Genomic DNA, 225,098 nt, shown 5'->3' with positions numbered 1-225,098 from the left:
CCGCACGGCAGGCCGAACCGCTGATCAGCAGTTCGACGTCGCCGGCTTCCCGGCGATCCGGTCCTTGACGAACGCCAGGACGTCGGCGTTGCCGGTGTAGACCAGCGTGATGTGGTCGGTGTCGTAGGTCTTCCACGTCTCCTGGACGCCGGCCGCGCAGTACGCCTTGTGCAGACTGTCGGCCTGCGCGAACTGCACCAGCTGGTCGCCGGTCCCGTGGTACTGGAACACCGGGACGCGCGGCGGGCTGCCGCCGAGCTTGTTCTCGTTCAGCCGCGCCACCCACGCGGGCTTGATGTAGCCCGGGCCGGTCGTGTAGTCCGCGATCTTCTGGTTCGCGTACGTCGTGAGCAGCTCGAACGTGCACGCGCTCTGCTTCATTTCGGCGAGCTTCGCGCGGCCGTTGTCGCTGAGGAACGAGTCCAGCTGCAACTCGGGGTAGGCCTGGTCGAGGCCGAGCAGCGCGTAGGCGAACACGCCGAACCCGAACTTGCCGTCGAGCTGCAGCGTCACCTGGACGAGGTCGGCGGGCACCCCGCCGGCCGCGACGCCGACGAGGTTCAGCTCCGGCGCGTACGACGGCTGCAGTTCCCCGGCCCACGCCGCCGCGCCGCCGCCCTGGGAGTAGCCGCGGAAGACGACCTTCGCCGTCGAGGACAGCCCGGCCGCGGGGAGCCGCTGGGCCGCGCGGACCCCGTCGATGACCGCCGGGCCTTCGGACCGGCCCACGACGTAGGTCGTCTTCGGTGTGCTCTGGTAGCCCTCGTAGTCGGGGACGGTGACGGCGTACCCCGCGTCGAGCAGGTCGTCGAGGCCGGGTTGCTCGTAGAACGCGCCGATGGCGAGCATCTTCGACGGCGTGCAGGCGAACGCCGGCCCGTGCGTGCCCGGGTCGAACGAGACGATCGGCGCGCTCGCGCGGTCGGCGTTCTTCGGCACGAGCACGGTTCCGGTGACGGCGTCGGGCTGCCCGAGCGCGTTCGTGGACCGGTACATCACCTGCCACGCGTCGACGGATGCCTTGCGTGGCCCCGCGTTCGACGGCCGCCAGCGGATCACGTCGCCCGGTTCGCCCGCGGGCAGCGGCGACGGCGGGGTGTAGAACGAGTCGTCGGAGGGACCGGGAGCCGGCGCCGCCGAGGCCGCCGGTGCGAGAGCCGCGGTGACGGCCAGCGCGACGAGCAGGGCGAGCGCGCGGCGCGTCACGAGCCCGTCCCGTAGACGCGCTTGCAGGTCGCGGACTCGCCGAAAGCCAGGTTCAGCTCGGGGTTCGCCTCGAGGTCCTTGATCGGGCCCTCCGGATCGGCCAGCTGCCCCATGGTCGCGTCGGCCTCGGAGATGACCTGGCGCAGGCTGGGCTGGTCGGTCACCTTGGCCTGCTCCATCTTGGACTTCGTCTCGGCCAGCTTGGTCCGGGTCTCGGTGAGGTTGCCGGTCGCCTTGTCCACTGCGGACTGTCCATCCGGGACGGGCGGGATGCCGGCGGTGCGGATGCCGCCCGCCATGTCCTCGAGGGCCGAGCCCAGGCGGCCGAGGAAGTCGACCATCCCGTCCCGGGTCTTCACCGGGTCGGCGTCGTCGACCGCCGGCGGCTGCGACAGCTTCGCCGAGCCCGCGGCCACCCCGGTGCACACCTTGTCGACCCAGGCCAGCGCCGCGGGGTCGGCGTGCCGGCCGGGATCGGCCGGGGCGTCCGACCCGCAGGCGGCGCACGACAGAAGTGCGGCCGCCGCCATTGCGAGCACCGCGCTGTGCATTCTTTTCATGGGTTTCGAAGCTACGCGGCGCGGTTGTGCGCGAGCAAGGAGGGAAAAGCGGATTGGCACCCGCGTTCACATTCCGCGCCGGAGATTTGTCACGCGCGTCAGCGGTTCGGCAGTGGCGCTGTGCTGGGGAAACCTTCCCGTGCCTGCTAGGAACCCAGGCCGGCCGACGTGCCGGTGTGACAATTTGCCGCGGCGGCGTGACGTTTTCACCAAAAGCCCTTGATCGGCGCCATTGGTGCTCGTTAGCTTACGGTCCGGTCGCGATTCTCGAATAGCGCGGGCCGTTTCGTATCACTGTTGATACCCGGAAGGACCATCGTGAGTCACCCAAGAGGCAAGAAGAAGACGGTCGCGGCCGCCGCGGCCGTGGGCGCGGTGGGGCTGGTCGCCACCGCACTCGTCGTCGGGGCGCAGGCCAGCGCCGCCGACCCGATCTCGCTGACGCTGAACTACCACTGCACGCTGCCGCTGGTGGGTTCGCAGTCGCTGAAGGTGGTGATCAACACCGACCTGCCGACCACGGTGAACACCGGCCAGCCGACCGGCGCGTTCGACATCAAGGCCGTGTCCACGATCAACGCGGACACCGTCGCGGGCCTGAGCCTGATCGGGGCCACGACGATCGAGGGCACCGCGACGGCCGCCGCGACCGTCGCCGCGCCGAGCCTCAACCTGCCGGTCAACGTCCCGATCACGCTGGACAAGACGAACATCCCGGCCTCGGGTGAGCTGAACATCAACGCCGCCGGCAAGACGCCGTCGCTGACGTTCACCCAGCCCGGCCAGGCGAAGATCACCGTCGGCGACCTGAACCTCAAGGTCACCCCGCGCAAGGCCGACGGCTCGGTCACCGGCATCACGCCGGACGGCACGATCGACGCGCCCTGCACGCAGGACGCGGGCCAGAACAACACCCTGGCCACGATCACCATCGCCGGCGGCGGCGGGACGACCCCGCCCACCACCACCCCGCCGACGACGACACCCCCGACCACCACGCCGCCGACGACCACCCCGCCCACCACGACCCCGCCGGGCGGGGGCATCAAGTACTCGTTCGGCATCACCGGGTCGACGTCGCTCAAGTCGCTCGGCAGCACCGCGCCGATCACCGGCTCGTTCGACGCCGACGTCAACCTGTCGGCCAAGACGTTCACCGGTGACCTGAAGCTGAACCCGACGCACACCGACTTCAAGCTCTTCGGGTTCATCCAGGGCAGCTCGGACGTCAAGGTCGTGCAGAACGGCCAGCAGACCGGGGAACTGGTGGGCACCGGCTTCAAGGCACACATCAAGTTCGACACGTTCCTCACCACGGTCAACCTGTTCGGCATCCCGATCAGCACGGACCCGAAGTGCGGCACGACCACGTCCTCGACCAGTGAGATGACCACCGGCGCCGACTTCGACCTGCTCAAGGGCGGCAAGCTGTCGGGCACCTACTCGCTGTCGGCGCTGCAGAACTGCGGCTCGTTCAACGACATCATCAGCGCGTTCGCCAAGAGCGACGGCAACAAGCTGGACCTCGTGCTCGCCAAGAAGTGACCCGAGCTGCCGGCCCCCGTCGCGCCGCGGCGGGGGCCGGTGCCATGCCCCGGAAGGAGAGAGCCCGTGCGGAAAGCCCGGTCGTTGCTCGCGGCGGGCCTCGCCTGCCTGCTGCTGCCGGTGGCCGCCCCGGCCGCGGAGGCGTCGACGCCGATCGACAAGAAGCTGAGCTTCACCTGCCCGTTCCCGTTGATCGGCCTGCAGAAGCTGGACGTCGAGGTCAAGGCGTCCTTCGAGGTGCCCGCCGCACCCGGCGGCACGTTCACGACGGCGGACCTCACGGTCGCGGTGACCGTGCCGGACAAGTCCGCCCGCGGCCTGGCCCTGGTCGGCGCGGCGAGCATCGAAGGGACGGCGTCCGCAGGGGTGACGCTGGCCAACGGCTCGCTGACGCTGCCGCTCGCCCTGCCGCTGACCGTGGCGAAGACGGCGGTGCCGCCGTCGGGGGCGTTCACCACCCGGGCCACCGGGTCGGTCCCGCCGGTGCAGCTGCCGAACGCGGGCAAGACCACGCTGACGATCGGGGACTTCAGCACCCGGCTGACGCCGAAGAAGACGGACGGCTCGTTCACCGGGCTCGGCTCGTTCACCTCGGACTGCACGCTCGACCCGGGCCAGGACCCGGTGCTGCTTTCCTTCGACTTGGGGGCGTCTCGCGACTACGGCGTGACCGGCTCCACGACGGTGAAGACGCTGGGAGCGACCGCGCCGCTCACCGGGTCTTTCACGGGGTTCAGCCCGGCGTTCGACCGGACGCGGGCGGAGTTCAAGGTCTTCGGGTTCGTGCCCGGGACGGCCGACCTGCAGTTCAGCCCCGACGGCCCGCAAACCGGCGAGCTGACCGGCAGCGGGTTCGTCGCGCACGCGAAGCTCGCGCTGGCGTTGCCGCAGGTGACGCTCTTCGGGCTGCCGGTCGCCGACGCGGGCTGCCGGGCGGGCGCGTCGATCCCGGTCGACCTGAAGTCGGGCCCCGGCTTCGCGCTCGCGTCGGGAGGTCCGGTGAGCGGGGAGTACACGATCCCGGCCCTCACCGGCTGCGGCACCTTCACGGCGTACCTGAGTTCGCTGGTCCAGGGGCCGGGGAACGCGTTCGCGCTGGCTCTGACCGCCCGCTGACGGAAGCTGTCGATTTCGTCTCCTCTCGCGTGACGGAGTAGGAAAGGACCACGACGAGAGGAAACGGACATGGCGCAGTACGCGGTGCTGATCTACGAGCGGGTGGCCCCCGAAGACCTGCCGAAGGAGATCATGGACCGGCACCTGGGGCTGCCCGGCCGGATCGGCGAACTGGGCGGCAAGGTGACCGCCGGCCTGGCCCTGCAGCCCAACGAGACGGCCACCGCGATCCGCGGCGACCTGGTGACCGACGGGCCGTTCGTGGAGACCAAGGAGGTGCTGGCGGGCGTGTACGTCCTGGAGGCCCGCGACCTCGACCACGCCCTCGCCTGCGCGAAGCTGACGCCGGTCGTCGAGGGCGGCGTCGAGGTCCGGCCGCTCGTCGACTTCCAGGTGGTGCCGGACTGACCTCGGTCGCGGACGCCGTCGCCGAGGCGCACCGTCGCGAGTGGGCCTACGTGCTCGCCGCGACGGTGCGGGTCACCCGCGACCTCGACGAGGCCGAGGAAGCCGTCCAGGACGCCTACCTCCAGGCCCTGAAGCGCTGGGCGGGCGACGGCGTCCCGGACCGGCCCGGCGCGTGGCTGACCACGGTCGCGCGCCGGACCGCGCTCAACGGCGTCCGGCACCGGGAGGTCCTGCGGCGCAAGCTGCCGCTGCTGGTCGAGCCGGACGCCGCCGAGCCGCCCGAACCCGCCGGGCCGATCCCGGACGACCGGCTGCGGCTCGTCTTCACCTGCTGCCACCCGGCGCTGGCGCAGGAGGCCCAGATCGCGCTGACGCTGCGGCTGGTCTGCGGCGTCGCGACGGCCGACATCGCCCACGCCTTCCTGGTACCCGAGCCGACGATGGCCGCCCGGATCACCCGCGCCAAGAAGAAGATCGCCGCCGCGCGGATCCCGTACGCGGTGCCCGCGGCCGAGGACCTGCCGGCCCGCGTGTCCGTCGTGCTGACCGTGCTGCACCTGCTCTACTCGGCCGGGCACACCGCGGCGTCGGGGGACGACCTGGTGCGCGACGAGCTGACCGGGCGCGCGCTGGACCTGGCGCGGATGCTGCGGGCCCTGCTGCCCGCCGACACCGAGGTCGCCGGCCTGCTCGCGCTCCTGCTGGTCCACCAGGCCCGCCGGGCCACCCGGACCGACGACGCGGGCCGGCTGCTGCGGCTGGAAGACCAGGACCGGTCCCGCTGGGACACCACGATGGTCGCCGAGGCCGACCGGCTCGTCGTCGAGGCGCTCAAGGGCGGCCCGCCGGGGCGGTTCGGCGTCCAGGCCGCGATCGCCGCCCTGCACGCGCAGGCGCCGAGCTACGCCGAGACGGACTGGCCGCAGATCCTGACCCTCTACGACGTGCTGCTGCGCCTGTGGCCCTCGCCCGTGGTGGCGCTCAACCGCGCGGTCGCGCTGGCGATGGTCGAAGGCCCGGAAGCCGCTCTCGCCGAAATCGCCCGGCTGGAGGACGACGGCCGGCTCGCCGGTTACCGCTACCTGCCCGCCGCCAAGGCCGACCTGCTGCACCGCCTCGGCCGCGACACCGAGGCGGCTGAGGCGTACCGGGCCGCGCTGGCGTTGAGCGACAACGCCGTCGAGCAGGAGTTCCTCGCCGCGCGGCTCAGCGGGGCCTGAACAGCAGGACGTACCCGGCGGCCGAAAGGACCAGCGCGGCCAGGAAGAACGCGCCGTGCAGCACCGCGCCCAGCGCGACGTCGCCGAACAGCTGCAGCACCAGGTCCACGACGCCGAACGCCCCGGCGATCGCCAGCGCGACGCGGGTTCCCTTGACCCCGCGGTACACGCCGAGGACGAGCAACGCCCACAACCCGGCGCAGACGACGTACGCGAGGATCGCGACCGGGAGCGGGACGGCGGCTTCGACGGCCGTCCGGCGCCCGCCCAGCAGCGAGCCGAGCAGCCAGCACGCCGTCGCGCCCCACCAGGCGAAAGCGGCGCGCGGCGCCCGGGTCGGGGTCATCGCCGCAGCGTAAGGCGGGAGCGTCCGGTTCCGGCACGGTCACGACCCGAACCGTTACCCGCGTGGTGTCACACCGGGGTGCTATAAAGCGCTACCTGTCGTGGGACCGGTTTCACGGCCGTAGGCGGCCACCGCCGGTGCCGCTAGGGTGATCGTCTGGATGTGCTGGCTCACGAGCAGCCGAACGGGAGAAGCCGGTGACCGCCGCGCACGACTCATCGTGGGACTCCGGCACCCGTCTGCGCGTGCTGCTGGTGGAGGACGACGACGGCGACGCCCTGCTGGTCGAGGAGATGCTGGCGGACACCTCCGTGCCGTTCTCGCTCGAACGCGTCGAAACGCTCGCCGCCGCGCTGGCCGGGCCGCTCACCGCCGACTGCGTCCTGCTCGACCTGCAGCTGCCCGACGCCATGGGCCTGAGCGGCCTGACCAAGCTGGGCCAGCACGCACCCGGCGTCGCGATCGTCGTCCTGACCGGCGGGCACGACCAGGCCACCGGCGTCGCCGCGGTCGCCGCCGGCGCCCAGGACTACCTCGTCAAGGACCAGGTGGACGGGCCGCTGCTGGTGAAGGCGCTGCGCTTCGCCCGGGAACGCAAGCGCGCCGAGCAGGTCGAGCAGCAGTTCCTGCAGCAGCAGCTGCTCGCCCGGGAGAACGCCCGGCTCGAACGCGGCCTGCTGCCCGTCCCGCTGCTGCGCGACCCGCACCTCGAGCTGGCCTCCCGCTACCGCCCGGGCCGCAACGGATCCCTGCTGGGCGGCGACTTCTACGACGCGATCGAGCTCTCCGACGGCACCGTGCACATGATGATCGGCGACGTCTGCGGCCACGGCCCGGACGAGGCCGCGCTCGGCGTCGCGCTGCGGATCGCGTGGCGCTCGCTGGTGATGGCCGGCCTGCCGATGGCCGACGTGCTGAGCATGGTCGAGCGGGTGCTGGTGCACGAGCGGATCGAGCCGCTGTTCGCCACCGTCTGCATGGTCGTCGTCGCGCCGGACCGAAGATCCCTGCGCCTGTCGCTGGCCGGGCACCTGCCGCCGCTGCTGCTCACGCCGGGCGACGGGCACCTGCTCTCCGGGAAGCACCTCGGCGTCCCGCTCGGCGTCGTCGAAGGCACGAAGTGGGAAGCCCTCGACGTGCCGCTGGAACCGGGCTGGTCGCTGCTGCTCTACACCGACGGCGTGTTCGAGGGCCGCGTCGGCGCCGGGTCGGAACGGCTCGGCCACGAGCGGATGGCCGCCATCGTCCTCGAGATCCAGCACCAGGCCGGACTGGCCGGCACCGACCTGCTCGACGAGCTGATCGCGCGTGCCGAACGGCTCAACTCCGGCCCGCTCGACGACGACGTCGCCCTCGCTCTGCTCAGCCACGACCCGGGGAAGCAGGTTCGATGAGCGCTGAAGCACGCGGCTGGACGATCCGCCGCTGGCTCACCCTGTTCGCCGTCGTCGAAGCGGTCCTGCTGCTCGCCGCGGTGGCCGCCGCCGCGATCGCGCTGAACAACCTCACCGAGGCCCGCAACAGCCTGCTCGACGTCATCGGGCCCCAGCGGCTGGCCGCGACGCAGCTGTCGACCGCGCTGCTGAACCAGGAGACCGGCGTCCGCGGCTACCAGCTCGGCAGGCAGCCGGACTTCCTCACGCCGTACACCGAAGGCCGCCAGGCGGAAGGCGACGCGGTCAGCCAGCTGCGCCAGCTCGGCGCCGTCCCCGGCACCCGGGCCGGCGACGACCTGGAGGCCGTCCTGCGCGCGGCGACCACCTGGCAGGCCGCGGCCGCTCCCGCCGTCGAACCCGGCTCGACCCCGCTCACCCAGGCGCAGATCGAGCGCGGCCGGACCCTGTTCGACGCGGTGCGCGGGGCCCTCCGCACCCAAGCCGACCACCTCACCGCCGTCCGCGACTCCGGCCGGGCCGACCTCGACGGCGCGGCGAGCTTCCTGACCGCGATGCTCGTCGCCGTCGCGGTCCTGGTCGTGCTGCTGTTCGTGGTGCTGTTCCTCGGCCTGCGGCGGGTCATCACCCGGCCGATCCTGCGGCTGGCCGGCGAGGTCCGCCAGGTCGCCGACCAGGACGTCCACCGGCCGGTGAACGGCGGCGGACCGCGGGAGATCGTCCAGCTCGGCGCCGACGTCGAGGCCATGCGGCAGCGCATCCTCGACGAGGTCGCCGAGCTCGAGCGGGCGCACGCGATGCTGGACCGCCGGACCCGTGAGCTGGAGCGGTCGAACGCCGACCTGGAGCAGTTCGCCTACGTCGCTTCGCACGACCTGCAGGAACCGCTGCGGAAGGTGGCGAGCTTCTGCCAGCTGCTGCAGAAGCGCTACCAGGGCCTGCTCGACGAGCGCGGCGAGCAGTACATCGAGTACGCCGTCGACGGCGCGAAGCGGATGCAGGTCCTGATCAACGACCTCCTGGCGTTCTCGCGGGTCGGGCGCAAGCCGGGCGAGCACGTCGTGGTCGAGGCGGGCCGGCTGGTCGACGACGCGGTCGCGAACCTGGAGGTGGCGCTCTCGCTGAGCGCCGGCAAGGTCGAGCACGGCGAGCTGCCCGAGGTGCGCGTCGAGCCGGCGCTGATGACGGCGGTGTTCCAGAACCTGATCGGCAACGCCCTGAAGTTCAAGGGCGAGACGCCGCCGGAGGTGCGGGTCACCGCGGAGCGCGACGGCGAGGACTGGGTCTTCTCGGTGTCGGACAACGGGATCGGCATCGACGACGAGTACGCCGAACGGGTCTTCGCGCTGTTCCAGCGGCTGCACACCCGCAGCGCGTACCCGGGCACGGGCATCGGCCTGGCCCTGTGCCGCCGGATCGTCGAGTACCACGGCGGCCGGATCTGGCTCGACACCGTGGCGGACGCCACCACGTTCCGCTTCACCATCCCGGTCGCCGGGGACGAGGGAGACGCATGACGCAGGCGCACGAGCCGATCGACATCCTGCTCGTCGAGGACGACCCCGGCGACGTGCTGATGACGCAGGAGGCCTTCGAGCACCACAAGATCCGCAACGCGCTGCACGTCGCGAGCGACGGCGTCGAGGCGCTCGAGTTCCTGAACCGGAAGGGACGGTTCGGGCAGGCGCCGCGGCCGGACCTGATCCTGCTCGACCTCAACCTGCCCCGCAAGGACGGCCGGGAGGTGCTCGGCGAGATCAAGCAGGACCCGGACCTGCGCACGATCCCGGTGGTCGTGCTGACGACGTCCGAAGCGGACGAGGACATCGTGCGCAGCTACGACCTGCACGCCAACGCCTACGTCACCAAGCCGGTCGACTTCGAGAAGTTCGTCGAGGTGGTCCGGAAGATCGACGACTTCTGGGTCACGGTCGTGAAGCTGCCGCGCCGCTGAAGACGCCGATGGCGGGGCGGCGGAGATTGGGGCACCATAGAGGGCCGTGACCCCTTCATCCCGGGATCTTCCCGCCGTCGAGCTGGCGGTCACGCTCGACTGGCGGGACACGGCCGCGGTCCTGTGCGTGGCGGGGGAGATCGACCTGCTGAGCGCGCCGGAGTTCGAGGAAGTCGTCGACGTCGTGCTGGCCGGCGCACCGCGGACGCTGGTGGTCGACCTGCGCGCGGTGACGTTCTTCTGCTCGGCGGGCCTGCAGGTGCTCGCGGCCGCGCACCGGAGACTGCCCGAGCGGGCACTGCGGGTCGTGAGCGACTCGCCGGTGACGTCGGGGCCGCTGAGGACCACCGGCCTCGACACGTGGATCGGCATCCACGCGACGGTCGACGAAGCGCTGCGCAAGTGACGGGCGCGGAAGGGCGACTGCCGATGGACGAACCCCCGGGGCCGTTCCGCTGCCACGGCGTGCAGGCGGTGCCCCAGGACCTGCGGCGGCTCCGGCACGACCTGACGGCGTGGGTCCTCTCGGCGGGCGTCGACCCGGGCCGGGCGCAGGACATCGTGCTGGCGAGCTACGAGGCACTGGCCAACGTCGCCGACCACGCGTACGAGGGGGCGGGGTCCGGCGTGGTCGACCTCGACGCTGCGGTGCACCACGACCGGATCGAGGTGGTCATCAAGGACCACGGGAAGTGGCGGACCCCGGTGGTGGACCCCCGCCCGGTTTCGGTGCGGGGGCGCGGATTGACGCTTTTGCGGGCGAGCGCCGACCGGGCGGACATCTCGTCCGGCGAAGCGGGGACCGTGGTGACGCTGGCCTGGGACCTGGCGCCGGTGCACCCGTCGTGAGCGGAAAACCGGCTGGGCCGCGTGACGTCCGGCTGGTAGCGTGCCGTCGACCGTGACCCACCCGAGGAGGTGAGACCCGTGAACGCAGTACGCACGTGGGTGCTCCCCCTCGCCGTCATGGTCGGGCGATAGGCCTCGGCGTCGGACGGCGTCGTCGAGCGCGGCTTCACCGTGGGCGACGTCCCCGGTGTCCTCTGACGGCGGCGGATCCGCTGGATCGGCGTCGACGAGGACTTCCTGACCCGGCACCTGAACTGACGCCTCGAACGGAACGGGCCCGTGGCGGAGTCGCCACGGGCCCGTCGTCCACTGTGGACTAGCTGTGCACCACGGCACCGGTCTTCGGGTCGAGCGTGACCTTCTTCGCCTCGGGCCACCAGAAGTCGAACATCCCGTTCAGCGACCCCGCGCGGGAGTCGAACGACGAGTCGCCGATCCGGCCGGCGAACCAGTTGTCCTCGATGAACTTCAGCACCGAGGTCTGGTCGGTCAGCGAGTGGTCGACGTGGTTCACCTTGCTGTAGGGCGAAATCACCAGCAGCGGCAGCCGCGGGCCGTAGCCGCAGCGGTCCGCGTACGTGCCCACCGTCGTCGGCTTGCCCGTGCACACCGCCTGGTCCTGTGCCGCGTCGTGGGAACCGTTGAGCACCTTCGACGCCTGGTGGTCGTACCAGCCGTCCGAGTCGTCGTAGGCCAGCACGATGGCCGTCGACTTCCAGTCCGGGGACTGCTGGATCTTGTTGATCTCGCCGACCACGAACTGCTGCTCGTCCAGCGGGTCCGAGTACCCCGCGTGGCCGTCCTGGTACTCCGGGGCCTTCAGGAAGCTCACCGCGGGCATCGAGCCGGCCTTCAGCGAGTCGTTGAAGTCCGAGATGTCGTACTGGTGGTTCGCGCGGTCGGTCTGGCCGATCGCCTGCACCGAGGACGGCGGCAGGTGCTTCGGGTTCGCCGTCGACGGGTAGTACTGGAACGGCTCGTGGTGCGGGCTGTAGTCCACCGCCGCGTTGCCGCCGACGTTGGCGTGCGTCGCGCCGCAGACCGCGTAGCCGTTGGCGGTGCCGGTGGGGCGGAAACCGCCCTGGAACCAGCCCCACGTCACGTGGCGCTGGTTGAGCAGGTCACCGACGTTGCGGCCGTGCATCGTGGCCAGGTTGTCCTTGCTCGTGTGGTTCTTGTCCGAGCAGTCGTCCCACGCCGGGTCCGGGTCGTTGATCATCGTGCCGATGCCGTTCGCGTCCGGCGACTGCACGGCGTAGGCGTCGCTGACCGGCTCGTGCGTCACCGGGTCGACTGCCTGGACGCCGTGGGTGTTGCCCGAGATCAGGTCGATCGCGCCCGGGCTGGACGGGCCGAACACCGTGTTGAACGAGTTGTCGTTCAGGGCGTAGTGCTGCGCGTAGTTCCACATGCCGGTGACGGTGTTGCCGTCGTAGTAGTCCATCACCAGGCCGGGCTCGCCGAACAGCACCGGCTGGCCGGTGCACTTGTCCGTCTCGGTCTTCTCGACGAACTTGTCCATCTTGCCGCCGTTGAAGGCGGCCTGCTCGGCGCCGTAGTTGTGGTTCTGGTCGCAGGTCAGCGCCTGCTCGTGCGTGAGCCGCTTGGGGTTGTACGCGTTCGGGTTGTCGGTCAGCAGCTTGTGGTCCAGGCCGTTGACCTTCGGGGTGTTGCGCGCGGCCTTGAACGGGGTGCCGTCCGTGTTGGCCGCGTTCGGGTAGGTGCCGAAGTAGTGGTCGAACGAGATGTTCTCGCCGAAGATGACCACGACGTGCTTGATCGGTGTCGAGGTCGGGATCCAGTGCGCGGGGAACAGGTTCAGCGGCTGGGCTTCCGCGGTGCTCGCCGCGGAACCGGTGACGACGGCCAGCACGGCGACCGAGGCGAGGGCCCCGGCGCCGAGCAGGCCGCGTCGCCGACGGCGGATTCTCGTGTCCACAGTGGATTCCTTTCGTGGTGGGTTCGCCGGGTCAGGCGAGCAAAGAGCGGCCGAAGTGGTCATCCGGCCCGGTGACGCCGGGCAGCGCGAAGAAGTAGCCGCCGCCGAACGGGGAGATGTAGTCGGTCAGGGGTTCGTCGGCCAGCCGCGTCTGGACCGCCTCGAACTGGCGCTCCAGGTCCTGCTGGTAGCAGACGAAGATCAGGCCCATGTCGAGGTTGCCGTTGCTGTCGACACCGCGGTCGTAGTTCACCGCGCGGCGCAGGATCCGGCTGGCGTCGGTTTCCGGCGTGCGCGGGTTGGCTTTCCGGATGTGGCTGGTCAGCGGGATCACGGTGCCGACGGGGTCGTCGGCGTAGCGGGGGACGTCGGTCTCCTCGGTGCCGTCGAGCGGGGCGCCGGTGTCGCGGCGGCGGCCGAACATGTTCTCCTGCTCGGCCAGCGAAACCCGGTCCCAGAACTCGACGAGCATCCGGATCAGCCGGACGACCTGGTAGCTGCCCCCGGCGGCCCAGGCGGGTTCGCCTGGTGCGGACGTCCACACGAGACGGTCGAAGTCGGCTTCCTCCGGGTTCGCGGTGCCGTCCTTGAAGCCCATCAGGTTCCGCGGGGTCCCGGCCGGGCGCGGCGGGGAGCTGAAGCCGTTGAGCTTCCAGCGCAGCTGCATGCCGCCGCGGGTCGCGCGGGCGATGTCGCGCAGCGCGTGCAGGACGGTGTCGGTGGAGTTCGCGGACAGCGTGAGGCTGAGGTCGCCGTGGCACTGGGCGGGGTCGAGGGCGTCGTTCGCGAACGTCGTCATCGGCTTCAGCTTGGCGGGCTTGAGCTTCGCGAGGCCGAACCGGTCGTCGAACAGCGACGCACCGGCGCCGAGGATCACGCCCAGGTCCCCACCGGGCACCACGGGCCCGAGAACACCGGAGTCGGCGGGCGGCGCGGTGATCCCGAGCGCGGCGGGCGCCCCGCCACCGGTGAGGAACCGCGCCCGCTCGGTGATCGCGCGGAAGAGATCGGCGAGTTCGGCTTTGGACTCGGCGACGACATCGAAGGAGGCGACGATGGTCTGGGTGGGCGGGGTCCGCAGGATGGCGGCCTGGTTCTTGCCGTGGAAGGCAACGGGGGAGGCGCCATCGGTGACGGCGGCGGAGGCCCCGAGCCCGGCCCCGGCGGCAACGGTAAGGCCGGCGCCCATGGCGGCGCGGCGCAGGAAGGAGCGCCGGGGGACGCCGGTGGGGTGCGGCACGGGACAGCGAGGCTGGTCGCTCACGAGACCCTCCCCGGCCGGGTGGTGACGGCGGTGCGGCCGATCGCGGCGGCGTGGCCCATCACGAAACCCTCCTCGGCTCGGCGATCGCCGCGATCGGGGCCAGCAGCTCCGTCAGCTCGCTCACGTCCGCGTTCAGCTTCTGCCTCTCCTTCAGCGGCAACTGCGCCAGCGGGGTCCAGGTGCCGTCCGGGCGGTGGGCCGCGTCCAAAGTGGTCTGGGTGCGGGTCAGCCAGCTGTCCACCTTGGACAGATCCGGGTACCTCGGCGCCAGCAGCGGCCGGAGGACGTCCAGCACCGCGCGCGTTCCGTCGAGGTTGGCGCGGGCCGTGGCCAGGTTGGTCGCGCTGCCGTAGTCCGTGCGGCCCGTCAGCTCGAACTGCAGCGTGTTTTCCATGATCTCGTGCGCACGCAGGCCCAGGTCGTTGCCGTCGACCTGGCTGTCGGCGAACGACGCCTGCAGCGCGCGGGCGTCGGTGTCCAGCCGGTCGGCCACCGCCCCGAGCGCGCCCAGGTCCTCGTTGTGCCACAGGCCCTGCTCGAGGCGGTGGAAGCCGGTGAACCCCTCGTCCGACGTGCCGTTCGGGAGGCCGTCGGCGGTGCCGTTGAGCGCGCCGTCGGAGTCACCGAACGCGTCGTACGCCGCGCCCAGCCGCTCGTACGTCAGGTGCGCGGTCAGCCAGGCCGCCTCGCTCACCGAACGGTCGCCGCCGTGGATCGCGTTCTTCAGCGCGCCCGTGTTCGCGACCAGCTCGCCGAGCCCCGTCGTGACGTGCTGCTGGTAGGCCTTGAGCGGCCCGAGCAGGTCGTTGTGCGTCACCGGCGCGACGCCCGGCCCGGTCCGCTCGGCTCCGCCGCTGACCTGCACCGCCGGTCCGACGATCGCGCCCGCGTCCTCCGGCAGGCAGCGGAACGCGTAGCTGCCGTTGCCGAGGTTGACCTGCAACGGCCGGGTGGTCGCCGCGCCGAGGCCCTCGACCTCGCCGTAGATCACCCCGGTCGCCGGGTCGATCAGGTCGACCTCGGCGGTCACCGACCCGGTGTTGTGCAGGCGGAACGTCTGCGGCCCGGGCTTCGGGTCCGACCAGCCGGTGCCGCACGCCGAGCGCGACACCGCGATCTCCGGGTCGCCGGCGGCCGCGCTGTCCGGCCAGAACGCCGCGACGGCGCCCGCCGCGACGGCCACGACCACGGCCGCCACGATCCAGCGGCTACGCACTGACCCCGGCACGCACACTCTCCCGTCACTCGATCGGACCATCACCGGTCACGGATTATGCGAGCCTATCGCCCGAAAAACCGCATCGGATGCCGTCGAGAGGAGGGAATTCACCGGGACTTCAGCCCGGCGCCCACGAAAGGGGGAGAAATCAGACGATTTCGTGTGCCAGATCTGTCTGGTTGGGAAGGTTCGTCCGGTTGGTTACGCTCCGGGCAGCGGAGACCCGGTCTCCAGCAGCGTCTTCAGGCTCGAGAGCAGCGCGGGCCAGCCCTGGCTGCACATCGCCATGACCGTGCTGCCGGGCTCGAAACCGTCGTGCAGCACCGTCAGCTTCACGGTTTCCCCTTGCGGTTCGAGCGTGAAGGTGACCTTCGAGCGGCCTTCCCGCTGCAGTTTCGCCAAGGTTTCGGCGTCGATTCCGTTTCCCTTCGCCCATTCTTCGGTGAACGTGTGCCAGGTGTAGGAAAGACGGCGGTACGGGTCCGATTCGAGGACGACCTGGTCGGGGTGGCTCGTTTTCGCGCCGCTTTCCGCCCAGACCATCGGCGATCCCTTTTTCCAGTCGGTTTCGAAGGCGACACCCCAGTACTGCCGGGTGAACGCCGGTTCGGTAAGCGCTTGCCAGAGCTTTTCCGGGGTCGTGCCGATATGGGTGGTGTACGCGAATTCGTTCATGGGTTCGGACTCCAGGGCTCGTTTCAGATCGGCCAGCGCGCCGGCCCGCTGCCGGTCGAAGCGGGTCATCCAGCGCTCGGCGATCGCGTTGATCGGCGCGGCGTCGAGGTGGTGCAGCTTTTCGCGGCCGCGCCAGGTCGTCGTGACCAGCCCGGCCGCCTCGAGCACGGCCAGGTGCTTGCTCACCGACTGGCGGGCCATCTCCAGCCCCGCGCACAGTTCGCGCAGGGTCTGGCCGTTGCGCTCGTTGAGCACGTCCAGCAGCTGACGGCGGCTGGGGTCGGCCAGCGCCTTGAACACCTCGTCCATCGGGCCTTCCTGCCTGACATGCAGCCAATCGGCTGCCTATGCACGATAGGCAGCCGAACGGCTGCATGTCAACCGGAGGTCAGCGGAAGCGGATCGCTGTCATGCCGGCGAGCACGAAGAACACGAGGATGACCAGCGTCCCGGTCTGCCCGCCGGACGACCGCGTGACGACCTGGTCGACCGCACCGGTCAGCCGCACCCCGCACTCGGCGATGACGGTGTGCCGCCCCGCCTCGATCCGCGTGAACTCGACCGGCGCGGTGAAGGCGCCGGAGCTGTCCGCGTAGGCGGAGCCGACCTCCATCCCGTCGGAGGTCAGGGTGACCATCCGGCTCGGCTCGCAGCCCTTCCCGGACGCCGACAGCTCGTCCCCGGGCTGGACGCTCGGCCGGTCGAGCACCAGTTCACCGGGCTTGGGCTCGGTGCTGGTGGTGGTCGGGGTGCCGGGAGTGGTCGGCGTGGTGGACGTCGGCGGCGTGCTCGTGGTGGTCGGCGGGGTGGTGGTGGTCGTGGTCGGCGGGGTCGTGGTGATGCTGGGCTTGGACGGGCGCGTGGTGACCGGCGGCGTGACCGGGGTGGTGGTCACCGGCGGCGGGGTGGTCGTGGTGACTCCGGTGACCACGAAGGTGCCGCTGGCGGTCTGCTTCTGGCTCGTGCAGGTCGCGGTGACCGTGTAGGAGCCCGGCTTCGCACCCGTGGGCACGGCTGTCGGGAACTGCCCGCTGGTCGCCGGGGCGACCTTCGAACCGAGTGCGGTGCCGGCCCAGGTGAAATTGATGATCCGGCAGGCCGGGAATCCATTCCAGGAAATGGTGAACGAACTGCCCGCCGGTCCGCTCGACGGTTTCAAACCAACTGATGGCGGAACCTGTGCATTACCTGTACCGGCGAGGGTGAGCAGGAGTATCGCTCCGGCCACGGCGCCGAAAAACAGCCGAACCACGAATCGCATTGAGTCGTCCCTCCCCGGTGTGTGCTCGCTGTAGCATTCCGGACCAGTCGGATTACGCAAGTAGGGGATGCCCAATGGGACGTGTCATCGCGGCGGGGGTTGCGTTGGGTTTGTGCGGGGTGCTGCTCGGCGCGCCGCCGGCGTCGGCGCAGTCCGGGTCCGGCGAGCTCGGCGTGCAGGTGTCGATCGACCGGCGGCCGATCGCCGACGCCACGGTCCCGATCGACCCGGCCAAGCAGGTCGAGCTGCAGGTCGTGGCCACCAACTCCGGCGCCGCCCCGGTGAAGGTCCGCAGCGTGCGGCTCTCCGGCGTCGCGCTCGCCCTCACCTTCTTCGCCTACGACACGACCGCGCCGTTCGAAGTGCCCGCGCGGGGCTCGATCACCCGGACGTTCGTGCTGGACCTCGGCGACCTCGCCGGGCAGGCGACCGGGCTGCTGCCGTCGTCGGTCGAGCTGCTCGACGCCCAGCGCGCCACGCTCGGCGAGGCGACGACGGTCGCCGACGTCCGCGGCTCCTTCTGGTCCGTCTACGGCGTCTTCGGCCTGGCGATGCTCGTGCTCACCGTCCTCGCCTGGCTGGGCGCGCTGCTCGCGCTCGCCCGGCACCGGCTGGCCCCCAACCGGTGGCGCCGCGGCCTGCGGTTCCTGCCCGCCGGGTTCGGCACCGGCCTGGTCGCGGTGATCACGCTGTCCGTCCTGCGGCTGGTCCCGCCGGAGCCGGCGATCGAGATCCCGTTGGTGCTGGGCGCCGCGGCGATCGCGTTCCTCCTCGGCTACCTGACGCCGCACCCGGCCCCGGCGCCGGTGATCACGGAGAGCGACACCACCGTCCGGATGCCGATCCCGCCGCGCCAGGAATTCACCCGATGAGCGCACCGGCCGAGCTGGTCGCCGCCCTCCCGCAGTACGACATCGGCGCCGAGATCGGCGAAGGCGGCATGGGCGTCGTCTTCGCCGGGACGCACCGGACGCTCGGGCGCAGCGTCGCGATCAAGCAGCTGCCCTGGGACGTGCTCAACCACACCACGACCAGCGAGCTGTTCGACCGCGAAGCCCGCGTGCTGGCCAGCCTGGACCACCCGCACATCGTGCCGGTGTACGACTACGTCCGCACCGGCCGCGAGCACCTGCTGGTGATGGAACGGCTCGACGGCGGCACCGTGCACAGCCGGTTCCACGGCGGCGGCGTCAGCGGCGAGCAGGCGTGCGCGATCGGGCTGGCGACGCTCGCCGGGCTGCACGCGGCGCACCGGGCCGGCGTGCTGCACCTCGACGTCAAGCCGCGGAACCTGCTGTTCAACCTGCAGGGCGTGGTGAAGGTGGCGGACTTCGGCATCGCGCGGGTGATCAGCGAGGGCGCCACGCTCGTCACGCACGGGGGCGAGATCCTCGGCACGCCGGCGTACATCGCGCCCGAGCAGGCGATGGGCAACGCGCTGAGCCCGGCGGCCGACGTCTACGCGGCCGGCACGGTGCTCTACGAACTGCTGTCCCGGCAGCTGCCGTTCGACAACACGCGCGGCGCGATCAGCATGATGCGCCAGCACATGTTCACCGACCCGCGGCCGATCGCGGGCGTCCCGATGCCGATCGCCGGCGTGATCATGCGCAGCCTCGCGCGTGAACTCGATGCGCGTTATCGCGAGGCGGAATCCTTCGCGGCCGACCTGGCCGCGGCCGCGACCGCCGTCTACGGGCCGGGCTGGCTCGAGCGGTCCGGGGTGCCGGTGCTGCACCTGACGCCGCGGGTGATCGCCGGGCTCAACTCGCCCACCGCGCCGGCGCCGCCGGGGGAGGCCCGGACGCGGCCGGTCCAGCGGCCGTCGGGCCCGAACGCGACGCTGGTCGCGCCGAGCGGATCGCTCGACACGGGTTCCGGCTCGGGCGGCTGGGGGTCCGGCTCGGCCGGGGGTCCGGGGGCCGGTCCGGGCGGCTCGGGTGTCGGGCCGGGCGATGGCTGGTCCGGCGGGCCAGGGGCCGGGCCGGGCGACGGCAGGTCTGGTGGGCCGGGCGGCTCGGGTGTCGGGTCGGGCGATGGCTGGTCCGGCGGTCCGGGCGGCTCGGGTTCGGCCGGCGGCGGTCCCGACTCCGGCTGGGCGGAGGACGGTTCCGGCCCGTCGGCGTCCTCGAAGGCGGCCGTGCTTTGGCTACGGCTGGCCGCGGCGGCGGCCGCGATCGTGCTGGTCGTCCTCGCGCTGCTCAACCCGGAGCAGCTGCCGCACCAGGCGTCCCCGACGTTGCTGCTCGGCAGCGAGCCCGTCACGACGCCGGTCGAGGTTGACCTCAGCAAACCCCTGGTGCTGGCCGGCACCGGCAACCCGGGTCCCGTCGCGCTCACGCTGTCCGCGGCCGGGATCCCGCTCGGCTCGGCCGAGACCGACGCGAAAGCGGCGGGCAACGGCTTCACCGCGCAGCTCACCCTGCCGGCGATCGCGCGGTGGGTCGTCGGCGGCGCGGTCACGGCGACGGTGCGGACCGGGCCGGTCACGCAGACGTTCACGCTGCGCACCAGCCAGCACCCGCTGGCCAGCGCGATGGGCGCGGGCAGCCTCATCCTGGCGCTGTTCGCGCTCGCCTACCTCGAGTCCGGGCTGCGGACCATCCGCAACGGCCACCGGTGGCGCGGTGCGCTCGTCGGCGGGCCGGTGCTGGGCCTGCTGTTCGGTGCGGTCGCGTGGCTGTGCGTTTCGGTGCTGCGCGTGCACGAACCGGCCCCGGGGTACGGCGCCGGGTGCGCGGTGGCGGGCGCTGTCGCGGCCGGGCTGGTGGTCGCGGCGGCGCGGCGCCGGGCGTCCACAGTGGTCAGTCGACCATCCGGACGGTGACGTGCGGGCTGTAGCTCTTGCGCCGGCTCCACCCGGTTTCGGCGCAGAGGCTCAGCTGGATGGCGCGGTCGGCCGGCGCCCAGTAACCGGTGCGGACGAAGTAGCCCTCCATCGTGTTCAGCGCGCCGAGGCGCTTGCGGGCCGAACACATCTCCCAGCCCCACTGCCGCCCGGTCTTCTCGACGCCGTTGCGCCGCACGGACAGGCACGGGTTCCCGACCGCGCGGATGTCGGTGTCACCCTCGGTGACGTAGACGACGCCGTCGATCTTGTAGAACCGGTTGTTGTCGAGCAGGGAGACCTGCCCGGAGAGCGTGACCCCGACCCGGCCACCGTCGTCGCCCGTGAGCGTCCAATCGAGACAGAATTCCTGGACCGGGAGTTCCAGCGACTGGGTCATGGCGATTTCCCCTGTTCTAGCAGTGCGTCCCTTCCAGAAGATAGGGAAAATCCGGACGCCGGGAAGGGATGCGGACGATCTTCACCCGAAGCGGTTCCCGGACGACGAATGCCTTGGCGCGCATGGGTTTTCAAGCGAGTGGGTGACACTGAGCACGGGACGTGACATCGAGGCGTCTCTCCGGGTGGCGCCGGCCGCACGGTCGAGTCAGCGCCGGCCTTGATCACTCTCCGTGAGTTGAAGGTAAAGGAACCATTACCTTCGGCGCGGCGTTGACGGGGCATGAGCGAGCCCACGGTGATCGAGCTCGGGCCCCGCGACCTGCTCGTGGTGGCGGGCCTGCCCGGCGCGGGCAAGACGACGATGCTCGGCCACGCCGCGCCCGGCCTGGTGGTGCTGGACTCCGACCAGGTCCGCGCCCGGCTGGCGGCGGTGCCCTTGCCGTACCGGTGCTACCGGCCGGTGGTCCACGCGTGGCACCGCGCGCGAGTGGTCCGGCGGGCGCTGGCGGCGGGGCCGATCGTGGTCCACGAGCCGTCGACACGGGCTTCGACTCGCGCGTTGCTGGCGTTGGTGGGGGTGCTGAGCGGCCGGCCGGTGCGGTTGTTGTTCCTGGACGTGACGGCTGCGGAGGCACTGGCGGGCCAGCGCAGCCGAGGGCGGATCGTGCGGCCGCGGTCGTTCGCCCGGCACGTCCGGCGGGCGGGGAAGTGGCGGACGGAGCTGCTGGCTTCGCGGGTGCCGGCGGGGTGGAGCAGCGTGCAGGTGATCGACCGGACCCGCGCGGCGCGGACGCGGGTGGTGGCGAAGCTGCTGGTGGGGTGCTGACGAAGGCTTGCGTGCCTGGGCGGTCGGTTCGCGTGCCTGGAGGGTCGGTTCGCGTGCCTGGGCGGTCGGCTTGCGTGCCCGGAAGGTCGCCTCGTGTACCTGGAGGGTCGGTTCACGTACCTGGGCAGTCGGCTGGCGTGCCTGGGCGGTCGGCTGGCGTGCCCGGAGGTTCGGCTCGCGTACCCAGGTGGTCGGCTGGCGTGCCTGGAGGGTCGGCTCGCGTACCTGGACAGTCGGTCAGCGTGCCCGGGCGGTCGGCTCGTGTGCCTCGAGAGTCGGCTACGTGCCTGGAGGGTCGGCTCGCGTACCCAGGTGGTCGGCTCGCGTGCCTGGACAGTCGGGTAGGTGCTCGAGAGCTGGGCCCGGCACCCGCCGTCACCCTTGTTGGTCTGGACATTTTACATATTGGTCTAGACAATATCGATAACTCCCCGACTGGAGGACCCGATGAGGCGTTCCAGACTGTCCGCAACCCTCGCCGCCTTCGTGCTGGCGCTCTCCGGTCTCGCGGCCGGGACCGCCGGGCCTGCCGGAGCGGCCAACCTCCTCGCCAACCCCGGTTTCGAAGCCGGCTCGCTCTCCGGCTGGACCTGCGCCAATGCGACCACCGTCAGCACTCCCGTGCACGGCGGCGGGTACGCCCTCGCCGGCACCCCCGTCGGCGCCGACTACGCCCAGTGCTCGCAGACCGTGTCCGTTCAGCCGAACACCACCTACACCGTCTCCGCCTGGGTGCGCGGGAACCCCGTCTACCTCGGCATCACCGGCGGCGCCTCGACCTGGTCCGGCAACTCCGGCGCCTACAACCAGCTCTCCCTCACCTTCACCACCGCCAACCAGACCTCCGCCCAGCTCTACCTCCACGGCTGGTACGGCGCCGGCACCTACTACGCCGACGACGTCGTCCTCGACGGCCCCGGCGGCAGCACCCCCGGCACACCCGGCGCGCCCGGGACCCCGGCCACCGGCGGCGTCACGAACTCCTCCATCGCCCTCAGCTGGGGAGCCGCCGCCGGAACCGTCACCGGGTACCGCGTCTACGAAGGCAGCACCGTCGTCGCGACGACCACCGGCACCAGCGCCACCATCGGCGGCCTGGCCGCCTGCACGACCCACAGTTACGCCGTCGCCGCGTACAACTCTGCCGGTGAATCACCGAAAACGACCACGACCAGCGCCACCACCACCGGCTGCGTCGACACCGGCCTGCCGAAGCACGCGCTGATCGGCTACCAGCACGCCAGCTTCGCCAATGGCTCCGGTTACATCCGGATGGCCGACGTCCCCGCCGCGTGGGACATCATCGACCTCGCGTTCGGCGAACCCACGTCCGTCACCTCCGGGGACATCCGCTTCAACCGGTGCCCCGCGACCGAATGCCCGAACGTCGAGAGCGACGCCGACTTCACCGCCGCCATCAAGGCCAAGCAGGCCCAGGGCAAGAAGGTCCTGATCTCCATCGGCGGCCAGAACGGCCAGGTCCAGCTGACGACGACCGCCGCGCGCGACAAGTTCGTCAGCTCAGTCTCGGCGATCATCGACAAGTACGGTCTCAACGGCCTCGACGTCGACTTCGAGGGCCACTCGCTCTCGCTCAACGCCGGCGACACCGACTTCCGCAACCCGACCACGCCGGTGATCGTCAACCTGATCTCCGCGCTGAAGTCGCTCAAGGCCAAGTACGGCGCGGGCTTCGTGCTCACGATGGCGCCGGAGACGTTCTTCGTGCAGGTCGGCTACCAGTTCTACGGCGGCTCGGGTGCCGGCGACGCGCGGACCGGCGCCTACCTGCCGGTGATCCACGCGCTGCGGGACTCGCTCACCGTGCTGCACGTCCAGGACTACAACTCCGGCCCGGTCATGGGCCTGGACAACCAGTACCACAACATGGGCGGCGCCGAGTTCCACATCGCGATGACCGACATGCTCAAGGCCGGCTTCAGCGTCGCGAACACCGGGCAGTTCTTCCCCGGGCTGCGGCCGGACCAGATCGCGATCGGCCTGCCCGCCGCGGTCAGCGCGGGCAACGGCTACACCTCGCCCGCGGACGTCCAAACGGCCGTGAACTGCCTGGTCAAGGGCAGCGGCTGCGGCTCGTACACGCTGCGCGGCGGGACGTCGCCGGCGCTGCGCGGGCTGATGACGTGGTCGATCAACTGGGACAAGTACTACAACTGGGAGTTCCAGAACAGCCACGAGCCGTTCCTGAACTCGCTGCCGTGACGCGTCGCAGTGTGCCCCGCCGATGGCTGGGGCACACTGCCTGACGTGGTGAAACGCGACTCCGTGCTGACGCGTGTCGTCCGGATCTTCGAGACGTTCGAACCGGACGCGCCCGCGTTGCGCGTCACCGACGTCGCGCGGCGTGCCGGGCTGCACGTCGCGACGGCGTCGCGGCTGATCGAGGAGCTGGTCGGGCACGGCTGGCTGCTACGTGACACCGATCGGAGGGTCCGGGTGGGCGTCCGGTTGTGGGAGCTGGCTTCGCGCGCATCCCCGACGCTCGGGCTGCGCGAGGCCGCGATGCCCTTCATGGAGGACCTGCACGCCGTCGTCGGGCACCACACGCAGCTCGCCGTGCTGGAAGACCAAGAGGTGCTGTTCGTCGAGCGGCTTTCGGCGCCCGGCGCGGTCGTCAACGTGACGCGGGTGGCCGGGCGGCTGCCGCTGCACGCGTCGTCGTCCGGGCTCGTGCTGCTCGCCCATGCATCGGCTGAACTGCAGGAACAGGTGCTGGCGGGTCCGTTGGAAGCGTTTCGGCGGACCACGCTGACCGACTCGGCGCGGCTGCGGCGCTTTCTCGCCGACGTGCGGCGGGACGGCTACGCGTACTGCGCGGGCTTCATCGACGAAGAGACCACGGGGATCGCCGTCCCGCTGCGGGGGCGCGGTGGCGACGTCGTCGCGGCGCTGTCGGTGATCGTGCCCAACGACGACTCCGCGCGGATGCAGATCCCGGCGTTGCGCGCGGCGGCACGCGGAATCTCGCGGACGCTCTCTCATTGAATGAGAATGGCGTAGTGGCCGCCGCGGTGGGTGGCCCATGCTCGGGCTCTCCGCGTGAAAGGACGTTGCCGTGCGCACCCAGGTCGTCATCGTCGGCGCCGGCCCGGCCGGGCTGCTGCTGTCCCACCTGCTCGGCCTCGAAGGCATCGACTCGGTGCTGCTCGAACGGCAGACGCCCGACTACGTCCAGGCGCGCATCCGCGCGGGCATGCTCGAGGCGGGGACGGTCGACCTGCTGCGTGCGGTGGGGCTCGGCGACCGGCTCGACGCCGAAGGCATGGAGCACCGCGGCATCCACCTGCAGTGGCCCGGCGAGCGGCACCACCTGGACTTCGTCGACCTCGTCGGCCGGTCGGTGACGATCTACGGGCAGACCGAGATCACCAAGGACCTCATGGTGGCGCGGGAGAAGGCGGACCGCCCGGCGTACTACTCGGCTTCGGACGTCACCCTGCACGACGTGACGGGCTCGCCGTCCGTGACGTTCGTGGACGCCGACGGTGCGGCGCGGCGGATCGACGCGGACGTCGTCGTCGGCTGCGACGGGTTCCACGGGCCGAGCCGGCTGTCCATTCCGGACGCCCAAGTGTGGGAGCGGGCGTACCCGTTCGCGTGGCTGGGGGTGCTGGCCGACGTCGCGCCGTCGGCCGACGAGCTGGTCTACGCCTGGCACCCGGACGGTTTCGCGATGCACAGCATGCGCTCGCCGCGGGTGAGCCGGTTCTACCTGCAGGTGGCGCCGGACGAGGACATCGAGCAGTGGAGCGACGACCGGATCTGGACGGCGCTGTCCACCCGGCTCGCGTTTTCCGGCTGGACGTTGCAGACGGGCACGATCACCGAGAAGAGCGTGCTGCCGATGCGGAGCTTCGTGGCGACGCCGATGCGGCACGGAAACCTTTACCTGGCCGGGGATGCGGCGCACATCGTGCCGCCGACGGGGGCGAAGGGGCTGAACCTGGCGGTGGCGGACGTCGCGCTGCTGGCGCGCGCGTTGACGGCGTCGTTCCGGGGTGACGACTCGCTTGTTGACGCGTACTCGGAGACGGCGTTGCAGCGGGTCTGGCGCTGCACGCACTTCTCGTGGTGGATGACGTCGATGCTGCACCGCCACGGCGACGACTTCGACGCCCAGCTCCAGCTCTCCCAGCTCCGCCGCACGGTGAGTTCGACGGCCGCGAAGACCGAACTGGCCGACAACTACTCCGGCATCCCCCTCTGACCCGTGACGGAGGGGTCGACACGCGTGATTGGGAAGTCGACACGCGTGATTGAAGGGTCGACACGCTGTGCGTCCTGGACCTGCGCCGTGTCGACCCGGCAATCACGCGTGTCGACCCTCCAGACACGCGTGTCGACCTCCTGATCACGCGGCTTGCCTGGTTCTGGCTCTTGACGTCCGTGGCCTGGCGAGCGCACCATACCCGCGTAGTAATTCGAATTATCAGCGCCGGGGAAGGCTTCATGAGGGAACTGGACACGGAGATTCTGGTGGTCGGCGGGGGACTCGGCGGGGTTGCCGCCGCGCTGGCCGCGGCGTCCCACGGGCGGCGGGTCGTGCTCAGCGAGGAGACCGGGTGGCTCGGCGGGCAGCTCACCGCCCAGGCCGTGCCGCCGGACGAGAACCCCTGGATCGAACGGTTCGGCTCCACCCGCACCTACCGCGACCTGCGCGCAGGCATCCGCGACCACTACCGCCGTCACTACCCGCTCCGCGCCGAAGCCGCGAAACGCCCGGAGCTGAACCCGGGCGCCGGGCGGGTCAGCAAGCTCTGCGGTGAACCCCGCGTGGCCCTCGCGGTCATCGAGGCCATGCTCGCGCCGCACGTCAGCGCCGGGCGGATCCACGTCCTGCGCCACCACCGCCCGGTCGACGCGCACAGCACCGGCGACCGCGTCGACGCCGTGGTCCTCGAAAGCGGGCAGGACCAAGTCACCGTCCGAGCCCGGTACGTCCTCGACGCCACCGAGAACGGCGACCTCCTGCCGCTCACCGGCACCGAGCACGTCACCGGCGCCGAATCGCGGCAAGACCACGACGAGCCGCACGCCCCCGAAAAAGCCGACCCGGCGAACCTCCAGGGCATCACCTACTGCTTCGCGGTTTCCCACCACGAAGGCGAAAACCACGTCATCGACCAGCCGGAGATGTACGGCTTCTGGCGCGACTACCAGCCGGACTTCTGGCCCGGCCCGCTGCTCGGCTTCGTCGCGCCCGACCCCCGGACGCTCGAGCCCGTCAAACGCACCTTCGTCCCGAACCCGCCCGGCGACCCGCTCGCCGTCAGCGCCGACCAGAGCGCCGACGCCGGCGACAAGGAACTGTGGGCCTTCCGCCGCATCCTCGCCCGCAACCTCCACACCGACGGCGCCTTCGACTCCGACATCACGCTCGTCAACTGGCCGCTCAACGACTACTGGCTCAAGCCCGCCCTCACCATCCCCGGCCACACCACCGAAGCAGACGTCGCGACGGCGCACCACGAAGCCAAGCAGCTGAGCCTGTCCGTCCTGTACTGGCTGCAGACCGAAGCCCCCCGCGCGGACGGCGGCACCGGCTTCCCCGGCCTCAAGCTCCGGCCCGACGTCACCGACACCGACGACGGCCTCGCGAAGTCGGCGTACGTGCGGGAAGCCCGGCGCATCAAGGCCGTCACCACCGTCACCGAGCACGACGTCTCGGCCGAGATCCTCGGCGTCGACGGGCGCGTCCGCCGCGAGGACGCCGTCGGGGTCGGGAGCTACCGGATCGACCTGCACCCCTCGACCGGCGGGGACAACTACATCGACGTCGCCAGCGTCCCGTACGAGATCCCGCTCGGCGCGCTGCTGCCGGTGGCCAAGACCAACCTGCTGCCCGCCGGCAAGAACATCGGCACCACGCACATCACCAACGGCTGCTTCCGGCTGCACCCGGTGGAGTGGAACATCGGCGAGGTCGCCGGGCTGCTCGCCGCGTTCGCCGTGCAAGAAGGCGTCGAACCGCTAGCGGTGCAAGCCGACGGCCGGCTGTTCGACGACTTCGCGCGCGTGCTGGACGCCGCCGGGGTCGAGCGTCGCTGGCCGGAAGTGCGGGGGTACTGACCGTGCCGCCTGTAAAGTCCCGGAGAGCCAAGCGGGAGGGAGTCACGGATGACGGCGGGTTCGGGCCGGGTCACGCAGGCCCAGGTGGCGCGCCTGGCCGGCGTCTCGCAGGCCGTCGTCTCGATGGTGCTGAACGGCTCCGACAGCCTGCGCATCACCCCCGAGACCCGCGACCGCGTGCAGCAGGTGCTCCGCGAAACCGGCTACACCGTGGACATCATGGGCCGCCGGCTGCGCGGCGGGACCAACCAGATCCTCGGCGTCTTCACCTACGAGTCGGTGTTCCCGTCCGGGGTGGCCGACTTCTACCGGCCGTTCCTGCTCGGCATCGAGGAGGAGGCCGAGGAGCAGGGCTTCGACCTGCTGCTGTTCACCAGCGGTGGCCGCCGCGACGGGCGCCGCCGCATCTACGAGGCGGGCACGAACCGGCTGCGCATCGCCGACGGCTCGATCCTGCTCGGTCGCCACAACGACCCGCAGGAGCTCGCGCAGCTCGTCGAGGAGCAGTTCCCGTTCGTCTTCGTCGGCCGCCGGGAGTCGCCGACCGGGCCGATCAGCTACGTCGGCGCGGACTACGTCGCGGCCACCCGTGAGGTCCACGAGCGGCTGTGGGCCCTCGGGCACCGGCGGATCGGCCTGCTCAGCGTGACCGAGGAGAACGAGCCGACGCTCGATCGCCGCAGCGGGTACGAAGCCGCCGCGCGCAAGAGACGCCGTCCGCCGCTGGTGTTCCTCGAAGAGGACCCGGCGCTCGCGCTGCGGCAGGTGCTCGACGAGGGCGTCACGGCGTTGCTCGTCGAGAGCTCGGCGATGGCCGACGCCATCCTCGCGTGCGCGCACGACCTCGGCCTGGACGTGCCCGGCGACCTGTCGATCGTGGTGCTGGGCGACGCCGACCCGTCGCAGCAGCCGCACGCGCACGCCGTGCCGAGCACCGCCACCGACTGGTCGATGTTCCGCATCCCGCGCCACGAAATGGGCGGGCACGCCGTGCGCGTGCTCGTCGGGCTGCTGAAGCACCCCAAGCCCCGGCAGCTGCTGCTGCCGTGTTCGTTCCACGAGGGCGCCACCACGGCGAATCCCTCCACTGTGCACACTTCCTGACCGGCGGTAGCGCCGGTTGACAGCCCAGGACGCGACGCTTACGGTCGCTGCTAATTCGAATAACCAGGAGGCATCGTGGCCTACCGGAGAATCCGGCTGCTCGCCGCGGCCCTGTCCGCCGTCGCTCTGGCTTCGACGGCGTGCTCGGGCGGCGCCGGCGACGACACGAACATCGCGCTGCGCATGACGGTCTGGACGACCGACAAGAACCAGCTCGCCCTCTTCGACTCCATCGCCGCCGAGTACCGCAAGGCCCACCCGGAGGTCGCGTCGGTCAAGTTCGACGTCGTCCCGGGGGACACCAGCGCCTACTCGGCCGCGCTCACCACCCAGCTCTCCGGCGGCAACCCGCCCGACCTGGCGTGGATCCTCGAACGCGACGCCCCGGACTTCGTGCAGTCCGGGGCGCTCACGAACCTGAAGCCCACTTTGGACGCGGCCGCCGGGTACAACGCCGGCGAGCTGGTGCCGTCCGCGACGAAGCTGTGGACCAAGGACAGCGGCCTCTACGCCTACCCGTTCTCGACGTCGCCGTTCGGCATGTTCTACAACAAGAACCTGCTCACCCAGGCGGGGGTCGCCAAGACGCCGGACGAACTGCTCGCGAGTGGACAGTGGACCTGGGACGCGGCCAAGCAGATCGCCGCCCAGGTCGCCGCGAAGGACACCGGCAAGGCCGGGCTGGTCATCCGCGAGTTCGAATACAAGCAGTGGGTGCTGCTCGCCTCGGTGTGGCGCGGCTTCGGTGCCGACGCGTGGGGCCCGGACGGCAAGACCTGCGGGTTCGCCAGCCCGGAGATGACGTCCGCGATGACCTTCCTGCACCAGGCGATCTTCACCGACAAGGCGCTGCCCGGCCCGGGCACGACGGCGGACTTCTTCGCCGGCGAAAGCGGCCTGACCATCGCGCAGATCAGCCGCGCCGGGCTGCTCAAGGCCAAGCCGTTCGAGTGGGGCATCGTCCCGCTGCCCGCCGGGCCGAAGGCGAACGCGCAGGTCATCGGGCAGGCCGGGATCGGCGTCCCGGTGAAGGGCAAGCACGCCAAGGCCGCCGCGGACTTCCTCGCGTTCTTCACCAACCCGGCCAACTCGGCGAAGCTCGGCCAGTACTTCCCGCCGGCCCGCGACAGCCTGCTCAACGCGGCCACGCTGGCGAAGGCGAACCCGTTGTTCAGCCAGGAACAGCTGCAGAACGTCGTGGTCAACGGGATCAAGACCGGCGCGGTGCTGCCGTCGCACACCGGGAGCGCGCGGATCGCGTCGCTCGTCCAGTCCGCTTTGGACCCGATGTGGAAGCCGGACGCCAACGTGCCCGCCGCGCTGGCCGGTGTCTGCCAGGCCATCGACCCCGCGCTGAGCCAATGACCCTCACGACGAAGAAGCGCGAGGAGCTCGCGGGGTGGATCTTCATCGCCCCGCAGGCCCTCGGCTTCCTCGCCTTCGTCGTGGCGCCCCTGGCCGCGGTGGTCTGGTACAGCTTCCAGGACGTCAACCTGCTGGCCGGGACGTCGTCGTTCGCAGGTGCGGACAACTACGCGAAGCTCTTCGACGACCCGACCGCGCCGAAGGTCGCCCGCGCCACGGCGATCTTCTGCGTCGGCCTGGTCGTGCTGAACCTGACGCTCGCGCTTTCCCTCGCGCTGCTGCTCAACCTGAAGCTGCGCGGGACCACGGTGTTCCGGACGATCTTCTTCTCGCCGGTGGTCGTCACGCTCGTCGCGTGGACGATCGTCTGGAACTTCCTCCTGCAGGACAACGGCGGGATCAACTCCCTGCTGCAGGCGATCGGCGTCGACGGCCCGAACTGGTTGCGCGGCAACGGCACCGCGATGCTGTCGGTGATCGTGGTGCAGGTGCTGAAGAACGTCGGGCTGAACATGGTGCTGTTCCTCGCCGCGCTGCAGGGGATTCCTTCGTCCATCATGGAAGCGTCGCAATTGGACGGTGCCGGGCCGTGGCGCCGGTTCCGCTCGGTGATCCTGCCGATGATCAGCCCGACGACGCTGCTGACGGCGATCATCACCGTCGCCGGCGCGCTGCAGGTGTTCGCGCAGATCCAGGTGCTGACCCTCGGCGGGCCGGCCGACAGCACCAACGTCCTGGTGTTCTACTTCTACCAGCAGGCGTTCGCCAACCACGACCTCGGCTACGGCTCCGCGCTGGCCGTCGTGCTGTTCCTCGTCATCCTCGGGCTCACGCTGCTGCAGTGGCGGATGCGGAAGCGGTGGGTGTTCCATGAGTCGTAGGGCCAAGATCGCCTGCTACGCCGTGATGGTCGTGCTGGCCGTGCCGTTCGTGTTCCCCACCTGGTGGATGATCACGGCGTCGCTGCTGCCGGCCAACGAAGTGCTCGCGTACCCGCCGAAGCTGTTCCCGAACCAGCCGCACTGGGAGAACTACAAGGCCGCGTTCACCGACTTCCCGCTGGCGCAGCAGTACTTCAACAGTCTCTATATCGCCGTGCTCGTCACGCTCGGCACGATGTTCTTCTCCTCGCTGGCCGGGTACGCGTTCGCTCGCATCCGGTTCCGCGGCGAGAAGCTGTTCGGGCTGATCCTCATCGGGCTGATGGTGCCCAGTGAGGTCACGATCATCCCGCTGTTCCGGCTGGTCGACGACCTCGGGCTGACCAACACGCACTGGCCGCTGATCGTCGTGCCGATCTTCGGTGCGCCGAGCGTGCTGGCGACGTTCGTGATGCGGCAGTTCTTCATCACGATCCCGAACGAGCTGGAGGAGGCCGGCCGGCTCGACGGGCTCTCGCGGTTCGGGCTCTACCGCCGCGTCGCCCTGCCGATCGCCAAGCCCGCGCTGGCCGCGGTCGCCATCTTCACGTTCCTCAACACGTGGAACTTCTTCCTGGAACCGCTGGTCTACCTGACCGACAAGAGCATGTTCACGCTGCCGGTGGCGCTGACGCAGTACGTCGACGTCTACGGCGGTCACCTCTGGAACGTCCAGCTCGCCGCCGCGACCACCACGGTCGTGCCGGTCCTGGTCGTCTTCATCATCGCGCAACGCCAGTTCGTCGAAGGGCTCGCCCAAAGCGGCCTCAAAGGCTAGGAGGCAGTCGTGCTCGATCGCAGAACCTTCCTCGGCGGAGCCACCGCCGCCGCGGTACTCGGCCTCGCGGGTGCCGGGGTGGCGTCGGCCGCCGTGCCGCCGTCGACGGGGCCGTACCCGCCGCTCGCCCCGCTGCCGCCCGGCGCCCCGGTGCGGCGGCTCTTCTCGCCCGCGGAGCAGCGCTTCGCGCCCTACCTCGCCATTTTGCCGGGCATTGTCAACGATGTCAGCACCGATCCCGCCACTTTGGGCTTCTTCGGCGGCGGCTGGTGGCGGACGCCGAGCGAGCCGTACAACGCCCGCGTCCAGGAGCACGTCTACACGCTGAGCTGGTTCTACGCGAACCGGCGGCCGTGGAACCCGTACTACCGGGACCCCGCCCTGCGGAACCGGCTCGAAGCGGCGATCACGCACTACCTGAACCTGCAGCACGACGACGGTTCGTTCCCGGAGTACTCGATCACCGAGAAGTCCAAGGCCGCCACCGGGTTCGGCCTGGGCTACCTCGCGAAGACCCTGGCCAACCTGCGTCAGGTCAACGCCCTGCCCGCCCGGCGCGCGCAGCTGGAAGCCGCGCTGCACCAGGGCATGACGTGGTTCCTCGACCCGGCCAACCCGATCTGGGCGCACCCCATCGAGTTCGCCAACCAGAACACGTCCGGGCTGTCGTCGTCCCAGCTGGCGCTCAAGCTGAACCCGGACGTCGCACTCGCGAAAAAGCTGCACGACCGCATCGAGTTCCTCGCGGTCAACGGCCAGAGTCCGGCCGGGTTCTTCTACGAGCCGACCGGGATGGACGTCAACTACAACTTCGAGGTGATGCTCCCGGAGCTGGCCGAGATCTACGCGCTGACCCGCAACCGCACGGTCGTCGGTATGGCCCGGAGGTTCGCGGACTGGTTCGGCTACAACGTCGTCCGCGAACCGGACGGCTCGGGCTCGCTGACCTACGTCGCGACGTCGAGCCGGACGCACGTCTCCTACTACGACGACGTGATCCCGGACCCCGACCGGACCAACCTCGCCTCGCTGTTCGTGCCGGAGGTCCCGGACCTGGCCGCGTTCTTCACCACCCGGGAGGACCGCGCCGAGACGCGCAGGGAGTGGGCGAAGACGCCGGGCCCGGCGATCGGACCGGCCAAACAGGACACCTCGCCGCGCATCCTCGCCCACGTCTCCTACGGCGAGGCTTTCCCGTCGCACGGCGAGAAGCAGGCCTCGATCCGGCAGCTGCCGTACCTGCGCTCGGCCGACTTCGCCGTCCAGCGCCGGGACACCGAGCTGAACCAGACCTACGTCTACGTCCGGCGCCCGCAGCTCTACCTGGCGGGCTTCTGGGGCACGCGGCCGTCGACGTACGTCCGGGGCGCGCAGGGCCTGCTGTGGCACCCGCGGGCCGGCATGGTCGTGCACTCGCAACAGGACGACACACAGTGCTGGGCCAGCCTGCTCCCGAACGGCAGCCCGGACGCCCGCGGCCTGCTGGACGCGACGTACGCCATCGGCGACCGCGCGTGGGACGGCAGCCGCAAGGTGCCCGGATCGGCGCCGGTCGTCGTCCGGTACGGCCTGGACACCCGGATCCGGACCGACCTGACGATCACGCGCGACACCGTCACCCGCGCGGTCCGGGGCACGACCCCGCTCACCGAGCAGATCCCGCTGGTCCTGCACCCGGGCGACGACGTGCGCTTCGCCGACGGCACGCCGGTCACCCACGGCGCGAACGCGAGTGCGACGGCGTCAGGGCTGACGATCCGCCGCGGCGGCACGACGATCACGATCGGCTGGGGCACGGCCCTGGGCGCGGCCGTCACCGCCACCGCCGTCACCTTCCTCCGCGACGGCGCCCGGCGGCTGCACGTCCTGCGCGTCCCGCACCCCGGGACCCTCACCACGGAGATCCGGCTTCGGTAGCCGGACGGTGAACGTCGACCCGGCGTCCACTTCGGACTCCGCGGTCACCGTGCCGCCGTGCGCCTGGACCAGGTGCCGCACGATGGCGAGGCCGAGTCCGCTGCCGCCGGTCTGGCGGTTGCGGGACTTCTCGGCCCGCCAGAACCGGTCGAAGACGTGCGGCAGGTCACCGGCGGCGATGCCGGCGCCGGTGTCCGCGACGGCGATCACCACCTCGTCCACAGTGGACGACACGTGGATCGTCACGCGGCCGCCGGCCGGCGTGTGCCGGACTGCGTTGGTCACCAGGTTGGAGACGATCTGGCGCAGGCGCACCGGATCGGCCTGGAGCCCCGTTTCGCCGTGGGGCGACACGGTGAGCGTGACGCCGGCCGCGGCGGCCCGGTCGGCGTGCGCGGCGGCGACGTGGCCGGCCAGCTCGGCCGCGTCGACCGGCTCCGGGTGCAGCCGCAGCCGGCCGGCGTCGGCCGCGGCGAGGTCCTGCAGGTCCTCGACGATGTGTTGCAGCAGCACGGTTTCCTCGAGCAGCGACGTCGAGAGCGCCCGGTCGAACGGCAGGTGGCCGTCCTCGGCGGCTTCCAGCCGGCCGCGGATGACGTTGAGCGGGTTGCGCAGCTCGTGGGCGATGTCGCTGACCATCGCCTTGCGCTGCTCCTCGATGCGTTCGCGCCGGGCGGTGAGGTCGTTGAAGGCGGCCGCGAGGTAGCCGACCTCGTCGCGGGACTTCACCGGCGCCGGCCGGTCCTGCTGCGCCGCTTCGGTCAGCGCGCGCAGTGGCCGGGACAGCCGGCGTGCGACGAGCACCGTGATCGCGGCCGCCAGCACCAGCACACCCCCGGTCACCGCGAGGATCCGCGTCAGGTTCTCCTGGGACAGCGTGAACGTCGGCAGCTGCGACCCGCCCGGGCCGAGGGTGAAGAGCAACGCGGGCGGCGCGACGAACGGCGTGAGCTGCTCGCGGCGGGCCGAGTCGAGGCAGCGCTGGTTCGCCTCCGGGTCGGAGCCGGCGAGCACTTCGAGGTCGAGGTCCAGTTTCACCGGGTCCGCGCCCTGGTTCTGCAGGCAGCGGTTCACGGCTTCGTTGAGGCTGTCGAGCGCGGCCTGCTCGGTCGGGGTCGGCGTCGCCAGCTCGTAGACCCCGCACTTGGCCGCGAAGTAGCGGACGCTGAGCGGGTCGGTCCCGGTGAGCTGCGCCCGCCCGCTCGCCGACTCCCGCACCTGGCCGTCGATGCCCAGTGACTCGAGGCAGGCGACGGCCTTCCTGGCCAGGCCTTCGACGTCGTCGCGTTCCTTCGGCGGCAGCCGGAACGGGCCGACCGCGCGCGGGTCGATGCCGCTGGTGCCGGCCTGGGGCAGCAGCACCGGGTCGACGTGCAGCGGGTCGACCGACGCGGTCGCCTTCACCGGCAGCGTGCTCGGCGCGCCGCCGGAGTCGCCGAGGACGCGGCGGTCGAGGGTGGTCAGCACGATCCGCCGGCCGGTCTGGTCCGACAGCGTCTTGAGCTTCGGCCCGACCTGGTCCCAGGTGTGGTTGGCCGCCGCGAAGCCGAGCACCTCGGTGTAGATGGTCGCGTCGCCGGAGAGGGCCTGGCCCTGCTCCTGCTGGATCGCGCGGGTGGTGGTCTGCACGGCGAGCCACGCGGTCGCGGCGATCGAGCCCAGCGCGATCAGCAGGGAGACGGCGGTCAGCCGGACGACGAGGCTGCGCCGGAGCGGGAAGCTACGTGTCATCGTCCGCCGTCAGCTTGTACCCCACGCCGAAGACGGTCCGCAGGTAGACGGGGTGCTGCGGGTCCGGCTCGAGCTTCTTGCGCAGGTTGAGCACGTGGACGTCGATGATCCGGGTGCTGACGAACCGGTCGTCGCCGCGGGTGAGCTCCAGCAGCTGCCGGCGGGTGAACACCCGGCCCGGCTGCCGGATCAGCGTCTCGAGCAGCTGGAACTCACCCGGCGTGGTCTCGACCGGGCGGCCGTCGATCGACACCTCGTGCCGGACCGGGTCGAGCCGCAGCGCGCCGGCGCGCAACGCCGTGTCGGGCGGTTCGCTGCGCGCGGCCGTCCGGCGCAGCAGCGTCCGGACGCGGGCCATCAGCTCGCGCGGGCTGTAGGGCTTGGTCAGGTAGTCGTCGGCGCCGAGGTCGAGGCCGAGCAGCAGGTCGTCCTCGGTGGCCCGGGCGGTGAGCATCAGCACCGCGACGTCGGACTCGCCACGCAGGATGCGGCAGACGTCGAGGCCGTCGACCTTGGGCATCATCACGTCGAGGACCAGCAGGTCGGGCCGGTCGCGGCGGGCCTCGTCGAGGGCCGCGCGCCCGTCCGGGGCCAGCACGACGGTGTGACCTTCGCTCTCGAGGTAGAGCCGGAGGACCTCGGCCTGCTTCTCGTCGTCCTCGGCGACCAGTACACGTGCGCACACGGCGTCGAGGTTAGGCGCCCTGACACCGTCGCCACCCGATCCTGACCGGATCTTCATACCTTGAGGGCACGAGCCAGGTCTTTGTCAAGTGTTGACCCGAGGCCCGTCCGCAGGCAAAGGTCGGATGAAAAGGTCAGCGTCGATCGGGAGGCACCCGGTGCGGTTCAGATTCATGGCGGCTCTCGTGACGGCGGCGGTGATCGGGGCACCCGCCGTCGCCGCGGCGACTCCGACAACGATGTCACCCGGGTCTCCGCTGGTCAGTGACCCGTCGGCGTACGTCGATCCGCTGATCGGGACCGGCCGGGGCGGCAGCTCGGTCGGCGAAATCAACAACTTCCCCGGCCCCGCGGCGCCGTTCGGGATGATGCAGTTCTCGCCGGACACGCAGGGCGCGTACGCCGGCTACCAGTACCACTCCGACCAGATCCGAGGTTTCAGCCTCGACCACGCTTCGGTCGGCTGCAACGCGTTCGGCGACGTGCCGATCCTGCCGATCACCGGCGACGTCGGCAGCGCGCCCTGGGACCGCACCGAGCACTTCACCCACGACGACGAGAAGGCCGAGCCGGGCTACTACGCCGTGACGCTCGCCGATTCGAAGGTCCGGGCCGAGCTGACCGCCACGACCCGCACCGGGCTGGCGACGTTCACCTACCCGGCCGGGTCGACACCGCAGGTGCTGGTCAAGGGCGGGGCGAGCCTCGCGGGCAACTCGGCCGCCACGCTGAAGATCACCGGCGACCGCGAGGTCAGCGGCTCGGCCACCACCGGCAACTTCTGCGGCAAGCCGAACAAGTACACCGTCTACTACGCCATCACCTTCGACCAGCCGTTCACCGCGCACGGCACCTGGGATGGCGCCAGCGTCAAGCCGGACACCGACAGCGTCGACTCACCGCGGGCGGGCGCGTACCTGACCTTCGGTTCGCAGAGCGTCGTGCACGCCAAGGTGTCGATGTCCTATGTGGGCGTCGACGGCGCGAAGGCCAACGCCGCCGCGGAAGTCCCCGGCTTCGACTTCGCCACCGTCCGGAAGTCCACCCGGGACAAGTGGACGCAGGCGCTGGGCAAGATCCGCGTCGCGGGTCGCGATGCGGCTCAGCTCAAGACGTTCTACACGTCGCTGTACCACTCCCTGATGCACCCCAACACCTTCGACGACGCCGACGGCCGGTACATCGGCTTCGACGACCAGGTCCGGACGCTGCCGAAGGGACGTCACCAGTACGCGAACTTCTCCGACTGGGACACCTACCGCTCGCTCGCGCCGCTGCACGCCATGCTCTTCCCGAAGGAAGCCAGCGACATGGCGCAGTCGCTGACGAACGATGCCGTGCAGGGCGGCTGGTGGCCGCGCTGGCCGATGGCGAACGACTACACCGGCCAGATGACCGGCGACAGCTCGGTCGCGCTCATCTCGAACCTCTACGCGTTCGGCGCGCGGGACTTCGACGTCAAGACCGCCTTGAAGTACCTGGTCAAGGGGGCGACGTCGGTCGACAACACGCCCGGCGCGTACCAGGAACGCAAGGGCATCGCGGACTACGTCGCTCGCGGGTACCTGCCGAACAACGACGCCTCGCGCGGCGACCACGCCCGGGTCGGCGCGTCGATCACCCTGGAATGGGCGATCGACGACTTCGCCATCGCGCAGCTCGCGCAGGGCATCGGCGACCGTGCCGTCGCGCGTGAGTTCACCAAGCGCGGCCAGAACTGGCAGAACATCTTCAACCCGGCCACGGGGTACCTCCAGCCGCGCGCGCAGGACGGCCGCTTCCCGGACGGCCCGGCGTACGTCCCGCCGCCGCCCGGCAAGTTCGGCCAGGACGGCTTCGACGAGGGCAACGCCGCGCAGTACACCTGGCTGGTCCCGCAGGACCCGGCCGGGCTGGTGACGGCGATGGGCGGCCCGGCCGCGGTTTCCCAGCGGCTCGACACGTTCTTCCAGAAGCTGAACGTCGGCCCGAACGAGCCGTACATGTGGGCCGGCAACGAGCCCGACTTCGGTGTCCCGTTCCTCTACAACCACGTCGGGCAGCCGTGGAAGACGCAGCAGGTCGTCCGCGAGATAGCGACGACGCTGTTCAGCGCGACCCCGGACGGCGAGCCGGGCAATGACGACCTCGGCGCGCAGTCGTCGTGGTACGTCTGGGCCGCGCTCGGCATCTACCCGGGCACCCCGGGGACGCCGGACCTGGTCGTGCACAGCCCGCTGTTCGAGCGCGCGGTGCTGTCCCTCCCGAATGGACGGACGATCGACATCCGCGCGCCCAAGGCGTCCGCGGCGACTCCCTACGTCCACGACTTGTCGCTGAACGGCCGTGACTGGGACCGCACGTACCTGCCCGCGAACACCGCGCGCGACGGCGGCCGGCTGGACTTCTCGCTCCAGTCCACTCCGGACAAGCGGTGGGCGGCGGACGCGGCCCCACCGTCCTATCAGGACAACGAGAAGCCGTTCCTGACGTCGGCGACCAACCAGGTCGTCGTCGAACCCGGCACCAGCGGCGAGGCCACGGTGAGCGGGCAGCGGCTCGGCGGGCACGACCGCGTGCTGGACGTGGCCACGCAGGCCCCGGCCGGGATCACGGTGACCGGGCCGCGGCAGCTGCGGCTCGACGACCGGACCGGCAGCGGCACCGCGAAGCTGACGGTCGCGGTGGCGGCCGGGACGCCGGAGGGCTACTACCAGGTGCCGGTGACCGTGCGGGGTGGATCGACGTCCGTGCCCGGCTCGGTGATCGTGCTGGTCGCGCCGAAGAACGGCCTGGCGGCGGCGTACGCGAACGTGGGCATCTCCGACGACGGCGACACCGGTTCGGCCGACATCGACGGCGCCGGGAACAGCCTGTCCCGGCAGGCACTGGTCGCGGCCGGCCTGGTCGGCGGCAAGGCGTCCCAGGCGGCCGGGACGACGTTCACCTGGCCCGCCGCACCGGCCGGACGCCCGGACAACGCCGTCGCGGCCGGGCAGACGATCCAGGTGTCCGGGACCCGGCTGTCGTTCATCGGCACGGCCTCGAACGGCGACCACCGCGGTTCGGCGACGGTCACCTTCACCGACGGCACCACCGCCCAGGCGGACCTGTCGTTCGGCGACTGGGTGTTCCCGGGCGGCGGCACGGACCCGGTGTTCGGCAACACGCTGGTGGCCCGCACGGACCACCGCAACCAGCCGGGCGGCCCCGGGGGCGGGGCGTCGGTCTACGCGACGGCGCCGTTCGACGCCCCGGCCGGGAAGCGGATCGCCTCGGTCACGCTGCCGACCGACGCGGACCTGCACGTGTTCGCGATCGGCCTCGGCTGACCCTCAGCCCGGCGAACCCACCGCGCAGATCCTGATCGGGGTGGCGTTCGCCGGGTCGAGGGCGTTGCGGACCAGATGCCAGACGTTGAGGTCGTACGCCTCGCCGATGTGGCCGACCGGGTCGAACGGGCACGAGTCCTGGACGTAGCGGTTGTGCACGCCCGGCTCGCGGATGAACGACGTCTCGGTCGGGGTCACCAGCTCGTCGTAGCGCGAGGTGATGATCGTGTAGTCGATGCCCGGCTGGGCGACCGGGCCGGTGTTGAGCGCGACGATCGCCGCGCCGCCGTCCAGCTCGTCGGCGAAGATCGGCAGGCCGATCGTCTTGACGATGGTGTCCCAGGTGCTCTTGCCGAGCAGCGTGTAGGCCAGCGTCAGGAGCCCGGACGCGTTGGCGCCGTGCGTCGGCGGGGCGATCGCGACCACCTTGCCGATCTCGCTCTGGATGCCCTGCATCTTGGCCAGGTAGATCGACTGCAGGCCGCCTTCGGAGTGGCCGACGACGTCCACCTTGGCCGCGCCGGTGGCCCCGCGGACCTTTTCGACGAAGTTCTTGATCTCCAGTGACGACTCCGCGACCGGCTTGAGCCCGCCGGCGAACGGGAACTGCGGGTAGGCGCCGTAGGTCAGGGAGAACGTGCAGTACCCGCGGGCGGCCAGGTCGGCCTGGAGGAAGTTGAGGTCCTCGTAGTAGGTGGCGAAGGTGCCGTGGAGCAGCACGACCGGGTTCGGGTGGGCCGCGCTGGGGCGGCAGCCGAAGTCGTTGTTGCCGCCGCTCGCCGCCTGGGCCGGCGCCGCCACGCCCAAGGCGAGCAGGCTCGCGATCCCGAGCCCGGCCAGCCATCGTTTCGTTCCCCGCGTCATTGCGAAGTCCTCTCGTCTGGGTGCTATGCACAGCATGCGCGCCTTGATCAACGCTGTCTGCTGGCAGAACGCGCAGAAACTTGCCGACGGCGTTTGTGCATGGTGACAATGTGGCATGGATCCGGTGGCCGAGCTGTTCCCTCGATCGGGTGAGATCGCCGCGGCGATGATCGCCCGGTGCGCCACCGAGATCCCGGCGTACCGGCTGCTGCCGGCGACCGTGCTGGAGGGCGACCTGGTCGCCAACGCGGCCGCGGTGTTCGAGCTGTTCCTGACCACGGTCGCCGAGGACCGGCGCCCGACGCCCGAGGAGCTCGCCGTGCCGATCGCCTGGGGTGCCGAACGGGCCCGCGACGGCCTGCCGCTGGACGCCGTGCTGAAGATCTACCCGCTGGCCGCGAGCGTCGCCTGGGAAATGGTCGACGGCGACCGCCTGGCGCTGGGCGCCCGGATGCTCGACTTCCTCGGCGAGGTGATGCCGCGCGTCGCGGAGGCGTACCTGCGCGAGCGCGACGACCTCGACTGGGAGCACCGGGAGGACCGGCAGAACCTCGCCGCCAGCCTGCTCGCCGGCCGGCCGGTGCGCCGCCGCGAGCTGGCGGACGGCTACGACGTCGTGGTGTTCCACCTGCCGGCGCTGCCCGCGTCCGGGGGATCCCGTGCGGCGACGGACCTCTTCCGCGCGGTCCGGTCCGATTTGGACGGTCAGCCGGGCGTGCTGGTGACGTTCAAGGGCGACGGCGGCGTGCTGCTGGTGCCGTCGACGGCCTCGGCCGCGTCAGCCACCGAGGTGGCGGCCCGGGTGGACCGCGTCTGCGGGCGTCGCTGCACCGCCGCGGCGTCCCGCGCCGAGACGCACGCCGGCATCCCCGCCGCGCACTCCGAAGCCGTGGAAATCCTTGCCCTGGCGGAGAACCTGCGCCGCCCGCCCCGCCTCTACCGGCTCGCCGACCTGGCCATCGAGTACCAGCTCGCGCGGCCGGGCCCGGCGCGGGAAGCACTCGCCCTCGTGCTGGCCCCGCTCGAGGACCACCCGCACCTCATCGACGCCCTGCGCGCGTTCGTGACGTCGGGCTACAACCGCGGCGAAGCGGCGACGGCGTTGAACATCCACCGCAACACGCTGACCTACCGGCTGGGCCGCGTCCAGCTGATCACCGGCTACGACGCGACCCGGCCCGCGGACGCCCGGCACCTGGCCGCCGCGATGACGGCTTACGACATCGTCCGGCAGAACGGCTGAATTCAACGGGATAACGCTTGCGTCGCGTTCTCCCGAATCCGTTGCGGATCCGGCCGGGCGGCCGATTCCAGGGGGCGGAGACGGAAGAAGTTGATTCCCATGAAAGCCGCCCGGATTCTCGCCGCCGCCGTGTTCTCGGTGAGCGTTGCCGCCTGTGGAACGCCGGTCGTCGGCGTGCCGGTGCCGGTCGCCGTGCAGTCGGCGCCGGCCGCCGGCACGACCGTGGTCGCCGTACCCGCGGCACCGCAGACGGTTTACGTGCAGCAGCCACCCGCGTACGTCGCACCGTCGGACACCGCCGAGGCGCGCACGGTCATCGCGTACTACGACGCGATCAACCGCCGCGACTTCGCGACGGCGTGGTCGCTCGGGGGCAGCCGCATCGCCGGCGGTGGCGGGTACGCCAAGTACGCCGACGGTTTCGCGACGACGTCGTGGGCCACGGTGACGGTCACGGACGTCCGGGGCAGCACGGTCTCGGTCGTGCTGTCGGCCGTCCAGACCGACGGCAGCACGCGCACTTTTTCCGGCACCTACACCGTTTCCGGCGGCGTCATCGCCGGCAGCCACATGACCCGGACGAAATGAGCCAGCCCATGCGCCTCTTCCGCGCCACCGCAGCGGTTTCCGCCGTGCTCGCCCTCGCCGCGTGCGGGGTGCCGATCGCCGGCAACGCCGTTCCCGCGGGGATCCAGACGATGGTCACCACGCTACCGAGTACGCCGACCATCACGGTGACACCGCCGCCGACGCAGACGGTGGTCGTGCCGACGACGGTCGTCCCGCCGAAGGCGTACGTCCCCGCCGGCAGCCAGTGGTACGCCCAGTCGAGCTGGATCTACGCGCAGCCGTGGATCGCCATCACCCCCGCGGCCGGGCAGACGCCGTGCCAGTGGCTGTTCGCCCGCGGCTACAGCTACGCGCAGGCCTACGCGGCCTGGGCGCAGAACGGCTACCCGGCGAGCTGGTCGGCCACCGGCGACGGCTACCCGTGCCAGAAGTCCTACGGCATGCAGCACTAGCCTGCCCAGGCGCGGACCACGTCCCCCAGCACCTTCAGCGGCAGCGGACCGCCGCCGAGCACCACGTCGTGGAAGTCCTTGATGTCGAACGCTTTCCCGAGCTTCTCCTCGGCGTAGCGGCGCAGGCGCAGGATTTCCAGCCGGCCGGTCATGTACGCCAGCGCCTGGCCGGGGGATTCGATGTACCGGTCCGTTTCGGACTGGACCTCGACCTCGCTCAGCACGGTGTGCGCGCGGAGGAACTCCACGCACTGCTCGCGCGTCCAGCGCAGCGCGTGCAGGCCGGTGTCGACCACCAGCCGCGCGGCGCGCACCGAGTCCTCGGCGACCATGCCGAGCCGCATCAGGTCGCCGGAGAACAAGCCCATTTCGTCGGCGAGGCGCTCGGTGTAGAGGGCCCAGCCCTCGCTGTAGGCGGTCACCGGCGCGACCCGCCGCAGCTGCGGCAGATCCGTCCGCTCCAGCGCCAGCGAAGTCTCGAAGTGGTGTCCCGGCACGGCTTCGTGGAACGCCACGGTCTCGGCGATGAACCGGTCGCGCGTCCGCACCTCGTGCGTGTTCGTGAAGTAGACACCCGGGCGCGAGCCGTCGAGTGCGGGCGGGAAGTAGTACGCCGGGGCGGCGACCGGCGCGTCCGCCTCGGGGACGGCCCGCACGACGCACTCGGCGGCGGGCATCCGGTGGAACCAGTCCGGCGCGGCGGCGGTCGCCCGGGCGACGGCGGCGCGCGCGGTCTCCAGCATCTCCTCGGCGTCGCGCCAGCGGAGGCTTTCGTCGGTCCGCAGCCGCCGACGCACCTCGGCGGGGTCCGTCAGCCCGAACTCCCGGCCGCCGATCTCGGCGTACTCGGCCTCCAGCCCGGCGAGGACGTCGAGGCCCAGCTGGTGCAGCTCTTCCGGCGTGTGGTCGGTCGTCGTGTGCATGCGTGCCAGCGCCGCGTAGTGCGCTTCGCCGTCTTCGAGCCAGCAGAGCCCCGGCCGGTCGCCGGGCCGGCCCTGCCCGGCGACCTCGGTGGCGACGAACTCGCGGTAACGCCTCAGCGCGGGCCGGACCACGTCGGCCACCAGCCGGTCGCGGCGCTCGCCGCGGTCGCCGGTCAGCGGCTGGGCGAACAGCTCCTCCTGCGCGAGGTACCGGTCGAGGAACGCGACCGCGTTGCGCACGTTGCGATCGACCGGCGTCCGGCCCGCGCGCAAGCCGTCCCGCTGGCGCTGCGCCAGCGCGTCGTAGAACGCGGGGAGCGCGGCCAGCCGGGTCAGGTAGTCCTCCTCGGCCCGCTCGCCCGACGGCGTGAGCTGCGGCAGGAACGCGAGGTGGCTGATGCCGACGGCGAACATCGGGTCGGCGAAGGTGAACTCGACGACCCGGGCGTCGAGCTGGGTGACCACGGCCTCGGCCTGCTGGACGACGACGCCGAGCGTCACCCGGTCGGCGTCCGCCGAAGCCCGGGCCCGCGCGAGGACGTCGGCGGCCCGTTCGCGAAGCCGCTGGTGAGCGGCCTCGGCGGGATCGGTCAGCTCGGCGTCGTGGCCGGGGATGCCGACGAAGGTCGCTTCGAGCGGCACCCAGGTGCCCAGCACGTCCAGGAGTTCGTCGGCGAGCGCGATCGCTTCGGAGGTCATCACCCCATTCTGTCGGCGCCGCTCAACCCCGATCCAGGGGATTTCGCACCGGGGCGAGCGCGAGCTCCCGCGACAGCGCGAGCGCCGCGGTCCGCACCGCCGGGGCCAGCCGGTCGAGGTCCAGCTTCGCCGCGTTGCCCGTGATGGACAGGGCCGCGAGCACGCGGCGCCGGGCGTCGAACACCGGCGCGGCGACCGCCGACACGCCCACTTCGTACTCCTCGTGGTTGACGCCGTAGCCGCTCGCCGCCGCGCGGGCCAGCTCGGCCCGCAGCCGCCCGGGCGCGACGATCGTGCGTGGCGTCCAGCGCGCCAGCCCGGCGACGGCTACCCGGCGGAAGTAGTCGGGGGAGCCGAGCGCGAGGAAGAGCTTCCCCGTCGCGGTGCAGTACAGCGGCAGCTTCCCGCCGACCTCGGACTCGATCTGCATCGACCGGCGGCCGCTCACCTTCTCCAGGAACAACGTGTGCGGCCCGTCCTGCACCGCGAGGTGGATGTTCTCGTGCGTCGCCTCGTACAGGTCCTCGAGGTACGGCAGGGCGGCTTCGCGCAGGTCACGCCGCCGCGGCACGCGCTGGCCGAGCTCGAACAGCTTCATCCCGAGCCGGTACCGGCCGTCGGTGCGTTCCAGCCCGCCCCAGCCGACCAGCTCGGCGGCCAGCCGGTGCACCGTCGGTTTCGGCAGGCCCGTGCGCGCGGTCAGCTCGGCGAGCGAGAGCGTCGTGTCGGCCGAGGCGAACGCGTCCAGCAGCGTCAGGCCGCGGGCGAGCACGGACTTCGGCGGGCCGCTCATCCCGTGATGATGATCCGGTGGCGGCGGCGAGGCAACGTCGCTGAGCCGAGCGGTCACCGGATCGCCTCGGCGACCTTCGCGGCCAGCGCCCGCACGGTCAGGTCCGGGGCCACCGAGAGCACGGCCGGCAGCAGCGACGCGTCGGCGACGTACAGGCCATCGACGTCGTGGGACTGCCCGTCCGGGCCCACGACCGAACGGGCCGGGTCGTCGCCCATCGGCGCGCCGCCCTGCGGGTGCGCCGCGAACAGGCCGCTCCACACGACGTCCCGGGCCCCGGCCGCGCGCAGGTGCTCCACCGCGAAGTCCAGCGCCTGGGCGAGCCGTCGCCGCTCGGCCGTGGAGAACCGCTTGCCCACGACGATCTCGTCCCCGACGCCGAGGTCGGCGACGGCGGTGTTGTCGTCGGTGACCAGCACGCGCAGGCCGGTCCAGCCGGGATGGCCGCGCACGACCTCGGCCAGCCGCCCGCCCCACAGCGGCCGGTGCCCGGGGTCGACGAGGCTCGCGGCGAAGTCCACCGGCCCGGGCAGCGCGGCCGGTTCGACGGCGAACCCCGCGCCCGCGTGGGGGCTCGGTGCCCCGGCCAGCAGGCCGTACACCAGCCGGGCCGGGCGCAGGCCCAGCGTCCGCCCGGTCAGCCGCGCCGACGGTGCGTCGATCCCGGCGGTTTCGTGGGTGTGCAACAGGATCCGCGGGGTCGCGAGCGGGCCGGAGGCGAGCACGACGACCGGGGCGTGCAGGACGCCGTCATCCCCGTCGCACGTGTAGCCGACACCGGTGACCTTCGGGCGCGGCCCCGCCGTGTCGAGCAGGACGCGCCGGACGTCGTGCCGCCGGCGCACCCGGGCCCCGGACGCCGGCACCGGGCGGTCGTACCACGGTTCGAGGTCGGCCGGCCCGAACGGGCCCGCCGCGCCGAGCAGCCCGGTGTGCTCGTGGAACTTCGCGACGTCGGACGCGGGCGCGCGCTCGGCCTTCGCCGGGCCGGGCGCGGTGGGCGGCGCGATCGGCTCGTCGTCCACTGTGGACACGAATCGGGTGCGGCCGGGCCCGCTGCCGAGCAGCAGCACGTCGGCCCCGCGCGCGGCCAGCACCGCGGCGATCGCCCCGCCGCCGGCGCCGACGACCAGGACGTCGGCCCGGTCGGGCCCCCGACGGCCCGGCGGGGTGTGGTCGCCGTAGAACGCTTCGATCGCCAGCAGGCGGAACCGGTCGAAGGCCGCGCTGCCGGTCAGCCGGGCCAGCGCCGGCGGGTTCGTCACCCCGGCCATGACCCCGATCGCGGCGTGCACGGCGTCCTCCTCGGCCGGGGTGAGGGCGGGGAGGGTCGCGGCGAGGTAGCGGTCCGGCCGGGCGGCGGCCGAGCCGGGGACGAGCAGCTCGCAGACCCGCGTCACCACGGCCGCCTCGCCGGCGCCCAGCAGTTCGCCCATGTCGCCCCCTCAGCGCGCTTATCGGAACGCCGAACCACCGTCCACGTTCAGCGTCTGGCCGGTCAGGAAGCCGCTGCCCTCGTCGCAGACGTACCGCAGGGTCGACACCACGTCCGCCGGGCCCTCCGTGCGCGGCACCGCCTGGCTCGCCCGGACGCGCTCGAACCCGCCCCCGGCGCCGGTCGTCCGCGCGGCGGTCGCGGTCGACACCAGCCCGGGCGAGATCGCGTTCACCGTGATGCCTTCCGCGCCGACCGCGTTGGCCAGCGCGCGGGTGAACCCGACCAGGCCCGCCTTCGACGTCGTGTACGCGACCAGGTCCGGCGGCCCGAGGAACACGACCGCCGACACGATGTTCACGATCCGGCCCCAGCCCGCCGCCCGCAGGTGCGGCAGCGCGGCCTGGGTCACCAGGAACGGCCCCTCCAGGTTCAGCCGCAGCACCCGGCGCCAATCGTCCACAGTGGTCTCTTCGAACGCGATCGGCGGGTAGATCCCGGCGTTGTTCACCACGATGTGCAGCGCGCCGAAGGCGGTCACCACCTCGTCCACCGCGGCCTCGACGGCGACCGGGTCCGTCACGTCGACCGTCACCGGCCGGAACTCCCCGCCGGCGGCGGCGATCCGCGCGGCCGTCTCGGCCTGGCTGTCCACATCCCAGCCGGCCACGCGGTGGCCCAGCCCGGCCAAGGTCACGGCGAACTCCTGGCCGAGCCCGCGCGCGGCCCCGGTGACGACGGCGACCCGGCTGGTGGACGACATGGCGGGCAGCGTGGCGGCCGGGGCCGGGTCGCGACAAGGTCACCGTTTCACCCACCGAAACGCGCGTCTTGCCGAACCCGCGCCCGGCTGGTGACCTTCGCGGCTATGTCCACGCCCCCGTGGTATCGCCACGTCCTGCGCGACGAGCTCGGCGTCGTGCTCGTCCTGGCCGTCCTGGTGGGTGTCGTCGGGCTGGCGCACCCGGACTTCCTGCGGCCGGTCAACCTGCTCTCCACCGCGCAGAGCTCGGTCTACGTCGGCCTGATGGCCTGCGGGATGGTGTTCCCGCTCGCGATGCGCGAGGTCGACCTGTCACTCGGCGGGCAGTACGCGCTCGGCATCGTGCTGGGTGCCGTGCTGATCCGCGACGGCTGGTCGCCGTGGCTCGCGCTGCCGGCGATCCTGCTGGCCGCGACCGCGCTCGGCTGCCTCAACGGCGTGATCACGACGTACCTGCGGCTGCCGTCGTTCATCGTCACCCTCGCCGCCGCGCTGCTCTTCCGCGGCGCCGCGCTCGCGCTGGCCGACGGCAAGCAGATCAGCGGCATGCCCCTGGACCACGCGTTCTTCAGCGTGCTCGGCGGGGAGCTGGCCGGCGTGCCGACGTCGGTCTGGGTGCTGCTCGTCGCCACCGTGCTGCTCACGGTGGTGTTCACCCGGACCCGGTTCGGGGCGCGGGTGCGGGCCGTCGGGTCGAACCCGGACGCCGCCGAGTTCAGCGGCCTGCCGATCGCCCGGACGCGGATCGCCGCGCTCGGGCTGTCCGGCTTCATGGGCGGGGTCGCGGCCGTGCTCGGGCTGGCGTTCTTCACCGCGGGCGACCCGACCGTCGGCAACGGCTACGAGCTGACCGCGATCGCCGCGTGCATCATCGGCGGCACCCCGCTCGCCGGCGGCCGCGGCTCGGTGCCGGGCGCGGTGCTCGGCAACCTCATCCTCACCACCGTCGCCGCCAGCCTGGTGTTCCTGCAGGTGCCGATCAACTGGACGACATTCGCCACCGGCGCGGTGATCCTGGTCGCCGTCGCCTTCGACAGCGTGCTGCGCCGCACACGCGGTCACGGCCTGTTCCCTCGCTCGAGGAGGAACCATGAAACGCACCCCGATCCTGGTCCTGATCACGTGCCTGACGCTGAGCGCCTGCGGTAGCTCCGGTAGTTCCGGCGGCGGGTCCTTGAAGATGGGCATCGCCGTCGCGAACATCAGCCTCAACTTCGCCCACGAGATGGTCGAAGGCGCGGAAACGGCGGCGCAGCACGAGGGCGGCGTCGACTTCAAGGCCGTCGGGCCGCCCAACACCGACGGGCCCGCCGAGCAGCAGCTGTTCACCAACCTCACGCAGACCAACCCGGACGGCGTGGTGCTGGAGAACCTCGACCCGCCGATCTTCACCCGGCCGGCCGCGACGGCGATCGACCGGGGCGTCCCGGTGGTCGCGCTCGACACCGCGCCCACCGACGGCAGCAAGATCACGTTCTACGTCGGCAACGACAACTACGACCTCGGCGTCCAGCTCGCTTCGGAATTGCTGAAGCGCTTGCCCGCCAATCCTTCCGGGTCGGTCGTCGTCGGTGTCCCGAACCCCGGGACGCCGGTGCTGGACAGCCGCGCTCGCGGGATCAAGGAGACGCTGAACGCCAAGGCGCCCGGGATCAAGGTGCTCGGGCCGTTCCAGACCTACAGCGACCCGAACCAGAACTACGGCGCGTGGTCGGCTCTGGTGCACGCGAACCCGGCGGCGCTCGCGTTCCTCGGCGTCGGCGACGCGGACAGCTACGACCTCGCGAAGATCAAGCAGACGGAGAACGGCAAGTACCTCGTCGCGGGCGCGGACGTCGACGCGAAGACGTTGCAGGGCGTCAAGGACGGCCTCGACTTCGTCACCATCGACCCCGAGCACTTCCTCAAGGGCTACGTCGTGACCGCGCTGCTGATCCGGTCGGTGAAGGAGAAGAAGCCGCTGCCGCAGGGATGGCTGCGGATGCCGGGGCTGGTGGTCGACTCGTCGAACATCGACGCGGTCATCAAGCGCCAGACGTCCACGCAGGCCGCGTACGACTTCTACAAGCCCGAAATCGACCGGATCCTGGCGAATCCCGCCGCTTCGATCCGTCCGCTGACCGAGGCTCGCTGACGTGCTCCGCGCCACCGGCCTGACCCGGCGCTACGGCGGCGTCACCGCACTGTCCGAAGTGGACATAGCGCTGCGGCCCGGCGAGGTGCACGCGGTGGTGGGGGAGAACGGCGCGGGCAAGTCGACGCTGGTCAAGATCCTCTCCGGTGTGCTCCGCCCGGACGCGGGCGTGCTGTCGGGCTTCGACGGGGTCGCACTGGTGGCGCAGGAGCTGACGGTGTTCCCCGACCTGACGGTGGCGGAGAACCTGTTCCCGCTCGCCCCGCCGCGGCGCGGCCCGCTGGTCAGCCGGCGGCGGATGGCCCAGCTCGCGGTGCCGGTGCTGGGTGAGCTCGGCTTGACCGTCCCGCTGGACACCCCGGCCGGGACGCTGTCGCTGGCCGACCAGCAGCTGCTGGAGATCGGCCGGGCACTGCTGCGGAACCCGTCGGTGCTGATCCTGGACGAGCCCACGTCGGCGTTGCCCGCCGAGGCCGTGGCGCGGCTGATGGCGGTGCTGCGCCGGTTGGTGTCGCGAGGCGTGGCGGTGCTGTACGTGTCGCACTTCCTGGAGGAGGTGCTGCGGATCGCGTCGCGGATCACGGTGCTGCGTGACGGCCACGTCGTGCTGGCCGGCGTGGACGTGCAGTCGGTGAACCTCGACGGCGTGGTCGAGGCGATGCTGGGCGACCGGGTGGTGGCTTCGGTCGCTTCCCGGCCGGCGCCCCGGTCCCGGCCACCCGCGGTGGTGGTCGAGGAGCCCGCTTTCGCCGTGGGCGAGGGCGAGATCGTCGGCTTGGCGGGCCTGCAGGGCGCGGGACACCTCGAAGTCCTGGCCGCGCTGTCCGGGCGGGCGCCGGGCCACGGCCGGGTCCACATCGGCGGCCGGCCCGCACCGCGTTCGGTGCGCGCGGCCGTCCGGGCCGGGATCGCGTTCGTGCCCAGCGACCGGAAGCGCTACGGGCTGATGCTCGACAAGCCGTTGTGGCAGAACACGAGCGCGGTCGCGTGGCTGGGCGCCGGCCACGGCGGCTGGTGGTTGCGCCGCCGCGCGCACGGTGCGGCGGCGCGAGCCCTGATCACCCGGCTGCGCATCCGCGGTGCCCCGGACGACCTGGTGAATACGCTGTCCGGCGGCAATCAGCAGAAGGTGGTCTTCGCGAAGTGGCTCGAAGCGAACCCCCGCCTGCTGGTGCTCGACGACCCGACCCGCGGCGTCGACGTCGGCGCGCGGGCCGAGATGCACGCGGTGATCGCTTCGCTCGCCGATGCGGGGAAGCCGGTGGTGCTGGCATCGACGGACTTGGCGGAGTTGTGCGAGCTGTGTGATCGGGTGCTGGTGTTCCAGCGGGGCCGCGTGGTGGCGCGGTTGACGCGGGCGGAGCTGTCCGAACGCGCGCTGAGCGTGGCGATGAACGCCGGAACGTAGACCGGGCCGGGAGCTTTGCGCTCCCGGCCCGGCCGGCACCTAGGTCAAACTCGAACAAGGCCTCGCATCAGGATCCTTCGCCCCGTTGGGCACCCAGCGCACGTTCGCGAACGACGCCTGGAACGCGGCGTCCGTGTACACCAGGAACGGGGTGTTGATGTGCTCGAAGTCCAGCCCGTTGTTGAAGCAGGACAACGGGATCTTCACCGTCGTCTTCGGGCCGCCCGCCAGGTCGGTGAACAGCTTCGTCGCGTTCACCTCCGAGAAGCACGGGTAGACGCAGTGCATGCTGATCACCGTCCGGTTGACCGGTGCCTGCTGCACGGTCGTGTCGAACTCGAGCGCCCCGTCCGCGTTCAGGTAGCTGCGCAGGTCGTTCGTGCCCGCCGTGTTCTGCATGTAGAGCTGAGCCGCTCCGGTACCCGTCCAGGTCGCCTTCAGGCCGTCGCCCTGCACGTTGACGTCCGTCGGGACCGTGTTTATCTCGGGGTGGTCGGCCGTGCCGTCCGGGCCGATCACGGTGCCGCCCCAGTTCGAAGCCGAGCCGATCTGGCTGGTGTACGGCGCGACGTCGGTCCGGTCGTAGATCGACAGGTCCTCGGTCGCCGTCCCGCCGCCGCCGGTGGACCCGCAGGTCGCCGGGCCGGGGGTCTCGTCCAGCTGGCCGATCGTGACGCGCTGGCCCGACTTCAGGCCGTAGCCCAGCTTGAACAGCGGGTCGTAGTCCGGGGACCACGGGTTGAGCGGCGACTGGCACGCGCTCTTCGGCCACGAGTACGACAGCGTGCCCTGGTAGCCCGTGCCGTCCTTGCCCTTGACCAGCATGTCGGCGACGCCGCCGCCCTCGGTGCCGGGCAGCCAGGCCGCCACGAACGCGTCGGAGCGGTTGATCTCCTTGTTCATGTACAGCGGGCGGCCGCCGACGTAGACGGTGACGACCGGGGTGCCCTTGCCGCTGACCTTGTCCAGCACGGCCAGGTCCTCGGGGTAGAGCTTCGACGCCTCGAGGGTCTTGCGGGTCAGGTCGCCGACACCCTCGGCGTACGGCGTCTCACCGATCACGGCGATGACGGCGTCGTAGCCCTTCGGGTCCACGCTGCCGGTGGCGTCGAAGGTGACGTTCGCGTCGCCCAGGTCCTGCTTGATGCCGGACAGGATCGAGGTGGCGTTCGGGAAGTCGGCGTTGGTGTTGCCGGTGCCCTGCCAGCTCAGCGTCCAGCCGCCGGTCTGGTTCGAGATGTTGTCGGCGCTCTTGCCGACCACCAGGACCTTGGACTTCGGCTTGAGCGGCAGCACGTTGCCGTTGTTCTTCAGCAGCGTCTGCGACTCGCGCGCGGCGTCGCGGGCCAGCCAGTTGTCCTTCAGCGCCTCGTCGGAGTTGGCGTAGGAGCGGTCGGACGGCTTCTGCGACTCGAAGAGGCCGTCCCGGATCTTGACGCGCAGGATGCGGGTGACCGCGTCGTCGATCCGCGACATCGGGATCTGGCCGCTCTGGACCTGGGCGATCGTGTTGGTGATGAACGCCTTCCAGTCCGCGGGCACCATCACGACGTCGATGCCGGCGTTGATCGCCTGCGGGCACGAAGAGTTCGTGCAGCCGGGGACCTGGCCGATGGCGTTCCAGTCGGACACGACCAGGCCGTCGAAGCCGATCTTGCCCTTCAGGATCTGGTTCATCGCCTTGTCGCTGCCGGTCAGCTTGCCCTCGTTGATGCCGAGGTCCGGGTTGGTCCAGCTGTTGAACGACACCATCACGGTCTGGGCGCCGGCGGCGAGCGCGCCGTAGTAACCCTGGCCGTGGATGTTGATCATGTCGGCCTCGGACGACGGGTTGACGCCCTGGTCCTGGCCCTTGATCGTGCCGCCGTCCCCGATGAAGTGCTTGGCGGTGGCGATGACGCCGTTGTAGCCGATGCGGCTGGTGGCGCCGTCCTGGAGGCCGTTGATGTCCTCGTAGCCGTAGGAGCGCGTGATCCGCGGGTCCTCGGAGAAGCCCTCGTAGGTGCGGCCCCAGCGGTCGTCCTGGACGACGGCGAGGGTGGGCGAGAACGCCCAGTCCTGGCCGGTCGCGCGGACCTGGCGGGCGGTGGCGCCGGCGACGTCGCGGACCAGGCACGGGTCGTGCGCCGCGCCGAGGCCGATGTTGTGCGGGAAGACGGTGGCGCCGTAGACGTTGTTGTTGCCGTGCACGGCGTCGATGCCCCAGATGACGGGGATCTTCGTGCGGCTGGTCTTGGAGGCGTTCCAGTAGGCGTCGGCGAGGTTCAGCCAGTCCTGCTGGGTGGCGTGCTTGTTGCCGCCGGGCCACGCGCCGCCGCCGTTGAGGACGGTGCCGATGGCGTACTGGCGGACCTCGTCGGGGGTGATCGAGGTGATTTCGGGCTGCGTCATCTGCCCGACCTTCTCCTCGAGGGTCATGCCCTTGAGGATCTGGGCGATGCGCGCCTCGTCGCCGGCCTTGCCCTTGACCTGGCTGTCGACCTTGGGCCAGTCGGCCAGGGTGGGCAGGCTCTTCTCGATCTTGGCGCAGCCGTTCTTGTCCTTGGCAGGCTGGCCGATGACGGGCTGGGCCGGTGCGTCTGCTTGGGCCGGTGTCGCTTGGGCGATCCCACCCAGCAGGCTCAGGCTCATCAAGGTGACGAGCGAACTTCGGCGCGCACGGGACCACGCGCGTGATCTTCTGGCCATGGTCTGGTCCATTCTGCGGTGAACGGCGGCGGACCGGCCGATCCTCACCGGGCGGAGGGGACCCCGTCAATAGTTTCGGGTGGTTGGGGCGCAAGTTAATTCTCGACATAAAATAAGAGTCGCCGGGAGAGCGGCCACGCCTAGCGGGTGGCGCGGTGAAGGTCAAGAGCACTGCGGGGCACGGGTTCTGCCCGGCGGTCGCGAGGATGCGTCCGTGCGGGTGATCCCCGGGTGGACGTTCGGCTCAGCGCCGTGTCGACCCGCCAATCACGCGTGTCGACTCTCCAGTCACGCGAGTCGACCCTTCAATCACGCGAGCCGACTCTCCGGGCACGCGAGCCGACCGTCCAAGTACGCGAGCCGACCCACTGGGCACGCGAGCCGGCTCCTCGCGCCGCGCAAGTGACCCCCCGGCTGCGTGCGTGGAGCCCGCAACTCGCGTGCTTGGAGAGGCATCTCGCGTGATCAGGCGGGCATCTCGCGTGATTGGAGGGGCGACACGCGTGATTGAGGGGGCGACACGCGTGATTGGAGGGACGACACGGGTCAGAGTACTGAGCCGGGTAGCTCCTCGAAGATCAGCCACGTCCGCGTCGACCGGACTCCCTCCAGGGCCTGGAGGCGCTCCAGGACCACGTCTCGGAGCGTTGTGTTGTCCGGGGTGCGGACCAGCAGCAGGATGTCGAAGTCGCCACCCACCAGCGCCACGTGGTCGACGTACGGGATCTCGTGCAGGTCCGTCGCCATCGTGCGCCAGGACGTCTGCTCGACCGTCACCATGATGTACGCCGACGTCCCCAGCCCGGCCCGCCGCGGGTCGATGCGCGCGCCGAAGCCCGTGATCACGCCCTCCGCCATCAAGCGCTCCAACCGCGCGTACGCGTTCGTGCGCGAAATGTGCAGCTTCTCCGCCAGCGCCCGGACCGCCAGGCGGCCGTCCGCGGACAGCTCCGCCAGCATCGCCCGGTCGACCTCGTCGAGGGCCGGGACCGTTCGTCCCGGAAGGCCGCCGACAGCCGACGCCGGGAAAGACGTTTGGTCAGCCGGAGGCGCAGTGAAAGACCGTTTGTCGCTCATTCCGCCGAGCCCTTGAACACACGACCACCAAGAACCACCATTTCAGCATCATATGTCTGCGAGAGGTGGTGTGCGCCATGGCCGTGGAGACCCTGCTGCCGTCCGCGTCGCCGGTGCGGTTCGTCGCCGAGGACGGGACGCGCGCCGACCAGCACGGCGACTACGCCGAGCCCACGAAGGACCGCCTGAAAGCCGCCTACCGGCTGATGGTCCTGGGCCGCCGGTTCGACGTCCAGGCGACCGCCCTCACCAAGCAGGGCCGCCTCGCCGTCTACCCCTCCAGCGCCGGCCAGGAGGCCTGCCAGGTCGCCGCGGCGCTCGCCCTCCAGGACAACGACTGGCTCTTCCCCACCTACCGCGACTCCGTCGCCCTCGTCGCGCGCGGCCTGAAGCCCGGCGAAGTCCTGACGCTGCTTCGCGGCGACGCGCACTGCGGCTACAACCCCACCGAGACGCGCGTAGCGCCTCAGTGCACTCCGCTCGCGACGCAGACCCTGCACGCCGCCGGTCTCGCGCACGCGATGCAGCGACGCGGCGAAGACGCCGTCGCGCTAGCGCTCATCGGGGACGGCGCCACGAGCGAAGGCGACTTCCACGAGGCGCTCAACTTCGCCGCCGTCTTCAAAGCGCCCGTGGTGTTCTTCGTGCAGAACAACCGCTACGCCATCTCCGTGCCCTTCGAGAAGCAGAGCGCCGCGCCCGCGTTGGCGTACAAGGGAATCGGCTACGGCATGCGCTCGGAGCAGGTCGACGGCAACGACGCCGTCGCGGTCCTCGCCGTCCTCGACGACGCAGTGAAGCACGCCCGCGAAGGCAAGGGCCCGGTCCTCGTCGAGGCCCACACCTACCGCATCGACGCCCACACCAACGCCGACGACGCCACCCGCTACCGCGACGCGGACGAAGTCGCGAAGTGGCGCGAAGCGGACCCGCTCAAGCGCCTCGAGACCTACCTCGGGGACGCGCTGAGCCAGCACGAAATCGAGCTCTGCCACGCCGAAGCCGAAGAGTTCGCCCAGTCCGTCCGCGACACCCTGAACGCCGACGCCGAGCTCGACCCGATGTCCCTGTTCGACCACGTCTACGCCGAGCCGACCCGCCAGCTGCAGCGCCAGCGCGCGATGGTCCGAGCCGAACTGGAGGCCTGATGACGACCACGATGGCGCAGGCGCTCAACGCAGGCCTGCGGGACGCGCTCAAGGACGACGACCGCGTGCTGGTCTTCGGCGAGGACGTCGGCACGCTCGGCGGCGTCTTCCGGGTCACCGACGGCATCACCGCCGACTTCGGCGAGGACCGCTGCTTCGACACGCCGCTGGCCGAGTCCGGCATCGTCGGGTTCGCCGTCGGGATGGCGATGGGCGGGTTCCGCCCGGTCGTCGAGATGCAGTTCGACGCCTTCGCCTACCCCGCGTTCGAGCAGATCACCTCGCACGTCGCGAAGCTGCGCAACCGCACCCGCGGCGCGCTCTCGCTGCCGATGGTCATCCGCATCCCCTACGCCGGCGGCATCGGCGGCGTCGAGCACCACTGCGACTCCAGCGAGGTCTACTACACGCACACGCCGGGCCTGCGCGTCGTCACGCCGGGCACCGCGCAGGACGCCTACGACCTGCTCCGCGACGCCATCGAGTCGCCGGACCCGGTCGTGTTCCTCGAGCCCAAGGCCCGCTACTGGTCGGGCGAAGAGGTCACCTTCACGCGCAGCGGCCCGGCGATGGACAAGGCGGTCGTGCGCAGGACCGGCAAGGACGTCACGCTCATCGCGTACGGCCCGATGGTCGCCACCGCGCTGGAGACCGCCGAAGCCGCGACGGCCGAGGGCTGGGACGTCGAGGTCGTCGACCTGCGGTCGCTGAGCCCGTTCGACGACGAGACCGTGACGGCGTCCGTGCGCCGCACCGGGCGGGCCGTCGTGGTGCACGAGGCCGCCGGCTTCGGCGGCTACGGCGCCGAGGTCGTCGCTCGCGTCACGGAGCAGTGCTTCCACCAGCTGCACGCGCCGGTGCTGCGCGTGACCGGGCTCGACATCCCTTACCCCGCGCCGAAGCTCGAGCGGCACATGCTGCCCGACGTCGACCGGATCCTCGACACGATCGCGCGCCTGCAGTGGGCCGACACCCCGGTGGTGGCCGGTGCCTGACTTCCTGCTGCCGGACCTCGGCGAGGGCCTGACCGAGGCGGCGATCCTGAACTGGCACGTCGCGATCGGCGACACGGTCAAGGTCGACCAGATCGTCGTCGAGGTCGAGACGGCGAAGGCGGCGGTCGAGGTGCCCGTGCCGTTCGCCGGCGTGGTGTCCGCGCTGCACGGCGAGCCGGGGCAGCTGCTGCCGGTCGGCGCGCCGCTGCTGTCCGTCGGCGGGTTCGCCGAGCCCGGCGTGACGACCTCTTCCGGCAGCGGCAACGTCCTCATCGGCTACGGCACCGCGCCGACGACCCGGCGCAAGCGCGTCCGCCGCGTCGAAGCGCCCGCGCCGAAGGCCAAGGCGCCCGGCGTGATCTCGCCGTTCGTCCGGAAGCTGGCTTCGGACAACGGGATCGACCTCGCGAAGGTCACCGCCACCGGCGCGGACGGCATCATCCGCCGCGCCGATGTCGAGGCGGCCCTGAAGCCCACCGCGAAAGGCGCGAAGGGCAAACGCATCCCGCTCACCGGGATCCGCAAGGCCGTCGCCGACAAGCTCACGACGTCCCGCCGCGAGATCCCCGAGGCCACGGTCTGGGTGGACGTCGACGCGTCGGGGCTGGTCGCCGCGCGGGCGGCCCTCAACGCCAAGACGGACCGGCCGGTCAGCCTGCTCGGGCTGATCGCGCGGTTCGCCGTCGCGGGGCTGAAGAAGTACCCCGAGCTGAACTCGCGCGTCGAGGGCGACGAGATCGTGCTGCTGGACGAGATCCACCTCGGCTTCGCCGCCCAGACCGACCGCGGGCTCGTCGTGCCGGTCGTGCGGGACGCGGGGGAGCTGTCCACCCGGGACCTCTCGGCGGCCATCGGCGACCGTGCCCGCACCGCGCGCGACGGCAAGCTCGCGCCCGCGGACCTCACCGGCGGCACGTTCACCGTGAACAACTACGGCGTCTTCGGCGTCGACGGTTCGGCCGCGATCATCAACCACCCCGAGGCCGCGATCCTCGGCATCGGCCGGATCATCGACCGGCCGTGGGTGGTCGACGGCGCGCTGGGTGTGCGGAAGGTCTGCGAGCTGACGCTGGCCTTCGACCACCGCGTCTGCGACGGCGGCACGGCGGGCGGGTTCCTGCGGTTCGTCGCGGACTGCGTCGAATCGCCGGTCACGGCCCTCGGGGACCTGTAGCGACTCACCGCGCGCATTGGCCGGATGTGACGGCCGTGGCACTTAAAGTGTTCGCGTGACGACTCCAGCCCAGCACGACCGGGACCAGGCGGAAGCGCGCGTGGGCCGGCTCAAGCAGGACCTGCGGGACGGGCTGGCGACCCCGCCCGCCGACGTCGAGGCGATGGACGAGCTCGTCGCGACGGCCCACCGGCTGCTCGACTCCGAGGTGGCGTTCGACGACGCGAAGCACCGGCTCGCGAACGCCGAGCTCGAGTCGCGGCACGCGGCGACGCAGCGCGCAGTCGTCTACTTCGCGGCCGCGCCGGTGCTGCTGCCGCTGGCCGCCGCGGCGCTGGTGCTGTTCGACGTGCTGTCGCCGGTGTGGTTGCTGGCGCTCGTCCCGCTGTTCGCGGCGGGCCTGTGGATCGGCTTCGGGCCGGTCCGCCGCGTCGGTGACGTCATCCGCGAACGGACGCGGGCGGCGTGGGCGGGCAGCGTCACGGCCGGGCTGCTGGTGGGCGCGCTGGTCCCGTGGTCCGGCGCCGTCGTCTGCACGATCCTCCTGGCACTGGGCGTCGCGGTCACGTGCGGGCTGCTGTGGCGGGAAAGCCGGATCCCGTGAGCCACGGCTACGCGACCTACGGCGACGATCCCGAGTTCACGCAGGAGTACGAGCCCGTCGACTCGACGCGCCGCGACCTCGACGAGCTGTTCGCGGCGGTCGACGGGCTGCGCGCGGCCGTCGAGGAGTCCGACGACCGCGACCGCGGGCTGCGGCAGGACCTCGCGGACCTGACCGACCGGCTCGAGCGCGGCAGCGCGCACCGCCAGGAGGACCGGATCGATCTCCTGGGCCGGCAGCTGGAACGGCTGCAGCAGCAGGTCCGGGCTATGGAGCGCGCGGTCCGCGTGGCCGACGGCGTCCCGCAGATCAACCTCGACGACGTCGGCGCGGAGACCCGGGCGCTCGCGAGGGAGGCGGCGCGCTGGGACGACCTGCACAAGGAGCTCGTCACGAAGGAGCAGCGAGCCCGGCACGAGCAGGAGATCTCGCGGCTGGCTTCGGTGCACGAGGCGCAGGCCCGCTGCGACGCCGACCTGCTCGAGGTGATGCGCGTCCTGGCGTCGACCGACCGTGCTTCGCGCGCCCGCGGAGACGCGGAGTCCCGGTTGCGGGCGTTGGCGACGCGGCGCCGGACGTTGCTGGACGAGGAGATCCCGGCGGCGTCGGACGCGGCCGAGCAGGCTCGCCTGGCCTTGCGCGAGGCGGACGCGGTCGAGGCGCGGATCCTGCCCCAGCTGGAGCGCGCCGAGCGCGCGTGGCACGACCTGCAGGTGCGGTTGCGGACCCGGATCACGGACGCGCTGGGGTCGAACGCGCTGCTGCCGACGTGGTTCGGCCACGCGCTCGGGGTGTCCCCGCCCGCCGGGGCGGCGGGTGACGCGTGGATCCGCACAGCCGCTTCGGTGCTGGCTTACCGGGTGACGTTCGGGATCACCGACCCGGCGTTGCCGCTGGGCCCGCCGGCCGGCGAGGACACGGACACGACCGAGCGGCGGTGGACCTGGCGGGCGAGGCTGGAATCGGACCTCGACGAGCTGGCGCTGTAGCGTCCCGCGTCGCGAATACCGCCCCGGCCGGCGACGGCGATGAACTACGTTTCGATCATGTCCTACCGCGACGCAACCGCCCACTACACGTCGCCCAAGCGGCGCGATCCGGTCAAGACGATGCTGGAAGAAATCGTCACCCACCGCGTGCTGCGTGACGCCATCGCGCGGATCCGGCCCGAGCCCGGCCGGCCGCTGCGGGTGCTCGACGTCGGGTGCGGCACCGGCGACGGCCTGGCCCTGCTGACCGAGCGGCACGGCGCCCTCGCCCCGCTGACCGGCGAGCACACCCTCGACTACCTCGGTGTCGACATCGACCCCGACATGATCGACACGGCCCGCTCGCTCCACGCCGGGCGCCCGGCCAGGTTCACCGTCGCGGACATGCGCTCCGGGCCGCCCGCAGGCGACTTCGACCTCTACCTGTCCTGCGGCGTGCCCTACTCCCACCTGCCCCACGAGGGTGTCGTCGAGGTCCTGACCGGCCTCATGCGGCGGATCGTCGAAACCCGCGACAGCGCGGTGATCATCGTCGACGTCCTCGGCCGCTACTCCGTCGAGTGGACGCCGATGTGGCCGCGGACCCGCTGGTCGTACAACATGAGCTTCTTCGAGGACGCGACCGAAACCCTCCACGACCAGATGAGCTTCTTCGACCGCGGATCGCTCGACGAGGCGCTCGTCGAAGCCGCGGCCCGGGCCGGGGCAAGGCTGAGCGGGACGACGTTCACCGACCGGTCCGTCCTCGCCGGCCGGCACACCGCCACCCGGTCCTTCAACCCGGCGATCCCGCCCTACCGCACCCTCCTCAACGAACTCGCCCGCGGCAACACCGACGTCGTCCCCGCGCAGCTGCGGTTCGAGCCTCCCGCCGGACACGCGCCACGCCAGGTCGAGCGGTTCTTCGCGACCTTCGCCGAACGCTGGAACCGGATCCTCACCGCGGTGGCCGTGCCGTCCGCCGAGCACGCGAAGCAGCTGGCGACGGCGCTCTTCGCGTGGGAACAGCAAGCCCAGCAAGGCCTCGGCGTCGGGCACTCCCTGATGGCCACCGTGGTCGTCGAACGGCCCACCCTCACCTGAGCGGGACGCGGAGCGCCGACTCCAGCTGCCGGTGCAGCTCGCCCAGGCGGGTGCGGCCCGGTTTGCCCGGCGGAAAGCGGCTCAGGAGGTCGCGCACTTCCGGTGGGGCGTGGTCGAGGGCCCAGTGGATCTCGGCGTTCGCGTCGCCGCCGGCCAGTTCGCACGCCAAAGCGGCCTGCTGCGCGGGGCCGACGATGTGCTTCACCTGGTGCGGCGACTCCAGCGGGTGCAGGTAGGCCGCGCCCGCCGCGCCGACCGCCGCGTGGGCTGCGGCGGAGGCGGCCGGGCCGGAAGCCGCGCCCGCCGCCTTCAGCGCCGCCCACGCTGCCGTGCGCAAGGCTTTCGTGCGCGGGCCGCCCGAAGCGAACTCCCGCGCCGCCGCGATCGCCGCCGCCGGGCGGGGGTCGTCCGGGATCAACGGCAGTGCCCGCGAAGCGCAGTCGGCGGCCCAGCCGGTCAACGCGCGGAGTTCGGGAAGGGTCAGCTCCATGGGGGTGAAGCGTATCTTTGAAACCTCGGTTGAGACTTTCAGACGACCGCCGGTTGCCGGAGCGGGCGGCGCAGCCGGTTGAACAGCTTCGCGTTGTTCAACGCGAACACCCCCACCGTCGCGCCGTCGCGCTGCCACACCGCCGCGAACGACGAGGACGACAGGTCGCCGTCGACCACCGAAAGCGTGTCGTCCGGGCGCGGGTGACCGGCGAGTTGCAGGGTCCCCGCGTACTGGTCCGACCAGACGTACCCGCTCGGCGCGTACGTGCGTGCCGTCTGCCCGGCGAGCAGGTTCGCCACCGCGACCGGCGCCTGCTCCGACGCGTTCGTCCAGTGCTCGTGCCGCCGCCCGCCGTACCGGGCCACATCGCCGACCGCCACCACCTGCGGCAGCTCCGTCACCAGGCCCGCGTCCGCGTGGACGCCGTTGCCGACCTTCAACCCGGATCCGGCCAGCCAGTCCGTCGCCGGGGTCATGCCGACACCCGTGACGACCACGTCGGCCGGGACGAGCGACCCGCCGGCCAGGTGGACGCCCGCCTCGGACATGTCCGTCACCGACACCCCGCACCGCAGGTCCGTGCCGTGGTCGGCGTGCAGCCGCGCGCACACCGCGGCCAGTTCGGGCCCCAGCACCGGCGCGAGCGGCGCCGGCAACGCTTCCAGGACAGTCACGTCGAGGCCGAGCGAGCGGCACGTCGAGGCCACCTCGGCCCCGATGAACCCGGCCCCGACGATCGCCACGCGGACCCCGGGCACCAGCGCCGACCGCAAGGCGAGCGCGTCGTCGAGCGTCCGCAGCGTGTGGGCGGCTTCGAAGCCCGGCAGGGTGCGGGCGCGACCGCCGGTGGCGATGACGACGCCGTCCGCGTGCACGGACCCGCCGTCCGAAAGGAGCACCCGGCGGTTCCCCGGTTCCAGGGCCGTGGCCCGCACGCCGAGCCGGAAGTCCAGCGCCAGCGACGCGAGGTCGCCGGCGTCGAGCAGCTCCAGCGAGGCCGGCGAGGCCGTCCCGGCGAGGAACGCCTTGGACAGCGGCGGCCGGTCGTAGGGCAGGTGCTGCTCTTCGCCGATCAGCACGATGCCGCCGTCGTAGCCCTGCGCACGCAGCTCCTGCGCGGCGCGGACCCCGGCGAGCGACGCGCCGACGACGGCGATCCGCTTCACGCGGCGTCCTCGCGAGCCACGCCCTGGACGTAGATGACGCCCTCGTCGACGAGCACCGAGTACGTGCGCACCGGCTCCTTCGCCGGCAGGCAGCTCGGCACGCCGGTGCGCAGGTCGAACAGCGCCGCGTGCAGCGGGCACTCGACGAAGCAGCCTTCGAGCCAGCCGTCGGCCAGGGAGGCGTCCTGGTGGGTGCACGTGTCGTCGATGGCGTACAGCTCCCCGTCCTCGGTGTTGAACACCGCGATGGCGGGCGACCCGGGGATCCGGACGGACTCACCCGGGGGCAGCTCGTCGACGGTGCACGCGCGAATCATGAGTCCTCCGAGACTGTTGCGCATAAGGGAACATCGACTGTGATCCGCAACAAAGTCTGAATCCCCTGATGGGCGTCGTCAAGGGGGTACGCCCCGGTAGTTTCGTTACCTGCTAACGGATAATCCGGGCATGCCGATGCGCCCGTACCGGGGATGGCGGTACGGGCGCCACGACGTCCGGGCTAGCTCTCCCCGTGCCGGTAGAACGGCGTCTTGATCGGGGCGAGCGGGGTGTTGCCGAGGATGAGGTCGGCCGCCTTCTCGGCGGTCATCATCACCGGCGCGTAGATGTTGCCGTTGGGGATGTAGGGCATGACCGACGCGTCGACGACGCGCAGGCCCTCGGTGCCGTGCACCCGCATGGTCTGCGGGTCGATCACGGATCCCTCGTCCACGCCCATCTTGGCGGTGCACGAGGGGTGCAGGGCCGTCTCGGCGTCCTTGGCGACCCAGTCGAGGATCTCCTCGTCGGACTCCACCGACGGCCCCGGCGAGATCTCCCCGCCGTTGTACCGGTCGAGCGCGGACTGGTTGAGGATCTTCCGCGCCACCCGCACGGCCTCGATCCACTCCTTGCGGTCGTTCTCCGTCGACAGGTAGTTGAACTTGATCGCCGGGTGCTGCCGCGGGTCGGTCGAGGTGAGCTTCACCGAGCCGCGGGTGTCGGCGTACATCGGGCCGACGTGCACCTGGTAGCCGTGGCCTTCCGTGGGCGCCGAACCGTCGTAGCGGATCGCCACCGGCAGGAAGTGGAACATCAGGTTCGGGTACTTCACCTCGTCGTTGGAGCGGACGAACCCGCCGCCCTCGAAGTGGTTGGTCGCGGCCGGCCCGGACCGCAGGAACAGCCACTGCGCGCCGATGTAGGGCCGCTTCCACTTCGCCAGCGACGGCTGCATCGACACCGGTTCCTTGCAGGCGTACTGGATGTACACCTCCAGGTGGTCCTGCAGGTTCTCGCCGACGCCCGGCAGGTCCTTCACGACGTCGATGCCGAGCTTCTCCAGATCGGCCGCGTTGCCGACCCCGGAGAGCTGCAGCAGCTGCGGGCTGTTGATCGCCCCGCCGCAGAGGATGATCTCCTTGCCGTACACCTCACCCGGCACGCCGCGGCCCTCGGCGTACTCGACGCCGATCGCGCGGGTGCCGTCGAAGAGGATCTGCGACACGAACGCGTGCGTCTTCACCGTGAGGTTGGACCGGTTCTCCACCGGGTGCAGGTACGCGCCCGCGGCGGAGAGCCGCCGTCCTTTCCGGACGTTGCGGTCGAAGGCCGCGAAGCCTTCCTGCCGGTAGCCGTTGACGTCGTCGGTGCGCGGGTAGCCGGCCTGCTCGGCGGCGTCGAAGAAGGCCTGGAACAACGGGTTCGACGCTGGGCCGCGTTCGAGTTCCAGGGGGCCGTCGTGCCCACGCCACTGCCCGTCCGGGGCATCGGCGAGGCAGTTCTCCATCCGCTGGAAGTACGGCAGGCAGTGCGCGTAGTCCCAAGTGGACATTCCGGGGTCGCTGGCCCAGCGTTCGTAGTCCATCGGGTTGCCGCGCTGGAAGATCATCCCGTTGATGCTCGACGAGCCGCCGAGCACCTTGCCGCGGGCGTGGTAGATCCGGCGCCGGTTCATGTGCGGCTCGGGCTCGCTGCGGTAGCCCCAGTCGTAGAACTTCGACCCGATCGGGAAGGTCAGCGCGGCCGGCATGTGGATGAAGACGTCCCACTTGTAGTCGGACCGCCCCGCTTCCAGCACCAGGACCTTGTTGGACGGGTCCGCGGACAGCCGGTTCGCCAGCGCGCAGCCCGCCGAGCCACCGCCGACGATGACGAAGTCGTAGTTTTCACTCATGCGTCCTCCTCAGCCGGGCAGTGAATCCGGGGCGCTGTCGGGCATGTGCTCGGGGCTCGTGTGCGCCGAACCCCAGGTGCCGCGCCGGATGTAGAGCATGATCGCACCGATGATCACGATCAGCCCGGTGACGATCACCGCGCCCCACTGGAAGTACCAGTGGTCGTCGCCGTAGACCTCGGCACGCGGCCAGATCAGGTTGACCGTCATCGCGGCGCCGTAGAGCACCGCGACCAGGTTCACGAACGTGCCCCAGCGGCCGAGCTTGAAGTACGGGCCGTGTCCCGGCCGCGGCCACTGCCCGCGCAGGCGGCGCAGCAGCATCGGGCCGGTGACCATCAGGTAGGGGATGTAGAACAGGATGATGGCGGTCGAGGTCAGGATGAAGAACGCCCGCTGGTTGCCCAGGTTGATCAGCAGCACCACGACGGTGAGGCCGCCGGTGAGCAGCGCCGGCAGGATCGGCGTCTTCGAGCGCGGCGACACCTTCGCCATCGCCTTGCTGAACGGCAGCCGTCCGTCGCGGGCCATCGCCCACGCCATCCGGATCGCCGCGGTCTGCACGGCCAGGCAGCACACCGTGATCGCGATCGCCGAGCAGATCAGGAAGGCGTCGCCGAGGCCTTCGCCGAGCGTGCTCTTCAGCAGGTACGGCATGCCGGAGGTGCTCAGCTCGTCGGCGTTGATGTCACCGACGGCCATCATGCCGACCAGCATCACCAGGCCGCCGACGATGAACGACGCCGTGATCGCCCGCAGGATCGCGCGCGGCGCGTGCTTGCGCGGCTGGGTGGTTTCCTCGGCGAGGGAACCGGCGGTGTCGAAGCCGTAGAAGACGTACGCGCTCATCAGCGACGCCACCAGGAACGCCCCGAGGTACCCGAGCGAGTGACCGTCACCCGTGGCGTGCGTCTCGAAGACCACCTGCGGGCCGCGCTTGATGTGGATGGCCAGCGCGATGATCAGCAGGATGACCGCGGACAGCTCCACCGCGACGCCGAAGTTGTTGATCTTCGCCATCAGCTTGACGCCGATGACGTTCACGATCGTGGCGAACACGACCAGCACCAGGGCCAGGATGATGGCGTTCTGCGCGCCGCCCGGGGTCGACGTCAGGCCGGCGTCGGAGTCGCTGCCGACGATCTGGAACGCGGTCGAGACCTGCGGCAGGATGATCTGGTAGGCGACCGCGACGGCGCCGGCCGTGACGATGGCGCCGATGATCATGATCCAGCCGGCCAGCCACGACGTCGCGGGTTTCGCGATCTGCTTCGCCCACTGGTAGACCGATCCCGCGAGCGGGAACTGGCCGGCGAGCTCGGCGAAGCACAGCGCGACGGCGAGCTGGCCCAGGAACACGAGCGGCCAGGTCCAGATGAACGCCGGCCCGCCCGAGGCGAAGCCGAAGAAGAACAGCTGGAACACGCCGGTCATGATCGAGATGTAGGAGAACCCGGCGGCGAAGCTGGAGAAGGAGCCCAGGGAGCGTTCGAGCTCCTGGCGGTAGCCGAACTTCTCGAGGTCGGAGCTGTCGTCGGGAGCGGGCCCCCCGCCCGCAGGCTTTTCCTGTGTGGTCATCGCGACATCCTCAATGGTGGGGGAACGGGAGGTCAGCCCTTGAACCAGTGCTGCGGAACGGGATCGATGTTCTGGTAGACGTGCTTGCTCTCCTGGTACTCCGCGAGCCCGGACGGTCCGAGCTCGCGGCCGATGCCGGACCGGCCGAACCCGCCCCACTCCGCCTGCGGCAGGTAGGGGTGGTAGTCGTTGATCCACACGGTGCCGTGGCGCAGGGCCCCGGCGACTCGCTGGGCGCGGGACGCGTCCGACGTCCACACGGCCCCGGCGAGCCCGTACTCGGTGTCGTTGGCCAGCGCGATCGCGTCGGCCTCGTGCGTGAAGCGTTCCACGGTGACGACCGGGCCGAAGACCTCTTCCCGGACGATCGCCATGTCCCTGGTGCAGCCGGAAAACACGGTCGGGCGGAGGAAGAAACCGCTTTCGTACTGCGCCCCTTCGGGCCGCTTGCCGCCGGCTCGGAGCGTCGCGCCTTCGTTGAGTGCGCTTTCGATGTAGCCCTCGACCTTGGCGCGGTGCTGCGCCGAGACGAGCGGGCCCGTCTCGGTGGCGGGATCGAGGCCGTCGCCGACCCGGATCCGGTCGGCGCGCGCGGCGAGGTCCGCCACGAACCGGTCATGGATCCCATCCTGGATGATCAAGCGCGCGCCCGCCGAGCAGACCTGTCCCGAATGGACGAACGCGGCCATCAGCGCGTAGTCGAGGGTGGTGTCGTAGTCGGCGTCGTCGAAGACCACGTTCGGGTTCTTGCCGCCGAGCTCGAGGGCGACCCGGCGGACGCCCTTCGCGGCGGCCGTCATGATCTTCTCGCCGGTCGCGTAGCCGCCGGTGAAGGAGACGAGGTCCACGGCCGGGTGCTCGACCATCGCCGCGCCGACGTGCCCCGGCCCGAGCAGCAGGTTGACGACGCCCGGTGGGGTGCCGGCCTCTTCGAGCAGGGCGACCAGCTTGATCGTGGTCAGCGGCGTGACCTCGCTGGGCTTGAGCACGACGGTGTTGCCCGCGGCCAGCGCGGGCGCGACCTTCCAGGACATCTGCAGCAGCGGGTAGTTCCACGGCGCGATCAGGGCGCAGACGCCGACCGGCTCGTGCACGATCCGGCTGACGACGGACGCGCTGCCCGCGTCGACCAGGCGTCCGGCGTCCTTGCCGGCGAGGTCGGCGTAGTAGCGGAAGACGTTCGTCACGTCGTCGATGTCGATGCGGCCTTCGCCCAGCGTCTTGCCGGTGTCGAGGCTCTCGGTGCGGGCGAGCTCTTCGCGGTCGCGGACCAGCAGGCCGGCGACGCGGCGGAGCAGTTCACCGCGTTCGGTGGCGGTGGTCTGCCGCCACGGACCCTCGTCGAAGGCCTTCCTGGCCGCTCTGACCGCGGCGTCCACTTCCGCGCGCCCGGCTTCGGCGACCTGGTCGATCACCTGGCCGGTGGCGGGATTCAGCACATCGGAGTGGCTTTCGGCGTCCGACCAGACGCCGTCGACGTAGAGGTCCTTCATGCGGCCCTTCCCGGATCGGTAGTGGCTGCTCGGCGCGTTGAGTGCGTACATTTGTACGCGAAGCGTGTACAGATGTCCACAAGGGGGCTTCGATGACGAAGACCGAACCCGGCGCGAGCAGGCGCCGCGGCCCGAACGACCCCGAGCGGCGCGCGCGGATCGCCAAGGCGGCGATCGAGGTCGTCGCCCAGCGGGGGATCGACGGGGTCACGCACCGTTCGGTCGCGGCCGCGGCGGGGGTGCCGCTGGGCTCGACGACCTACCACTTCGCGACGCTGGACGACCTGCTGGAGGTGGCCCTGCACGAGGCCGCCGAGAAGAACGTCCACGAGCTGAAGGAGTGGGAGTCGGCGCTCCCGCCGGACGCCGACTTCGCCGCGGCGCTGGCGGAGCTGGTCATGGGCTACATCAACGAGCAGTACCGGGACACGGTCGTCGAGTACGACCTGTACGTCGCGGCCCTGCACCGTCCCCGGCTGCGGGCCGCGAGCGCGGCCTGGGACCAGGCGCTCATCGCGTTCTTCGGCTCCCGCACCGACCCCCTGACCGGCCGTCTCCTGGCCGGCCTGTTCTGCGGCCTCCTGATGCAGGCGGCCCTGGCCGACCCCCGCCCGACCCGCGCCGAGATCGAAACCCTCTTCCGCCGAGCCATCCACGGCCCAGCCTGACGTACCCCGACGGTCGGCTCGCGTACCCAGGGAGTCGGCTCGCGTACCCAGACGGTCGGCTCACGAACCGACCCTCCAGGTACGCGAGCCGACCCTCCAGGTGCGCGAGTTCGCGGAAACGTGCCGGAAATCTTTGGCGGGCACTGAAAAACTCGTCTTGACATCGCCTTGGGGTGGCAGTCACTCTGTTCCGGAGTGAGCAACTAGACGCGTTCTGCGCAACTCCCGTACTGATCCGCGGAGAGGACCCCGACGGTGACCACTACCGATCTCCCGCCGAGCCTGCTCGCCACGCTGCCCGGCACCTACTACACCGATCCGGCGATCTTCGCGCTGGAGCAGGCGAAGATCTTCGAGGCCGACTGGTTCTGCGCCGTGCGCAGCGCGGACCTCGCCGGTCCAGGGTCGTTCGAGACCGTCCAGGTCGGCAAGGAGAGCGTCCTGGTCTCGCGGGGGCGGGACGGGAAGCTCACCGCGTTCCTCAACGTCTGCCGCCACCGCGGCGCGCGCCTCTGCACCGACGACTCCGGCACCGTGAAGCGCGCCTTCCAGTGCCCGTACCACGCCTGGACGTACGGGCTCGACGGCAAGCTCATCGCCGCCCCGAACCTCACCGGCATGCCGGACGTCGACCGCACCGCCTTCGGCCTCACGAAGGTGCACCTGCGCGAATGGCTCGGCTACGCGTGGGTCTGCCTGGCCGACGAGCCGCCGCCGTTCGAAGGCTCCGTCGTCGCCGCGGTCACCGAACGGCTCGGCGGCGAGAGCGCGATCGAGGCGTACGGCGTCGACGGCCTCGCGCTGGGCAAGCGCATCGAGTACGACGTGAAGGCGAACTGGAAACAGATCATCGAGAACTTCATGGAGTGCTACCACTGCGCGACGATCCACCCGGAGCTCACCGAGGTCCTCCCGGAGTTCGCCGACGGGTATGCCGCGCAGTACTACGTCGGCCACGGCGCGGAGTTCGGCGGCGACGTCCGGGGCTTCACCATCGACGGCAGCGAGGGTGTCGACCGCCTCCCCGGTGTCACCGAGGACCAGGACCGCAAGTACTACGCCGTCACCATCCGGCCGCAGGTGTTCGTCAACCTGGTGCCGGACCACGTGATCCTGCACCGGATGTTCCCGCTCGCCCCGGACCGGACGCTGGTCCGCTGCGACTGGCTCTACCTGCCCGGCGTCGTCGAGTCGGGCCGCGACCTGACGCGCTCGATCGAGCTGTTCCACCGCGTCAACCTGCAGGACTTCGAGGCGTGCGAACGCTGCCAGCTCGCCATGGACTCGCGCTCGTACGCCAACGGCGGGGTGCTCGTGCCCAGCGAGCACCACATCGGCGAGTTCCACGACTGGGTCCGCACCCGGCTCGGTCTCTAGAAGCAGGTCTCTAGAAGCAGGTCTCTAGATCAGCGCCCGGATGGCGGCCTCGAACCCGGCGACGTGCTCCAGCGTCAGCGCGGCCGCCTTCTCGGCGTCACCCTCGATGATCGCGGTGAGGAGCGGGACGTGCTCGTCGACGTGGCCGGCCATCCCGGACAGCCGGGGCACGAACACGCACCAGATCCGGGTCGCGAGGTTGTCGTACCGGATCAGCGTGTCCTCGAGGAACGGGTTGTGCACGCACCGGTAGATCGCCCGGTGCAGGGCGAGGTCGGTGCGCAGCAGCTCGGCGTTGTCCCCGGCCGGGACACCCGCGTCGAGCTGCGCGCGCAGCTCGGTGAGCGTCGCCCGGTCGGCCTCGGTCGCGCGCTCGGCGGCGGCCGCCGTGGCCATCGGCTCCAGCGTCCGCCGCACCTCCGAGATGTGCGCGAGGTCGGAGATGTGGACGTCGGTGGCGAACGTGCCCCGCCGCGGGTAGGCGACGACCAGCCGTTCGGACTCCAGCCGTTTCAGCGCTTCGCGGATCGGCGTGCGGCCCATGCCGAGCGTGCTGCCGAGCTCGTCCTCGTTGAGGGGCGAACCCGGCGGGATGTCGAGCATGACGAGCCGGTCGCGGACGAACAAGTACGCCTGTTCGGCCAGCGACGGGGGATTGACCTGCGGGTGCATGCCGCTTAGTCTACATCGACGATTGATATATCAGAAGTCGACCAGACGGAGTTCCGGATGACCGCGACGATCGACCAGCACGTGCTCAACCAGCCCCTGGCCGAGTACGACCCGGCGGTGGCCGAGGCGATCGGCGCCGAGCTGCACCGGCAGCAGTCGACGCTGGAGATGATCGCCTCCGAGAACTTCGCGCCGCTGAGCGTCTTGCAGGCGCAGGGCTCGGTCCTCACCAACAAGTACGCCGAGGGCTACCCCGGCCGCCGCTACTACGGCGGCTGCGAGCACGTCGACGTCCTCGAGCAGCTCGCCATCGACCGCGTCAAGGCGCTGTTCGGCGCGGGCTTCGCCAACGTCCAGCCGCACTCGGGCGCCCAGGCCAACGCGGCCGCGATGGCCGCACTCCTCAAGCCCGGGGACAAGATCCTCGGGCTCTCGCTGGCCCACGGCGGCCACCTGACCCACGGCATGCGGATCAACTTCTCGGGCCTGCTCTACGACGTCGCCGCGTATGAAGTGTCCGAAAAGGACTTCCGGGTCGACATGGCCGAGGTCGCGCGGCTCGCGCGTGAGCACCGGCCCAAGCTGATCATCGCCGGGTGGTCGGCCTACCCACGCCAGCTGGACTTCGCCCGCTTCCGCGAGATCGCCGACGAGGTCGGCGCGTACCTCATGGTCGACATGGCCCACTTCGCCGGCCTGGTCGCCGCCGGGCTGCACCCCTCGCCGGTGCCGCACGCGCACGTCACGACGACCACCACGCACAAGACCCTCGGCGGCCCGCGCGGTGGCGTGCTCCTGACGAACGATGCGGCGCTGGCCAAGAAGGTCAACTCCGCGGTGTTCCCCGGCCAGCAGGGCGGCCCGCTCGAACACGTCATCGCGGCGAAGGCAGTGGCGTTCAAGATGGCCGGCGAGCCGGAGTTCGTCGAACGCCAGCAGCGGACCCTCCGCGGGGCGAAGCTCCTGGCCGAACGGCTCATGCTCGAGGCGGACATCTCCGTGCTGACCGGCGGCACCGACGTCCACCTGGTGCTCGTCGACCTGCGGAACTCCGAGCTGGACGGCAAGCAGGCCGAGGACCGGCTCCACGAGGTCGGCATCACGGTCAACCGCAACGCCGTCCCGTTCGACCCGCGGCCGCCGATGGTCACCTCGGGCCTGCGGATCGGCACCCCGGCCCTGGCCACCCGCGGCTTCGGCGACGCCGAGTTCCGCGAGGCCGCCGACGTCATCGCCGAGGCGCTCAAGCCCGGCCACGACGTCGAGAAGCTGCGTGCCCGTGTCACCGCGCTCGCCGAAGCGTTCCCGCTCTACCCGGGGGAGGCCCGATGACCGACCTGCCCGAGCACCCCGACTTCCTCTGGGACAACCCGGACCCGAAACCGGCCTACGACGTGATCGTCGTGGGTGGCGGCGGGCACGGGCTCGCCACCGCGTACTACCTGGCCAAGGTGCACGGCATCACCAACGTCGCCGTGCTGGAGAAGGGCTGGCTCGCGGGCGGCAACATGGCCCGCAACACCACGATCATCCGCTCCAACTACCTCTGGGACGAAAGCTCCGGCATCTACGAGCACTCCCTCAAGCTGTGGGAAGGCCTCGAAGAGGACCTCGGCTACCCGATCCTGTTCAGCCAGCGCGGGGTGCTGAACCTCGCGCACACGCTGCAGGACGTCCGCGACAGCGTCCGCCGCGTCGAGGCCAACAAGCTCAACGGCATCGACGCCGAGTGGGTGGACGCGGCCGGCGTCCAGGAGATCTGCCCGATCGTCAACACTTCGCCGGACGTCCGCTACCCGGTGCTCGGCGCGACCTTCCAGCCGCGTGCGGGCATCGCGAAGCACGACTACGTCGCCTGGGGATTCGCCCGCGCCGCGCACGAACTGGGCGTCGACCTCATCCAGAACTGCGAGGTCACCGGTATCTCCACGGTGAACGGCCGGGTCACCGGCGTCGAGACGTCGAGGGGCCGGATCGCCGCGGGCAAGGTCGCGCTGTGCGCCGCCGGGCACTCGTCGGTGCTCGCGAAGATGGTCGGCCTGGACCTGCCACTGGTCTCGCACCCGTTGCAGGCCCTGGTGTCCGAGCTGCTGGAGCCGATCCACCCGACCGTCGTCATGTCGAACGCCGTGCACGTCTACGTTTCCCAGGCGCACAAGGGCGAACTCGTCATGGGCGCGGGCATCGACAGCTACAACGGCTACGGCCAGCGCGGCTCGTTCCACATCATCGAGCAGCAGATGGCCGCCGCGCTGGAGCTGTTCCCGGTGTTCGCGCGGGCGCACCTGCTGCGCACGTGGGCGGGCATCGTCGACGTCAGCCCGGACGCGTCGCCGATCATCGGGCTCACCCCGGTCGAGAACCTGTTCCTCAACTGCGGCTGGGGAACCGGCGGGTTCAAGGCGACGCCCGGTGTCGGGGACGTCTTCGCGGCCACCATCGCGCGGGGCAAGCCGCACGAGTACGCCGAACCGTTCACTTTGGACCGGTTCACCACCGGTGCCCTCGTCGACGAGCACGGCGCCGCCGCCGTCGCGCACTAGGAGCGTCCACATGCAACTGATTCCTTGCCCCTGGTGCGGGCCGCGTGAAGAGGCCGAGTTCCACTACGGCGGCCAGGCCCACGTCGCCTACCCGGAAGACCCAGCCGCACTGTCCGATGAGGACTGGGCCAAGTTCGTCTTCTTCCGCGCCAACCCCAGCGGGCCGCTCGCCGAGCGCTGGAGCCACTCCGCGGGCTGCCGCCGGTGGTTCAACGCCGTCCGCGACACCCGCACCCACGACCTCCTGGCGGTCTACCGCCTCGACGAACCCAAGCCGGTGATCCCATGACCCGACTGTCCGGCGTCCCGCTCAAGTTCACCTTCGACGGCCGCGAGCTGACCGGTTTCCTCGGCGACACGCTGGCTTCCGCGTTGCTGGCCAACGGCATCCACCAGGTCGCGACGAGCATCAAGTACGGCCGGCCGCGCGGCATCGTCGCGGCGGGGGTCGAGGACTCGAACGCCTTGGTGCAGATCGAAAAGCCGTTCCCGGAGCCGATGCTGTCGGCCACCACCGTCGAGCTGTACGACGGCCTGGAGGCCCGTGGCCTGCGCGGTCAGGGCCGGCTGGCCACCGAACCGGACCCGGCGCGGTACGACGCCAAGCACGCCCACTGTGACGTCCTGGTCATCGGCGCCGGTCCCTCGGGCCGGGCCGCCGCGGCCGAAGCCGAGGGCCGCGTGCTGCTGGTCGACGACCAGCCCGACGGCGAAGCCCCGGACGGCGTCCGGTTCCTTTCTCGCACCACGGCGTTCGGCATCTACGACGACGGCTTCGTGCTGGCGTTGGAGCGCCGGGGCGAGCCCGCCGCGCCCGAACGGATTTCGCGGCAGCGGGTGTGGCGGATCCGGGCGCGCAAGATCGTGCTGGCCACCGGCGCGCACGAGCGGCCGATCGTCTTCCCGGACAACGACCGTCCCGGCATCATGCTCGCCGGCGCCGCGCGCACGTACCTGAACCGCTACGGCGTCCTGGCCGGGCGACGCGTGGTCGTGTTCACCACCAACGACTCCGCGTACGAAGCCGCGTCCGACCTGGCGGCGGCCGGGGCCGAGATCGTGCGGATCGTCGACGCCCGGGAGGGCCACGGCGTCATCGGCACCGACGGCGACGCCCACATCACGGCCGCCCACGTCGCTCCGCTGGGAGAAACGCGCGGAGAGCGCGTCGAGTGCGACCTGCTGCTCGTGTCCGGCGGCTGGAACCCGGCGGTGCACCTCTACAGCCAGGCCCGCGGCACCCTGCGGTACTCGCCGGAGCTCGGCGCTTACGTCCCGGACGGCGAACTGCCGAACGTGAGCGTCGTGGGTGCCGCGGCGGGCGAAGGCCTGCCGGAGACCAAGGTGCTCTGGCAGGTCCCGGCTCCGGAGTCCGAAGTGGACACCCGGTTCGTCGACCAGCAGCGCGACGCGACCGTGTCGGACGTCCTGCGTGCCACCGGCGCCGGGCTCACGTCGCTGGAGCACGTCAAGCGGTACACCACCATCGGCACCGCGCACGACCAGGGCAAGACGTCCGGCATGCTCGCCGCCGGCATCACCGCCGAAGCCCTCGGTGTCGACTTGGCGACCCGGCGGCCGACGACGTTCCGGCCGCCGTACACGCCGGTGTCGTTCGCGGCGCTCGCCGGGCGGAACCGCGGTGACCTGCACGATCCCGTGCGCGTCACGACGATCCACCCGTGGCACGTCGAGCACGGCGCCGAGTTCGAGAACGTCGGCCAGTGGAAACGGCCGTGGTACTACCCGCGACCCGGCGAGTCGATGCACGAGGCCGTCCTGCGCGAGTGCCGGGCGGCGCGCACCGACGTCGCCGTCATGGACGGGTCCACTCTCGGCAAGATCGACGTCCAAGGCCCGGACGCCGGCGCGTTCCTCGACATGCTCTACACGAACATGATGAGCAACCTCAAGGTCGGCCGGATCCGCTACGGCGTGATGTGCGGCGTCGACGGCATGGTGATCGACGACGGCACGGTCATCCGTGTCGGCGAGGAGCGCTTCCTCGTCACGACGACCACCGGCAATGCGGCGATGGTCCTCGAGTGGATGGAGGAGTGGCTGCAGACGGAGTGGCCGCACCTGCGCGTCTTCGCGACGTCGGTCACCGAGCACTGGGCCACCATTCCGCTGGTCGGCCCGCGGTCGCGGGAAGTCCTCGGCCGCTTGGCGCCGGACCTCGACGTCGGCAACGAGGCCTTCGGGTTCATGACCTGGCAGGACGCCGAGGTCGCCGGGATCGCCGCCCGCGTCTGCCGGATCAGCTTCTCCGGCGAGCTGGCCTACGAGATCAACGTCCCGTCGTGGTACGGCCCGGCGCTGTGGGAGTCCATTGTGGACGAGGGTGCCACGCCGTACGGCACCGAAACCATGCACGTCCTGCGCGCCGAGAAGGGCTATCCGATCATCGGTCAGGACACCGACGGCACGGTGACTCCCCAGGACCTCGGGATGTCGTGGGCGGTGTCGAAGAAGAAGGCCGACTTCCTCGGCAAGCGCTCCTTCGCCCGCGCCGAGAACAACCGGCCGGACCGCAAGCACCTGGTCGGTTTGCTCCCCGTCGACCCGTCGGTGCTGCTGCCGGAAGGGGGACAGATCATCGAGTCCGAAACCGTGCCCGAACCGCCGGTGCGGATGCTCGGCCACGTCACCTCCAGCTACGACAGCGCCGCGCTCGGCCGGACCTTCGCGCTGGCCTTGGTGCGGTCGGGCCGTGAGCGCGTCGGCGAAACGCTGTATGTGCCGGTCGGCGACCAGGTGGTGCCGGTGACCGTGACCGAATCCGTGCTCTTCGACAAGGAAGGAGCCCGCCGTGACGGTTGACGCGATCGAAGAACCGTTCCGCACCCAGCTCACCGTGCGCCTCCGCGACGGGCACCGCCTGCTCGGCGTCGACCTGCCCGGGCCGTGCACGTTCACCAGCACCCACGGCATCGACATCCTCTGGATGGGCCCGGACGAGTACCTCGTGCTCGCCGAACCCGGCCGCCAAGCCGAGCTGGAAGCGGCACTGTCCCGGGAAAGCGACGCCGTGGTGGACGTCTCGGCCCAGCGGAACGTCGTGCGGCTGGCCGGTGAGCACGCCGCCGACGTGCTGGCGCACGGGTGCTCGATCGACCTCGAGATGTCCCCGCCCGGCACCTGCGTGCAGACGTTGTTCGCGCGCACCGGGATCGTGCTGATGGTCCGCGAAGACGGCTTCACGATCCTCGTGCGACAGTCCTTTTCGGACTACTTTCGCGCGTGGCTGGCCGACGCGAGTCTGGAGTACGCCTCGTGACCTTCACCTTGACCCTCAAGTGCCCCGAACGCTCGGGCATCGTGCACGGCGTCACGACGTTCCTCGTCGGGCAGGGCTGCGACATCGTCGAGCACCAGCAGTTCGACGACGACGTCCGCGGCTCGCTGTTCCTGCGCACGTCGTTCACCTGCTCCGGGGAAACCACTGTGGCCGACCTGACCCGGGCGTTCGCACCGGTGGCCGGGGATTTCGGGATGGAGTTCGGGTTCTCCGACGGGACGCCACCACGGATCCTCGTGATGGTGTCGAAGTTCGGGCACTGCCTCAACGACCTGCTCTTCCGCTGGCGCGCGGGCGGGCTCGGCGCCGAGATCGCGGTGGTCGTCTCGAACCACGAGGACCTGCGGCCGATGGCCGAGGCGGCCGGCGTCCCGTTCGTGCACGTCCCGGTCACGCCCGAGACCAAGCCGGAGGCCGAGCAGCGGCTGCTCGACCTGGTCGGGGAGTACGAAGTGGACTTGATCGTGCTCGCGCGGTACATGCAGGTGCTGTCCAACGAGCTGTGCCAGAAGCTCGAAGGCCGCGCGATCAACATCCACCACTCGTTCCTGCCCGGCTTCAAGGGCGCCAAGCCCTACCACCAGGCCTACGACCGCGGGGTGAAGTACGTCGGCGCGACCGCGCACTACGTCACGCCCGACCTCGACGAGGGCCCGATCATCGAGCAGGAGGTCGCCCGCGTCGACCACACCTACTCGCCGCGCGAGCTGGTGACCGTCGGCCGGGACGCCGAAGCGCTCGCCCTCTCCCGTGCGGTGCGCTGGCACTGCGAACGCCGCGTCCTGCTCAACGGCAACAGCACCGTCGTCTTCCGCTAAGGAGTCCGCCATGACCGCACCGAAAGTCGTGATCATCGGCGCCGGCATCGTCGGCGCGAACCTCGCCGACGAGCTGACCGCCCGCGGCTGGGCCGACGTCACCGTGCTCGACCAGGGCCCGCTGCCGCGCACCGGCGGGTCGACGTCGCACGCGCCCGGCCTGGTCTTCCAGACGAACGCGTCGAAGTCGATGACGGAGTTCGCGAAGTACACCGTCTCGAAGCTGCTGGAGCTGGACTGTTTCCTGCAGGTCGGCGGCATGGAGGTCGCGACGACCCCGGCGCGCTGGGAGGACCTCAAGCGCAAGCACGGCTGGGCGACGTCCTGGGGGGTGCCCGGCTCGATCATCGACGCCGACGAGTGCGTCGACCGCTGGCCACTGCTCGACGGCTCGCAGGTCTTCGGCGCGCTGCACACCCCGACCGACGGCCTCGCACGGGCCGCGAAAGCCGTGGCGGTGCTCGCCGACCGGGCCACCTCGCGGGGTGCGCGGTTCATCGGCTCGACGAAGGTCACCGACGTCCTGCAGGAGGGCGGGCGCGTCACCGGCGTCCGGACCGACCAGGGGGACTTCCCGGCGGACATCGTCGTGTCGTGCGCCGGGTTCTGGGGCCGTGAGATCGGCGCCATGGTGGGCATGGACGTGCCGCTGCTGCCGCTGGCGCACCAGTACGTCAAGACCGGGCGGGTCGACGAACTCGTCGGGCGCAACACCGAAGAGGTCGAAGCGAGCCTGCCGATCCTGCGGCACCAGGACCAGGACCTGTACTTCCGCGAGCACGTCGACCGGATCGGCATCGGCTCCTACGCGCACCGGCCGATGCCGGTCGACGAGTCCACTTTGGATCCGTCGGTGACCGAGACGGCCATGCCGTCGATGCTGCCCTTCACCGAGGACGACTTCGCGCCGTCGTGGGAGGAGAGCAAGCTGCTCCTGCCCGCGCTGCGGCAGACCAAGGTCGAGGAGGGCTTCAACGGGATCTTCTCGTTCACCCCGGACGGCCAGTCGCTGGTCGGGGAGTCCGCCGACGTCCGCGGGTTCTGGCTCGCCGAGGCGATCTGGGTGACGCACTCCGCGGGCATCGCCAAGGCGGTCGCCGAACTGCTCGTGGACGGGCATTCGGAAGTCGACGTGCACGACATCGACGTCCACCGCTTCGAAGAGGTCCAGCTCGCGCCGTCCTACGTGCACGAGACCGCGCAGCAGAACTTCGTCGAGGTCTACGACATCCTGCACCCGTTGCAGCCCAAGCTTTCCCCGCGCGATCTTCGCGTGACGCCATTCCACGCCCGGCAGCGCGAGCTGGGCGCGGTGTTCCTGGAGGCGGGCGGCTGGGAGCGGCCGCACTGGTTCGAAGCCAACGCGCCACTGCTGAAGAAGCTGCCGCACGACGCGCTCCCGCCGGCGCGGGACGCGTGGTCGGCGCAGTTCCACTCGCCGATCGCCGCGGCCGAGGCGTGGCAGACGCGCAACGGGGTGGCGCTGTACGACATGACGCCGCTGAAGCGCGTGGAGATCAGCGGAAGCGGGTCACTGGACCTCTTGCAGTCACTGAACACCAATCAGCTGGAGAAGTCCGTCGGGTCGGTCACCTACACACTGATGCTCGACAACACGGGCGGCATCCGCAGCGACGTCACGGTGGCGCGGCTCGGACCGGAGCTGTTCCAGGCCGGGATCAACGGGAACATCGACGTCGACCACCTCGTGAAGCACGCGCCACCCGGCGTGCGGGTCCGGGACATCACCGGCGGGACGTGCTGCATCGGCGTCTGGGGCCCGCTGGCGCGCGACCTCGTGCAGCCGCTGAGCCGGGAAGACTTCTCGCACACCGGGTTGAAGTACTTCCGGGCGCGTCGCGCGCGGATCGCCGGGGTGCCGGTCGTCGCACTGCGACTGTCCTATGTGGGCGAACTCGGCTGGGAGATCTACACGAGCGCGGACAACGGCCTGCGGCTGTGGGACGCGCTGTGGGCGGCCGGGCAGCCGCTCGGCGCCATCGCGGCCGGGCGGGCGGCGTTCAACAGCCTGCGGCTGGAGAAGGGCTACCGGCTGTGGGGCACCGACATGACCACCGAACACGACCCGTACGAAGCCGGCGTGGGATTCGCGGTGCGGCCGGCCAAGGGGAACTTCCTCGGCCGCGAGGCGATCGACGGCCGGAGCGAGGAAACCGCGTCACGACGGTTGCGGTGCCTGACGATCGACGACGGCCGCACGGTCGTGCTGGGCAAGGAACCGGTGTTCGTCGACGGCGTCGCCTCGGGCTACGTCACGAGCGCGGCGTACGGCTACACGATCGGCCGGCCGATCGCCTACGCCTGGCTCCCGGCGTCGGCGGACGTCGGCAGCGGGGTCGAGATCGAGTACTTCGGCCGCCGGGTCGCGGCCACCGTGGCCGCCGAGCCGCTGGTCGACCCCGGCATGGAACGGATCCGGCGCTAGTTCGGGAAGGCAGAGCCATGCGTGACCAGATCATGAGCGACTTCCTCAAGACCCTCGCCTCCGACGCCTCCCCGGGCGGCGGCGCGACGGCGGCCCTGCACGTCGCCCAGGCCGCGGCGCTGGTCGCCACGGCGTCGCCCGATGGGCGCGAAGCTCGGGCGTTGAGCATGCACGCGCTGCGGCTGGCGGAGAAGGCGGCGCACGCGGCGGCCACCCTCGCCCGAGCGCGCCGGCTGCCGCTGGGCGAAGCACGGGACAGTGCGGTGGCCGAAGCGCGTCGGCGCGCCTGCGCACCCGCGGCGGAGGTGATCGCCGCCGCGGCGGCCGTGCTGGACCTGGCGGACCGCGTCCCGCCGGACTCCCTGGTGGCCACCGACCTGGTGGCGGTGGCGGAAGCGGCCAGGGCCGCGGCGACGACGGCCGGGGTGAGCATCGAGATCCAGTCCGGCGCGGCCGCCGGGCCCGAGGTGGCCGCGGTGGGCGAGCACGCGGACCGCTTGACGGCCGCGGCCCGGGAGGTGGTGGTCCCGGCGTAACCGTCGATCACCGCGGGTACATCCACAGCAAGTCCATAAAACGGGGCCAGGAAATTCTCAGGAACGCGGAGTTTCCTGGAGCGGCCGGAGGCTTGTCGAGGGCTGGAGCTGTGCATGAGCGAGTACGACCGAGGACCGCGGGGCGGCGGCGAGTACCCGTACGGCTACGGCCAGGGCGAGTACCCGCCGGGTCAGGGCTACTACGACCAGCCGCAGTACTACGGGCAGCAGCCCTACGACCAGCAGCCCTACGGTCAGCAGCCCTACGGCCAGCAGCCCTACGACCAGGCCCGTGACCAGTGGGGACGCCCGTACCCGCCGCAGTACACCCAGCCCCAGGGCTTCCACGGCCAGGGCTATCACGGCCAGGAGGGCGCCCCTCCCGGCTACGGCTACCCGCCGCCGCCCGTTCCGGCGCCCCCACGCCGGCGGCCGCTGCGGACGCTGATCGTCACCGTCGTCGCGGTCGCGCTGGCCGTGGTCGCCGGGCTCGGCATCGGGCACTTCATCTCCGCCTCGAACAGCCCGAGCGCGAGCGGCAACCAGAACTTCGGCTTCTCCGGGCAGCCCAGCGCGTCGGCGACGGCCTTGGACGCCGACGCCGTGGCCGCCAAGGTCAACCCGGCCATCGTCAACATCAACACCGAGCTCGGCCTGCAGGGCGCGGCCGCGGCCGGCACCGGCATCGTGCTCACCGCGGACGGCGAGGTGCTGACGAACAACCACGTCGTCGCCGGCGCGACCAGCATCAAGGTCACCAGCATCGGCACCGGGGACACCTACCAGGCGCACGTCGTGGGCTACGACCGCAGCGAGGACATCGCGGTGATCCAGCTCGAAGACGCGTCCGGCCTGCCCACCGCGAGCATCGGCGACTCGTCCACGGTCAAGGTCGGCGACCAGATCCTCGGCCTCGGCAACGCGGGTGGCCGCGGCGGCGACCCCGTCCCGGCGCCCGGCACGGTGGCCGCGCTCGACCAGTCGATCACCGCGTCCGACGAGTCCAGCGGGTCGTCCGAGCAGCTCACCGGCCTGATCCAGGTCCGCGCGAACATCGAGTCCGGCGACTCCGGCGGCCCGCTCGTCAACGCGAACGCGCAGGTCATCGGCGTCGACACGGCCGCGTCCACCGGCTACCAGCTCAACGGCCGCCGCAGCGGCGCCGGTGGCCAGGGCTTCGCCATCCCGATCAACCAGGCCGTCGACATCGCCCACAAGATCGTCGCGGGCACCGCGTCGGACAAGATCCACATCGGCAAGACGGCGTTCATCGGTGTCTCGGTCTCCGACGGCCAGGGGGCCCGGATCCGCGACGTCGTCGCCCGCGGGCCGGCGCAGCAGGCGGGTCTCGCGGCCGGGGACGTCATCACGGCCATCGACGGCAAGGCGATCGACTCCGCGACGACGCTGACGAACGTGATGGACACCCACCACCCCGGCGACAAGCTGACGCTGACGGTGACCAGCGCGGCCGGTGGTCAGCAGCAGGTCCAGGTGACGGCGGCCGAGGGTCCCGTGGGCTGACGCGTCAGCGCAGCGTCTCGGTGAGCACCTCGCGGTGCGTCCGCTTGGCCGCGAGGTACTTCTCCCGGCCGGCGTCGGTGATGGTGACGAAGATGCCGCGCCGGTCCAGCTCGCACAGCGCGCGCTCGACCAGGCCCTCCTTCTCGAGGCGGGCGACCAGCCGTGAGGTGGCGCTCTGGCTGAGGTGGATGGCTCCGGTGAGGTCGGCCGAGCGGCACTTGAAGTCGCAGGTCGCGAGCCGCTCCAGGGCCTCGAACTCGTTCGCGCCGATGCCGTGGCGCTCCTGCAGGCGGCACTCGAGCGTGGTGAACACGGCCGAGTAGCGGGCCAGCAGCTCGTGCCACTCCTGGACCAGGCTGTCCTCGTTCACCGCGTGTTCAGCGACATCGCTCACGGCGACCAACCTAGCATGCGCGGACATCAGATGCAAGTGCATTAAATGCTTAGACATTAGATGCGTGTGCATGTACTGTCGCCGGCATGAGCTCTTCCGTGTCCTTGTCCACCACCTCGACCCGGTGGGACGCACGTCTCTGGGGTGTCCTGCTCACCGTTTCGATCGTCATCGGCCTCGACGCGCTCGACGTGTCGATGGTCGGGGTCGCGCTCCCCGCCATCCAGGCGGACCTCGGCCTGTCCACCAACGCGCTGCAATGGGTCGTCAGCGGCTACGTCCTGGGCTACGGCGGGCTGCTGCTGCTCGGCGGGCGCACCGCCGACCTGCTCGGCCGCCGCCGCGTGTTCCTCGTCGCCGTCGCCGTGTTCGCGCTGGCCTCGCTGCTCGGCGGGCTCGTCGACGACGGCGCGCTGCTCATCGCGAGCCGCTTCATCAAGGGCCTGGCCGCCGCGTTCACCGCCCCGGCCGCGCTGTCCATCATCACCACGACGTTCCAGGAGGGCCCGGCCCGCAACAAGGCGATCAGCATCTTCGCCGTGTTCGGCGCGAGCGGGTACTCCGCCGGGCTCGTGTTCTCCGGCCTGCTGACCGAGGTCGGCTGGCGCTGGACGTTCCTGCTGCCCGCCCCGATCGCCCTGGTCGCCCTGGTCGCCGCGTGGAAGCTGATCCCGAGCTACGCGCGGGAAGAGGGCCGCGGCTACGACTTCCCGGGCGCGATCACCGGCGCCGCCGGCTCGCTGCTGCTCGTGTTCGGCGTCGTCGAGGCGCCCGAGATCGGCTGGGCCGCGCCGCGCACGCTGATCACGTTCGCCGTCGCGCTCGCCCTGCTGGTGACGTTCGTGGTCATCGAGAAGCGCAGCCCCCACCCGCTGCTGCGCCTGGGGATCCTCCGCGCCGGCCCGCTGGCCCGCGCGAACCTCGGCGGCGCGCTGTTCTTCGGCGCGTACATCGGGTTCCAGTTCGTCGTGATGCTGTACCTGCAGCGGGTGCTCGGCTGGTCGGCGCTGCAGACGGCGCTCGGCTTCCTGCCGGCGGCGCTGATCGTGGCGTTCGGCTCCCCGCGCATCGAGCCGCTGATCGACCGGGTCGGCACCCCGCGCACGATCTTCGCGGGCGTCGTCGCGCACGTCCTCGGCTACGCGCTGTTCCTGCGGGTGGACGAGCACTCGGGGTACGCCGGGTACGTCCTGCCCAGCATGATCCTGCTCGGCATCGGCTTCACGCTGGCGTTCTCCTCGCTCAACATCCAGGCCACGGCCGGGATCGCGGACCGCGAGCAGGGGTTGGCGGGCGGCCTGCTGAACACGTCGCTGCAGGTGGGCGGCGCGATCGGGCTCGCGGTGGTGACAGCGGTCCTGACCGCCAACGGCGGCCGTGAAGCCTCCCCGGCGGCGCTGCTGACCGGGTTGACGCCGGCGCTGAGCGTCGTCACCGGCATCGCGGTCCTGGGGCTGCTGATCGCGATCAGCGGCCTGGTCGCCCGGAAGAAGACGACGGTCGAAGAAGCCGTCGACCGTGAGGACCTCCTGGCTCTCGCGGACTGAACCACGCGGAAGAGCCACCATCGCGGGGGATGGTGGCTCTTCCGCGGCCCGGCCGGCACCGGATTCCGTCGGTGCCCTCGGCTACCGTGGAAAACGGGGGCTGCTCAGGCCGGAACCGCCACCGCCGGCCGGGTGCCGCCGAACCGCAGCGCCACCACCGCGGTCAGCGCGATGCCCGCCGCGGCCAGCAGAACCGCCGTCCGCAGACCATCCACTTCGGACGGACCGGCGTTGGCCACCGCGACGAACACCGCCAACCCGACCGTCCCGCCGACCTGCTGGGCCGTCGACGCCACCCCGGACGCGATTCCCTGCGCCGACAGCGGAATCCCGGCCGCCGCGGCGCCGGACATCAGCGTGTAGCCCGCGCCCTGGCCCAGCCCCAGCACCACCAGCGCCGGAACCACCGCCAGGTACGAGGCCGCCGCGGTCATCGACAGCCCGAGCAGCACCGCGCCCGCGCCGCCGACCACCAGGCTCACCACCAGCGTCGGGCGCGTGCCGTAGCGGGTGGCCAGCCGGCCCGCCGCCTGCGAACCCGCCGCGATCGCGACCATCGGCACGCCGAACGCCAGCCCGGTCGCCAGCGCGCCGTAGCCGTGCACGCCCTGGAAGTAGCCGGTGAGGAAGTACAGCAGCGTGCCGAACGTGCCCATGTAGAGGAACGTCACCACCACACCGGTGCCCAGGTTGCGGTCCCGCAGCAGCCGGAGCGGCAGCAGCGGGTCGCGCCCCCGGCTTTCGATCACGGCGAACGCGGCCAGCAGTCCCAAGCCCGTCACCGCCGCGCCGAGGACCACCGGGCTCCAGCCCCGCTCCGGGCCTTCGACCAGCGCGAACACCACCGACGTCGTCCCGAGTGTCGCCGTCAACGCGCCGGCGAGGTCGAACCGGCGGCCGGGCTCCCGGGCGCGGTCGCCGGGTAAGAGCACGAAGGCCAGCACCGCGGCGGCGGCCGCCAGCGGGACGTTGACGAAGAACACCGCCGCCCAGCCGGACACCTGCGTCAGCACGCCGCCGAGCAGCGAGCCGAGGATCATCCCGCTGCCGCCCGCGGTGCCCCACACCGCGAACGCGCGGTTGCGCTCGCGGCCCGCCGCGAACAGGGTGCCGACCAGCGTCAGCGTTGCCGGGAAGAGCAGCGCCCCGCCCAGGCCCTGGCCGGCCCGGGCCGCGACGAGCAGGCCGGGGTCCCCGGCCAGCCCGCCCGCCAGCGACGAACCCGCGTAGAGCGTGCAGCCCAGCGCGAAGACCCGCCGCGGGCCGAACAGGTCGCACGCCCGGCCGCCCAGCAGGAGGAACCCGCCGAACGCCACCGCGTACGCGCTCACCACCCACTGCAGGCTCTGCGCGGAGAAGCCGAGTTCGCGGCCGATGTCCGGCAGCGCCACGTACACGATGTTGTAGTCGAGGGAAATGATCAGCTGCGCGAACGCCAGCAGCGCCAGCACCGCGCCCGGACGGCGGGTCACCGGGCCACCCGCTCGTCCGTGCCGGGCACCTTCGCCGTGGTGATGGCGATGCGGTTCCACGTGTTGATGGTGAAGATCAGCGCGAGCAGCTGCGCCAGCTCTTCTTCGCCGAACTGGCCGGCGGCCCGGGCGTAGACGTCGTCGGGGACGCCGCCGGCGATGAGCGTGACGGCTTCGGTCAGGGCCAGTGCGGCCTGCTCCTTCTCGCTGAAGAAGTGCCCGGCTTCGTGCCACACCGCGACCATGTGCAGCCGCTCTTCGCTCTCACCGGCCTTGCGGGCGTCGGAGGTGTGCATGTGCAGGCAGTAGGCGCAGCGGTTGAGCTGCGACGCGCGGATCTGGACCAGCTCGACCAGCGCGGGGTCGAGCCCGGCGCGGGCGGCGGAGTCGAAGCCGATCAGGGCCTTGAAGGCCTTCGGGGCGGACTGGGCGAAGGTGAGGCGGGAGTTCGTCATGACCAGAAATCTAGGGCCCGGTTGACCTCCGTGTAGGGTGCATTTCCGTGGCGGATTCGTGGGTCAATTCCGGGGTCGACCTCCACCTGGACCTGGCGGGCACCGGCGGCAAGCGGGCCGCGCTCATCACCGCGCTGCGCGACGCCGTCCGCACCGGACGGCTCGCCCCGGGCACCCGGCTCCCGCCGTACCGGTCGCTGGCCGCCGACCTGGGGCTGGCCCGCAACACCGCCGCCGACGCCTACGCCGAGCTGGTCGCCGAGGGCTGGCTGACCGCGGTCCAGGGCTCCGGCACCCGCGTCGCGTCGCGGGCCGAGCCGCTCCCGGCGGCCCGGACACCGAAGAAAGCGCCGGGGGCTGCGGCGCCGCGGTACAACCTGCGGCAGGGCCAGCCGGACGCGACGTCGTTCCCGCGTCCCGAATGGCTCGCCGCCGCGCGCCGCGCGCTGGCCGTCGCCCCGCACGACGCCTTCGGCCCCGGCGACCCACGCGGCCGGCGCGAACTGCGGGAGGCCCTGGCGGGCTACCTCGCGCGGGCCCGCGGCGTGCGGACGTCACCGGAGCGGATCGTCGTGTGCTCGGGGTTCGCGCACGCGCTGCGGCTGCTGTTCCCGGCGGTCCTGCGCGGCCCGCTCGCCGTCGAGGCGTACGGTCTCGCATTCCACCGTGCGATCCTCGCCGCGGCCGGCGTCGAGACGATTCCCCTTGCCCTGGACGAAAACGGCGCGCGCGTCGCCGAGCTGGACGTGCCGGCGGTGCTGCTGACCCCCGCGCACCAGTTCCCGACCGGCGGCCCGCTGCACCACGACCGCCGCACGGCGGTGCTGGACCACGTCCGCGCGACCGGCGGCGTGCTCATCGAGGACGACTACGACGGCGAGTTCCGCTACGACCGCAAGCCGGTGGGCGCGGTCCAGGGCCTCGACCCCGAGCACGTCGTCTACGTCGGCTCGGTGAGCAAGAGCCTGTCACCGGCGGTGCGGCTCGGGTGGCTGGTGCTGCCGGAGAGACTGGTGGACGCGGTGCTGGCGGCGAAGGGCGAGCGCGAGGCGTGGGCGAGTGTGCTGGATCAGCTGACGCTGGCGGAGTTCCTGGAATCGGGTGCGTACGACAAGCACATCCGGCGCATGCGCCAGCGCTACCGGCGCCGACGCGATCTCCTGGTCGAGGCGCTGGCCGAGCGGGCACCGCACGTGGTCCCGACCGGTATCGCCGCCGGGTTGCACGCAGTGCTGCGGCTGCCACCCGGCAGCGAGCCGTCCGCGGTGAAAGCCGCCACGTGGCAAGGCATCGCGCTGGACGGCTTGGCGGCGTTCCGGCACCCGGGGAGTACTATGTCCACAATGGACGGACTGGTGGTCGGGTACGCGACCCCGCCGGAACACGCGTACCCGGCGGCGATCGACGCGCTGTGCCGCGCACTCCCGCCCGCGTCATAGCAACGAGCGGGTGAGCCAGACCACTTCACCGTTGTCCTCGGTGGAAACGTGATCCCGCTCGAACCCGAGCTTTTCGAGAACGCGCAGCGAGGGGGTGTTCCAGGCGCCGACGGTCGACCAAAGCCGTTGCCGCCCGGTCGTTTTCGCGGCATCGACCACCGCACCGGCCGCCTCGGTGGCGTAGCCGCGTCCGTGCGCACGCTGGAACAGTTCGTACGCGATCTCGGGCTCGTCGAGCGTGGAGCGGCCGATGATCAGCCCGCAGTAGCCGATGAAGTCGCCTTCGTCCCGGCGCCGGACGGGCAGCAGGGCGATCCCGGTCTTCGCCGTCGCGGCAAGCTGCTTCGCGATGAGGGCCCGGATGTCTTCGACCTCGGGCGTCCCGTTGCCGCGTTCGGCGTGCAGGGCGCTGAGCGTGCCGGCATCCGATTCCGTCCACGGGCGCAGGATCAGCCGCTCGGTTTCGAGCCGGACCGGCATCCGCGCGTAGCCGGGCACGGTCAGGCCGGCTGCCAGAGTTCGATGCGGTTGCCTTCGGGATCGGTGACCCAGCCGAACCGGCCGATGCCGTCCATGTCCTGGGTCTCCTCCGCCACGTCCGCGCCCTGCTCGCGGAGCTGGGTGAGCATCGCGTCGAGGTCGCGGACGCGGAAGTTGAGCATGGTCTGCTGCGTACGGGCTCCGAAGTAGTCGGTGCCGGCTTCGAACGGCGCGAACACCGTCGGCCCGGGTTCCTGCTGCCACAAGCCGTGCTCGTCGGCGCCGAGGCCGAGGGCGTCGCGGTACCAGGCTCCCAGTGCCGCCGGGTCCGCCGCGCGGATGAAGTACCCACCGATGCCGAGGACGCGTTCCATGCCGCGATCCTGCCAGCGCGGCGGGGCGTCCGGGGCCGCCGACACGCGGAAGGCCCCGGACCCGCCGCCGCTACCCGACGATGTCGAGCTCGAACGGGTCGGCCGCGCTGTAGTTGATGTCGGCCCACACCGCGCCCGGCAGGTCGTAGCGCCGGTGCGAGGTCAACTTGTTGTTGTAGCCCGCGACCTGCGTGGGGTTGTGGCCGACGCCCTGGTGGTCGTTGCCCCAGGCGAAGATGTCGCCGACCCACATCGGCTTCGAGAAGCCGTCACCGCCGAGCCTCGGCCGGATGATGACCGCCGCACCGGGACTGCCGGACAGGAACACGCGCACCGTGTTCTGGTTGGCGTTGGGCGGGGTGACGGTGATGCGCTCCATGATCTCCACTCCAGTCGAGGCGGATCCGTTTCCGTCCACACCGGGCCAGTAGTCGGCGACGGAAGAGACGTCGTAGCCCGGGGCGACGTCTCCGCGGTACTGCTTGGCGATCGCCCCGTCGGGGATCGCGGGATCCCCGTTGTAGTGGGCGATCCAGTAGTGCGGTTCGGCGACGCCGGCCGACGAGAACGCCGAGCGCACCGTGGGCCAGGTCGAGAGGTTGCAGTAGATCGTGGGGTCCGCGCCGGCCGCCCGGCGCATCCGGACCCAGCCCGGCGCTTCGCCCGGGGTGGCGTCGCCGGGTTCGACGTCCAGGACGTGGCCGTCGTTCGTGCTCGCTTTCTTGACGATGGTGACCTTGACCGCGTCGGGGAAACGCGCCCAGTCGGCGGCCGACCAGGGGTCCAGTTTGATCTTGTCGATGTATCCCGCGACCATCTCCGCGCCGGCGGGGATGTTCGCGGCCGTGACCGCGTCGTACATCGTGCGCACGGGTTGCGTCTCCGTTCGGTGCCGTTCGCCGTTTCGGGGACGGCGAAATCGTCTCCGCGATCCGCCATCGTGCTGTTACCCATGTGGGACGGGCGTCAAGCGCGAATGTTACGCAGTTCCGGACCGTCACCGAGACGGCCGCACCAAGCAATTCCTTCACCACGGGATCACGCGGCGATGGTGACTTTCCGCTATCGGTACTGGCTTCCCGCTCACCCGGCTGGCAAGCTGCCAAGACTTCACGACGGAAGGTACGTGCATGGCGGCACACCCGGCGCGATCCCGGCGCTTCGACGCGCGGGTCGTCGTCCTGAGCGTGCTGCTCGTGGTCGCCCTGCTCGCCTGGGCCGGTGTGGACTACCTGCGTGACCGCTTCGCCGCCGGTGGCTGCGACACCACGACGCCGGTCCACATCACCGCGGCGCCCGACGTCGCGCCCGTGCTCACCGAACTGGCCCGCACGGTACCGGGGCCGGACTGCTACACCGTCGAGGTCACAGCGTCCGCGGCGGCGGCCACCGCGGCGGCGCTGGAAGCCAACGGCGCGAACGGTCCCGACGTCTGGGTGCCGGAGTCGAGCACCTGGCTTTTGCAGGCCCGCGACGGCGGCGCGTGGAACCTGCCCGAGTCCGGCCAGTCGGTGGCGAGCTCGCCGGTCGTGCTGGCGCTGACCGACGAGGTCGCGAAACAGGCCGGCTGGCCCGGGAAGTCACCGTCCTGGTCGGACGTCCTTGCGGGGAGCCCGGTCGGGCTGCCCGACCCGAGCCGCGACCCGGCCGGGATCGCCGCGCTGATCGTGCTGCAGCAGCTGACCAAGGACGCGCCCGATCCCGCCGCGGCGTTCACCGAGGAGATCCGCAAGCTGTCGGCGGTGAAACAGCCGTTCACCGCGTCGCCGGCGTCGGAGCAGTCCGTGCTGGCGCGCAAGCTCGTCGCCGCCTACCCCGCGGCCGGCGTGCCGAGCTTCGACTACCCGTACGTCGTGCTGCCGCGCGCGTCGGAGGCTTCGCGCTCGGCGGCCGAGCGGTTCCTGCGGCTGCTGCTCGACCAGACCGCGACGAAGACGTTCGCCGACGCCGGGTTCCGGACGCCGTCCGGGCAGCTGCTCGGCGACCGGCCGCGCGACACCCGCACCGACGCCGCGCCGCGCCCGGCCGGACCGCCCCCGCCGGACGCGATGTACGGCGTGCTGCAGGCGTGGGCCGGGGCGAACCTCAGCGCCCGCGTCCAGGTCCTGCTCGACGTCTCCGGCTCGATGGCCGCCACCGTCCCCGGCACCGGCCGGAGCCGGATGGCGCTCACCCTGGAAGCCGCGACGCAGGGCCTCGGGCTGTTCAAGCCCACCACGGAAATCGGCCTGTGGTTGTTTTCCACCAAGCTCGACGGCGACAAGGACTACAAGGAACTGCTGCCGATGCGGTCCATCGCCGAACAGCTCGCCGGGGGCGGGGTGGCGACGCTGCAGGCGGTCAAGCCGAAGCCCGGTGGCGCGACCGGGCTGTACGACTCGATCCTCGCCGCGTACCAGAACGCGCGGCAGAACTGGCAGCTCGGCCGGATCAACGTCGTCGTCGTGCTGACCGACGGCCGCAACGAGGACAGCGACTCCGTCGGGCTGCCCGGCCTGCTCGCCGAGCTGGGCCGGCTGCAGGACCCGCGGAAACCGTTGCCGGTGATCGGGATCGGCATCGGTCCCGACATCGACGCGAGCGAGCTGAAGCAGGTTTCGGCGGCGACCGGCGGCGAGTCGTTCACCACGCCGGACCCGCGCAAGATTTCCGACGTCTTCTACCAGGCGCTGAGCACGCTCATGTGCCAGCCGCCGGCCTGCAAGAAGTGAGGACACCCGTGTTGGTGGAGACCGAAAAGCCCGCCCCACGGGTGGCGCGAAGACCGTCCGTCCTGGTCTTGGCGGCGTTCGTCGCGGGTGCCGTTCCGTTCGCGTTCCACGCCTGGGCGGCGTTGCACGGGAATTTCGCGCAGGACGACTTCGTGATGACCTACCGGGCGGCCGTGGCCGGGCCGTTCGACCTCGGCTACCTCTTCCAGGACTACCACGGGCACCTGACGCCCGGCGGGTTCTTCCTGGCGGCGGTGATGACGTGGTGGGCGCCGCTGAACTTCCCGCTCATGGTGGCGCCGCTGCTGCTGATGCGGGCCGCCGCGACGGTGCTGTTCTGGTGCCTGCTGGTGCGCTGCTTCGGCCACCGCTGGGCGATCCTGGTGCCGTTCACCGTGTTCACGGCCTCGACGCTGCTGCTGGTCCCGACGCTGTGGTGGGCCTACGGCGTCCAGATCGTGCCCGTGGTGCTGGCGGCCACCGGGGCGTTGTACTGGCACGTCCGCTACCTGCGCGAGGGCGGCCGGTGGTGGATCGGCACGTTCGCGTGGACGCTCTTCGGCCTCGCGTTCTACGAAAAGGCCGTCGTGGTCCCGCTGCTGCTGGTCGGCGTGACCGTCCTGCTCGGACAGTCCTTCCGGGAGCGGTGGCGCTACTGGGCGGGGCACGCGGTGCTGCTCGCCGCGTTCGTCGTGGCCTACCTCGCGCTGACGTCGAGCCAGGTGGCGTCCGGCGGCACGCCGATGACGGCCGGGACCGTCGCCGACCTGACCGGCCGGATGCTCGGCGACACCTTCCTGCCCGGGCTGGCCGGCGGGCCGTGGTCCGGGCCCGGCCCGGGCGCGACCTGGGCGCCGTCGCCGTTCGCGGTCGTGGTCGTGGTGTTCGCCGCGGCACTGGCGCTGCTGCTCGCCGCCGCGCGGATCCGCGGCCGCCGGGCCTGGCGGGCGTGGGCGCTGCTCGGGCTGCTGTTCGCGATGGACGTCGGGCTGCTGGCGCTGACGCGGCTGCGCGAAGTCGGCCCGGCCGCCGGCGACGATCCGAGGTACCTCGCCGAACTGGCGTTCGTGGCCGCCCTTTGTGGAGCGTTCGCGTTCCTGCCCTCCGGCGAAGTTGCGCCGTCCGGCGGAAAGCGTGAGCGGCCGATCGCGCTAGCCGTGTGCGTGCTTTTGCTCGTCAGCTTCGCGGTGGGATTTTCGCGGCTGGCTCCGGCTTTGCGGTTCGAGCATTCCGCGCAGTACCTCGGAAACGTCCGGGCGGCCGTGGCCGAGGACCCGGATCTGGTCTTCTACGACACGTTCGTGCCGTCCGATGTGGTCCACGAGTGGTTCGGCGCGGACTCGCAGGCGTCCCGGGTGGCCGGCCTGGTGCCCGGCACGCACTTCGACCAGCCGACGAACCGGATGCACCTGCTCGACGCCACCGGCACGCCGCACCAGATCACCGGCGTGGCCGCGGAGTCCCGCGGGGTGCCGGGGCCGGTGCCGAACTGCGGGTACACGGTCGGCCAGACGCTGGTGAGCGTCCCGCTGGACACGCCGATGCTGGGCCGGCACCTGCTGAAGATCGACTACTTCACCTCCGACGGCGGCGAAGGGCTGGTGGACCGGACGCCGGTGTGGTTCCAGGCCGGGCTGCACTCGCTGTACCTGCCGGTGGACGGCCTCTTCGACCACATCGGCCTGCAGCTGTCGAGCGCGGGCGCGCCGGTGTGCGTCGCGAAGGTCGAGGTCGGGAAGCCGGTGACTCAGTAGGGGTCGTACGGGCTGTCGTGGCCGAAGAGCCGGGCGACCGGCCGCAGCCGCAGGCGCAGCAGCACCTTGATCCCGACGTTGCGCAGGAACCACGGCAGCTGCGCCAGCACGCGCACGCGGTCCGCCGTGGACGGTGGCGTCAGCTTGAACCGCGCCAGCGACGTCGCGCGGTCCACATAGGCGTACCGGCGTCCGAAGAGGACCTTCGCGATCGTGCCGAGCGTGACGCCGATCGAGGAAAAGCAGTCGTGGACCAGGATTTCCGCGTCCGGCGGCAGGTGCGCCGACCAGCGCAGGTCGTCGGTGTAGGTCCAGTAGTCGTGCTTGCCGTCGATGTAAAGCAGCTGTATGGGCCGGTCCCAGTCAGGGCGCAGTTCCGTGCTGTAGCCGGCGACGAGCTCGACGACGTCGTCCAGCCCGGCCTGGCGGATGTTGCGCTCGAACAGCTGCCGCGTCGGCGATCCGCCGAACAGCCGCCCGTCGACAAAGGGGTCCACGGCGATCACCGTGGCGCCGACCGTGCGGGCCGCCGCGCCGAGGACGATCGTGGATCTGCCCTGGTGACTGCCGATTTCCAGGATGACGTCGCCCTTTTCGAGCCGCCGCGCGGCCTGCCACAGGGCCTCGCCCTGAGCGCGCGTCATCCAGCCCTTGACCGGCTCGGCGAGAGCCCACGCGTCGGCGAAGCCGTCCGCCACCAGTTCGTCCGGAATGGCGCACCTGCCTGGAGTTCGGGGGACCCGGGAAAATCGTCGGCACATCGTAGCCAGGTTTCGGCCTAGTATCTACCGGATGGTAACCGCCACCCGCGAACGGTCCCGGGACGACGCTCCGCCCTCGAGCGGCGCCCGGAAGTTCTCGGTGGGCGCGTTCTTCCGGCGGCCGAGCACGTGGATCGTGCTGGCGCTGACCACGTTGTCGTTCCTGCAGATGCCGGGGAAGACGACGTTCGACACGAAGCTCGACCTCGCCGTCGACCCGCTCGCCTTCCTCGGCCGCGCGCTGCACCTGTGGAACCCGCAAGCCACGGCGGGGGAGCTGCAGAACCAGGCGTACGGCTACCTCTTCCCGATGGGCCCGTTCTTCGCGCTCTGCCAGGCCGCCGGCGTCCCGGCGTGGGTCGCGCAGCGGCTGTGGGGCGCGCTCCTGCTCTCGGCCGCGTTCGGCGGTGCCCTGCTGCTCGCGCGGGCGATGAAGCTCGGCACCGAGCGCACGCGGCTGATCGGCGCGCTCGGGTACGCGCTCGCGCCGCGCATGCTGACCGAAATCGGCGGGCTGTCCGCGGAGATGCTGCCCGCGGTGCTGCTCCCGTGGGTCCTGGTCCCGCTGGTCCGGGCCGGGACGATCGGCTCGCCGCGGCGGGCCGCCGGGCTGTCCGCCGTCGCCGTCCTGTGCATGGGCGGGGTCAACGGCGCGATGGTCGTGATGGCGCTCGTCCTGCCGGGACTGTGGCTGCTGACGCGCAAGTGGACGCGCCACCACGTCGAACTGGTCCTGTGGTGGTTCGTCTTCGTCGTCGGCGCGACGCTGTGGTGGATCCTGCCGCTGCTGCTGCTCGGCGAATACAGCCTGCCGTTCCTGGACTACATCGAGTCCGCGACGAACACGACCGCGCCGATGTCGCTGTTCGAGGTGCTGCGCGGGACCAACCAGTGGGTCGCCTACGTCGTGCAGGGCACGCCGTGGTGGCCGGGCGGCTGGTCGCTGATCGACAACCCCGTGCTGATGCTGGCGACCGGGCTCGTCGCCGGCGTCGGCCTGCTCGGGCTCACCCGCCGCGGCCTGCCGGAGCGCCGGTTCCTGGTGCTGGGCGTCCTCACCGGGCTGACGCTGCTGACCATCGGCTACGTCGGCACGCTCGACAGCCCGCTGGCCGAGCAGGTCCGGCACCTGCTCGACGGGCCGCTCGCCCCGCTGCGCAACGTCCACAAGTTCGAGCCGGTGCTGCGGCTGCCGCTGATGCTGGCGTTCGTGCACGGCATCTCGAGCCCGGCCCGGCTGAAGTCCGCACGCCGGTTCGTGCGACCCGCGCTGGGCCTGCTGCTGGTGCTGGTGATGGCCGCGCCCGCGTGGCTGCTGAACCTGCGGTCCGGGCCGGGCTGGGACGAGGTGCCCGGCTACTGGTACGACGCGATGGGCTACGTCGCCAAGGCCGACCCGAACGCGCGGACGCTGCTGCTGCCCGCCACCGGGTTCGGCGAGTACGACTGGGGCCGCACGGTCGACGAGCCCGCGCAGGCGATCGCGAAGAGCCCGTGGGCGGTCCGCAACCAGGTGCCGCTGGGATCGGAAGGCAACACGCGGCTGATGGACTCGGTCGACGCGGCGCTCGCCGACGGCCGCGGCGACCCGGGGCTCGCCGCGCTGCTCGCGCGGTCCGGGTACCGGTTCCTGCTGCTGCGCAACGACATCGACCGGGACCGGAACACCGCACCGCCGATCGCGACGCTGCGGTCCGGGCTGGCCGGCTCGCCCGGCATCGGCAAGGCGGCGGTGTTCGGTCCCCTCGAGATCTACGAAGTCCGGCAGCCGGTGCCGCTGGCCACGGCGACGTCCACAACGGACGTCCCGACGGTGAGCGGCGGCCCGGAGAACCTGCTCCCGCTGATCGACTCCGGCCAGCTCGACCCGGCGACGCCGACCGTGCTGACCGGCGACGGCGGCTCGCCCGGCGGACCGCGGCTGGTGACCGACGGCCTGCGCCGCGCCGAGCGGAACGTCGGCGGCGTGCGCGACAACCTCAGCCAGACCCTGACCGCCGGGGAGGCGTTCCGCCAGCAGCGGGCGGCCGGTGACGTCCTGCCGTTCCCAGGCGAGGAACACCAGACCGTCGCCGCCTACCGGGGGATCCGCGCGGTGACGGCGTCGACGGCCGCGTCCTTCGCCGACGCGTTCGGCGGGTCCGATCCCGGCCACCAGCCGTTCGCCGCGATCGACGGCGACCCGCGCACGTCGTGGCACTCGTCGTCGTTCACCGGGCCGGTCGGGCAGTGGCTCGAGGTGGAGCTGGACACCCCGCGGCTGGTGAACGCCGTGGACCTGCAGATGGTCGACGACCTGCGGGTGGGCTGGCCGCCGACCCGGATCCGGATCACCACCGACAACGGCTCGATCGACCAGCAGGTGATCCGCGGCGCCGGGTCGCACACCTACTCCGTCATCGCCGGGGTCACCCGCAAGGTGCGGATCACGCTGCTGTCGCTGGTGGTCGGGCGGCAGGACGGGAACGTCGGCATCGCGGAGCTGAAGATCCCGGACACCGAGCCGCAGCGCGCGCTGGAGGTCCCGGCCGACCTGCCCGCCGGGCCGGCGCCCGGGTTCGCGTTCACGCGCGGGGCCCAGCCGCGGTACGCGTGCCTGCCCGCCGACGGCGCGGTGCGGTGCGACGCGTCCGCCGCGCGGGACGGCGAAGAGCCGGACGGCATCCGGCGGCTGTTCAGCACGCCCGCCGAGCAGACGTTCCTCGTCGGCGGCTCGGTGCTGCCCGCCGGCGGCGGGAAGAACCCGGTGCAGCTGCCGGGGGTCACGGTGTCGTCGACGTCGCAGCTGGCCGGCGACCCGGCGGCGGGCGGCTTCGCGGCGGTCGACGGCGACGCGGGGACGACGTGGCGTCCCGACGTCACCGACCTGCGCCCGGCGTTGACCCTCGGCTGGACCGGGCCGAAGCGGATTTCGGGGCTGCACATCGGGGTCGCGCCCTCGAGCGGGGCGCAGATCCCGCGGCAGGTCGAGCTGGTGGGCAAGTCCGGGACGCGCACGGTGCAGCTCGACGCGGGCGGGTCGGCGTCGTTCGAGCCCCTGGACACCGACCAGTTGCAGGTCGTGCTGCCCGGGGACGACGACGACCCCGCGGCCCGCTCCACGGTGGGGATCGGCAGCCTCGAGCTGTCCGGCACCGACGGGCTCCTGCCCGGGCCGGACCCGGCGTTCACGGTGCCGTGCGGCTCGGGGCCGAACGTCCACCTCGACGGGCTCGACTACCGCACGTCGGTGCAGGGCACGCTGGCCGACATCACCGCTCACCGGCCGCTGGAGCTGCGGATGTGCCGCGATTCGGAGGGCGGAATCTCGCTGCCGTCCGGCGGGCACGAGCTGCGGACGGACCGGTCGGACTCGTTCGTCGTCCAGGACCTGTGGCTGCGTCCTTCGGTGGCGGCGGCACCGCCGGTGCACCGCGCGGTGCAGGTGGAGAAGTGGGACGCGGCGTCGCGCTCGGTGAAGGTCGCGCCGGGGGCGGAGGCGGTGCTTGCGGTCCCGGAGAACGCGAACGCCGGCTGGGTGGCCACTTTGGACGGTCGCGAGCTGGCCCGCACCCGCGTCGACGGCTGGCAGCAGGCGTGGATCGTCCCGGCGGGCGCGGGTGGCGTGGTTTCGCTGGCGTTCACCCCGGACTCGGCGTACCGGACGGCGTTGCTGATCGGCGCGCTGGCGGTGGTGCTGATGCTGGTGGGCGTCTTCTGGCCGGCCCGGCGGCGGCCGTTCGCGGTGCCGCGGGGTGGCGCGCTGGTGCCGGTGGCGCTGATCGTGCTGCTGGTGGCGCTGGGCGGGATGCTGCCGGTGGTGCTGCTGATCGCGTGCCTGCTGGCCCGGCAGTTCTGGGACCGGGCACCCCGGTACCTGGCGTTCGGCGGGATGGCCGTGGCGGCGGTGGTATCGGTGACGGGCCGCATCCTGGGCCACGGCCAGGAGTGGGCGTACGGCCCGGTGACCCAGGCAGCGCTGCTCCTGGCGGCGGCTGCGATGGTGGCCACGTGCGTGGACTGGTTCACCCGCAAGGAGAACCCGACGGAACCAGCGTAGGTACGTGGAGGGTCGGCTCACGTACCTGAGGAGTCGGCTCGCGTACTTGGGGAGTCGGCTCGCGTACCTGGAGGGTCGGCTCACGAACCGACTGTCTGGGTACGCGAGCCGACTGTCTGGGTACGTGAGCCGACTGTCTGGGTATGTGAGTCAGGTGGTGCGGCGGGAGCGTAATTCCAGGATCGCGCCGGCCACGGCCAAGCCGCCCGCGCAGCAGGCCGCCACCGTCACCACCTGGGTTGCCGACGCGTGCAGCCACGCCGTGATCAGCAACGCCTCCACGGCCACCGCCGCCCACATCAGCACCGCCACCCGGCGGTCGCCGTCGGCCAGGCGGGCGTACAGCAGGATCTGGACCAGCGCCAGCATCGACCCGGCCAGCGCGAACGGCCAAACCGGCATCGAACTCCCCGCGTACCGCGCGCCGCCGATCAGCGACAGCAACGACGGCCCCAGCACCAACGAAGCCAGCAGCACGAAAGCGTCGAGGGACGCGCACACCGCCAACGCCACCGGCAGCACCCGGCGCCGTCCCGAAGACGCGGCGAACCGGGGGAGCACCAGCACCCCCACCGCCTGCGGCAGCCAGTACGCGATCTTCGTGACGATCGCTCCCAGCGCGTACTCGCCCGCCTCCGAAGACGGCAGCGTGTGCCGCGCCAGCACCAGGTCGAGGTTCACCAGCAGCACCAGCGCCAGCATCGCTTGCGCCGTGTGGAGTACTTCGACGCCGTGGCGGTCGGCCCAGCGCGGCCGCGGGCGCCCGCAGACCTGCCAGCCCGCCACGACCACCGCCAGCGACCCCACCGCCGTCCCCACCAGGGCGCCCGTCGTGGTGCCCGCGACCAGCAGGCCCACCAGCGACCCGCCGACCTTGCCCAGTCCTTCCAAGGCGATCAGCCCGGCCAGCACGGCGAACCGGTGCGCGCCCTGCAGCACGCCGTGGAACACGCCCAGCAGCGTCAACGGCCCGAGCGCGGCCGTCACCAGCAGCGCCGGCGTCAGCGACCCCAGGTGCAGCAGGAGCACCAGCAACGGGCTGAGCGTCAACGCCGCCGTCGCGACGATCCCGCTCGTCAGCAGCCCCAGTGCGAACAGCGGACCCCGGTCGAGCGACGGCGAGCGCGCCACCCGCAGCGCCACCACCGTCTGCAGTCCCATCGCCGGGACGACGCCGATCACCAGCACCGCCAGCAGCGAGCTCAGCTCCCCGAACGCCCCGGGCGCGAGGATCCGCGCGGCCGCGAGGCTCAGCACGTAACTGCCCGCGTTGTTGCCCGCGAGCGCGAGCGAGACGAGGATCGCCGCGACCCGGTTGCCGGTCCGGGCCGGCACTTCGGTGGCTACGCTCAACGGCGGGCTCCCATTACCGGCGAGTAATTTCCAGGGACCCTAACCGCGCGGGCAACGGAAAGGAAGGGCAGTGGACGCACCGGGCAGACGGCTCGCGCTCCCCGTCGTGTCCGCTCTGCTGGCGTTCGCCGTCTGCGCGCCGCTGCTGGGCCGCGGGTTCGTCCTGTCCTACGACATGGTGTTCGCGCCCCGGCAGTACTTCGTGCCGGACGCCTTCGGGATCGGGGCCACGCTGCCGCGGTCGGTCCCGGCCGACGCCGCCGTCGCGCTGGCGACCACCGTGCTGCCCGGCGACATCGTCCAGAAGATCGTCCTGCTGCTGGCCCTCTTCGGCGCCGCCTGGGGGGCCGGCCGGCTGGTCCCGACCGAGCGCCTGGGCACCCGGCTCGTCGCAGCGACCGCGTACGCCTGGACGCCGTACGTCGCGGAGCGGCTGTTCATCGGCCACTGGCCGCTGCTGCTGGCCTACGCCTGCCTGCCCTGGATCGTCAAAGCGGGGCTCGCCGCGCGCGAGCACGAGCCGAACGCCCTGCCGAAGCTGGTGCTCGCGTGCGCCCCGGCGGTCCTGACCCCGCCCGGTGGCGTGCTGGCCGCCGTCGTCATGGCCGTCGCCGCCGGCTCGCGCCGGCTCTGGCAGACGCTCGCCATCGCCATCGTGCTCAACCTGCCGTGGCTGGTCCCGACCTTCCTCAACGCCGAAGGCACCTACTCCGACCCGGCCGGCGTCACGGCGTTCAGCGCCCGCCCCGAAAGCTGGGGACCCGCGCTGCTCAGCGTGCTCGGCCTGGGGGGCATCTGGAACGCCGAAACGGTCCCCGGCAGCCGGTCCCTGCCCCTCATCCCGGTGCTGACGCTCATCGTCGTCGCCATCGCGGTCGCCGGGCTCGCCCCGCTCGCGCGGAGGTGGGGAAAGGCGCCCGCCCGCTCGCTGTTCGGCCTCGGCGCCGCGGGCGTGCTGCTGGCGTCCCTGGCGACGCTGCCGGGCGGCGACGCGCTGCTGACCGCCGCCACCCGGCACCTGCCCGGCGCGGGACTCCTGCGGGACGCCCAGAAATGGGTCGCCTGGTGGGCGTTGCCGCTGGCGCTGGGCTTCGCGCTGGCCATCGAGGTCGCCGCGACCAAGCTGAAAACCGAGCGCGGGCGCATCGCGCTCGTCTCGGCGGCGGCCGTCTTCCCCCTGCTCACCATGCCGGACCTGGCCTGGGGAGGCTGGGGACGGCTCGCCACCGCGCAGTACCCGGCCGACTGGCGGGCAGTGTCCGAAGTGCTCGGTGACCGCCCCGGCGACGTGCTGACCTTGCCGCTCTCGGCGTTCCGCGGGTTCGCGTGGAACGACGACCGGACGCAGCTCGACCCGGCGCCGCGCGTGCTCCCGAGACCCGTGCTGATGGACGACACGCTCCAAGTGGGACAGGACCGCATCGCCGGGGAGGACCCGCGCATCGGGGACGTCCGCGCCGCGACGTCCGCTCAGGAGCTCACCGCCGCCGGCATCGGCTGGATCCTCGTCGAGCACGGGACGCCCGGCTCCGTCGATTCCCGGTTGCTCGCCGGCGCGACGCCGGTGTGGTCGGGTGAGTGGCTGACGCTCTACCGGACCCCGGGTGTGCCCGCGGTGAAAGCGATCTCGTGGGCGCCCGCCTTGGTGGCGAACGGAGTAGTGCTCGCGTCGCTGTGCGTCGCACTGTTGTGCCTCATGTTACCGATGCGTACATTGGGCCGCGGCAGGAGTTCCCCGCCGCAGAAGGAGTGACACGTGGGCACGATCATCGGCGTGGTCGCCGCCGTCATCATCGGCGGCGGTCTGGCGACCGGAGCGGGTTTCGCCCTCACCCAGGGCGCCGACCCGGACAGCTCCGCCCAGGTGCAGGAAAAGCTCAACGCGCAGGTGAAGTACAACCCGGCCGACCACCCGAACAAGCTCTACGGGAACCGCTGACGCGGTGACCCGGCTCGCCTCCGACCACGCGCACCGCGTCGTCGGGCTCTACGGCGACCCCACCGTTTCCTGGAGCATCCTCCTCGAAGCGGACCTCGGCACGGCCGCACCCGACCCGGACAAGCTCCGGGCCCGGCTGGCGGCGGCCGTCCAGCAGTACCCGCATCTCGGTGCCGTGCCCGAAATCGAGCGGACCACCGACCTGCCGGCCACCCGCGACCGCTTCGCTTCGGCGCCCTACGAACGGACCGCGCCGCTCCTGCGCGTCGCCGTCCGCGCCGAGGAGCCGACGCTGCTCGTCGCGGCGCACCACGGTGCCCTCGACGGTCTCGGCCTGCTTTCGCTGCTCGGCGTCCTGCTCGACGTCCCGGTTTCCTCGGCGGCGCGGGGGATCGGTGACCGCGCCGGCGGCAAACCCTTTGCCCTCTCGGCCGTCCAGCGGCTCGCTGAGGCGCTTTTCGCGCCCCCGGGCCGGATCTCACCTGACCGGCGTGAAGAGGCCGCAGGAGACGTCTTCGCCGCCCGGCACGAGCCACGGCTGCGCCTGGGGGCCGCGGGGTTCGTCGCGGCCGCCGCCCGCGCCACCGCGAGCTGGAACCGCGCGCACGGCGCCCGCACCGCCCGCGTGGTGGCCGCGCTGGGCGCGTCGTGGCGCTCCGGGGCCGCGCCGGAACCGGTGCACGACAGCGCGTTCTTCCGGCTGCGGCTCGGACCCGGCGCGGACGTCGCCGCGGTGCTCGCGAACCAGCCGCCGGAACCGGACTTCCCCGCCCGCAGCAGCCGGCTCGCCCGGCTGGGCACGCGGCTGCTCGCGAGCCGGCTCGGCTCGACGTTCCTGGTGTCCAACCTCGGCGTGGTGTCCACCGGGGACACCGTGCGCTCGCTGGCGTTCTACCCGGCCGCGAGCGGCCGGTCAGGCGTGGCGTTCGGGGCGGCGACCACGGGGGACGTCACGACGGTGACCGTGCGGGCCCGCCGCAAGGACTTCGACGCGGCCGCGGCGAACCGGCTGCTCGACGAGTTCCGCGACGCCGTTCACGACGCCAGCGCCGAGCCGCGCGGCAGCTGACCCAGAACCCGCGGCCTTGGCGCGGGGAGCCCGGAAACGTCCCGCACCAGCGTTTCGAACTGCCCGATGCTCGCGTCCCAGCTGAACCGCCCGGCCCGCTCGGCCCCGGCCAGGCCCATTTCCGCCCGGCGCAGGCCGTCGGCGAGCAAGCCGTCCACGTGGGCCGTGAAGTCCTCGAAGTCCTCGGCCAAGAGCCCGGTGCGGCCCTCCACGATGGACTCGGCCACGCCGCCCGCGGCGCGGTAGGCGACCGACGGCACGCCGTGCGCCGCGGCCTCCATGATGACGATGCCCCAGCCCTCCTTGACCGACGGGCACAGGTGCAGCCACGACCGCGCGAGGATCTCGTGCTTGGCCTGCTCGTCGACCCAGCCGTGCAGGACCACGCGGTCCGCCACCCCGCGCGAAGCCGCGTGCTCGCGCAGCACTTCGTCCCACGGTCCCTGGCCGACGACCTCGAGCCGCAGCTCCGGCCAGCGCCGCGCGAGCCGCGCGACGACGTCGATGGCGTGCTCGATCCGCTTGTGCGGCACGAGCCTGCTCACCGCGACCAGGGTCGGGGAAGCGTCCCGTTCGGACGCGCACGGCGGCGGCGCGTCCAGGCCGTTCGGCACGACCGTCACCCGCGAACGTTCGATCCCGAGGCCCGCCAGCTCCGCCTTGGTGACCTCGGAAACCGTGGCGTACCGGCACTTCCGGAACAGCCACGGCGCCAGCCGCGACTCGATCCACCAGCCGACCCGCCCCAGCGTCTCGCCGAGCGCGCTGATCCACTGTTCCTTGTGGACGTGGTGCACGAGCACCAGCACGGGACAGCCGGCGACCAGCCGGGCGAAGAACGGCATCCCGTTCTGCACGTCGACCACCAGGTCGGCGCGGGCCCGGCGAATGGCACGCACCGCGTGCGCGTACACGCCGAACTTGTTGCCCCGCCGCCGGTAGCGGACGCCGTCCCGCCATTCCCCCGCGGTCGCGCCCGCGTAGGCGGCGCACTGGATTTCGACCCGGTACCCGGCTCTCGCGAGCCCTTCGGCCATCCGCTCGACGTACCGCTCCGACCCGCCGCCTTCGGGGTGGCCGGTGTCGCGCCAGTTGACGAGGAGCACTCGAGGTCGTTCCATCGGGTTATCCAAACTGTAGCGACGATGCTAGGTTACCGGTGCGTACACAGTAGAGGAACGTATTCGGGAAAGCGACGGTTCAATGGTAGGTAATCCGGTGCTCGACCGACCTCATCAGGCCACCCTCGGGCGTTCCGTCACGCTGTTCCGCACGTTCCTCACCGAGCAGACCGACCCGGACGGCTTCTATTCCGCGCTGGCCGGCGACTCGGTCCGGCAATTGGCGGCGCACGCTCCGCTGTCCGGGCGAACGGTGCTCGACGTCGGAGGCGGCCCCGGCTACTTCTCCGACGCCTTCCGCGCGGCCGGCGCGGTCTACCTCGGCCTCGACCCGGACGTCGGCGAGCTGTCCGCGCGCGGCGAGCCCGGGGAGAACATGATCCGCGCCAGCGGCACGGAACTGCCCGTGCGCAGCGGTTCCGTCGACGTCTGCTACTCGTCGAACGTGCTGGAGCACGTCGCCGAGCCGTGGGTGATGCTCGACGAGATGTGCCGGGTGACCAAGCCCGGCGGCACGATCTTCGCGTCCTTCACGCCGTGGTACTCGCCGTGGGGCGGCCACGAGACCGCGCCGTGGCACTTCCTCGGCGGGTACTACGCCCGGCAGCGGTATTCCCGGAAACTGGGGAAGCAGCCGAAGAACAAATTCGGGGAAAGCCTGTTCCCGGTTTCCGTCGGCGCCGCGCTCCGCTGGGCGAAGGCGACGCCGCTCGCCGATTTCGTGGCCGGGTATCCGCGGTACCACCCGAGCTGGGCGATGTGGATCGTGCGGATTCCCGGCCTGCGTGAAATCGCGTCCTGGAATCTGGTCCTGGTTCTCCGGAAGCGCTGAGTCAGCTGCCCGCGTAGGCGACCTGGCGCCGCCGGTGCGACGTCGGGGGCTCCGGCGGGCGGCGGCGGGCCAGCACGACGATCGCGGCGATGATGAGCACGCCGCCGCCGATGCCGAGCCAGAGCGGGCCGGTGCTCGAGAGGAACTCCAGCTTGCCCCTGTTCGCGTTCACCTGGTCGACCATCTGCGCGATGGTCCGGCCGTTGTAGGCGAGCGTCCCGTCGAACACGACCGTCGCGCTGCCGCCGGTGCCGACGCGCAGTTCCTGGTGCTGCTGTTGCTGCTGCTTGACCTGGATCCCGGTGACCGGCTCCACCCACATCGTGTTGACGCCGCGGTAGTAGAGGTCGGCGTCCACGCTGGACTGGTCGGAGCCGACCAGCGAGCCGGGCACCTTCTTCGAGTCGAGCTTCGTGTCCGGGATGTCCTGGACGAACTTGTAGGTCTCGATCCCGTTCACCGTCTCGGTGCCGGCGTAGCGGGCGGTGACCGCCGCGCCGGTGTTGTCGTCGTAGACCTTGTAGTCCTGCTGCTCGGTGCCGAAGGGGAACTTGAAGTTCAGGCCGGGCTGCGCCTTCTCGACGTTCGTCTCGGGCGGCTTCTGGCCGTCCTTGTCGGCCTTGTCCTTCAGTTCGGTGACGTAGCTGCTCCTGGCATCGCACTTCGGGTCGGTCGAGCCGTTCGGCTCGTAGCCCTCGCCGGTGCGCCGGTCGAAGCAGACCTGCCGCTTGCTCGCGCTGAGCACCGTGTTGTCGGCGTCGTCGGTGACCTGCACCGCCAGCAGCCAGACCGCGTAGTCGGTGTCCTGCTGCATCTCGGGTGCGGCGAAGTTCGCCTGGACGTGCGCCACCGCGGTCAGCTTGGCGTTCTCGCGGATGTTCGACACCGGGCCGGAGCCGTCGTCGGTCACGGCGAGGACCTTGCTCGCGGTGCCTTCGAGCACCGACGTCGAGTCCTGGTCGAGCGGCACCTTGGCGAGCTTGGGGTAGACGTAGGTGGGGAGGAGCACCGCCCCGGCGACCGCGAAAACGCCCAGTGCCAGCAAGATCAGGCCGAAAGCACGTCGCAACGGTCCTCCTGGGTCGGTCTTCGTCGACACGCAAATTACCCGGCGGTAATCAGGTGCTGCGGATAGTGGCCCGCGCCACGCCGCACGTCAAAGTGTGACCGGCGGTCACAGTCACCCGGTGCCACCGGAAGGCCGCATGTACGCCGCCGTTCGGACCAAGTGACCAAACATGTTTGTTCCCGGGCACAACGGGCACGGGCCCACCATCGGACGATCCACCCTCCGCCGCGCCGGACCGCAAAGGAGCGCATCCCTTTTGCCCCAGGACCCTTCGATGGTCGCCATCGCGGCCACCGCGCGCTGGCGGGCCCGGATCGTGGCGGTGGCCGCGAGCGCGGGAATCACCCTGACCGACCCGCTGGCCGGCGTGCCCGGCATCCGGGTGCTCGCCTGCACCCTTGGCGACCTCGGCGTGATCGTGCCGAGGCTCGGCGGCGAGCCCTCCCGGGCGGCGATCGGCGCGCATTCGGACTCGATCGCCGACCGCGAGCTGCGCGACGCCGTCGCCGACGTCGCGGCGCTGCTTTCCCTGCACGGCAACGTCGTGCTCGACCTCGACGCGGGCGGCCGCCGCCGGGTGGTGACCCGGCCGGACGTGGTCGTCTCGGCCGGTGTGGACCGTCCCCAGTGGACGGAGCCGGCGGTGACGCTCCCGGTGGGCCACGGCCGGCGCGGGGGTCCGCTCACGGTGGCGCTCACCGCCGGTCCCGGCTTCGAGAGCACGCTGCTGGAGCTGGCCCGGCTGGTGGAGGCCGACGCGGCTTAGCCCTGCGCGACGAACCGGTTCAGCAGCTCGTGCAGCCGGCGCTGCTCGTCGTCGTCGAACAGCTTCAGCAAGCCGGTCATCGCCTCGGCGAACAGCTCGTTCGCCTCGGCGAGCCGGCGCTCGCCCTCCTCGGTGATCACGATTTCGTACGCCCGCCGGTCTTGCGGGGATCGCTGCCGCCGCAGCAGGTTCCGGTGCTCCAGGTCGTCGACGATCCGGACCAGGGTGGACTTGTCGACGCCGAGGGCCGCGCCGAGCTCGCGCTGGCTGCGGATCCCGCCGGCCCGGATCGCCGAGAGCACGCCGGCGTGCTGCAGCTCGATGCCCGTCGGCCGCGCCGCGTCGTTGGCGTGCGCGCGGGCCAGCCGGTGGGCGCGGTTGAGCAGCATCCCGATGGCGGTCGGATCGACCGGTTGAGCCTCCATGGCGGAAAATGCTAGCATCCTGAGATGGTCTCAGATGAGACCATCTCACCACGGGGGTAACCATGCGAGTTCTCATCAGCGGGGCCGGGCTGGCCGGCCCGTGCCTGGCCCACGGCCTGCGCCGGCACGGCATCGACGTCCTGCTCTTCGAGCGGGACGCCACCGTCGACGCCCGCGCCCAGGGCTACCGGATCCACATCGGCGGCGACGGCGACGCGGCCCTGCGCGAATGGCTGCCGTCCGAGGCGTACGAGCAGGCCGCGGCGACGTCGTGCCGGACCGGGCGCGGGGTCACCGTGGCCGGCCCCGACCTGGGGACCTTCACCGAGATCCCGGTGCCGCCGGAGGCCGCCGGGATCACCGTCGACCGGCTGACGCTGCGCCGGATCATGCTGCGCGACCTCGCCGGCTGCACGCGCTTCGGCGCCGAGTTCGCCGGCTACACCCTGCTGCCCGGCGACCGGGTGCGCGTCCGGTTCGCCGACGGCACCACCGAAGACGGCGACCTGCTGGTCGCCGCCGACGGCGTCGGCTCCGGCATCCGGCGGCAGCTGCTGCCGGACTTCCCGGTGACCACCGACGACGCGCGGCTGATCTACGGCCGCACCCCGCTGACCCGCGAAGCCCGCGACCTGACCCCGGACGCGGCGCTCGAAGGCTTCCTCGGGGTGGCCGGCCCGGACGGCCGCGGGATCGTCCTCGCCGCGCAGCGCTTCCGGCGCGACCCGGCCGAGTTCGGCTTCCCGCCGGGCGAGGACTACGTGATGTGGGCGGCGGCCGCGTCGTCGAGCGTGTTCGGCCCGGGCTTCTTCCGGCTGGGCGCGGGCGAGCTGATCGACCTGGCGGCGAAGACGCTCGCGGACTGGCACCCGGCACTGGGTGCGCTGATCCGGCTGAGCGACCCGGCGTACGTGGTGCCGTCGAGCGTGTACACGTCCGAGCGGCCCGAGCCGTGGGCCCCGGGCCCGGTGACCCTGGCAGGCGACGCGGCGCACCCGATGCCACCGGCGGGCATCAGCGCGGGCGTGGCCCTGCACGACGCGGGCCTGCTCGCGGGACGGCTGGTGTCGGGCGCACCGCTGCTCGACGCGGTCGGGGAGTACGAGAAGGAGATGCTCGACCACGGTTTCGCCGCGGCGGCCCTCGCCGCCCGCCGCCACCGGGGCGACCACTAGGGACGCGGCGGGCTGGTCCCGGCTGCGCTCGAGGCGGGGAGCTTGCGGCCACGGGGCGAGCGCTGGGGCGCGGCCGGTTCGCTCCGGTCGCGCCGGCGGTGGCGAGCTTGCGGCCCCGCTCGCCGCCGCTGGGGCGAGCACTACTCGTCGACCCACTCCAGCAGGTCTCCGGGCTGGCAGCCGAGCACCCGGCACATCGCCTCCAGCGTGCTGAACCGGACCGCCTTCGCGCGCCCGTTCTTCAGCACCGCGATGTTGGCCGGGGTCAGCCCGACCTTCTCGGCGAACTCGCCGACACTCAGCTTGCGCTTGGCCAGCTCGACGTCGATGCGCACGACGATCGCCATCAGATGACCGCTTCCAGGTCGCTCCGGAGGGTGGTGGCCTGGCGCAGCAGCGCGCGCATGACCACCATCAGCAGGCCGAGCACGGTGATCCCGACCGTCACCAGGAACAGCAGCATCGGCATCCCCGGGTCGTCCGCGTTGAAGCCGACGAAGATCAGCATGCCGACGAACACCAGCCACGCGGCGCCGATCGCCCACACGATCGCGTCGACCCACTTCAGGGACGCCGCGGTGAAGATCCGGTCCTTCTTGACCAGTGTCAGCAGCTGCCAGGTCGCGACGAGCACCACCTGCACGCACAGCACGAGGAACACCGCGATCGCGGTCAGCGGCCAGCGCAGGTTCGCGTCGTGCGGGTTCTGCGAGGTCTGGTAGGCGATCCCGCCCGGCAGCGACAGCGTCTGGAACACGAGGAGCACGCCGAACAGCACCACGAGGAACACCCGGAGCGCGGCGACCGCGCGTCTTTCGGTCAACATGCGACGACTATCGCTGGATATCTATCGAAAGTCAATAAGTCAGGGATGGAGTGCGCAGACCCGCCAGCCGTCCCGGTACTGCCGCACCTCGCCGTGCTGGACGGCGGTCCGGCGGCCGCCGGCGGTCTGCGCGGAGCCGGTCATCGTCGCGCCGAACACGTGGTCCCCGGCCGGATCGACGACGACCGACTCGACCTCGACCGGGTGCGCCCGCATCGAATCGGTGACCGCCCGGCGCTGCTCCGGGCTCTGCGCGAGCAGGCTTTCCGTCGAGGAGTACAGGCCGCCGCACGACTTCCCGAGCAGCCCCGGCAGATCACCCGCGTTGCGCAGCGCCACGTACTCGCGCACGGCCGTCTCGGCGGCGGTGGGTCCCGGCGCCGTCGGCGCGCCGCACGCGCAGGCCAGTGCCGGCAGCGCCAGGACCCAGAGCCTGCTCACGACCAGTCGACGATCGCGCCGAGCACGTTGATCGACTGGAACTTGATCGACTTCATGGCCAGCGAGTTGCCCCAGGGCAGCAGGCCGCTGTCGCCGCGGGTGCCGGCGCCGAACTCGGTCCACTGCTCCGCACCCGGGTTGCTGCCTTCCGCGGTGGTGTAGTGCTTGGCGGAGGCGTGGATCGGGCTGGCGTCGGAGCGCGAGGTGTAGGTGTAGCGGATCTTCAGGCCGGGGGAACCGGCCAGCCCGCAGCTCGAGTTCGACACCGCGCCCCACGCGCCGCCGGGCGGTGCGTAGCCGGTGCCGCCGCAGCCCGCGGCCGTCGGCGGCACGAAAGCCGGGGCGGCCTCGGCGGTTCCGGCCGTGGACACCGCGACGAGCGCGCCGACGACGGCCCCGGTCAGCATCTTCTTCATGACCCCTCCTCGGTCGGTGCTGGTCCACTGAGGAATGGACCGCGCCGGCCGCGGGTCAACCGAGCTTCGCCGGTGTGGGGGTCACTCACTCGGTCCGGGGTCGAGGCGCACCGATTCGAGGGCGACGTACAGCTCGCCGATGTCGACGGGGTCGGTGAGGTCGCGCTTGGTCAGGTCCTGCACGCGGCGCAGGCGGTAGCGGACCGTGTTGGGGTGCACGAACAGGCGGTCCGCGGCCTCCTTCGCCGAGCCGTGGCCGGCGAACCACGCGAGCAGCGTGTCGAGCATGACCTTGCGTTCCGCGCCCGGCAGGGTGAGCACGCCGGCCAGCGCGGACCGCACGACGTCGCGGGCCATCCCCGGCGCGGCGGCGACCAGCGTCGTCACCGGCGAGTCGCCGAACACCACCACGCCGGCGGTGCCCGAGGGCAGCGAGCGGCGGGCGATCCGGGCCCGGTGCAGCGCGTCCGGGACGTCCGGGAACCCGCTGAACGGCTTGCTCATCCCGGCCGCCACCGGCAGCGAGCCCAGCACTTCGCGCAGCCGCCGGACGTCTTCGATGCGGTCGATCGCGACCAGGCCCGCCTCGCCGCCGGGCCGCCAGGCCGAGCGCCAGCGGCGGGCGCGCAGCAGCGCCTCGACGGTGTCCTGCCCGTCGGGCTCGACGCGTTCGGTGACCACGACGACGAACATGCCCGCGGTCGGCAGGCCCAGCTCCCGGGCGGCGGCCTCCATGTCGGCCTGGCTCGGGAGCCGGCCGCGGAGCAGGTCGTCCAGCCGGCGCGCGTCGGCGTGCGACGGCTCGGCGGCGACCTGCTCGTACGCCGTGGTCAGGGCGTCGGAGTAGAGGTCGATCGCCTTCCAGACGTAGGAGTTGATCTCGATCGTCCGGGTGGGGTTGAGGAACTCCGGCCCGGCGAGCTCGAGGAGGCATTCGTAGACGAAGGTGCCGCCGATGCGGAAGGCGCGCAGCACCGCGGGCAGCGGGATGCCTTGGCGCGCTTGGACGAGCCCGGTCTTGCGGGCGGCGTCGAGGGCGAGGCCGCGGCCGTCGACCAGCGCGGTCAGCGCGCGCTCGAGGTTGGCCCGGCAGACCTGCCGCAGCTCACCGGGCGCGACGTGCTCCACCTGGCGGTAGAACTCGTCTTCTTCGCTCAGCAGGCGGGCGAGGCGGTCGGCGAATTCGGGCAGTCTGGCCAGCATCTCGCGCACCAGCTCCCGGTGTTCGCGAGGCACTGGCCTGGCGAGAGCTTCGATGCCCATTCCTCACTTTAGCTCGGCTCCGCGGCCCGGGATACGCACGAACTTGAGTAAAATTCATGTCCACCGGGTGATCAGCCTGGTGAGGGGTTGACGCGACGATCGACTCACGAAGGCTTGCGCGCGGTGAGGTAGACGTGGGGTTCGGGCCCGGCGTCGGGGTGGTCGGGCACGAAAAGTGCCTGCTCCTCGCGGACGATCTCCAGGCCGGCCGCGCGCAGCTTCTCCGCGAGAACCTCCGCCGTGAAGCTGCTCGCGCGCACCGGGTGTCCCATGAAGACGATGTCGACGCCGTCCACGTCGGCGGGCACCGTGGCGAAGACGAGCACGCCGCCCGGCTTCAGCCACTCCGCGAACCGGCCGAGCATCGTCTCCTGGTCGGCCCGGGGAAGCTGGAGCGTCGAGAAGAACGCTGTGATCGCGTCCCAGGTGGCGGCCTCGAAGGACAGTTCGCGCAGGTCGCCGACCTCGAAGCGCGCCGCGGGCACCTGGGCGCGCGCGATCTCGACCATCTTCGGCGCGATGTCGTACCCGGTCACCGCGTGGCCGGCCGCGGTGAGCAGGTCGGCGGTCGGGCGTCCGGTTCCCGAGCCGAGGTCCAGCACGGCGGCGCCGGCGGGGAGGTCCCCGGCCAGCGCGGTGATCGCGGCCCGCTGCTCGGCCAGGTTCCGGAAGGCGTGTTCGTAGTCCTTGCCGAGCGCGTCGAACACTTCGGCGGCGGTTTCGGGACGCGTCATGAGCCCACCTTGCCAGACGTCCGGTTGCGCAACTTCCGTACTGATGTGTGCAAGTACAGAGTAAATTCCAGCAAAAGCTTGTGTGAGAGGCGAGTTGCGACCTACTCTTCCGCGGCACTCCACTCGAGAATCGAGGTTCGTGATGGCGCGCCGCACCCTCGCCACCGTGTTCGCCGCGGTCGCCGCCCTGCTCCCGGTGGCCACCCCCGCGTCGGCCGCCGACCGGCCGGTCGTCACGCGGGCCGCGCTCGACCCGGCGCTCGTCGCCGGGCGCGGCGCGAGCGTCGGCTTCCTCGAGCAGGAGGCGGAGAACGCCCGCACCGACGGCGTCGTGCTCGGCCCGGACCGCTCGGCCTACACGCTCCCGTCGGAGGCGTCCGGCCGCCGGGCGGTGAAGGTGACGCCGGGGCAGTACGTCGAGTTCACGCTGCCGGCGGCGGCGAACGCGATCACCGTCCGCTACAGCATCCCGGACGCACCCGGCGGCGGCGGGATCACCGCGCCGCTGGACGTCACCGTGAACGGCGCGCACCGCCAGCGGATGACGCTGACCTCGCAGTACTCCTGGCTGTACAACCAGTACCCGTTCACCAACGACCCCGGCGCGGACCTGCTGCACCCGGACTGGTGGATCACGGAGTGCTCCTGCGTGCCCGCGGCGACCACGCCCGCGCCGGTGATCACGAAGCCGTTCCGCCCCAGCCACTTCTACGACGAGCAGCGGCTCCTGCTCGGCCGGTCCTACCGGGCGGGGGACAAGGTCCGGCTCACCGTCCCGGCCGGGAGTGCCGCCGCGTGGACGGCCATCGACCTGCTCGACTCCGAGCTCGTCGCACCGCCGCGGTTCGTTCCGTTCGCGGCTGACGCGCTGCTCTTCGGCGCCGATCCGACGGGCCGCCGTGACTCGGCCGACGCCCTCGACCGCGCCATCGCCTTCGCGCGGCGCGCTCACCTCAAGGTGTACCTGCCGCCCGGGACGTACCAGGTCAATCGGCACATCGTCGTCGACGACGTCACGATCGAAGGCGCCGGCAGCTGGTACACGATCGTCAAGGGCCACGAGGTGGCGCTCGGCACCCCGGCTCCCGACGGGTCGGTGCACACCGGCGTCGGCTTCTACGGCAAGGACGCCTCGGCCGGGGGCAGCCACAACGTCCGGCTCTCCGGCTTCGCGATCGAGGGCGACGTCCGGGAGCGCATCGACACCGACCAGGTCAACGCGATCGGCGGCGCGCTCAGCGACTCCACTGTGGACTCCCTGTACCTGCACCACACGAAGGTCGGCCTGTGGTTCGACGGGCCGATGCGCACCACGCGCGTCACGAACAACGTCATCGCCGACCAGATCGCCGACGGTCTCAACTTCCACACGGGAGTGACGGATTCGGTGGTGGCGAACAACTTCGTGCGCAACACCGGCGACGACGGCCTGGCGATGTGGGCGGAGAAGGCCCAGGACGCGCGGAACACGTTCGACCACAACACGGTCCAGACGCCGGTGCTGGCCAACGGGATCGCGCTGTACGGCGGCGTCGACAACACGGTCTCGGGCAACCTCGTCGCCGACCCGATCCGCGAGGGCAGTGCGATCCAGGTGGGCTCGCGGTTCGGCGCGGAAGCGTTCGGCGGGAAGCTGCGGATCGTCGACAACACGACCGTGCGGGCGGGGACGTTCGAGCTGAACTGGAAGATCGGCCTCGGCGCGATCTGGTTCTACGCGCTGGAGAAGGACATCGCCGCTGACATTTCGGTGACCGGCGACCACTTCCTCGACAACACCTACAACGCGATCATGCTGGTCAGCGACTTCCCGGTGAAGGACGAGTACTCGATCACCGGGCTGAAGTTCGCGGACCTGCGGGTCGACGGCGCCGGGACGTCGGTGCTGAGCGCGCGGTCGGCGGGGTCGGCGTCGTTCCGCAACGTCGACGCCCGCAACGTCGGCGCGGTCGGCGTCAACAACTGCGGCTCGTTCAACTTCCCGCCCACCGGGTCGGAGTTCGCGCTGACGGACCTCGGCGGCAACGACGGCTGGCTCGCGCCCTGGCTGCTGCCGAACACGATCACCTGCGACGACCGGCCGCCGGTCGTGCCGCCCCCGGCGCCGTCGGGGTGGTGACCTAGGGTTCGACCGTGGCCGGTTTGCGCGGGGTGTTCGCGGGGTTCGGGAAGAGCAGGGCGTTCGCGGTGCTGGGGCGGGCGCTGGTGCCCGCCGACCGGGTGCTGCTGCGGGTCAGCGGCGGCCGGGTCGGCGTCGGCGCCGCGGTCGGGCTGCGGACGCTGCTGCTCACGACGATCGGGCGCCGCAGCGGCGAGCCGCGGCAGGTGCCGCTGCTCTACGTCGAGCGCGGCGGCGCGTACGTCGTGATCGGCTCGAACTGGGGCGGCGAAGCGCACCCGGCGTGGTCGGCGAACCTGCTGGACCGGCCGGCGGCGACGGTCGCGATCGGCGGCCGGACCGTCGAGGTCACCGGGCGGCTCCTGGCCGGTGCCGAGCGCCAGGAGATGTGGGACGCGGTCGCGTCCTACTGGCCGGCCTACGACCGCTACGCAGTGCGCGCCGGTGATCGCGAGATCCGCGTCTTCCTGCTGGAGCCGGTCAGTCGATGAGGTCGGTGTGCCGGATCCGGTACACCTGCAGCCGCAGGTTGTAGTACTTGTCGGTCTCGCCGACCCACTGCATGCCGAGGCGTTTGGCGACGGCGATCGCGCGGGTGTTGTTCGGCCGGGCGACGGCGAACAGCTCGTCGGTGTCCTGGGTGAACGCCCATTCGATGAGCGCCCGCGACGCCTCCGACGCGTACCCCTGGCCCCAGACGCCGGGGCTGAGCTGCCAGCTGAGCTCGAGGTCCTCTTCGAACGGCGGGAGCAGCCGGATGCCGAGGCCGCCGATCACGGCGCCGTCCTCCTTGCGCTCCACGGCCCAGCGCCCGCGCGGCGGCCAGAGGTTGGGCTGCGCCTCCTGCCACGCGTTCAGGACGGCACGCATGGCGCCGACGTCGCCGACGCGGTCCATGGCGGGGGTCAGCCAGTGCGTGACGTCTTCCGCGCCGTAGATCTCGAACGCGGCTTCGGCGTCGTCCACCGTCCAGTCCCGGATCACGAGCCGGTCGGTGCTGAGCGCAGTCTCCATACCAGGACGCTACGCCGGGCGGCGCCCGATTGTTCCCGCGTGAAAGTGCTCAGAAGATGAACACTTAACCCGCGACGATGTGGGCATGGAGACTCTGGAAGGCATCGCGGTGCTGAAGGTCACGTCGGTGGAGCAGTGGCGGGAGTGGCTGGCGGCGGCGTCGGTGCCGTCGGTGTGGCTGGTGATCCGGCGGGCGGGGAGCACGGAGCCGGGCGTGCTGGTCCACGAGGCGATGGAGCAGGCGCTGTGCTTCGGCTGGATCGACAGCAAGGCGCTGCGGCGCGACGCTTCGAGCACGTACTTGTGTTTCACGCCGAGGAACCCGAAGAGCACGTGGAGCAAGATCAACCGCGAGCGCGTGGCCCGGCTGACGGCGGCGGGCCTGATGACGCCGTCCGGTCAGGCGACGGTCGACCTGGCGCGGCGGACGGGGACGTGGGACGCGCTGGCCGAGGCCCAGGACGGAGTGGTGCCGCCGGACCTGCGGGACGCGTTCGACGCCCTCGGCGCCGCGCACTTCGCGGCATTCCCGCCGTCGTCGAAGCGGCTGATCCTGGAGTGGATCGCGAAGGCCAAGCGGCCGGAGACGCGGCAGCGGAGGATCGCGACGACGGTGGAGCTGGCCCGGGAGAACCGCCGCGCGGCCCACCCGAAGGCGGCGTAGCGGGACTCGGCGCGGCGTCGCGTTCGGTGGGCGGGAGCCGACGTCCGGCACGACCCGACCTCGGCGTCCGAAACCGGCCGACCACCCGGCCCCGCCCGGCCTACAGTCACCCCGTGGACGAACTGCGTGACCTCCTGGCCCGCGCGGCCGAGCTGGCTGCCGACCACCGGGCCTCCCTTGCCGACCGGCCCGTCGCCCGGGCCGTCGACCACGCCGCCCTGCGCGGTGCTTTCGGCGGCGCCCTCGCGAAAGATCCCACTCCGCCCGCCGCCGTCCTCGAAGAACTCGCGCGCGCCGCCGAACCCGGGCTGGTCGCCACCGCCGGGCCGCGGTTCTTCGGCTTCGTCGTCGGCGGTGCTCTCCCCGCCGCCACCGCCGCCGACGTCCTCGCCACCGGCTGGGACCAGAACGGCTTCAACGCCGTCCTCTCCCCGGCCGCGGCCGCCGCCGAAGCGGTCGCCGGGGACTGGCTGAAGGACCTCCTCGGCATCCCCGCCACCGCCTCCGCCGGCTTCGTCACCGGCGGGCAGGCCGCGAACACCGTCGGGCTGGCCGCCGCGCGGCACCACGTCCTCGCCGAAGCCGGCTGGGACGTCGAGCGCGACGGGCTCGCCGGCGCCCCGCGCGTCCGCGTCGTCGCGAGCGAAGAACGGCACGCCACCGTCGACCGCGCCCTGCGGCTGCTCGGGTTCGGCACCCGGGCCGTCGAGCCGGTCAAGGCCGGGCCGCAAGGCGCCGTCGACGTCGACGACCTCGCGCGGAAGGTCCAGGACGGCCCCACGATCGTCTGCCTGCAGGCCGGCAACGTGAACACCGGCGCCTGCGACGACATCCGGGCCGCCCGCGCCGTCGCGAAGAACACCTGGATCCACGTCGACGGCGCCTTCGGCCTCTGGGCCGCCGCCAACCCGAAGACCGCGAGCCTCCTCGACGGCGTCGAGCTGGCCGACTCCTGGGCCTGCGACGGGCACAAGTGGCTCAACGTCCCCTACGACTCGGGGTTCGTCTTCTGCGCGCGCCCCGAGGTCCACGCCGAGGCGATCGCCTACCGCGCCGCCTACCTGACCGGCGCCGGCCAGGTGTCCGGCATGGGTGACCTCACGCTGGAGTCGTCACGCCGCGCCCGCGGCTTCGCGGTCTGGGCGGCGCTGCGCGAACTGGGCCGCGACGGCGTCGCCGAGCTCGTCGACCGCTGCTGCCGGCTGGCCCGCCGGTTCGCCGGGACCCTCGCCGAAGGCGGTGCCGAGATCGGCAACGACGTCGTCCTCAACCAGGTCCTGGTGTCCTTCGGCGACGACGCCCGCACCGACGCGGTCATCGAACGGGTTCAGCTGGACGGCACCTGCTGGCTCGGCGGAACCACGTGGCGCGGCCGCCGATATCTGCGGATTTCGGTGTCCGGCTGGACGACGACGGAGGCCGATGTGGACCGTTCGGCCGCAGCGATCCTCCGCCTGGCCGCGCACCGTCCTCAGTAGCCTTCGCGCACCGAGAGGGTGTCCGTCCGCCAGGCGATCCGCTTCTCCTTGCCGGTGGGCCAGCTCGACGAGAGCCGCCGGCGGACGCTGCCGAGCGCGCCCAGGCGCACGAGGTCCACCCGGGATCCCTGCGCCGCCAACGAGGTCACCTCGGCGGCGGTGAGCGGGACGAAGTCGAAGTACTGCGCGTCCTCGCCGCCGGTCCAGTCGACGAACTCGGTGAAGATGGCGGCGAACGCCTGGCCGCATTCCGGGCACACGCGCAGCGAGATGCCGAAATGCGACTGTTCGACCAGGCGGTGGGTCTCGCGCAGGCGGGTGGTGCAGAACGCCAGCGCGGTCAGGGCGTCTTCGCCGGAGCAGCGCGCGCAGCCGAACTCGGTCATCGCCTGATCCTCCCACGCCGTGAATCCGCGCCCGGCTCCGGGGGTACCGAGAAACCCTTTGACCACAACGTTTCGGTCTGGTCCGCAGTGGTCTGGACCTGTTAGCCTCAGCGCGTCCGACCGGCCGGCCCGTCGAAGGGGAATGCCTTGCTTCGCATGAGAAAACGCATCGCCGTGGCAGCGCTGGCGCTGGCCGGTGCCTCCGTCGTCGCGCCGCCCGCCGCCGAGGCCGGGCAGTCCCAGGGCAAGGTGATGGCCTACTTCGCCGACTGGGACGTCTACGCCCGCAACTACCACGTCAAGGACATCGAGACGTCCGGTTCGGCCGCGAAGCTGACCCACATCAACTACGCGTTCGGCAACGTCACGGGCGGCGGCTGCGCGGTCGGCGACCCGTGGGCCGACCACGACATGCCCTACGACGCCACCATGAGCGTCAACGGCCAGGCCGACACCGGCACGCTGCACGGCAGCTTCAACCAGATCCTCGAGCTCAAGAAGCTGCACCCGAAGCTCAAGGTGCTGTGGTCCTTCGGCGGCTGGACCTGGTCGGCCGGCTTCACCGAGGCGGCGAAGAACCCCGCCGCGTTCGCCGAGTCCTGCTACAACCTCGTCAACGACCCGCGCTGGGCGGGGGTCTTCGACGGCATCGACATCGACTGGGAGTACCCGAACGCCTGCGGCAACACCTGCGACGCGAGCGGGCCGAAGGCGTTCACGGCGCTGGTGAAGGCGCTGCGCGCGAAGTTCGGGCACCAGCTCGTCACCGCCGCGATCACCGCGGACGGCTCGAAGAACGGCAAGATCGACGCCACCGACTACGCCGGGGCGAGCCGCTACCTCGACTGGTACAACGTGATGACCTACGACTACTTCGTCGCGGGCGGCAGCCCGACCGGGCCGACCGCGCCGCACTCGCCGCTGCGGTCCTACCCGGGCATCCCGACCGCCGGGTTCTACGCGGACGCCGCCATCCAGAAGCTGCGCCACCAGGGCGTGCCGTCGGCGAAGATGTTGCTGGGCCTCGGGTTCTACGGCCGCGGCTGGGACGGCGTGACGCAGAAGCAGCCGGGCGGCACCGCCACCGGTCCCGCGACGGGCACCACGACCGGCGAGGACGGCGTCGAGAACTACAAGGTCCTCAAGACGACCTGCCCGGCCAACGGCAAGATCGCCGGTACGGCGTACGCGAAGTGCGGCTCGCAGTGGTGGAGCTACGACACGCCCGAGACGGCGTCGGCCAAGGCCGGGTACGCGAAGTCGCAGGGGCTGGGCGGCGTGTTCGCCTGGGAGCTGTCCGGCGACACCACCAACGCGGAACTGCTGCGGGCCATCTCCGGCCGCTGCTGACCCCTCGAGCTGGAGGGCCCGGGCGCGAACCCGCCCGGGCCCTTCGTCCACTCAGGATCGCTTCGGGAATCCGCTGCGCCGCGCGCCGAGCACCACGGCGAGCACCGGGACCAGGAGCGCGAGCAGCGTCCAGGGGAACGCCGCCGGCCCGGCGGCGTCGAGCAGGACCCCGCCGAGCACGCCGCCCGCGGCCATCGCCGCGTTCCACAGCGTGACGAGCATGGCCTGGGCGTTGTCCGCCGCGTCGCCGCCCGCGTTCCCGGCGGCGGTCTGCAGGAGCGTGGGGACGCCGCCCCAGCCGAGACCCCACAGCGCGACGGCGGCGTAGACCAGCGCCGGGCTGCCCGCGAACACCGCCAGGAGCGTCGCGGCGACCGCGACCAGGATCGTGCTGAGGACCGTCAGGGTGCGCAGCGCGCGGTCGATCCGGGCGCCGACGACCCAGATCCCGGCCATCGACGCGACGCCGAACACCAGCAGGACGACGTCCACCGCGTCGCCCATCCCGGCGTGGCCGAGGAACGCGGCGACGTAGGTGTAGAGCACGGTGTGGGCCAGCACGAACACCAGCGTCACGGCCAGCACGGGCACGACACCCGGCACGGCGAGCGTGCGCCGGACCGGCACCCGGCCGCCGGCCTGCCCGGGCTGGTCGGGGACCCGCGCGGCGATCCAGGCGAGCAGCACGACGGCGATCACCGACATGACGCCGAACGCCGAGCGCCAGCCGACCAGGCCGCCGAGGAACGTCCCGGCCGGGATGCCCAGCGACAGGGCCAGGGGGATGCCCGCCATGACGACCGCGATGGCCCGGCCCTGGCTTCGGGTGGAGCGAGCCGGCGCGCGTACCCGGCCAGCAGCGCCCAGACGACGCCCGCGGCCACCCCGGCGACGAACCGGGCGACCATGGTGAGGGGATAGGCGGGGGACAGCGCCGTCACGGTGTTGGCGACGGCGAACCCGGCCACCCCGGCCAGCAGCAAGCGTTTGCGGGGCCAGGCCGCGGTGGCCGCGGAGAGGGGGACCGCGGTGAGGGCCGTGCCGAGGGCGTAGATCGTCACCGCCTGGCCCGCCGCGGACTCGCCGACGCCGAGGCTCGCGCTCATGCCGGGCAGCACGCCGGCGGGCAGCGCCTCGGTGAGCACGGTGACGAACGCGGCGGTGGTGAGGGCGAGGAGGGCGGTGCGGGCCGGGAGTGCGGTGGTCGTCATGCCGCTATGCTCGAACCTTCACATACGTGTGAAGGTCTACGTGAGGTGGCGCACATGCGGATCGGCGAGCTGTCCGAGCGCACCGGCACGTCCCGCCGGCTGCTCCGGTACTACGAGGAGCAGGGGCTGATCATCGCTTCGCGCGGGCCGAACGGCTACCGCGACTACGACACGGCGACGGTCGACCGGGTGATCCAGGTGCGCGGGCTGCTCGACGCCGGGCTGCCCACCCGGATCATCAAGCAGATCCTGCCGTGCCTCGACAAGCCCCGCGCGATCTACTTCCCGGACGCGACCCCGGAGATGATCGCGACGCTGGAGCAGGAGCGCGACCGGATGGCCCGGCGCGCGGAGTGCCTGCTGCGCAACCGCGACGCGATCGCCGAGTACCTCGACGCGGTCCGCGAGTACAACCGCGTCTAGTCGGGCTCCTCGGGCGGCCGGACCTGGACCCAGTGCAGCGTGTCGGCCTCGGGCCACCAGCCGGCCGGCTCCGGCCGGGGCCGCGCGCCCTCCTCGGCCCACCAGCGCGGGGGCGCCTCCTCACCCATGTCCCGACGGTAGGAGCGAACGGCGCCGGGCACACCGGTCGAGGGCGGCCAACGTCCGGTTCCGGCCGGGCCGCCCGGTGGCCGGAAGCGGACAGTGGCCGAACCCGCCCCTGCCGGCGCGCGGTGTCCCGGCCGTAGGTTGGCGGCGGAAGATCACTTCGCGGGAGGACGAAATGCGCAAGCGAGCCTGGGCCACCCTGGCCGCGGCACTGATCGGAGCGGCCTCGTTCGGCGCACTGACAGCCCCGGCCGCCTCGGCGGCGACCGCCGGAGGTCCGGTCGGCAAGCCGAAGCCGATCTGCGTGTGGATCTGGACCGACGGACCGCCGGAGTGCCGCAAGCTGGAGTAGCGGCTTGGAGCGGCGCGGTTCTGGGTGGGCGCGAGCGCCGGGCTGCGGCCTGACCCGCACCGGCATTGGCGCGGGTCAGGCCCGGCCCGGCTGAGTCGGGCGCGGGCTGAGCCGCACCGGAGTGGGTTCAGCCAGACATCGGCTCAGCCTCGCCGCAGTGGGTCCGGCCGGGGCGCAAGCTCAGCCCGCCGCCGGTCCGGCCGAAGCGCCGGCTGAGCCGCGCCCCGCGTCAGCCCAGCCAGCCCAGTCTGGTCGCCGCGAAGACCGCCGCCACCCGGTTGTCCGCCTGCAACGCCTCCAGCAACCCCTGCACGTGCCTGCGGACCGTCCTCTCACTCACGTCCAGGTGCCGGGCTATCGCGCCGTCCGTCATGCCCGTTGCCAGCAGGTCCAGCACCTTCGCCTGGGTCGGCGTCAGCCCGTGGCGCGGCTGGGAACCCGGCCCCTGCACCGCCACCGCCTGGCTCCAGACCAGCTCGAACAGCATCCGCAGCGACGCCACGATCGTCGGGCTGCGGACGAACAGCGCGCCGTCCATGCCGCTCGGGTCCAGCGGGACCAGCGCCGAATGGCGGTCCGCGATCACCATCTTCATCGGCAGCTCCGGCGCCACCCGCATGGTCCAGCCGGCGGATACGCTCGCGTCGACGACCTCCTTCGCGCCTTCGAACTCCAGTGCCGCGCGCTCGTACACGTTGCGCAGGACGACGCCGCGCTCGGTCACCGCGTCCGGCAGGCGCATCACCGTGCTCGCGTCCGGCTTGCGCTTGAAGTGGCGCGTCGTGAACGTCAGGAACTCCTCGCGCGCGGACAGGCACAGCTCCAGCGACAGCGAGCCGATGCGCCGCGGGTCGGTCAGCACCTCGACGGCCGCGTCGCCGCCCGAACCGTTCGCCGACCGGTACACCGCCTGCAGCACGTCGAGCTGCTGGCGCGCCGCGACGATCTGCCGCTGCTGCTCCAGCAGCTGCTGCTGCGCGCCCAGGATGGCGTGGTCGACCGCGCGCACCGGCTCCATCGGCGCGATCACCGGGTCGTCGCGGTAGTCGCGGCGCACGAACCCGCGGTCGAGCAGCTCCCGCATCTCCGGGCTCTGCGCCCGCGGGTCGTCCAGCGGTAGCGGCCCGGTGCGCACCATCGCGTCGTACAGCGCGCCCGCGCCGGTCGTCAGCAGCCCTTCGAGCATCCCTGTGTCCCCTTCCGGCAGGGCGGGCGGGTCCGGCCGGATCCGGACATGACCGCTCTGCCGCCTACCCCACGCGCCGGACGGGGGAAAGGATTAGGCCGCTCGCGAAATCGGGGCCGGACCCGTCGTGGGGGTGGGTCCGGCCCCGCCGGGATTCACGGGGACAGCGCGAGCAGGCACGCCTCGAGCCACTTCAGCGGCGCCCCTTCGGGGTGGGTCCGGTAGCGGGCGCGCGCGTCGTACAGGACTTCGCGCGCGTCGTCTTCCCGCCCGGCGGCGCGGTAGCAGTCGCCGAGCGCGACGAGGAAGAACGTCGCGTGCCGGACGTTCCCGATGGCCCGCAGCACCTCGATGGCCCGCTCGAGGTGGCCGATGGCGACGGCCCAGTCGCCGCCGCGCAACGCGACGTAGCCCAGGTTGCCGACGGCGTGCGCTTCTCCGCTCACGTCGTGGTACGTCCGCGCCACCTCGGCGGCCCGGTCCAGCCAATGCCGGGCCCGCGCCGAGTCGTGCCAGCTGAAGTGGCAGAACCCGATCAGGTCGAGCGCCTTGACGTACAGGCGCGGGTCGTCGTCCGGCTCGATCAGGGCGAGAATGCGCTCGCAGTGGTCCAGCTCGGCCTGGTAATCGCCGCCGTGGTACTCGTGCGCTCCCGCCAGCACGTAGTGCAGGTGTGCCTGCTGCAGCCGGTCGCCGGACCGTTCGGCCAGCGCCAGCGCCCCGGGCAGGCTTTCGAGCGCGAGCTCCGGACGGCCCGCGAAGATGCTGGCGCTGGCGAAGATCCGGTGCGCGAGGAGCTGGGCGGGGACGTCCCCGAGCGCTTCGGCCGCGGCGAGCGCGCTGCGGGCCGCGGCCTCCCGCTCGGGCAGCTGGCCCTGGCGGGACCGGAACTCGTTGAGCAGCCAGGCCAGCTGCCAGACCGGGGTGTGCCAGGCGCGCCGCACCGCCAGTTCGGTGGTGGCGGTCAGGCACGCGTGCTCTTCGGCGAACCACCGCAACGCCTCGACGTGGCCCGCGAACTCGAGCGGCTCGATCCCGGGCAGCGGCGGGTCGATCCGGACGGGGGTGTCGAGCGGCTCGAGCACCCGGTTGCCGTGCCACGACGTCTGGAGGTAGAAGTCCGTCACCCGCCGCAGGGCGTCGTCGCGAGCGCTTTCCGGCAGCGTTCGCACCGCCTCTTCGGTCGCGTGGAGCCGGACCAGGTCGTGCATCCGGTAGCGGCCGTTCGCACCCCGCGTCAGGAGGTGCGCGTTCTCCAGCGTGCGCAGCACCGTGCGCGTCGCGGCAGCGGGGAGACCGGCCAGTGCCGCCGCCGCGGGCAGGCCGATGTCCGGCCCGGGGGCCAGGGCCAGCAGGCCGAACACCGTCGCGGCGCCGGGTGCCAGCCGGCGCGTGGACCACGAGAAGACCGTGCGCAGGCTCAGCCCGGCTTCGCCGGTGTCGAGCCCGTCCAGCCGGGCCGCGTGGTCGGCCAGCTCCTCGGCCAGCAGCCGCAGCGGCTGCTCGGGCGCGGTGGCCACGCGCGCCGCGACGATCCCCAGCGCCAGCGGCAACCCGGCGCAGAGCCGGATCAGCTCGTCGACGGTGCCCGCTTCCGCGTCGAGCCGCTCCCGGCCGACGTACCGGGCCAGCAGCTCCCGGGCTTCCGGCGCGGACAGGACGTCCAGGGAGACCGGCCGCGCGCCGTGCGTCGCCACGAGCGCGCCCAGCCGGTGGCGGCTGGTCACGACCACCCGGCAGGCCGGGCTGCCGGGGAGCAGGGGGACGACCTGGTCGGTGCCTGCCGCGTTGTCGAGCACGACCAGCACGCGTTTCCCGGCGAGGAGACTGCGGTAGAGCGCGAGCTGCGCGTCCGGGTCCGGCGGCACGGCGGCGCCGTCGACGCCGAGCGCGTGCAGGAACCCGCGCACCGCCACCGAAACCGGCATCGGCTCGGCGACCGGGTCGAAGCCGCGCAGGTTCACGTACAGCTGCCCGTCGGGGAACTCGTCGAGCTTGCCGGCCGCCCAGTGCAGCGCCAGCCAGGTCTTCCCGATCCCGCCCGCGCCACCGATGGCCGAGATCACCACCGGGCCCGGCGTCTCGCCGGCGTGGTCGAGCACCGCCAGCAGCTCGTCCCGGCCGACGAACGACGACGGCGCCGCCGGGAGCTGGTGCGGCACCGGCCGGGCTGCCACCGGGGCCGGCCGCGGATCGCCGTGCAGGATCTGTTCGTGCACCCGCCGGAGCCCCGCTCCCGGATCGGTGCCGAGCTCCTCGGCGAGCAGGCGGCGCATCCGGTCGTACTCCCGCAGCGCGGCACCTTGGCGGCCGCCGCGGTGGAGCGCGAGCATCACCTGCCCGCGCAGCCGCTCGTCGAACGGGTGCGCCTCGGCCAGCGCGGTCAGCTCCGGGATCAGCTCGCCGGCCCGGTCTCCGCGAAGCCGGACGTCGGCCAGGTCGAGCCGGGCGGCGAAGCGCCGGTTCTCCAGGGTCTCCCGCAGGTTGGCGAACCACGGCGTGTCGAGGCCGGCGAACGGTTCACCCGTCCACAGGGCCAGGGCCCGGGTCAGCAGCCCGGCCTTCTCCTCGTCCTCGCCCGCGGCCGCCGCCTCGCCGAGGAGGCGCAGGAACACGTGCAGGTCGACGGCTTCGGGATCCGCGGTCAGGAGGTAGCCGCCCGAGCGCTGCGCGACCGTGGCCTCGCCGAGGGCCGTCCGCAGCCGGGAAACGTAGCTGTACAAGGCGTTGCGCGGGTTGACCGGCAGCCGCTCGCCCCAGATCCGCTCGGCCAGGACGTCGGCGGGGACCACCTTGTTCAGGTCGGTCAGCAGCGCGGTGAGCAACCCCCGCAGCCGGGGGCGCCGGATCTCGGCCGGACGTCCGCCGACGCGGACTTCGAGCTCGCCCAGCAGCCTGAACCGCACCGGCCCGCCGTCCTCCTCCCGCGCTGCGCACGTCCGGCCGCCCACTGTAATCGACGCCCGGAAAGGATCGGGAAAGCTTCGTGCAAGGCCGGTCCGGCACCGTGGTCCTCGTCGCCGGTGCCGGCACGAACCGTCGAGGGGGCGGCTCGTGACCGGTCACGGCCGCAGGGGCCGGATCGTCTTCCCCGCAGGCTGTCACTCCCGGCGGCCTTGGCGGTCCGGTGGTGACGGACGCCCCGGACACCCTCGAACGCCGGGCGTCCGTCACCTCACCAGCGGCGCGACGGGTCGATCACGTGGACGGCCGCTTCCTCCGCCGACGCCGCGCCGCCGTCGATGCCCGCGTCGGACGCGTACAGCTCTTCGTCGGTGTCCGCGCCGAAGCCCTCGTCCGTGGCCACCAGGCGGCCCGCGCGGACGTCGCCGACCTCGTCGTCGATCAGCTCGCCGTCGGTGTCTTCGCTGTCGCCGAGACCGTCGCCCTCCTCGGCCTCGAGGTCCGGTTCTTCGCGGGCCAGCCGGCCCTCCCAGCTCTCGCCTTCGGCCGTCTCGCGCGCGGTCGTGCCCCATTCTTCGGTGCCCCGCGGGCGTTCCGGCGGTGAATACCCCTCCGCCTGCTCGTCGCGGTCGACCAAAGTGTCCTCGGGGTCGAGGATGCCTTCGTCGGCGTGGTCTTCGATGTCGTCGTCCATGGGTCCATCCTCGCGCAACTCCTTGGCCCCGCGCGGCTCGGGTGATATCACCGTGCAGGCTCACCGCACGGGCGGTGTTCCGGTGAAAGGGGATTCCATGCCGATGAGACGCAGGGTGCTGGCCGCGGGGCTGGCCGGGGTGTTCGGCGCCGCGGTGTCCGGGCGGACGGCCCAGGCCGCGCAGCCCGCGACGCCGCCGGTGCGGCTGGACCAGCTGAACCTGGTCAACCTCTCGCACGTCAACGACCCCGCCACGACCAACGTGTTCCCCGGCGACCCGGCCTTCACGCTGGAAACCATCGCCACCATCCCCGACGACGGCTACTACCTGCAGTTCGTCCGCGAGGGCGAGCACACCGGAACGCACTGGGGCGCGCCCGGCCACTTCAACACCGGCCAGCCGCTGGCCGACGACATGGACCCGGCGGATCTATTCCGGCCCGCCGTCAAGATCGACATAAGAGCGAAGGCCGCGGCCAACGCCGACTACGGCGTCACGATCGACGACCTCAAGGCGTGGGAGAAGCGCCACGGCCGGATCCCCGACGAGTCCGTCGTGGTGCTCTGGACCGGCTGGGACGCCAAGTGGGGCACCCCGGCCTACCCGAACACCGGCGCGGACGGCGTGCTGCACCAGCCCGGGTTCTCGATCCCGGCGGTCAAGTGGCTGATCGACACCGGCCGGCTCGGGCGCCGGGGCGGCACGGGCACCGACACGTTCAGCCCGGACGTCGGCACCGACGAGACGTACACGGTGTCGAAGCTCGTGTACCAGCGCCACCGGATCAGCCTGGAGATCCTGGCGAACCTGAAGGCCCTCCCGACGACCGGGGCGTGGGTGCTGGCGGGCGGCCCGATCAACCGCAAGGGCGCCGGCTCGACGGCGACGATCTTCGGCGTCCTCCCGCCGGGCGTGCGCGCGGACTGAGCGCCTAGCCCGCCGGGATCGCCGACAGGCGCAGCGCCGAGAGCGGAGCGGGGCGGCCGTACAGGTACCCCTGGGCAGTCGTGCACCCCGCGCGAGTGACCAGGGAAGCCTGTTCGGCCGTCTCGATCCCCTCGGCGACGACGTCCAGTTGGAGGTCCGCGCACAGCCCGACGAGCGACCGGCACAGCGCCGCGTCGCGCTCCGGCTGCACCCCGGTCGTCAGCGACCGGTCCAGCTTGATCAGGTCGACCGGCAGCGCGTGCAGCACCGTCAGCGAGCTGTAGCCCGCACCGAAGTCGTCCAGCGCCACCCGCACGCCCAGCTCCTGCAGCCGCCGGATCGCGGCCGCCCCCGCCGCCAGGTCGGGGACCGGCACCGTCTCGGTGATCTCGACGACGAGCCGGGACGCCGGCAGCCGGTAGCGGTCCAGCGCGGAAGCGACGCTCCGCTCCAGCGCGGCCGCGCCGAGGCGGCTCGCGCACACGTTCACGTGCACCGTCAGGTCCAGCCCGGCCGCCGTGATCTCGCGGCACGCCAGGTCCAGCACCAGCGCGTCCAGCTCGGCGCCGAGGCCCGCGCCTTCGGCCGCGCGGACGAACGTCTCGGGCGAGACCGCCGTGCCGTCGGGCGTGGTCCAGCGGGCCAGTGCCTCCACGGCCGCCGGGGTCTCGTCGGCCAGCCGGACGATCGGCTGGAACACCAGGCCGAAGCCCTCCGGGATGCCGCCCTTCGCCCGCCGCAGCGCCGACGGGAAGTCCGGCGGTCCGTCCGGCGACGGGCGGTAGACCACCGTCGTGTCCTTGCCCAGCCGCTTGCCCGCGTACATCGACGTGTCCGCGCGGCCCAGCAGCTCGTCCGACGTCACCAGCGGCTCGGCCGGGTCCGGCACCACCAGGCCCATGCTCGCGCGGACCGGGACGAGCGTGCCGTGCACCGCGAACGGCCGCCGCAGCGCGCCCTGGATCCGGTCGGCGACGGCCTGCGGCGCGTCCAGCTCGCCTTCCAGCAGGATCGCGAACTCGTCGCCGCCCAGGCGCGCCACCGTGTCACCCGCGCGCACGCAGCTCAGCAGCCGCTGGGCGACGGCGTGCAGCAGGACGTCGCCGCCCGCGTGCCCGAACCGGTCGTTGACCTCCTTGAAGTCGTCGAGGTCGACGAAGATCAGCACGAGCGGCCTGCCGACAGCCTCGACGGCCCGGTCCAGCCGGTCGGCGAACAACGCGCGGTTCGCGAGCCCGGTCAGCGGGTCGTGGTAGGCCTGGTGGGTCAGCTGCTGCTGCCCGTCGTAGACCCGGCGCAGCAGCAACCTGTTGTCCAGCAAGGAAAGCAGCTGCCGGGCGAGCACGAGGAACACCACCAGCACGCCGACGACCACCTCGACGCCGTCCGGTCCGGCGCCGGCCAGCAGCTGCCCGGTGATCAGCAGCGCGACGGCGGTGACCGGGACGTACGGCAGCGCCAGCTGCCACCAGTCGACCCCGCCCGCCGGGCTCGCGTCGTCGCGGCGCCGCTGTCCCGGCGTCACCAGCAGGGCGAAGGCGATGAACAGCGGCCCGAGCACGAACCCGCCGTCCGACCACGGCTTCATGCTCTCGGCGCCGATGCTGACCAGGTAGGCGAACACGCTGTCGGACGCGGCCAGCGCGACGATCCCGACGGCGGCCAGCAGCAGGTTCGTGCGGTAGGGCCGGTCCACCCGGTCGAACACGACCAGCAGCACGGCGACGACCACGATCACCAGGTCCGACAGCGGGTAGGAGATGGCGACGGCCCAGGTCAGCTTGTCCGGCGCGGTGGCCCGGACCAGCTGCCCGAGCGCCGCGGTCCAGGTGAGGATGAACAGCGAGCCGGTGACGATCAGGCCGTCGAGCACCACCGCGACACCGAAGTGCGCGGTCCACTGCGCGGGCTGGAAGCGCTCGCGGTCCGGCCGGATCCGCGCCCGGGCCAGGACGAACAGGGCGGCGAGCGCGAACACCGGGAAGCTGAGGTAGCCGACGTCGGCCAGCGACGGCGACGGCAGCCCGCGCCCGTCGACCAGCTGGTACCACGACCAGACGCACTGGCCGAGCGACCAGCCGGCCATGCCGGCCGCGACGAGCACCCGCCACCAGCGCTGGTGCCCGCGGACCCGGCGCGCGACCAGGACACCGCAGACGACCGCGCCGACCCCGGCGCTCAGCTGCATGGCGTCGTCGACCCACAGGGCGAACGTGTCGCCCCAGAACGCGAAGCCGTTCACCACGACGAGGGCCACCGTGAAGAAGACGAGCAGGGCCGCGACTGGGTACCGCCGCACTGTCATGGCACCTCACGTGGGTCACCCGCCGGTCGGACCGGCAAACACTACACCGCGCACACGGCGGTACCGGCTCACCGCACCGGTGGCCGGTACCCCTCATCAGGCGATGTCACGGCGGTGCAGGAGCCAGCCGCCGAGCACCCCGAAGGCGATCACGTAGGCCGCCAGCACCACGGCCGCCTGCCCCGGCCCGACGATCGGATCGACGCCCGGCGCGCTCGCCCCGAACGCGGCCGCGAGCGCACCCGCGTTCGGCCCGGGCAGCGCCTTCTGCAGCTGCGCGACCCAGTCCAGCAGCGGCGCGGCGATCGACGCGAGGAGGTTCTGCACGGCCAGCAGCCACACCAGGCCGAGCCCGATCGGCAGCGCGACCGACCGCAGCCCGATCGCGAGCAGCACGCCGAGCGCGCCCCACATCGTCGTGACGAGCCAGCCGGCGCCGAGGCCGGCCACGACGTCGGACACCGAAGGCCAGCTCGGCGCCTGGTCCTGCAGCGACGCGACGAGCACGCTCGCCCCCGCCGTCGCCGCGAACAGCGCGAGCACGACGGCCAGCGCTCCGAGTGCGACGGTGACCAGCTTCGCGGCGAAGACGGCGACGCGCGACGGGTGCTGCACCAGCACCGTCTTCCACGTGCCGTAGCCGTATTCGCTGCCCGCCACGAGTACGCCGAAGATCAGCACGAGGGCCCCGACGAAGATCGGCAGGCCGCCCAGCGCGCTGCCGACGAACGCGCCGGGCAGCATCGCGTCGAGCCCGCGGCCGGAGCCCGGGGGACCGGCCGCGCCGCTCAGCCCCGCGTACGGGACGGCGTAACCGAAGGTCAGCGACAGCACGACGGCGACGGCCAGCAGCAGCCAGCTGGCGGGGCGGCGGGCCTGCTTGGTCAGCTCGGCCCGGATGTCACGCAGCATGATCGGTCCCTCCGGTCAGGGCGAGGAAGGTCTGTTCCAGGTCGGGTTCGTGCCAGCGCAGCTCGGTGACGGTGACCCCGGCGCCGACCAGTTCGGCGTTGACGCGCCCGGCTTCGCCCGGGTCGACGTCGAGTTCGAGGGCATTGCCGTCGACCCGGACGCCGCCGTAGAGCGCGCGCAGGTGGTCGCGGGCCCGGTCGAGCGGCTCCGCGACGACGCGCAGCGCGCCGCCCGCCCGCAGGTCCTCGACGGTGGTTTCGCTGACGAGCCGGCCGTGGTCGAGCACGCCGACGCGGTCGCAGATCTGCTCGACCTCGGCCAGCAGGTGGCTCGACAGCAGCACGGTGCAGCCCTCGGCGGCGAGCTTGCGCAGCGTCACGCGCATGTCGGCCATGCCGGCCGGGTCGAGGCCGTTGGTCGGCTCGTCGAGCACGACCAGCTCGGGGTCCTTCAGCAGCGCGGCGGCCAGGCCGAGCCGCTGCTTCATGCCGAGCGAGTACGTCGCGTACCGGTCTTTCGCGCGGTCGGCGAGGCTGACGACGTCGAGCACGGCGTCGACGCGGGTGCGCCGCACGCCGGCGTGGTCGGCGAGGACCCGCAGGTTGGCCCGGCCGGACAGGTACGGGTAGAAGGCCGGGCCCTCGATCAGCGCGCCGACGCGGGCGAGGCTGCCGGGGCCGGGTTCGGCGCCGAGCACCCGGACGCGGCCGGACGTCGGCCGGATCAGGCCGAGCAGCATCCGCAGCGTGGTCGTCTTGCCGGCGCCGTTCGGGCCGAGGAAGCCGTAGACCTCACCGGCGTGCACCGACAGGTTCAGGTCCTCGACCGCGGCGGCCGGTCCGTAGCGTTTGGTCAGGGCGGTCGTTTGGACGGGCAGGGTCATGGGATTCCTTCCGGACGCGGCCCCACGGCTTGAAGACCGAGAGGACGCTGGCGAACAGCAGGAGCGCCGGCGCGACGACGACGGGGTAGAGCAGGCCTTCGGGGTGCTCGACGGCTTCGGCGATCCCGGGCCGGAGCGCGAAGAGGATCAGCAGCGCCATGACGACGTTGACGGCCAGCTTCGCGGCGACCCACCAGTACCGGACGAGGCCGTACTTGCTCCCGAGCCCGAGCACGGCCCCGCTGGCGAGCGTGAGCAGCGCGGCGATCAGCATCGGCCAGACGGCGAAGAGGTCGAGCGCCCGCAGGCTGGTCGTGACGACGGCGGCGTCGCCCGAGATCAGCGCGGTGCAGACCAGGATGCCGAGCACGGCGTCCATCCCGATCCACAGACCCGCCGAGACGATGTGCGCCACCAGGGACCACTTCCGGGCCCGGGGCTTGAGAGTCATGGCTCCTCCTTGGGGATGGCTCCATGGTGGTGACGCGGGCCGCCGCGGTCGTCCGACGGCGGACGGCACTTGCGGCTACGCCGGAGCGCGTACGCCTGTCACAGATGCGCGCCGGGATTCGTCATGGGCGTGTGAGTGAGAACGACGTGCTGACCGAGCGGCCGCAGCTGATCGCGATCGCCTACCGGCTGCTGGGTTCGCTGAGCGACGCCGAGGACGTCGTCCAGGAGGCGTACGGCCGGTGGTACGCACTGTCCGGGCGGCAGCGGGCCGCGATCGACCGGCCGGGCGCGTGGCTGACGACCGTCACGAGCCGGATCTGCCTGGACCTGCTGGGGTCGGCGCGGGTCCGCCGCGAGCGCTACACCGGCGAATGGATCCCGGAGCCGGTGCCGTCGGGCAGCGTCACGGATCCGGCGGAGCTGCTGCTGCTCGACGAGTCGATCACGATGGCGTTCCTCGTCGTGTGCGAATCGATGACCCCGGCCGAGCGGGTGGCGTTCGTCCTGCACGACGTGTTCGGCTACCCGTTCGCCGAGGTGGCTTCGGTGCTGGGACGCACTTCGGCGGCGTGCCGTCAGCTCGCGTCGTCGGCCCGGCGGCGCCTCCGTCCCGCACCGGCGCCTTCGCCCGCGCGGAGCACTGCCGTCGTCCGGGCGTTCAAGGAAGCCTGGGAGGCCAAGGACATCCCGGGTCTGGTCGGGCTTCTGGACCCGTCGGTCGTCGCGGTCGCCGACGGCGGCGGTCTCGCCAGCACGGTGGCGCACCCGGTCGAGGGCAGCGAGCGGGTGGCGCGCTACACGGTGCGGATCACCGAGCGGGTCCCGGCCATGACGCTGCGGGAGCGCGTGGTGAACGGCCGGCCCGGGCTGGTGATGGAGCGCGACGGCGTGGTCGGGACGGTGCTGGCGTTCGACGTGGCGGGCGGGGTGATCAGGCGGATCTGGGCGGTGCGGAACCCGGAGAAGCTCCGGCCCTGGCAGGCGGCGTAGCGGTCACGGGCCGCTGTCGACCGGCAGGCCGGCGCCGGTGACGAACTGGGCGGCGTCGGAAGCGAGGAACACGACGGCGTCGGCCATGCCGGTGCCCTCGCCGAGCCGGCCGGCGTCGGGGTAGACGCAGTTGACGCGCACGTCGTAGCCGAGTTTCCCGGCCTCCGCCGCGGCCACCCGGGTCAGCCGGTCGACCGCGGACTTCGACGCGGAGTAGGCGGCGGTGCCGGGGACGGCGGTGGTCGCGGCGACCGACGCGATGTTGACGACCGCGCCGCCCTTCCCGGCCGCGCCGCCCGGGCGCATCGCGCGGAAGGCGTGCTTGATGCCGAGCGCGGTGCCGAGCACGTTGACGTCGAGCATCCGCCGCAGGGCGGCCGGGTCCAGGTCGGCGAGCGGGCCGGGCAGCTCGACGTCGGCGTTGTTGACCACGATGTCCAGGCCGCCCAGCCGGGCGATCGTCTCGGTGACGGCCCGCTCCCAGCTCGCGTCGTCGGTGACGTCGAGCCGGACGAACGCGGCGCCGGTCTCGCGGCCGAGGTCCGCCCGGGTGCCGGCGACCACCACGGCGGCCCCGGCGGCGGCCAGTGCGGCGGCCGGCTCGGGGCGGTCGCCGGTGACCAGGGCCGCGCGGCCGGACAGGTCGTGCCGCCCCATGGGCACCTCCTCCTCGAGCCGGTCGGCGCTCAGCATCTCCGGGGTCTGGACGGTCGTCAAGAGTCTCTTGGACGATTGTCAAAGGAAAGCTGGTCACGTGGTCGATAGACTGGACCCGGCAACCACGAAGTGACGGACGGTGCACGTGACAGAGGCGAAGGAACGGACCCGGGACCGGATCTCGCGCCGCCAGGTGGACAAGTTCGCCGACCGGCGCGCGCAGCTGGCCGCATCGGCACTGCAGACGCTGGCCGAGCTCGGCTACGCGCGCACCAGCCTGCGGGAGATCGCGCAGAACTCGGAGTTCTCCCACGGCGTGCTGCACTACTACTTCGCCGACAAGGTCGACCTGCTGACCCACTGCGTGCGGCAGTTCGAGGAAGTGTGCGTCACCCGGTACGACGAGCTCGTCGCCCGCGCGCGGACGGCGGCGGAGCTGGAACGCGACTTCGCCGCGGCGATGGCCGCGACGCTGCGCGCGGACGCCAAGATGCACCGCCTCTGGTACGACCTGCGCAACCAGAGCCTGTTCGAGGAGTCCTTCCGCGCCGACGTGCTGGAGATCGACCGGCGCCGCGAGGAGATGATCCACCACGTCGTCGCGCGCTACGCCGAGCTGGCCGCCACGCCGGCCGCCGTGTCGCAGGCCATCGCGTACGCGCTGCTCGACGGCCTGTTCCAGCAGGCCCTGCTCCGGCACCTGGCCGGCGAGGAGGACGCCGCGGCCGAGCTGGAACGGGCGGTCCCGGCCGTGCTCGCGCGCGTCGTTTCCGGCTAGGGGTCCAGGCGCTGCGGCACGCCCGCTATTCGACAGTTTCGACACGGCCGTGAGTCGGGCCGCCGTTCGGCTGCCTCGCGTTCCGGTGATTTCCGGCGCTAAATCGCCGGCGCCTCGTCAAGAATGCGTGGATAACGATCCGTTTGCCGCCGCATGATCGACTGGACAGCGGCGTCGGTGCTGACGAATATTGATGCCCGTGCGGGAACGGCGAGGGAGGAACGGTGGACCTCAGTGCGGCGGATGTGGTCGGCGAGCTGAAGGTTCTGCGCAAAGGGAGGGGAATTTTCGCCACACCACTGGCGGATCGCGTCGGACCCGCTTTGCGGGCCACATGTGGCATTTTGGAAGATGACGACTCGGTGGTGGTGAGGCGTAAACTCACGGACCGATTGCGGCCGCTGGTCGAGTCGTTGCCGGACGATCTGAAGATCGCGTTGCGGGCGGCTTTCGCACTGGACGAGCGGGCGCGGAAGCCGTTCTACCAGGAACGGGTGCACTGGGCGGCGATCACGCTCGACCGCGACGACCGGACGGTCCGGCGGCGGATCGACGAAGGAATCGAGCAGGTCGCGGCAATGGCCGTGGCGGCCGGTCCGCCGGATCTGCGGCCGCGCTATCCGAGCCGGAGTTGGCACACCGAAGAACTGCGCGTCACGCTCGCACTCGACCAGCCGGTGGCCGAGGCGTTCGAATTCCGCCGGGTGGTCGCCGACGCGGACGAAATCGCCGAGCTGGACCTGGCGATGACGCTCACCGCGGCCGGTGAATCCGGCGATTCGGTACTCGAGTCCGATCTGGTGGTGGACGTGTTCCACGGTGGTGTGCTGGCCGGCCGGGAGATGGAGTCGAGTGACCGGGTCGGGCTGGCGTTGCGGTTACCGGAGCCGCTGCGGCGGGGTGAGCGCCACGACATCGGACTGCGATTCCGGGCGAACATGCGGGAACCGCATTACATCTGCGTGCCGCGGCACCCGTGCGATCTGTTCGACCTGCACGTCCGGTTCGGCGACCGGGTGCCGGACCGGATCGTCCGGCTGGAGAAGGCGTTCCAGAACGACACGCGCTCACCGCGGGGCGCGGTGCTGGAGACCGACGACGCGGGTGAGGTGCACGTCCGGTTTCGGCACCTCGCACCGGGGTTCGCGTACGGGATCCGCTGGCAGCCGGCCGGCGCCGGGTGAGTGTCAGGGCCAGATCAGCTTTTCGAGGGCGTGGAGCGCGGACACGAACGGTTCGGGCAGCCGGACGACCTGCTTGGCGGCCCGGGCCTTGGCGGCCAGCGCGGGGCTGACCCCGGCCGCGGTTTCGGCGTCGCGGGCGGCGTCGTCGACGAGTCCCGTGGCCCGGTCGAGCGGGCCACGGCCGCCGAGGGCGAGCGCGAGCCCGAGGTCGAGGCCGGTCTCGAGGGTTTCCGGGTGGGTCCGGCCCAGCAGGCGGAGCTGCGGTTTCCGGATGCTTTCGAGCAGGTCGGCTTGGCGGTCGAAGTCGCGCAGCCGGGCGTGCGCGAGGCCCAGGGCGTGGCGGACCCGGAGGTGCAGCGGGTGGTCGTCGCCCAGGACGCGGCGGACGAGCTGCTCGGTCCCGGCCAGTTTCTCCAGTGCCTGCTGCGGTTGGCCCAGCGCCAGCAAGGCCCGGCCGGCGTGCACCGACGCGGCCAGCGTCAGAGGGCTTTCGCTGCCGTATCGGTGGGCGTAGGTCGTCTCGAGGTCGGCGGGTTCCTGGTCGGTGAGTGCGGCTTCGGCTTCGATCACTTGTGCGTCGGGACAGTCGTCGATCCCGGCGGCGACGTCCCGCGCGCGCTTCGGCTGCCCGGCTTGGAGGAGGTTCCGGGCGTACTCGAGGGCTGTTTCGTCGCGGGGGCCGGCTGATTCGAGGAGGGCGAGGGCTTCTCGGGGGTGGCCGCGCAGCCGGCGGGCTTTGGCTGCGTGGTGGCGTTCTTCGCTGGTGGCGGGGAGGTGGGAGTGCCAGAAGACCCGGTCGGCTTCGGCGTAGTGGCCTTGGCTGTCCAGGGCCTGGGCGGCGACGAGGGCGGCTTCGCGGTTGCCGGGAGCGAGGACAAGGGCTTGCCGCGCGTGCCCGAGGGCTTCGGCATCGAGCCCACAGGCAAGTTCAACCCGCGCGGCGGCGGCGAAGTCGGCAGAGGTCCCTTCGCCGGTGGCGAGGATGACGGCATGGACTTCCCCGGCGGCGGCCGGATCACCGTGAGTTTCGTGGGCGGCGGCAAGGGGGCGAAGGAGGGCGACCCGGTGGGCCGGGCTGTGGTCGGCGAGCACGCGGGCGTGTTGCAGCAGAAGGTATCGCCGCCCGGCGGCGGTGGCGTGGGTGGGCGGGGCAGGCTCGGCTGCGCTCGGTTGGTCGGGCGAAGCGCTGCCGGGTAACCCGCCATCGGCCAACCGGTCGCCGCCAGCCAGCTCGGCGAGCATTGCTTCCGCCGCCCGGTCAGCATCCGGCTGGCCGAACTCGCCGCACGCCACCTCCACCGCCAGCGCCTGGAGTTGCACGTTTCCGTCCACCCACCTCGCGAACCCCTGCGCCGCCAACTCCTCCGCCGCCGCCTCGAACTCGGCGCTCTCCAGGCCGCCCCGCGCCACCTCCGGCGGGATCGGGGCCGGCGCCAGCACTCCGCCCAGCCGCACCAGCTCGCGCGCCGGGCCGCTGAGCCGGACGAGGACCTCGCGGATCGCGTGCGGTGCCGTGTCCGGCAGTGCGTCCGGGGAGGAGCCGGGCAGGTGCCGCACCGTGAACGCCGTGGCCCGCAGCGTCATCGGATGGCCGTCGCAGCGGGCGACGAACCCCGGGGCCGGCGCGCCCAGCAACCGAAGGCCCTCCTCGAGCGGCAGGCCCGGTACCTCCACCGTCGCCCCCGGCCGGCGGGCGCGGCGGCTCGTGAGCAGCGTGCGGATCCCGCGCTCCGGCAGCACCACCCGGTCCAGCACCCCCGGGGGCAGCCCGGCCGGGACGTCGTCGACCAGCAGCAGCACCCGCTCGCCCGCCGCCTCGATCGTGCGGGCCAGCCGCGCGCGCAACCGGTCGAAGCCGAGCCCGGACGTGCCCGCCGCCGTCGCCAGGGCCAGGTGGAACTGGGGGAGGAAGTCATCCGGGTCGAGGTGGCCGAACGGGCCCGTCCGCAGCACCCGGCCCCCGAAATGGCCGAAGACGCACGCGTACTGCTCGGCCAGCGTCGTCTTGCCGACCCCCGCCGGCCCGGTCAGCAAAACCACCCGGCGCGCGTCGAGTTCGCGGTGGACGGTCCCCAACGGCGAATGCCCGGAACCCCCGGCGACGGCGGCCCGGACCCGCCGGACGAGCTCCGGAAGCGATTCTCCCGGAACGGTCGCCAGCACGCGGTCGGTGCGCAGACCGGGCGGAAGATCGGCGAGCACGACGCGCGACGCCGCCAGTTCCCGCGCGCCCACCTCGAAATCGTCGAACGGATTACCGCGGAAAACGCGCAGCCCGTCGGCACGCAGGGCTTTCTCCGCCGGGTCTGCCGCCGCGGAACACAGGAACACGTCGAACCGGGCGGCGGCGGCCACCGGGATCCCGGTGGCGTTCAATGGGTGATCATGGCTTCGGTTTCCTGACGGTCGGGTCGAGTCACGCGGCAAGGATCGGAACCGGGCCCGAATTCGCTACCGGACACCCCGCGACGGCAGGATCTGTCCACTATTTGACCCGCCCGCCGGGGATGACCGCCGGGTAACACCGGTGGGCCGTTTGTGGTTAACGGACAATATCTGGACAAGAACCACACCATTGCAACGTTGCTGGTCAGCGGCTCGATTACTCCGGTTGTCGGACCGGGAATCGTGGGAAGCGACAGGAGAATCGTCCGAGGACCAGTGTGGTCTTTTGTGGGCGACGGGTTACCCGAGAGCGGTCCGGTGGACGATGCGAGGAGGGAACCCGTGGACACCATGATGGCGGAGACGGCGGTCGAAGGCTACGTCGTGCTCGACGAGCTGCCGCGCCCGGACGGCAAGCTGACGAAGGAGCAGCTCGACCCGTTCGTGGCGGCGGCGCGCGGCGGCGACCCGGACGCGATCCAGGCGCTGCTGCGGCTGATCAAGCCGACGGTCGTGCGCTACTGCCGCGCCCGGATCGGCGGGCGCGACCTGTCGTACCTGTCGGCCGACGACGTCGCGCAGGAGGTCTGCCTGGCCGTGCTGAAGGTGCTGCCCGGCTACCAGGACCGCGGCGGGTCGTTCCTGTACCTGGTGCGCGCGATCGCGGCGAACAAGGTCGCCGACGCGTTCCGCTCGGTGGCGCGCGACCGGTCGAAGCCGGTCTCGGAGCTGCCGGACCGGCCCCTGGGCGGCAACGAGCCGGAGAGCCACGTGCTGGACATGGACCTCGGCGCCCGGCTCGGGCGGCTGATGGCGTCGCTGCCGCCGCTGCACCAGGAGATCCTGTCGCTGCGCATCGTCGTCGGGCTGTCGGCGAACGAGACGGCGGAGGCGCTGGGCATCTCGCCGGGCAACGTCCGCATCACCCAGTACCGCGCCCTGACGAAGCTGCGCGCGATGATCCCCGAAGGCGGGCTCTGAGCGTCACTCCAGCCATTCGGTGATGAAGTGGTCGCTCTCGTGGATGTGCACGGCCTCGTAGACCCCGGGGCCGAGCACGGCGAACTTGTGCGGGGTGCCGGCGGGGACGACCAGCACGTCCCCGGCGCCGCCGTCGCGCTGCTCGTCGCCCAGGGTGAACCGGGCCCGCCCCCGGATGATCACGAACGTTTCGGTGTAGGGGTGCCGGTGCAGGCGCGGCCCGGAGCCGACGACGTCGCTGCTTTCGCGGATGACGGAGATCCCGGACCCGACGTCGCGTCCTTCGAAGTTCTCGCTGTCGCTCACTGTGCCAGCGTAGCGCCGAAAATCCCGTTCGCGGCTTTCCGCAGCCGGCCGACCGCCACGCGCAGGACCACGATCCCCCGTTGCCTCTCCGGCAGGACCCGCAGCAGCTTCGTCACGCGCTCACGCAGTTCCAGCCGCAGCGCTTCGCGCTCGGGATCCATCGACGGGTCGGCCTCGTCGGGCAGTTCGGCGACCGGCTCGTCCCACTGCCGTGCCGCGGCCTTGCGGGCGGCCGCGACCTCGTGGCGGGCGATGCCGCACACGAAGTTCGGGAACGGCCGGCCCGGCATGGCCTTGACCGGCGCGACGCAGACGTGTGGTCGACGCGCCGGATGACCATCGGCCGGCGTGGCACCCTGGGGCGCATGACCTTCGGCCTGCACCACGTCCAGCTGGCCATCGAGCCCGGCAGCGAGGACCGCTGCCGCGCCTTCTACGTCGGCGTCCTCGGCCTGACCGAGATCCCGAAGCCGCCCGCGCTGGCCGGGCGCGGCGGGCTCTGGCTGCGGGCCGGCGGTCTCGAGCTCCACCTCGGCGTCGAGCCGGACTTCCGGCCCGCCCGCAAGGCCCACCCGGGCATCCTCGTCGACGACCTCGACGCCCTGGCGGCCCGACTGGCGGACCACGGCGTCGAATGGGACGACGGCTTCCCGGGTCACCGCCGCTTCTACACCCACGACTGCCTGGGCAACCGGCTGGAGTTCCTCACTCCGGAGTGATCGTGCGGTGGTGGCCGAACACCCGCCGCTCCCGCCGCGTCACCTTCGCCATCGCGGCGGAGCGCGCCGGCGTGCCGGTCGCCTCCCGGTATTCCGGCGTGTCGAACAACGCCACGTCCGCGATCTCGTGGAACGCCAGCAGCGCCGGGCCGTCGCCCTCGAGCAGCCGGTACCGGCGGGTGCGGTACCAGCCCGGCAGCCGGTGCAGCAGCGGGAGGTGCTCCTCGCGGTACCACGCGTCGAGGCCGGGTTCGTCGGCCGTCGACAGCGCGACGCACACCACGACCGGCGCCGCGGGCCCGGCCACCCCGGCGTCGCCGACCTGCGCGTAGACCCGCCGGTCCAGCGTCGCCAGCCGCCGGACGACGTCCCGCTCGCGCGGGCTGCGGCGGCGCGCCACCTCGTAGGCGGGGCTGCGCAGGGCGTCGGTGTCCAGCTCGTACCAGGCCAGCCACGCCGGCACCGCGCCGTCGAGCGCCCGGTAGCGGTGGCCGGTGCGGATGCCGGGGACGCGCAGGCGGGCCGGGGCGTGCTCGTGGTCGTACCAGTCGTGGAACTCCGGTTCGGGCACGTCGCCCGGCTCGGCGAACACGAACAGTAGTCCTTCGGTCATCGGGTAGTGTCCTGACAAAGGTTGGAGGGGCAGTGTCGCGCGAGGACCCGGACGTCATCGATTCGGTGGAGAAGGCGTTGCGCCTGCTGCAGAGCTTCTCCGGCGAGGCGCCGGCGATGAGCGTCAGCGAGGCGGCCGCGGCCACCGGCCTGACCCGCGCCACCGCACGCCGGCTGCTGCTGACCTTCGAACGGCTCGGGTTCGCCGAGACCGACGGCCGCCGCTTCCAGCTCACCGCCCGCGTCCTGCGGCTCGGCTACGGCTACCTGGCCGCGCTGCCGTTCTGGGAACACGCCCAGTCGCACATGCGCGCGCTGTCCGACGAGGTCCGCGAGTCCAGCTCGCTCGCCACCCTCGACGGCGGCGAGATCGTCTACGTCGCCCGCGTCCCGGCGTCGCGGATGATGACCATCACGTTCAACGTCGGCTCGCGGCTGCCCGCCTACCCGACGTCGATGGGCCGCGTGCTGCTCGCCGCGCTGCCGGCGGCCGAGCTGGAGTCCTATTTGGACCGCACCGAGCTGAAACGGCTCACGGACCACACGATCACCGACCGCGCGAAGCTCCAGGCCGAGCTGGCCCGGGTCGCCGAGCAGGGGTACGCGCTGGTGGACGGCGAACGCGAGGAAGGCGTCCGCTCGGCCGCCGCGCCGGTCCGCAACGCCGGCGGCGGGGTGATCGCCGCGCTCAACGTCTCGGCCAACGCCGCGCGCGTCCCGGTCGCGAAGCTGCGCGAGGAGTTCGTGCCCCGGCTGCTCGAAACGGCCGACGCGATCACCAAGGACATCGCGGGCCTGCACTAGGCGAACCCGAAGCAGCGCGCCGGGTTCTCGACCAGCAGCCGCTGCCGGTCCGCCTCCGGGAACTCCGAAAGCACGTCCACGAGGTCGCCGTCGTCGGGCGTGAACCCGTGCGTGTTCGGGTGCGGGAAGTCCGTGCCCCACACGACGCGCTCGGGTGCGTGGGCCGTGAGCAACCGCATGAGCGCGACGGAGTCGGCCAGCGACGGCGGCGCGGTCGCGATCCGGTCCGCGCCACTGAGCTTGACCCAGACGGTGCCGGTGTCGAGGAGCCGCCGCAACGCCGTCACGGACGAGCTGCCGAGGCCCTCGCGCAGGTCGACGCGGGCCAGGTGGTCGACCACGACGGTCAGCCCGAGCCCGCGCACCATCTCCTCGTGGTCGGCGATGCCGGACCCGGCGACGTGCAGCGCGATGTGCCAGTCGTACGGCGCGATCTTGGCGACGATCGCGCGGATCGTCTCGGCCGAGGGCGCCGGGCCCAGGTGCGGCATGAAGTGCAGCCGCGCGCCGCGGACCCCGGCTTCGTGCAGCCGGGCGATCTCGGCGTCCGGCGTCTCCGGCGTCACGAGCGCGACACCCCGGTAGTCGCCGGTGCCCAGCGCGTCGAGCAACGCCGAGTGATCCGTGCCGTGGCACGACGACTGGACGATCACCGCGCGTTCGAACCCGAAGAACCGGTGCAGCCGTTGAAGATCCTCCTTCGGCGCTTCCGGCGGCGTGAACGTCCGATCCGGAGCGTACGGGAAGACGTCCGTGGGCCCGAAGATGTGGCAGTGCGCGTCGCAGCTGCCCCGAGGGAGAGCAGTCATCAGTCGCACCTCGCCGTCATGCCGCCGTCGACGACGATCTCGGTCCCGGTGACGAACCGGGCTTCGTCGGAGGCCAGGAAGAGCGCGGCGTACGCGGTGTCGCGCCCGTCGCCGGTGAACCCGAGCGGGATCCGGGCCTGCCGCCGCGCCAGCAACGTCTCGACGTCACCGCCCTCGCGCTGGTTCGCCAGCCGGGCCTCGACCATCGGCGTGTGCAGCTGCCCGGGGACGACGGTGTTCGCGCGGATCCCGTCGGCCGCGTGCTGCACCGCGAGCACCCGCGACAGCTGGATGACGCCCGCCTTCGCCGACGCGTACCCGACCTGGGCCGAGCCGGTCCAGCGGATCCCGGACGTCGACGCGGTGTTCACAATGGACCCGCCACCTTGCTCGCGCATCACCGGGATGACGTGCCGGCAGGTGAGGTAGACACTGGTGAGGTTGTAGTCCAGCTGCGCCGCCCAGTCCTCTTCGGACAGTTCGGCCGGGCCGCCGGGACGTGAGCCGCCGACGTTGTTCACCAGGACGTCGACCCGCCCGAAGGTGTCCCGGCACGCCGCGACCGCGCCGGCGACCGACGCGCTGTCGGTGACGTCGCCCGGGTGCGTGCGGACGGTGCCGCCTTCGCCGTCGATCAGCGAGACGGTCTCGGTGAGCGCTTCCGGGTTCAGGTCCACGGCGAACACCTTCGCCCCTTCCCGCGCGAACAGCACCGCGGCGGCGCGGCCGTTGCCCCAGCCGGGCCCGACGCTGCCCGCGCCGGTGACCAGCGCGACCTTGCCCGCCAGCCGGCCGGTCATGCCCGCCCCACCTCCAGCGCGACGAGGAACCGCGAAACCATGTTGTACGCGGCGACGGTCACGCTCAGCTCGACGACCTGCTGCTCGTCGAAGTGCGCGGCCAGGGCCTCGAAGACCGGCTCCTCGACGGTGATCTTCTCGGTCATCGCGTCGGTGTAGGCGAGCGCGGCGCGCTGCCGGTCGTCCAAAGCGGACGGATCACCGCCGCGCAGCGCGGCGAGCTGCGCGTCGGTCATCCCGGCCGCCCGGGCGACCGGCTCGTGCGCCGTCCACTCGTAGGCCGCGCCGTTGAGCTCGGCGACGCGCAGGACGGCGAGCTCCCGGACGTCCGCGGGCAGGGTCGAGGCGCCGCGGACCGCGCCGAGCAGGCTGTTCCAGCCGTCGGCGAGCGCCGGGCTGTGCAGCAGCACGCCGTCCAGCGGGGTGAGGCGCCCGCCGCGCCGCTGCCGGATGCGGTCGGCGACGTCGCCGCCTTCGTGGCCGTAGCCGAGCCTGGCCAAGGTGTCTCCCTTCTCAGACCGCGACGGGGTTCGCGGGTTCGGTGGTGGGTTCCGGGGTCTTGCCGTCGAGCACCGCGCGGGCCCGGGCGAGGTCGAGCACGCCTTCCCAGCGGCTCACGACGATGCTGCCGAGCAGCTGCCCGCACAGGCTGACGATGCCGCGCATGGTGGAGAGGAACCGGTCGACGCCGAGGATGAGCATGATGCCCGCGACCGGCACGACGCCGGTGGTCGAGAGCGTCGCCGCGAGGATGACGAAGCCGGCGCCCGCCACTCCGGCGCTGCCCTTCGACGTGATCATGAAGACCGCGAGCAGGGCGATCTGCTGCCACAGCGAGAGGTTCACGTCGAAGGCCTGCGCGATGTAGAGCGACGCGAAGCCGAGGTAGAGGCAGACGCCGTCGCCGTTGAACGCGTACCCGGACGGCACGACCAGCCCGACGATCCGCTTGGGGCAGCCCAGGTTCTCCAGCTTCTTCATCAGCTGCGGCATCACGACCTCGTAGTTCGCGGTGCCGAGCGTGATCAGCAGCTCGTCCTTGAAGTACCGGTACAGCTTGAGGACGCGGATCCCGCACAGCCGCGCGACCGCGCCGAACACCAGCAGGCAGAACAGGATCCCGACGACCCAGAACAGCAGCACGACCCCGCCGAGGCTGGCCAGGGTGGCCACGCCGAACTTGCCGGTGGTGTAGGCCATCGCGCCGAAGGCGCCGAGCGGGGCCAGGTACATGACCAGCCGCACGATGCCGAACGTCGCTTCGCCGACGCGCTCGATCCCGCGCAGCAGCGGCGCACCGCGTTCGCCGAGTCCCTTCAGCGCGATCGCGAACAGGATCGAGATCAGCAGCACCTGCAGGACGTTGCCCTCGGTGAACGCGCTGACCACGGTCTTGGGGACGACGTTGACCAGGAAGTCGTACCAGTGCTGGCTTTCCCCGGACTGGACGTACTGCTGGGCGCTCCCGGAGAGCTTCAGCGTGGCCGGGTCGGCGTGGATCCCGGCGCCGGGGCGCAGCACGTCCATCACGACCAGCCCGATGAGCAGCGCGATCGTGGTCAGCACTTCGAAGTAGACCAGGGCTTTCACCCCGACCCGGCCGACACTGGCCAGTTCGCCGGCCGACGCGATGCCGGTGACGATCGTGCAGAACACCACGGGGGCGATCAGCATCTGGATGAGCGCGATGAACCCGGTCCCGACGGGCTGCAGGGCGGCGCCGACCCCGGGTGCGGCGAAGCCGAGCGCCGCCCCGAGCACGATCGCGACCAGCACGGTGACGTAGAGCTTGGTGGTGAAGGCACTGCGCAGGATCGATCGCGTCGACATCATCGTCTCCGTCTGTTCGTCTGGCGTACGTTTGCGCGACTGACGAACACATTTTGAGCGCCGGCGGCGCCGCGGTCAAGCCCGGACAGGTGTCCGGTTGGCTAAACTGCGAGCGTGACCCCGATGCGCGCCGACGCCGAGCAGAACCGTGAGCGGATCCTCGAGGTCGCGCGCGGCGCGCTCAAGGCGTCGAGTGCGGCCTCGCTGCAGTCGATCGCCAAGGCGGCCGGCGTCGGGCAGGGCACGCTCTACCGCCACTTCCCGACGCGTGAGGCGCTGCTCCTGGCCGTCTACCGCCACGACGTCGGCGAGCTGATCGACGCCGCACCGAAGCTGCTCGCCGAGCACCCGCCGGCCGAGGCGCTGCGGCAGTGGTTCGAGCGGCTGGCGGCGTACGGCCGGATCAAGCACGGCGTCGGCGAGGCCGTCGAAGCCGCGACGCGTGCCGACCTCTCGAGTGAGTTCTACGACCCCACCTGCGCGGCCATCACGCTCCTGCTGGACGCGGGCAAACGCGCCGGGACGCTACGGCCGGACGTCGACGCCGGGGAAATCCTCCACCTCGTCGGTTTCCTCTGGCGCACCGATTTCGGGGCCGACCGCGAAGCGCGCACCGCGCATTTGCTGACGCTCGTCCTGGACGGCCTGAAACCGCAGTGATGAGACGACCGACTCATTGACCGTGGAATGAGTCGGTCGTAACGAATCAGAGGTCCTGCTGTCGGAACGCGTCCAGCACGCGACGCTCCCTTTTGGTCGGCCGGCCGGCGCCGCGGTCGCGCCGGGCGACCGGGATCGCGGTCTCCGGCGGCGGCTTCGGCGTCCGGTCCACGAAGCACGTCGCCGCGTCCGGTGCGCCCACGCGTTTCTGGATCACCCGTACCACGTCGAGGATCCTGGTCGTGCCGGCGATGCGCAGGCGGACTTCGTCGCCCGGCACCACGGTCGTCGCGGGCTTCGCCGGCTTGTCGTTGACACGCACGTGGCCACCCCGGCACGCCGCCGCGGCGTCCGGTCGGGTCTTGGTCAGCCGGACCGCCCAAAGCCAGCGGTCCACTCGGGTCGACTCCACAGTCGTCCATCATGGCCCATTCAGCGGAATCCTCGCGCAACCCCGGGAGGTTACTCGCGGGTATATGTCGACTTGTCTGCACCACTGAGTTATAACCTGTTCTAATATACCTCAACGGTGAGGACTATCACATGCGTGACGAAACCGTGTGGAGTACAGCTTCTGGGGCAGTTTCCCGACGTCTTTTCATCGCTGGAACTGGTTCTATCTTGGCGGCCGCGGCAGTGGGGAGCCGGGCGGCCGCCGCCACAGTGTCTGCCTCGTCCACCACCATCGCCGACGCCGCCCGCGTGCCCGCCCTCGTGATCGGCTCGGGCTACGGCGGCCAGGTCACCGCGCTCCGGCTCGCCCAGGCCGGCATCGACGTGCAGCTGGTCGAGCTGGGCATGGCCTGGGACACGCCCGGCTCCGACGGCAAGATCTTCGCTAACACGACCACGCCCGACCAGCGCTCGTTCTGGTTGCGCACCAGGACGAAGCAACCGCTCTCGAACTTCCTCGGGTTCCCCATCGACAAGGACATCCCGAAGTACACCGGCATCCTCGACGCCGAGGAGTTCAGCGGGATCACCGTGTACCAGGGTCGCGGGGTCGGCGGCGGCTCGCTCGTCAACGGCGGCATGGCCGTCACGCCGAAGCGGGAGAACTTCGGCGCGATCCTCCCGACCGTCAACGCCGACGAGATGTACAACACCTACTACCCGCGCGCCAACTCCGGGCTCGGCGTGGGGCTCGTCCGCCCCGCCTGGTTCGAGACCGCCGAGTGCTACCAGTACGCGCGGGTCGGGCGGAAGCAAGCGCAGCGGTCCGGGTTCCCGTTCGTCTTCGTCCCGGACGTCTACGACTGGAACTACATGGAGCAGGAGCAGGCCAACACGGTGCCGCGCTCGGCGCTCGCCGGGGAAATCCTGTACGGCAACAACTACGGCAAGAAATCCCTGCAGAAGACCTACCTCCCGCTGATCAAGGCGACCGGCCGCGTGACCATCTCCCCGCTGCACCGGGTGACGTCGGTGACGCCGGCGTCCGGCGGCGGCTACACGGTCGTCATGGACCAGCTGAACACGACGGGCGGCGTGACGGCGACGAAGTCCGTGACGGCGGACAAGGTGTTCTTCGCCGCGGGCAGCGTCGGCACGAGCAAGCTGCTGGTGAAGCTGAAGGCCACCGGCGCGCTGCCCAACCTGAACGGCGAGATCGGCAAGGGCTGGGGTGACAACGGCAACGTGATGGTCGGGCGGGCCAACCAGATCTGGGACCCGACCGGCAGCCTCCAGTCGTCGATTCCCTGTGGTGGCATCGACAACTGGGCCGCGGGCGGCGCGTTCGCGGAGGTGGCGCCGCTGCCGACCGGGATCGAGACGTGGGCGTCGTTCTACCTGTCCATCACGAAGAACCCGAACCGCGCGCAGTTCACGTACAACCCGGCGACGCAGAACGTCGACCTCAACTGGCAGACGGCGTGGAAGCAGCCGGGGATCGACATGGCGAAGACCATCTTCGACAAGATCAACTCGAAGGAGGGGACGATCTACCGCACCGATCTCTTCGGCGTGTACAAGATCTGGGGCGACCACCTGACCTACCATCCGCTCGGCGGCGCGGTGCTCGGCAAGGCGACCGACAACTACGGCCGGCTGGCCGGGTACCAGGGCCTGTACGCGATCGACGGGTCCCTGATCCCGGGCAACACCAGCGTCAACCCGTTCGTCACCATCACGGCCTTGGCCGAGCGCAACATCGAGAAGATCATCGCCACGGACTTCTGACCCGGAGGTCGTGAGGGGCTCCGGCCCCTCACGACTGGTGGGACGGCAGCACGCAGACGGTGTCGATACCCAGGACGTGGTTGAGCCGCCCGAACGCGAGCCACGCGCCGAGGCTCATGGACAGCTCGACGATCTCCTGCTGCGTGTAGTGCTCGGCCATCCGCTTCCAGAACTCGTCGTCCAGGTTGTGGTGGTCCAGCGTGTAGCGCTCGGCGTACTCGGCGGCCAGGCGTGTCCGCTCGTCGAAGAGTTCCGTCGTGCGCCACTCCGTCACCGCGTCCGCGAACTCCGGCTCGACCTTGACGCCGTCGCGCTCGGTGCGCCAATCGAGACAGAAGATGCACCCGTTGATCTGCGCGATCCGCAGCCGCGCTGCTTCGAACTCCCGCAGCCCCAGCGTCGTGTGCGCGTAGACCGCGAGCGAGAACTTCGACGCGGCGATCCCGATGCCGGGCACCATTTCGCCCCACACGTACCCGATCGGGTCCTTGCCCTCGGGGATGTCGATGTTCACGAGCGCCTCCTTCCGAGCTTGCCGGCTGCCGGGCGCAGCGGGACGTCGAGTGCGTCGTAGAGGCCGGGTTCCGCCTCGGCCAGCCAGTCGATCGCGCCGACGAGCCTGCCGACGGCGGTCGCGTTGCCGCCCGCCGACCGGTTTTCGCCTTCGTCGCTCGCCTCGACGCTGACCTCGATGCGCGGCCGGCCCTCGATGATCACGCGGTGGGCGCCGTCGCCGCTGGGCGGGGCCGGCCAATCCGGCGCGCACGACGGGTGGATGCGGGTGACGTGCTCGATGACGATCCGCGGCTCGCCGTCGACGATGCCCTGCACCTCGAACCGCACCGCGCCCTGCGTGCCCTTCTCGAAGTCACCCATCGTCCGCGTGGAGACGGTTTCCTCGAGCGGACGCCGCTGCAGCGTCTCGCGCAGCTCGTCCACCTCGACGCCGAGGCCGCGCGCGATCAGCCGGACCTGCCCGCCCCACACCATCGACGGCACGCCGGTCATCAGCATCGGCGGGTCGTAGTCCATCGGCTGGCCCATGCCGACCAGGTACCGGACGGAGTCGGGCTGCTCGTAGGTCGAGTAGTCGAAGATCTCCTGGCAGCGGATGACGTCGACGTCGGTGCCGAGCCCGCTGATCAGCAGCGGCAGCACGTCGTTGCCCCAGCCGGGGTCGACGCCGGAGACGAACAGCGAGCCGCCGCCGTCCTTGATCGCGGCCAGCACGGGGTCCCGCAGTTCGGGCGGCGCGTTGCGCTGGTCGTAGAGCGGGTAGAGCGCCGGCGTCACGACGATCGCGCCGGCGCCGATCGCGCGCACGATGTCGGCGAGCGCGTCGTCGAACCGGACGTCCCCGGAAGCGGCGTAGACCACGGCTCCCGGGCTCGCGGCGAGGACCGCTTCGATGTTGTCGGTGGCCGCGACGCCCAAGTCGCCGACGCCGGCGAGCGCGCCCGCGTCCTGGCCGACCTTGGCCGGGTCGTGCACCAGCACCGCGGTGAGCTTCAGTGCCGGATGGGCGTCGACGGCCCGGATTGCCGCACGGCCGACGTTGCCCGTGCCCCACACCACTGTGGCGATCATGGCCTGAGTTTTCGCCGGTTCGTCCGGGTCCGGGAAGAGAATCGTTCCGGCCAGCGGACCGCGCGGACGCGGGTAGCATGCAGTGCGTCCGAACGTCGTATCGGAAGGCCTCGCGATGACGATCGATCCGAAACCCCGCAGCCGCACGGTGACCGACGGGATCGAGGCCGCGCCCGCCCGCGGCATGCTCCGCGCCGTCGGGATGGGCGACGGCGACTGGCGCAAGCCGATCATCGGCGTCGCCAGTTCGTGGAACGAGATCACGCCGTGCAACCTGTCCCTCGACCGGCTGGCGCAGGCGTCGAAGGCAGGCGTGCACGCGGCCGGTGGCTACCCGCTGCAGTTCGGCACGATCTCGGTGTCCGACGGCATCTCCATGGGCCACGACGGGATGCACTTCTCGCTGGTGTCGCGGGAGGTCATCGCCGACTCCGTCGAGACGGTCATGCAGGCCGAGCGCCTCGACGGCTCGATCCTGCTGGCCGGCTGCGACAAGTCCCTGCCGGGCATGCTGATGGCGGCCGCGCGCCTCGACCTGGCGTCGGTGTTCCTCTACGCGGGGACCATCGCGCCCGGCTGGGTGAAGCTCACCGACGGCACCGAGAAGGACGTCACGCTGATCGACGCCTTCGAGGCGGTCGGCGCGTGCCGGGCGGGGCGGATGAAGACCGCCGACCTGGACCGCATCGAACGCGCTATCTGCCCCGGCGAGGGTGCGTGCGGCGGCATGTACACGGCGAACACGATGGCGTCGGCGGCCGAGGCGATGGGGATGAGCATGCCGGGGTCGGCCGCGCCGCCGTCGGCGGACCGCCGCCGCGACCACTACGCGCACCTTTCGGGTGAAGCCGTGGTCGGGCTGCTCGAGAAGGGCATCACCGCGCGGGACATCCTGACGCGGGAGGCGTTCGAGAACGCCATCACGGTCATCATGGCGCTCGGCGGCTCGACCAACGCCGTGCTGCACCTGCTGGCCATCGCGCACGAGGCGAAGGTCGAGCTGACGCTGGACGACTTCAACCGCGTCGGCGACCGCGTCCCGCACCTGGGCGACCTCAAGCCGTTCGGCAAGTACGTCATGAACGACATCGACCGCCACGGCGGCATCCCGGTGCTGATGAAGGCGCTGCTGGACGAGGGCCTGATCCACGGCGACGCGCTGACCGTGACCGGGCGGACCGTCGCGGAGAACCTGGCCGAGCTGGACCCCGAGCCGATCGACGGCGAGGTCCTGCGGCGGCTGGACAACCCGCTGCACCCGACCGGCGGCATCACCATCCTGCGCGGCTCGCTCGCGCCCGAGGGGGCCGTCGTCAAGTCCGCGGGCTTCGACACGGCCAACTTCGAAGGCCCGGCGCGGGTGTTCGAGCGCGAGCAGGAGGCGATGGCGGCGCTCAACGACGGCCGGATCTCGGCCGGGGACGTCGTCGTCATCCGCTACGAAGGCCCCAAGGGCGGCCCGGGCATGCGCGAGATGCTGGCGATCACGGCGGCGATCAAGGGCGCCGGCCTGGGCCGCGACGTCCTCCTGCTGACCGACGGGCGGTTCTCCGGCGGCACCACCGGCCTGTGCATCGGCCACGTCGCGCCCGAGGCGGTCGACGGCGGGCCGATCGCGTTCGTCCGCGACGGCGACCGGATCGCCGTCGACATCAAGGGCCGCAGCATCGACCTGCTGGTCGACGCGGCCGAGCTGGCCCGTCGTCGTGAGGGCTGGGAGCCGCTGCCGAACAAGTTCCCGGAAGGGGTGCTCGGGAAGTACGCGAAGCTGGTGCGGTCGTCGTCCTACGGCGCCGTCACGAGCTGAACGAGGGCGCGTTTGTCGACCTTGCCCACGTCGGTGAGGGGGAGCGCGTCGGCGAAGTCCACGTTCGCCGGGACGTAGTGCTCCTGGCCGAAGGCTTCTCGGGCATGGGCTTTCAGGTCGTCTTCGGTCACTTCGCCCGTGGTGACGACGACGGCGTGCAGCACTTGACCGTCGACGGTGTGCCTGCCGAAGACGGCCGCGTCCTTCACGGCGGGGTGCGTCTCGAGGGCGTGTTCGACGACGGTGGTCGGGACCTTCGTGCCGTGTTCGCCGACCACGACGACGTCGTCGGCGCGGTCGAGGAGGTAGAGGTAGCCCTCGTCGTCGAAGCGGCCGAGGTCGCCGGTGCGCAGCCACCCCGCGCCGATCTCCGGGCCGCCGAGGTAACCGTCCATCATGGACAGTCCGCGGACCTCGACCTCGCCGTCCGCGGTGATCCGGGCCTCCATGCCGGGCACGATCCGCCCGACCGAGCCCAGCCGTTCCGGGTGGCCGACCAGCTCGGCGGCGGAGATGCTCGCGATCATCGGGGCTTCGGTGAGGCCGTAGCCCTGGCCGACGACCGGGCCGAAGACGTCGAGGGCCTGCGCGAACCGGTGCGGCGGCAGCGGAGCGGCGCCGAGGGAGAGCGACCGGACGCTGCTGAGGTCGGTGTTCGTGCGCGCCGGGTGGTCGAGCACGGCGGCCAGGCGCGGCGGCGTCAGGGAGAGCGTGTCGATGCGGTGCTCCTGGATCGCGTCGAGGACCGCTTGTGCGTCGAAGCCGTCCTGGAGCACCACGGTGTCGCGGCGCAGGAGGGCGCCGAGCACGGTGGCGTTGCCGGTCATGTGCGTCATGGGGGCGACGAGCAGGGTGCGGCCGGGGCCGTCCGGGTTCGGCGTGAAGATGTACGCCATGCCGTCGTAGATGCCGCTGTGGCGGATGAGCTTCGGGGTGCCGGTGGTGCCGCCGGTGGGGAAGAGGAGGTTGACGGTCTCGGGCGGGTCCAGCGGTTCGGGCTCGCCGTCGAGGTCGTCGAGGGTGCGGACGTCGCCCGGCCAGTCTGTCGGCCAGTCCTGTGGCCGGTCGGTGACGACGGTGGCTCCCCGGGCCGCGGCGAGCCGGTCTTGGGTCGGCGCCGAGGCCGGGACCATGAGGACGGTCGAGCCCCGCAGGAGGGCGGCGAGCTGCACGAGCAGCGTCTCGGGCCGGTTGCGCAGGTCGACGGCGACGGTCCTAGTCCCGGCCTCGGTCGCCGGGAGGCCGGCGTGCAGCCGGCGCAGGCGCTCGCGGGCTTGGTGGTAGGTCGTGACGCCACCGGAGTGGAACAGGGGCCGATCACCGCCGTCATCGAGCGCGGCGAGCACTTTCGTCAGGAAGAAGCTCACCCGCGGGACGGTACTCAGTCTTGGTAGGAGAGCTTCTCGAGTTCCTCGTCGAAGTCGAACCAGCCGGTCTCGGTCCCGGCGGGGATGACATCGTAGGTCCGGTCGAGGAAGGCGGCGATCTCTTTCGCGGGCGCCTCGAGCACGGCGGCGCCATCGGGGGAGTTCAGCTCCACGACGACGAGGGCGGGATCCCCGGCGGGCCCGACGCGCACGTCACCATCGCCGCAGCGGGCGAGCAGGCCGTCGGCGAGCAGATCGCGCCCGAAGAGCCACCGGACGGCCGCGGGCCCGGCATGCAGCACGACGGCGACCGCATAGGGATCACGGGTGTCGTACTCCAGTTCGGCCGGCACGGGCCGCGGCGCCGCCCCGAAGGTCCGCAGGGCGAAGTCGAAGCTGGCACTGGTCACGCTGTGCGGGTCGGCCATGGGGACCGCCTTTACTACTCGTCGGTTAACTTCGTCTGGTTCCAGGGATAACCCATAGTTAGGTCAACGCCCAGCGTTCCGAAAAACTTTCACACTCTGGGGTGATCAAGAAGTGTCCGACGTCACCGTCGGCGTGGCCAAACGGGCAGGGTTCTCACTCAGGGTGAACCACACAATCCTGCAGTCATTACATAAGTGAAGTTGCTAAACCTTTTGTGCGGCTGCACCATCGCAGCCGGCGCGTGCCTGAACCCGCTGCCTTACTGAAGTGACTCCACTTTCGGAGTCGCTCACCTTCGGCGTGGATACCCCGCCGTGGCCGCCACGGGACTGGATCCACTACATAACTGAAGTGACTTAACTTTCGGGGTCGCTCACCTTTTGGCCTGGCTGCGCCACGGCGGCGGCCTGGATGCACCGTCGCGGCCGACGCTCAGATGGAGTCACTGCATATCTGAAGTGACTCCATCTTTGGAGTCAATGCGCGCCTGAAGCCACTCCGACATTTGAGCTGCTGCGCATCCGCAGCCCCGGAGCACCCGCCGGCGGCCACTCGGACTCGAGGTCACCGTCGCGGATCCGCCCCACCCAGAAACCCGCCACCCACAACCCGACGCCAGGCTTTCGAAGCCGCTCAGCCCCCGGATGGGTCCCACCGCCGGAGTTGCACCGTCCGGGTGGGAACCCCCACTCCACACCAGTCCGCGACGTCCCCCAGCCGCGAACGCCTCCTACAAGCAAGGGTGAGGTGGAGGGTGCCGGGCATGGGTGAGCGAGGGCGGCTGCGGCTGCATCCGGACGAGGAGCCGGTGCCCGTGGCGAGCGCCGAGGAACTGCTCCGGCGCGTCGCGGCGGGGGACGAATCCGCGTTCGCGGCGCTGTACGACCACATCGCCGGGCCGGTGCTCGGGCTGGTGACGCGCGTGCTGCGCAACCACGCCCAAGCCGAGGAAGTGGCGCAGGAGGTCCTGGTGGAGGTGTGGCGCAAGGCCACGAGGTACGTCCCGGAGCGCGGCAGCGCGCTGTCGTGGGTGCTGACGATCGCCCACCGCCGGGCCGTGGACCGCGTGCGCTCGCACCAGGCCGTGCTCGACCGGGAAGAAAAAGCCGGCCGGATGGACGTGCGGCGGCCGTTCGACGAGGTCACCGAGTCCACTTTGGCCACTCTCGACCAGCAGCGGGTGCGGCAGTGCCTCGCCCAGCTGACCGATCTCCAGCGCGAGTCGATCGTGCTGGCCTATTACAACGGCTACACCTATCCCGAGGTCGCCGAGGTGCTGAAAGTGGCGCCCGGGACCGTGAAAACCCGCATCCGGGACGGTCTGATCCGGTTGCGTGACTGCCTGGGGGTGGATCGATGACCGCCGAGCTGCACACGCTGACCGGGGCCTACGCGCTGGATGCCGTGTCCGATGTGGAGCGTGCCGGGTTCGAACGGCACCTCGGGGAGTGCGCGGCGTGCCGCCAGGAGGTGGCCGAACTGCGGGCGACCGGCACCTGGCTCGGCGTCGCCGAGACCGTGGGGCCGCCGCCGGAGCTGAAAGCGCTGGTGCTCGCCGACGTGACGCGCACCCGCCAGCTGCCGCCGCGGGTCCCGCAGTTCCGGAAGCCGCGGCGTACCAAGGCTTTCGGGCTGCGCGTCGCGCTGTTCGGGGCCGCCGCGGCCGCCGTCGTCGCGGTCGGGGTCGGCGTCGTCACGACGTCCGCGCCGCCGGCGCCGGTCGACTCGGTGCTGTCCGCGCCGGACGCCACCGCGATCCGGGGCGCCGGCGAGGGCAGCGCGACGCTCGTCGTCTCACGCAGCCGGAACCAGGCCGTCCTGCTCGCCTCCGGGCTGCCCGCACTCGACGCCGGGCACGTCTACCAGGTGTGGATGATCCGCGCCGGCGAAGCGCGCTCGGCCGGGGCCCTGCAGCCGCGGATGCTGATGTCCGACATCCCGCCGGGCACCGACCGGATCGGGATCACCGTCGAACCCGCGGGCGGCTCGGCCGGCCCGACGACCCCGGCGGTCACCCGGATCTCGCTGACCTAGCTCCACGACCGGAGAACCATGAGCACGTCAACGGCCGAACAGGCCACCCCGGCGTCCGGTGCGGCGCCCGAGCCCCGGCTGAGCCGCCGGGTGGCCGCCCTCCTGGGCGTCCTGGCGCTCGCGGCGGCGCTGGCGGCGGGTCTCCTCTCGCGCCGCACGCCGTGGCCGGGGCTCGTGCTGGTCACCAGTTTCGGCCTGGTCGGGCTCTTCGCGGTGGACGGTGCTGCTGGCCGGAGCCGGCGGCGTCGTCGCGCGAGGCGGTCGGGCGGCTGGTCCCGGCGCGGACCGCGCCGATGATCCCGGCGGATGCCGACTTCGCGAAGCTGGGCACGCCGACGTTCCTCACCCGCAACGCGGACTTCTACCGGACGGCTACGGCGACATCCGCAACCGGCCGCTCGTGGAACGCACGATCACGATGACGTGCGTCTCCAACGAGGTCGGCGGCACCTGCGTGTCGACGGCCAACTTCATCGGCGTCGACCTCGCGGACATGCTCGAGGAAGCCGGTGTGCGGCCCGGCGCCGAGCAGCTCTTCTCGTCCAGTGTGGACGGCTGGACCTCCGGCAGCCCGGTCGCCGCGGCGATGGACCGCGGGCGCGGTTTTCCGGCGCGGCTGGTGATACCCGGGTTGTACGGTTACGTATCGGCCACGAAATGGGTCGCCGACCTCGAGGTGACGACCTGGCAGGCGCGGCAGGCATATTGGCTTAAGCGCGGCTGGAGCCGGGAAGCGCCGATCAAGACGGAATCGCGGATCGACACGCCGAAGGGTTCGAAACCGTGCCCGGCGGAAAGGTGCGCGTCGCCGGGATCGCGTGGGTGCAGCACACCGGAATCGACCGCGTCGAAGTGCGGATCGACGACGGCCCGTGGCGCGAAGCCATGCTGTCGCAGCAAGTGAACCTCGAAACCTGGCGCATGTGGTGGGTCGAATTCGACGCCACGCCCGGCGGCCACCAGGCCGTCTGCCGGGCCGCCGACAAAAGCGGTTACACGCAGACGGACGTGCGCGCCGGAATCGTTCCCGACGGCGCCACCGGGTGGCACAGCATCAATTTCACCGCCCGGTGACCCGCATCACCCCATCGGGTGCAATCCGATTCGATGACAGCCTCGAATGACCCGTAAGAAGAAGTTCACAGCCGCTTTATTGGAGTGATTTTCGTGACCAAGCTTCGTGTCGCCGGAATCGGTTTCGCCGCCGTGGCCGCGCTTTCGCTGACCGCGTGCAGCGGCAGCGACACCGCTTCCTCCGGGAGCTCCAGCAGTGCCCCGGCCCCCGCTCCGTCGTCGTCGATGGCCTCGCCGTCGAACGACTCCGCCGCGTCCAACGGCGTAACCACTAACGCCGACGTGTTCGGCCCGGCCTGTTCGCAGCTGCCGCAGGGGTCCGCGCCCGGCTCGCTGGACTCGATGGGCCCGCAGCCGGTCGCGTCGGCCGCGTCGACGAACCCGCTGCTGACGAAGCTGGTTGCCGCGGTCAAGGCCACCAACCTGGTCGACACGCTCAACAGCCAGCAGGCCATCACGGTGTTCGCGCCGGCCGACCCGGCGTTCGCGGCGCTGGGTGACGCGAAGTTCGCCGAGCTGGCGGGGAAGCCGGCGGAGTTGTCGCCGATCCTGCAGTACCACGTTGTCGGCAAGCGTTACGACGCGAAGGGTCTGGAGTCGGCCGGCACGCTGGAGTCGCTGAACACCGCGGGTGGCCCGCTGAAGATCGAGGGTTCGGGTGACAACATGACGGTCAACGGCGCGAAGATCCTGTGCGGCAACATCCCCACGAAGAACGCCACGGTCTTCGTGATCGACAAGGTGCTGACCCCGGGCACCAACAAGTAGGTCAGGACTTCCGGCCCAGTGCCGGGGCGAGGCGTTCCGCGATGTCGGTGAGGATCTGCACGTAGTCTTCGTGTTCGAAGGTGAACGGCAGGGCGAAAGCCACCTCGTCGACCTCGCGGAACGCCGCGTGCGCGTGCAGCCGGTCGGCGATCTCGGTCGAGCTGCCGACGAAGTCGGGGGAGAACAACATCCGCGCCGGGCCATGCGGTTCCGCGGTGCGGGGAAGCCGTTTCTCGGCGTACGCCTGGTACTTCGCGCGCTGCTCCGGCGTCGCGCTGTCGGTCGGGACGACGACCAGTCCCTGCGAGACGCGGGCCGCTTCGCCGGCCGGGTGGTGCTCGCGGAAGGCGCGGATGTGCGACAGCTGGATCTCGGCGAAATCGGCGCTCTCGCCTTCGGCCTTGACCACGCTGCTGGTCAGGAAGTTCATCGCGTGCTTGCCGGCCCATTCGGCCGAGCGCAGGCTCGCACCGCCGTACCAGAGGCGGTCGCCGAGCCCGGGCGCCTGCGGCTGGACCCGGTCGGAGAAGACCTCGAAGCCCTCGGTGCCGCTGAAGCCGGTCGCCGGCTTGCCGCGCACGAAGTCCAGGAGCCGTCGCACGCGCTCGTAGGAGAAGTCTTCGGCGTCGGCGGTGTCCGGGTAGAGGGCGCGCTTGACCTCGTCGTAGCGCATCGGCGGCCCGACGCTGAGCCCCGGGTTGAGCCGGCCGCCGGAGAGCAGGTCGACGGTGGCCAGGTCCTCGGCGAGCCGCAGCGGGTTCTCCCAGCCGAGCGGGATGACGGCGGTCCCGAGCTCGATCCGGCTGGTCCGCTGGGAAGCGGCGGCGAGCACGGCGACGGGCGAGGAGATGCCGTGCTGCAGGTGCCGGTGCCGCACCCAGGCGCTGTCGAACCCGAGCTGTTCACCGAGCTCGATGATCCCGAGGGTCGACTCGTGCCCCCGCCGCGGGTCGGCGGGGTCGAACAGGCCGATGGTCAGGAAGCCGAGCTTCCGCAGTGGTCGCGACACACCGCCGATTCTGCCCCCGGCGGCGCGGGTGGCCGCAGGAGTTCCACCTGCTGGGCGACCGCGTCCGGGCGATCATCGAGCCGCGCGCTCCGGGGCCGACGGACGTGAGGCTGTCAACGGCCTCACTTCGCCGCTCAGTCGATATCCGATGGATATGAGCAACGCGGTCGATCCGCGCACAATGACCGAATGCGGAAGTTCATCATCGGTTTGATTTCCCTGGTAGTCGTGCTCCTGGTTCTCGTCGGAATATTTCTGGCGCACGCGCGACCTGAGACGGATATTCCTCTCGAGGTGGCCAAGGTGGGGATGAATCTGACCGTGGCCGTGCTGATCACCGGTGTCTTGTCGGTCTTGGTGGGCCGCCGCGCCGAGGAGCGGGCGCGAGCGGAAAAGGAAGCGTCCGAGCGGGCGGCGCGAGACGAGGAGCGCGCGTCGGCGCTGGCGGGAGCCTTGCGTGAGCTGAAGGCGGGATACGAACGAGTTCAGGTCGCGCGGTTCTACCTGCGCGCCCGCACGACGGGTAAGACCTTCGCCGAGCAGGTCGAGGCGTTCTCGGATGCGCGGGCGCATCTCCACCGGGTCCAGCGCGAACGGTTCGTCCTCGGGACCGACGTCGAGAAATGCGTGCAGCGCATGCTGGACTACCTCAACGGTGTATTGGACGAATATCGGCAGAACTACTCGCGCATCACGTCATACGCACTCGACGAGGAACGAGTCCGGCAAAGCATCCTCAATGGTGCGGAGGCTGATCTTTCCGCGTTCCCCGGCTTGCCTGCTGAGGAATTCGTAGCGGTCGCCCGGATCGTCGTCGACGAGGAAGGGTGGAAGGAGACGGCCTTCCACCGGAACTACCACGACGCCAAACACCAACTCCTGGATCGGATGGCCGTGCGGCCGCCGTCGGCGGCCGGCTGAGTCAAGCCTCTTCGCGCAGGCGGTCCAAGCCGTCGAGGATGACGTCCAGCCCGAATTCGAACTCGGCCTGGTCGTCGCACCAGCCCAGGGTCGAGTCCGGGTCGTCGTGGGCGATCTCGCCGAGCATCCCGACCAGGTTCGGCAGCTGCCAAGCCAGGTCCACCGGCACGTCGGCCGACTGGCCGGCGGACGGGTCGAACAGCTCCTGGCTGAACCCGAGCGCGCGGCTGCCGAGCGCGTGCAGCGCGTGGTGGACCAGGTCGTAGGAGAACCCGCCACCGCGCATCAGGCCGACCAGCGCGTCGTAGTAGCGCAGGACCGCGGTGCTCGTCGACGACCTCGTCTCGAACAGCTCCGGCGCCCAGCGGTGGCGGAGGAACACCTGGCGCGCGGTCAGGATCCGCTGCCGCACCGCGGGCTTCCACTCCGGCGACGGCTCGACGCGGGCGACGGCGTCGTTGATCTCCGCGGCCACGACGTCGACGATGCCGTCGAGCACGTCCTCCTTCTTGGCGACGTGGTAGTAGAGCGACATCGCCTCGGCGCCGAGCTCCTCCGCGAGGCGGCGCATCGTCAGCGCGCGCAGCCCGTGTTCGTCGGCGAGCTCGACGGCCGCACGCAGCACGCGCTCGCGGCTGAGGGGGATCCGCGCGTCGGTCGTCACCCACAAGATCGTACAAGGTAAGGCGCCATTGACGTTCTTACGTTGTACGGCGTACCGTACGAAGTACGACTTACGGCGTAAGAATCGCGGGAGGCGACATGAAAGCCCTGGTCCAGCACGTGTACGGCGCATCGGACAGCCTGACGTTCGAGGACGTCCCCGATCCGGTGCCCGCCGAGGGCGAGGTGCTGGTCCGGGTGCGGGCGACTTCGGTCAACCCGTACGACTGGCACTTCATGAGAGGCGAGCCCTATGTCGCGCGGCTGATGCAGGGCGGCTTCGGCCTGCGCCGCCCACCCGCCGGCATCCTCGGCTGTGACCTGGCGGGCCGGGTCGAGACGGCGGGCGCGAACTTCCGCCCGGGCGACGACGTCTACGCGCTGCTGCCGAGGGGCGCGTACGCGGAGTACGTCTGCGTGCCCGAGGAGCTGCTGGCGCCCATGCCGGCGAACCTCACCCACGCGCAGGCGGCGGCGATGCCGATGGCGGCCGTCACCGCGCTGGTGGCGTTGCGAGGTGTGGAGGCCGGGCAGCGAGTGCTGGTCAACGGCGCGTCCGGCGGCGTCGGCACCTTCGCGGTCCAGCTGGCGCGGGCTTTCGGGGCGCGGGTCGACGCTGTCTGCAGCACGGCGAACGTCGAGCTGGCCCGCTCCCTCGGCGCGGAGCACGTCGTCGACTACCGCTCGGCCGACTTCACTCGCAGCGGGCGGCGCTACGACATCACGCTGGACATCGCGGGCAGCCGGTCACTGCTGGCGTGCCGCCGGGTGGTCGACCGAGGCGGCAAGTTCGTGGCCGTCGGCGGCCCGGCCGGACGCTGGCTGCAGCCGGCCGGCCACGCGTTCGGGGCGCTGGCGACGGGCCCGTTCGTCCGGAGGCGGGCGGTGCTGGCGGACGCGGTGGGCTGCCAGGACAAGAAGGCGGCGCTGAGCGAGCTGGCCACACTGGCCGAGCGCGGCGCGCTGACGCCGGTGATCGACCGGAGCTACCCGTTCGACGACCTGCGCACTGCGATCACGTATCAGGAAGCGGGGCACGCCAAGGGAAAGGTGGTGGTGACACTGTGACAGCCCCGAATGACCAATCGGCGACGGCGAGGCCTCCGAGGTCGTGATGCTGCCGGCTGCGTTCGGCGGCTCGTGCCTGCCGCGGACGGTCTCGCCCCGCTCAATCCGGCCGCGAGGATGGGGTTGCCGAAATCGTGAGGGGCTGCGGACGGTCTCGCCCCGCTCGATCCGGCCGCAACGATGGGGCTGCCGAAGTTGTGTGGGGCCAAGGGCGGTCTCGCCCTGCCCGATCCGGCCGCGACTAAGGGGCCCTCGAGGTCGCGAGGAGCCCGGCCGCGGTCCGCGGCTTCGGAGCGAACTCGGCCGCGCTGGCACCGGCGTGCCCGGCGCCAGGCAAAGTCGTGCCACGCCAGCCGCGGCAGGTCACACCCGCTCGATCCGGACATCGCGAATGACACATCCGCGACACCGAATCCCGGCGGAGCACCGCGAGTCGGCCACCGCGGTGCCGACTGTCCCCGCCGAAGCCGGGAGACGCCGGGCTTGCCGGCGCCTCCCGGTGTCGTCAACCGTTGTGCGGGCAGTTGCCCCGGTAGTCCGAAATAGACAGACTTGTGCTCGGGATCGGGCAGAGGAACTGTTCGTAGCGGGTGTCGTTGTCGATGAACCGCTTGAGCCAGGAGAGGGTGTACTTCGCGATCGTCGTGTTCGACGAGTTGGGAGCGAAGTGGCTGGCGCCGCGCAGTTCGAGGTACGCCTTGTCCAAAGAGGACGGAAGGCTCGTGTAGAAGGGGATCGAGTGCGAGGCCACCGGCGCGACGGTGTCCGCCTCCGCCCCCACGACGAGCGTCGGCACGCGGAGCGTCGACCAGTTCTTGGTCAGGTTCCAGCCGGTCAGCGGGATCGCGGCCTGCAACGACGGCCGGGAACGCGCCGCTTCGAGCGTGCCGCCTCCGCCCATCGAGTGCCCGACCACGCCGAGCCGGCTGCTGTCGATGCGCGAGCGCACCGAACTCTGCTGGGTCAGGTAGTCGAGCGAGGCCAGCAGCTGCCGGCCCCGGCTGTCGGGCTGGTCGCTGGTGGTCAGGGTGTCGATCGTGAAGACCACGAAGCCCTGCGACGCGAGCCGCGGGCCCAGCCAGGCGATGCTCGACTGGAGCGCGGTGAAGCCGGGCGCGATCGAGATGGCCCCGAACGTGCCCGCGGTCGTGCTCGTCGGGTAGTAGATGGTGCCGCCGCCGAAGCCGGAGACGGCCAGCCGCGACACGGTGACGGTGCTGGTCGCGAAGCTGCCGCGACTGGCTTCGATGCTGGAGTTGGTCGGGTCGGGGCCGCGTTCGTAGGGGTTCGCGGCGGCGGGCGCCGGTGCGGCGACGGCGGTGGTCAGCGCGAGCGCGGCCAGGACGACCCCGGCAGCTTTGGCGCGCCACCCCCGGCGGCGGGATATTTTCTCACCCGAGCCAGACGACGTCGGCGGGCTGGTGAGTACGGACATGGATCGCTCTCTTTCCCCGGGCAGGCGAAAGCGCGCCCGGACACAGGCGGGCGGATCGATGGAACCGTTGCACGGCAACGAAGGAAGTGCCGCGTGCGGGGCGCGGGGTAACCGCTTTCCCCGGGTGTTATGAAACACTTCGGCCAAATGTTCCACAACGGCCGAACGGGTGAGGAGGTGACCGACTGTGCGCTTGCTCAGCGAAGAGACCAACCGCCGCGGGCCGGCCGGCGCAGTGTCAGCGGGGCGCGGCTGGCTCCAAAGCCCCGGTCACCAACGTGTCCAGCAACGTCGTCGCGACCTTCAGGTCCACCGTCCGCGCCGCCAGCACGTCCGAATACAGGAACGACTCACCCAGCCGCACCACCGCGAACGCCAGGTCCGGCAACCCCACCAGCGGCGTCAACCCTTCTGCTGCGGCGTCCGCGCGGAACAGGTCCACGTGCGCGTCGACCAACGCCGGCTGGACCGCGCCGCGCGGGTCGGTGAGCACCCTGAGGGCCACCGTCGACTCCGCGTCGAACAGCTTGCGCATTCCCTCGTTGGCCGCGACCTCGCGCCGGTACTCCTCCATCACCCACAGGCACCGCAGCCGGCCCTCGGGGGTGCGGGCCGCGTCGCCGTGGGTCGCGTGCCACTGGTCCAGCGCTCGCTGCCACGTCCGGTCCGACAGCAGCCGCAGCCCGGCGCCCATCAGGTCTTCGCGGTTGCCGACGCGGCGGAAGAACGTCGTGCGCGAGATCCCGAGCTCCGCCGCCATCCGGCCGAGGTCGAGGCGGGTGCCGGCGAACAGCAGACGCGCCGCGTGGCGGACGATGTCGTCGGTCGAGACGGTCACCCGCCCACCCTATCCGCAGGTCGCCGACGGTTACTTTGAAGTGCGTGCCACCGCGCGGTTAGCGTGGTGGTGTGCGCGTAGACATCTGGTCCGATCTCGTCTGTCCCTGGTGCTATCTCGGCAAGCGCCGCTTCGAGCAGGCGGTCGCCGAACTCGGCGCCGACGTCGAGGTCGTGCACCACTCGTTCCAGCTCGACCCGTCGTTCCCGCGAGGGACGTCCCGGCCGACGCGCGAGGTGCTGTCCGAAAAGTACGGCCGGACGCTCGAGGAAGCCGACGCGATGGAAGCGCAGATGGAACAGCGCGCGGCCGCCGACGGTCTCGAGTACCACCTCGACGGCGTCCACATGGGAAACACCGTCGACGGCCACCGCCTGGTGCACCTGGCCGGCGAGCGCGGGCTGGCCGACGCCGTCGTCGACCGGTTCTACCGGGCGCACTTCACCGAGCGGCGGTCACTGTTCGACCGCGACTCGCTGGTGGAGCTGGCGGCCGAAGCCGGGCTCGACGCCACCGAGGCCCGCGCGGTGCTCGAGTCGGACGCCTACGAAGCCGAAGTCGCGGCGGACGGCGAACAGGCGCGGGCGCTCGGCGCGACCGGGGTGCCGTTCTTCGTGATCGACCAGCGGTTCGGCGTCGCCGGCGCCCAGTCGCCCGAGGTGTTCACCCAGGTGCTGCAGCGCGCGCAGGAGTCCGCGGCGAGCTAGCGACGCCGACGGCTGCGGCTGAACCGCGACCGATCGGTGGCGACCCCGGCCAGGTGCAGCGCGACGCACAGCAGGCCGGCGGTGGTCAGCGTGCCGGTGGTGATGATCGGGCCCAGGCCGAACCCGGCCAGCTCCATGAGCAGGGCGAGCCCGAAGAGCACGGCGGCGAGGATGGCGAGCATGACGCCTCGTTTCTGCGGCGGTGGGCCGAATGGTCCACACCACTGCGACATTCGCGATACCGGGGGATCCGGCTTGGTGGCCAGGAATGCCCGCGGCCCCGCGCGCTCAAACGAGAACTTTCGGCCGCGGCGGCGCCCTGGCTGAAACGGGGCAAGTCGGCTGGCGGGTCCGGGGGAGTCGGCTCGCGTGCCTGGGGAGTCGGGTTGCGTACCTGGAGGGTCGGCTCACGTGGCAGGTGGGTCGACTGGCATGGCTGTCGGGCCGGCCGGCTTTGCCGGGAGGGTGCGTCGCGCGTCCTGTTGGGCTGGTTGGCGTGTCTGGCGGGCCGACTCGCGTACTTGGGAGTCGACTCGCGTACCTGGAGAGTCGGGTCACGTACCGGGGTTCGGCTCGCGTACCCAGCGGGTCGGCTGGTGTGCCGGGAGGGGCGGCTCGCGTGCGTGGGGAGTCGGGTTGCGTAGCTGGAGGTTCGGCTCACCTGCCGGCCGGCGGTTGCGAATGCCCTCGCCGCAGGGGCGCCCCCCGTTCTCTACGTTACCGGTGGGCACCGACAGTTTGCCGCGCCGCCGAGCTCCGCGAGGTCAGGCAGGCGGAGGTGCCGTGCTCGAACGGAGGACCAGCTCCGTCGGCACCGTCACCGGCTCGCCCGCCTCCCCGCCCGTCTCGATCTCCGCCAGCAGCGCCGAAACCGCGTGGTGGCCGACCGCCTCGAACGACTGGCGGATCGTCGTCAGCGGGGGCCAGAAGCACGCCGACTCCTCCATGTCGTCGAACCCGACCACGCTCACCTCCTCCGGCACTCGGCGCCCCGTCTCGTGCAGTGCCCGCAACAACCCCAGCGCCATCTGGTCGTTCGCCGCGAACACCGCCGTCACCGACGGGTCGGCCGCCAGCTCCAACCCCGCTTCGTACCCCGATGCCGGGGACCAGTCGCCGACCAGTGCCGGGGGGACGAAGGCTCCCGCCAGCTCCAACGTCGCTCGCCACGACTTGCGGCGGCGCTCGGCCGAATACGACTGCGGGGGTCCCGCGATGTGCCACACCGTCGCGTGCCCCAGCTCCAGCAGGTGGCGGGTCGCCGTTGCCGCGCCGTCGGCCTGGTCCGTGTCGACCACCGGGTAGTCGTAGCGCGCGCTGGAATCGATCACCACCACCGGGAGCCCGTGCGGCAGCTCGATCTCGCTCTGGTCGAGCTGGTGCTGTTCGATCAGGATGATCACGCCGTCGACCGCCTGCTCGTTCAGCTTGCTGAACGCGCCCGTCACCTCGCCCTGCGTCGGGCGCGTCACCGGCATCAGGATGATCGAGAACCCCTCCGGCACTACCGCCGCCGCGATGGCGTCGAGCGTGCGGCTGTTGCCGAACGTCGGGAGCGCCGAAATGATCACGCCGATGCTGCGGAACTTGCCGTTGCGCAACGCCCGGGCCGCGCTGTTGGGGCGGTAGCCGATCCGGCGCATCGCGGCGAGGACGCGCTCGCGGGTCGCGTCGTCCACATTGGTCTTGCCGTTCGCGACGCGGGACACCGTCTGGCCGGACACGCCCGCCTCGCGCGCGACGTCCGCCATCGACGGTCCACGGCGGGGGGATGCTGCCGTCACGGGTGACTCCTCGGTGTCCTGGACATGTTTACGTCAACACGTTACTCTCCGAGCCGTCCATGTTGACGTAAACATGCGGAGAAGACGATGACGTCCACAGCGGCTCCGCCCGTCCCGGTGCCGGCGCGCTCGGCGCCGCCGGCCCGCCGCCCGCGGCGGCACTGGCGAGGCTGGCTCTTCGTCGCTCCCTTCATGCTGGTGTTCGCGCTAACCTTCATCGCGCCGGTCGTCTACGCCTTCGTGCTCAGCCTCTTCCGTGACCAGGCCTTCTTCGGTGGCACGGTGTTCGTCGGCGCCGACAACTACGCGCAGGTGCTCGGCGACCCGAAGTTCTGGGAGTCCTTCCGGCGGGTCCTGGTGTTCCTCGCCGTGCAGGTGCCGATCATGCTGCTGCTCGCGCTGGTCGCGGCCCTGGCGATCGACAGCGCCCGGCTGCACGCCGCCGGGTTCTTCCGGATCGTGATCTTCCTGCCGTACGCGGTGCCCGCCGTGGTCGCCACGCTGATGTGGGGCTTCATCTACGGCGACCACTTCGGACTGGCCGCGGACCTCAACCACCTGCTCGGCACCGACGCCGTGCAACCGCTGTCGCAGAACTGGCTGCTCACCTCGATCGGCAACGTCGTCACCTGGGAGTTCGTCGGCTACAACATGCTGATCTTCTACTCCGCGCTGAAGGTGATCCCCACCGAGCTGTTCGAGGCGGCCGCGATCGACGGCGCCGGCGCGTTCCGCGTGATCCGGTCGGTCAAGCTCCCCGCGATCCGCGGCGCCATCGTGATCGCCACGATCTTCTCGATCATCGGCAGCTTCCAGCTGTTCAACGAGCCGAACATCATGCGCAACCTGGTGCCGAACGTCATCGGCACCTTCTACACACCCAACATGTACGCCTACAACCTCTCCTTCGCCGGCCAGCAGTACAACTACTCCGCCACGGTCGCGATCGTGATGGGCGTGATCACCGCGGTCATCGCCTACGTCGTGCAGCTGCGCGGCTCCCGGAAGGGGATGTGACGTGGCCACGCTCTCGGTGACGCGGCCGCGCAAGTCGCGCACGCTCACGGCCGTCATGGCCCTGTACCTGGTCTACACCCTCATCCCGCTGGTGTGGCTGGTGATCAACGCCGCCAAGAGCCAGCCGGCGCTGTTCTCGACGTCGGGCCTGTCCTTCGGTGGCCCGTTCGCGCTCTTCGACAACATCGGCCAGACGTTCACCTACAACAACGGGATCTTCTTCCGCTGGCTGGGCAACACCCTGCTGTACGTCGTGGTCGGCGCGGGCGGCGCGACGATCCTCGCCACCGCGGCCGGGTACGGCCTGGCCAAGTACCGCTTCCCCGGCCGCCGGGCGGTGTTCGCGATCGTCCTCGGCGCCGTGGCCGTCCCCACGACGGCGCTCGCCGTGCCGACGTTCCTGATGTTCAGCAAGCTCGGGCTGACGAACACGCCGCTGTCGGTCATCATCCCGTCGCTGATCAGCCCGTTCGGCCTCTACCTGATCTGGGTCTACGCCGCCGACGCCATCCCGGACGAGCTGATGGAGGCGGCGCGGATCGACGGCGCGGGGGAGCTCCGGATCTTCTTCACCGTGACGCTGCGCCAGCTGGCCCCCGGGATCGTCACGGTCGCGTTGTTCACGATGGTGCAGACCTGGAACAACTACTTCCTGCCGCTGATCATGCTCAGCGAACCGAAGTGGTACCCGCTGACCGTCGGGCTCAACCAGTGGAGCGCGCAGGCCAACGGCGCCGGTGCGCAGCCGATCTTCAACCTGGTGCTCACCGGGTCGCTGCTCACCATCATCCCCCTCGTCATCGCTTTCCTGTTCATGCAACGGTTCTGGCAATCGGGGCTGAGCGCGGGGAGTGTCAAGCAATGAGCCGTCACACCGTCGTGAAGGGACACTCGATGTCACGCATCCGCAGTCGTGCCAAGGCGTTCGCCGCCGTGGCACTCGCCGCCGCCCTCGCGGTCGGCTGCTCGTCCGGGAGCTCGTCCGGGCCCGCGGCCGCCACCGGCACCCAGGACTCCGTCGACGCCGCGCTCAAGGCGGGCGGCTCGATCACGTACTGGAGCTGGACGCCCTCGGCGAAGGACCAGGTCGCCGCGTTCGAGAAGGCGTACCCGAACGTCAAGGTGAACTACGTCAACGCCGGGACGAACAAGGACGAGTACACCAAGCTGCAGAACGCGATCAAGGCCGGCACCGGCGGCCCGGACGTCGTGCAGATCGAGTACTACGCCCTCCCGCAGTTCGCGCTGACCGATTCACTGGTCAACCTGGACCAGTACGGCTTCGGTTCGTTCGAAAAGGACTACAGCCCGTCGACGTGGGCGCAGGTGAAGAGCGGCAACGGGCTCTACGGCCTGCCGCAGGACTCCGGGCCGATGGCATTGTTCTACAACAAGGAAGTCTTCGACAAGAACGCCATCGCCGTGCCGAAGACGTGGGACGAGTACATCGCCGCGGCCAAGAAGCTGCACGCCGCCGACCCCACCAAGTACATCACGTCCGACACCGGCGACCCCGGGTTCGTGCTGAGCATGATCTGGCAGGCGGGCGGGCACCCGTTCGGCGTCGACGGCCGGAACGTCAAGGTCAACCTCGCCGACGCGGGCACCAAGAAGTGGACCGCGAAGTGGGACCAGCTCGTCCAGGGCAAGCTGCTCGCCCCGGTCAAGGAGTGGTCCGACGACTGGTTCCGCGCGCTCGGCGACGGCACCATCGCGTCCCTGGTCACCGGCGCCTGGATGCCGGGCAACTTCACCTCGTCGGTGCCCGGTGGCAGCGGCAAGTGGGCGGTGGCGCCGATGCCGACCTACGACGGGCAGCAGGCGGTCACCGCGGAAAACGGCGGCAGCACGCAGTCGGTGCTGAAGCAGAGCGGCAACCCGGCGCTGGCCGCCGCGTTCGTGCGCTGGCTCAACCACGACGGCGGCGTCAAGCCGTTCATCGAGAGCGGCGGCTTCCCGGCCACGACGGCGGACCTGACCTCGCCGGCGTTCGTCGGCCAGGCCGCGCCGTACTTCGGCGGGCAGAAGATCAACGAGGTGCTGACCCAGGCGTCGAAGGACGTCTCCCAGGGCTGGACCTACCTGCCGTACCAGACCTACGCCAACAGCATCTTCAGCGACACCGCGGGCAAGGCCTACCTGAACGCCACCGGGCTCGACGCCGGGCTGGCGGCCTGGCAGCAGGCGATCGTCGACTACGGCAACCAGCAGGGCTTCACGGTCAGCGCCGGATGACCGTCCACATCGAAGGCGACGCGGGCGACGTGATCGGCCCGGTCCCGCGTCGCCTGTTCGGCTCGTTCGCCGAGCACATGGGCCGGTCCGTCTACACGGGACTGTACGAGCCCGGGCACGCCACTGCGGACGATCGCGGCTTTCGCGGCGACGTGCTGGAGCTGGTCCGGGAGCTCGGGCCGACCGTGGTCCGCTACCCCGGCGGCAACTTCGTCTCCGCGTACCGCTGGGAGGACGGGGTGGGGCCGGAGCGCCCGGTCCGGCTCGATCCGTCCTGGCACAGCGTCGAGACGAACCGCTTCGGCCTGCACGAATTCGCGGCGTGGGCCGAAGCCGCGGGCACCGAGGTGATGTACGCGGTCAACCTCGGCACCCGCGGCATCCAGGAGGCCGCCGACGTCCTGGAGTACTGCAACCACGCCGGCGGCACGGAACTGAGCGAGCGGCGGCGCGCGAACGGCGCCGACCGCCCGTTCGGCTTCAAGCTGTGGTGCCTCGGCAACGAGATGGACGGGCCGTGGCAGATCGGCCACAAGACGGCGGGCGAGTACGGCCGCCTGGCCGCCGAGGCCGCGCGGCTGATGCGGATGATCGACCCGGACGTCGAACTGGTCGTGGCCGGCAGCTCCCACGCCGACATGCCGACGTTCGGCGAGTGGGAACGCACGGTGCTGCGCCACACCGCCGAGCTGGTCGACCACATCTCGCTGCACGCCTACTACCAGGAGCTGCACGGCGACACCGACAGCTACCTCGCCAGCGGCGCCGCGCTGGACCGCTTCATCCGGACCACCGCGGGGATCATCGACGAGACGCTCGCCGAGCTGGGCTTGGACAAGAAGATCGGGATCAGCGTCGACGAGTGGAACGTCTGGGACCTGCGCCGCTGGAACGAGGTCGACCAGGCGCGGCTCGCCGAGGGCGGCTGGCGGGAGCACCCGCGGATCATCGAGGACGACTACACCGTCACCGACGCGGTCGTCGTCGGCTCGCTGCTGAGCTCCCTGCTGCGCAACGTCGACCGCGTCACCATGGCCAACCAGGCGCAGCTGGTCAACGTCATCGCGCCGATCCGCACCGAACCGGGCGGCCCGGCCTGGCGGCAGACGACGTTCCACCCGTTCCGGCAGGTGGCCGCGCTGGCGAGCGGGGTCAGCCTGCGCCTGGGCGTCGAGGGCGAGCGCCTGCGCACCGCCCAGCACGGCGAGGTCGACCTCGTCGACGTCGCCGCGACCGCCGGGGAGTGCGGGCGCGGCGCGGTGTTCCTCACCAACCGGGCCACGGCATCGCCGACCGAGGTCCGCCTGCGCCTGCGCGGCGCGCGGTACGGCGTGTACGCCGCCGAAACCCTGACCACGCCCGACGGCGGGACGCGGCACACCGTCAACACCGCCGACTCACAACCGGTCCGGCCGGTGCCCTTGCCCGGCGCCGCCGTGACGGCCGACCCCGGGGGGACGACCATCACCGTGACACTGCCACCCCTGTCCTGGACCGTGCTCCAGCTGTGCCCGGAGGCGGGCGGCCATGCCTGAGTTCGCGATCGGGGAGACCGACTTCCTGCTCGACGGCCGGCCGTTCCGGATCCTTTCCGGTGCCCTGCACTACTTCCGCGTGCACCCGGACCTGTGGGCCGACCGGATCGACAAGGCCCGGCGGATGGGCCTGAACACCATCGAGACGTACGTCCCGTGGAACGCGCACGCCCCGTCGCCGGGCGAGTTCGCCCTGTCCGGCGGGCTCGACCTCGACCGGTTCCTGCGGCTCGTCGCCGACGCCGGGATGTCCGCGATCGTGCGGCCCGGCCCGTACATCTGCGCGGAGTGGGACAACGGCGGCCTGCCGGCGTGGCTGTTCCGCGACCCGTCGGTCGGGGTCCGCCGGTACGAGCCGAAGTACCTGGACGCGGTGCGCGAATACCTCACGCGCGTCTACGAAGTCGTGGCCCCGCACCAGGTCGACCGCGGCGGGCCGGTACTGCTCGTCCAGATCGAGAACGAGTACGGCGCGTTCGGCGACGACAAGCGCTACCTGCGCGCGCTGGCCGAGCACACGCGCGCGTGCGGGATCACCGTGCCACTGACCACAGTGGACCAGCCGGACATGCTCGAAGCGGGCAGCCTGGAGGGGCTGCACCGCACCGCGTCCTTCGGCTCGAACGCCGAGGCGCGCCTGGCGATCCTGCGTGCGCACCAGCCCACCGGCCCGCTGATGTGCAGCGAGTTCTGGAACGGCTGGTTCGACCACTGGGGCGCGCACCACCACACGACGTCGGCGGCGGACGCGGCGGCCGAGCTCGACGCGCTGCTCGCCGCGGGCGCGTCGGTCAACCTGTACATGTTCCACGGCGGCACCAACTTCGGGCTCACCAGCGGCGCGAACGACAAGGGCGTCTACCAGCCGCTGGTCACGTCCTACGACTACGACGCGCCCCTGGACGAAGCCGGCGACCCGACGCCGAAGTACCACGCCTTCCGGGACGTGATCGCGCGTTACCACAAGGTGCCGGACTCCGTTCCGCCGCCGGCCCGGCCCGCGCCGGCGTTCGAGTCGGTGCTGCGCGACCCCGTCCGGCTGCTCGACGCCCCGGACCGCTGGGGCACCTGGGAGTTCCACGAGGAGCTGCCCGCGTTCGACGACCTGACGCCGATGCCGCGGCTCGCCCTGCTGCGCACGACCGTTTCGGGCGACCGGCCGGGCGTCCTGACGTTCGGCGAGGTCCGCGACCGCGCGACGGTGTTCTTCGACGGCGACCCGGTCGGCACGCTGCTGCGTGAGCACCACGAGCGCGCGGTCGCGCTGCCGCGGGCGAACGGCGAGCTGCTCGTACTGGTCGAGGACCAGGGCCGCGTCGACTACGGTCCGCGGATCGGCGAGGCGAAGGGCATCATCGGCGGCGCGGCGCTGCACGGTGAGCCGCTGGCCGGCTGGGACGTGCTGCCGCTCGACCTGGACGCGCTGCCCGCGCCGGTCGCGGAGTCCACTGTGGAGAGGCCGATCGCCGGCCCGGTGCTGCTGCATGCGTCCTTCGAGGCCGAGGAGTCCGCGGACCTGTTCCTCGACACCGGGGAGTGGGGCAAGGGCCTCGCGTGGCTCAACGGGTTCCCGCTCGGCCGGTACTGGCGGCGCGGGCCGCAGCGGACGTTGTACGTGCCGGGCCCGGTCGTCCGCGCGGGGGGCAACGACCTCGTCGTGCTCGAACTGGACACGATGCTCGACCCGGTGGCCCGGTTCGTGCCGCGGCCGCTGCTGGGACACACCGAAGCCTGAGGAAGTCCCCACCGGAAGCGAAGGGCAGTTCGACGATGAACCGCTTGCTCACCGTCCTTTGTGTACCCCTGGTCGCGGCCGGGGTGCTGGCCGCATCGGCGTCCGCTGCGATGGCAGTGACCGTGAGACCCGACCCGGCCTACCGGCAGCAGCCGTTCGAAGGCTGGGGCTCGAGCCTGGCGTGGATGGCCGAGGCGACCGGCGGCTACCCCGACGCGGTGCGGACCAAGCTGGCCGACCTCGTCTTCGGCGCCGACGGGCTGAACCTGAACATCGCGCGCTTCAACATCGGCGGTGGCAACGCCCCGGACGTCCCGGCGTACCTGCGTCCGGGTGGCGCGGTGCCGGGCTGGTGGAAGGCGCCGGCCGGGACGACCCGCGCCGACAAGGACTGGTGGACGCCCGGGGATCCCGCGGAGTTCGACGCCGCCGCGGACCCGAACCAGCGCTGGTGGGTGGACCGCATCAAGAACCGCGTCACGAAGTGGGAGGCGTTCAGCAACTCGCCGCCGTACTTCCAGACCGTGTCGGGGTACGTCTCCGGTGGCTTCAGCGCGACCGACGAGCAGCTGCGCCCGGACAAGATCGGCGACTTCACGGCGTACCTGGCGCAGGTGGTGCGGACGCTGGAACGCGCGCACGGCATCAGGTTCTCGTCGGTGAACCCGCTGAACGAGCCCAACACCAGCTACTGGAAGACGACCCTCGGCGCCGACGGCAACCCGACCGGCGGGCGGCAGGAGGGCGCGCACATCGGCCCGTCGGTCCAGTCGCAGCTGATCCCGGCGATGGCCGCGGCACTGCCCGGGAAGGTGGTTTCCGCGCCCGACGAAACCAACCCGGACATCTTCGCCGCGGACTGGAACGGCTGGTCGTCGCCGGCACGGGCAGCCGCCGGGCGGCTGAACGTGCACACCTACGGCACCGGCAACCGGCCGATCCCGCGCGACATCGCCAAGGGCGCGTCGAAGCCGTTGTGGATGAGCGAGGTCGGCGGCAGCTGGCTCGATCGGCAGGACTTCACCAGCATGGACCCGGGGCTCGGGCTGGCCGGCCAGATCACCGACGACCTGCGCCTGCTCGAACCGAGCGCGTGGGTGAGCTGGCAGCCGATCGAGGACTACGACAACATGAAGCCCGGCGGGGAGTCCGCGGCCGGGATGAACTGGGGCGAGATCCAGGTGCCGTTCGGCTGCACCACTTCGGACTGTCCGATCCGGACGAACACGAAGTTCGACACGATGCGGAACTTCACCCACTACATCCGGCCGGGTGACCGGCTGATCGCTTCGGACGACACCGCGTCGACGGCCGCGATGCGCGGCGAAGCCCTGTCTTCGGTGGTCCACGTCAACTCGGGGACGGCGGAGCAGGACGTCACGCTGGACCTGACCGGGTTCGGGTGCGTCCGGCCCGGCTCTTCGGTGACGCCGGTCGTCACCGACGTCACCGGAGCGTTGAAGCGGGGCAAGCCGGTGCGGGTGACGTCGGCCCGCGCGACGCTGCGGGTCCCGGCGCGTTCGGTGACGACCTTCCTGGTCGACGGCGTCTCGTCGACGGCCGCGGGCACCGGGCTCGGCTCGGGCAAGCCGGTCACGTTCACCGGCGTGCAGAGCGGCAAGTCCCTGTCGGCGGAGGGTGGCTCGCTGGTCCAGCGCACGACGGACCCAGCGGCGGCCGCGCAGCGCTGGACGCTGACCGACCGCACGGGCCGCTACGGCAACCGCGACCGGTTCACGGTCACCAACGTCGGCACGGGCCAAGTGCTCAGCACGGCGGGCGGCGCGGTGACGCCGGCCCCGGCCGGAACGACCGGCGCGGCGGCGCAGTGGACGCTGTCGACCACGGGCGACGGGACGTGGACGTTCGTCAACGCGGCGGACGGGCAGCTGCTCGACGTCACGGGCGAGTCGCGTGAAGACGGCGCCCGCATCGGCCTCTACCGGCCGACGAACGGGCCGAACCAGCGCTGGCAGGCCGTCACCCGGTAAGCCAGGCGTGAGGCCTTCACGGCTTTCGGACCCACGGCCGGTAGAGTTCTCGCGGACCCGTTGAAACGCCAGCGGTGGTCTCGGTTGACGCTGCTGGCGGGCTCTTTCCCATGGCTCGCCGCTTGACGCATGGGGAGGGGTGGGCGGTGCCGACCACTGGCGACGGCATGGCGGAGCGGGTCGACGAGCTGAACGTGGTCCTGGCCGATCTCGTCGGGGTCCTCGAATCGGTGTCCGACACGCCCGGGCTGCTCGACGCGGTCTGCGGCGAGGCGGTGCGGGTGGTGCCCGACGCGGACCTGGCGAGCATCGTGGTGGTCCGCGACGGCGCGACCCAGACGGCGGCCTTCACCGACGAGCGCGCCCGGCGCATCGACGACGTCCAGTACGCGGCGGGTGACGGTCCCGGCCTGCTCGCGGCGCTGACGGGCGAGGTCGTGCGGGTCGCGGTCGGTGACACGGGCGAGCGGTGGCCCGAGTTCGTCCTCGCGGCCAAGGAACTCGGCGTGGGCAGCTACCTGGCGGTCCCGCTGCGGGTGGACGACACGCTGGTCGGCGCGATCACGCTGTTCGGCTTCGGCGCGCACGGCTACCACGAGTTCGACACGAAGGTGCTGCGGCTGTTCACGTTGTGCGTGGAGACCGTCCTGCGGCTGACCCGCCGCTACCGGGAGGCCCGCCTCCTCGCCGACGAGCTCCGGCACGCGATGGAGACGCGCGCGGTGATCGAGCAGGCCAAGGGGATGCTGATGCTGATCCACCGGGTGAGCGAGGACGCGGCGATGCAGCGCCTGATCGTCGAGTCGCAGAACACGAACACGAAGCTGCGCGACGTCGCGGCGCGGTTCACGAAGCGGATGAGCTCGGCGGACGGGCGGTCCTAGACCGGCCCGAGCACGGCGTGCGCGCCGAACACCGGTACCAGCGAGGCGTCGTTGAACGCCGTGATCCGGGCGATCCGGGTGCCGGTCAGCGTCAGGACCTGGACGCCGTGGGCCTCGAACCGGCCGTCGCCGGTGGCCGCGTACTCGAGCAGGGCCGGCTGGCCGTTCGCGCGTGACGGCACCAGCCGCCAGGCTCCCGGGCGCAGGACGCGGCGGCTCAAGAACCCGGCGACCGCGTCCCGGCCGGTGAACCACGTCGGGATCGGCGGCATCTCCAGCTCGACGTCGGCGCGCAGCAACGTCACCAGCGCGCCCGGGTCGGCGCGGACGAACGCGTCGACGTAGCGGTCGAGCAGGGGACCCTGCCCGGCCGGCTCCGCCAGGTCCGCCGCCACCGGCCCCGCCTCGGCGAGCCGGCCGCGGGCCCGGCGCAGCGCGCTGTCGACCGCCGCCGGGGTCGTGCCGAGCAGCTCGGCGACCTCGCCGGTGCGGAACGCCAGCACGTCGCGCAGGGTCAGCACGGCCCGCTGCCGGGCGGGCAGCAGTTGCAGCGCGGCGATGAACGCCAGCCGCACGCCGGCGCGGCCGGCCACGACCGCCGCCGGGTCGAGCAGCGCGTCGGGAATCGGCTGGAGCCAGGGCACCGAGGGGTCCGCGGCGGCCACGGCCACCCGGTGGTCGTCGGCCGGCGCGCCCAGGCCCGACGGCAGCGGCCGCCGGGCCCGGGACTCGAGCGCCGTCAGGCAGGCCGTGGTGGCGATCTTGTACAGCCAGCGCCGCACCGAAGACCGGCCCTCGAACCCGCCGAAGGCCCGCCACGCGCGCAGGTACGTCTCCTGCACGAGGTCCTCGGCGTCGTGGATCGAGCCGAGCAGGCGGTAGCAGTGGGCGAGCAGCTCGGGCCGGAAGGGCTCGGTCTCGGTGGCGAAGTCGGGCATGGCAGTCAGAGCGTACGCAGCCCGGTGCCGCTGACCTGGTATTCCGCGGCGTCGCCGTCGACGACTTCGAGGACGGCCTTGGCGACCTGCTCCGGCGTCAGGACCGATTCCATGTTCTTGACGAACGTGTCGCGGTCGAGCCCGGTGCGCGCGGCGTACCCGTCGACGCCCGCCGAGCCGAGGCCGGTGAGCGGGGTCAGCTGCGGCAGGAGCGTGGCGAACCGGAGGCCGAGCCCGGCGCGTTCCGACTCCTCGGCGGCGTACGCGCGCAGGTACCGGATCGCGGCTTTCGCACTGGCGTACCCACCACTGAGCGGCGACCCGCCGATGGCCGCCCCGCTCGACATCGAGACGACGACCCCGCCGGTTTCGAGCGGTTCCCGCAGTGCGGCGCGCGTCCAGGCGAAGACGTGCCGGGTATCGACGTGCCAGTTGCGGCTGAAGGTCTCCCAGGTCTGTTCGTGCACGGGCGCCATGTGCGGCACGGCTCCGGCGTTGAGGATCAGCAGGCCGGGACGGTGCTCGCGCAGGACGCTTTCGGCGAGGGCATCGTCGGTCGCGTCGGCGGCGACGGGGACGAAGGCTTTCCCGAGTTCGCCGCGCACGGCGTCGAGTTCGGATTCGCTGCGCGCGACGCCGACAACGGTGCGCCCGCCGGCAACGAGCGCGGCGGCGATGGCACGCCCGAAGCCGCGACCGGCCCCGGTGACGACGGCGGTGGACTGGGTGGACATGGAGTGCTCCCCGGTGGTCGATGCGGTGTGGACCGGATCAAGACCGGTGGGGGCGCGGGAAACCGTCGCCGAGTGACGCGGGTCACACGGGCACTACTGGCGGTTCAGCAGGCTGGCCTCGATGACCGAGGGAGTTTCGGAAGCGGGCAGGGCGGCGGCTTCGATGCGCGCGAAGATCTTCCCGAACTCGACTGCCTTCTCGGCGCCCCGCGCATCGGCGAACTGCTGGTCACCGTCGGGTCGCTCGATGCTCAGGTGAATGTCGTTGGCCTGCTCGGATAGTCTCAAGATTGCAAACGAGCTCTGCATTCCTTCGACCCAGCCTGCGGTGTACGGGAGGATGCGCACGGTTATGTTGCTCCGGCGTGACACCTGCAGCATCCATTGCAACTGTTCCTGCCAGTGTGCGAATTCTGCGACGCGCCGATGCAGGACAGATTCGTCGAGTATGAAGCACTGTTCGAGTTCCGGGTCGTCCAGTCTGGCCTGCCGCATCCGGCGTACCTTTACCTGGCGCTCGGCCAGCTCTCGGTTCCCGCCGCTGCTCAGAATCAAGGATCTCGTGTATGCCGCTGTTTGCAGCAAGCCGGGGATCAAGTGGAACTGGTATACGTTTATCGTTTTCGCCGCTGATTCGAGTCCGAGGTATCTGACGAAGTCCGGCGGGAACAAGCCTCGATATTCGTCCCACCAGGCCCGCTGTCTGCCGGCCTTGGCTAGCTTGACATAATTTTCGACTTGATCCAGGTCGGTGATGCCGTAGTGGAGGAGCAATGCTTTCAGGTCGGTGATCGAAAGGCCGACGGTGCCGCGCTCTATGCGAATAATTTTCGAGACCGACCAGTCCAGTGCGTCGGCGACTTCCCGTTGGGTGAGGGAGAGATTTTCGCGTGCTTCCCGAATCGCGGTCAGCACGCGTCGTTGGCTGACGATAGGCGAATCCGGTCGGGTCATGGCTCGAAGCCCCCCGTTCGTCGGGCTGGTGGCCATCTGCCAGCTGGCAGAATGATAGCTCACGAACGGGGAGTCGGGCCTGACTTTGCGTGATCGGCTGTCAATGCGCCGGAAGGTGGGAAGAGAGCAACGCTTGCCATGATCGGCCCGGGACGACGATCATCGGTTCGGGGTCTTTCGAGTCGCGAACCGCGACGTGCGTTTCGGTGGTCGCGACTTCGACGCAGTCATCAGTGACTCCGCTCGAGCTCACCGAGCTCTTTATCCAGACGAGACGGTTGCGGTCGAGGACGAGAGGGGTTTCCTGGCCCTGGGACACGGCCACTTCGCTTTCTGGTCGGCGTGCGCCGGCCGGGCGTGCAACGCGCCGGCTTGGGTCCGCGCGTCATTCGGGATGTCGTGTTGCGGAGCGTACACGCGCCAATCGGCCACTCGGGCGCGCCCCGGGGTTGTTGATCGCGTCCCGTTCATCCTTCTGGGTTGAGGTTGACAACGGTGCGTCCGGCTCGCCGGAGCTCGGGCCCGGGGATGCAGCCCGAGCTCGGCGGGTCGTTCACGAACCGCGTCCGGGTCGCCTCAATCGTTGTGCGGCCAGTCGAAGACCCAGCGCGAAGAGTTTCGCGAAGTTCGCGCTGGGGCGGAAGCTTTCGTTGAGGACGAAAGAGGCCATTACTCCCAGCTCCAAGAATGCTGCCGCGCTGTCGCAGGTTTCGGCGACCCGGCCGCCGAGTCGTCGATGTTCGTCCTTCGATTTCTTCATGACTGGTGCACCGGCTTCCGATTGGGGTGTAGTACCTTTCGGGTCGAGAGTACCGCCGGGAAAGCGGGCCTGGTGAAGGACATTTTCCGGCCATGTCGACGGTAGGCTCTTCATCAGTCGGCTGTTTGCGCCATGGCCGATGTTTCGAGGCAAGGCGATTCCGGGCGGTTTGATTGCAGGCACTCGTATCGCGGCGACTTGCCCGGCCGCACTCTGCCACGACGTCGTCGGTGATCCGGCGTTCTGCCACCTGGCGCAATGCGAGCACGGGGTGGAATCGCGGGGTTCGTCTCGTGGCGCCGAAGGGCGGCCGTCTCGGTGGGCTGTGCGCTTGTCGGCTGGTCGAGCCGAGTGCGGGTGATCATGCCGATCGTATTCGGCCGGTACCGCCGGAATCGTCGCCGCGTCGCTCGTGCATCTGCAAGTGTGGTTCGGCGGATGGCTTTGCCCTGCTCCGGGCAAGGTGGAGAACGGCGATTGACGGCGCGGCGTTCCGCCTGGCGACCGCTCGCGATCTGGCCGGCTGCCAGCTGGCAAAACGACGGGGGCGCCACAGCAGCCAGGTCGCAGCGCGTAGCGGACCCGCGGTGCAGAAAATCACCCGGACGGAAGCAAGGCCTCAGGGCGACGGCGTGGACGGGCGGCGGTGCAGGAGGTCGAACCGGGACCACATCGCCTCCGCCGCCTCGATTGACTCGCTGGTCCGAGTCGGGTCCGTCGCCGCCAGCTGGGCCACGATCGCCTGGACCAGTGCCATGCCCGCGGTCAGTGACGGGAAGAACGTCACGCCCTCCGCCGGCACCATCAGCACCTGCTCCACCGCACCCGCCAGGGCCGGGCTCGCCGCGTCCGTCACCGCGAACACCCGCGCGCCGCGGCTCTTCGCCTCGCTGGCCGCCAGGACCGTGCTCTCGTACAGGCGCCAGAAGCTGATCGCCACCAGCACGTCGTCCGAGGTCAGCTTCGCCGTCTGGTTCGCCAGTTCCGCGTCGCCCGCTGTGACCGCGTGGACGTCGTAGCCCGCGAGACGCGCGTTGTGCGCGAACGCGATGCCGACCGCCGCGTAGCTGCCGTCGGCGATCACCAGCGTGCGGCGGGCCGTCGCGATCGCGCGGGCGACCTCGCGGATCACCTCTTCGTCGAAGCGGCGGTTCAGCAGGGCGAGGCTGTCGAGGTCCCGGCGCAGCGACGCCGAGCCCGGCGAGTCGACGCCGCGGTGCTCCTCGGCCACCTGCGGCGCGCTCAGCGACGACATGTACCGGGCCCGCAGCTCCTGCTGCAACGCCGGCCAGCCCGCGAAGCCCAGCGCCTGCGCCGTGCGCGTCACCGTCGCGACGTTGACTCCGGCGAGCTGCGCCAGCTCGGCCGTCGAGCCGAACGACGCGCGCCTCGGCTGGGAGACCAGTACCTCCAGGACCGCGGCCGACTTCGGTCGCAGCCCCCGTGCGGGCAGCCGGTCCCGCAGCCACGCCTCGAAACCGTCGTCGGCTTCCGCCACTTTCGTCCCTCCCTCGGATCGCGTAGACCGTAACGCAGCGAGGTTGTCTTGCAACAAACGTTGCAAAACTGCGAAAACGCAGTATACGTTGTCCGCACTCCCCGGCGCCCGGACACGGAAGGCGTTCCCCATGACCCTGCTGGCACGACTGGACCGGCTCCCGCTGAGCCGGCCCCACTACAAGCTGCTGCTGATCGGCGGGCTCGGCTACACCTTCGACGGCATGGACTCGGCGGTCGTCGCCTTCCTGCTGCCCAGCGCGAAGGCGGCGTGGGGCCTCGACAACGGCCAGCTCGGCCTGATCGGCTCGGCGACGCCGTTCGGCTTCCTCTTCGGCGCGATCGCCGCGGGCCTGCTCGGCGACCGCATCGGCCGCAAGAAGGTCATGATGTACGCGCTGGCCTTCTACGCGCTGTTCTCCGTCATCGCGTCCTTCTCGCCCAACTACGAAGTCTTCCTCGGCGCCCGGGTGCTCGCCGGGGCGGGCGCCGGCGCGGAAAGCGCCATCATCGCGCCCTTCCTGTCCGAGTTCGTGCCCGCCAAGCGGCGCGGCTGGTTCGTCGGCGCGCTCGCCGGCTTTTTCTCCTTCGGTTTCGTGGCGGCTGCGCTGATCGGCCGGTTCGTCGTGCCGTCGTTCGACGAAGGCTGGCGGATCGCGCAGCTCGTCACCGCGCTGCCGATCGTGATGCTGTTGTGGTGGCGGCGATCCCTGCCCGAGTCACCGCGGTTCCTGCTCGCCCAGGGCCGGTCCGCCGAAGCCGAAAGCGTCGTCGCCAAGATGGAGCGCGACGTCGAGAAGGCCACCGGCACGACGCTCCCGCCGGTGCCGCCCGCCGATGCCCAGCCCGCCACCGAAACCCCGAAGGTCAACCTCTTCAGCGCGCTGAAGTTCCTGTGGAGCCCCGCGATGCGGCGCCGGACGGCGGTGATCTGGACCGTCTGGTTCGTGATCACGTTCTCCTACTACGGCTTCTTCTCGTGGATCCCGACGCTGCTCGTCGAACGCGGCATCACGGTGACGAAGAGCTTCGAGTTCTCGATCATCATCTACCTGGCCCAAGTGCCCGGGTACTTCTCCGCCGCGTGGCTGTCCGAACGGCTCGACCGCAAGCACACCATCGCGCTGTACCTCGCGGGCTCGGCGGTGAGCGCGTTCTGGCTGAGCCAGACGAGCGCGCCGTGGTCGATCACGCTCGCCGGGGCGGTGCTGTCGTTCTTCCTCAACGGCACCTACGCCGGCGTGTACTCCTACACGCCCGAGGTGTTCCCGACCTGGATCCGCGCCAGCGGCACCGGCCTGTCCAGCGCGTTCGGCCGGGTCGGCAGCATCCTCGCGCCGACGATCATCGGCCTGTCCGCGGCGAGCCTCGGGTTCGCCGGCGTCTTCGGCCTGACGACGGCAGTGCTGGCGGCGGGCGTGCTGTGCGTGCTCGTCTTCGGCCTGTCCACGGCCGGGCGTTCGCTGGAAGAACTGACCGAACACGGCGCGCCCGTGCGCGCCGCGAAGGAGATGACGAAGTGAGCTTGTCCACTGTGGAGGAACGGGTGCGCGACGCGATCGGCGTGCGGCTGTTCACGGTGCTCGCCTGGGTGCCCGAGCGGCGGGCGCTGCGGCGGGTGCACAGCAGCCACCCCGCGGAGTACCCGGTGGGCGGGGAGAAGACCGTCGAAGTCGCGGCCGGCTGGCTCGAGCGCTGCATCACCGCGCAGCAGCCGTACTTCGGGCCGGACCGCGCGGCCGTGCGCGAGATCTTCGCCGACCACGACCTGATCGAGGGACTCGGCTGCGGCTCGATCATCAACGTGCCGGTGATCGCCGACGGCCGGACGCTCGGCGTGCTCAACATCCTCGACGCGGAAGGCCGGTACGACGACGATGCGGTGGTGGTGGCCGAGTCGCTCGCGCCGCTGGCCGTGTCCGCCCTGCTCGACCTGGAGAAGGAGAACCGGTGACCGGATCCCTGCTGCTGCGCAACGCCCGCCTGCTCGACCCCGTTTCCGGGGAGTACACCGAAGGTGACCTGCGGAGTGCCGACGGCCGCATCGTGGAGGTGGGGCCGGCGCTCGCCGCGGCCGAGGTGCCGGTCCTCGACCTGCGCGGTGCCGTGGTGCTGCCCGGGCTGGTCGACGCGCACGTGCACGTCACAGCGTCGACCGCGGACCTGGGCTCGCTGTCGTCGTCGTCACCGTCCTATGAGGCCGCTCAGGCCGCGCGCACGATGAGCCGGATGCTCGACCGCGGGTTCACCACGGTCCGCGACGCGTCCGGCGCCGACTACGGTCTCGCGGACGCCCAGGCGGAGGGCCTGTTCCGCGGCCCGCGGCTGCTGTTCTGCGGGCGGGCGCTGAGCCAGACGGGCGGGCACGGCGACAGCCGCACCCGCGGCACGCACGTGAAGGACGACCACCCGTGCTGCGCGGGGCTGGGCCGGGTGGCCGACGGCGTCGACGCGGTCCGCGCGGCCGCCCGCGACGAGCTGCGCAAGGGGGCCCACCACATCAAGGTGATGGCGTCGGGTGGCGTGGCGTCCCCGACCGACCGCATCGACTCGACGCAGTACTCGGCCGAGGAGCTGAGCGCGATCGTCGAGGAGGCCGAAGCGGCCAACCGCTACGTGGCGGCGCACGCGTACACGGCCCGAGCGGTCAACCGCGCGCTGGAACTGGGGGTGCGCTCGATCGAGCACGGCAACCTGCTCGACGACCGGAGCGTTTCGCTGTTCGTTTCTCGTGACGCCTACCTGGTGCCGACGCTGGTGACGTACTGGGCGCTGAAGGAGGAGGGCCGCGAGCACGGCCTCCCGGAGTCGAGCTGGCGCAAGGTCGACGAGGTCCTGGGGGCGGGCATGGCGGCCCTGGAGCGCGCGGCCCGCGGCGGCGTGAAGCTGGTGTACGGGACGGACCTGCTGGGCGGCATGCACCGCCACCAGAACCACGAGTTCCGCCTGCGCGGCGAAGTCCAGTCCCCGGCGGAGGTGATTCGCTCGGCCACTTCGACGGCGGCGGAGCTGCTGAACCTGACGGGCGAGATCGGCACGCTGGCGGTGGGCGCGCACGCGGACCTGCTGGTGGTGGACGGGGATCCGTTGGCGGACATCGGGGTCCTGGCGGAGCCGAAGCACTTCCGCCACATCATCCAGGGCGGCGAGGTGGTTTCGGGCTGACGGGTTCGGCGCCCCGGACGGGTTGCTGTCGGACAACTCACGCGCCGGTCCACTGACTTTTCGGTTCTTACCCTGTAGACAGGGAAGTTCCGGGTGCGTCGGGGGGTGTTTCGGGGTGAATGGCGTCAGCGAGGGGGACCGCGAGACGTCGACGGGAGAAACCGGGCCGCACGTCGTCCGGTCACCGGAAACGACGCGGTCTTCGGGCGTGCCGGCCCAGCAGGGCGCCGCGCCGGGCGGTCCGCGCCAGCTGCCGCCTCCGCCGGCGCACTTCGTCAGCCGTGCGGACGAGCTTTCCGATCTCGACGAGCTGGCCGGGGACGAGGACGGTGCGCGCGCGCAGGTGGTGGTCGTCGTCGGCCCGGGTGGGGTCGGGAAGACGGCGCTGGCCGTGACGTGGGCGGCCGGCCACGCACACCGATTTCCCGACGGGCAGCTCTACACCGATCTCCGGGGCTTCTCCGCGGACACGGCGGTGGCGCCGGACGAGGTGCTGGGCGTGTTCCTGCGGGCGCTGGGGGTCGAGCCGGAGCGGGTCCCGGCCGGGCTGGCCGAGCAGGTCGGGCTGTACCGGACGGTGACCGCGGGGCGCCGGTTGCTGGTGGTGCTGGACAACGCGGTGTCGACGGCGCAGGTGCGCCCGCTGATCCCGGCCTCGGCCGGGTGCGCGGTGGTGGTGACGAGCCGGCTCCGGCTGGACGGGCTGGTGGCCGACGGCGCGCGGTTCGTGGACGTCGCGCCGCTGCCGCCGGAAGACGCGGTCGCATTGCTCGGCGAGACGCTGGGGCGGCGCCGGGCCGATGCGGAGCCGGCGGCGGTGGCGGAGCTGGCGGAGCTGTGCGGCCGGTTCCCGATCACTTTGCGGGTGGCGGCGGCGCGGCTGGCGGCGCGGCCGCGCTGGCCGGTGTCGCGGGTGGCCGACCAGCTGCGCGACGAACGTTCCCGGCTCGCGACGCTGTCCCGGCTGGCGGGCGCCGAAGACTCGGCGACCGCGGCGTTCGACTGGTCCTACCGCGAGCTCCCCGAGCACGTGGCGGTGCTGTACCGGTTGATGGCCGAGCCGTCGGTCCCGGAGTTCGCCGCCGACCTGGCGGTCGCGGTCACCGGGATGCCGGAGGACGACGTGCACGACGCGGTGGAGGTGCTCGCCGACGCGAGCCTGCTCGAGGAGGTCGACCTCGACCGCTACCGGTTCCACGACCTGGTCCGGCTGCACGCGCGGGCCCAGCGGGACGAGGGACGCTTCGAGGCCGTTCCCCGCGCGGCCGCCTGGTACCTGCGGGAGATGACCCGCGCGAACCTCGTGGTGATCCCGATGCGCTGGCGGGTGAGCCCGGTCGCCGAGCGGCTGCGGGACGAGCCGGCGCCGTTCGCCACGGGCGGCGAGGCGCTGGACTGGCTGGCCGCCGAACTGCCGAGCGTGCTGCCCTTGCTCGAGGACGCGGTGGCGGAGCGGCACGACGAGATCGCGTGGCAGCTCTGCGAAGCGCTGTGGGAGTTGCTGCTCCGCCGCAAGTACTACCCGGAGTGGTTGCGTTCGCACGAACTGGGGATCACGGCAGCGCAGCGCTGCGGCAACCGGGTGGCGGAGTCCCGGCTGCGGTACCAGCTCGGCCGGGCCCACCTGGATCTCGGCCACTTCGATCCGGCGGAGGGTGAGACGCGCCGGGCGGCGGAGCTGGCGCGGGAGGCGGGGGACCGGCACAACGAATCCGCCGCGCTGGAGCAGCTGGGGCTGGTCGCGCAGAACCGCGGCGACGTCGACGCGGCGGTGGCGCTGTTCACCGACAGCCTGCACATCGAGGAAGAGCTGGGCATCGACCGCGGGGTGGCGGCCCGGCACTGGCGGATCGGGGAGGCGTTGCTGCGGGCGGGCCGCGAAGCGGGAGCCACGCGGCACCTGGAGGCGGCCGCGCAGCTGTTCACCGCGATCGGCGACGACCGGGGCGCGGCCTGGGCGGCCCTCGGGCTGGCCCGGATCGACGCGCGATCCGGGCAGCCCGACGCGGCGGTCCGGCGGCTGGAGCGGGCCCGCGAGGTGCTGGGGCGGCCGGGTTCAGCGGTGGACGAGGCGAATGTGCTGCTGGCGCTGGCCGACGTCACCCAGGACGACGTCGAGCGTGCCCGGCGGTATCTCCTCGAAGCGGCGGAGCTGCTCGCCGACGTCGGCGGTGAGGTGCTGTCGCGCGTCCAGGCCGCGCTCGATGCCCTCGATCGAGGCGAGCGCGGCTAACCGCCGCCCGGTGATCAGCCACAGGTACGCGGCGACCGCGGCGGGTTCGGCGGGTCCGCCGCCGACGAAGGCGGTGTCACCGCGGTGGTCGCCGAGGAGCAAGCCGGCCGCCTCGACCGGGACGACGGCCAGGGTGAGCCCGGGCCACCGGTCGAAAAGGGCGGCCAGGGCGGCCCGGCCGTCGGCGCGGCCGGGCACGGCCGGCGCGATCACGGCGTCGGCGAGCGAGGTGCGTCCGCACGGGGTGGCGGTGACGAGCGTGCCGTGGCGGGTGCCGTACGCGTAGTGCCAGCTGGTCATGGGGTCACCGGTTCCGGCAGCGGGACGGGTGAGACGGGGACCGCGCGCGTGGGTTCCGGGATGCCGAGCAGCCGGTACATCGTGCGGCGCAGGATGTGCCCGGTCCGGCCGGGCCGCGAGCTGAGCAGCCCGCGGACGAGGCCGGGCAGCCCGGCGGCGTCGCGCGCGCGGGCCGCGGCGAGCAGCTGGGGCACCAGGGGCCGGTCCGGCTGCCGGCGGGGTGCGTGCCGGGCGAGGACCTCGGCCGGGCTGCCGGGCAGGAGCGGCTGGTCCGGGTTGCCGGCCAGCAGGATCGACGCGCCCGCCGCCGCGCCGTAGCCGGTGGCGGATCCGTAGTCGCCGAGCACGTGGTCGGCGGCGACCAGCGCGGCGCGCCACCCCTCGTCGGGCGGTACCAGGACGAGCCCGCCACGCAGCGCATCCGCGAGCCAGGACCGGATCTGCCGGTAACCGTGGTGGGACCAGATCGCCGGGTGCAGCGCGCCGACGACGCGGAAACGGTCCGCGGGCAGCTCGGCCACGACACGATCGAACAAGTCCGGGTGTCGGCCGAACGCCGACCGCGGTGACCAGGTGGACGTCACCACGACGACCTCCTGCTCGTCGGTGGCGCCGAGCGCCCGCCGGTACTGGCCGCGGTAAGGAAGGCTCGCGACGAGCCGGTCGAGGGCGATGTCGCCGGCGACGACCGCGGCGGGCAGCGCGGACGGGCACAGCTCGGCCAGCAGGTCGTGTTCCCGGTCGTGGACCAGGACGATCGCGTCGGCGCGGACCCGGCCCGCGCGCAGCAGCTGGTCCGGCCCGAGACCCACCTGGTGCCGGTCGTCCGCCCGCAGGCGCCACGGCTGGTACTGCCCGAAGCCGCCGCCGTGCGGGACCAGCAGGACCGGTGCGGCCAGTTCGTCGAGACCGCGGGTGCTGCCGGCGAGGACGAGGTCGACGTCGCTGCGGCGCGCCTGGGACCACGGCAGCACCGGGCCGCCCTGGGCGCGGAGGAAGTCGTCGGTCGCCGGCCAGCCGTCGCCGGTTTCCGGGCTGGTGAACACGATCTGGATGCGGTGATCGGCTTCGAGCAGCGGCAGCAGGTCCAGCAACCGGGTGCCGGCCACGATGTGCGGCACGAGCACGAGCACGGATTTCGTCCCGAGCCGGGTGGCGAAGTGTGCGTCGGCGGTTCCGATGGAGCTGCGCACCCAGGTGCTTTCGGCCATCGCGGTCCTCCACAGGTCGTGTCCAGTTGTTGTCACGAATGTCGGGGACCGGGGTGAGAAAAGCCTTTCGGCCTGTGGTTTCGCCGCTTGACAATTGATCAACGAAGATCGTCAGCGGGCGTTCTTCGTGGCTCTGACGTGGTCTTTTGGTGAAATCAATGGGAAAATGGCCGGGGCGGAGCGGGTGGTGGACGGTGTTCACCGCGGGGGAAGGGGGCGGGGTGGAAATCGTGTTCGGAATTCTCGGGCAAACGGTCTTGCTGCTGCACGGGAAAGTGGCTGTGAAGTGGGCCCAGCCGCGTTCGAGGCAGGTTCTCGCCGCGTTGCTGACGCGGCCGAACCAGCGGTTTTCCGTCGACGACGTCGTGGAATGGGTGTGGTCCGACGACGAGAACGTGCCGCGGGGAGCGCTGGCGACCCTGCACCAGAACGCCGCGCACCTGCGGCAGGCCTTGCAGGCGAACGGGGTCGCCGCGCACGTCGGTGTCGGGAAGACCGGGTGTGTGGTCGAGATCGACCCCGAGCTGGTCGACCACGTCGCCTTCGGCCGCCTGATGGCGCCCGCGCGGCAGCTGCGTGACCGGGGCGACCACCACCGGGCCCACATCGAGGCGCAGGCGGCGATGCGGCTGTGGCGCGACGAGCCGCTGTCGGATCTGCGGACGCGACGGGCCGTCGACTGGCGCGCTCAGTGGCTGCGCAGCCAGTGGCTCCCGGCGAACGCCTTCCTGATCGCCGAACTGCTGGCCGTGGGGCAGGCCGATGTGGCTCTCGGCCGGCTCATGGAGCTCGAACACGCCCATCCCCTGGAGCTGAGCCTGGCGAAGCTGCGGGTCCGCGCCTTGGCCGCGGCGGACCGCCCGGGCGAGGTGACCGAGTTCTACTTCACGATGCGCCGTCAGTACCTCGACGCGGGTGAGCTGCGGGCCGCGGACGAACTCCGGGCGGTGCACGAGGAGGTGATCACCGGCGAAGGCGCCTTCCCACGCCAGGTGGTGCGGGTTCGCGCCCCGGAGGCGGATGAGGAGCCGGGCGGCCCGCCGGTGTGGCACGTCCCGCCGGACTCCGACGAGCTCGAGGGGCGCGCGGAGCTGCTCGCGGAGCTGGACGCGTTCACCTCCGACTCGAGCGGGGCGCCCCGCCGGGGCGTGGTCGTGGTGACCGGCGGGCCGGGCGTGGGCAAGTCCGCCGCCGTGGTGCGGTGGGCGCACCGCGCGCGGCGCAGGTTCCCGCACGGTGTCGTCCTGCTGGACCTGCGTGGCGACAGCCAGGCGACGGCCGCGGACAGCGGCGAGGTGGTGGACACGCTGTTGTCCCTGCTGGACTTCCCGGTCGACCAGGTGGTGAACCCGGTGGCAAGGGCGGCGAAGCTGTCCGCGCTGCTGCAGCGGCGGCCGCTGTCGGTGGTGCTCGACAACGTCCGCAGCCGTGAGCAGGTCGCCCCGCTGCTGGGGGTGCTCGCCGCGTGCACCGTGCTGGTGGTTTCGCGCTGGCGGCTGCCGTCGCTGGCCGCGACGGTGTCCCCGCCGGTGGTGACCGTGCGGCCGCTGGCCGCCCGCGACGCGACGTCGATACTGGACCGCCGGATCGGTCGCCGCGCCCGGGAGGACCGCCGCGGCGCGGCCGAGCTGGTGCGTCTGTGCCGGGGGAACCCGCTGGCGCTCACCCTGGTGGCCGACCGCGCGCTGGCGCGCACGGGCATGGCGCTGCCGACGCTGGCCGGGCTGCTGCGCGACGCCGACATGCTGCTGGACCTGGGGGACGAGGGCGACTGGCCGCAGCGGAGCCTACGCGCGGCGTTCACCGTGTCGTACCAGGCGCTGGAGGCGGGCGAGCGGCGCGCGCTCGCGGTGATCGGGCTGCACCCGGGTGCGGAGGTCACGGCCGAAGCCGTCGCGGCCGCGGACGGGCGCCCGCTGCCTGCGGTCCGTCGTTCTCTCGACGTCCTGGTGGCGGCGCACCTGCTGGAGCACCCCGGCAACCTCGACCGCTACCGCGTCCACGACCTCCTGCACGCTTACGCCGCGTCGGTCGCGGCACAGCTGGACGACGTTGCCGCGGTCCGGCGCCGGCTGTTCGAGTTCTACCTGCTGATGGCCCGCGACGCCCATCGCCTGGTGTTCCCGCACAAGCCACCGCCGCCGCTGCCGGCCACGACCCCGGTGTGGCCGGGCGCCGGGTTCGGCAGCGCGACAGCGGCGCGGCAGTGGATGATCCGCGAGAAGAACCTGCTGGCCGAGGTCGTCGCGCGAGCCGCCGCGGTGGGCTTGCACGAGATCGCGTACCACCTTCCGGCACTCTTCGCCGAATTGTTCGTGGCCAAGGGGTTCTTCGCCGACGCGATCAGTTGCCTGACGACGGCGGCCGGCAGCGTCGAAGCGGTTCTCGCCTCGACGGGCGGCGCCGAAGCGCACCTGCGGCAGGTGCTGGGGTCGCACCTGAACGACCTCGGCGTCGCCCTGATGCACCAAGGGGAGGAGCGGGAGGCGGAACGGTACCTCCGGCGCGCGCTGGACCTGGCCGAGGGGTTCCCGATGGGCCGGATCGCCGCGACGTTGAACCTGGCCCGGTGGCACCTGCGGGCCGGCCGGGCGACGGAGGCCGCGGTGCTGTGCCGGTTGGCGCTGGAGCTGGCCTACGAGCTGGGCGAACCGTCTTTGTGCGCCGTCGCGGCGCACAAGCTCGCGAACGCACTGGTGGAGGCGCGGGGGTTCGAGCAGGAGGCGCTGGAGCTCTACGCCGAGGCGCTGGACCACCTGCGGGACTCGCCCGACGCGACGACGCGGCTGGAGATCCACACCGCACAGGGATCGCTGCTGACCGATCTGGGGCGGTTCGCCGAGGCCGACGAGCAGTGCCGGCTCGCCTCGGGGCTGACGTCCGCCAGCTTGAGCCTGTCGGCGGTGATGAAGCTGAACACGGTCCTGGCCAGGCTGAGGCACGGACAGGGCAACGCGCGGGCGGCCTTGTGGTACGCCCACCGCGCGGTCGAATTGGCCGATCGCACCGGCCACGCAACGGGGCAGGCCAGGGCGTTGTCGGCGCTGGCCACGATCCTGCGCGAGCACGGAAACCGGGTGGACGCGCGAGCGCTGTGGCTGCAGGCGGCGGAGCTCTACCGGGGCCGGGCGCGCGACACCCGGGTGGCGGAGCTCGGCGAGCTGATCGGCGAACTGGACGCGCCGGAGCCGGTCATCCCGGTCGCGCGGGACGCGGAGCGGGACACGGTGGCGATGCTGCCGCCGCCGCGGTGGGAATCCGAGCGGTAGCTGCTCATCCTTTCGGTGCTTCGTGCGCGGTGAACCGCGACACGGGAATCCCGAATTCCTTGCTGCTGGGGAATTTTCGGGCCTTGACTGTCCACTGTGGCTGACACGACAGCCGATTTCGCCATCGGTGCCCTTGGTGTGCAGTCGGTGTGGCGTCGCAAGATGTTACTGCGGACACATTCGGCGGAACATGCGTCATGGTCTCCGGGCAACTCACTCGCACTTGCAAGGAAGGCAAGCCGCGCACCAATCCAGGGAGCGAAGCACGCCATGATCACGACGTCACCACTCGGTTGGCGGTTTGTTCGCCGGCACCGATGTCGTTGGCTGGGAGCGGACCGCGTGACCCGCGAGCCGTCGCGACCCGGCCGCGCCAGCACGCACACGGATCAGCTGTTCGGGGCGGCGATGGTCTGGTGAGCGACGACGACAGAGTCACTCATTCGCCGGACCCCATCCCCGACGACGTCGTGCGGGAGCTCGTGGACCGCTATGCGGCCGGGGAGACCATCGAGAGCCTGGTCGCGCGCCTTCCGCACAGTTACCGCAAGATCCGCACCGCGCTGATCGACGCCGGTGTCACCCTGCGCCCGCCGCGCATCCCCCTGCCGCCGACGCCGCCCGGTCTGGTCAACGCCTACCTCGACGGGCGGTCGATCCGGCAGCTGGCCACCACCTACGGCATGTCCTACAACCAGACGCGGAACATCCTGCTCGCCGAAGGTGTCGAACTCCGCCGTCGCGGTCAGCCGTGATCCCGCGCTGCCGGGCTTCGAAACGGTAGCCGTGTCGAAGCCCGGCGCGGTCCGGCCGCGATCGCGGCCGGCGGTGGCTCAAGCGCCGGCGGCCATGATGATCCACCAAGCCATTTCGGCGAAGTGCGCCATGGGTTCCTCCTTCGTCCTCCGGGGACCGGTGTGGTGCTCGCCGCGCAGCCGGATGAGGTCCAATCTTTGCTCCTCTGCACTACCGGGGATTTGCGGGCGAGTTTGTTGTCGGTCACGCTTTTGTGTTGCGCGAACCGTACAGTGCCGGATCAGGTCTCATCTATCCGGGGTCACCACTCGTTGGGACAACCCGTTCGAGAAATTGCCACCCAATGGTCTGACCTGGGAGAATCCCCTGTGTATTCGTCGCGCCGATCGCTCCACATTAGAGCTTCACCGGCCGGTCGACTCCTGTGGTGGCAGGAACTTCGACCATCGGCCCTGTCCGTGCTGACTCGAACAGAGCAGTGCGGCCGCTCGTTCGAGTGGCCGCATTGCTCGTGGTCTCGCTTCGCCGACGAAAAAGCGAAAGAATTTCACTCGAAAGGGTGGCGCTACCAGTTCCGCACGGCCGGCGCGTAGCCGTCCGGCTTGTCGCCCACCTTCGTGTCCGGGGTGACGATCCAGTTCTGGTACTGGGCCGTGAACATCCGGTACACCGACGCCGGTGGCACCGCGCTCGCCTCGTCCAGCACCTTCCGCGACTCCGCCGGGAGCTCGAAGTCCAGGGCTGCCATGCTCTTGCCCAGCTGGTCGGCGCTGCTCGCCCCGACGATCGCCGATGCGATGCCCGGCTGGGTTGCCACCCAGTTGATCGCCACCTGGGCCATCGTGACGCCCAGCTTGCCCGCGACCTCTTCCAGCGGCTTCAGCAGCTGCCAGTCGCGCTCGGTCCACGTCTGGGCGTCCGGGTCGAAGCGGCCGGTGCCGCCGTTGCGGTACTTGCCCGTGAGGAAGCCGCCGGCCAGGGGGCTCCACGCCGTGATGCCGAGGCCGAGGTGCTGGCCCATCGGGACGTGCTCGGTCTCGATTTCGCGCTGCACCAGGGAATACGGCAGCTGCAGGTTGATCATCGGCGTGCGCGAGTGCGCCTCGGCGATGCTCTGGGCGCGCGCCGCGTACCAGGCCGGTACGTCCGACAGGCCCGCGTAGCGGATCTTGCCCGCGCGGACGAGGTCGTCGAGCGTGTGCACGACCTCCTCGACCGGGGTGAGCCGGTCCCACGTGTGCAGCAGGAAGAGGTCGACGTAGTCCGTGCCCAGCCGCCGCAGCGACGCCTCGAGCGCGCGGACCAGGTGCTTGCGGCCGTTGCCGCCCGCGTTGGGGTCGCCGGGGTCGACGCTGTTGGTGAACTTCGTGGTGAGCACGACGCGCTCGCGCACGTTCGCCTCGGCGATGAGCCTGCCGAGGATGGTCTCGCTCTCGCCCGCGGTGTAGAAGTCCGCCGTGTCGAGGAAGTTGCCGCCCTCGTCGAGGTACTTGCGGAAGATCGGGCGGGCCTCGTCCTCGGTCTTCCCGTAGGCGGCGTGGAAACCGCCGGTGCCGAAGTTCATCGTGCCGAGCGCGAGCCGGCTGACGCGCAGGCCCGACCGGCCGAGGAGGTAGTACTGATCAAGTGGCATGACTTCACAGTGCCGATCGTTTTTTGGACCCGCAAGTCCATTCGAGTGAGGTGGCCGTGCGTGCCGGAGGGAGGCCGGCACACACGGCCTGGACTCAGCGGCAGCGGTAGCTCGACGCCACCGCCGGGTCGCCACCCGTGTAGCGCGAGACCGACGGGAGCGGGCACAGGTCCCGGGTCTTCCCGTCCGTGGACGCCGCCGCGAGCGTCGCCGGGGCCTTGCCGTGCTCGACCCAGTCGACCAGCTGCCCGAGCGCGTTCGTCGGCTCCGGGCCACCGCCGCCGAAGCAGTGCTCGACGCCCGGCGCGGGGAACAGCCGGTAGAAGTCGTTCACCCGCTGCGCGCCGCCCATCGTCCGCTCGACCTGCTTGCGGTAGGACAGCGTGCCGCCCGGTGGGATCAGCTGGTCGTTCGCGCCCACGAACGTGATCAGCTTGCCGCCCGACCGGCGGAACGCCGACAGATCCGGGTCGGACGTGCCGATGACGTCGTCGTACTCCCGCACCGACTGGCGGAACAGGCCGGCGAACTGGCCGTACGTCAGCTTCGAGGTGTCGAAGCCGGGCTGCTTCTCCAGGAACGACTGCACCCACTTCACCGCCACCGGGAAGCCCGGCGCGACGAGCGTGCCGTCGGGGCCGGGTGTCGTGCCGGCCAGCCAGGTGAAGTCCGCGCCCTTGGGGAGCCCGGCCCACAGCCTGCGGCCGCGCTCGTCGGTCGGGCCCGCCCAGATCTTGCGCATGACCTCGGCGTCCGCCGCCGTCACGGTGAACTCGTGGCCTTCGCAGACCACCTTCGTGCCGACCAGGCTGCGTGGGTCGTAGCTGCACTCGTCCGGCCGGTCGACGATGCCGTTGGTGACGCCGTCGCGCGCGTCGCACGCCTTGACCGCGGCCGTCCGGAACGCGGAAAGCACGCAGGTGCTGGGGAAGTCGTGGCTCTGGTTCATGACGATCTGCGGCCACAACGTCGCGACGGCGAACTGCGTCCAGTCGACGGCCGGGGCGTTGGCCAGGATGCCGTCGAAGTCGTCGGCGTGGTTCTGGGCCTCGGAATAGCCCTGGCGGCCGCCGGTCGAGCAGCCGGTCCAGTACGAGTACGTCACCGGGCGGTGGTAGTACCGCTGCGTGACGGCCTTCCCGATCAGGGCCTCTTCGTGCACCGAACGGGTGGCGAAGTTGGTCAGGAGCGTCTGGTCGACCTGGCCGTCGGTGACTGCCCAGGACGTGTCGAGCCCGTCGAGGGAGACGCCCGCGTCGGTCGTCACGCCGGTGTAGCCGTCCTTGACGGCCTGGGCGAGCCCGTCGAAGTTCCCGGCGGCGTAGGCGCTGCCGCCGAGGGCCTGGAGGCGCCCGGTCCAGCCGGTGTCGGGCAGGGCCACGGCGACCTTGACGTGGTCCTTGCCGGAGTGGGTCAGCGTGACGGTGAGCTGGCAGTACGCGGTCTTGTGCTCGGCCGTGACCGACTCGATCTTCGCGCCGGCCGGGGCGGGCACCGAGACGGCGGCGCACACCGGCGTCGCGGCCGACGCGCTCGGGGCCGGCGGCACCAGGCCGGTCAGCAGGAGCGGCACGGCGGCCGCCAAGAACTGGGGGATGCGTCTCATCGGTTCCTCTGGTCGCTTTCGTCCGATGTGGACAGGGCGCTGCCGAGCTTGGCCGCCGGGGTGGGGCGCCCGCGCCCGTCGGATGACGCTGTCGATGTACGTCACTCGGCCTTGAGCTGCGGAAACGTGGGTTGGGTAAGGTCGGTTCCATGGCGCTGCACGGGCGGGAAGCCGAGCTGAAGGAGCTGGCCGAGCTCGTCGACGGTCCCGAAGACCGCAGCGGCGTCGTGCTGCGCGGCGAGGCGGGGATCGGGAAGTCGGCGCTGGTGGCCGAGACGGCGGCCGCGGCGTCGGTGGCCGGGCTGCGCGTGCTGCGGACGGCCGGAGCCGAGGCTGAGCAGAACCTCGCGTACGCCGGGTTGCACCAGCTGCTGCACCCCGTCCGGGCGGGGGTGGCGGAGCTGCCGGCGCCGCAGCGGGACGCGCTGCGGACGGCGCTGGGGCTGGCGGACGGGGCGGCGCCCAGCGCGTTTTTGGTCGGGCTCGCGGCGCTGACGCTGCTGGCCGAGGAGGCGGCCGCGAAGCCGTTGCTGCTGGTGGCGGAGGACGTGCACTGGCTCGACCGGGCCAGCGCGGACGTCCTGGCGTTCGTGGCCCGGCGGATCGAGACGGAGCCGATCGTCCTGGTGGCGACGCTCCGCGACGGCGCTTCGTCCCCGCTGCTCGACGCGGGCCTGGCACCGATGGTCCTGGAACGGCTGGGCGCGGACGAGGCGGCGGACTTGCTGGACGCGGTCGCGCCCCGGTTGGCCCCGGCGGTCCGGACCCGCCTGCTGACGGAGGCGGCGGGGCACCCGCTGGCGTTGACGGAGCTGCCGCTGGGATCGGCGGATCTCGACGGGCCGGCCCCGGAGCTGCCGCTGACCGAACGCCTGGAGCGGACGTTCACGGCCCGGGTGGCGGGGTTGCCGGCGGAGACGCGGACGGCGTTGCTGGTGGCGGCGTTGAACGAGACGACCTCGTTGGCCGAGACTTTGACGGCGACGGGCGCGCTCCTGGGGCATGCTGCGGGCGGCGACGCTGGACGGGCCGGGCTGCCGGGTGGGGTGCTTGGGTCGGGGCGGGGTTCGAGCGGCCCGGGGCTGGCTGGGGCGCGCGGGGTGCTTGGGGTGGAGCCGGGCTTGGCCGCCGATGCCGAGTCGAGTGGCGCCGGGCTGGCCGAGTCGGGCGCGGGGCTGGGTTCGAGTGGCGCCGGGCGGGACGGGGCGAGCGAGTTGCTTGGCACGCAACCGGTCTCGGTCGGCAATGCCCGGCTGAGCGCCGAACCGCAGCAGGCGGCCGCCGAAGGTGAACTCGCCGGTCGCCCGACTTCACCCTGTCTCCGCGTCGAGCCGGAGATTCTTGCTCCCGCCGTTGAAGCTCGGCTTGTTGAACTCTCCGCCGGCACCGTCACCTTCCGGCACCCGCTCATGCGCTCCGCGATCCCCGCGGCCGCCACCTCCACCGAACGGCGGCGGGCCCACCTCGCCCTCGCCGAGGCCCTCCAGGACCAGCCCGATCGGCGCGCCTGGCATCAAGCCGCCGCCACCGTCGGGGCCGATGAGACCGTTGCCGGGGAACTCGATCGCACCGCCGAACGAGCCCGGTACCGCGGTGGGGCCGCCGCTGCCATCGCCGCTCTCGAACAAGCCGCCCGGTTGAGCGAACAGCCCGGACGAAGGGCCGAGCGACTCCTGAAAGCCGCCGAACTGGCCGTCGACTCCGGACGCCGCGAGACCGCCGAACGCCTGGTGCACGCCGCTAACCCCACGAGCAAACGCCACCGGGCCACCGCGAGCCGGCTGCTCAGCGAGTTCGAAGACGGCCTTCGCGAAGATCCCGCGCGGGTTGCCGAACTCGCCGTCACCGCCGAGGCCGTCGCCGCCGAGGGGGAAACCGGGGCCGCCGTGCGGATCCTCTGGAGTGCCGCCATGCGGTGCTTCTGGACCGAACCCGGTGGTGCCGCCCGGAAAGCGCTGCTCGACGTCGCCGATCGGCTGCCGATTCCCGATGACGATCCGCGCGTCGTGGCCGTCACCGCCTACGTCGCGCCGTTCGAACGCGGCGACGTCGTCATCGACCGGCTCAAGAAGCTCGCCGGGGCGACCGGCGCCGACCCGGAAGTCGACCGATACCTGGGCAGCGCCGCCCTGCAGGTCGGCGCCTTCGACCTCGCCGCGCGGTTCTCCGCGGCCGCCGCGCCGGGGCTGCGGGCCCAGGGCCGGCTCGGGGCGCTGCCGCGGGCGCTGGCCGTCCAGGCGTGGAGCCGCGCCCGGCTCGGCGACCTCGCCGCGGCCGTGCCGGTCGCCGCCGAAGCCGCCCGGTTCGCCCGGGAGACCGGCCAGCCCTTCATGTACGGCCTCGCCACCGCCGTCCAGGCCGAGATCGCCGCCCTGCGCGGCGACCACAAGCAGGCGAAGACCCTGGCCGGCGAGGCCGAACGCGCCGGGCTCGCCGCGGGCGCCCGGCCGGTGCTCGCCACCGTCCAGCTCGCGCGCGGGCTCACGAACCTGAGCGAAGGCCGCTTCGACGACGCCTTCGCCGACCTGCGCCGGCTGCTCGACCCGGCCGACGCCGCCTACCAGCTGGCCCTGCGCGCCTACTGCGTCGCCGAGCTCACCGAGGCCGCGGTGCGGTCCGGGCAGACCGACGCCCTGCGCGACATCCTCGCCGAGCTGGAGCCACTGGCGAAGGGCACGCCGTCGCCCGCGCTGCACATCGGGCTCAGGTACGCGCGGGCCGTGCTCGACCCGAGTGACGCACTGTTCGCCGAAGCGCTGCGCGCCGACCTGACCGGCTGGCCCGCCGAACGCGGCCGTGTCCACCTGGCCTTCGGCGAGTGGCTGCGGCGGCAGCGGCGCGTCGTCGAGTCGCGGGCGCACCTGCGCACCGCCCGCGAAACCTTCGACGCCCTCGGCATGACGGCCTGGGCCGAGCGGGCACGGGCCGAGCTGCGCGGCGCGGGCGAGTCGAGCCCGAACCGCGGTCCGGACGCGCGGGAGAAGCTGACCCCGCACGAGCTGAGCATCGCCCAGCTGGCCGCCGACGGCCTGACGAACCGCGAGATCGGGCAGCGGCTGTACCTTTCGCACCGGACCGTCGGCACCCACCTGCACCGGATCTTCCCCAAGCTGGGCGTGAGCTCCCGCGCCGACCTCGCCGGGATGCTGAAGACCCTCGAAGGGTGACTTACACCGGCTGCGTCACCTGACGGGCGCGAAGATCACTCGAAGCTCCCTAACGTCGTGAAAGTCCCACGGTCTTTCGCACAGGAGTCAAGATGATCAGCAGGAGAAGGTTCGGGCAGGCGTTCGCGGCGGGACTGGCGGCGACCTCCTTGGCGGCCTGCTCGTCGAAGGCCGCCGCCCCCGCCGCGCCGCCTGACCTGCGGGCCGGGTCGGGGGAGCACACCTCGCTCGGGGAGCTCAAGCACGCCGACGCCGGGGTGCTGACCATGGCCTACCACGAGTCCGGGCCGGCGACCGGGCAGCCGGTGGTGCTGCTGCACGGCTGGCCGTACGACCCGTACAGCTACGTCGACGTCGCGCCGATCCTGGCCGCCGCCGGTTACCGGGTGATCGTCCCGTTCCTGCGCGGCTACGGCCCCACGACGTTCAAGTCGGCGCAGACCGTCCGCAATGGACAGCAGGCGGCGGTCGCGCTCGACGTCGTCGCCCTGATGGACGCGCTCAAGATCGACAAGGCGATCCTCGGCGGCTACGACTGGGGTTCGCGGACGGTCGACATCATCGCGGCGCTCTTCCCGGAACGCTGTGCGGCTGTCGTCGCGGTCAGCGGGTACATCGTCACGAACCTGGTGGCGAACCAGAAACCCCTGGCGCCGCAAGCGGAACTCGGCTGGTGGTACCAGTACTACTTCGCGACCGAGCGCGGCCGCGCCGGCTACGCGGCCAACCGCCACGACTTCAACAAGCTGATCTGGAAGACGGCGTCCCCGGCGTGGCACTTCGACGACGCGACGTACGACCGCAGCGCGGCGGCGTTCGACAACCCCGACCACGTCGACATCGTCGTCCACAACTACCGCTGGCGCCTGAGCCTCGCGCCGGGCGAGCCGCAATACGAGGCGTACGAACGCAAACTCGCGACGGGCCCGGCGATCACGGTCCCGGCGATCACGATCGCCAGCGACTTCGACGGCGCGGCCAAGGACGGCCAGGCCTACCGCGCGAAGTACACCGGCAAGTACGAACACCGGATCCTCGACGGCATCGGGCACAACGTCCCGCAGGAGGCGCCGCGCCCCTTCGCCCAGGCGATCCTGGACGCCGCCCGCCTGTGATGGTTCTCAGCGGGACGCGCGGTGGACGACGTCGATCACGGAGGTGAGGGCCGTCGTGCTCTAGACATGTGGTGTACCGCCGGGCGCTTCCCGGCGGTGAACGCATCGAAGCCGCGAAGGGCGAAACAGGCGCATCAACGTCGGCTCGACGGGCCGCAGCTGCGCGAAAGGCCGGAAGCTTTGTCGAATAAGGTGAACTCGACGGACAGCGAGTCCGTGTCCATGATCGTCGCGGATCCGCTGTGCCCCAAGTCGAGTTGAATCTCGACTGGTTTCTCGTGAGCAATCGTAGCTGAGCGATCCCGTCGACGCGCGAGTTCCCGGAGGCCCCACGATTGCCCCGTGGTTCGCCTCAATGGGGAATTTCGGTCAAATTTCGACGACGGCTCGCGCTGATGAAGACTCTCTACCTATCGACGACGATCGTTGCTCGCCTCCGTGTTTAGACTTGCACATTCGATCCTGGATGCAACAGGGCAACGAAATCGTGATCTCGACGACTGAGTCAACTGGTGGCCCAGACTACGGGGATTCCTGTCAGTCGTGCGCAGCGGTCCGCCGGATCGGGACCTTGCAGCCGCCGTCGGGTCTGTCCAGCCGGTTGGTCCGGTCTCGATGCAGTCGTCGCGCATGGTTGACAATCAGGCTCAAGTTCAACGGGCCCAGTTCGGGCAAGCCGTTGTCCGTCACTGAAGTGTGTGGACGTTGTGCGCTGCCGACATAGGTCGGCGATCATCGTCCGGCAGGCCTCGATTCAGTCTCCGCAGGTCACGAAGCGCTCTCGCCAGTTTACGGCCAGTCAACACTGTGCCTACCATTGACGAACTTGTAGGTACGTGTCGAAGCTGCATGCGCGGAAGGCTCCGGCGATGCTGAAAAGTCTGATTGAGTGGTTCGACAGACAGCTGCTGGCCCGTGGGGCGGCAGCGACAGTTCGATCGATCTTCGCGGTTCTGGGCTTTTCGGTAGCCGTGGCGGCGGTTCCTGGGGTGCCGACGGTCAAGCTCGCCGGATTGCTTCTCATGATCCTTCTGGCGCTGACATTTGCACTGGTGTTGCTGCACGATCGCGCGCAGCTGAAGCAACAAGCCGATGAGGACCGCTTCTTGCTGGCCCGTTACTGCCGGTTCCTCGGCGAACGGCACGGCTACGTGGCCCGCGTCCTGAGCTGGCGCCAGACTGCGGTGATCGACACAGAGGGCGGCTCCAAAGAGGTGATCCGTATCCATGCGGTGTCGATGCGCCGTCAGCTGTACTTCCTGCCCCTGAAGTTCGGAGCCCGTTGGGATCAACCGAAGGCTGTCCAGAAGCAGGTGCGAGTCAAGGTACGGAGCCTGCTCCTGGAGGACAGGCGCGGCACGTCTTGGCGCGCCACGATCAATTGGCTGCCCGACGGGCGCTTCGAGCTGATATGTCACTTGCGTGCGCCGGTGAAGATCGGTGCAGACATCAAGCTGGAGATCGAGTGGTACTGGCCAGGTAAGTGCGCGCCTTTGGTCAAGCGCCGCGAGCCTGAAGAGTTCATCTTCAAGTTCAACAAGCTGATGCCCGTGGAGTACGCTGAATACAAGATCACCTTGCCCGTAGGGCAAGAGGCCTTCTGTGAGCCAATTGGCTTCGCGGAGCCTAGTGACTCGTTCGAGATTCTCTGCAGGGACAATCCCAACGAAAGTAAGACCTATACCTTTATGGGTATAGGTCTTACTCCCGGTCGAGAACTCGGCATGCGCCTCGAAGTCAAGCCCCGAGGCTCAGCGCGGATGTCCAAAGACGACTGAGGGGTCTCAGCCGCCGTTCTCTCCGCCCAACTTCGTCATGATCATTTCTCCGGATGCTTCGGGTGGTGCGCACAGCCGTCGGGCCGGTTGGCCCTTGGGCGGCTCTATGCGATCGGTGTCAGCCGACTGCATCAAGTTGCGCGGACCGTATCGCGCTCACTCTCCGTTCGCGACTCGGCTGGTGCTGAATGCCCTCCGATTCACGCCGTGGAGTGATCTTGGTCGTAGTGCCCATGGTCCTACCAGGGCATTCGCGCACATCATCGTGCTCGCGCACGCCTCATGAGTCGTCGGCGACGACTTGATCGTTACTCCGAGCTATCGAGGTGGATCCTTTCTTCGTGCTGATCACAAGGGCGACCGGCCAAAGTGGACACGATCCACGGCTGCCGCCAGCATGAAAGGGGTCAGATCATGACTTTGTCCATGGTTGCCCACGTCCGTAGCCTCTGCCCCTCCCGAATGCCACTGCCCGGTCGGCTCGCTGATCAGCAGGCCGCTGTAGGAGTGCCTTGGGCCCGGGTACGGAAACCAGCATCCTTTGCGGTGGGATGGCGGGCACGAGTCCCGGATAGTGCTCGGTTAGCAGTCGCCGCGGCGCCGGGTGCGGCGGCGATGAGCATGCTCGCCGCGACGCCTGGCGCGCCGGGTGCGCGCTTCATCAAGCGACGGTGGCGTCGAGGGTGACCTCGATGTTGCCGCGCGTCGCCTTCGAGTACGGGCACACCTGGTGCGCTCCGGCGACCAGCTCGTCGGCCGTGGCCTGGTCGATGCCCGTCGCCTCCAGGTGCAGGACCGCGCTCAGCTCGAACTCGCTCGCCTCCGTGTCGTGGTGCAGGGTGACTTCGGCGACGACGGCGAGGTCGTTCAGCGGTACCTTCTTCGCGCCCGCGACCCGGCGCACCGCGCCGACGAAGCACGACGCCCAGCCCGCGGCGAACAGCTGCTCCGGGTTCGTCCCGTCGCCCGCGCCGCCGAAGGCCTTGGGCACGGCGAGGGTGACGTCGAGCGCGCCGTCGTCGGAGGTCGCGCGGCCGCCGTTGCGGCCCTCCGCGGTGGAGGTGGCGACGGCGGTGTAGGTCACTTCGGACATGTTCTTCCTTTCGGCGGGTGACGGCACCACGCTAGGAATCCGGGCGCACCCGCGGCGACCGTCGCGCGACGTCACCCGTGTACGTCACCGTTTTCCAGCCGCAGCCACCGGTCGACGCCGATCGCGGCCAGGAAGCGCTCGTCGTGGCTCGCGACGACGAACGCGCCGCGGAACGCCGTCAGCGCACTCTCCAGCTGTCCCGTGCTGACGAGGTCGAGGTTGTTCGTCGGCTCGTCCAGCAACAGCAGCTGCGGCGCCGGCTCGGCGAACAGGACGCACGCGAGCGTGGCGCGCAGCCGTTCCCCACCCGAGAGAACGCCGGCCGGCAGGTGCACCCGCGAGCCGCGGAACAGGAAGCGCGCCAGCAGGTTCATCCGCTGCGCGGGCGGCACCGCGGGGGCGGCCGCGGCCAGGTTCTCGGCCACCGTGCGGTCGTCGTCCAGGAGGTCGAGACGCTGGGAGAGGAACGCGATCCGGCCGTCCGCCCGCGACACCGCACCGCTGTCCGGCTCGAGATCGCCGTGCACCAGCCGGAGCAGCGTGGACTTCCCGGCGCCGTTGGGCCCGGTGAGCGCGATCCGCTCGGGGCCGCGGATCGCCAGGTCGACGCCGTCCGGGAAGAGGCCGCGCGCCCGCAGGTGCTCGCCGAGGAAGAGCGTGCGGCCGGCCGGGACGGCCGTCTGCGGCAGCTCGAGGCTGATCTTCTGCTCGTCGCGCCGGGCCCGCTCGGCCTGGTCGAGCTTGGCCTTGGCCGCGCCCACGCGGGCCGCGTGCGTGCCGTCCGCCTTGGCGGCCGACTCCTGGGCGTTGCGCTTCATGGTGCCGGCGAAGATCTTGGGCAGCCCGGCGTTGCCGAGGGTGCGTGACGCCGTGCTCGCGCGGCGGGCGGCGCGCTCACGGGCCTGCTGCATCTCCCGCTTCTCGCGCTTGACCTCCTGTTCGGCGCTGCGGATGTTCTTCTCGGCGACCTCCCGCGCGGCTTGGACGGCCTCTTCGTACGAGGTGAAGTTCCCGCCGTGGAACCGGATCTCGCCGCGGTCGAGCTCGGCGATCCGGTCCATCCGGTCGAGCAGCGCGCGGTCGTGGCTGACCACGACGAGGCAGCCGGACCAGTCGTCGAGCACGGAGTGGAGCTTGTGACGCGCGTCGAGGTCGAGGTTGTTGGTCGGCTCGTCGAGCAGCAGCACGTCGGGTCGTTTCAGCAGCTGCGCGGCGAGGCCCAGCGAAACGATCTGGCCGCCGGACAGCGTGCTCAGCGAGCGGTCGAACGCGACGTCGAGGCCGAGCCGGTCGAGCTGGGCGCGCGTGCGTTCCTCGATGTCCCAGTCGGTGCCGATGGTGGTGAAGTGCGCTTCGGCGGCGTTACCGGACTCGACGGCCGCGATGGCGTCCAGCACCGGGGCGACACCGAGGACTTCGGCGACGGACGGTTCCCCGCTCAGCGGCAGGTCCTGCGGCAGGTAGCCGAGGACGCCGTCGGCGGTGACGCTGCCGGCCGACGGCTTCAGCACGCCGGCGACGAGCTTCAGCAGTGTGGTCTTGCCGGACCCGTTGGGCGCGACGAGCCCGGTGCGGCCGCCGGGGAACGTGGCGGAGAGGTGGTCGAAGACGGGGGTGTCGTCGGGCCAGGAGAAGGACAGGCCGGACAGCACGATTTCGGACATGGTGAAGACCTCGAAGTGGTGCGAAGCGAAAGGGGGACGTCGAAAGCGGCCCGCGCCGGCACTGCCGGGGGCCCGCACACTCCGGAGCTATCCGGAGATGTCGACGTCACCTGCCACGACTGGTCTCCTCCGTTGATCTTCCCCGCGAAGATAGCAGCTCAGGCGAGCTCGGCCGAAACGACCGACGGCAGCTCGCGCAGCCTGCCGAGCAGGGGCTCGGTGTCCTCGGCCGCCAGCAGGACCGCGCAGACCATGCTGCTCTCGCGGACGCCGTCCTTGATGTCGACCGACAGCTCGTGGACGAGGTGGCCGTCCAGGGCGCCGACCAGGGCCGGGATCTCCTCGGCGCCGCCGACGAAGTACGTGGCGATGCGGCGGCGCAGCAGCATGGCCGAGCGGGCCGCGGGAATGGCGAAAGACGTGGACATGGCTGATCTCCCAAGGGAAAGAAGGAACGAGATCGGGGCCAGGTCCCGAGGAACGCGATCGACGACGCTGCGCGCCGGCGACCTGGGTTCAGCCGGCGCGCCGGGTTACGAGTCGCGAGGACGTCATCAGGCGCTGCACGGCGACAGGCTAACACGCGCGCCGCTCACCGGGGCAGCACCCGATCCAGCAGGGCCGTGACCGTGTCGCGGTAGCGCTGCGGGTCGAGGTCCGGCTCCCACGAGCGCTGGAGCAGGAACCCCTGGATGAGCGCGAGAAGCACGCGCGCGAACATGTCCGGCTCGACGCCCTCCGGCAGCCCGGTGGCGGCCAGCGCGCGGCCGACGTCGTCGAGCGGGGCGAGCCCCTCGGTGACGATCCGCCGGAGCCGCTCGTCGTGCTGGGCGCGGGCCCAGACGTGGACCGTGACGCGCCGCCGCCGCGCCTCATCGGGGTCGGCGACCCAGTCGAAGTAGGCGTTCAGGAACCGGCGCAGGGCGTCCGGGCCGCCGTCCGAGATCGCCTCGGCGACGAGGGCGCGCTCGTGGTCGTGCCGGTCGGCGGCGACCGCCTCGATGATCGCCTCCTTGCCGTCGAAGTAGCGGTAGAGGGCACCCGCGCTCATCCCCGACTCGGCGACGATGTCCTGCATGGACGCCCCGTCCGGGCCGGCCTTCTCGAAGCAGGTCATCGCGGCGTCGAGGATCCGCTGCCGTTGCGCGGTGCGGCGTTGCTCACTGATGCGGGGCACGGGCACTCCTCGCCGCGATCGCGATCCGGTAGAGCCGCGAGCCGCCGCCGGCTTCGTGGGTCGAGACGTCTTTGCGCAGGTCGAAGCCGCGCTCGGCCAGGAACGCCCGGGTTTCGGCGGGCAGCAGCCCGAAGGTCCACGGCTCCCCGGACCGCGCGACGGCCCGCACCCACCGGCGCGCCTCGGGGAACGGGCTGGGCTCGTGCAGGGCCCGGACGTCGACGTAGGTGAAGACGAGGTCGCCGCCGAGCCCGTGCACGGCCGCGAGCGTCGCGTCGACGGCGCCGGCAGTGAGGTAGTTGGTGACGCCCTCCCAGAGGAACACACTCGGTTTCCCCTGGTCGAAGCCGCTTTCGAGGAGGCAGGCCGGGAGGTCGTCGCGTTCGAAGTCGACGGGCACGTAGCGGGGGCCCTCGCCCAGGACGGCCCGCTTCCGGGCCTGGGTGGCGGGGTGGTCGACCTCGAAGACGGCCCGGCCGGCGAGCGCGGGCAGCCGGTGGGCGCGCGCGTCGTAGCCGGCGCCGAGGAGGACGCACTGGGTGCCGCCGGTCATCGCTTCGGTGAGGGCGTCGTCGATGACCTTGGTCCGCGCGATGCCGGAGGCACGCGGTCCCGGCCCGGCTACGGCGTCGTAGAGGCCGGTGGCGAGGTGTCGGACGCCGGGGAGCCGCGCCGCTTCGGCGAGGACGCGCAGCGACGGGCGCAGGAAGGCCGTCGCGTACGGGTCGTCGAAGCGGCGGCGCCCGCGTGGGCGGTGGGATTCGAACGCCCGCTGCAGGGCCATCGTCTCCGCGGTGAAGCTGGCTCGGGACTCCATAGCGAATGATTGTTCGCGTTGGAGGGTGGGTTGCGCAACCCCCGCAGGTCAGCTGGCCCGGATGACGCCCAGGCCCAGCGGGGTGATCTCGTGGATCTGCGACTTCCCCGACCGCGAGCTGGTGATCAGCCCGCTGGCCCGCAGCACCGACGCGTGCTGGCTGGCCGTCGCCAGCGAGACGCCCGTCAGCTCGGCCAGCTCGCTCGTGTTGCAGCGCGTGATCGCGACCGTCATCAGCACCCGTGCCCGCGTCTGGCCGAGCAGCGCCGCCAGTGACGGGCCGGGCTCCGCGTCGCTGTCGAAGCGCGTGTGGTTGATCGAATAGACCAGCACCGGCTGGAGCCCCGGGTCCTTGTACGTCGTCGGCATGCCGTGCGCGAAGAACGCCGGGATCAGGCGCAGGCCGCGGCCGTCCAGGTGCAGCTCCTGCTCGATCGGGAAGCGCACCCGCAGTACCGGCGGGGTCCACGTGACGTCGGGGTGGACCGTCGAGAGCAGCAGCTGCGGCCCGCCGCGGTCGAAGTTCGACTGCAGCCGGTGACGGTCGCGGGCGACCGTGCGGCGGATCGTCGCCCAGTCCGGGGCCACGCACTGGCGGTAGTAGTCGTGCAGGGCCATGCCGAGCCGGTGCAGCTCACGGGTCTCGCCACCGGCCAGCCGGCGCACCCACGGCGTGACGCGCGTGCCCTGCGCCGCCAGCTCGGCGACGTCGGCGGCCAGGGCCGCCGGGGGTGTTTCGAGCACCGTCGAGACGCCGTCGCCGATGGCGGTGCGCCCGGCCGGGGTGAGGAAGTCCGGGCAGTACCCGTACGGCGGGATGGTGGACATCAGCAGCCGCCCGGACTCGGGCACCGCCGAGCGCGACCCCCGGCGCCACCGGCCGAAGAACGGCTCGCCCTCCGGACGCCGGATCCGGTAGCTGCTCATGAGCAGCTCCCACATCGGGTCCGCGTCCTCGGCGATGGTCACCTTCGCCAGGTCCGCGTCCGTGAAGTGAATCTTGAGCATCGACGTACCGCCCTTTCCCGGGCGAGGATAGCCACTGGTGGCGCGGGGTCTCGCCGGTGTGTGACCAGTGACGTTTCGAGCACGTGCGAAACATCACCCTGGCCGGTTGACGCCGCTCGCGCGCCACTGGCACCTTCGGGCTCGCACGGCCGCCGACGACGTCGCGTGCCGGGTGCGGACCGGCTGGGGGTCGGTCCGGCCACGAGTCCTCAATGGACAGTGGTCGGCGGCGCGGGAGAAATTCACCGGAATCACCGCGTTCCGGCGTGATCCCGCTGGTCCGCTCACCCTCCGCGAAGGTGGAATACCGGTCCGTCGAAGCTCACCCTGTGTAGCTGGTGCGTACGGGGGAAACGGCCGGTGTTCCTTGACAGCATCGCGGTCGCCGGAGTTAGGTCTGCGTTCTGAATTCCGGGGGAAAAGCATCCAGGAAATCGTTCTCGGGCCACCGGTACGAATCGAGCCACGCCACCGATGAAAGAAGACGAACCGCTTCGCCGTCGTTCCAGCGCGTCGTGGAATCCCGGCAGCTGGCGGCTGCGCACCAAGATCTCCGTCGTGTTGTTGCTGCCCGTCCTGGTCGCGCTGCTGCTGGCCGGCGGGCGCGTGGAGGCCGAGCTCGCCCAGGCGGGCACGCTCAGCGGGGTGCGCGACCAAATGCCGGTCGTGCAAGGGATCGCCGAGCTCACCGGGCTCGTCGACGACGAAATGATCCACGACGGCGCGGCCGCGCAGACCGCCGCGGTCGACGCGAAAACCGCCGCCATCCGCCACGACGCCGCATTCTCGCAGCTGGCCCCGGAGCTTTCGCGGACGCTGGAAGATCAATTGGGAAAATTGGCCGGCCTGCGCCAGCAGGACGGTTCCGCCGGCGCCAAAACCCCTGCTTACCACGACTTCGTCGTCGGCCTCGGTGACCTGATCCCCGGCATCATCGCCCAAGCCGGGAATATCGATCTCGACGCTCCGGCCGATATCGCGAAAGCATTGACGCAGCTGAGAACGTCTCTCGCCGGGCAGGAGGTCCCGGGCGGACGGCCGGCGGACGCGCTCGCGGCCGCCGTCGCCGAGGAGTCGGTGCTCACCGGGCAGATCCGCCGCGCACTGCCCGCCGGTGCGGTGGCCGCGCGGTTCGCCGCCGCCACCATCCCCGGCGCCGGCGGACCCGCGGCCAAGCGCGCGGCGCTCGGGACCTTCCTGGCCGACCAGGTGAAAACGCTTTCGGACGCGGTCGGGACCCGGACCGACGCCGCCCGGTCCGACGCGCTGCGTGATGCCGCACTGGTGCTCGCGTCGCTGCTCGGGGCTCTCGCTATCGCGCTCGCCGTGGCCCGCTCGGTGGTCGTCCCGATCCGCCGGCTGCACACGGCCGCGGTCGACACCGCGCGCCGGCGGCTGCCCGGCACCATCGAGCGGATCCGGGAGGGCGAGGACGTCGACTGGCAGGCGACCGAGCGGCTCCCCGTCGACTCCGAGGAGGAGATCGGCCAGCTGGCCCGCGCTTTCGACGACATGCACCGGCAGGCGGTGCGGCTGGCCGTCGGCGAGCAGGCCGAGATGCGCATCCAGGTCAGCGAGATGTTCATGACGCTGTCGCGGCGCAGCCAGTCGCTGGTGGAGCTGCAGCTGTCGGTGATCGAGGACCTCGAAGCCGACGAGCAGGACCCGCAGCGGCTGGCCGAGCTCTTCCAGATCGACCACATCGCCACCCGGCTGCGGCGCAACGGCGAGAACCTGCAGGTCCTCGCGGGCGGGCGGCCGGTGCGCCGCGACGTCGGGCCGGTCGCGACGGTCGAGCTGCTGCGGGCGGCGACGTCGGAGGTCAAGGACTACCAGCGGGTCACGCTCGGCAACGCGCCCCGCGGGTCGGTGCAGGCCGAGGCCGCGGCCGACGTCGTGCACATCCTGGCCGAGCTGCTGGAGAACGCGATCCGGTCGTCGCCGCCGACCGAGCAGGTCGTGCTCACCGCCGACCGCGGCTTCGACGGCGGGGTGCTGATCGAGATCGTGGACGTCGGCCTCGGCATGACCCGCGAGGACCTCGAAGCGGCGAACGCCCGGCTCGCCGCCGGCGCGTCGGTGAGCCCGGAGACCACCCGCCGGATGGGGCTGTTCGTGGTGAGCAGGCTCGCCGCTTCGCACGGGATCACCGTGCGGCTGCGGCCCACGACGCAGCGGAGCGCGAGCGCCGGCATCACCGCCAGCGTGCACGTCCCCGGCGTGCTGATCCTGGTGGACCTGCCGGCGCGACCCGGGGCGCCGGAGCTGCCCGAGCGGCCGCCGGCCGTCAACGGCACCCCCCGGCCCGAGCCGGAACCTCGGTGGCCCGCCGAAGAACCCGCCGGGGAGCCGCCGCTGCCGACGCCGATCTTCGACCAGATGCTGTCGCACTGGTTCGCCGACGACCGCGCGAAACCGGCGCGGCCGGGCGAGTGGGCGACCCCGGCCGACGACGTCCGGCAGGCCGCCGAAACGGCGATCGGCACGCTGGACGACGTCGAGTTCACCGAATCGGGCCTGCCGACCCGGCAGCCGGGCGCGCAGCTCGCCCCGGGCTCGGTCGCCCCGCGTCAGCCGCAGCCGGCCGACACGTCGTTCCGGGACCCGGCGGCGGTGCGGAACAACCTTTCCCGGCACTACAGCGGCATGCGCGCGGCCCGGCACCGGGTCGCGATCGACCCGAAGGGCCCGTCATGAGCACGCGGCAGGAAGGAGCGGATGTGGTCGACCAGTCCCGGAACTGGCTGGTGTCGGCGTTCACGCAGGAAGTACCCGGTGTCGCGCACGCCGCGCTCGTCTCGGCGGACGGCCTGCTCGTGGCGGCGAACGACTCGATGCCACGCGACCGGGCGGACCAGCTTTCGGCGATCGCGTCCGGTCTCGCGAGCCTCGCGCTCGGCACGGCCGACCTGTTCACCGCGGGCCGGGTGGTGCAGTCGGTCATCGAGATGGAACAGGGCTTCCTGCTGCTGATGAACGTCGGCGACGGCTCGAACCTGGTGGTGCTGGCCAATCCCGGCTGCGACATCGGCCTGGTCGGCTACGAGATGACGCTGCTCGTCGACCGGGTCGGGAAGATGGTCGAGACACCCGCGCGGCCCGCGGCCGCACCCGGGGTGGGCCGGTGACGGAAGGCCGGCGACGCCAGGGCGGGCGGCAGGCGGCATCGCTGGCCCGCCCGTACGCGTGGACCGCCGGCCGCACCCGGCCGAGGGTCGACCTGGCGGTGGAAGCCCTCGTCGAGACGACGCCGGAGGGACGGACGGCCCGTTTCCGCCCGACCGACCCGCTGGGCGCGGTGACGCAGCTGTGCCTGCGCCAGCGCTCGGTGGCGGAGGTCGCGGTCCACCTGGGCGTGCCGCTGGGCGTGGCCCGGGTGCTCATCGGCGACCTGCTGGTCGCCGGCCAGGTGTCGATCCGCGACACGCTCCCCGCGGACGCCTCCTTCGACGAACGCAACGAACTGCTCGAAAGGGTCCTCAGTGGACTACGTGCACTCTGACAAGCGGATCACCTCGGCCAAGATCGTGGTCGCCGGCGGGTTCGGGGCAGGCAAGACGACCTTCGTCGGCGCCGTCTCGGAGATCGACCCGCTGCGCACCGAGGCCTTGATGACGGCCGCGGCCCTCGGCGTCGACCGGACCGAAGCGGTGCCGGGGAAGTTCTCCACGACGGTGGCGATGGACTTCGGCCGGGTCACGCTGGCCGACGACCTGATCCTCTACGTGTTCGGCACGCCCGGCCAGCACCGGTTCTGGTTCATGTGGGACGACCTCGTCTGCGGCGCGGTGGCGGCGATCGTCCTGGTCGACACGCGCCGGCTCGCGGACAGCTTCGCGTCGATCGACTTCTTCGAGTCGCGCGGGCTGCCGTTCCTGGTGGCCGTCAACCAGTTCCAGGACACCCGCCAGCACCCGCCGGAGCAGGTGCGCGAAGCCCTCAAGATCCCGGCGGAGGTCCAGGTCGTCACCTGCGACGCGCGGTCGCCGGAGTCGACGAAAGAGACCCTCATCGCCGCGGCGGAGTACGCGCTGGCCGCCCTGCACGCGCCACACCGGCGGCAAGCCTGACAGGAGCACGGAAAATGCACATGGATCACGACGACTTCGCGATGGGCCAATGGCTCGTCGTGCTCGCGTACCTGACTTCGGCGGTGGGCTGCGCGCTCGGGCTCGCCTGCACGCTGCAGGCGCGGACGACCGACAGCGCGCGGACGCGGCTGACCTGGCTCGCGCTCGCGGCGGTGTCGATCGGCGGCGTCGGCATCTGGGTCATGCACTTCATCGCGATGCTCGGCTTCTCGACGCCGGGACTGCCGGTGCGGTACGACATCCTGCGCACGGCGCTCTCGGCGGCCCTGTCGGTGGCGGCGGTGTTCTGCGGGCTGCTGGTGTTCGGCGTCCGCAACCGGTTCGCGTGGCAGCGGCTGCTGCTCGGCGGGCTGCTGACCGGCCTCGCCGTGAACGTCATGCACTACACGGGGATGTGGGCGGTCCGGATCAAGGGGACGATCAGCTACGACCCGGCACTGGTGGTGTTTTCGGTGGTGATCGCGGTCGTCGCGGCGACGGCGGCGCTGTGGTTCACGGTCGGGCTGGACAAGCTCCTGCCCCGGCTGGTGGCGGGCCTGGTGATGGGCGCGGCGGTGACGGGCATGCACTACACGGGCATGGCGGCGGTCCGCCTCCACCTCGACCCGGCGGCGCCGGACCCGGTCGGCACGGAGGTGTTTTCGTTCCTGTTCCCGGTGTTCGTGCTGGCGGCGCTGGCGATGGCGGTGCCGATCTGCGCGGTCCTGATGGCTTCGGCGAGCTCGGACGCACCCCGCCACACGACGCCGGTGCCGTGACCCGGACCGGCCGTCCTCAGTCCCTTGTGGACACCGGGAACCGGTCGGCGCTGAAGTGCACGAGGATCGCCTTCGCGCTGGCGCAGACCGTCTCGCCGGCGCGGAGGGTCCCGGTCGCGTGCAGCTTCCGCCCGTCGCGGCGCTCGAGGCGCCCCTCCGCCACGAGCGGCACCGCGTACGGCGTGCCCCGGTGGTAGTCGACCGTCAGCGACGCCGTCATCCCGGGGAAGCCGGCCGCGGCGGTCGCCCGGCCGAGCACGTGGTCCAGGACCGCCGCCACCCAGCCGCCGTGGACGCGCCCCGGCGGGCCTTCGTGCGCCGCGCCCAGCAGGACCTCGGCCCGGACCTCGTCCGGTCCGATGTGCGTCCAGGACAGGGGCGGGGCCAACGGGTTCCCGGGTCCTTCGAGGGGGTTGTTGATGCTGAGGTGGCCGCCGCCTTCGAGCGCCGCCAGCAGCAACGGCGGTGCGCCGCCGGTCGCCCGCAGGGCGGCGGTGACCGCCTCGATCCGGCTCGCGGCGGCGGCCAGGTCGGCGTCGTCGCCCGCGCACACGGACGCGTCGATCAGCTCGCGGATCCGGGACCCGAGCAGTGCGCGCCCGGGCGGCACGCCGTCGACGATCGGGAAGGTCATCGCGCCCCCAGGAAACTAGAACGTGTTCCAGGTTACCAGGTCGGCCGGGCCGTCACCCCGCCGTCGACGACGAGGTCGTGCCCGGTGATCCAGGAGGCCAGCGGGGAGGCCAGGAAGACGCACGCGTTGCCGATGTCGGCCGGGGTGCCCAGCCGGCCCAGCGGCGCGGCGCGCTGCCACCGCTCGACGCCGTCGGGCCAGTCCCGGTCCAGCCCCGGGCGCGAGACCAGGCCGGGGGACACCGTGTTGACGCGGATCCCGCGCGGCCCGTACTCCAGCGCGGCGCCGCGGGCGTGCATCACCAGGGCCGCCTTGGCCGCGCTGTAGTGGACGTGCCCGGGCGCGGGCTGCCGGGCCTCGATCGACGCGATGTGCGTGACGCTGCCGCCGTCGCCCAGCAGCCGGCTTGCCGCCTGGGTGCAGGAGAACGCGCTGGTCAGGGTCGCGTCGAGCATGGCCTGCCAGTGCCGCGCCGTCAGCTCCGCGAGGGGTTCGACCGGTTGGACGCCGGCGTTGTTCACCAGTGCGTCGAGCCGTCCGCCCCAGTCGGCGGCGGCGGCCAGCAACGCGTGGCAAGCATCCTCGTCGGTCAGTTCGGCGGCGAACGCGCGCGCCCGGCCGCCCGCGGCCTCGATCGCCGCGACGACGTCGTCGCCCGCGCCGGGACGGCGGTGGTGCACGGCCACCGCGCTGCCCGCTTCGGCGAACCGCAGCGCGATCCCGCGGCCGATCGTGCCGCTCGCGCCGGTGACGCAGGTGACGGTGCCGGAGAGGTCGGGGAGGAGGTGGCTCGGCACGCGCCGATCGTAGCCGGGTGCGATCGGCGGGCGTTTTTCCCGGATTTCGCGAGTATCGTGCCCGCATGATCTCGCCGGTGCCGAGCGCACTCGTCCCAGCCGCACCGGTTCCCTGGTGGGGGATTTCGGTCATCGCCGGGAGCTTCCTGCTCGCCGGAGCGCTGCTCGCGTTCCTCGCGATCGCCTTGAGCGACCGCCGGAAGCTGAACCGGGAAGACCGCCGCCGGTGGGACCGCGAGGTGCGCGACACCTACCTCGAGATCACCCGGCACCTCGCCCGGATCACCGCCTTCCGGTACCAGGCGCTCACCGACGAGGACGACCGCCGCGTGCGCTACCACGCCGGTGCCGACGCGCTCGCGGGCATGCGGGAGCAGGTCGCGATGCTCGAGGTGATCGGGACGCCGGCGCTGATCTCCAAGGCGCACGAGCTGGAAGACCGCAGCGGCGCGGTCGTCTCGCTGTGGCACGAGCTGATCAACCCCGGAAAGCCCGAGTATCGGGCCCTGAACACGGCCCGCAACGAGTTCCTGGACGCGGTGAAGGACGCCATCCGCGTGGAGCAGTACCAGCCGCCGACGTGACGCCGGCCCGGTGTGCGACGGGTGCGAGGGGGTGGCCCGGCATCGTAGGTTGTGGGGCATGGCCGACACCCAGCGTTCGAAGTTCTCCGAACTCCTGCAGGAGCAGATCCGCCACGAGTTCACCGCCGCGCAGCAGTACGTCGCCTTGGCCGTGTGGTTCGACGGGCGCGACCTGCCGAGGCTGGCGAAACGCTTCTACCGGCAGTCGATCGAGGAGCGCAACCACGCGCTGGCGATGGTCCGGTACCTGCTCGATCGCGGCCAGCCGGTGACGATCCCGGGCAGCGGCGACGTCCGGAACGACTTCTCGAGCGCGCACGAGGCGATCGAGCTGGCGCTGGCGCAGGAACGGGCCGTGACCGCCGACATCGAGGCGATGGCGAAGGCCGCGCGGCTGGCGGAGGACTACCTCGGCGAGCAGTTCGTGGCCTGGTTCCTCAAGGAGCAGGTGGAGGAGGTGGCCCGGATGTCCACGCTGCTCACGGTCGTCGAGCGCGCCGCCGACAACCTCTTCGAGGTCGAGAACCACCTGTACCGCGAGGCGGCCGCGGAGACCGGGGACGCGCCGGACATGCCCCCGGTCGCCGGCGGCAAGCTCTGAGGAGCTAGATCGCCGCGGTCAGCCACATCGCGAGCCAGATGGTCTGGCTCAGCAGCACCGCGAGCAGGCCCAGCCGGGCGATCCGCTTGCGCCGTTTGACCAGGCCCGCGACGAGCACGAAGAGCCCGAGGAACAGGCCGGTCAGTGCGGCCAGGTAGGTGACGCTCGCCAGGAAGGTGAGCAGCGCGCCCTGCTCGTTATCGGACGATTCCTGCAGCCAGTAGACGAAGTCGGTCAGTGCGGAGAACACGGCGGTGGCCGCTCCGGCGCCGACGGCCACCGCGGCGGCGCGGGCGAGCTTCCGCCCGGCCGGCGGTTCGGCGACGGCGGCGGGCGGCGGGGCGGGCAGTCGTGCCGGTGCGGCGGGCGCCCGCGTCGGCGGCGCGGTGGCCTGCGGTTTGCGTCGCGAGGCACGCCACTGCGTCACGGCGACCCAGGCGCCGACCCCGGCCACGACGGTGTTGAAGAACCCGGTGAGCAACGAAAAGAACTCGTCCACGGGGTCCAGTATCGGGCTTCGTCGGCCAAACGTTCGATCTACGAGGTTTGCCCTGTATGCCCGTTTGACGGCGGAAGCGGCACACCCCCGGCGAGTGCCGCTTCCGCCGTGCTCAGTGGCAGAACGAGACTTCCGGATACCCCGGCGCATCGAGCACCGGCCGCGTCTCACCCCGCAGGTGCCGGTCGAAGAACGCGTTCACGTACGCCCGCGTGATCTCCTGGGTGCGCAGGGCCGTGGTCGTCGTGCCGACGTCGACGCCGAGCTGGTCGCCCACCAGGCCCACGTCCGTGAACGACGCGTGCTTCGTGCCCGCCACCTCCAGCCAGCGCCGCCACCCCGTCAGCTGGGCCCAGTCCCGCTCCCACGGCAGGTCGGGCGCGCAGGCGGTCGCCCCGAGCGGGTGGCCCACGAACATGAACGGCCGCGCCAGCCCGGGCGGGGTGAGCGGGACTTCGGTGGTGCCGTCGATGTCGATGCCGGCCTTGACCCGCGGGTCCGCGACCATCGTGGGCAGCGTGCTCGCCCCGCCGGCGGAGTGCCCGGCCATGCCGATCCGGGCCGGGTCGAGCAGCGGCGCCCACTTCTTCGAGTGCGTCAGCGAGTCCAGCACGAACGACACGTCGGCGGCCCGGCCCAGCTCCAGCTTCGTCCAGAACGCGGGGTCGTGCGGCACTTCGCACGACGCGCACCCGGCGAAGCGCCCGTCGGGGAAGCTCTGGCCGGCGTTCTCGTACGTGTGCCCGACGAGCGCGACGGCGTACCCGTGGCTCGCCAGGTCCTCGGCCAGCGCGCTGAGCGTGGCGCGGGGTTTCGTGTAGCCGGGCGAAAGCACCACCAGGGGCAGGCGGGACCCGGCCGGCCGGGCGTCGGCCACCGAGTTCGTCACCAGCCTGGTGAGCAGGTCCGGCGGCACGTCCAAGCCGCTGCCGGACAGCAGCGCCGCCGACTCGGCCGCGGTCAGGTACTGCGTCTTCGGCCCGTGCGGCGAAGAAACCGCCGGGTAGAAGAGCGAGACCATCAGCTCCCGGTAGGGCACCGACGGCACCCACGGGTCCGGCCGCGAAGTGTCCTTCAGGTACACCTGCGTGCTGCCGACCGGCCGGTCCCCGGTCGGCGGGGGCAGGTAGGGCGTCGACGTCATGGCGAAGCTGACCTCCGGGTAGCGCGAAGACGGCTGGTCGAGCAGCGGCTGGGCCCGGCCCTCCAGGTGCTGGTCGAAGAAGGCCCGGACGTACGCCGCCGTGATCGCCTGTCCCCGCGCCGCCGGCGTCGTCGGGCCGAAGTCGAGGCCGAGCTGCTCACCCACCAAACCTATGTCGGTGAACGACGGGTGCGCCATGCCCGCGACGACGAGCCAGCGCTTCCACCCCGTCAGCTGCGCCCAGTCCCGTTGCCAGGTACCGGATTCCTGGCCGGTCCCGGGCGTGTACGTGTTCGCGCGGCCCAGGAACAGGAACGGCCGGTCGAGTCCCGGTGACCGCAGCGGGACGTCCGTCGTGCCGTCGATGTCGATCCCCGCCTTGATCCGCGGGTCGGCCACCATCGCGTCGAGCGCGCTCGCACCGCCGACCGAATGCCCGGCCATGCCGATCCGCGACGCGTCGATCAGCGGCGCCCACTTCGAGTGCGTCAGCGAGTCGAGCACGAACGAGACGTCCGCGGCACGCCCGCTGTGCAGCTTCTTCCAGAACGCGTCGTCGTAGTTGCCGCAGGCCGCGCACCCGGTGACCCGGCCGTCGGGGAACGTCGTGGCCACGTTTTCGTAGGTGTGGTCGACCACGGCGACCGCGGTGCCGTGGCTCGCCAGGTCCTCGGCCAGCGACGTCAGTTCGGCGCGGGGCCGCTTGAACCCGGGCGAAAGGACGACCAGCGGCAGGTGGTGCCCGGCCGGCCGGGCGTCGACCACGGCGTCGGTGTGCACCGTGGTCAGCACGTCGGCGGGGATGCCGGTGATCCCGGCTTCCTCGAAGACGGCGGCCGCCTCGGCCTCGGACATGAACTGCTTCTTCGGTCCCTGCGCGGAAGCCGCCGGGTAGAACAGCGACACCATCAGCTCGCGGTAGGGCACGGTCGCGACCCACGGGTCCGGCCGGGAGGTGTCCTTCAGGTACAAGGAAGTCGTGCCCACCGGTTGCGGGCCGGTCGGCCGGGCCAGTGACAGCGCCGGGGACGCCGAGGCGGGCGCGGCCGAGCCGAGCACGAGCGCGGTGACGGTCAGCAGAAGGGTTTTCTTCATCCGATGAACGTCACTTCCGGGTAGGCGGGCGAAGGCGCGGCCAGCAGCGGTTGCGGGCGGCAGCGCAGGTTCAGGTCGAAGAAAGCGCTTACGTAGTTCCGCGTGATCGCCAGCGCGCGGTAGGCGTCGATCGAGGCGCCGATGTCGACCCCCAGCTGGGCGGCGAGCACACCGAGGTCGGTGAACGAGCTGTGCACGGTGCCGGACACCATGAGCCAGCGCTTCCACCCGGTGAGGTGCGTCCAGTCCGTCTCCCAGTCGTCGTACGGTCCCGGCTGGCCCGGCGTGTAGTTGTCCATGCTGCCCAGGAACAGGAACGGCCTCGACAGCCCGGACGCCGGGAGCGGGACGTGGATGCTCCCGTCGATGTCCGCCCCGGCGCGGATGCGCGGGTCGGCCAGCATCGCCTGCGTCGTGACCGCGCCGCCCGCGGAGTGCCCGGTCATGCCGATGCGCTGCGGGTCGATCAGGGCGCCCCACTTCTTCGAGTGCAGCAGCTGGTCGAGCACGAACGACGTGTCCTTCGACCGCACCTGCGCGACCTTCTCCCAGATCCCGGGCTGGTCGTCGACTTCGCAGGCGGCGCAGCCGGTGACGTGGCCGTCGGGGAACGTGGTGGCGCGGTTTTCGTAGGTGTGGTCGATCGCCGCGACGGCGTACCCGCGGCTGGCGAGCTCCTCGGCCAGTGCCGTGAGGATGGTCCGCGGCTGCGTCCAGCCCGGCGACAGCACGACCAGCGGCAGGCCGTGCCACCGCCCGGCCGGTTTCGCGTCGACGACGGCGTTCGTCCGGACGGTGCTCAGGACGTCCAGGGGCAGCCCCGGGATGCCCTCCCGTTCGAGGTTGCGTTGGGACTCGAGTGGGGTCATGTACTGCTTCTTCGGCCCGTTCGCCGAGGTCGCCGGGTAGAAGACGGAGACCATCAGCTCGCGGTAGGGGACCGCCGGCACCCACGGGTCGGGGCGCGAAGTGTCCTTCAAGGACAGTGAAGTGACGCCGACGGGCTCGTGGCCGGTCGGGTGGGGCAGGGAGGGCGTCGTGGCCGCCGAGGCGGTGGCGGGCGACGCGGCCAGGGTGAGGGTCAAAGCGGTGGCTACCGCGAGAGTGCGCATGATTCCCCCAGGAATCGGCTCAGGAAAGGTGACGGAGGCGGCGGAAGGAGAACCAGGTGAGCAGGGCGGTCATCGCGAGGAAGAGCGCGAGCTCGAGCCACTGCAGCGGCCAGAACCGCGAACCGGGCTGGTAGATCAGGCGCTGCTGGTAGCCGTGCGCGCCCAGCTGGGCCATGCACTGTTCCATGGAGCCGCGCTCCGGCGGGCCCTGGCCGGGCCTCGGGGCACAGCCCTGCACGAACTCCGGCAGCGGATAGGCGACGTTGCCCGCCTGGTCGACGGTTTCGTTCGCCAGCACCCACGCGCCGGCCGGGTTCCGCACGCCGATCTCCCGGATCCCGATCGCGTCGTCGCCGTTGATGTTCGTGATTTCGCCCGGGACGATCGCGACGGTCATCTGCTCGGGCGGCAGCAGGTACGGCCGCACGAAGTTCGGCACCAGAAGCAGCACGGCGGCGAGTACAGCGAGCGTGACGGCCATGGCGGCCACCGTCCGCTTCAGCAGCATCCCGACCGCGACGCCGAGCGCGAGGGCGAAGGCCGCGTAGCCGATCGGGACGATGCCGCGCGCGCCGAACACCACCGGGGCGATGCGCGAGAGCATCCCGCGATCGGTCTGCTGCGCCGCGAGCGCGTCGATCGGGCTCGCCCACCACGACACCGCCCAGCCGAGCAGGCCGGCCGCGACCATCGCGGCCAGGAGCCCGAACCCGAGCTTGGTGGTGAGCCACCGCTTGCGCGTGACGGTCTGGTTCCACACCAGGCTGTGCGTGCCGCTCTCGAGCTCGCGGGTGATCATCGGGACGCCCCAGAAGACGCCGATCGCCGCGGGCAGCAGGTAGAGCACCAGGATCGTCCCGCCGAACAGCGTGTCCTGGTCGGAGAAGTTCGTGCGCCCGACCAGCTCCGGCCCGGTGATCGCGAGCACGACGCCGATCACGACCAGCGTGGCGAACACGGACAACGCGGGAATGCGGAACTGGCGCCAGGTCAGCCAGGTCATCGGAGGACCTCCAGGGCGGGGCGGGCGGCGGTGGGGTTGCTCATGTACTCGAGGACGAGGTCCTCGAGGCCGATCTGCGCGACCGTCCACGCGGGGTCGAGGATCGGTGCCTCGGTCCGGACGAGCACCGTGGTCTGGCGGTCGGTGTGCTTCGCGGAGACGACGTGCTGGTCGGCCGGCAGCGAGTCGACCTCGCGGCGCGGCCCCGAGAGCCGGTGGTGCGAGGCCAGCAGCTCTTCGACGTCGCCGATCACCCGGACCTGCGAGTCCACCAGCACGACGAGGTGGTCGCAGACGCGTTCCAGGTCGTTGACCAGGTGCGAGGACATCACGACCGACAGCCCGTGCTCGGCGACGGCTTCCATGAGGTCCTGCAGGAACTCCCGGCGTGCCAACGGGTCCAGCGCGGCGACCGGCTCGTCGAGCAGCAGCAGTTCGGGGCGCTTGGCGATGCCGAGGGTGAGCGCGAGCTGCGCGCGCTGGCCGCCGGAGAGCTTGCCGGCGGGCTGCTTCGGGTCGAGCCCGAGCCGTTCGACCCGCTTGGTGGCGAGCGAGTCGTCCCAGCGCGGGTTGAGGTGCGCGCCGAGCCGCAGGTGCTCTTCGATGGTGAGCCCGGTGTAGACGGGCGTGCTCTGGGCGACGTAGCCGACCTTCGCCAGCTGGTCCGGGCCACTGCCCGGGGTGCCGCCGCAGACCTCGATGGTGCCGGTCGTCGGCTCCAGCATGCCGGAGGCGATGTTCAGCAGGGTGGACTTGCCGGCGCCGTTGGGGCCGACGAGCCCGGTCACGTGGCCGGCTTCGATCTCGAGCGTGCAGCCGGTCAGCGCCCACTTGCGCTTGTACTTCTTGCCCAGTCCCTGGGCACGCAGGACGGTCACGCTATGTCCTCTCTGGCGGAGTCGCGAAACGTGGACATCAGCAGGGCCTCGATGCTCTCTTCGTCGAGGCCGGCCTGGCGGGCCTTCCCCAGCCAGCGGCGCAGGTCCTGCCGCAGCGGTCCGAGGACGGCGAAGGAGGCGGCGCCGTTCAGCGTCGCGGTCACGAAGGTGCCGACGCCGGGCCGCGCCGAGACGAGGCCGTCGTGCTCCAGTTCGCGGTAGGCCTTGAGCACGGTGTTGGGGTTGATCGCCAGGTCGGCGACCACGTCCTTGACCTTCGGGAGCTGGTCTCCCTTTTCGAGCAGGCCCAGCCGGAGGGCGTGCCGTACCTGCTGGACCAGCTGCTGGTACGGCGAAAGCCCCGAGCGGGCGTCGAGGTGGAACTCGATCATCGGCAACTCCATTTAACTAGGTGACTAGCACTATAGCTAAGGAGTGGAAGTCGGCGCCAGGGGTACTTCCGGGAACCTTCTCCGGCCGGATCGCGAAGGACCCGGTGGAACCCCCGGGCGCGCCCGGCGTCTTGGGGGTGATCGTTTTCTCCGACGAAAGGGTTCTTCGTGCGTCGTCTTACTGGGGGAGGTCTCGTGCGCGGCGTGGTCGTCGCGCTCGGGGCTTCACTGGCCGTCGCGGCCGGACCGGCGGTGGCTTCGGCTTCCGTCGACAGCGTTCTCGCACCGAATCCGAGCTGGACCGGCTGCGAGGACGGCTTCCAGTGCGCCACCGCCCAGGTGCCGCTGGACTACGACCGGCCGTCCGGCGCGAAGATCGACCTCGCGCTGATCAAGCTGCCCGCCACCGATCCCACGCACAAGATCGGCACGCTGTTCGTCAACTTCGGCGGCCCGGGCGCGTCCGGCCTGCAACGCCTGCGGGAGCGCGGGAAGTGGCCGTGGCTGTTCTCCGACCAGCTGCGCGCGCGGTTCGACGTCGTGTCGTGGGACCCGCGCGGGATCGGCAGCAGCACCGCCGTCCGGTGCTTCGGCACGCTGGCCGAACAGGAGTCGTTCTTCGGCTCCTTCCCGGAAATGCCCGGTGACCCGAGCGGCAACGCGGCCTTTTACGCGAAGTCGAAGGAGCTCGCCGACCGCTGTGCGGCGAACGCCGGCCCGATCCTCGACCACGTCTCGACGGCCGACACCGCACGGGACCTCGAGCTGCTGCGCCGCGCGGTCGGTGACGCGAAGCTGACCTACCACGGCATTTCCTACGGGACGCAGCTCGGCGCCACCTACGCCAACCTGTTCCCGAACCGCATCCGCGCGATGGTGTTCGACGGCACGATGGACTTCGCCGGCAACTCCACCGGCCACGACGGCAGCGGCAAGAGCGTTCCGCTGGACACCCGCCAGGACGTCGCCACCGGCATCTCGCAGACGTTCGACCAGTTCCTGCGCCTGTGCACGGAAGCCGGGCCGAAGTGCGCGTTCTCCTCGGGCGACCCCAAGGCGAAGTGGGCGGCGCTCACCGCGCGGGCCAAGCAGGCGCCGATCACCTCGGACGGCGAAACGTGGACGTACTCCGGGATCATCAACGCGGCGGCGGACCTGTCCGACTCGCGGGGCTGGCCGGACATCGCGTCGCTGCTGCAGCGCCTGTACGACGCGCCCAGCACGGTCGCCGCATTCAAGGCGGGCGAGCCGTACACGTCCAACCGCACCGAAGCCTTCAACGCGATCCAGTGCGGGGACAGCGATGTGCCGACCGATCCGGCGATCTACAGCCGGTACGCGGAGTCCGAGGACCAGCGGGTCCCGTACTTCGGCCGGATCGCGGTGCTGGACATGATGAGCTGCGCGTTCTGGAAGTCGACGGCCGCGGACCGCTACACCGGCCCGTGGAACCGCCCGACGTCGGCGGAGATCCTGGTGCTGAACAACCGCTACGACCCGTCGACGCCGCTGGCCGGGGCCCGCGACGGCGCCGCGGAACTGGCGCGCGCCCGCGTGTTCGTCACCGAGGGGTACGGGCACTCGTCGATGTACGTGCCGAGCACGTGCACCGAGCAGGTGAAGCGGGACTACCTGATCGCCGGGACGTTCCCGGCCGCGGGCAAGACCTGCGCGATCGACGCGAGCCCGTTCGCGGGCTGAGCCAGGCCGGAGGCGGCACTTGCCCGGGGGAAGTGCCGCCTTCGGGCTCAGGCCAGCTCGGCGAGCTGTTTCGCGGCCACCAGCGCGCCGTCGGTGCGGATGTCCACGCGGGCTTTCGAGGCGAGTGCCGTGGCCAGTGCGGCGGACAGGGACTCGGCGGTCGGCACCGGATCCGGGTGGGCCGCGCCGAGGCCCAGCTCGGCCACCCGGCCCGCCCAGTAGGGCTGGTCCGCGATCCGCGGCACCACCACCTGGGGCGCGCCGGCCCGGGCGGCCGTCGTGGTCGTGCCGGCGCCGCCGTGGTGCACGACCGCCGCCACCCGGCGGAAGAGCGCCTGGTGGTTGACCTCGCCGGCGACGAAGCAGTCCGGCGCGTCGTCGATCGCCGTCAGGCCGGCCCAGCCACTGCCCAGGACGATCCGGCGGCCGTGCGCGCGGATCGCCTCGGTGGCGATCCGGGCGATGCCCTCCGGCGCGTAGGCCGCCATGCTGCCGAAGCCGACGTACACCGGCGGTTCACCGTCGTCGAGGAACTCCGCCAGCTCCGCCGGCAGCGGCCGGTCGTCGGGCAGGATCCACGCGCCCGTCTGCCGCACGTCGAGGTCGGCCGGGCACAGCACCGGGTCCGCGGCCAGCCACGGCCGGTCGGTGAAGACGTGGTCGCGGACGTTCTCGACCGGCGGGAGGCCGAGCGCGGCCCGGTTCCGGTCGAGCGCCGGGCCGTACAGGGCGTTCACGCGCTCGGCGTCCTGCCGCCACAGCACCCGGTTGTCGGTCTCGCCGGCCGGGGACGGCGTGCCCGGCCGCACCCCCGGTGGGTAGTGCGGCGACGGCAGCCCGTGCAGGTGGTAACACGCGTACACGTACGGGATCCCGGCCCGCTCGGCGACGTCCCGCGCGCCGGCGGGCAGCAGCCCTTGCGCCACCACCACATCGCAGTCTTCCGCCACCTTCGCGAGCGTGTCGAACCGCGCGGTGACCAGCTCGTCCGCGAGCGCGAACGCGTCCGGCCGCGCGCGGGTCACCACCGAGCGCACCGACGGGCCCAGCGGCACGTGCGCCACCCCGGCCCGCTCCAGCAGCGCCACGAAATCCTCGTCCGGTGGCCCGCACACCACCGCTTCCGCGCCGAGCTCCCGCAGCGCCACCGCCAGTGCCGCCAATGGCTCGACGTCCCCGCGCGATCCCCACGTCGTCAGCAAAGCACGCATTCACTTCCCCCTGTTTCCGCTGGTTGCGCGGCCATTGTGGAGGACGACCCCGGCCTTGCCACAAGCCCCGGGGTCGGCTATACCTTGAAGGGGGCGGGGAATTCTTCCCCAGTCCATTCCGGACGATCACCGCCGCTGACGAACGCGTCGCGCGGGTGCTGCACCGAAGCCAGCGACAGGATGTCCCGCCCGAAGAGCGCCGCGGTCAGCCACACCGCGAGCACGCGGACCTTGCGTTCCCAGCTCGGCACCGCCAGCACGTGGTAGCCGCGGTGCATGAGCCACGCGGGCAGGCCGGTGATCACCAGGCGCCGGTACTGGAAGATGCCGCGGCCGAGCCCGAGCGTCGCGATGGCGCCGAGGCTGTGGTGGACGTACGGCTTCGGCTGACGGCCGCGCAGAGTGGCGATGATGTTGCGGGCCAGCAGTTTTCCCTGCCGGTAGGCGTGCTGCGCGTTGGGCACCGTGCGCGCGCCCGGGACCGGCGAGGCGAGGTCGGGCACCGCGGCGTCGTCGCCGGCCGCCCAGGCGTCGGCCACGCCCTCGACCCGCAGGTCCGGTCGCACGACGACCAGCCCGCGCTCGTCGACCGGGAGGTCGGTGTGCTTGCCGATGACGGGGTTGGCGCCGTTGCCCGCCGTCCAGACGATCAGTTCCGAGTCGAACTCCTCGCCGGTCGAGAGCGTGACGTGCCCGCCGGTCGCCGACGTCACCAGCGTGTCCAGGTGGACGCGCGCGCCGCGGCGTTCCAGCTCGCGCACGACCCAGCGTCCCGGCCGGTCGGTGACCTCGGGCAGGATCCGGCTCGACGCCTCGACGAGGTGGAACCGCAGCTCGTCGCGGTGCAGCTCGGGGTAGCGCTTGAGCAGCGCGGTCGCGAGCGACAGCAGCTCGCCGAAGCCCTCGACGCCCGAGAAGCCGCCGCCGACGAAGGTGACGGTGAGCAGCTTGCGGCGTTGCGGGCCGGCCGGCAGCACCGCGGCGCGGTCGAACGAGGTCAGCAGCCGGTCGCGGATCGCGACGGCCTCTTCGACGTGCTTGAGCCCGATCGCCTCTTCCGCGACACCGGGCACCGGCAGCTTCCGCGTGACGGCCCCGGCGGTGACGACGACGAGGTCGTAACCGAGGTCGAAGGCGTCGCCGTCGGTGGGCCGCACGGTGACGACGCGGTGCGCGTGGTCGATGGCGGTGACGGTCCCGGCGACGACGCGGGTGTTCTTGAGGTGCCGTCGCAGCGACACGGCGGCGTGCCGGGCTTCGACCGCCCCGGCGACGACTTCGGGCAGGAACGGCTGGTAGGTCAGGTAGGGCCGCGGGTCGACGAGCGTGACCTCGGCTTCGTGCTTGTGGAGCTTCTTCTCCAGCTTCCAGGCGGCGTAGAACCCGGCGTAACCACCGCCGACGATCAGGATCCGGCGCATTTCGTCCTCTTTTCTCGCTTCACCCCCTGGACGAGGTGGTGGCCGAGGACGTGACACCCGCGTCCCGGCTGGGGCAGGATCGCGCGCGTGACTTACACCACGCGGTCCCTGGACGCTTCGACGTGGGACGCGTTCGCGGAGCTGGCCGAGCGCAACAACGGCGTCTTCGGCGGCTGCTGGTGCCTCGGGTTCCACCCGGAGGGCAAGCTGCGCGGGGCGGTCCGCCGCGAGCTCAAGGAGGAGCGGGTCCGGACCGGCGGCGCGCACGCGGCGCTGGTGTTCGACGGCGACGGCGTCGCGCAGGGGTGGTGCCAGTACGGGAGCCCGGACGAGCTGCCCCGCATCAAGCACGGGCGCGAGTACGCCAAAGCCGCGCCGCCGCTCCCGGACTGGCGGATCACGTGCTTCTTCGTCGACCGGAAGCACCGGCGTGCCGGGGTCGCCCGCGCGGCGCTGGACGGGGCGCTGACGCAGATCGCGGCGGCCGGCGGCGGGCTCGTCGAGGCGATCTCCGAGGTGACGACCGGCCGGGACGCGCCGGGCCGGTTCCTGTTCAGCGCGACCGTCGAGCTGTTCGAGGAGTCCGGGTTCACGCGCGTGCGGCAGGTCGGCACGCACGCGTGGATCGTGAGCCGCGTGCTCTGAGGGCGCCTGCCCCGCCCGGGTGACCCCCGGCTTGACAGCGGGGCCGCTCGTCTCGCAGTATGCGAACAAGTGTTCGATGACTTTTCTGGGTTCGCCCGGTACGAGTACGTGGTGCTGGAGGTGAGCGGTGGTGGCGGTGCCGGAGGCATTGGCCGGGCTCACGGCGATCCCCGGAGTGGGTACGGCGGCGCAGCTGAGCCCGGGTTCTTCTGCGGAGCTCTTGACGGTGCTGCCGCCCCTGGCGAGGTTGCTGCCGGACGGCGGGTTGCGGCGCGGCACGACGATCGCGGTGGGCGGCGCGACGTCCCTGGTACTGGCGTTGCTGGCGGCGGCAACCCGCGACGGTTCGTGGGCGGCGGTGACGGCGCTCCCCGAGCTGGGCCTGGCCGCGGCGGCGGAACTCGGCGTCGACCTGGAGCGGCTAGCGCTGGTGCCCGACCCCGGCGCGGAGCTGACGGGGGTGTTGTCGGCACTGGTGGACGGGTTCGACGTGGTGGTGCTGGGGCCGGTCGCGGTCCAGCCCCAGCTGGCCCGGCGCCTGGCGGGCCGGGTGCGCAACCGGGGGACGGTGCTGCTGACGGTGGGCCCGTGGCCGGGCGCGGACTTGGAGCTGAGGGTGACAGGCCGCCGTTGGCACGGGCTGACCCCGGACGGCTACGGACACTTGAGCACACGCGAGGTGGTGGCAACCAGCCGCGGCCGAGGGGCGGCGGCGAGGCCGTTGTCGGTCCGGTTGCAGCTGCCGGGGCCGGGCGGGGCGGTGGCGCCGGGTGAGTCGCCGGAGCGGCGGTTGGCCGGGGTGGCCGGGTGAGCCGTGGCACCGGGACGGTCGGTGCTGGGGTGTGGTGGGCCGGTCCTGGGTGGTGCTTCGAGCCGGCCGAGCGGCGAGCGGAGCAGCGGCGGTTGGGCGAGTCGGCCGGGTCTGCGCGATGAACGGCGGTCCGGCCGGTTTCGGGCCGATCCTGGCCGCGCGATGATACGAGCGTTCGTGCCGGCCGCCGCCTGTTCTGCTGCGGTCGCGGGATGAGCCGCGCCGCCGTTGTGCGTGCCGGCCGGGGGCCCTGCCCGGGCCGGGCGATGCGCCGGAAGCCGTTCGCCACCGTCGTTTTCCCTCTCGCGGCCGCGGGATGAACGGTCCGCCACGGCTGCTCGTGCTGTGGTGCCCGGACTGGCCGGTCGTCGCCGCCGGGGCCGCCGCGGGTACCTCGCCCCTCACTCCCGCCGCCGTTTTCTCCGGCAACCGCGTCGTCGCCTGCTCCGCCGAAGCACGCCGTAGCGGCGTCGGGCGGGGGATGCGTCGGCGGGATGCCCAGTCCCGGTGCCCGGAACTCGTGGTGCACCAGCACGATCCGGACCGCGACGCCCGGCTCTTCGAACCCGTCGCCGCCGCCGTCGAAGGGCAGGCCGTCGGGGTCGAGGTCGTGCGGCCCGGCATCGTCGCCGTTCCCGTCACCGGCGCCGCCGGGTACTTCGGCGGCGAAGAAGCCCTCGCCGAACTGCTCATCGACGAGGTCGAAGCCACCGCCGGCGTCGAATGCCAGGTCGGGATCGCCGACGGCCTCTTCGCCGCCACCCTCGCCGCCCGCCGGTCGACCCTCGTCCCGCCCGGTCGGGCACCGCAGTTCCTGGCGCCCCTCTCGATCACCGAGCTGGACCAGCCCGGCGACGACCGCGGCGAGCTCGTCGGCACCCTGCGCCGCCTCGGCCTGCGCACCCTCGGCGCGTTCGCCGCCCTGGCCGAACGCGACGTCGCGGGCCGCTTCGCCAAGGACGCCATCACCGCCCACCGCCTCGCCCGCGGCCTCGCCGAACGCCCGCCGCTGCGGCGTGCCCTCCCGCCGGACCTGACCGTCACCGAAACCTTCGACGACCCTCTCCGGCGGATCGACGAAGCCGCGTTCGTCGCGAAGACCCTCGGCGAACGCTTCTTCGCCGGCCTCGCGAACCACGGCCTCGCGTGCACCCGCCTGGCCATCGTCGCGGTCACCGAAGCCGGCGAAGAGCGTGTACGCGTCTGGCGTTGCGCCGAACCCCTGACCGCCCGCGCGACGGCCGACCGCGTGCGCTGGCAGTGCGAAGGCTGGCTGACCACCCGCGACCGGCCCACCGCCGGGATCGTCCGGCTGCGCCTCGACCCCGAAGAGGTCGTCGGCGGGCAGGCACTGCAGCTGCAGCTCGGGTCACTGGGCCGCGACGCCGACGCCGCCGAGCGCGCCGGCCGCGCCCTGGTGCGCATCCAGGGCCTCCTCGGCCCCGACGCGGTGGTCACCCCGCTGCTCGACGGCGGCCGCGGCCCGGCCGAGCGCGTCCGCCTGGTCCCGTGGGGCGAGCCGCGGCGCCCGGTGACCGAGGACCGGCCGTGGCCGGGCCGCCTGCCGGCACCGTCCCCGGCCCGGGTGCCGCCCCGCCCACCGGCGGCACTGGTGCTCGACGCGGTCGGCGACGCGGTCCGCTGCACCGAGCGGGGCGAGCTCAGCTACCCCCCGGCCACGGTCGCGATCGACGGCCGCCCGGCCCGCCGCGTCCTCGGTTCGGCGGGTCCGTGGATGGTGCACCCGTCGTTGCCGGCCAGACGCGGCACCCGGCCGACGGCGCGCATCCAGGCGGTGGTCGAGGGCGAGAACGACGACTTGGCGCTGCTGCTGGAGGTCACCGTCGGCATTGATCCACAATGGACGGTCGAGGGCGTCTACGATTGACCGCGCAATCAAGCGGAAAATAACCAAACCACATTTCGCTATCGTTTCCGGGCCGGATTTCCTTACGACGCGCGCGAATCGTCTCACGGCGGGGTTAAAGTCCATGCCTTCGAGGAAGGGGTACGGACATGGACAAGATCTCCGGAGGCATGTGGACGGTATTGGGTGGCCTCGCCGCCCTTCTGATCGTGACGGTCGTGGCCATCCTGGCCTTCAAGACCGCCGCCGACGTCGTGAGTGTCGTGACCGCGGCCGGCGCGGTGATCGGCACCCTCGTCGGTGCCTTCTTCGGCGTGTCAGCCGGTCAAGCCGGTCGCGCCGAAGCCGAGGCCGCGAAGGACCAAGCGCACCGGACGCTGGTCAACGCCGCCGCCAAGGCCGCGCCGGACGGCCCCGTCGCGGAGGCCATTCTCGCCGGTGCCCAGTAAAGCCCGGGTCCGTCCTTTGTGACCGATGCGACTCCCGAGTTGACGCCAGGCCTCCGCTGGCTCAGGATCGAACCACGTAGTCGTACGTGTGTTCGAACAGTAGTCGCTGGCTTCCCCACAGCGAACTCCTTGTGGGGAGCGAAGTCTTGGCGTTCAACAATCCGAGCGTGCCGTGGTCCGAAGTGGAGCGGATCGCTTCCGGGCGGCCACCCGGTGATGGCAACGATGCCCCGGCGTGGTCGCGCAAACGCGAAGGGTACGGCGGGGCGCCCGAGGACCTCCGAACCCGGCGTGCCCGGGACGACGCCGGCGACCGGATCCGTGCCCCTTACGCCGAGCTGCACGTCCACTCCAACTTCAGCTTCCTCGACGGCGCCAGTCACCCCGAGACGCTCGTCGAGGAGGCCGCGCGGCTCGAGCTCGACGCCCTCGTCCTCACCGACCACGACGGCCTCTACGGTGCCGTCCGGTTCAACGACGCCGCCCGGGAGCTCGGCGTGCGGGTCGGGTTCGGGGCCGAACTCTCGCTCGACCTGCCCGCGCCGCAGGCCGGGGAACCGGACCCCCGGGGGTCGCACCTGCTGGTGCTCGCCCGGCAGCAGGAGGGCTACCACCGCCTCTGCCGGGTCATCTCCCACGCCCAGATCGCGGGCGGGGAGAAGGGCCGCCCCGTCTACGACCTGGAGGAACTCGTCGACGAGCTCGCCGGGCACGTCGTCGTGCTCACCGGGTGCCGCAAGGGGCCCGTCCGCCGGGCGCTCGCCGAGCGCGGGCCCGCCGCCGCGCGGGCCGAGCTGGGCCGGCTCGCCGACTGGTTCGGGCCCCGGCACGTCGCCGTCGAGCTGATCGACCACCGCCAGCCCCTCGACGACGCGGCCAACGACCACCTCGCCGAGATGGCGAAGGACCTGCGGCTGCCCACCATCGTCTCGAACAACGCGCACTACGCCCGCCCGGAAGACGCCGTCGTGGCCGACATG

General features: G+C 71.6%; 207 protein-coding genes and 2 pseudogenes (2 of these 209 only partly in view). 111 read left to right on the top strand and 98 right to left on the bottom strand.

The window, feature by feature from the left end; translation table 11 throughout:
- Positions 1-24 carry the 3' portion of a hypothetical protein gene (locus tag QSK39_RS02585; RefSeq protein WP_285476051.1) on the top strand. It extends 579 nt beyond the left edge of the window, so the window shows 24 of its 603 coding nt (coding positions 580-603); the start codon falls outside the window, past its left edge; it ends in the stop codon at positions 22-24.
- On the opposite strand, the gene QSK39_RS02580 is transcribed toward QSK39_RS02585, so the two are convergent.
- Complete coding sequence (locus QSK39_RS02580; RefSeq protein WP_285476050.1) at positions 25-1,206, bottom strand: lipase family protein; 1,182 nt, start codon at positions 1,204-1,206, stop codon at positions 25-27.
- The gene (locus QSK39_RS02575) at positions 1,203-1,766 is read right to left on the bottom strand and encodes a hypothetical protein (RefSeq protein ID WP_285476049.1); all 564 of its coding nucleotides are present in this window, start codon (positions 1,764-1,766) and stop codon (positions 1,203-1,205) included. Before QSK39_RS02575 ends, QSK39_RS02580 begins: the two co-directional genes overlap by 4 nt.
- A 318-nt stretch (positions 1,767-2,084) precedes the next feature.
- Here QSK39_RS02575 and QSK39_RS02570 point away from each other — a divergent pair, with 318 nt between their 5' ends.
- The 4 genes from QSK39_RS02570 (at position 2,085) to QSK39_RS02555 (ending at position 6,055) form a co-directional block, all read left to right on the top strand.
- On the top strand, positions 2,085-3,311 hold the full coding sequence (locus QSK39_RS02570; RefSeq protein ID WP_285476048.1) for a DUF6801 domain-containing protein: 1,227 nt from the start codon (positions 2,085-2,087) through the stop codon (positions 3,309-3,311).
- 66 nt (positions 3,312-3,377) lie between these two features.
- Positions 3,378-4,427, top strand: a complete 1,050-nt coding sequence (locus tag QSK39_RS02565) for a DUF6801 domain-containing protein (protein ID WP_285476047.1) — start codon at positions 3,378-3,380, stop codon at positions 4,425-4,427.
- Positions 4,428-4,496: 69 nt separating this feature from the next.
- Complete coding sequence (locus QSK39_RS02560) at positions 4,497-4,835, top strand: YciI family protein (RefSeq protein WP_285476046.1); 339 nt, start codon at positions 4,497-4,499, stop codon at positions 4,833-4,835.
- 50 nt (positions 4,836-4,885) lie between these two features.
- A complete protein-coding gene (locus QSK39_RS02555) occupies positions 4,886-6,055 on the top strand; it encodes an RNA polymerase sigma factor (RefSeq protein ID WP_353051032.1) in 1,170 nt (389 codons plus the stop codon).
- Here the strand turns inward: QSK39_RS02555 and QSK39_RS02550 are convergent.
- On the bottom strand, positions 6,042-6,401 hold the full coding sequence (locus QSK39_RS02550; protein ID WP_285476045.1) for a hypothetical protein: 360 nt from the start codon (positions 6,399-6,401) through the stop codon (positions 6,042-6,044). The two genes, QSK39_RS02555 and QSK39_RS02550, sit on opposite strands and share 14 nt — an antisense overlap.
- Before the next feature lie 197 nt (positions 6,402-6,598).
- Here QSK39_RS02550 and QSK39_RS02545 point away from each other — a divergent pair, with 197 nt between their 5' ends.
- From QSK39_RS02545 to QSK39_RS02525, 5 genes are read left to right on the top strand one after another with little or no spacing between them, the layout of a single operon-like run.
- Positions 6,599-7,795 (top strand): PP2C family protein-serine/threonine phosphatase, encoded by a 1,197-nt coding sequence (locus QSK39_RS02545; protein WP_285476044.1) that lies wholly within the window; start codon positions 6,599-6,601, stop codon positions 7,793-7,795.
- Positions 7,792-9,312, top strand: a complete 1,521-nt coding sequence (locus QSK39_RS02540; protein WP_285476043.1) for a sensor histidine kinase — start codon at positions 7,792-7,794, stop codon at positions 9,310-9,312. Before QSK39_RS02545 ends, QSK39_RS02540 begins: the two co-directional genes overlap by 4 nt.
- On the top strand, positions 9,309-9,749 hold the full coding sequence (locus tag QSK39_RS02535) for a response regulator (RefSeq protein WP_285476042.1): 441 nt from the start codon (positions 9,309-9,311) through the stop codon (positions 9,747-9,749). Before QSK39_RS02540 ends, QSK39_RS02535 begins: the two co-directional genes overlap by 4 nt.
- A gap of 46 nt (positions 9,750-9,795) precedes the next feature.
- A complete protein-coding gene (locus QSK39_RS02530) occupies positions 9,796-10,155 on the top strand; it encodes an STAS domain-containing protein (protein ID WP_285476041.1) in 360 nt (119 codons plus the stop codon).
- A gap of 23 nt (positions 10,156-10,178) precedes the next feature.
- Complete coding sequence (locus tag QSK39_RS02525; RefSeq protein WP_285476040.1) at positions 10,179-10,598, top strand: ATP-binding protein; 420 nt, start codon at positions 10,179-10,181, stop codon at positions 10,596-10,598.
- Positions 10,599-10,914: 316 nt separating this feature from the next.
- On the opposite strand, the gene QSK39_RS02520 is transcribed toward QSK39_RS02525, so the two are convergent.
- The 5 genes from QSK39_RS02520 to QSK39_RS02500 all read right to left on the bottom strand — a co-directional run bounded on the left by QSK39_RS02520 (position 10,915) and on the right by QSK39_RS02500 (position 16,332).
- On the bottom strand, positions 10,915-12,537 hold the full coding sequence (locus QSK39_RS02520) for a phospholipase C (RefSeq protein WP_285476039.1): 1,623 nt from the start codon (positions 12,535-12,537) through the stop codon (positions 10,915-10,917).
- A gap of 31 nt (positions 12,538-12,568) precedes the next feature.
- The gene (locus tag QSK39_RS02515) at positions 12,569-13,726 is read right to left on the bottom strand and encodes a Dyp-type peroxidase (RefSeq protein WP_285477910.1); all 1,158 of its coding nucleotides are present in this window, start codon (positions 13,724-13,726) and stop codon (positions 12,569-12,571) included.
- Positions 13,727-13,859: 133 nt separating this feature from the next.
- Positions 13,860-14,999 (bottom strand): EfeM/EfeO family lipoprotein, encoded by a 1,140-nt coding sequence (locus QSK39_RS02510; RefSeq protein WP_285476038.1) that lies wholly within the window; start codon positions 14,997-14,999, stop codon positions 13,860-13,862.
- A gap of 222 nt (positions 15,000-15,221) precedes the next feature.
- A complete protein-coding gene (locus QSK39_RS02505) occupies positions 15,222-16,004 on the bottom strand; it encodes an ArsR/SmtB family transcription factor (RefSeq protein WP_285476037.1) in 783 nt (260 codons plus the stop codon).
- A gap of 79 nt (positions 16,005-16,083) precedes the next feature.
- A complete protein-coding gene (locus QSK39_RS02500) occupies positions 16,084-16,332 on the bottom strand; it encodes a hypothetical protein (protein WP_285476036.1) in 249 nt (82 codons plus the stop codon).
- On the opposite strand from QSK39_RS02500, the gene QSK39_RS02495 reads away from it, so the two are divergent.
- The 3 genes from QSK39_RS02495 (at position 16,325) to QSK39_RS02485 (ending at position 19,783) form a co-directional block, all read left to right on the top strand.
- Positions 16,325-16,681, top strand: a complete 357-nt coding sequence (locus QSK39_RS02495; protein WP_285476035.1) for a hypothetical protein — start codon at positions 16,325-16,327, stop codon at positions 16,679-16,681. The two genes, QSK39_RS02500 and QSK39_RS02495, sit on opposite strands and share 8 nt — an antisense overlap.
- A gap of 349 nt (positions 16,682-17,030) precedes the next feature.
- Entirely contained in the window at positions 17,031-17,828 is a 798-nt protein-coding gene (locus QSK39_RS02490; protein WP_285476034.1) for a hypothetical protein, read from the top strand.
- Positions 17,825-19,783, top strand: coding sequence for a serine/threonine-protein kinase (locus QSK39_RS02485; protein WP_285476033.1), 1,959 nt, complete (start codon positions 17,825-17,827; stop codon positions 19,781-19,783). Before QSK39_RS02490 ends, QSK39_RS02485 begins: the two co-directional genes overlap by 4 nt.
- On the opposite strand, the gene QSK39_RS02480 is transcribed toward QSK39_RS02485, so the two are convergent.
- Positions 19,761-20,183 (bottom strand): hypothetical protein, encoded by a 423-nt coding sequence (locus tag QSK39_RS02480; protein WP_285476032.1) that lies wholly within the window; start codon positions 20,181-20,183, stop codon positions 19,761-19,763. The genes QSK39_RS02485 and QSK39_RS02480 overlap by 23 nt on opposite strands.
- A gap of 282 nt (positions 20,184-20,465) precedes the next feature.
- Here QSK39_RS02480 and QSK39_RS02475 point away from each other — a divergent pair, with 282 nt between their 5' ends.
- The 9 genes from QSK39_RS02475 (at position 20,466) to QSK39_RS02435 (ending at position 31,268) form a co-directional block, all read left to right on the top strand.
- Complete coding sequence (locus tag QSK39_RS02475; protein WP_285476031.1) at positions 20,466-21,011, top strand: AAA family ATPase; 546 nt, start codon at positions 20,466-20,468, stop codon at positions 21,009-21,011.
- Between the two features lie 447 nt (positions 21,012-21,458).
- Positions 21,459-23,234 carry a chitinase gene (locus QSK39_RS02470; RefSeq protein WP_285476030.1) on the top strand — a complete coding sequence of 592 codons (1,776 nt, stop codon included), beginning with the start codon at positions 21,459-21,461 and terminating at the stop codon, positions 23,232-23,234.
- A gap of 45 nt (positions 23,235-23,279) precedes the next feature.
- Entirely contained in the window at positions 23,280-24,017 is a 738-nt protein-coding gene (locus tag QSK39_RS02465; RefSeq protein ID WP_502873234.1) for an IclR family transcriptional regulator, read from the top strand.
- A gap of 70 nt (positions 24,018-24,087) precedes the next feature.
- Positions 24,088-25,239 carry a 4-hydroxybenzoate 3-monooxygenase gene (locus QSK39_RS02460; RefSeq protein WP_285476029.1) on the top strand — a complete coding sequence of 384 codons (1,152 nt, stop codon included), beginning with the start codon at positions 24,088-24,090 and terminating at the stop codon, positions 25,237-25,239.
- Between the two features lie 242 nt (positions 25,240-25,481).
- Positions 25,482-27,101 carry an FAD-dependent oxidoreductase gene (locus QSK39_RS02455; protein ID WP_285476028.1) on the top strand — a complete coding sequence of 540 codons (1,620 nt, stop codon included), beginning with the start codon at positions 25,482-25,484 and terminating at the stop codon, positions 27,099-27,101.
- 48 nt (positions 27,102-27,149) lie between these two features.
- Positions 27,150-28,205 carry a LacI family DNA-binding transcriptional regulator gene (locus tag QSK39_RS02450; RefSeq protein WP_285476027.1) on the top strand — a complete coding sequence of 352 codons (1,056 nt, stop codon included), beginning with the start codon at positions 27,150-27,152 and terminating at the stop codon, positions 28,203-28,205.
- A 75-nt stretch (positions 28,206-28,280) separates the two neighbouring features.
- Positions 28,281-29,570, top strand: coding sequence for an ABC transporter substrate-binding protein (locus tag QSK39_RS02445; RefSeq protein WP_285476026.1), 1,290 nt, complete (start codon positions 28,281-28,283; stop codon positions 29,568-29,570).
- Positions 29,567-30,451, top strand: coding sequence for a carbohydrate ABC transporter permease (locus QSK39_RS02440; RefSeq protein ID WP_285476025.1), 885 nt, complete (start codon positions 29,567-29,569; stop codon positions 30,449-30,451). The genes QSK39_RS02445 and QSK39_RS02440 overlap by 4 nt, the downstream gene beginning before the upstream one ends.
- Complete coding sequence (locus tag QSK39_RS02435; RefSeq protein WP_285476024.1) at positions 30,441-31,268, top strand: carbohydrate ABC transporter permease; 828 nt, start codon at positions 30,441-30,443, stop codon at positions 31,266-31,268. Before QSK39_RS02440 ends, QSK39_RS02435 begins: the two co-directional genes overlap by 11 nt.
- Before the next feature lie 1,743 nt (positions 31,269-33,011).
- Here QSK39_RS02435 and QSK39_RS02430 read toward each other — a convergent pair.
- Together QSK39_RS02430 and QSK39_RS02425 are read right to left on the bottom strand one after the other, a co-directional pair.
- On the bottom strand, positions 33,012-34,916 hold the full coding sequence (locus tag QSK39_RS02430; RefSeq protein ID WP_285476023.1) for a sensor histidine kinase: 1,905 nt from the start codon (positions 34,914-34,916) through the stop codon (positions 33,012-33,014).
- Entirely contained in the window at positions 34,906-35,601 is a 696-nt protein-coding gene (locus QSK39_RS02425; protein ID WP_285476022.1) for a response regulator transcription factor, read from the bottom strand. The genes QSK39_RS02430 and QSK39_RS02425 overlap by 11 nt, the downstream gene beginning before the upstream one ends.
- Positions 35,602-35,758: 157 nt before the next feature.
- Between QSK39_RS02425 and QSK39_RS02420 the strand changes: the two genes are divergently transcribed.
- The gene (locus QSK39_RS02420) at positions 35,759-38,911 is read left to right on the top strand and encodes a GH92 family glycosyl hydrolase (protein WP_285476021.1); all 3,153 of its coding nucleotides are present in this window, start codon (positions 35,759-35,761) and stop codon (positions 38,909-38,911) included.
- A gap of 3 nt (positions 38,912-38,914) precedes the next feature.
- Here the strand turns inward: QSK39_RS02420 and QSK39_RS02415 are convergent, their stop codons facing one another.
- Complete coding sequence (locus QSK39_RS02415) at positions 38,915-39,775, bottom strand: esterase/lipase family protein (RefSeq protein ID WP_285476020.1); 861 nt, start codon at positions 39,773-39,775, stop codon at positions 38,915-38,917.
- 115 nt (positions 39,776-39,890) lie between these two features.
- Between QSK39_RS02415 and QSK39_RS02410 the strand changes: the two genes are divergently transcribed.
- From QSK39_RS02410 to QSK39_RS02400, 3 genes are all read left to right on the top strand, one after another.
- Entirely contained in the window at positions 39,891-41,018 is a 1,128-nt protein-coding gene (locus QSK39_RS02410; protein WP_285476019.1) for a PucR family transcriptional regulator, read from the top strand.
- Between the two features lie 99 nt (positions 41,019-41,117).
- Complete coding sequence (locus QSK39_RS02405; RefSeq protein ID WP_285476018.1) at positions 41,118-41,606, top strand: hypothetical protein; 489 nt, start codon at positions 41,118-41,120, stop codon at positions 41,604-41,606.
- An 8-nt stretch (positions 41,607-41,614) separates the two neighbouring features.
- Positions 41,615-42,040 carry a hypothetical protein gene (locus tag QSK39_RS02400; protein ID WP_285476017.1) on the top strand — a complete coding sequence of 142 codons (426 nt, stop codon included), beginning with the start codon at positions 41,615-41,617 and terminating at the stop codon, positions 42,038-42,040.
- Here QSK39_RS02400 and QSK39_RS02395 read toward each other — a convergent pair.
- Genes QSK39_RS02395 through QSK39_RS02380 form a run of 4 tightly spaced genes read right to left on the bottom strand, consistent with a single transcriptional unit; the run spans position 42,037 to position 46,653 of the window.
- Positions 42,037-43,662, bottom strand: coding sequence for a DUF885 domain-containing protein (locus tag QSK39_RS02395; RefSeq protein ID WP_285476016.1), 1,626 nt, complete (start codon positions 43,660-43,662; stop codon positions 42,037-42,039). The genes QSK39_RS02400 and QSK39_RS02395 overlap by 4 nt on opposite strands.
- A 22-nt stretch (positions 43,663-43,684) precedes the next feature.
- Positions 43,685-44,455: an IclR family transcriptional regulator gene (locus QSK39_RS02390; RefSeq protein ID WP_285476015.1), complete on the bottom strand. Its 771-nt coding sequence runs from the start codon at positions 44,453-44,455 to the stop codon at positions 43,685-43,687.
- Positions 44,456-44,508: 53 nt separating this feature from the next.
- The gene (locus tag QSK39_RS02385) at positions 44,509-45,891 is read right to left on the bottom strand and encodes a GMC oxidoreductase (RefSeq protein ID WP_285476014.1); all 1,383 of its coding nucleotides are present in this window, start codon (positions 45,889-45,891) and stop codon (positions 44,509-44,511) included.
- A gap of 18 nt (positions 45,892-45,909) precedes the next feature.
- Positions 45,910-46,653, bottom strand: coding sequence for an SDR family NAD(P)-dependent oxidoreductase (locus tag QSK39_RS02380; protein ID WP_285476013.1), 744 nt, complete (start codon positions 46,651-46,653; stop codon positions 45,910-45,912).
- A 105-nt stretch (positions 46,654-46,758) separates the two neighbouring features.
- Here QSK39_RS02380 and QSK39_RS02375 point away from each other — a divergent pair, with 105 nt between their 5' ends.
- Genes QSK39_RS02375 through QSK39_RS02365 form a run of 3 tightly spaced genes read left to right on the top strand, consistent with a single transcriptional unit; the run spans position 46,759 to position 50,195 of the window.
- A complete protein-coding gene (locus QSK39_RS02375) occupies positions 46,759-47,802 on the top strand; it encodes an ABC transporter permease (RefSeq protein WP_285476012.1) in 1,044 nt (347 codons plus the stop codon).
- The gene (locus tag QSK39_RS02370) at positions 47,744-48,787 is read left to right on the top strand and encodes a sugar ABC transporter substrate-binding protein (protein WP_285476011.1); all 1,044 of its coding nucleotides are present in this window, start codon (positions 47,744-47,746) and stop codon (positions 48,785-48,787) included. The genes QSK39_RS02375 and QSK39_RS02370 overlap by 59 nt, the downstream gene beginning before the upstream one ends.
- Before the next feature lies 1 nt (position 48,788).
- The gene (locus QSK39_RS02365) at positions 48,789-50,195 is read left to right on the top strand and encodes a sugar ABC transporter ATP-binding protein (protein ID WP_285476010.1); all 1,407 of its coding nucleotides are present in this window, start codon (positions 48,789-48,791) and stop codon (positions 50,193-50,195) included.
- A gap of 39 nt (positions 50,196-50,234) precedes the next feature.
- Here the strand turns inward: QSK39_RS02365 and QSK39_RS02360 are convergent, their stop codons facing one another.
- Both QSK39_RS02360 and QSK39_RS02355 read right to left on the bottom strand, forming a co-directional pair.
- Positions 50,235-52,826, bottom strand: a complete 2,592-nt coding sequence (locus QSK39_RS02360) for a glycoside hydrolase family 3 protein (RefSeq protein WP_285476009.1) — start codon at positions 52,824-52,826, stop codon at positions 50,235-50,237.
- Positions 52,827-53,429: 603 nt separating this feature from the next.
- Positions 53,430-53,960: an Lrp/AsnC family transcriptional regulator gene (locus QSK39_RS02355; protein ID WP_285476008.1), complete on the bottom strand. Its 531-nt coding sequence runs from the start codon at positions 53,958-53,960 to the stop codon at positions 53,430-53,432.
- 77 nt (positions 53,961-54,037) lie between these two features.
- On the opposite strand from QSK39_RS02355, the gene pdhA reads away from it, so the two are divergent.
- From pdhA to QSK39_RS02325, 6 genes are read left to right on the top strand one after another with little or no spacing between them, the layout of a single operon-like run.
- Positions 54,038-55,108 carry a pyruvate dehydrogenase (acetyl-transferring) E1 component subunit alpha gene (gene pdhA, locus QSK39_RS02350; protein WP_285476007.1) on the top strand — a complete coding sequence of 357 codons (1,071 nt, stop codon included), beginning with the start codon at positions 54,038-54,040 and terminating at the stop codon, positions 55,106-55,108.
- Positions 55,108-56,103 (top strand): alpha-ketoacid dehydrogenase subunit beta, encoded by a 996-nt coding sequence (locus QSK39_RS02345; protein WP_285476006.1) that lies wholly within the window; start codon positions 55,108-55,110, stop codon positions 56,101-56,103. The genes pdhA and QSK39_RS02345 overlap by 1 nt, the downstream gene beginning before the upstream one ends.
- Positions 56,096-57,277 (top strand): dihydrolipoamide acetyltransferase family protein, encoded by a 1,182-nt coding sequence (locus QSK39_RS02340; RefSeq protein ID WP_285476005.1) that lies wholly within the window; start codon positions 56,096-56,098, stop codon positions 57,275-57,277. The genes QSK39_RS02345 and QSK39_RS02340 overlap by 8 nt, the downstream gene beginning before the upstream one ends.
- Positions 57,278-57,332: 55 nt before the next feature.
- Positions 57,333-57,881: a hypothetical protein gene (locus tag QSK39_RS02335; protein WP_285476004.1), complete on the top strand. Its 549-nt coding sequence runs from the start codon at positions 57,333-57,335 to the stop codon at positions 57,879-57,881.
- Positions 57,878-58,870 carry a coiled-coil domain-containing protein gene (locus QSK39_RS02330; protein ID WP_285476003.1) on the top strand — a complete coding sequence of 331 codons (993 nt, stop codon included), beginning with the start codon at positions 57,878-57,880 and terminating at the stop codon, positions 58,868-58,870. The genes QSK39_RS02335 and QSK39_RS02330 overlap by 4 nt, the downstream gene beginning before the upstream one ends.
- A 57-nt stretch (positions 58,871-58,927) precedes the next feature.
- Complete coding sequence (locus QSK39_RS02325; RefSeq protein WP_285476002.1) at positions 58,928-59,953, top strand: class I SAM-dependent methyltransferase; 1,026 nt, start codon at positions 58,928-58,930, stop codon at positions 59,951-59,953.
- On the opposite strand, the gene QSK39_RS02320 is transcribed toward QSK39_RS02325, so the two are convergent.
- The 6 genes from QSK39_RS02320 to QSK39_RS02295 form a co-directional block, all read right to left on the bottom strand.
- On the bottom strand, positions 59,946-60,443 hold the full coding sequence (locus QSK39_RS02320) for a putative immunity protein (protein WP_285476001.1): 498 nt from the start codon (positions 60,441-60,443) through the stop codon (positions 59,946-59,948). The genes QSK39_RS02325 and QSK39_RS02320 overlap by 8 nt on opposite strands.
- A gap of 38 nt (positions 60,444-60,481) precedes the next feature.
- Positions 60,482-61,612, bottom strand: coding sequence for an NAD(P)/FAD-dependent oxidoreductase (locus QSK39_RS02315; RefSeq protein ID WP_285476000.1), 1,131 nt, complete (start codon positions 61,610-61,612; stop codon positions 60,482-60,484).
- A complete protein-coding gene (locus tag QSK39_RS02310) occupies positions 61,609-61,929 on the bottom strand; it encodes a bifunctional 3-phenylpropionate/cinnamic acid dioxygenase ferredoxin subunit (RefSeq protein WP_285475999.1) in 321 nt (106 codons plus the stop codon). Before QSK39_RS02310 ends, QSK39_RS02315 begins: the two co-directional genes overlap by 4 nt.
- A gap of 182 nt (positions 61,930-62,111) precedes the next feature.
- Positions 62,112-63,767 carry a choline dehydrogenase gene (gene betA, locus QSK39_RS02305; RefSeq protein ID WP_285475998.1) on the bottom strand — a complete coding sequence of 552 codons (1,656 nt, stop codon included), beginning with the start codon at positions 63,765-63,767 and terminating at the stop codon, positions 62,112-62,114.
- A 9-nt stretch (positions 63,768-63,776) separates the two neighbouring features.
- Positions 63,777-65,345: an amino acid permease gene (locus QSK39_RS02300; RefSeq protein ID WP_285475997.1), complete on the bottom strand. Its 1,569-nt coding sequence runs from the start codon at positions 65,343-65,345 to the stop codon at positions 63,777-63,779.
- A 32-nt stretch (positions 65,346-65,377) separates the two neighbouring features.
- Complete coding sequence (locus tag QSK39_RS02295) at positions 65,378-66,838, bottom strand: aldehyde dehydrogenase family protein (RefSeq protein WP_285477908.1); 1,461 nt, start codon at positions 66,836-66,838, stop codon at positions 65,378-65,380.
- Positions 66,839-66,930: 92 nt separating this feature from the next.
- Here QSK39_RS02295 and QSK39_RS02290 point away from each other — a divergent pair, with 92 nt between their 5' ends.
- Positions 66,931-67,506: a TetR/AcrR family transcriptional regulator gene (locus QSK39_RS02290; protein ID WP_285475996.1), complete on the top strand. Its 576-nt coding sequence runs from the start codon at positions 66,931-66,933 to the stop codon at positions 67,504-67,506.
- Positions 67,507-67,761: 255 nt separating this feature from the next.
- Positions 67,762-68,883 carry an aromatic ring-hydroxylating oxygenase subunit alpha gene (locus QSK39_RS02285; protein ID WP_285475995.1) on the top strand — a complete coding sequence of 374 codons (1,122 nt, stop codon included), beginning with the start codon at positions 67,762-67,764 and terminating at the stop codon, positions 68,881-68,883.
- Between the two features lie 24 nt (positions 68,884-68,907).
- Here the strand turns inward: QSK39_RS02285 and QSK39_RS02280 are convergent, their stop codons facing one another.
- Positions 68,908-69,555, bottom strand: coding sequence for a GntR family transcriptional regulator (locus QSK39_RS02280; protein ID WP_285475994.1), 648 nt, complete (start codon positions 69,553-69,555; stop codon positions 68,908-68,910).
- Between the two features lie 57 nt (positions 69,556-69,612).
- On the opposite strand from QSK39_RS02280, the gene glyA reads away from it, so the two are divergent.
- The 9 genes from glyA to QSK39_RS02235 all read left to right on the top strand — a co-directional run bounded on the left by glyA (position 69,613) and on the right by QSK39_RS02235 (position 80,723).
- Complete coding sequence (gene glyA, locus QSK39_RS02275; RefSeq protein ID WP_285475993.1) at positions 69,613-70,887, top strand: serine hydroxymethyltransferase; 1,275 nt, start codon at positions 69,613-69,615, stop codon at positions 70,885-70,887.
- Positions 70,884-72,098 (top strand): sarcosine oxidase subunit beta family protein, encoded by a 1,215-nt coding sequence (locus QSK39_RS02270; RefSeq protein WP_285475992.1) that lies wholly within the window; start codon positions 70,884-70,886, stop codon positions 72,096-72,098. Before glyA ends, QSK39_RS02270 begins: the two co-directional genes overlap by 4 nt.
- A gap of 10 nt (positions 72,099-72,108) precedes the next feature.
- A complete protein-coding gene (locus tag QSK39_RS02265) occupies positions 72,109-72,387 on the top strand; it encodes a sarcosine oxidase subunit delta (RefSeq protein WP_285475991.1) in 279 nt (92 codons plus the stop codon).
- Positions 72,384-74,921: a 2Fe-2S iron-sulfur cluster-binding protein gene (locus QSK39_RS02260; RefSeq protein WP_285475990.1), complete on the top strand. Its 2,538-nt coding sequence runs from the start codon at positions 72,384-72,386 to the stop codon at positions 74,919-74,921. Before QSK39_RS02265 ends, QSK39_RS02260 begins: the two co-directional genes overlap by 4 nt.
- Positions 74,911-75,378, top strand: a complete 468-nt coding sequence (locus QSK39_RS02255; protein ID WP_285475989.1) for a sarcosine oxidase subunit gamma — start codon at positions 74,911-74,913, stop codon at positions 75,376-75,378. The genes QSK39_RS02260 and QSK39_RS02255 overlap by 11 nt, the downstream gene beginning before the upstream one ends.
- Positions 75,375-76,217 carry a formyltetrahydrofolate deformylase gene (purU, locus tag QSK39_RS02250; protein ID WP_285475988.1) on the top strand — a complete coding sequence of 281 codons (843 nt, stop codon included), beginning with the start codon at positions 75,375-75,377 and terminating at the stop codon, positions 76,215-76,217. Before QSK39_RS02255 ends, purU begins: the two co-directional genes overlap by 4 nt.
- Before the next feature lie 10 nt (positions 76,218-76,227).
- Complete coding sequence (locus QSK39_RS02245) at positions 76,228-78,663, top strand: GcvT family protein (RefSeq protein WP_285475987.1); 2,436 nt, start codon at positions 76,228-76,230, stop codon at positions 78,661-78,663.
- A 17-nt stretch (positions 78,664-78,680) separates the two neighbouring features.
- A complete protein-coding gene (locus QSK39_RS02240) occupies positions 78,681-79,199 on the top strand; it encodes a formimidoyltetrahydrofolate cyclodeaminase (RefSeq protein ID WP_285475986.1) in 519 nt (172 codons plus the stop codon).
- 114 nt (positions 79,200-79,313) lie between these two features.
- Entirely contained in the window at positions 79,314-80,723 is a 1,410-nt protein-coding gene (locus QSK39_RS02235; protein WP_285475985.1) for a S1C family serine protease, read from the top strand.
- A gap of 4 nt (positions 80,724-80,727) precedes the next feature.
- Here QSK39_RS02235 and QSK39_RS02230 read toward each other — a convergent pair whose 3' ends face one another.
- On the bottom strand, positions 80,728-81,117 hold the full coding sequence (locus QSK39_RS02230; protein ID WP_285475984.1) for a MarR family winged helix-turn-helix transcriptional regulator: 390 nt from the start codon (positions 81,115-81,117) through the stop codon (positions 80,728-80,730).
- 86 nt (positions 81,118-81,203) lie between these two features.
- Here QSK39_RS02230 and QSK39_RS02225 point away from each other — a divergent pair, with 86 nt between their 5' ends.
- Positions 81,204-82,664 (top strand): MFS transporter, encoded by a 1,461-nt coding sequence (locus tag QSK39_RS02225; protein WP_285475983.1) that lies wholly within the window; start codon positions 81,204-81,206, stop codon positions 82,662-82,664.
- A gap of 104 nt (positions 82,665-82,768) precedes the next feature.
- Here QSK39_RS02225 and QSK39_RS02220 read toward each other — a convergent pair whose 3' ends face one another.
- On the bottom strand, positions 82,769-84,136 hold the full coding sequence (locus QSK39_RS02220) for an MFS transporter (protein WP_285475982.1): 1,368 nt from the start codon (positions 84,134-84,136) through the stop codon (positions 82,769-82,771).
- Positions 84,133-84,591: a carboxymuconolactone decarboxylase family protein gene (locus QSK39_RS02215; RefSeq protein WP_285475981.1), complete on the bottom strand. Its 459-nt coding sequence runs from the start codon at positions 84,589-84,591 to the stop codon at positions 84,133-84,135. Before QSK39_RS02215 ends, QSK39_RS02220 begins: the two co-directional genes overlap by 4 nt.
- Before the next feature lie 47 nt (positions 84,592-84,638).
- Here QSK39_RS02215 and pdxR point away from each other — a divergent pair, with 47 nt between their 5' ends.
- Positions 84,639-86,030, top strand: coding sequence for a MocR-like pyridoxine biosynthesis transcription factor PdxR (pdxR, locus tag QSK39_RS02210; protein WP_285475980.1), 1,392 nt, complete (start codon positions 84,639-84,641; stop codon positions 86,028-86,030).
- Here the strand turns inward: pdxR and QSK39_RS02205 are convergent.
- The 3 genes from QSK39_RS02205 to QSK39_RS02195 form a co-directional block, all read right to left on the bottom strand.
- Positions 86,025-86,528 (bottom strand): GNAT family N-acetyltransferase, encoded by a 504-nt coding sequence (locus QSK39_RS02205; RefSeq protein WP_285475979.1) that lies wholly within the window; start codon positions 86,526-86,528, stop codon positions 86,025-86,027. The genes pdxR and QSK39_RS02205 overlap by 6 nt on opposite strands.
- 2 nt (positions 86,529-86,530) lie before the next feature.
- Positions 86,531-86,884: a VOC family protein gene (locus QSK39_RS02200; protein WP_285475978.1), complete on the bottom strand. Its 354-nt coding sequence runs from the start codon at positions 86,882-86,884 to the stop codon at positions 86,531-86,533.
- Positions 86,885-86,954: 70 nt separating this feature from the next.
- Positions 86,955-87,755 (bottom strand): glycoside hydrolase family 25 domain-containing protein, encoded by an 801-nt coding sequence (locus QSK39_RS02195; protein WP_353051031.1) that lies wholly within the window; start codon positions 87,753-87,755, stop codon positions 86,955-86,957.
- Between the two features lie 259 nt (positions 87,756-88,014).
- Between QSK39_RS02195 and QSK39_RS02190 the strand changes: the two genes are divergently transcribed.
- Entirely contained in the window at positions 88,015-89,595 is a 1,581-nt protein-coding gene (locus tag QSK39_RS02190) for a substrate-binding and VWA domain-containing protein (RefSeq protein ID WP_285475977.1), read from the top strand.
- An 11-nt stretch (positions 89,596-89,606) separates the two neighbouring features.
- The gene (locus tag QSK39_RS02185) at positions 89,607-91,349 is read left to right on the top strand and encodes a hypothetical protein (RefSeq protein ID WP_285475976.1); all 1,743 of its coding nucleotides are present in this window, start codon (positions 89,607-89,609) and stop codon (positions 91,347-91,349) included.
- Here the strand turns inward: QSK39_RS02185 and QSK39_RS02180 are convergent.
- Positions 91,343-92,047, bottom strand: a complete 705-nt coding sequence (locus tag QSK39_RS02180; RefSeq protein ID WP_285475975.1) for a class I SAM-dependent methyltransferase — start codon at positions 92,045-92,047, stop codon at positions 91,343-91,345. The two genes, QSK39_RS02185 and QSK39_RS02180, sit on opposite strands and share 7 nt — an antisense overlap.
- A gap of 94 nt (positions 92,048-92,141) precedes the next feature.
- On the opposite strand from QSK39_RS02180, the gene QSK39_RS02175 reads away from it, so the two are divergent.
- Positions 92,142-96,149, top strand: a complete 4,008-nt coding sequence (locus QSK39_RS02175) for an alpha-(1->3)-arabinofuranosyltransferase (RefSeq protein ID WP_285475974.1) — start codon at positions 92,142-92,144, stop codon at positions 96,147-96,149.
- A 150-nt stretch (positions 96,150-96,299) separates the two neighbouring features.
- On the opposite strand, the gene QSK39_RS02170 is transcribed toward QSK39_RS02175, so the two are convergent.
- Positions 96,300-97,502: a lipopolysaccharide biosynthesis protein gene (locus QSK39_RS02170; RefSeq protein ID WP_285475973.1), complete on the bottom strand. Its 1,203-nt coding sequence runs from the start codon at positions 97,500-97,502 to the stop codon at positions 96,300-96,302.
- Between the two features lie 70 nt (positions 97,503-97,572).
- Between QSK39_RS02170 and QSK39_RS02165 the strand changes: the two genes are divergently transcribed.
- From QSK39_RS02165 to QSK39_RS02155, 3 genes are read left to right on the top strand one after another with little or no spacing between them, the layout of a single operon-like run.
- A complete protein-coding gene (locus QSK39_RS02165) occupies positions 97,573-99,255 on the top strand; it encodes an MmpA family trehalose lipid delivery protein (RefSeq protein WP_285475972.1) in 1,683 nt (560 codons plus the stop codon).
- Between the two features lie 3 nt (positions 99,256-99,258).
- Positions 99,259-99,441 carry a hypothetical protein gene (locus QSK39_RS02160; protein WP_284746067.1) on the top strand — a complete coding sequence of 61 codons (183 nt, stop codon included), beginning with the start codon at positions 99,259-99,261 and terminating at the stop codon, positions 99,439-99,441.
- A gap of 4 nt (positions 99,442-99,445) precedes the next feature.
- A complete protein-coding gene (locus QSK39_RS02155) occupies positions 99,446-100,510 on the top strand; it encodes a hypothetical protein (RefSeq protein WP_285475971.1) in 1,065 nt (354 codons plus the stop codon).
- On the opposite strand, the gene QSK39_RS02150 is transcribed toward QSK39_RS02155, so the two are convergent.
- Entirely contained in the window at positions 100,477-101,631 is a 1,155-nt protein-coding gene (locus QSK39_RS02150; protein ID WP_285475970.1) for a glycosyltransferase family 4 protein, read from the bottom strand. The two genes, QSK39_RS02155 and QSK39_RS02150, sit on opposite strands and share 34 nt — an antisense overlap.
- 97 nt (positions 101,632-101,728) lie before the next feature.
- Here QSK39_RS02150 and QSK39_RS02145 point away from each other — a divergent pair, with 97 nt between their 5' ends.
- A complete protein-coding gene (locus tag QSK39_RS02145; RefSeq protein ID WP_285475969.1) occupies positions 101,729-102,463 on the top strand; it encodes a class I SAM-dependent methyltransferase in 735 nt (244 codons plus the stop codon).
- A gap of 1 nt (position 102,464) precedes the next feature.
- On the opposite strand, the gene pgfA is transcribed toward QSK39_RS02145, so the two are convergent.
- The gene (gene pgfA, locus QSK39_RS02140; protein WP_285475968.1) at positions 102,465-103,532 is read right to left on the bottom strand and encodes a cell envelope lipid trafficking protein PgfA; all 1,068 of its coding nucleotides are present in this window, start codon (positions 103,530-103,532) and stop codon (positions 102,465-102,467) included.
- A gap of 274 nt (positions 103,533-103,806) precedes the next feature.
- Here pgfA and QSK39_RS02135 point away from each other — a divergent pair, with 274 nt between their 5' ends.
- On the top strand, positions 103,807-104,298 hold the full coding sequence (locus tag QSK39_RS02135; RefSeq protein ID WP_285475967.1) for a hypothetical protein: 492 nt from the start codon (positions 103,807-103,809) through the stop codon (positions 104,296-104,298).
- Here the strand turns inward: QSK39_RS02135 and QSK39_RS02130 are convergent.
- Complete coding sequence (locus QSK39_RS02130; RefSeq protein WP_285475966.1) at positions 104,295-104,723, bottom strand: MarR family winged helix-turn-helix transcriptional regulator; 429 nt, start codon at positions 104,721-104,723, stop codon at positions 104,295-104,297. The genes QSK39_RS02135 and QSK39_RS02130 overlap by 4 nt on opposite strands.
- A gap of 62 nt (positions 104,724-104,785) precedes the next feature.
- Between QSK39_RS02130 and QSK39_RS02125 the strand changes: the two genes are divergently transcribed.
- Positions 104,786-105,898, top strand: a complete 1,113-nt coding sequence (locus QSK39_RS02125; protein WP_285475965.1) for an FAD-dependent oxidoreductase — start codon at positions 104,786-104,788, stop codon at positions 105,896-105,898.
- Between the two features lie 140 nt (positions 105,899-106,038).
- Here the strand turns inward: QSK39_RS02125 and QSK39_RS02120 are convergent, their stop codons facing one another.
- From QSK39_RS02120 to QSK39_RS02095, 6 genes are all read right to left on the bottom strand, one after another.
- Entirely contained in the window at positions 106,039-106,245 is a 207-nt protein-coding gene (locus QSK39_RS02120; RefSeq protein ID WP_284746075.1) for a helix-turn-helix domain-containing protein, read from the bottom strand.
- Positions 106,245-106,724: a DUF2975 domain-containing protein gene (locus tag QSK39_RS02115; protein WP_285475964.1), complete on the bottom strand. Its 480-nt coding sequence runs from the start codon at positions 106,722-106,724 to the stop codon at positions 106,245-106,247. Before QSK39_RS02115 ends, QSK39_RS02120 begins: the two co-directional genes overlap by 1 nt.
- Positions 106,725-106,763: 39 nt before the next feature.
- The gene (locus QSK39_RS02110) at positions 106,764-107,165 is read right to left on the bottom strand and encodes a hypothetical protein (RefSeq protein ID WP_285475963.1); all 402 of its coding nucleotides are present in this window, start codon (positions 107,163-107,165) and stop codon (positions 106,764-106,766) included.
- Positions 107,162-107,581: a hypothetical protein gene (locus QSK39_RS02105; RefSeq protein ID WP_285475962.1), complete on the bottom strand. Its 420-nt coding sequence runs from the start codon at positions 107,579-107,581 to the stop codon at positions 107,162-107,164. Before QSK39_RS02105 ends, QSK39_RS02110 begins: the two co-directional genes overlap by 4 nt.
- A gap of 81 nt (positions 107,582-107,662) precedes the next feature.
- On the bottom strand, positions 107,663-108,844 hold the full coding sequence (locus QSK39_RS02100; protein WP_285475961.1) for a PucR family transcriptional regulator: 1,182 nt from the start codon (positions 108,842-108,844) through the stop codon (positions 107,663-107,665).
- Positions 108,845-108,948: 104 nt separating this feature from the next.
- A complete protein-coding gene (locus QSK39_RS02095; protein ID WP_285475960.1) occupies positions 108,949-109,578 on the bottom strand; it encodes a class I SAM-dependent methyltransferase in 630 nt (209 codons plus the stop codon).
- A 142-nt stretch (positions 109,579-109,720) separates the two neighbouring features.
- Here QSK39_RS02095 and QSK39_RS02090 point away from each other — a divergent pair, with 142 nt between their 5' ends.
- Both QSK39_RS02090 and QSK39_RS02085 read left to right on the top strand, forming a co-directional pair.
- Complete coding sequence (locus tag QSK39_RS02090; protein ID WP_285475959.1) at positions 109,721-111,697, top strand: glycosyl hydrolase family 28-related protein; 1,977 nt, start codon at positions 109,721-109,723, stop codon at positions 111,695-111,697.
- Between the two features lie 23 nt (positions 111,698-111,720).
- Positions 111,721-112,188 carry a nitroreductase family deazaflavin-dependent oxidoreductase gene (locus tag QSK39_RS02085; RefSeq protein ID WP_285477906.1) on the top strand — a complete coding sequence of 156 codons (468 nt, stop codon included), beginning with the start codon at positions 111,721-111,723 and terminating at the stop codon, positions 112,186-112,188.
- Here QSK39_RS02085 and QSK39_RS02080 read toward each other — a convergent pair.
- Positions 112,178-112,711, bottom strand: coding sequence for a GNAT family N-acetyltransferase (locus QSK39_RS02080; protein ID WP_285475958.1), 534 nt, complete (start codon positions 112,709-112,711; stop codon positions 112,178-112,180). The genes QSK39_RS02085 and QSK39_RS02080 overlap by 11 nt on opposite strands.
- Before the next feature lie 85 nt (positions 112,712-112,796).
- Between QSK39_RS02080 and QSK39_RS02075 the strand changes: the two genes are divergently transcribed.
- Complete coding sequence (locus tag QSK39_RS02075; protein WP_285475957.1) at positions 112,797-113,375, top strand: YdeI/OmpD-associated family protein; 579 nt, start codon at positions 112,797-112,799, stop codon at positions 113,373-113,375.
- A gap of 122 nt (positions 113,376-113,497) precedes the next feature.
- Positions 113,498-114,853: a pyridoxal phosphate-dependent decarboxylase family protein gene (locus QSK39_RS02070; protein ID WP_285477905.1), complete on the top strand. Its 1,356-nt coding sequence runs from the start codon at positions 113,498-113,500 to the stop codon at positions 114,851-114,853.
- On the opposite strand, the gene QSK39_RS02065 is transcribed toward QSK39_RS02070, so the two are convergent.
- Positions 114,847-115,239 (bottom strand): hypothetical protein, encoded by a 393-nt coding sequence (locus tag QSK39_RS02065; protein WP_285475956.1) that lies wholly within the window; start codon positions 115,237-115,239, stop codon positions 114,847-114,849. The two genes, QSK39_RS02070 and QSK39_RS02065, sit on opposite strands and share 7 nt — an antisense overlap.
- Before the next feature lie 156 nt (positions 115,240-115,395).
- Here QSK39_RS02065 and QSK39_RS02060 point away from each other — a divergent pair, with 156 nt between their 5' ends.
- Complete coding sequence (locus QSK39_RS02060; RefSeq protein WP_285475955.1) at positions 115,396-116,589, top strand: glycoside hydrolase family 18 protein; 1,194 nt, start codon at positions 115,396-115,398, stop codon at positions 116,587-116,589.
- A 51-nt stretch (positions 116,590-116,640) separates the two neighbouring features.
- On the opposite strand, the pseudogene QSK39_RS02055 reads toward QSK39_RS02060, so the two are convergent.
- Positions 116,641-117,800 (bottom strand): annotated as a pseudogene (locus QSK39_RS02055) (MFS transporter).
- 54 nt (positions 117,801-117,854) lie between these two features.
- On the opposite strand from QSK39_RS02055, the gene QSK39_RS02050 reads away from it, so the two are divergent.
- Positions 117,855-118,223, top strand: a complete 369-nt coding sequence (locus tag QSK39_RS02050) for a MerR family transcriptional regulator (protein ID WP_285475954.1) — start codon at positions 117,855-117,857, stop codon at positions 118,221-118,223.
- On the opposite strand, the gene QSK39_RS02045 is transcribed toward QSK39_RS02050, so the two are convergent.
- Positions 118,220-118,351, bottom strand: coding sequence for a hypothetical protein (locus QSK39_RS02045; RefSeq protein ID WP_285475953.1), 132 nt, complete (start codon positions 118,349-118,351; stop codon positions 118,220-118,222). The two genes, QSK39_RS02050 and QSK39_RS02045, sit on opposite strands and share 4 nt — an antisense overlap.
- Before the next feature lie 173 nt (positions 118,352-118,524).
- Between QSK39_RS02045 and QSK39_RS02040 the strand changes: the two genes are divergently transcribed.
- Positions 118,525-118,701 carry a hypothetical protein gene (locus QSK39_RS02040; RefSeq protein WP_285475952.1) on the top strand — a complete coding sequence of 59 codons (177 nt, stop codon included), beginning with the start codon at positions 118,525-118,527 and terminating at the stop codon, positions 118,699-118,701.
- A gap of 229 nt (positions 118,702-118,930) precedes the next feature.
- Here QSK39_RS02040 and QSK39_RS02035 read toward each other — a convergent pair whose 3' ends face one another.
- The 3 genes from QSK39_RS02035 to QSK39_RS02025 form a co-directional block, all read right to left on the bottom strand.
- A complete protein-coding gene (locus tag QSK39_RS02035) occupies positions 118,931-119,887 on the bottom strand; it encodes a LuxR C-terminal-related transcriptional regulator (RefSeq protein ID WP_285475951.1) in 957 nt (318 codons plus the stop codon).
- Between the two features lie 155 nt (positions 119,888-120,042).
- Positions 120,043-122,793, bottom strand: a complete 2,751-nt coding sequence (locus tag QSK39_RS02030; RefSeq protein WP_285475950.1) for an AfsR/SARP family transcriptional regulator — start codon at positions 122,791-122,793, stop codon at positions 120,043-120,045.
- 269 nt (positions 122,794-123,062) lie between these two features.
- Entirely contained in the window at positions 123,063-123,485 is a 423-nt protein-coding gene (locus tag QSK39_RS02025) for a DUF5709 domain-containing protein (protein ID WP_285475949.1), read from the bottom strand.
- A 97-nt stretch (positions 123,486-123,582) separates the two neighbouring features.
- On the opposite strand from QSK39_RS02025, the gene QSK39_RS02020 reads away from it, so the two are divergent.
- Positions 123,583-124,413 carry a cyclase family protein gene (locus QSK39_RS02020; RefSeq protein WP_353051030.1) on the top strand — a complete coding sequence of 277 codons (831 nt, stop codon included), beginning with the start codon at positions 123,583-123,585 and terminating at the stop codon, positions 124,411-124,413.
- Between the two features lie 4 nt (positions 124,414-124,417).
- Here the strand turns inward: QSK39_RS02020 and QSK39_RS02015 are convergent, their stop codons facing one another.
- From QSK39_RS02015 to QSK39_RS02000, 4 genes are all read right to left on the bottom strand, one after another.
- Positions 124,418-126,718 carry a putative bifunctional diguanylate cyclase/phosphodiesterase gene (locus QSK39_RS02015; RefSeq protein WP_285475947.1) on the bottom strand — a complete coding sequence of 767 codons (2,301 nt, stop codon included), beginning with the start codon at positions 126,716-126,718 and terminating at the stop codon, positions 124,418-124,420.
- A gap of 96 nt (positions 126,719-126,814) precedes the next feature.
- Positions 126,815-127,630 carry a DUF2705 family protein gene (locus QSK39_RS02010; RefSeq protein ID WP_285475946.1) on the bottom strand — a complete coding sequence of 272 codons (816 nt, stop codon included), beginning with the start codon at positions 127,628-127,630 and terminating at the stop codon, positions 126,815-126,817.
- Positions 127,620-128,513: an ABC transporter ATP-binding protein gene (locus tag QSK39_RS02005; protein WP_285475945.1), complete on the bottom strand. Its 894-nt coding sequence runs from the start codon at positions 128,511-128,513 to the stop codon at positions 127,620-127,622. Before QSK39_RS02005 ends, QSK39_RS02010 begins: the two co-directional genes overlap by 11 nt.
- Complete coding sequence (locus QSK39_RS02000; RefSeq protein ID WP_285475944.1) at positions 128,422-128,964, bottom strand: hypothetical protein; 543 nt, start codon at positions 128,962-128,964, stop codon at positions 128,422-128,424. Before QSK39_RS02000 ends, QSK39_RS02005 begins: the two co-directional genes overlap by 92 nt.
- Positions 128,965-129,068: 104 nt before the next feature.
- Between QSK39_RS02000 and sigJ the strand changes: the two genes are divergently transcribed.
- Entirely contained in the window at positions 129,069-129,956 is an 888-nt protein-coding gene (gene sigJ, locus QSK39_RS01995; protein WP_502873233.1) for an RNA polymerase sigma factor SigJ, read from the top strand.
- A 3-nt stretch (positions 129,957-129,959) separates the two neighbouring features.
- On the opposite strand, the gene QSK39_RS01990 is transcribed toward sigJ, so the two are convergent.
- Positions 129,960-130,673 (bottom strand): SDR family NAD(P)-dependent oxidoreductase, encoded by a 714-nt coding sequence (locus tag QSK39_RS01990; RefSeq protein ID WP_285475942.1) that lies wholly within the window; start codon positions 130,671-130,673, stop codon positions 129,960-129,962.
- 85 nt (positions 130,674-130,758) lie between these two features.
- Here QSK39_RS01990 and QSK39_RS01985 point away from each other — a divergent pair, with 85 nt between their 5' ends.
- Positions 130,759-131,391 (top strand): TetR/AcrR family transcriptional regulator, encoded by a 633-nt coding sequence (locus QSK39_RS01985; RefSeq protein ID WP_285477904.1) that lies wholly within the window; start codon positions 130,759-130,761, stop codon positions 131,389-131,391.
- Positions 131,392-131,783: 392 nt separating this feature from the next.
- Positions 131,784-132,575: a hypothetical protein gene (locus tag QSK39_RS01980; protein ID WP_285475941.1), complete on the top strand. Its 792-nt coding sequence runs from the start codon at positions 131,784-131,786 to the stop codon at positions 132,573-132,575.
- Between the two features lie 3 nt (positions 132,576-132,578).
- Here the strand turns inward: QSK39_RS01980 and QSK39_RS01975 are convergent, their stop codons facing one another.
- The gene (locus QSK39_RS01975; RefSeq protein ID WP_285475940.1) at positions 132,579-134,951 is read right to left on the bottom strand and encodes a tetratricopeptide repeat protein; all 2,373 of its coding nucleotides are present in this window, start codon (positions 134,949-134,951) and stop codon (positions 132,579-132,581) included.
- A gap of 360 nt (positions 134,952-135,311) precedes the next feature.
- Here QSK39_RS01975 and shbA point away from each other — a divergent pair, with 360 nt between their 5' ends.
- A complete protein-coding gene (shbA, locus tag QSK39_RS01970) occupies positions 135,312-135,941 on the top strand; it encodes an RNA polymerase sigma factor ShbA (RefSeq protein WP_285477903.1) in 630 nt (209 codons plus the stop codon).
- A 3-nt stretch (positions 135,942-135,944) separates the two neighbouring features.
- Here shbA and QSK39_RS01965 read toward each other — a convergent pair whose 3' ends face one another.
- On the bottom strand, positions 135,945-136,247 hold the full coding sequence (locus tag QSK39_RS01965; RefSeq protein WP_285475939.1) for a cupin domain-containing protein: 303 nt from the start codon (positions 136,245-136,247) through the stop codon (positions 135,945-135,947).
- Positions 136,244-136,537, bottom strand: a complete 294-nt coding sequence (locus QSK39_RS01960; protein ID WP_285475938.1) for a hypothetical protein — start codon at positions 136,535-136,537, stop codon at positions 136,244-136,246. Before QSK39_RS01960 ends, QSK39_RS01965 begins: the two co-directional genes overlap by 4 nt.
- 75 nt (positions 136,538-136,612) lie before the next feature.
- Here QSK39_RS01960 and QSK39_RS01955 point away from each other — a divergent pair, with 75 nt between their 5' ends.
- Positions 136,613-136,966 (top strand): VOC family protein, encoded by a 354-nt coding sequence (locus tag QSK39_RS01955; RefSeq protein WP_285475937.1) that lies wholly within the window; start codon positions 136,613-136,615, stop codon positions 136,964-136,966.
- On the opposite strand, the gene QSK39_RS01950 is transcribed toward QSK39_RS01955, so the two are convergent.
- Positions 136,953-137,579, bottom strand: coding sequence for a hypothetical protein (locus tag QSK39_RS01950; protein WP_285475936.1), 627 nt, complete (start codon positions 137,577-137,579; stop codon positions 136,953-136,955). The two genes, QSK39_RS01955 and QSK39_RS01950, sit on opposite strands and share 14 nt — an antisense overlap.
- Positions 137,580-137,611: 32 nt before the next feature.
- Between QSK39_RS01950 and QSK39_RS01945 the strand changes: the two genes are divergently transcribed.
- The gene (locus QSK39_RS01945) at positions 137,612-138,382 is read left to right on the top strand and encodes an IclR family transcriptional regulator domain-containing protein (protein WP_285475935.1); all 771 of its coding nucleotides are present in this window, start codon (positions 137,612-137,614) and stop codon (positions 138,380-138,382) included.
- Here QSK39_RS01945 and QSK39_RS01940 read toward each other — a convergent pair.
- Genes QSK39_RS01940 through dctA form a run of 4 tightly spaced genes read right to left on the bottom strand, consistent with a single transcriptional unit; the run spans position 138,379 to position 141,821 of the window.
- The gene (locus QSK39_RS01940; RefSeq protein WP_285475934.1) at positions 138,379-139,191 is read right to left on the bottom strand and encodes an amidohydrolase family protein; all 813 of its coding nucleotides are present in this window, start codon (positions 139,189-139,191) and stop codon (positions 138,379-138,381) included. The two genes, QSK39_RS01945 and QSK39_RS01940, sit on opposite strands and share 4 nt — an antisense overlap.
- Positions 139,191-139,991 carry an SDR family NAD(P)-dependent oxidoreductase gene (locus QSK39_RS01935; protein ID WP_285475933.1) on the bottom strand — a complete coding sequence of 267 codons (801 nt, stop codon included), beginning with the start codon at positions 139,989-139,991 and terminating at the stop codon, positions 139,191-139,193. Before QSK39_RS01935 ends, QSK39_RS01940 begins: the two co-directional genes overlap by 1 nt.
- Positions 139,988-140,491, bottom strand: a complete 504-nt coding sequence (locus QSK39_RS01930; RefSeq protein WP_285475932.1) for a carboxymuconolactone decarboxylase family protein — start codon at positions 140,489-140,491, stop codon at positions 139,988-139,990. Before QSK39_RS01930 ends, QSK39_RS01935 begins: the two co-directional genes overlap by 4 nt.
- Positions 140,492-140,504: 13 nt before the next feature.
- Entirely contained in the window at positions 140,505-141,821 is a 1,317-nt protein-coding gene (gene dctA, locus QSK39_RS01925; protein WP_285475931.1) for a C4-dicarboxylate transporter DctA, read from the bottom strand.
- 123 nt (positions 141,822-141,944) lie between these two features.
- On the opposite strand from dctA, the gene QSK39_RS01920 reads away from it, so the two are divergent.
- Positions 141,945-142,481, top strand: a complete 537-nt coding sequence (locus tag QSK39_RS01920) for a TetR/AcrR family transcriptional regulator (RefSeq protein ID WP_285477902.1) — start codon at positions 141,945-141,947, stop codon at positions 142,479-142,481.
- Between the two features lie 46 nt (positions 142,482-142,527).
- Here QSK39_RS01920 and QSK39_RS01915 read toward each other — a convergent pair whose 3' ends face one another.
- Positions 142,528-142,893: an RNA-binding S4 domain-containing protein gene (locus QSK39_RS01915; protein ID WP_285475930.1), complete on the bottom strand. Its 366-nt coding sequence runs from the start codon at positions 142,891-142,893 to the stop codon at positions 142,528-142,530.
- A gap of 251 nt (positions 142,894-143,144) precedes the next feature.
- On the opposite strand from QSK39_RS01915, the gene QSK39_RS01910 reads away from it, so the two are divergent.
- Positions 143,145-144,662, top strand: a complete 1,518-nt coding sequence (locus QSK39_RS01910; RefSeq protein ID WP_502873232.1) for a GMC oxidoreductase — start codon at positions 143,145-143,147, stop codon at positions 144,660-144,662.
- A 28-nt stretch (positions 144,663-144,690) separates the two neighbouring features.
- On the opposite strand, the gene QSK39_RS01905 is transcribed toward QSK39_RS01910, so the two are convergent.
- Both QSK39_RS01905 and QSK39_RS01900 read right to left on the bottom strand, forming a co-directional pair.
- Positions 144,691-145,176: a carboxymuconolactone decarboxylase family protein gene (locus tag QSK39_RS01905; protein ID WP_285475929.1), complete on the bottom strand. Its 486-nt coding sequence runs from the start codon at positions 145,174-145,176 to the stop codon at positions 144,691-144,693.
- On the bottom strand, positions 145,173-146,249 hold the full coding sequence (locus QSK39_RS01900; RefSeq protein ID WP_285475928.1) for an NAD(P)H-dependent amine dehydrogenase family protein: 1,077 nt from the start codon (positions 146,247-146,249) through the stop codon (positions 145,173-145,175). Before QSK39_RS01900 ends, QSK39_RS01905 begins: the two co-directional genes overlap by 4 nt.
- A gap of 115 nt (positions 146,250-146,364) precedes the next feature.
- On the opposite strand from QSK39_RS01900, the gene ilvD reads away from it, so the two are divergent.
- Positions 146,365-148,056, top strand: a complete 1,692-nt coding sequence (gene ilvD / locus QSK39_RS01895) for a dihydroxy-acid dehydratase (protein WP_285475927.1) — start codon at positions 146,365-146,367, stop codon at positions 148,054-148,056.
- Here ilvD and QSK39_RS01890 read toward each other — a convergent pair.
- Together QSK39_RS01890 and QSK39_RS01885 are read right to left on the bottom strand one after the other, a co-directional pair.
- A complete protein-coding gene (locus QSK39_RS01890; protein WP_285475926.1) occupies positions 148,035-149,423 on the bottom strand; it encodes a class I adenylate-forming enzyme family protein in 1,389 nt (462 codons plus the stop codon). The genes ilvD and QSK39_RS01890 overlap by 22 nt on opposite strands.
- A 14-nt stretch (positions 149,424-149,437) precedes the next feature.
- On the bottom strand, positions 149,438-149,851 hold the full coding sequence (locus QSK39_RS01885) for an SsgA family sporulation/cell division regulator (RefSeq protein ID WP_285475925.1): 414 nt from the start codon (positions 149,849-149,851) through the stop codon (positions 149,438-149,440).
- Positions 149,852-150,615: 764 nt separating this feature from the next.
- Here QSK39_RS01885 and sigK point away from each other — a divergent pair.
- The 5 genes and pseudogenes from sigK to QSK39_RS01865 all read left to right on the top strand — a co-directional run bounded on the left by sigK (position 150,616) and on the right by QSK39_RS01865 (position 153,728).
- Positions 150,616-151,212, top strand: a complete 597-nt coding sequence (gene sigK / locus QSK39_RS01880) for an ECF RNA polymerase sigma factor SigK (protein WP_285475924.1) — start codon at positions 150,616-150,618, stop codon at positions 151,210-151,212.
- Complete coding sequence (locus tag QSK39_RS01875; protein ID WP_285475923.1) at positions 151,209-151,886, top strand: anti-sigma factor; 678 nt, start codon at positions 151,209-151,211, stop codon at positions 151,884-151,886. The genes sigK and QSK39_RS01875 overlap by 4 nt, the downstream gene beginning before the upstream one ends.
- Positions 151,887-151,904: 18 nt before the next feature.
- Positions 151,905-152,183 (top strand): hypothetical protein, encoded by a 279-nt coding sequence (locus tag QSK39_RS53235; protein ID WP_502873273.1) that lies wholly within the window; start codon positions 151,905-151,907, stop codon positions 152,181-152,183.
- Positions 152,126-152,960 (top strand): annotated as a pseudogene (locus tag QSK39_RS01870) (molybdopterin-dependent oxidoreductase); the annotation flags it as partial. The gene QSK39_RS53235 and the pseudogene QSK39_RS01870, both read left to right, overlap by 58 nt.
- A 93-nt stretch (positions 152,961-153,053) precedes the next feature.
- Positions 153,054-153,728: a fasciclin domain-containing protein gene (locus QSK39_RS01865; protein WP_285475922.1), complete on the top strand. Its 675-nt coding sequence runs from the start codon at positions 153,054-153,056 to the stop codon at positions 153,726-153,728.
- A 1-nt stretch (position 153,729) separates the two neighbouring features.
- Here QSK39_RS01865 and QSK39_RS01860 read toward each other — a convergent pair whose 3' ends face one another.
- Positions 153,730-154,737: an LLM class flavin-dependent oxidoreductase gene (locus QSK39_RS01860; protein WP_285475921.1), complete on the bottom strand. Its 1,008-nt coding sequence runs from the start codon at positions 154,735-154,737 to the stop codon at positions 153,730-153,732.
- Positions 154,738-154,926: 189 nt separating this feature from the next.
- Between QSK39_RS01860 and QSK39_RS01855 the strand changes: the two genes are divergently transcribed.
- Complete coding sequence (locus QSK39_RS01855; protein ID WP_285475920.1) at positions 154,927-155,658, top strand: hypothetical protein; 732 nt, start codon at positions 154,927-154,929, stop codon at positions 155,656-155,658.
- A 1-nt stretch (position 155,659) separates the two neighbouring features.
- Here QSK39_RS01855 and QSK39_RS01850 read toward each other — a convergent pair whose 3' ends face one another.
- Positions 155,660-156,322 carry a TetR/AcrR family transcriptional regulator C-terminal domain-containing protein gene (locus QSK39_RS01850; RefSeq protein WP_285475919.1) on the bottom strand — a complete coding sequence of 221 codons (663 nt, stop codon included), beginning with the start codon at positions 156,320-156,322 and terminating at the stop codon, positions 155,660-155,662.
- Positions 156,323-156,420: 98 nt separating this feature from the next.
- On the opposite strand from QSK39_RS01850, the gene QSK39_RS01845 reads away from it, so the two are divergent.
- Complete coding sequence (locus QSK39_RS01845) at positions 156,421-157,389, top strand: NAD(P)-dependent alcohol dehydrogenase (protein WP_285475918.1); 969 nt, start codon at positions 156,421-156,423, stop codon at positions 157,387-157,389.
- A gap of 505 nt (positions 157,390-157,894) precedes the next feature.
- On the opposite strand, the gene bdeA is transcribed toward QSK39_RS01845, so the two are convergent.
- Positions 157,895-158,824 (bottom strand): bis(hydroxyethyl) terephthalate hydrolase, encoded by a 930-nt coding sequence (gene bdeA, locus QSK39_RS01840; RefSeq protein WP_285475917.1) that lies wholly within the window; start codon positions 158,822-158,824, stop codon positions 157,895-157,897.
- Between the two features lie 238 nt (positions 158,825-159,062).
- On the bottom strand, positions 159,063-159,662 hold the full coding sequence (locus tag QSK39_RS01835) for a QsdR family transcriptional regulator (RefSeq protein WP_285475916.1): 600 nt from the start codon (positions 159,660-159,662) through the stop codon (positions 159,063-159,065).
- A gap of 83 nt (positions 159,663-159,745) precedes the next feature.
- On the opposite strand from QSK39_RS01835, the gene QSK39_RS01830 reads away from it, so the two are divergent.
- Complete coding sequence (locus tag QSK39_RS01830) at positions 159,746-160,369, top strand: DsbA family oxidoreductase (RefSeq protein ID WP_285477900.1); 624 nt, start codon at positions 159,746-159,748, stop codon at positions 160,367-160,369.
- Here QSK39_RS01830 and QSK39_RS01825 read toward each other — a convergent pair.
- Positions 160,366-160,551: a hypothetical protein gene (locus tag QSK39_RS01825; RefSeq protein ID WP_155541559.1), complete on the bottom strand. Its 186-nt coding sequence runs from the start codon at positions 160,549-160,551 to the stop codon at positions 160,366-160,368. The two genes, QSK39_RS01830 and QSK39_RS01825, sit on opposite strands and share 4 nt — an antisense overlap.
- Positions 160,552-161,133: 582 nt before the next feature.
- Positions 161,134-162,120, bottom strand: coding sequence for a LacI family DNA-binding transcriptional regulator (locus tag QSK39_RS01820; protein ID WP_285477899.1), 987 nt, complete (start codon positions 162,118-162,120; stop codon positions 161,134-161,136).
- Between the two features lie 120 nt (positions 162,121-162,240).
- Between QSK39_RS01820 and QSK39_RS01815 the strand changes: the two genes are divergently transcribed.
- The 7 genes from QSK39_RS01815 to QSK39_RS01785 all read left to right on the top strand — a co-directional run bounded on the left by QSK39_RS01815 (position 162,241) and on the right by QSK39_RS01785 (position 171,550).
- The gene (locus QSK39_RS01815; RefSeq protein WP_285475915.1) at positions 162,241-163,170 is read left to right on the top strand and encodes a carbohydrate ABC transporter permease; all 930 of its coding nucleotides are present in this window, start codon (positions 162,241-162,243) and stop codon (positions 163,168-163,170) included.
- Between the two features lies 1 nt (position 163,171).
- Positions 163,172-164,035, top strand: a complete 864-nt coding sequence (locus tag QSK39_RS01810) for a carbohydrate ABC transporter permease (protein ID WP_285475914.1) — start codon at positions 163,172-163,174, stop codon at positions 164,033-164,035.
- A 29-nt stretch (positions 164,036-164,064) separates the two neighbouring features.
- Positions 164,065-165,405 carry an ABC transporter substrate-binding protein gene (locus QSK39_RS01805; protein WP_285475913.1) on the top strand — a complete coding sequence of 447 codons (1,341 nt, stop codon included), beginning with the start codon at positions 164,065-164,067 and terminating at the stop codon, positions 165,403-165,405.
- Complete coding sequence (locus QSK39_RS01800; RefSeq protein WP_285475912.1) at positions 165,402-166,940, top strand: alpha-N-arabinofuranosidase; 1,539 nt, start codon at positions 165,402-165,404, stop codon at positions 166,938-166,940. Before QSK39_RS01805 ends, QSK39_RS01800 begins: the two co-directional genes overlap by 4 nt.
- Positions 166,933-168,675, top strand: coding sequence for a glycoside hydrolase family 35 protein (locus tag QSK39_RS01795; RefSeq protein WP_285475911.1), 1,743 nt, complete (start codon positions 166,933-166,935; stop codon positions 168,673-168,675). The genes QSK39_RS01800 and QSK39_RS01795 overlap by 8 nt, the downstream gene beginning before the upstream one ends.
- A gap of 35 nt (positions 168,676-168,710) precedes the next feature.
- Positions 168,711-170,666 (top strand): RICIN domain-containing protein, encoded by a 1,956-nt coding sequence (locus QSK39_RS01790; protein WP_285475910.1) that lies wholly within the window; start codon positions 168,711-168,713, stop codon positions 170,664-170,666.
- A gap of 167 nt (positions 170,667-170,833) precedes the next feature.
- On the top strand, positions 170,834-171,550 hold the full coding sequence (locus tag QSK39_RS01785; RefSeq protein WP_285477898.1) for an ANTAR domain-containing response regulator: 717 nt from the start codon (positions 170,834-170,836) through the stop codon (positions 171,548-171,550).
- Here the strand turns inward: QSK39_RS01785 and QSK39_RS01780 are convergent.
- From QSK39_RS01780 to QSK39_RS01755, 6 genes are all read right to left on the bottom strand, one after another.
- Positions 171,547-172,488, bottom strand: coding sequence for an RNA polymerase subunit sigma-70 (locus tag QSK39_RS01780; RefSeq protein ID WP_285475909.1), 942 nt, complete (start codon positions 172,486-172,488; stop codon positions 171,547-171,549). The genes QSK39_RS01785 and QSK39_RS01780 overlap by 4 nt on opposite strands.
- 5 nt (positions 172,489-172,493) lie before the next feature.
- The gene (locus QSK39_RS01775; RefSeq protein ID WP_285475908.1) at positions 172,494-173,222 is read right to left on the bottom strand and encodes an SDR family oxidoreductase; all 729 of its coding nucleotides are present in this window, start codon (positions 173,220-173,222) and stop codon (positions 172,494-172,496) included.
- A gap of 93 nt (positions 173,223-173,315) precedes the next feature.
- A complete protein-coding gene (locus QSK39_RS01770; protein WP_285475907.1) occupies positions 173,316-174,137 on the bottom strand; it encodes a helix-turn-helix domain-containing protein in 822 nt (273 codons plus the stop codon).
- Positions 174,138-174,276: 139 nt separating this feature from the next.
- Positions 174,277-174,495, bottom strand: a complete 219-nt coding sequence (locus tag QSK39_RS01765; RefSeq protein WP_353051048.1) for a DUF397 domain-containing protein — start codon at positions 174,493-174,495, stop codon at positions 174,277-174,279.
- Between the two features lie 234 nt (positions 174,496-174,729).
- Positions 174,730-174,936 (bottom strand): hypothetical protein, encoded by a 207-nt coding sequence (locus QSK39_RS01760; RefSeq protein WP_285475906.1) that lies wholly within the window; start codon positions 174,934-174,936, stop codon positions 174,730-174,732.
- Between the two features lie 619 nt (positions 174,937-175,555).
- On the bottom strand, positions 175,556-176,434 hold the full coding sequence (locus tag QSK39_RS01755; RefSeq protein WP_285475905.1) for a MurR/RpiR family transcriptional regulator: 879 nt from the start codon (positions 176,432-176,434) through the stop codon (positions 175,556-175,558).
- Between the two features lie 130 nt (positions 176,435-176,564).
- Between QSK39_RS01755 and QSK39_RS01750 the strand changes: the two genes are divergently transcribed.
- From QSK39_RS01750 to QSK39_RS01735, 4 genes are all read left to right on the top strand, one after another.
- The gene (locus QSK39_RS01750; protein WP_285475904.1) at positions 176,565-177,956 is read left to right on the top strand and encodes an MFS transporter; all 1,392 of its coding nucleotides are present in this window, start codon (positions 176,565-176,567) and stop codon (positions 177,954-177,956) included.
- The gene (locus tag QSK39_RS01745; protein WP_285475903.1) at positions 177,953-178,387 is read left to right on the top strand and encodes a GAF domain-containing protein; all 435 of its coding nucleotides are present in this window, start codon (positions 177,953-177,955) and stop codon (positions 178,385-178,387) included. The genes QSK39_RS01750 and QSK39_RS01745 overlap by 4 nt, the downstream gene beginning before the upstream one ends.
- Positions 178,384-179,598 carry a metal-dependent hydrolase family protein gene (locus tag QSK39_RS01740; protein ID WP_285475902.1) on the top strand — a complete coding sequence of 405 codons (1,215 nt, stop codon included), beginning with the start codon at positions 178,384-178,386 and terminating at the stop codon, positions 179,596-179,598. Before QSK39_RS01745 ends, QSK39_RS01740 begins: the two co-directional genes overlap by 4 nt.
- Before the next feature lie 115 nt (positions 179,599-179,713).
- Positions 179,714-181,831 carry a tetratricopeptide repeat protein gene (locus tag QSK39_RS01735; protein WP_285475901.1) on the top strand — a complete coding sequence of 706 codons (2,118 nt, stop codon included), beginning with the start codon at positions 179,714-179,716 and terminating at the stop codon, positions 181,829-181,831.
- Positions 181,832-182,127: 296 nt separating this feature from the next.
- Here QSK39_RS01735 and QSK39_RS01730 read toward each other — a convergent pair whose 3' ends face one another.
- A complete protein-coding gene (locus QSK39_RS01730; protein ID WP_285475900.1) occupies positions 182,128-183,342 on the bottom strand; it encodes a hypothetical protein in 1,215 nt (404 codons plus the stop codon).
- A 221-nt stretch (positions 183,343-183,563) separates the two neighbouring features.
- On the opposite strand from QSK39_RS01730, the gene QSK39_RS01725 reads away from it, so the two are divergent.
- Together QSK39_RS01725 and QSK39_RS01720 are read left to right on the top strand one after the other, a co-directional pair.
- Positions 183,564-186,611, top strand: a complete 3,048-nt coding sequence (locus QSK39_RS01725) for an AfsR/SARP family transcriptional regulator (RefSeq protein WP_285475899.1) — start codon at positions 183,564-183,566, stop codon at positions 186,609-186,611.
- 416 nt (positions 186,612-187,027) lie between these two features.
- A complete protein-coding gene (locus tag QSK39_RS01720) occupies positions 187,028-187,366 on the top strand; it encodes a helix-turn-helix domain-containing protein (RefSeq protein WP_285475898.1) in 339 nt (112 codons plus the stop codon).
- 566 nt (positions 187,367-187,932) lie between these two features.
- Here the strand turns inward: QSK39_RS01720 and QSK39_RS01715 are convergent.
- On the bottom strand, positions 187,933-189,000 hold the full coding sequence (locus tag QSK39_RS01715) for an aldo/keto reductase (protein ID WP_285475897.1): 1,068 nt from the start codon (positions 188,998-189,000) through the stop codon (positions 187,933-187,935).
- A 94-nt stretch (positions 189,001-189,094) separates the two neighbouring features.
- A complete protein-coding gene (locus QSK39_RS01710) occupies positions 189,095-190,606 on the bottom strand; it encodes a tannase/feruloyl esterase family alpha/beta hydrolase (RefSeq protein WP_285475896.1) in 1,512 nt (503 codons plus the stop codon).
- A 149-nt stretch (positions 190,607-190,755) separates the two neighbouring features.
- Here QSK39_RS01710 and QSK39_RS01705 point away from each other — a divergent pair, with 149 nt between their 5' ends.
- The 3 genes from QSK39_RS01705 (at position 190,756) to QSK39_RS01695 (ending at position 196,666) form a co-directional block, all read left to right on the top strand.
- Entirely contained in the window at positions 190,756-193,773 is a 3,018-nt protein-coding gene (locus QSK39_RS01705) for an AAA family ATPase (protein ID WP_285475895.1), read from the top strand.
- A 92-nt stretch (positions 193,774-193,865) separates the two neighbouring features.
- Positions 193,866-194,888 carry an alpha/beta fold hydrolase gene (locus tag QSK39_RS01700; protein ID WP_285475894.1) on the top strand — a complete coding sequence of 341 codons (1,023 nt, stop codon included), beginning with the start codon at positions 193,866-193,868 and terminating at the stop codon, positions 194,886-194,888.
- 836 nt (positions 194,889-195,724) lie between these two features.
- Positions 195,725-196,666 (top strand): hypothetical protein, encoded by a 942-nt coding sequence (locus QSK39_RS01695; protein ID WP_285475893.1) that lies wholly within the window; start codon positions 195,725-195,727, stop codon positions 196,664-196,666.
- Between the two features lie 661 nt (positions 196,667-197,327).
- On the opposite strand, the gene QSK39_RS01690 is transcribed toward QSK39_RS01695, so the two are convergent.
- The 6 genes from QSK39_RS01690 to QSK39_RS01665 all read right to left on the bottom strand — a co-directional run bounded on the left by QSK39_RS01690 (position 197,328) and on the right by QSK39_RS01665 (position 202,425).
- Positions 197,328-197,759, bottom strand: a complete 432-nt coding sequence (locus QSK39_RS01690) for an organic hydroperoxide resistance protein (protein ID WP_285475892.1) — start codon at positions 197,757-197,759, stop codon at positions 197,328-197,330.
- A 71-nt stretch (positions 197,760-197,830) separates the two neighbouring features.
- Positions 197,831-199,423, bottom strand: coding sequence for an ABC-F family ATP-binding cassette domain-containing protein (locus QSK39_RS01685; protein WP_285475891.1), 1,593 nt, complete (start codon positions 199,421-199,423; stop codon positions 197,831-197,833).
- Between the two features lie 158 nt (positions 199,424-199,581).
- Positions 199,582-199,851 (bottom strand): hypothetical protein, encoded by a 270-nt coding sequence (locus QSK39_RS01680; protein WP_285475890.1) that lies wholly within the window; start codon positions 199,849-199,851, stop codon positions 199,582-199,584.
- A gap of 164 nt (positions 199,852-200,015) precedes the next feature.
- Positions 200,016-200,600, bottom strand: coding sequence for a TetR/AcrR family transcriptional regulator (locus QSK39_RS01675; RefSeq protein ID WP_285475889.1), 585 nt, complete (start codon positions 200,598-200,600; stop codon positions 200,016-200,018).
- Positions 200,584-201,417 (bottom strand): class I SAM-dependent methyltransferase, encoded by an 834-nt coding sequence (locus QSK39_RS01670; RefSeq protein ID WP_285475888.1) that lies wholly within the window; start codon positions 201,415-201,417, stop codon positions 200,584-200,586. Before QSK39_RS01670 ends, QSK39_RS01675 begins: the two co-directional genes overlap by 17 nt.
- 48 nt (positions 201,418-201,465) lie before the next feature.
- Complete coding sequence (locus tag QSK39_RS01665; protein WP_285475887.1) at positions 201,466-202,425, bottom strand: ArsR/SmtB family transcription factor; 960 nt, start codon at positions 202,423-202,425, stop codon at positions 201,466-201,468.
- A gap of 474 nt (positions 202,426-202,899) precedes the next feature.
- Here QSK39_RS01665 and QSK39_RS01660 point away from each other — a divergent pair, with 474 nt between their 5' ends.
- Genes QSK39_RS01660 through QSK39_RS01640 form a run of 5 tightly spaced genes read left to right on the top strand, consistent with a single transcriptional unit; the run spans position 202,900 to position 207,274 of the window.
- A complete protein-coding gene (locus tag QSK39_RS01660) occupies positions 202,900-205,122 on the top strand; it encodes a HAMP domain-containing sensor histidine kinase (RefSeq protein ID WP_285475886.1) in 2,223 nt (740 codons plus the stop codon).
- Complete coding sequence (locus tag QSK39_RS01655; protein WP_285475885.1) at positions 205,119-205,553, top strand: roadblock/LC7 domain-containing protein; 435 nt, start codon at positions 205,119-205,121, stop codon at positions 205,551-205,553. Before QSK39_RS01660 ends, QSK39_RS01655 begins: the two co-directional genes overlap by 4 nt.
- Positions 205,550-205,927, top strand: a complete 378-nt coding sequence (locus tag QSK39_RS01650; RefSeq protein WP_285475884.1) for a DUF742 domain-containing protein — start codon at positions 205,550-205,552, stop codon at positions 205,925-205,927. The genes QSK39_RS01655 and QSK39_RS01650 overlap by 4 nt, the downstream gene beginning before the upstream one ends.
- The gene (locus QSK39_RS01645) at positions 205,908-206,495 is read left to right on the top strand and encodes a GTP-binding protein (RefSeq protein WP_285475883.1); all 588 of its coding nucleotides are present in this window, start codon (positions 205,908-205,910) and stop codon (positions 206,493-206,495) included. Before QSK39_RS01650 ends, QSK39_RS01645 begins: the two co-directional genes overlap by 20 nt.
- 20 nt (positions 206,496-206,515) lie before the next feature.
- Positions 206,516-207,274, top strand: a complete 759-nt coding sequence (locus QSK39_RS01640; RefSeq protein ID WP_285475882.1) for an MHYT domain-containing protein — start codon at positions 206,516-206,518, stop codon at positions 207,272-207,274.
- A 16-nt stretch (positions 207,275-207,290) separates the two neighbouring features.
- Here the strand turns inward: QSK39_RS01640 and QSK39_RS01635 are convergent, their stop codons facing one another.
- A complete protein-coding gene (locus QSK39_RS01635; protein ID WP_284743770.1) occupies positions 207,291-207,908 on the bottom strand; it encodes a PaaI family thioesterase in 618 nt (205 codons plus the stop codon).
- Positions 207,909-207,940: 32 nt separating this feature from the next.
- On the bottom strand, positions 207,941-208,705 hold the full coding sequence (locus QSK39_RS01630) for an SDR family NAD(P)-dependent oxidoreductase (RefSeq protein WP_285475881.1): 765 nt from the start codon (positions 208,703-208,705) through the stop codon (positions 207,941-207,943).
- A 65-nt stretch (positions 208,706-208,770) separates the two neighbouring features.
- Between QSK39_RS01630 and QSK39_RS01625 the strand changes: the two genes are divergently transcribed.
- Together QSK39_RS01625 and QSK39_RS01620 are read left to right on the top strand one after the other, a co-directional pair.
- Entirely contained in the window at positions 208,771-209,289 is a 519-nt protein-coding gene (locus QSK39_RS01625) for a hypothetical protein (protein ID WP_285475880.1), read from the top strand.
- 58 nt (positions 209,290-209,347) lie between these two features.
- Positions 209,348-209,890 (top strand): ferritin, encoded by a 543-nt coding sequence (locus tag QSK39_RS01620; protein WP_285475879.1) that lies wholly within the window; start codon positions 209,348-209,350, stop codon positions 209,888-209,890.
- Between the two features lie 4 nt (positions 209,891-209,894).
- Here QSK39_RS01620 and QSK39_RS01615 read toward each other — a convergent pair whose 3' ends face one another.
- From QSK39_RS01615 to QSK39_RS01590, 6 genes are all read right to left on the bottom strand, one after another.
- On the bottom strand, positions 209,895-210,389 hold the full coding sequence (locus QSK39_RS01615) for a hypothetical protein (RefSeq protein ID WP_285475878.1): 495 nt from the start codon (positions 210,387-210,389) through the stop codon (positions 209,895-209,897).
- 112 nt (positions 210,390-210,501) lie between these two features.
- Entirely contained in the window at positions 210,502-212,628 is a 2,127-nt protein-coding gene (locus QSK39_RS01610; protein ID WP_285475877.1) for an alpha/beta hydrolase family protein, read from the bottom strand.
- Positions 212,625-213,740, bottom strand: a complete 1,116-nt coding sequence (locus QSK39_RS01605) for an alpha/beta hydrolase family protein (RefSeq protein ID WP_285475876.1) — start codon at positions 213,738-213,740, stop codon at positions 212,625-212,627. The genes QSK39_RS01610 and QSK39_RS01605 overlap by 4 nt, the downstream gene beginning before the upstream one ends.
- 19 nt (positions 213,741-213,759) lie before the next feature.
- Positions 213,760-214,743 (bottom strand): ABC-2 membrane transporter-related protein, encoded by a 984-nt coding sequence (locus QSK39_RS01600; RefSeq protein WP_285475875.1) that lies wholly within the window; start codon positions 214,741-214,743, stop codon positions 213,760-213,762.
- Positions 214,740-215,621, bottom strand: coding sequence for an ABC transporter ATP-binding protein (locus QSK39_RS01595; RefSeq protein WP_285475874.1), 882 nt, complete (start codon positions 215,619-215,621; stop codon positions 214,740-214,742). The genes QSK39_RS01600 and QSK39_RS01595 overlap by 4 nt, the downstream gene beginning before the upstream one ends.
- Positions 215,618-216,013 carry a GntR family transcriptional regulator gene (locus QSK39_RS01590; protein WP_285475873.1) on the bottom strand — a complete coding sequence of 132 codons (396 nt, stop codon included), beginning with the start codon at positions 216,011-216,013 and terminating at the stop codon, positions 215,618-215,620. Before QSK39_RS01590 ends, QSK39_RS01595 begins: the two co-directional genes overlap by 4 nt.
- 195 nt (positions 216,014-216,208) lie before the next feature.
- Here QSK39_RS01590 and QSK39_RS01585 point away from each other — a divergent pair, with 195 nt between their 5' ends.
- Positions 216,209-217,714, top strand: a complete 1,506-nt coding sequence (locus QSK39_RS01585) for an alpha/beta hydrolase (protein WP_285475872.1) — start codon at positions 216,209-216,211, stop codon at positions 217,712-217,714.
- A 47-nt stretch (positions 217,715-217,761) separates the two neighbouring features.
- Here QSK39_RS01585 and QSK39_RS01580 read toward each other — a convergent pair whose 3' ends face one another.
- Together QSK39_RS01580 and QSK39_RS01575 are read right to left on the bottom strand one after the other, a co-directional pair.
- The gene (locus QSK39_RS01580; RefSeq protein WP_285475871.1) at positions 217,762-218,925 is read right to left on the bottom strand and encodes a glycosyltransferase; all 1,164 of its coding nucleotides are present in this window, start codon (positions 218,923-218,925) and stop codon (positions 217,762-217,764) included.
- Positions 218,926-219,002: 77 nt separating this feature from the next.
- Complete coding sequence (locus QSK39_RS01575; protein ID WP_285475870.1) at positions 219,003-220,346, bottom strand: NAD(P)/FAD-dependent oxidoreductase; 1,344 nt, start codon at positions 220,344-220,346, stop codon at positions 219,003-219,005.
- Positions 220,347-220,433: 87 nt separating this feature from the next.
- On the opposite strand from QSK39_RS01575, the gene QSK39_RS01570 reads away from it, so the two are divergent.
- The 5 genes from QSK39_RS01570 to QSK39_RS01550 form a co-directional block, all read left to right on the top strand.
- Positions 220,434-220,991, top strand: coding sequence for a GNAT family protein (locus QSK39_RS01570; RefSeq protein WP_285475869.1), 558 nt, complete (start codon positions 220,434-220,436; stop codon positions 220,989-220,991).
- Positions 220,992-221,121: 130 nt separating this feature from the next.
- Positions 221,122-221,802, top strand: coding sequence for a DnaE2-dependent mutagenesis accessory factor ImuA' (gene imuA', locus QSK39_RS01565; protein WP_285475868.1), 681 nt, complete (start codon positions 221,122-221,124; stop codon positions 221,800-221,802).
- A 316-nt stretch (positions 221,803-222,118) separates the two neighbouring features.
- Positions 222,119-223,690: a DNA polymerase Y family protein gene (locus tag QSK39_RS01560; protein WP_285475867.1), complete on the top strand. Its 1,572-nt coding sequence runs from the start codon at positions 222,119-222,121 to the stop codon at positions 223,688-223,690.
- A 128-nt stretch (positions 223,691-223,818) separates the two neighbouring features.
- On the top strand, positions 223,819-224,118 hold the full coding sequence (locus tag QSK39_RS01555; RefSeq protein WP_285475866.1) for a hypothetical protein: 300 nt from the start codon (positions 223,819-223,821) through the stop codon (positions 224,116-224,118).
- 146 nt (positions 224,119-224,264) lie between these two features.
- Positions 224,265-225,098, top strand: partial view of an error-prone DNA polymerase gene (locus tag QSK39_RS01550; protein ID WP_285475865.1) — the start only. It continues 2,469 nt past the right edge of the window; only the first 834 of its 3,303 coding nucleotides appear in the window; it begins with the start codon at positions 224,265-224,267; the stop codon falls past the right edge of the window.

This window comes from Amycolatopsis sp. NBRC 101858, from assembly GCF_030269325.1.
Lineage (GTDB): Bacteria > Actinomycetota > Actinomycetes > Mycobacteriales > Pseudonocardiaceae > Amycolatopsis > Amycolatopsis ponsaeliensis.
The sequence above is the reverse complement of the archived record's forward strand: the minus strand, read 5'-3'. Positions and strand labels throughout refer to the sequence as shown.

What these genes read in the sequence shown, in the direction of transcription:
- sigK (WP_285475924.1), top strand. Translation starts at nt 150,616, where the DNA reads ATGGGTGAGCGAGGGCGGCTGCGGCTGCATCCGGACGAGGAGCCGGTG.
- QSK39_RS02310 (WP_285475999.1), bottom strand. Translation starts at nt 61,929, where the DNA reads ATGATTCGCGCGTGCACCGTCGACGAGCTGCCCCCGGGTGAGTCCGTC.
- QSK39_RS01855 (WP_285475920.1), top strand. Translation starts at nt 154,927, where the DNA reads ATGCGGAAGTTCATCATCGGTTTGATTTCCCTGGTAGTCGTGCTCCTG.
- QSK39_RS02100 (WP_285475961.1), bottom strand. Translation starts at nt 108,844, where the DNA reads ATGGGCATCGAAGCTCTCGCCAGGCCAGTGCCTCGCGAACACCGGGAG.
- ilvD (WP_285475927.1), top strand. Translation starts at nt 146,365, where the DNA reads ATGACGATCGATCCGAAACCCCGCAGCCGCACGGTGACCGACGGGATC.
- QSK39_RS02385 (WP_285476014.1), bottom strand. Translation starts at nt 45,891, where the DNA reads ATGGGCGAACTGCTGGGCGCCGGCGAGGCGGCCGTGGTGACGCGGGTC.
- QSK39_RS01710 (WP_285475896.1), bottom strand. Translation starts at nt 190,606, where the DNA reads ATGAGACGCATCCCCCAGTTCTTGGCGGCCGCCGTGCCGCTCCTGCTG.
- QSK39_RS02380 (WP_285476013.1), bottom strand. Translation starts at nt 46,653, where the DNA reads ATGTCGTCCACCAGCCGGGTCGCCGTCGTCACCGGGGCCGCGCGCGGG.
- QSK39_RS02040 (WP_285475952.1), top strand. Translation starts at nt 118,525, where the DNA reads ATGCGCAAGCGAGCCTGGGCCACCCTGGCCGCGGCACTGATCGGAGCG.
- QSK39_RS01820 (WP_285477899.1), bottom strand. Translation starts at nt 162,120, where the DNA reads ATGGCGGACGTCGCGCGCGAGGCGGGCGTGTCCGGCCAGACGGTGTCC.
- QSK39_RS01935 (WP_285475933.1), bottom strand. Translation starts at nt 139,991, where the DNA reads ATGACCGGCCGGCTGGCGGGCAAGGTCGCGCTGGTCACCGGCGCGGGC.
- QSK39_RS02540 (WP_285476043.1), top strand. Translation starts at nt 7,792, where the DNA reads ATGAGCGCTGAAGCACGCGGCTGGACGATCCGCCGCTGGCTCACCCTG.
- QSK39_RS02280 (WP_285475994.1), bottom strand. Translation starts at nt 69,555, where the DNA reads ATGCACCCGCAGGTCAATCCCCCGTCGCTGGCCGAACAGGCGTACTTG.
- QSK39_RS02410 (WP_285476019.1), top strand. Translation starts at nt 39,891, where the DNA reads ATGGATCCGGTGGCCGAGCTGTTCCCTCGATCGGGTGAGATCGCCGCG.
- QSK39_RS02130 (WP_285475966.1), bottom strand. Translation starts at nt 104,723, where the DNA reads ATGGAGGCTCAACCGGTCGATCCGACCGCCATCGGGATGCTGCTCAAC.
- QSK39_RS02175 (WP_285475974.1), top strand. Translation starts at nt 92,142, where the DNA reads ATGGTAACCGCCACCCGCGAACGGTCCCGGGACGACGCTCCGCCCTCG.
- QSK39_RS01605 (WP_285475876.1), bottom strand. Translation starts at nt 213,740, where the DNA reads ATGCGCACTCTCGCGGTAGCCACCGCTTTGACCCTCACCCTGGCCGCG.
- QSK39_RS02265 (WP_285475991.1), top strand. Translation starts at nt 72,109, where the DNA reads ATGCAACTGATTCCTTGCCCCTGGTGCGGGCCGCGTGAAGAGGCCGAG.
- QSK39_RS01610 (WP_285475877.1), bottom strand. Translation starts at nt 212,628, where the DNA reads ATGAAGAAAACCCTTCTGCTGACCGTCACCGCGCTCGTGCTCGGCTCG.
- QSK39_RS01655 (WP_285475885.1), top strand. Translation starts at nt 205,119, where the DNA reads ATGAGCACGCGGCAGGAAGGAGCGGATGTGGTCGACCAGTCCCGGAAC.
- QSK39_RS02150 (WP_285475970.1), bottom strand. Translation starts at nt 101,631, where the DNA reads ATGGAACGACCTCGAGTGCTCCTCGTCAACTGGCGCGACACCGGCCAC.
- QSK39_RS01750 (WP_285475904.1), top strand. Translation starts at nt 176,565, where the DNA reads ATGACCCTGCTGGCACGACTGGACCGGCTCCCGCTGAGCCGGCCCCAC.
- QSK39_RS01800 (WP_285475912.1), top strand. Translation starts at nt 165,402, where the DNA reads ATGACCGTCCACATCGAAGGCGACGCGGGCGACGTGATCGGCCCGGTC.
- QSK39_RS02475 (WP_285476031.1), top strand. Translation starts at nt 20,466, where the DNA reads ATGAGCGAGCCCACGGTGATCGAGCTCGGGCCCCGCGACCTGCTCGTG.
- QSK39_RS02395 (WP_285476016.1), bottom strand. Translation starts at nt 43,662, where the DNA reads ATGACCTCCGAAGCGATCGCGCTCGCCGACGAACTCCTGGACGTGCTG.
- QSK39_RS02535 (WP_285476042.1), top strand. Translation starts at nt 9,309, where the DNA reads ATGACGCAGGCGCACGAGCCGATCGACATCCTGCTCGTCGAGGACGAC.
- QSK39_RS02500 (WP_285476036.1), bottom strand. Translation starts at nt 16,332, where the DNA reads ATGGTCACCCTGACCTCCGACGGGATGGAGGTCGGCTCCGCCTACGCG.
- QSK39_RS02200 (WP_285475978.1), bottom strand. Translation starts at nt 86,884, where the DNA reads ATGGAACGCGTCCTCGGCATCGGTGGGTACTTCATCCGCGCGGCGGAC.
- QSK39_RS02015 (WP_285475947.1), bottom strand. Translation starts at nt 126,718, where the DNA reads ATGACAGTGCGGCGGTACCCAGTCGCGGCCCTGCTCGTCTTCTTCACG.
- sigJ (WP_502873233.1), top strand. Translation starts at nt 129,069, where the DNA reads ATGCGCGCCGGGATTCGTCATGGGCGTGTGAGTGAGAACGACGTGCTG.
- betA (WP_285475998.1), bottom strand. Translation starts at nt 63,767, where the DNA reads ATGAGTGAAAACTACGACTTCGTCATCGTCGGCGGTGGCTCGGCGGGC.
- QSK39_RS01795 (WP_285475911.1), top strand. Translation starts at nt 166,933, where the DNA reads ATGCCTGAGTTCGCGATCGGGGAGACCGACTTCCTGCTCGACGGCCGG.
- QSK39_RS02450 (WP_285476027.1), top strand. Translation starts at nt 27,150, where the DNA reads ATGACGGCGGGTTCGGGCCGGGTCACGCAGGCCCAGGTGGCGCGCCTG.
- QSK39_RS02235 (WP_285475985.1), top strand. Translation starts at nt 79,314, where the DNA reads ATGAGCGAGTACGACCGAGGACCGCGGGGCGGCGGCGAGTACCCGTAC.
- QSK39_RS02075 (WP_285475957.1), top strand. Translation starts at nt 112,797, where the DNA reads ATGGAGACTCTGGAAGGCATCGCGGTGCTGAAGGTCACGTCGGTGGAG.
- QSK39_RS02245 (WP_285475987.1), top strand. Translation starts at nt 76,228, where the DNA reads ATGACCGCACCGAAAGTCGTGATCATCGGCGCCGGCATCGTCGGCGCG.
- QSK39_RS02090 (WP_285475959.1), top strand. Translation starts at nt 109,721, where the DNA reads ATGGCGCGCCGCACCCTCGCCACCGTGTTCGCCGCGGTCGCCGCCCTG.
- QSK39_RS01705 (WP_285475895.1), top strand. Translation starts at nt 190,756, where the DNA reads ATGGCGCTGCACGGGCGGGAAGCCGAGCTGAAGGAGCTGGCCGAGCTC.
- QSK39_RS01575 (WP_285475870.1), bottom strand. Translation starts at nt 220,346, where the DNA reads ATGCGCCGGATCCTGATCGTCGGCGGTGGTTACGCCGGGTTCTACGCC.
- QSK39_RS01600 (WP_285475875.1), bottom strand. Translation starts at nt 214,743, where the DNA reads ATGACCTGGCTGACCTGGCGCCAGTTCCGCATTCCCGCGTTGTCCGTG.
- QSK39_RS02105 (WP_285475962.1), bottom strand. Translation starts at nt 107,581, where the DNA reads ATGAAGAAGATGCTGACCGGGGCCGTCGTCGGCGCGCTCGTCGCGGTG.
- QSK39_RS02455 (WP_285476028.1), top strand. Translation starts at nt 25,482, where the DNA reads ATGAGGGAACTGGACACGGAGATTCTGGTGGTCGGCGGGGGACTCGGC.
- QSK39_RS01555 (WP_285475866.1), top strand. Translation starts at nt 223,819, where the DNA reads ATGGACAAGATCTCCGGAGGCATGTGGACGGTATTGGGTGGCCTCGCC.
- QSK39_RS02400 (WP_285476017.1), top strand. Translation starts at nt 41,615, where the DNA reads ATGCGCCTCTTCCGCGCCACCGCAGCGGTTTCCGCCGTGCTCGCCCTC.
- QSK39_RS01960 (WP_285475938.1), bottom strand. Translation starts at nt 136,537, where the DNA reads ATGCCGGGCCGGCCGTTCCCGAACTTCGTGTGCGGCATCGCCCGCCAC.
- QSK39_RS01775 (WP_285475908.1), bottom strand. Translation starts at nt 173,222, where the DNA reads ATGTCCACCCAGTCCACCGCCGTCGTCACCGGGGCCGGTCGCGGCTTC.
- QSK39_RS02125 (WP_285475965.1), top strand. Translation starts at nt 104,786, where the DNA reads ATGCGAGTTCTCATCAGCGGGGCCGGGCTGGCCGGCCCGTGCCTGGCC.
- QSK39_RS02045 (WP_285475953.1), bottom strand. Translation starts at nt 118,351, where the DNA reads ATGGGTGAGGAGGCGCCCCCGCGCTGGTGGGCCGAGGAGGGCGCGCGG.
- QSK39_RS02260 (WP_285475990.1), top strand. Translation starts at nt 72,384, where the DNA reads ATGACCCGACTGTCCGGCGTCCCGCTCAAGTTCACCTTCGACGGCCGC.
- QSK39_RS01780 (WP_285475909.1), bottom strand. Translation starts at nt 172,488, where the DNA reads ATGCCCGACTTCGCCACCGAGACCGAGCCCTTCCGGCCCGAGCTGCTC.
- QSK39_RS01690 (WP_285475892.1), bottom strand. Translation starts at nt 197,759, where the DNA reads ATGTCCGAAGTGACCTACACCGCCGTCGCCACCTCCACCGCGGAGGGC.
- QSK39_RS01685 (WP_285475891.1), bottom strand. Translation starts at nt 199,423, where the DNA reads ATGTCCGAAATCGTGCTGTCCGGCCTGTCCTTCTCCTGGCCCGACGAC.
- QSK39_RS01590 (WP_285475873.1), bottom strand. Translation starts at nt 216,013, where the DNA reads ATGATCGAGTTCCACCTCGACGCCCGCTCGGGGCTTTCGCCGTACCAG.
- QSK39_RS02065 (WP_285475956.1), bottom strand. Translation starts at nt 115,239, where the DNA reads ATGACCGAGTTCGGCTGCGCGCGCTGCTCCGGCGAAGACGCCCTGACC.
- QSK39_RS02560 (WP_285476046.1), top strand. Translation starts at nt 4,497, where the DNA reads ATGGCGCAGTACGCGGTGCTGATCTACGAGCGGGTGGCCCCCGAAGAC.
- QSK39_RS01950 (WP_285475936.1), bottom strand. Translation starts at nt 137,579, where the DNA reads ATGACCGAAGGACTACTGTTCGTGTTCGCCGAGCCGGGCGACGTGCCC.
- QSK39_RS02575 (WP_285476049.1), bottom strand. Translation starts at nt 1,766, where the DNA reads ATGAAAAGAATGCACAGCGCGGTGCTCGCAATGGCGGCGGCCGCACTT.
- QSK39_RS02390 (WP_285476015.1), bottom strand. Translation starts at nt 44,455, where the DNA reads ATGAGCGGCCCGCCGAAGTCCGTGCTCGCCCGCGGCCTGACGCTGCTG.
- QSK39_RS02025 (WP_285475949.1), bottom strand. Translation starts at nt 123,485, where the DNA reads ATGGACGACGACATCGAAGACCACGCCGACGAAGGCATCCTCGACCCC.
- QSK39_RS02515 (WP_285477910.1), bottom strand. Translation starts at nt 13,726, where the DNA reads ATGGGCGCCGGCCTTACCGTTGCCGCCGGGGCCGGGCTCGGGGCCTCC.
- QSK39_RS01715 (WP_285475897.1), bottom strand. Translation starts at nt 189,000, where the DNA reads ATGCCACTTGATCAGTACTACCTCCTCGGCCGGTCGGGCCTGCGCGTC.
- QSK39_RS01700 (WP_285475894.1), top strand. Translation starts at nt 193,866, where the DNA reads ATGATCAGCAGGAGAAGGTTCGGGCAGGCGTTCGCGGCGGGACTGGCG.
- QSK39_RS01760 (WP_285475906.1), bottom strand. Translation starts at nt 174,936, where the DNA reads ATGAAGAAATCGAAGGACGAACATCGACGACTCGGCGGCCGGGTCGCC.
- bdeA (WP_285475917.1), bottom strand. Translation starts at nt 158,824, where the DNA reads ATGTCCGTACTCACCAGCCCGCCGACGTCGTCTGGCTCGGGTGAGAAA.
- QSK39_RS02415 (WP_285476020.1), bottom strand. Translation starts at nt 39,775, where the DNA reads ATGACGCGGGGAACGAAACGATGGCTGGCCGGGCTCGGGATCGCGAGC.
- QSK39_RS02435 (WP_285476024.1), top strand. Translation starts at nt 30,441, where the DNA reads ATGAGTCGTAGGGCCAAGATCGCCTGCTACGCCGTGATGGTCGTGCTG.
- QSK39_RS01815 (WP_285475915.1), top strand. Translation starts at nt 162,241, where the DNA reads ATGACGTCCACAGCGGCTCCGCCCGTCCCGGTGCCGGCGCGCTCGGCG.
- QSK39_RS01845 (WP_285475918.1), top strand. Translation starts at nt 156,421, where the DNA reads ATGAAAGCCCTGGTCCAGCACGTGTACGGCGCATCGGACAGCCTGACG.
- QSK39_RS01560 (WP_285475867.1), top strand. Translation starts at nt 222,119, where the DNA reads ATGAACGGTCCGCCACGGCTGCTCGTGCTGTGGTGCCCGGACTGGCCG.
- QSK39_RS01825 (WP_155541559.1), bottom strand. Translation starts at nt 160,551, where the DNA reads ATGCTCGCCATCCTCGCCGCCGTGCTCTTCGGGCTCGCCCTGCTCATG.
- QSK39_RS01670 (WP_285475888.1), bottom strand. Translation starts at nt 201,417, where the DNA reads ATGGAGTCCCGAGCCAGCTTCACCGCGGAGACGATGGCCCTGCAGCGG.
- QSK39_RS02440 (WP_285476025.1), top strand. Translation starts at nt 29,567, where the DNA reads ATGACCCTCACGACGAAGAAGCGCGAGGAGCTCGCGGGGTGGATCTTC.
- QSK39_RS02120 (WP_284746075.1), bottom strand. Translation starts at nt 106,245, where the DNA reads ATGGCGATCGTCGTGCGCATCGACGTCGAGCTGGCCAAGCGCAAGCTG.
- dctA (WP_285475931.1), bottom strand. Translation starts at nt 141,821, where the DNA reads ATGTCGACGCGATCGATCCTGCGCAGTGCCTTCACCACCAAGCTCTAC.
- QSK39_RS01805 (WP_285475913.1), top strand. Translation starts at nt 164,065, where the DNA reads ATGTCACGCATCCGCAGTCGTGCCAAGGCGTTCGCCGCCGTGGCACTC.
- QSK39_RS01875 (WP_285475923.1), top strand. Translation starts at nt 151,209, where the DNA reads ATGACCGCCGAGCTGCACACGCTGACCGGGGCCTACGCGCTGGATGCC.
- QSK39_RS02050 (WP_285475954.1), top strand. Translation starts at nt 117,855, where the DNA reads ATGCGGATCGGCGAGCTGTCCGAGCGCACCGGCACGTCCCGCCGGCTG.
- QSK39_RS02525 (WP_285476040.1), top strand. Translation starts at nt 10,179, where the DNA reads ATGGACGAACCCCCGGGGCCGTTCCGCTGCCACGGCGTGCAGGCGGTG.
- QSK39_RS02550 (WP_285476045.1), bottom strand. Translation starts at nt 6,401, where the DNA reads ATGACCCCGACCCGGGCGCCGCGCGCCGCTTTCGCCTGGTGGGGCGCG.
- pdhA (WP_285476007.1), top strand. Translation starts at nt 54,038, where the DNA reads ATGGCCGTGGAGACCCTGCTGCCGTCCGCGTCGCCGGTGCGGTTCGTC.
- QSK39_RS02115 (WP_285475964.1), bottom strand. Translation starts at nt 106,724, where the DNA reads ATGTTGACCGAAAGACGCGCGGTCGCCGCGCTCCGGGTGTTCCTCGTG.
- QSK39_RS01635 (WP_284743770.1), bottom strand. Translation starts at nt 207,908, where the DNA reads ATGACCTTCCCGATCGTCGACGGCGTGCCGCCCGGGCGCGCACTGCTC.
- QSK39_RS01580 (WP_285475871.1), bottom strand. Translation starts at nt 218,925, where the DNA reads ATGCGTGCTTTGCTGACGACGTGGGGATCGCGCGGGGACGTCGAGCCA.
- QSK39_RS02375 (WP_285476012.1), top strand. Translation starts at nt 46,759, where the DNA reads ATGTCCACGCCCCCGTGGTATCGCCACGTCCTGCGCGACGAGCTCGGC.
- QSK39_RS02485 (WP_285476033.1), top strand. Translation starts at nt 17,825, where the DNA reads ATGAGCGCACCGGCCGAGCTGGTCGCCGCCCTCCCGCAGTACGACATC.
- QSK39_RS02010 (WP_285475946.1), bottom strand. Translation starts at nt 127,630, where the DNA reads ATGCTGCGTGACATCCGGGCCGAGCTGACCAAGCAGGCCCGCCGCCCC.
- QSK39_RS02005 (WP_285475945.1), bottom strand. Translation starts at nt 128,513, where the DNA reads ATGACCCTGCCCGTCCAAACGACCGCCCTGACCAAACGCTACGGACCG.
- QSK39_RS02405 (WP_285476018.1), top strand. Translation starts at nt 41,118, where the DNA reads ATGAAAGCCGCCCGGATTCTCGCCGCCGCCGTGTTCTCGGTGAGCGTT.
- QSK39_RS02295 (WP_285477908.1), bottom strand. Translation starts at nt 66,838, where the DNA reads ATGAAGGACCTCTACGTCGACGGCGTCTGGTCGGACGCCGAAAGCCAC.
- QSK39_RS02360 (WP_285476009.1), bottom strand. Translation starts at nt 52,826, where the DNA reads ATGAGCCTGAGCCTGCTGGGTGGGATCGCCCAAGCGACACCGGCCCAA.
- QSK39_RS02270 (WP_285475992.1), top strand. Translation starts at nt 70,884, where the DNA reads ATGACCGACCTGCCCGAGCACCCCGACTTCCTCTGGGACAACCCGGAC.
- QSK39_RS02095 (WP_285475960.1), bottom strand. Translation starts at nt 109,578, where the DNA reads ATGACGCGTCCCGAAACCGCCGCCGAAGTGTTCGACGCGCTCGGCAAG.
- QSK39_RS01640 (WP_285475882.1), top strand. Translation starts at nt 206,516, where the DNA reads ATGGATCACGACGACTTCGCGATGGGCCAATGGCTCGTCGTGCTCGCG.
- QSK39_RS02190 (WP_285475977.1), top strand. Translation starts at nt 88,015, where the DNA reads ATGGCGGCACACCCGGCGCGATCCCGGCGCTTCGACGCGCGGGTCGTC.
- QSK39_RS53235 (WP_502873273.1), top strand. Translation starts at nt 151,905, where the DNA reads ATGAGCACGTCAACGGCCGAACAGGCCACCCCGGCGTCCGGTGCGGCG.
- QSK39_RS01785 (WP_285477898.1), top strand. Translation starts at nt 170,834, where the DNA reads ATGGCGGAGCGGGTCGACGAGCTGAACGTGGTCCTGGCCGATCTCGTC.
- QSK39_RS01900 (WP_285475928.1), bottom strand. Translation starts at nt 146,249, where the DNA reads ATGATCGCCACAGTGGTGTGGGGCACGGGCAACGTCGGCCGTGCGGCA.
- QSK39_RS02000 (WP_285475944.1), bottom strand. Translation starts at nt 128,964, where the DNA reads ATGACTCTCAAGCCCCGGGCCCGGAAGTGGTCCCTGGTGGCGCACATC.
- QSK39_RS02480 (WP_285476032.1), bottom strand. Translation starts at nt 20,183, where the DNA reads ATGACCCAGTCGCTGGAACTCCCGGTCCAGGAATTCTGTCTCGATTGG.
- QSK39_RS02060 (WP_285475955.1), top strand. Translation starts at nt 115,396, where the DNA reads ATGAGAAAACGCATCGCCGTGGCAGCGCTGGCGCTGGCCGGTGCCTCC.
- QSK39_RS02020 (WP_353051030.1), top strand. Translation starts at nt 123,583, where the DNA reads ATGCCGATGAGACGCAGGGTGCTGGCCGCGGGGCTGGCCGGGGTGTTC.
- QSK39_RS01955 (WP_285475937.1), top strand. Translation starts at nt 136,613, where the DNA reads ATGACCTTCGGCCTGCACCACGTCCAGCTGGCCATCGAGCCCGGCAGC.
- QSK39_RS02355 (WP_285476008.1), bottom strand. Translation starts at nt 53,960, where the DNA reads ATGAGCGACAAACGGTCTTTCACTGCGCCTCCGGCTGACCAAACGTCT.
- QSK39_RS02325 (WP_285476002.1), top strand. Translation starts at nt 58,928, where the DNA reads ATGTCCTACCGCGACGCAACCGCCCACTACACGTCGCCCAAGCGGCGC.
- QSK39_RS02135 (WP_285475967.1), top strand. Translation starts at nt 103,807, where the DNA reads ATGGTCGCCATCGCGGCCACCGCGCGCTGGCGGGCCCGGATCGTGGCG.
- QSK39_RS02035 (WP_285475951.1), bottom strand. Translation starts at nt 119,887, where the DNA reads ATGCTCGAAGGGCTGCTGACGACCGGCGCGGGCGCGCTGTACGACGCG.
- QSK39_RS01665 (WP_285475887.1), bottom strand. Translation starts at nt 202,425, where the DNA reads ATGCTCAAGATTCACTTCACGGACGCGGACCTGGCGAAGGTGACCATC.
- QSK39_RS02290 (WP_285475996.1), top strand. Translation starts at nt 66,931, where the DNA reads ATGACGAAGACCGAACCCGGCGCGAGCAGGCGCCGCGGCCCGAACGAC.
- QSK39_RS02430 (WP_285476023.1), bottom strand. Translation starts at nt 34,916, where the DNA reads ATGACACGTAGCTTCCCGCTCCGGCGCAGCCTCGTCGTCCGGCTGACC.
- QSK39_RS02300 (WP_285475997.1), bottom strand. Translation starts at nt 65,345, where the DNA reads ATGACCACACAGGAAAAGCCTGCGGGCGGGGGGCCCGCTCCCGACGAC.
- QSK39_RS01920 (WP_285477902.1), top strand. Translation starts at nt 141,945, where the DNA reads ATGCGCGCCGACGCCGAGCAGAACCGTGAGCGGATCCTCGAGGTCGCG.
- QSK39_RS01885 (WP_285475925.1), bottom strand. Translation starts at nt 149,851, where the DNA reads ATGGCCGACCCGCACAGCGTGACCAGTGCCAGCTTCGACTTCGCCCTG.
- QSK39_RS02225 (WP_285475983.1), top strand. Translation starts at nt 81,204, where the DNA reads ATGAGCTCTTCCGTGTCCTTGTCCACCACCTCGACCCGGTGGGACGCA.
- QSK39_RS02320 (WP_285476001.1), bottom strand. Translation starts at nt 60,443, where the DNA reads ATGGAGCTGACCCTTCCCGAACTCCGCGCGTTGACCGGCTGGGCCGCC.
- QSK39_RS01730 (WP_285475900.1), bottom strand. Translation starts at nt 183,342, where the DNA reads ATGGCCGAAAGCACCTGGGTGCGCAGCTCCATCGGAACCGCCGACGCA.
- QSK39_RS02470 (WP_285476030.1), top strand. Translation starts at nt 21,459, where the DNA reads ATGAGGCGTTCCAGACTGTCCGCAACCCTCGCCGCCTTCGTGCTGGCG.
- QSK39_RS01940 (WP_285475934.1), bottom strand. Translation starts at nt 139,191, where the DNA reads ATGACTGCTCTCCCTCGGGGCAGCTGCGACGCGCACTGCCACATCTTC.
- QSK39_RS02240 (WP_285475986.1), top strand. Translation starts at nt 78,681, where the DNA reads ATGCGTGACCAGATCATGAGCGACTTCCTCAAGACCCTCGCCTCCGAC.
- QSK39_RS01790 (WP_285475910.1), top strand. Translation starts at nt 168,711, where the DNA reads ATGAACCGCTTGCTCACCGTCCTTTGTGTACCCCTGGTCGCGGCCGGG.
- QSK39_RS02080 (WP_285475958.1), bottom strand. Translation starts at nt 112,711, where the DNA reads ATGGAGACTGCGCTCAGCACCGACCGGCTCGTGATCCGGGACTGGACG.
- QSK39_RS02215 (WP_285475981.1), bottom strand. Translation starts at nt 84,591, where the DNA reads ATGACGAACTCCCGCCTCACCTTCGCCCAGTCCGCCCCGAAGGCCTTC.
- QSK39_RS01660 (WP_285475886.1), top strand. Translation starts at nt 202,900, where the DNA reads ATGAAAGAAGACGAACCGCTTCGCCGTCGTTCCAGCGCGTCGTGGAAT.
- QSK39_RS01680 (WP_285475890.1), bottom strand. Translation starts at nt 199,851, where the DNA reads ATGTCCACGTCTTTCGCCATTCCCGCGGCCCGCTCGGCCATGCTGCTG.
- QSK39_RS02370 (WP_285476011.1), top strand. Translation starts at nt 47,744, where the DNA reads ATGAAACGCACCCCGATCCTGGTCCTGATCACGTGCCTGACGCTGAGC.
- QSK39_RS01620 (WP_285475879.1), top strand. Translation starts at nt 209,348, where the DNA reads ATGGCCGACACCCAGCGTTCGAAGTTCTCCGAACTCCTGCAGGAGCAG.
- glyA (WP_285475993.1), top strand. Translation starts at nt 69,613, where the DNA reads ATGACCGCGACGATCGACCAGCACGTGCTCAACCAGCCCCTGGCCGAG.
- QSK39_RS02490 (WP_285476034.1), top strand. Translation starts at nt 17,031, where the DNA reads ATGGGACGTGTCATCGCGGCGGGGGTTGCGTTGGGTTTGTGCGGGGTG.
- shbA (WP_285477903.1), top strand. Translation starts at nt 135,312, where the DNA reads ATGATGGCGGAGACGGCGGTCGAAGGCTACGTCGTGCTCGACGAGCTG.
- QSK39_RS02345 (WP_285476006.1), top strand. Translation starts at nt 55,108, where the DNA reads ATGACGACCACGATGGCGCAGGCGCTCAACGCAGGCCTGCGGGACGCG.
- QSK39_RS02505 (WP_285476037.1), bottom strand. Translation starts at nt 16,004, where the DNA reads ATGGACGAGGTGTTCAAGGCGCTGGCCGACCCCAGCCGCCGTCAGCTG.
- QSK39_RS01625 (WP_285475880.1), top strand. Translation starts at nt 208,771, where the DNA reads ATGATCTCGCCGGTGCCGAGCGCACTCGTCCCAGCCGCACCGGTTCCC.